The sequence below is a fragment of the Paenibacillus sp. FSL R7-0026 genome (genome assembly GCF_038004485.1).
Taxonomy (GTDB): domain Bacteria; phylum Bacillota; class Bacilli; order Paenibacillales; family Paenibacillaceae; genus Paenibacillus; species Paenibacillus xylanexedens_A.
On record NZ_JBBORG010000001.1, the window covers coordinates 173,015 to 403,700 of the forward strand.

Here is a 230,686-nt window from a genome sequence, read left to right on the forward strand (position 1 = left end):
TGGAAGTGGTAGATCCGTCGATGACGGAATGTTATTTTTATATGGCGAACAATTATGCAAATATGGATCGGTTTGAGGAAGCCGAGCAAGCACTTGTTACCTATCTGGAGGAGGACACCCAGGGTCAGTTCATGACGGAAGCTGAAGAGATGATGGAGCTTCTGTATTATGAGCTGGATCGTCCGACCAAACTGAATCGAATCAAATCACGCAAAGGTGTAGTGGAGCACGATCAGGCACGGGAACTGTTGGAAGAAGGGAAATTTGCACAGGCTGCTGAATTGCTCGAAGGCATGTCTTCTGATTATCCTGATTACTTGGCTGCCCGTAACAATCTGGCACTCGCCTACTATTATATGGGTCTGTTTTCCAAAGCAAAAGAGACCATCGCCGAAGTGCTTGAACAGGAACCAGGTAATCTGCATGCACTCTGTAATCTGGCCATTTTCCATCAAAATGAGAACCGGGCTGATCAAGTGCTGCTTCTGATCAAAAAATTGCGGGTCATCGTGCCATTCCAGCACGAACAAGTCTACAAACTGGCGACAACGATGGGAATTCTGGGCCAACACGATACGGCTTATGTTCACTTCCGGCGTTTGCTCAAGGACGAAGAGACAGCTGCTGATCCGGCACTTGCTCACTATGCAGCAGTGGCGGCTTATAATACAGAACGGTATGATGCTGCTGAGCGTTTATGGCATCATGTGTCCAAGCTTGATCCGGGTTCCGAAGTATCCCGGTATTATCTGTCAGGTCTTGAGGCTGTAAAACAAGGCGAGCAAGAGCCAGAGAAGCTGAGTTATCACTATCATCTGCCATTTGATGAGCAATTCAGACAGTGGGAGAACTATGGTAGTGGCATACCTGAAGAAATGAAAAATGATCCACTGATTCGCTCATCTTTCTTCTGGGCATTGCGTCATGGTGATCGGGCAACCAAGCTACAGGTTATTCATGCGCTTGGGATGATCGGTGACTATGAGGTGCAGCAGGCTCTGCAATCCTTTATTGAAGAGCCTGGAGAAGAACAGGATCTGCTTGAGGCAGCACAAACTGTACTGAACGGATTGAAATCGGCTGAACATGAGGATCGGAATTCTCAGGTGGTTCGCCCCTTTTCTCCTGTAGCCTTGAAGTCTATTGGGAAGGTTCCATCCACATCAGAGCAATCGGACACTGGATCAACTTCCCATTGGCAGGCTGTTGTTGATCGTGCGTTACAGATGTCTGAAGCAAAGGCTGAGTTGCAGCACGAGATGGAACGGCTCTGGACGGATTATGTATCCCGGGTACATCCTGAGGTTCCGGGTACGAAGCAGATTGAGGGTTGGGCTGCAGGACTTGAATACTTGGCAGCGAAGAATCACAGTCGGCCCGTTACCTATCAAAGCATTGCTGAGCGGTATGGGATATCGGCATCAACGGTTAGCAAGTATGCTAAACAGATTCATTCGGTTTGTAACAGCAAGCCACCACTAGTATAGAAAGTTCGCTTCAACTCGTTTTCAGAAAGACATCATCAGGTGAAGGATACAACAACCGGGAAAACGGGTAAACTTAACGAATGGACTTCGTAAACGCCTGTAGGATATCATCTTGGCAAGTTCATCGCTAGTACAACACATTCTCACCTTAATTAAGGAGGCTGTATCTATATGTCTAAATACAGAACGATTGTGATCGGAACGGGACCTGCGGGTCTGACAGCAGCGATATATCTGGCTCGTGCTAATCTGAAACCACTGGTTATCGAAGGTCTTCAGCCGGGTGGTCAGTTGACGACAACAACGGAAGTTGAGAATTTCCCCGGTTTCCCGCAAGGTATCATGGGTCCGGAACTGATGGACAACATGCGTAAGCAAGCTGAACGTTTTGGAGCGGAATTCAAAAACGGTTGGGTGGAAGAGGTCGATTTCAGCAAACCGCCCTTCAAGGTCAAAGTTGGAGGAATCGGTGAACTGGAAGCTGAATCGATCATTATCTCCACAGGTGCTTCCGCTCGTTATCTCGGTATTCCGGGCGAGCAGGAAAATGTGGGACGTGGTGTAAGTACATGCGCGACATGTGACGGCTTCTTCTTCCGAGGTAAAAAAATCGTGGTCGTGGGCGGTGGAGACTCCGCGATGGAAGAAGCGAGTTTCCTGACTCGTTTTGCAACAGACGTGACATTGGTTCACCGCCGGGATGAATTGCGTGCATCCAAGATTATGCAGGATCGGGCTCGCAGCAATGAAAAGGTGAAGTGGGCGCTGAACCGTACTCCACTCGAAGTCGTACCAGAAGCGTTGGGTGTCAAAGGGCTGAAGGTGCGCAACAACGAGACGGGGCAGGAAGAGTTGCTTGAAGCAGATGGCGTATTCGTTGCCATTGGTCACACACCGAATACCGCATTCCTGGGTAATGCGATCGCACTGGACGAACATGGCTATGTTGTCGTTAAACCGGGAACAACGGAGACCAATATTCCGGGTGTTTTTGCCTGTGGTGATGTTCAGGATACGAAGTATCGTCAAGCTATTACAGCTGCAGGATCAGGATGTATGGCCGCGATGGATTGTGAGAAGTTCCTTGAAGGAAGCATTGTCCATGATTGGAGCGAAACGTTGGATAAATAAGCATTGCATGCGTGAGGTTAGGCATATGCTGGGAATAAGAGACAACGGGAAGTCTCATGAAATGAGAGAAGCCGGAAGGCTTCTCTTTTTTTGAAACTACAGTGGGCATGAGATCGTATACATATAGGGCATATTAGCTGTGAGGTGAAGATTTTGGGGGAAATGATAAAAGATTGGTTACAGAATGCGACAGTGAGACGATTTTTGATCCTGCTCTTGTTCTGTTTAATTTTGTTCAGTATGGGGAGTATGCTGCACATGATTCTGCTGTTGTTCCTGGTGACGTATGTCATGAACAGGTTACAGCATTTCATTACAGGTGGTTTGAATCGGTTGTTTCCAATCAACTATAAAGTTGTGGTCATCCTGCTCTATATGATTGTGATCGCAGTCATTGTGCTTGGCATTTCCAGATATTCACCACGGATCGTGGATCAGGTCGTCCAGTTGACGAACGAGATTATGAAATTTCTGGATAGTGCTGACGGTGATAATTTTGCATCCAAAATTGCGGGTTATCTTCAATCCTTCGATATTAAAAATTACACCAATGATGCATTGAAATATATTTTCGCTTTGAGCAAATGGCTGGAGTTTATTCTGCTCGTCATCATTCTGAGTCTGTTCTTCTTGTTGCAGAAGCAGGAGATATCCAAGTTCACGTCCAAGTTCAAAACAAGTAAAATTGGATGGTTCTACAATGAAGTTGCTTATCTGGGAGACAAGTTTGTGTCTTCTTTTGGTAAAGTCATTGAGGCACAGCTTCTTATTGCGGTGTTTAATACGGTGCTGACGATACTGGGCTTATGGATTCTGGGTTTCCCGTATCTGTTCGCTCTGACCATTCTGGTGTTCATGCTCAGTCTGGTTCCCGTTGCGGGGGTTATCATCTCACTTGTACCGCTCTGTCTGATTGGGTATCAGATGGGTGGACTGAAATTAAGCATTATTGTGATCATCATGATTATTGTTATTCATGCCTTGGAGACGTACTTCCTGAATCCAAAACTGATGGCACACAAGACCAAATTGCCAATGTTCTACACCTTTATCGTACTAATTCTGTCGCAACACTTCCTGGGGATCTGGGGACTAATCATTGGTATTCCGATCTTTGTTTTCCTGCTTGATATTCTGGATGTGAACAAGATGGAAAAGACAGAAGAGCCGGTACGTGTGGAATCGAAGTTATAACGTAGAAAATCGACCGAGTTTAATTGAGCTCAACCAAGTCAAACAACATCAGATTCTTTTGGAAAAGTAAGGGTGTCTTCCAACTATGGAAGGCGCTTTTTTGTTGGCAAAACCGCCATTAGATAGCTTTCTGCATGAGAATGGCAGGTGGTGGGGTGCATAAGACGAGTCACCACTCTGAGGGGGCGATGTTGATCTTTTATGAATGGAACGAGTGAAGATGCAATATCATGAGTTGAGGCTTCCTCTGTTATGGAGGAAGGAATTAAGCGTGCGTTTATAAATGAAGGTAATAAGATTGTATACGTATTCAAAAATGCTATGTGATGTAGTTCACAACCCTGGTGAAGCATGATGCGTGCAAGGTCTTATCGTCTTGACCCAGGCGTATCCTTCAATTATAGTTGGTACGTAGGACTTAAACTATTTTAGATAGATAAAGGTGGCTTGCAGCATGTCTGAGAAAATCTACGTTGGGGTCGATCTCGGCGGAACAGCAATCAAGGTCGGTATATGCGATGAACAAGGTCAGCTAATGCATACGTATGAAGGACCGACTGAAGTGGATAAGGGCGTAGACACGGTCATCGCCAACATCGAGAAGTATGTCCGACATATCGTAGCCGAATCACCTTACAGTTGGGAACAGCTTGAGGGTGTAGGTGCTGGAGTGGCCGGTTTCACGAATGTACGCGAGGGAATTATCGTTCATGCCCCTAACATTGGATTTCGGAATGTGGCCATTCGTTCGATTCTGGAAGAACGTCTGGGCAAGCCAATCAAAATAGATAACGATGCAAACGTGGCTGCACTGGGTGAAGTATGGGCAGGTGCCGGCAAAGGCGTAGACAACTGCGTATGTTATACACTCGGTACGGGTGTTGGCGGAGGCTTGATCTTGAATGGCAACATCTATCAGGGTTTCTCCGGTATGGCGGGAGAACTGGGTCATATCAGCGTTGTACCTGATCTGGAAGCCATCAAGTGCGGTTGTGGTAAAATGGGATGTGTAGAAACAGTATCTTCTGCAACAGGAATTATCCGTATGGCGAAGGATGCCGTAGAGCGCGGTGATCATACGTCACTGGCACTCGTCGACAAGATTGCAGCCAAAGAAGTATTTGATGCTGCCAAGGCAGGCGATGAAGTGGCACAACGCATTGTGAATCGTGCGGCCTTTTACCTGGGCAAATCCATGGCTACTGTAGCAGCTGTCATTAACCCGGAGATGTTCATTATTGGTGGAGGTGTATCCAAAGCGGGCAATTTCTTGTTTGATGAAATCCGTACCGTATTTGCTAAGCTGACACCGGAACCACTGCAAGAAGGGGTTCAGATTCTGGAAGCTACACTTGGTAATAATGCAGGTATTGTAGGTGCAGCAGGTCTTCTCTTGCGTTCCTAGTGACCTCGTAACAATATATGAAGACAGCAATATGATAAGGAGGGGACAATTATGCTTGAAGGTGAAGGCTCACCAGGCACAGGCGCCACGCTCATTATCATTACGGGCATGTCCGGAGCAGGTAAAACCATTGCAGTACAAAGCCTGGAGGATCTGGGTTTCTTCTGTGTGGATAATCTGCCGCCGGTATTGATTCCGAAATTTGCGGAACTAATTGAACAGTCAAACGGCAAGATTGGTAAGGTTGCATTGGTTATCGATCTGCGCGGGCGTGAATTCTTTACGGCTCTGTCCGAGTCTTTGAACTATATTAAAGATCATTTTACCATTCATTGCGAAATTTTATTCCTGGATGCTACAGATTCTGTACTTGTTCAGCGTTACAAAGAAAGCAGGCGCAGACATCCTCTGGCTCCTGAGGGCATGCCGCTGGACGGCATCCGACTGGAACGCAAGATGTTGGAGGAACTCAAAAACTCTGCGACTCAGGTATTGAATACTAGTACAATGAAGCCTGCTCAACTGAAAGAACGCATCATATCCCGCTTTTCTCATTTGGAAAGCCAAATGTTGTCGGTGAATATTACGTCGTTTGGATTCAAGTATGGCATTCCGATTGATGCTGATCTGGTGTTTGATGTACGTTTTTTACCGAATCCGCATTATATTGATCATTTGCGACCAAATACGGGACAGAATAGTGATGTGTACGAATATGTTATGAAGTGGCCAGAGACACAGGCGTTTCTGACCAAGCTGCTGGATATGCTGCATTTCCTGATTCCGCAATACCGGAAGGAAGGCAAAAGCCAGGTTATTATTGGAATCGGCTGTACCGGAGGCAAGCATCGTTCGGTAGCAATATCGGAATATTTGGGCAAGATGTTGGGAAGCAGCGAGACAGAAGCTGTTACCGTGAGCCATCGCGACGCTGACCGGGACCGTCATTGAAGAGGGTGAAGGGATGAAAGAGGCCGGACCACGAAGAGAACGTCCGAGAATAGTTGTAATGGGCGGCGGAACCGGATTGTCCGTGATGTTGCGCGGTTTGAAAGAGAAGCCGCTGGATATCACGGCCATCGTCACAGTTGCAGATGACGGTGGAAGTTCAGGCATCCTGCGCAATGAGCTACAGATGCCGCCTCCGGGCGACATTCGCAACGTGCTTACGGCACTGGCTGATGTAGAACCATTGCTTTCAGATATGTTGAAGTACCGTTTCAATACAGGCGCGGGGCTTGCAGGCCACAGCTTGGGTAATTTGATTTTGGCTGCAATGACGGATATTTCGGGCGACTTTGTGACCGCAGTGCGGGAGCTTAGCCGCGTGTTTGCCGTTCGAGGTGAGGTATTGCCAGCCGCAGGCCAGGCCGTTGTGTTGCATGCCGAGATGGAAGATGGGACAATTATTACAGGTGAGTCCAAAATCCCTGAGGCGGGCGGACGCATCAAACGTGTTTTCCTTGAACCGGATCACGTGGAGCCGTTGCCAGAGGCAGTAGAGGCCATTCGTCAAGCTGATGCTATTCTGATCGGGCCAGGCAGCCTCTATACGAGCATCCTTCCCAATCTGCTCGTACCAAAGCTGGCTGAGGCTGTGGTAGAGGCTGATGCGGTGAAGATGTTTATCTGTAATGTGATGACACAGCCGGGAGAAACAGATAACTATACGGTAAGTGACCACCTTAAGGCGGTACACGAGCATATAGGTCATCAGCTCTTCGACTATGTTATCGTAAATAATGGTGATATTCCGCTGCAAGTGCAAAATAAGTATGCGGAAAAAGGAGCAAAACCGGTTGTACTGGATATGAATGTACTCGAAAGTGCTGGTTATCAGGTGGTTGCAGATACTCTTGTTCTGTTCAAAACCTATCTGCGTCATGATGCCGACAAGTTAAGTCATCACATCTACCAACTGGTACAAAATTGGATGTTACGGAAGAGGTGAAGTCCCATGTCGTTTGCAGCACAGACCAAAAAAGAATTAACCATGATCGAGAGCGAACCGTGCTGCGAAAAGGCGGAACTTTCAGCCCTCATCCGTATGCTTGGTGCAGTGCAGTTATCGAATAAAAAAGTGATCTTGGATATTTCGACGGAGAATGCCGCGATTGCAAGACGGGCATACTCTCTGCTTAAAAAGCATTTTCAAGTGCATACGGAATTACTGGTCCGCAAAAAAATGCGGCTGAAAAAGAACAATGTATATATTGTTCGTATTCCAACCATGGTACAGGAGATTCTCAATAGTCTTCATATTGTATCTGAGGGCTTTCTCTTTACCCCAGGGATCAGTACGGAGTTGTTTCAGCAAAACTGTTGTAAACGGGCCTATCTTCGCGGTGCATTTCTCGCAGGTGGATCGGTTAATAACCCGGAAGGTTCTTCCTACCATCTGGAGATTGCGTCCATGTATGAGGAGCACTGTCAGGCACTAGTTGACCTGGCCAATGAATTTCATCTGAATGCACGGTGTATAGAACGGAAAAAAGGATTCATCCTATACATTAAGGAAGGCGAGAAAATCATTGAGCTGCTCAGCATCATTGGTGCTCATCAGGCCTTGTTCAAGTTTGAAGATGTACGAATTATGCGAGACATGCGTAACTCCGTTAACCGAATTGTCAATTGTGAGACCGCCAACCTGAACAAAACCATTGGAGCGGCGGTAAGACAAATCGATAATATCCGGTTGTTACAAAAGGAAGTTGGTCTGGAATCGTTGCCTGAGAAGCTTCGAGAAGTGGCGGAGGTTCGACTCGCTCATCCGGATATTAACTTGAAGGAAGTTGGCGAGCTCCTTAAAGGTACAGTCAGCAAGTCAGGAGTGAACCATCGGCTTCGTAAAATTGATGAGCTGGCTGAGAAAGTACGCACAGAACGTTATGGTTAAGACGGAGTAGGGTAAAGTAACAAGGTCGGCTGTTTCTGTTGAACAGAAGGGTCGGGAAAGTTAACCGCTAAGGATCTAGGGGACTTACTTAGGTCATTGGATGCGCTGTGCAAAAGATGAAATTAGGGCAAGATAATGTCCGTCAAAGCACCCTGAGTTTTTTCTTCTAGTGTCCTGCACGGGTTAATGGTATAATGTTGTATAAATATAATTGTGTATTTAATGTCCAGATTTCATAATAGGGGGTAAGTTTCCATGACAAAGCACCCGGTAGTTGTCCGTTTGAAAACGGGTCTCCATGCCAGACCTGCAGCACTGTTCGTTCAAGAAGCGAATAAGTACTCGTCTGAAGTGTTCGTCGAGAAGGACGACAAAAAAGTTAATGCAAAAAGTATCATGGGGATCATGAGCCTTGCAATTAGCACAGGTACGGAAATCCAGATTAGTGCAGAAGGCGCGGATGCCGAACAGGCTGTAAACGCTTTAGTTAGTCTGGTAAGCAAGGAAGAGCTCGAAAACCAATAAGATATGATCAATCCAATGAAGAAGTCCCGAAAGGGGCTTTTTTGCGTTTTTCACGTTTATGCTATCGTCAAGTGCAACATTATGGAATTTGTCCCGTCTGTTAAGGTATCAAATCGATTAAAGTTTGAGATGTTAACACATAAGGAGGCTATCGTGATGGGTAAACAATGGATGAAACCGTTTGGTGCGGTGCTGGTGGCAAGTACGTTGCTTGTTGGAGGAACAGCATGGGTTGCACCAGGTAACTATGCTTACGCTGCAGAGGTTCAGGGAGTACAACAGAATGTGATTAATGTTGTGGGTAAAGGTGAGATTCAGGTGAAGCCTGATATCGCTTATCTGTCCATTGGTGTGAACAGTACTGCAGAGACAGCTGCATCTGCTCAAAAAGCGAATGCTGCCAAAGTTCAAAAGGTATCCAACTTGCTGAAGAATACGTGGAAGATCAGTGCAGATGACATCCAAACCAGTCAGTTCTCTGTACAACCTAACTATACGTATAGCGAAAAAGACGGACAACAAATTAAAGGTTATACAGCGCATCATACGCTGACTGTCACATATCGTGAGATGGATAAGATCGGCGAGTTGCTCGATGCTGCTTCGGGTGCGGGTGCCAACAATATTGAAAACGTGCGCTTTACTGTAGAAAATCCGGAAAGTTATGAGTCCCAAGTGATTGAGAAAGCTGTTGCCAATGCAGATGTGAAAGCGGGCGCCATTGCAAAAGCAGTTAAACGTCAACTCGGTGCTGTTCTTTCTGTAAGCCAAGGTGATGCCAATGTGCCTGTATTCTATGCAAGCGAGGCGTTGATGTCCAAAGCACAAGATACAGCAGGTGGCACTGAGATTGAAACAGGCCAGGTTAAAGTAAGCACAATCCTGAATATCACGTATGAAATGAAATAAAAGATCGAACTAAGGACTGTAAGCTCAGAAACCTTTTCAAATGTCATTTGAAGGGGTACAGCGAAATAATGACAAAGACTTTGTCCTGTGGACAGAGTCTTTTTTTGTTGGAAAAGCAAACTTTGATGAAGTTAGATAGGAGGGAACTTTATTCGAAGCAACATGAAATGCTGTTTATTGGTATCTTTTTTGTATAGTTGTTCGTGACAAAAAGGTCATATCCCTATATATTTTCTGCCTGATATTCATCAACATTGTAACTCGAGCTGTAAACCTTTCCGAAATCGGGTTAATTATAATAAAGAGGTGAGCGTATGAGATATGCGATCAGGTCAGAATTACATACGCAATGATCCCTAATTGTGAATTCAGAGAGGAGTTTTATATATGACATCATGGAAAAAATGGACAAGTGCGTTGCTTGCGGCAGGAATTATTGTAGGTAGCGGTTCGGTGTGGCAGGATAGTTCGGTTCAAGCAGCATCGGTATCCTCGAAAGTGACAACCCCGGCTGAGGTAACTCTGAAATCGGGTGGAAAAACACTGACTCAAAAAGGACTTCTTCAAGGTGGCTCAACTTGGGTATCTCTTACGGCAGTTAAAGATGTGGCAGGTGGAACCCTGAAATATGATGCGAAAACCAAAGAGTACGCTTTGACAGCAGCCAATAACACGATGACAATTAGTCTTATGGACGGTCAACCAAGTGTCAGAATCAACAACTATTATCCTCAAGTGGACGCAAAGCTGATCAACGGCAGATTATATATCCCATTCTCGGCAATGAGAGATTATCTGGGTGTACAGGGGAATTGGGATGCCAAAACCAAAACGTTGACACTCAGCAAGGTGAAACAAAATAACGTTAAAATTAAAGCGGCAACAGTTAATGTCACTGTGAAAAATGCTGAAGTAGATGTTCAATATCCACAGGTGAGTGGGCTTGCCAGCAAAGAAGCTGAAGCAGCGATCAACAAAGTGTTGAAAGACGAAGTGGATGCTTATGTAGCTGACTTCAAGAAACAGACATCTGAATTCGGCGGTGCAACAGCCAATCGTCCATATGCATTTGAGAGCTCTTATGTAGTGACGTATAACGAAAAAGGCGTGCTGGGACTCATTACTCAGCGGTACGAAGATTATGCTGGCGCTCATGGCATGACATACCGTACGGGCCACACCTTTGCACTGGAGACAGGCAAGGAGCTTACGTTAGATGATGTGCTGCAAAATAACAAAACTATGCGCGAGACGTTGAGTAAAAAAGTGGGTGAGCAACTGAAAGCCCGCGGTGGATACCTCGACGGTTATAAAGGGTTGAATAAAGATCAAGATTACTATGTGACACCAACGGGTGTAGTTGTGTTCTTCCAGTTGTATGAGTATACAGCGTACGCAGAGGGATTCCCTGAAATGCCATTTACGTATAAAGAGATTCTTCCTAAAGGAACAGAACCATTTAGCGATGTAACGGGAACCAAATAAAGAATCATTATTATGCACTCTTAAGTTATTTTTCTTATAAAATGAAAGAAGAAGCCCTCATCATGATCATGATGAGGGCTTCTTCTCGTATAGACAACACAATGAGGTGTTGCTGATTACGTTAGGTATTGATATATTAACGCGTAGACCGTGGTCTAACTAACACTTAGATTCCTTGGGAACCTACGTTTTCAATAACTTTATCAATGATACCGTAATCGGCAGCTTCAGCAGCACTCATGAAGTAGTCACGATCTGTATCTTTCTCAATCCGCTCCAGAGGTTGACCTGAACGCTCAGAGATGATGCGGTTCAACGTATCACGCATTTTCAAAATGCGACGAGCACGGATTTCGATGTCAGAAGCCTGACCTTGTGCACCACCAAGTGGTTGGTGAATCATAATTTCACTGTTTGGTAATGCAAAACGTTTACCTTTTGCACCGGCATTCAACAAGAATGCACCCATGGAAGCCGCCATACCTACACAGATGGTAGATACATCCGGTTTGATGAATTGCATTGTATCGTAAATCGCCATACCGGCTGTAATCGATCCGCCTGGGCTGTTGATGTATAAGTGAATGTCTTTCTCCGGATCTTCCGCAGCCAGGAACAACATCTGTGCCATAATGGCATTAGCCACTACGTCATTAACATCGCTACCAAGGAAAATAATACGATCCTTCAGCAATCTGGAGTAGATGTCGTAGGCGCGCTCACCCCGGTTGCTCTGTTCAACGACCATTGGAATAAAACTCACGTGAAAAACCTCCTTGGAATGTAAATGTTATTGGTGTTTATACTTAAACTGTTACCGTATTACCCACATAATAAACAATTCCAAACAAAAAGTCAAAGAAAGTCAAACTAACTTGCAAAAAAAAGAAACCTTTCCGGTTTCATTGGTTAAATGGGTTATGAGCTGTTAAATAAAAATGGCGCGCCCGCCAAGAATCGAACTTGGATCTCAGGCTTCGGAGGCCTACGTCATATCCATTGGACCACGGGCGCACATTATGTGACAGCAATAATGATTATAGCTCATGAAATATTTAATTGCAAGCAGTTCGTTGTGGTATTGGTTTGGATTAACCCAAAAATGATCATGATGAAGAAGAGTGGATAAAGAGTGCATTTAAGTAAATGCTATTAGAGGTTTTGGACATGCCGTATGAAATGTGATTCTGAGCGATATGTAGATTGAATTCATTTGTTTCTTCTATATATGGTATGCGTGAGCTAGTCCTTGATCATGGAAGTCTAGGATTGTGAAAATAGGCGCGTACAAACGCTGAATGCGTGTCGAAATAACACGTTGAAACACTTGCATGTCACGTCAGTTTTAGGTAGAATAGACGTGGGACTTAAAAAGTTAACCCGGGACGTTTTAGGGCCACGAAAGAGAGCTTGGAACGAGAACTTGCGGGAGTGGAAAGCATGCGAACGATTTTAGAAGTACAAAAGCAGCTTCTGCCTGATCTCATGGATATCTTGAAAAAGAGGTATACGATTCTGCAACAGATCATGTTATCGGATGTGATCGGACGGAGAACGTTAGCTAATTCCATGCAGATGACCGAGCGGGTTCTGAGGGCTGAGACCGATCTGTTAAAGGCTCAGGGACTTATTGAAATTGACAGTGCAGGAATGAAGATCAGCGAGGCAGGGTATGATTTGCTGCAGCAGTTAGAGCCCGTAGCCAAAGAGTTGTTCGGATTATCCGAGCTGGAAGAGCGCATCAAGCAAGCCTACGGTCTGCAAAAGGTAGTTGTGGTTCCTGGTGATTCGGACGTTTCTCCATTTGCCAAAAGGGAACTGGGCAGAGCCGGAGCGAAGGCTCTCGGCAATATCATGAGTGACAACGACGTTGTCGCCGTTACTGGCGGATCAACAACGGCCGAAGTCGCAGAGCAACTAAACCCGCCAACATCGCTAAAAGGTGTCTGGTTCGTACCAGCACGCGGTGGACTTGGAGAAAGCCTTGAAATTCAGGCTAATACGATCGCATCCACAATGGCAAAACGGGTAGGGGCGCAATACAAACTCCTGCATGTACCGGATTTGCTCAGTGATCATGCCTATGAATCATTAATCCAGGACCCTAGTGTTCAGGAGATTCTGCAGCTGATCAGGCAATCACGGATTGTTATTCATGGAATTGGTGATGCCGTAGAGATGGCCAAAAGACGTAAACTTGCGACGGAGATTATAGATGAACTTCAGGAGCAAGGGGCCGTATCTGAATCTTTCGGTTATTACTTTAATGATCAGGGTAAGGTGGTACATACCATGCTTACACTGGGTATGCGACTTCAGGATATTGAACGAACCGATGTTGTGATTGGAATTGCAGGTGGCAAAAGCAAAGCTGCTGCTATACATTCCGTGTTGCGATTTGGTCAGGAAGATATTCTGATTATTGATGAGGCTGCTGCCGAAGTCATCGTTGCTGAAATGGAATAAGGTTTTACTTTGCATCACAACTATTGTTGTCTTGACGGACTTCACCGTCTGTCTTGAATATATAAGTTTCATAAAAAATTAATCAAAACTTGGGAGGAACTTACTCATGATTAAAGTAGGTATTAACGGTTTTGGACGTATTGGACGCTTGGCATTCCGCCGTATTCAAAATGTAGCAGGCATCGAGGTAGTAGCAATCAACGACTTGACTGACGCTAAAATGCTCGCTCATTTGCTCAAATATGATACAACTCAAGGTCGCTTCGATGGCGATGTTGAAGTACACGATGGCTTCTTCAAAGTGAACGGCAAAGAAGTTAAAGTATTGGCTAACCGTAACCCAGAAGAACTTCCTTGGGGCGACCTGGGCGTAGATATCGTTCTGGAATGTACTGGTTTCTTCACAACTAAAGAAGCAGCTGAGAAACACTTGAAAGGTGGAGCTAAGAAAGTTGTTATCTCCGCACCAGCTACTGGCGACATGAAAACCATCGTTTACAACGTAAACCATGAAATCCTCGACGGTACTGAAACTGTAATCTCCGGCGCATCTTGCACAACAAACTGCCTGGCACCTATGGCAAAAACACTGCAAGACAAATTCGGAATCGTTCAAGGTTTGATGACTACAATTCACGCTTACACTGGCGACCAAAACACGTTGGATGCTCCACACCCTAAAGGTGACTTCCGTCGTGCTCGCGCAGCAGCTGAAAACATCATCCCTAACACAACTGGTGCTGCTAAAGCAATCGGTCTGGTAATCCCAGAACTGCAAGGCATCCTTGATGGTGCAGCTCAACGTGTACCAGTAGCTACTGGTTCCCTGACTGAGCTCGTAACTGTTCTGAACAAAAAAGTAACTGCTGAAGAAGTTAACGCAGCTATGCAAGAAGCTTCCGATCCAGAAACTTTCGGATACACAGAAGACGAAATCGTATCTTCCGATATCCAAGGAATCACTTTCGGTTCCCTGTTTGATGCAACTCAAACTAAAGTTCTGACTGTTGGCGACCAACAATTGGTTAAAACTGTAGCTTGGTATGACAATGAAATGTCCTACACTGCACAATTGGTTCGCACTTTGGAGCACTTTGCAAAAATGATTAAGTAATATCTGCAATAACATAGAGCGGAAACAGATGCTATATTGTTTCCGCTCTTTATATATCTACATTTTGCAAATTTCTCAAAAACACCAGGATTGACGAGGGATTTTAGCTCTTGATTGGTCCACCAAATACATGGGTGCGGAGGAAATACAGATGAACAAAAAAAGTGTACGCGATATCGAATTGACAGGAAAACGGGCTTTTGTCCGTGTAGATTTCAATGTGCCGCTCGAAGATGGTAAAATTACAGATGACAAACGTATTCGTGCAACGCTTCCTACAATCAACTTCTTGATTGAAAAAGGCGCTAAAGTCATTTTGGCAAGCCACATGGGTCGTCCTAACGGCGAAGTGGTTGAATCCTTGCGTTTGACTCCAGCAGCTGAGCGTTTGTCTGAATTGCTTGGTAAAACAGTAGTTAAAGCTGACGATTCCGTTGGTGACGCTGTTAAAGCTCAAATCGCTGAACTGAACAATGGCGACGTATTGTTGCTTGAAAACGTTCGTTTCCACGCAGGCGAAGAGAAAAACGATCCGGAACTGGCAAAACAATTTGCTGAACTGGCTGACGTTTTCGTTAACGATGCGTTTGGCGCGGCTCACAGAGCACATGCTTCGACTGAAGGAATCGCTCACTTGCTTCCAGCAGTGTCCGGTTTGTTGATGGAGAAAGAACTTGAAGTGTTGGGTAAAGCAATCTCCAACCCTGAGCGTCCTTTCACAGCTATCATTGGTGGATCCAAAGTTAAGGACAAAATCGATGTAATCGACAACCTGCTGAACATTGCAGACAACGTAATCATCGGTGGCGGTCTGACTTACACGTTCTTCAAAGCACAAGGACATGAAATTGGACAATCCTTGCTGGATGATTCCAAACTTGATGTTGCTCTCGGTTTTATCGAAAAAGCGAAAAAACTGGGCAAAAACTTCTACCTGCCGGTAGATATCGTAGTGTCTGACGATTTCAGTGCGAAAGCAAACACACAAATCGTTGACATCGATGGTATCCCAGCAGATTGGGAAGGTATCGACATCGGTCCTAAAACACGTGAGATCTATGCTGATGTAATCAAAAACTCCAAATTGGTTGTGTGGAACGGACCAATGGGCGTATTTGAAATCGAGCCATTCTCCCACGGTACTCGTGCAGTAGCGGAAGCTTGCGCTGAGACAGAAGCTTACACTGTAATTGGTGGCGGTGACTCCGCAGCAGCAGCTGAGAAGTTCAAATTGGCTGACAAAATGAACCACATCTCTACAGGTGGCGGTGCATCGCTCGAGTTCATGGAAGGTAAAGTACTTCCAGGCGTAGTGGCATTGAACGACAAGTAAGTTTTAGTAGTCTATAGCATGAAGGAGTTGAAACCCATGAGAACACCGATTATCGCAGGTAACTGGAAAATGTTCAAAACGGTTTCCGAATCCAATGACTTCATTCAGGAAGTTAAAGGAAAAGCGGAAGTTGAAGGCGTGGAAACTGTAATCTGCGCACCGTTTACAAATCTGCCATCCCTGGTAGAAGCCGTTAAAGGCACAAACATCAAAATTGGTGCACAAAATCTTCACTTTGAAGACAACGGTGCATTCACAGGTGAAATCAGCGGCGTGATGCTGAAAGACCTGGGTGTGGATTATGTCATTATTGGTCACTCGGAGCGCCGTCAATATTTTGCGGAAACCGATGAGACTGTTAATAAAAAGTTGCATGCAGCATTCCGTCACGGATTGACTCCAATCTTTTGCCTCGGTGAGACGCTTGAAGAGCGTGAAGCGAACCAAACAAAAGACGTATGCAAAGTGCAAACAGTAGCTGCTTTTGCAGGTCTGTCTGCAGAGCAAGCGGCACAAGTTGTTATCGCTTATGAGCCAATCTGGGCGATTGGTACAGGCAAATCCTCCACTTCCCAAGATGCGAATGAAGTTATTGCTTACATCCGTACGCTGGTGAAGGATCTGTACAACGAGACGGTAGCTAATGCAGTTCGTATTCAATACGGCGGCAGTGTTAAACCGGAGAACGTAACAGAATACCTCGGACAAAGCGACATCGACGGCGCACTTGTTGGCGGTGCCAGCTTGCAGCCGGCTTCGTTCATCGCGCTTGTTGAGGGGGCGAAGTAAGATGACAGCTCCAAAACCTGTAGCACTGATCATCATGGATGGCTTTGGTCTGCGTAACACGGTGGAAGGCAACGCGGTAGCGCAAGCCAAGAAACCGAACTACGACCGTTTCATGAGCCAATTCCCACATACAACGCTGACTGCTTGCGGTGAAGCTGTAGGTTTGCCAGAAGGGCAAATGGGAAATTCGGAGGTAGGTCACCTGAACATTGGTGCCGGCCGGATCGTATACCAGGATTTGACCCGTATCTCCAAATCCATTCGTGACGGCGAGTTCTACGACAATGAAACACTTGTCAAAGCGGTTCGCGAAGCGAAACAAAGCGGCAAAAAGCTTCATCTCTACGGTTTGTTGTCCGATGGCGGCGTACATAGTCACATCGACCACCTGTTTGCTATGCTGGATCTGGCCAAAAAAGAAGGAATGAATGATGTATATATTCATGCTTTCATGGATGGCCGTGATGTTATGCCAGACAGTGGTAAAGACTTCATGCAGAAACTGATCGCTAAGATTGAAGAAGTCGGAGTAGGTAAAATCGCAACGGTTCAAGGTCGCTATTACGCGATGGACCGTGATAAACGTTGGGAACGGGTTGAGAAATCATACCGCGCCATCGTTTATGGAGATGGACCGAAATACACTGACCCACTCAAAGCGGTTGAAGAATCGTATGAGAAATCCGTATTTGATGAATTCGTTGAACCAACGGTTATCGTCAAAGCGGATGGTGAGCCGGTAGGTTTGGTTGAGAGCGGCGATTCCGTTATCTTCCTCAACTTCCGTCCTGACCGTGCGATCCAGTTGTCGCAAGTATTCACAAACCAGGATTTCCGCGGTTTCGATCGTGGTCCGAAGTTCCCTGTGGGCTTGCACTTTGTTTGCTTGACTTTGTTCAGTGAGACGGTTGAGGGTTATGTGGCTTATTCGCCTAAAAACCTCGACAACACACTGGGTGAAGTTCTGGTACAGAACAATAAAAAACAACTGCGTATTGCAGAAACTGAGAAATACCCGCACGTTACCTTCTTCTTCAGTGGCGGTCGTGATGTGGAGCTTCCGGGTGAAACTCGCGTACTGATCAACTCACCAAAAGTTGCAACGTATGATCTGCAACCAGAGATGAGCGCGTATGAAGTAGCTGACGCATGTGTTCGCGAGATCGAAGCAGACAAACATGACGCCATCATTCTGAACTTTGCTAACCCTGACATGGTTGGACACTCCGGCATGCTGGAGCCTACCATCAAAGCGGTTGAAGTAACAGATGAGTGCATGGGCCGTGTTGTAGATGCAGTACTTGCTAAAGGCGGCGTTGTACTGATCACGGCGGATCATGGTAACGCGGATATGGTGTTCGATGAGCAAGGACGTCCGTTCACAGCTCATACAACGAACCCGGTTCCATTTATCGTTACGGATGCCAATGTAACCCTGCGTGAAGGCGGAATCCTGGCAGATATCGCGCCAACGATCCTTGACCTGATGCAATTGCCTAAACCGGCTGAGATGACAGGTACATCCGTTATCTCTACCCGTAAATAAGTTACGCAACAACATATATGAAATTGGGAAGTTTGGAGTTTACCCCCGAACGAAGGAAGCAGAAATTGTCCGAAGAAGCAACGCTAAAAGCTTTCTGAAAGAAAGCTGGCTTCGTAAGCAAAGGCTTCGCCTTTATCACATGATTCCAACTTATGAAAATAAGTTCAAAGGAATCAGGGGATAACAGTGATCAGAGGACAATTCGCTGACGTAGTGGAAAAGGGGAAACACAAGTGGTCCTAATTTATAATAAATTTAAATTTAAAGGAGATTATCACAAATGACTATTATTTCTGACGTGTACGCTCGCGAAGTCCTCGACTCCCGCGGTAACCCTACAGTAGAAGTTGAAGTATACCTGGAGTCCGGCGCAATCGGACGCGCAATCGTTCCATCTGGTGCATCCACTGGTGCCCACGAAGCCGTTGAGCTTCGCGATGGCGACAAATCCCGTTACCTCGGTAAAGGCGTTCTGCAAGCTGTTAAAAACGTAAACGAAACAATCGCTCCAGAAGTTATCGGTATGGATGCATTGGATCAACTGGGTATCGACAAATTGATGATCACTTTGGATGGTACGCCAAACAAAGGTAAACTGGGTGCTAACGCAATCCTGGCTGTATCCATGGCAGTAGCTCGCGCAGCTGCTGACGCTCTGGACCTGCCATTGTACGTTTACCTGGGCGGATTCAACGCTAAAGCATTGCCAGTACCAATGATGAACATCATCAACGGTGGTGAGCATGCTGACAACAACATCGACGTTCAAGAGTTCATGGTTCTTCCAGTTGGAGCACCAAGCTTCAAAGAAGCTCTTCGCGTAGGTGCAGAGATCTTCCACAACTTGAAATCCGTATTGAGCTCTAAAGGCTTGAACACAGCTGTAGGTGACGAAGGTGGTTTCGCACCGAACCTTGGTTCGAACGAAGAAGCAATCACTACAATCATCGAAGCTATTGAAAAAGCTGGTTACAAACCAGGCGTTGACGTATTCTTGGGTATGGACGTAGCTTCCACTGAGTTCTACAAAGATGGTAAGTACACACTTGCTGGTGAAGGTAAATCTTACACTTCCGCTGAGTATGTTGACCTTCTGGCTTCATGGGTTGAGAAATACCCAATCATCACAATCGAAGACGGTATGTCCGAAGATGACTGGGATGGTTGGAAATTGCTCACTGAAAAATTGGGCGACAAAGTACAACTCGTTGGTGATGACCTGTTCGTAACAAACACTGAGCGTCTGGGCAGAGGTATCGACGAAGGTATCGGTAACTCCATCCTGATCAAAGTTAACCAAATCGGTACATTGACTGAAACATTTGATGCAATCGAAATGGCTAAACGCGCAGGATACACAGCTGTAATCTCCCACCGTTCCGGTGAGTCCGAAGACAGCACAATCGCTGATATCGCTGTTGCAACTAACGCTGGTCAAATCAAAACGGGTGCTCCTTCCCGTACAGACCGTATCGCGAAGTACAACCAATTGCTCCGCATTGAGGATCAACTGGGTGAACTGGCTCAATACAATGGTCTTAAAGGATTCTACAACCTTAAAAAATAAGCTGGATATCCAGCTTTTACGGGCAAGCCGGGTAACCGGCTTGTCTTTTTTATTGCAACGAAGTAATGGTATAACGTAAGGATCACGCAGATGGTGAAATTTAGGGCATTGTATAAACTGTACTACTTGTAGTACAACCATAGCTATGTTACAATTAAAGTAACTGTTTTTATGGTGAGATGTATGCCCACATGGGTAGGAGGTGGAAAGAATGGATATTGCTTTGAAATTGCTGCTCGTTGTTTTTTCGATCGGTCTAATCACTGTAGTATTGCTGCAGCACGGGAAAAGCGCTGGTTTGGCGGGTGCCATCTCCGGTGGTGCGGAACATCTTTTCGGTAAAACGAAAGCGCGCGGATTGGATCTCTTCCTGCAACGTGCAACGGTGGTACTGGGTGCAGGATTTATGATTTTGTCTATTGTTGTTACGGTGGTTTCCAAGTAAGATTCGGAACTGTTGTTCAATGAATAGCTTAAGCTAATGACTTAATTGATGAACCTTCGTTTCGTGAAGAAACGGGGGTTTTTTAATAAATTCTTACGCGTCCAAACTTTTCCAACAATCTAATCTATAGACTCCATGATTTTCGGTCTTCTTCTCACTTCTGTTTGGTTTTCCTTCCTTAAACATGCAACACACCCCTATCATGTATGGTATGTCCCTCGCTTATTCGTTACGCGAACTCACTCCCTATAATGAATGTCATGTGTACAGAAAATTTTCGGATTTAGTCCTTTTTCAGATGCGCACAGCACGTGTATCGCATAAAATGTCTGTAGAGATACGTGAAAGCGTGATTTTTGAGGAGCGCCTGGCCACTGTGGTTTTTTTGCGAGGTACGGATGGGCCGGATTGAATTCGTGTATACTAGGGTATGAGATAGTATGGTTGTACCACTACACTCTTCACAGCAGTGATATTGTATTGCATGAAAATGGTAAGAATTCCGATACATAAAGAGATGAGACTTGCTTACACTTTTATGTTTCCCGAGGTGAATATATTAATGATAACAGAACAACAATTGCTCGACTTCATGCGGGAAACCGCTTATAAACCTATGACTTATCAGGAGTTGGAACAGCACTTCGCTATTGAAGATGCAGCTGATTTCAAAGCCTTTTTGATTATGCTTAATACGCTGGAGGAATCCGGTAAAGTTTTGCTGACCCGTAACAATCGCTATGGCATGCCAGAGCGCATGGATTTGGTACGTGGACGTTTACAGGCTCACGCCAAAGGTTTTGCTTTCCTTATTCCTGAGGATCGGGAGCACCCGGATGTGTACATTCACGCCAATGATATGAAGAGTGCAATGAATGGTGACACGGTATTGGTTAAAGTCACATCTCAAGGACCTTCAGGTGGTCGCCTGGAGGGTGAGATCGTCCGTATTGTTACTCGTGCTGTGACCCAAGTCGTTGGTGTGTTCCAGAGCCATGAGGTGTACGGATTTGTCATTCCGGATGACAAACGGATTAATCGCGATATTTTCATCCCACGTACCAATTTTGCTGGGGCGGTTGATGGACAAAAGGTCGTAGCAAAAATCGTCAGCTATCCGGAGGGCCGTGCGGCAGCCGAGGGTGAAGTGATCGAGATTCTCGGTCATAAGGATGAGCCGGGTATTGATATTTTGTCCGTCATTCGCAAGCATCAGCTGCCTGAAGCTTTCCCGGATGAAGTGGTAGAAGAGGCGGAGAAAGCACCCGACTCCATCACGGATGAGGAGATTGTACAACAGGGTCGCCGTGATCTGCGCGGACTTAATATTGTCACGATTGATGGCGAAGATGCCAAGGATCTGGATGATGCTGTTAACGTAGAGAAGCTGCCTAACGGTAACTATCGTCTGGGTGTTCATATTGCCGACGTTGGCTATTATGTGCAGGAGAATTCCAAGCTTGATCAGGAAGCTTACAACCGTGGATGCAGTGTGTATCTGGTGGATCGGGTTATTCCGATGTTGCCACAGCGTCTGTCCAACGGGATCTGTAGTTTAAACCCACAGGTAGATCGCCTGACCCTGTCATGTGAAATGGAGTTTAACGACCAGATGAAGGTTGTAAAACATGACATTTTCACAAGTGTAATCAAAACTAAAGAGCGGATGACGTATTCCAACGTTCGTAAAATTCTTGAAGGTGAAGAGCCGGAATTGCTCGAGCGATATAAGGATCTAGTAGATGATTTCCATCTGATGAAAGAGATCGCTTTGAAGCTGCGTGCTATGCGCATGCGCCGTGGTGCGGTTGACTTTGATTTTGAAGAATCCAAAATCATTGTTGACGCAGAATGCAAACCGATAGATATCGTAAAACGGGAGCGTTCGATTGCCGAGCAAATCATTGAGGAATTCATGTTGGCAGCGAACGAAACAGTGGCAGAGCATTTCCACTGGTTGAAGGTTCCGTTCATTTATCGTGTGCACGAAGATCCGGATCAGGAAAAACTGCAAAATTTCCTCGCCTTTGCGGCGAATTTTGGACACCAGGTCAAAGGACGTGGCAATGCGATTCATCCACGGGCGCTTCAATCGTTGCTTGAGGATATCAAAGAAACGAAAGAACAAACCGTGATTAGTACGATGATGCTGCGTTCCATGAAACAGGCGAAGTATGATTCTGAAATGTCAGGTCACTTTGGCCTCGCGGCAGAATTCTATAGTCACTTTACGTCTCCAATTCGTCGTTATCCCGACCTCGTCATTCACCGGGTGATTCGCGAAGTCATTGAGAATAATGGTGCTTTGCCGGAGAATCGTCAGGAGTATTTGGCAGCACGTATGACCGATATTGCGCAGCAGTCTTCGGAACGTGAACGTGTGGCGGTAGAAGCTGAGCGGGATACGGAGAAAATGAAAAAAGCCGAGTACATGCTCGATAAAGTAGGCGAAGAGTTCGGAGGCATGATCAGCAGTGTGACCAGCTTTGGTATGTTCATTGAACTGGAGAACACGGTTGAAGGCCTGATTCGCCTGAGCGCACTCACGGACGACTATTACCATTTTGACGATCAGCATATGGCTCTGATTGGTGAACGTACCTCGAAAGTCTTCCGCATCGGTGATGAAGTGAAGATCCGTGTAGCACGTGTAAGCATGGAAGAGTATACGATTGATTTTGAAATGGTGGATATGAAACCTCGCGCTGAACGTCTTGGCGGCTTCGGTGGCGGACGTGGCGGTAAAGGTGGACGTCCTAGTAGCGGCGGCGGACGCGGCGGTGCCAAGGGTGGACCAGGTGGATTCAGCGGTTCACGTGGCGGCAAAGGCAGTTCGACAGGTGCTGGAGCCAGCCGTGGTGGCAGATCAACGGAAGAAAGCAGCAAAGGTGGACGTGGCGGTCGCAGTGGAGCAGCGAGTGCAGGCGCAGGCTCATCCGGTGGATACGCAGGTAAAGGCGGCGGCAAGCCTAAAGGTGAGCGTCGTGCTGGTGATGCTGGCGGATCAACTGGTCGGGGCAAAGGCGCGGTGAGCTTTGGTTTTGGCTCAGGTAAAGGCGGATATAGCTCTACAACAACGGGTGGTTCGGATACTAGTTCAACCGGTGGACAAGGAAGTGGCCTGAACAGCGGCAGCGGTCGTGGTGAAGGCAGCTTTAAGTCCGGCAAGGGCGGCGGTAAAGGTGGCAAAGGCGGAAGTGGACGTAAAAACACTTCGCCGAGCGGTGTATTTATTGGAGAGAATGCAACTCCTGGTGGCGCTCAGGAAGGCGGAGCACCACGACGCAAGCGGAAGAAGAGCAAAGGTGCAGCTGGTAACGGCACGGCAGCTTTTGTACGAAAAAAGAAAAAATAAAGCTAACGTAACTTGAAGAGATGGATTACAATTCGTTCCTCCAGGTTAAGCGTTGGAGAAAATAGTCACTTCAGCCGGTGTGTTGTTTCGCACAGTCTGAAAGTGGTGTAATGAGGAGGGGCGGCAGAGGTCGCCTCTTTCTTGATTTTAACAGCCGTACTTGCTACAATTAGGGTCTGGCACGTGGTACCTTGGTGCAACATCGGGTGCGCTGCTATAGAGCATGGTACCGGCTTATTTTACGGAGAAGGAGTGAGGACATGGGCAAGAATGATGGACAGAGTAAAGTGCTCGCACAGAATAAAAAGGCTTCCCATGACTACTTCATTGAAGATACGTATGAAGCGGGCATGGTGCTTACCGGAACGGAGATCAAATCTCTTCGTAACGGCCGTGCGAATATTGGTGATGCATTTGCCACGATTCGAAACGGTGAGATTCATATTCACAATATGCATATTAGTCCTTTTGAACAAGGGAACCGAAATAATCCGCTCGATCCGACACGTACGCGCAAGTTGTTGATGCATAAAGTGCAGATTCACAAGCTGCTCGGGCTGTCGAAACAGGATGGGTACAGCATTGTGCCGCTGAAAATCTATATCCGCAATGGTTATGCAAAGCTCTTGCTTGGACTGGGTAAAGGTAAGAAGCAATACGACAAACGGGAAACTGCCGCGAAGCGCGATGCTCAACGTGATATCCAACGGGTACTGCGCGAGAAGCAGAAGGTTGCGCGTTAAGTGGAGCGCTGGGCGTAAATGCTTTACTTTTAAGTGTATAAGATAGTTTTTGTGATGAAGCTAGGAAGATTGATGTATGAGTTAAGGAGTCTCAAGGTTTGTCCTGCAATGGGCAAGATTGAGGCTTTTTTTATTTGTATTTGGGGAAGGTGATTTGATGTGAATAGCCGAAGTGTGCAGTTGGCTGATTTTTGTTGTGTGTGACTAAGAAAATTGACAGGAGCATGGAGCTAAGTGTGGTGATGAATTTAAATTATTAGCTGTTGCTTAAGTTGACTGAATCGTGGGTAAGATACTTAGGTGCAATTGTTCGTGATCCAATCTGGGTAAACTTTACTTCCGATTGGTGACGCGGTATAATATGTAGACGACTGAGCCTGTTGTATTGGATAACCTTGTACACATGCTCATCCTGCTGGAATGTCTTCCAGCAATCTGTACTATTTCGGTGATGTGTCCTGTGTTATGATTACTCATGTAGCAGACAGGAATGTCGAGTTTGAAAGAAGCATCTTTTTACCTTGGAGGAAAAAGATGTGCAGCACCTTTGCTCCGTATTCACGGATTAATCCTGGAGCCCTTCTTCATTGAGGGGGCGTTTATGGATTCGACGGGGATAGTTCGAGCATGGGTAGCGGGTAGTGGGGACGCGTCCGCTTTATCAACGCTAAAGCCTATTAAACGGCAAACAACAAACAAACTACGCTTTCGCAGCCTAAGAAACTGTGTGCGTGCTTCTACCCTGCATCGCCCATGTGACAGGGATAGGGGCTAACTAGTAGTGGGATACGCTGTCACATCTCCGCCTGGGGTGTGCTGAAGAAGACAATCAGGCTGACCCAACGTATAGCCGGTTACGGGGCGATACTCGGGTGACATCAAAACTGTGACTACACCCGTAGAAGCTTATGTGCCGTTATCTTCGGACAGGGGTTCGACTCCCCTCGCCTCCAAGATGGTACTTAATGAGTAAGTACTATGTTGAAGGCGTTTAGGTAACTCCAAGTGAAAAAGAATCAGGTAGCTGGAACATCGAAAGATGTCCGCAATCTGGTTCTTTTTTATAAGTTACATAAACTTACGGCCTACTGTGGGAAAAGCTACTAGGAGGGGATGTTATGAAAGGAAGCTTTAAGGATTATTCATTTGAGGATTTGCTATTTAAGCTAAGTTTGTATCAGAGATTTAATTTGGATATAAAAAATTATATATCAAAGACAACTATAGTCCCCTGGGGAAATTACAATGAGATTAAAATTAATAGACACGAAACCCATTACTCTGAAGACTTTCAACACTTAATTAACTTTTTGAGATGGGAGGGAAAATTTTATAAATACTGTCCTTACTGTAAAAGGGCAAATTCATTACAACCTTCCCAGTACGTAATGGAAGAGGAGCTGGCAGACAGCATGTTAGAATCTTTCCGTGATGATGAAACGGAATATATTGATCCAAGTATTAATATGGCTGATATAACAATGGCTATTAGACTTAACTTGCTATTAAAGAATAAAACAATCACAAAGTTTGTAAAATGCTCACATGATCCGAACCACGAATTCATGTTTATTTACAATTTGAAAGTGGACACTTATAAAAATATACTTGAGTTAAAAAAAATAGGTCAAACTCCTTCTATGAGTGATTTCGCTAGACAAAATATAAATAAGCACCAAAAGTTAATGAATGATTTAAATTGTTTTGAGGATTTTGTAATGGCTACCCACATGTATGGTAGTGGGACTGGAGTTGCTGCCTATACATATTTAAGAAGGGTATTTGAGAAGGTAGTATATCGCGTGTTTAGAGATAATCAATTAGAGCTAGGGAAAAATGAAAGTGAATTTAGAGAAATGCGTATGAAAGATAAAATTATCTTACTTAAGGATTTCCTTCCTAATTTTCTGACAAGTAATAATTCTAATATTTATGGTCTCCTTAGCTCTGGAATTCATGAGCTGAGTGAGGAAGAAGCAACACTGATGTTCCCTGTGTTGGAATCGGCCATTTTAATTATCTTTAAAGAAAAACAGGATAAGATTGATGATGATGATTTAAAACAAAAAACACATAATGCTCTTAACAATTTTGCTACTAAAAATAATACTAAACGTAATCCCAAAACGGAGTCTAGACTATAAAAAGAAAAAGAATCAGACGGTGAGCATCTGAATGATGGTCCACCGATCTGATTCTTTTTTTATTACAACTTGGCGAAACATAGGAGTGGGACGAGTTTTGCAACGAAGTTATACCAGTATAATCAATATCCCCCGCGAGCTTGGCGGCACGGCGGGGGATGTAGTGGATGTTATTTCCTCATTCCTCTTATTAGTATATCACAGGATAAAGGGGAATGAGGGGAATGGCGATGGCATGGGGACAAGGGGAACTCTTTGCAAAAGCATCTAAACAGGAAATCCAGCGGACAAAGTTCCTGCTCGATAAATATACAGATATGGTCTCCTTGATGAGAGACTTTGAGCAATTCGAGCAGCATATGCAACAAGTGGGCATCGATGGCGAAGCAGCTCGCCGCATCGATCAGACAGATCTGCATGCTGACAAGACGGCAAACGCTACGATCCTGATTGAGAAACAACGCTGGGTGTACAAAAGATATGACTTCTATACACACCAGTTGGAAAGGGCGCAACGGTTAATTAAAAACGAAGAAAGTCCGTAAGGCTATTGAGTACAGATACATTCAAGGATATTCTCGTAAAGAAACGCTTCTATTTTTTCAGCGCGCACTCAGTGACAGCACGATTAAGCGCAAAATCGATGAGGGACTGGAGAGTGTAGCAAATACTTTGAAACTAATTGGATTTTTTGAGCAAGACGATGCTGAATTCTAAAGAAGCTGACGAGTACTCGTCAGCTTCTCTTTTTTGCATTGTTAACCTTTAATGAAATCTTGCAGTTCATTCTTGAAGAATTCTAATTTTTCCGGAGTGTTGTTTAACACTAATTGAGTAAGTTCCATTCCATGAACTATTTTATTGTAATTAAGAGAATACATTCTGAACAAACGTTCTAAAACTTCGCTTCCAACAACATTTTTTAATGCATCCGTTGAACCTTTAGGAAATAATTTAAGGTCATCGGTAAGTGATAGTATTTTTTCCACTTGGTCTTTTATTTGCTCTTTATCTGTTATTGGTGTTGATGAATCTTGGTTAATAACTTCAAAAAGCTCTTGATAGCATTCCAAAAAATAGTTCTCGTACTCTCGTCGGTCCAAAATAATTAGATTATCTCCATAACTTTCCCTTAATTCGAGAAGTTTGCCGTCAGCTTTATCATCTGCATCGATAATTATCTTATAAGGTATGGGGCTTTGCGATACACCACTTAGAACTAAATCCAGTTTATCTTTGTGTTCGCGCATAGCGGTCTTTTTGCTAAAGTTTTTTCCGGTTCCTTTCATATTTAAAATTCTATAATTATAACCGATTTGTTTCAATCCAAAGTATGAAAGGATCATAGGGAAGACTTGCTCTTCGGTTTGTCCTTCTACAAATATAACTTTATCGGATAAAGCAAAATCACTATTGTTTACACCTATATCAGATAGTACTTCTTGAATATGTTCTAGGTGCGTATAGTAACTGTTCCCATTAGACTTACTAACGTGAACCAAACGCTTCTCAACAGGGTAATTTATTAAAATTGGTGAATGAGTAGTGAAAATATACTGGTGTTCTTTGTTTTCACTTACTAAATCATATATAGCTTTCTCTGCAGAAGGATGCAAAAAAACATGAGGCTCATCAAATAGAACTACACTATGTTCTTTATTAAACAGAACACACAATAGCAAAAGAACATGAGTGTAACCACTCCCACATTGTGACAAAGGGATCGGCATATCCATCCCTTCAAAATAAATACTAATATAAGTTTGATCGTTTTCATTAATTGGGGTGCCAATGTTAGAAACGTCATTAAATATTTGCTTGAATGATTCATTAATTTTAGTGAAAATTCTAGGAGCATTATTATTTAACGTATAGATTAAGGCATTAAGATTTGCTCCTTCAACTTGCAAATAATTTTGTAAGTTTGTTCTCTCTGTTGGTTGGACATATCTTGATCCATTTATATATATAACCTTGTCTTTGAACATTTCATGAATATTTTTGAAGAAAGTAGGAATTCCGTTAACAGAATAATGTTGATTTTTGTTGAAAACTCTATATTTTATGTCTGGATCATTTGTCACAGAATAATAAAATGCTATGCATTCATCGTTAACAATTCTATCTATTCTTTCTATATAAGATTTATTTGTTTTTACATCATATAGATAAGTCAATCTTAAATGATTAAACTTAAATAATATATATTCCTCATATACATTAGTATTCAATAATGAAATTTCTTCATCTGATAAGTTAATATCCATCACTAAGTCTACTGTATCAAAATTACTACTGAGATAATCTGCCAATTCACCATGAGTAACTTTATATATGGCTTCAATGAAAGCTGATTTACCTGTGTTATTTTTGCCTGCCAAAGCGTTAAGAGTGTTATGTAAATCAATTTTTCCTGAATCTCTGATACTTTTGTAATTTTTAATACTGACACTAAGTATTTTCATTATGTATACCTCTTTTCTTTTTTCTATTAATGTAACAGTACCATTATAGTCTACATTAGCATGTAATTATGAGAGGGAATTATTGACCCGAACGTGAACCAAATCTGACATCATCTTGAGACCATGTTGAACCCCACTTGACCATTTTTCCGTGATACATTAGGAGCATAGAAAAAGGCGCGAATGAAACGCACAGTTGCACATGCGGCATATGACTGGGGCGTTCCTCTTCTCGCTTTTTCTATTTTCAGGATTATCATTCCGTGAGCTTCAACGATATGATCATGTCAAGGTAATGCTCCGTATGATATGTCGCAAGGGAATGTATTCATAGAAGAGAGAGGAGCGAGCAAATGAATCAGTGCCCACGATGTGTAATTAACGAAATCGCAGCGACGAATAATTTTTGCAAAGTATGTGGTATGGATTTGAAAGCCGCCGCTGGAACGACGGCTCAAATTGAAAATCAAATTCAGTCGCTTGATATTTGCAAAAGAAGTCTTGAAAAGAGAATCTCTTCTCTAAAGGAAATTAAGTTATATCACAAACGAATGATCAAAAGAAGTATTCCAATTAACCCTCGTGCTCAGTCTCATTTTCGGGAATAAATCCGATTCTTCTAACAGGTCTGCTAGAATCTGATTTTGGAACGATAGTGATCAAGAAACTTAACTGACTGACGTGTTGAACTAACTGAGACCATTGATTGTTGACATACCCATAAAAGAACAACAAAGAAGGATTGTGGTACCCGATCCTAGTGACATTCATTAGAACTGATTGGCCAAACGAAGTCAGTTGCAGTGCTATTTCTTCATTTTCATTCAGTTCAGATTCAAAGGCATTGATTTCTTTCATTAGAATTTCGTACTGAGTATCGGCCAATTTGTAATCTTTAATCATGGCAAGGGGAAGGTCAAATGGTTCTTCTAAATCAATTTCCCGATTAGACACGAAATCATTCCGATTTAACATGTGAAACATCCTTTCCTACTATATGGTGTGCGAAAACTCCATTTTAGCAGAAAGAGGAAATCGCAAACAGCAAGTTTTAGTAAATGCGAATTAGCAAGCAATTGGCAGGAAACAACGGGTTTGTTCCAGATCATCGGGACTCACCCGTTTTCTGTTCCTTGACCCGGATTTGGTAGCTTCAGTAAAATGGTCTTGTTCTTCCTCTATAGTTACATAGTACGTATGCATTTAAAGCAAAGAGCAAAGCGTTTTTGCGGCGACCGTTTCGGGCGCAGGCTTTTAGGACGTAACAACAACATCATACATATCATAAATTAAGTCGTTCCCTCACTGGATCGGCTTTTTTTATTGGAGGAATTGAAGTGATTAGCAGAAGACGGAAGAAGATACGCATACGCCCCAACAAGCAACCGGAGAAATGCAAAGGTTGTGTATGGGGCAGATGAGATGGAGTGAAGCAGTTCTGTAGTAGACCTGTTTGTCCCAAAGAGGAAAAACCTTCCTGATTGTCGAATGATGTTAATAAAAGGGAGGTAATACTAATGACAGATGATTTTATGAGTTTCCTGAATTCAAAAGAGAGTAGTAAGCAAGAACACGTTAGAAGTGAACAAGAGTATCAAGATAAGTATGAGAGAACAGTTATAGAACTGTTTCATACTATTCGCCAGTGGATGGAACCCTATGAAGGGGCAGAAAAGTTGAAAATTAGTGAAGCGGTCTACGGCCTTCAGGGTATAAGCCGACTTACTGAACTGACCCTTCAGTTTAACGACAAGCAAAAAATATACATTACACCAAATACCATCACTCAAACACTAAATACAATGTTTGCAGTCAATATCACACATTCTAATGGTGAGAATTATCCACATAAACAGGCACCAGCAACGAGGCTTCTATTCGACGAAGAATCTGGTTGGTTCATTGATCTGGAGTTTCCAAATAGGAATATCCTAACTGAAGAATCTTTCAAAGAAGTACTTAAATCGAAACTGAAGTAAGCACCCATCGTGGTGCTTTTTCTTTTGCCTTCATATGACAGAATGTGCGCCGTTCTGAGCTTCTTAACATGAGAATGTCCGGGTTTGCAGGGATCAGTCCATTGAAGAGCGGAGAACAGCGTCTGAGTGAGCGTACACATGCGTATGATGGTCACCCAAACATTGAAACCAACTCAACACAATTCTTAGACAGAATAAACTTATTGTCGGAAATTAGGACGTGATATATCATGTGTTGAGGGAGGGATTTGTTTGGAAAATCGAAATCCAAAAGGCTATGTTAACAAGTTACACTTTATTTACATAATTGTTTGTCTTACGTTAGTTATTCTCGGAATTCTTGCAATGACAATCTGGGATAAGGAGGAAGCGGGAATAGGGCTAAATAATGCGGCCACTGCATCTTCTATTGTATTAGCAGTTGTTGCAATTGTCATGACAATTGTTGATATAGCTGGTCAGCGCTCAACTATCTCTGATCTAAAAGACACTTCTGAAACTTTAGAGTCAAACTTAAATCAAACAAATGATAGTCTCCAAACTTTATCAGAACTTCAAAATCAGCTTTTAAAAACTATGGATAGTATTTCGAAAAGTCAGGAGGACTTGAAGGATTATATTTCAAAACTTGAGAAGACATATGAGAATGAAGGGCCTATCGACCGAGAGAAATTAAACAGTGAGTTGAAATCGTTGAAGGAGAAAGTGGTCGTTCTTCCAAACAATCGAATCTCAAATTATTCTAATATTCACTTTGCTTATTCTAAACATTCGGAAATAACCGAATTAAGTGAAAGGATTCGCTTTTTGCTACGTAGTGGAAATGAATTCTCAATAGCGGAATTAATGAGTGATCCGATGATCTCGACATTAGGCATAACTCGAGCAAAATTGAAAGATGAGTTGACTCGCTTGGTAAGACAAGGGAAAGTTTATAATAATAATGGGAAATATTCTGTAATGTAGGGAAAGCACCCAAGCACCTTCGGGTGCTTTTTTTGTTGCCATAAAACAATGGAGGTAAGGACATGAACATCAGAATCGTGCCAATCGATCAGATTAATGCAGCAGCCTACAACCCCCGCGTTGACCTTCAGCCTGGGGATGTTGAATACGAAAAGCTTCGCCGCAGCATAGAAGAATTCGGTTATGTGGAGCCGATTGTCTGGAACGAACGTACTGGGCATATGGTCGGTGGCCATCAACGGTATAAGATCATGGTTAATGAGCTTGGCCACACTGAGCTGCAATTTTCCGTTGTGGATCTGGACGATCAGCAGGAACGGCTTCTGAATATCGCTTTGAATAAGGTATCAGGTGATTGGGATGAAAATGCCCTATCGCAGTTGCTTGTTGAGCTGCAACAGGAAGGCGTGGATATTTCCTTGTCCGGGTTCGACGATGTGGACCTGAAACAAATGCTTGGTGAGATTGAGATCCCGAACTTCGATGCGGGTACTTCCGAGGATCAAGGTGATTTGGGGGTATTGAGTTCAAAGCTGGTGACTTGTCCGCACTGTAATGAGGAATTCGAACATGATTGATTTAAAAGTGGATTGGGCGACACATGAAGCAGCGAAGTTTTCCTGTGAGAACTTCCACTATAGCCGCAGCTTGCCCGCAGGGAAGTCGGTCAAAGTGGGAGCATGGGAAGATGGCCAGTTTATCGGTGTGGTTATATTCAGCCGTGGGGCGACTCAGAATATTGGTTCTCCATATGGTCTGACGCAGCGTGAATGCTGTGAGTTGACACGCGTTGCCTTAACCAAGCATCAATCATTTGTGTCAGAGATCCTTGCCAAAGCGATCCGGTTCTTGAAGGAGCAATCCCCCAATGTGGAGTTGATCGTCAGTTATGCCGACGTTGAGCAGAAGCATCACGGCGGGATCTATCAGGCTACGAACTGGATCTATGAAGGGAAGACGGACGGGGAGCATTATTTCATCATTCGTGGCAAGAAGACACATCCCAAATCGATTCACAGCAAGTACGGTACCGGCAGTCAACGCATCGATTGGATCAGGAACAACTTGGATGCCAATGCCGAATTGTACCGGACTGAGGGTAAACACAAGTACCTGATGCCGTTGAACAAGAAAATGCGGCGTAAGATCTTGCCTTTGCACAAACCGTATCCAAAATAAAAAGGAGGACGCTGTAACGTCCTCCCCATCACCCAGGGTATCCCCCGGCTGAGATAGCGGCCCGCCACGCGTGGCATTTTGCAGATATCCGCTATCTCGCATTCCATCATAACGGAAAGCTGAGGGGTACGCATGAGAACACCAGATGAAGATTTATTGCAACATGAACTCGCTGTAATGGAAGGTATCCTTGAGAGTAAAGAGCAATACCGTAAGATTGTTAAGGCATCAATTGCCCAGTGGGTGAAAGACCTGCAGGTTGGAAATATAAAGATGCAGACCGTTCAGGATCTGGAACGTCTCATCGAATTGGATATCAAGCTTCAGCAGGACGAACTATGAATTATTCATAGATTCTTTCTTTGGCTGCTTGCAAGGCTTCTTCTCTTGTAGGATAAGGTCTTGAAACAATGCCATGTGGCGGAAAGACAGATGGGGGAGTATGTATTTCCCACTCACCTTTAGAATTTTCTTGAATTGTTACTCCAAGTTCTAACATAGGGCTTCACCTCCTTCGTGCCCTGAATTTACACTGTTGGATAGAAAAAGGGAAGGGGAAATTTACAAGCTTCGGAAGCTTATAATGGGGGTGGTGGTAATGTAATGGCCAGAGAGAGAAGTCCCGAAAGGGACAAGGCTAAACTAATGTGGCTGGAGAGCGGCCGAACGATGAAGCTAAAAGACATCGCCGCCGCTCTTTCTATTCCCGAGTCCAGGATACGCAAATGGAAGTCCATGGATCGTTGGGAAGACGAATTGAATGGGAGCGTTTTTGGTGATTCAAAAGGGAGCGCTCCAAATGGAACGAATGGGAGCGTTCCGAAATCAAGGGGAGCGCCCAAGGGCAACAAGAATGCATCTGGCAATCGGGGCGGTGCTCCACCGGGTAACCAGAATGCTGTGGGTAACCGTGGTGGCGATGGTGGTCCATATCGCAACAAGCATGCGCTCAAGACAGGGATGTATGAAACGATCTTCCTTGATACGTTGGAGCCTGATGAACAGGTTATGATGGATCAGATCGATACGGATCCCCTTGCGCAGCTCAATGAACAGTTGATCATGTTATCCCTGCAGGAGCGGCGACACATGAAACGGGTCAAGTTGCTTGAAGCTGGTCTGACTGACGAAGAACGTAAGACCAAGCAAGAGCTCATGCAGCGGCAGGACAAGGTTCCTATGTTGAGCCCTAAGACGGGAAAGGCAATCACGGTACCACTTACCACTGAAGGGATGAAGGTCACCGAGATTACGACCGTAGTCACTTCCAAGCTGGACAAGATCCTCAAACAAGAGGAAGCCTTGGTCAAAACGAGGGATAAGAAGCTTCGGGTCATCAATTTGATCGCCAGCTTGCAGCAAGAAGAAGAGAAATTAAGAATCGCCCGTGAACGTCTTGAGCTGGACAAATATAAGGCGTTGGGTCATGGGGATGAGAGTGGAGGCGGAAATGATGTAGATAATGAAGATAACGATGGGGATGATCTAGATTGGTAATCGCATTGGCAAAGGAACACCGTCGTCGAATTAAACGGAAATTGCAGCAACGTCCGGACAAACTCGCTGAGTTAAAAGCGATCCTGTTAGACTTCGAACAGTTTTGTTATCGGATGCTCAAGATCAAGGACAAGTCCGGTGCTATGGTACGGTTGATCCTCAATGATGCCCAGCGGCGTTATGCTACAAAGGTATTTGAGGATCTGGAAGCAGGTAAGCCCGTTCGGATCATCATTCTAAAAGCTCGGCAAATGGGCTTTTCAACGGTGACGGAAGCATTGATTTACTATTTCACCTCATTACAGGAAGCAAAGAATGCCTTTATCGTTGCTCAGTCTTCCGATGCTTCAAGTAACTTGTTCGATATGTTCCAGCTTTACTATGAACGCGTGCCATCAGTTATTCAGCCGATGACTCGCAAGAATAACGCCAAAAAGCTAACTTTTGAGAACCCCGCGATCCGGACGGCAGACCGCCGAAGGAATCCCGGGTTGAAATCAAAGATCACTGTTCAAACAGCCGAAAGCCGGGTGCTTGCCCGTTCGGACACGATTCATTATCTGCATGCATCCGAAGTGGCGTTTTGGCCCGCGAAGAAAAAGAAGCGGCATCTGCTGTCGTTGCTGGCCGCATTATCCAAGGAACCGGGAAGCATCGGAATTATCGAATCCACTGCGAACGGCATGGAAGAGTTTAAACAAATATGGGATGCAGCCGTTAAGGGCGAGAATGATTTTTCTCCGCTCTTTTTTGCATGGTTCGAGATGCCCGACTACCGCAAGCCCGTTCCGCCTGGCTTCGAGCTGAGCGAAGATGAACTGGAACTGAAGGCAAAATACGGGCTGGACGATGAGCAGTTGCAATGGCGACGGTACACCATCCGGAACGATTGCGGCGGTGATTCACGACAGTTTGAACAGGAATACCCTTCTGAACCTGACGAAGCGTTCTTGTTATCAGGTGAAAGTATCTTTGATAACAAATTCATTAAGCGCCTCAAGGAAGCAATTAGACTGAAAGGTGCTATTCATGAAATTGATTTTGTTAAAGAAAAGGTTGTCCCGGCTCATGCGGGGGAACTGGTTATCTATCACCATCCAGAGCAGGGGAAGCGATATATTTTATCTGCAGATACAGCAAAAGGTACTGAAGATGGCGACTATGACGCTGCTTACGTGATCGATGCGCGCACTGGTGAGATGTGCGCCGCTTTGCATGGCAAGTGGGACACTGACTTGTATGGCAAAAAGCTGCACACGTTGGGCTTGTACTACAACACAGCATTGCTTGCCGTTGAGAATAACAACACCGGGGAATCTGTTCTCAATACGTTGTTCAACACATGTCATTACCCGCTGCTGTTCCTTCATAAGAAGGGCAAGCTTGGATGGGAAACCAATAAGGCAACCCGTCCCGTGATGATCAGTGATTTCAAAGAAGCCATTCGTGATGAGCTTTATGATATTTACTGTCCTGATCTGTACGGCGAGTGTATGACGTTCATTGATAACAAGGGCAAGGCAGAAGCCGACAGTGGTTGCCACTATGACCGAATCATGGCTTATTCAATCGCCTTGCAGGTGCGTCAGGTAGCCGATAAGTGGTTCGAATGGTTTAAGAAAAAACAACAGCAACGGGAGGAATCGAAGCATGAAGAAAACAATGGGGGAGCGGGGTGGATTTAATTGAGTGAAGGCAATGCATCATGGGTTCCATTTGCGAAAGAGGAAGGTAAGCACATTCCATCCAGTGCCCAACTTCCCGATGTATTCGACAGCTTATACGATCATCACGGGCTGTTACCATTTGAATCAGGTAACGATCCTACATCCTGCAGGCTGCTTGTCAAAAACAGCAACATCATTCCTCAGTGTATTGAGGCATACAAGCGCAACATTGCTGGACATGGTATCACGCTGGAATACTTGCAAGGCGAGAGTGACGAGACTGCAAAGGAAGAATGGAACCGTGCAGAACGCTTTTTGGAGACTTGTAACCTCGAAGATAATCCTGAAGAGATCATAGGCCAGCTTATTGAGGATTTGGAAAGCACGGGGATGGCCAATATGGAAGTTGCATGGCCGAGCGGGAGCGAGTTCCCGACGATCTTCCGGATGGACCCGAAGTATGTACGATACACCAAGGAAAGCAAACTTGCGACAATTAAACGCAAACGACGGATCAGCTCAACCAAACAGGTTGAAGAGTTTTCACAGGAAATCTATGCCCGTCGATATGCTATGAAACGGGGAACTTCGGTTGTATGGTTCCGGCTGTTCGGTACTGATGGCCCTGAGAATCAAGTTATTCCATTGAAGGTTAACAACGACGGGGCCTACGGTGAACCCCGTTGGTTTGGGAACGCGCCTGGTGTGGTCGGTTCCCGTGAAGCTGAGGAATTGAACGTATCCTATTTCTCAAATGGTCGAATGCTTTCCATGATCCTGACTGTGACGAATGGACGACTCACTCAACAATCCATGGAGCTATTGAGTAAGGTCAAAGGATCTCAATCCCAAGGGGGTATTCTTTACCTTGAAGCCAAAGGGCAAGAAACAGGCGGGCCATTAGACGAGAAGGTCGAGAAAGTATCAATCCAGATGGACAAGCTCAATGACCTTCTGCAACAAGATGCGCTCTTCCTTGATTATGGAAAGGAAAAGAAAGCTGATATCTTGTCATTCTTCCGCTTACCGCCGATTCTTGTTGGTCAAAGTTCAGACTACAACCGGGCGACAGCTCAGGCAGCGTTGGCATTCGCTGAAGAACAAGTATTTGAACCTTACCGCAAGTGGATCATGAACGAGATTTTCAACAAGCGGTTGTTCCCAGCCATGGGAATCTTCCGAGTGAAGGCAGTTCTTCGAGCACCGAGCATCATTGATCCAGAAGATCGCAAGGCAATGTTGGACTTTATTGCTGACCGCGGCATTATGTTGGTCCGTGACCTGATCCCGATTGCTGAGGATGTTTTGGGTACGACGATTGATGAAAGTAAGTTCAGTCCGGAATACCTTGATACTCCGATTGCACAATTAGCAGGAAGCCAACCGGCTATTCTTGATCCGGAAGGAAACGGCGATGCTGACGACCTGCAGGAGCGTGTTTCGATCATCGCTAAGCGATTACTGCGAAAAGGATCAGCTGAGGTGGGCGCTCATGTGTGAAGCTTGCTGGGAACTGATTGTCAAAGCTGATGACGATGAGTTTCTTGATAGTCTTGAGCTGACATATGTGGAACGCAAGTTGCTTGAAGAGTTGTACAAGCAGGGTGAAGACCGGATCATGGAGATCCTTGAGCTTCAGGGAGAAGCCCTTCAGGAAGCTATCGCTGAACTGAGCGAGGAATCTCTTGGTGATATCGGTGAGTTGGGTTAGGTCATGATTGCGTTACACACATCCGAAGTCTTTGGTGATCTGTTTGAACAGGCGGTACAGGATGCATTCGAACCTTTGTTCAATCTGGCGGGAGAGTCTGAGCTGCTTGAGCTTGATGATGAAAAGGTGTGGAGCACTAAGAATAAGGCGGCCAAGAAATTTGTTAAGGAGATTCGCAGCCTGGTACCCGATATGAACCAGTCTTCAACGGATACACTCTTGCGAAGCTTCGAAAAGGCGATTGATGAAGGGAACGCGCCTTCAGAGCGGGCTTTGCTTGTTCAGGAGATCAGCGCTCTTGCCGCTACGGGTGCAGATGGACCTTTCAGCATGGAGCGAGCTCAACGAGTATCACGAACGATGAGCACGGCAGCAGCCAATGGCGGTAAGCTTGAAGGTTGGAAGCAGTCCGAGATTGCCAAGGGTAAGAAATGGCGTTCGGCTGCCGGTACAAGAACCCGAAAAACCCACCGGAAAGCAAATGGCCAGATTGTTGCGCTGGACAAGCCTTTCAAAGTGGGGTCAAGCAAGCTTATGTATCCGGGTGATCCTTCAGGTGAAGCTAAAGAAATAGTCAATTGTCGATGTACAATGCAATTGGTCCTGGATTAAAGTTTGAGGCAACTAGCCCATGCATACTCATCACCTTGATTGGGTGGAATTTCTCCACTAGCTATTTTATCCATATGTTTAATGTGTTGGATAATCGCATCATGCGGTTCAGAAACATTATTATTTATTCTTGCTGTTAGAATCCCGAATACATCGTTATTCACAAGATTTTGAGCACAGATCTTAGCGGCTGAACTATCGCTATTATTCTGTTTGTACAATCTGTAATCGGGCAGTATTCCTACAATTTTAGCATTTTCAATGGGGGTCCAAGTAGCCATGAAATCACTCCTTATTTATTTTGGGATATTATACCATGTTTCTCTGAGAGGAGGTGAGAGAAGAAATGACATACAAAATGAAGGACGCAAAGATTACGCACTTGTCGCTCGTGGATAAAGGCGCTAATGGTGTGCCATTTGCCATCATTAAAGCTGCTGGGAAAAACGCTATTCAACTTTGGCGATTTGGACTTGCTTTTGGATGACACACAACACATCGTTATCGGGGTTGTGTATCAGCCTGATGTCGAAGATGCCCATGGCGACATGATGGACGCTGTGGAGATTGAGAAGGCAGCGCACTGTTCATGGAGAACCAACATATCTACAACATCGATAAGCAGCACGATCTGGACGCTGACAAAGGATACGTTGTTGAATCCTACATTGCCCCGTGTGATATGGAGATAGGTGACCAAATGATTGCAAAAGGGTCGTGGGTTGCTGGTGTGAAGGTCACTGACGACGATGCCTGGGAAGAAATCCAAAAGGGTGAGATTACAGGGTTTTCAATGTTTGGCGTGGGTAAGCGTGAGGAAGTCGAGGATGAAGAGGAAGTTTCCAAGGGACTGCTTCACAACATCAAGAAAGCTATCAATGCAGCCTTGTCTCCGATCGTCAAAGGGGCTGTAGCCGACAAATACAATAAGAACCGGAAGAACCGTGAGTTTTGGGCAGCGCAAGACGCCTTGAACGCGGTTCTTTTTCGTTGGGACTCCTGGGAATCCGGGATGGAGACAGACGCCGAAATCATTCGCGAAGCCTTGCAAGATTTTGTTGAGATCGCCCAAGACGTATTGGTGCAAGAGGATATCGTGAAGGCGATAGGCCAACCCGAAGAAATACTTCCATTGCACTATTAGAGATGTGAAACGCCTTGATACTATGTTTATGACTTTCTAGTTAACTATTCATTGGAAATTAACTAGCTACCTCTCCAAACAATGTCATCATCATACGGCGGCGAATTATGGATTTACTGAGCCACGGTTCCTTTTACCTGAACCCTTGTCCATATAAATCCACAATTTGTGGTTCGGGACAAGGGTTCTATACGTCCTCTTGGTTTCAGTATTATCGCTTTAATTTGGATTTCACATATCATTTCAATTTTCGCTCTACCACGCAGGTGAAATCTCACATATTGTCGAAGTAACTAAGTATAACAACTTAGATTGTCAGGAGGATTTTCGGGACCCAACTACAGATTATCTGTAGTTGAATAGGTTAATTAAGAGGAAGGTGTTAATGTGATAATTTGTCCAAAGTGTAAAAATTCAATGAATTACAAAAGTGGTACGAATAATGGGAGATCATACGAATTCTATGGGTGTTCTACATATCCTTCATGCACCCAGATAGTAGAGATTAAAGATGCCCATAAGTATGATAACGGGGAAAAAAGTACTCCTATATGGGAATTACCAATGGAAGAACAAAAAGAAAGAATTAGAAACTCTTTTAGATCCGAAGGTTTATCTTGGGATGAGGCAAATTATCTTGCAGACAGATGGGAAAAAGAAGATTGAACATTCGCCAAAATATCAAGACGCAAAATAAATAATCCTTGCGGGCCTGTTCTCGTATTTTAAATTTCTTGAGATGAATCTATTCCATATTAATCATGCTATGGAACGGCTAAATACAAGCGTTGTCGCAGCAAAGCTGGATTTTGACGAAACTAAATGATGACTAGTGGGGAGTTACGCTACCGCACCAAACATCCTGAGCAGCACGCGGCGGCGAATTGCTGATTTACACAGCCACGGTTCGCTTATCTGAACCCTTATCCAAGCAAAACTACAATTTTTAATGCTGGACAGGGGTTCATCATGCTGTCTAATAGAACAGGGCTTCCTTATTGGGTTAGGTGATACGAATAAAATGGCCGACGGGTGAAAAATATGCTGTTTGACATGCTGAGGAAAGAGATTTACACACTGAATCAAAGTATTTTGAAACAATTGCCCGGTCGAACCACAGGATATCCCATTTCAATAGACGGTATTAGGTTTAATCGTCTTTGGGTACATTTTGGTCTGAATGGTTCCGATCATGATACCGCCAAAGGTAAGGATATCGAGGATTGCTTCATTAAATCCATCACTCATTTGGCCGAACAATCATACGAGTTTAACAACGTTAAGCTACAGCTTAAAGATAAAGGTTATATTTATGATAGATACTTCAGCAAACCTGTTGAATTCTATTCTTCCCTGAATTGGTATCAAACTTGGCAACATCCTGATTATTTTGACGTCTTTTCCGAACATTTGAAGATGTCGGAATGTTTGCCGGGGGTATCGGATTTTTTTAAAAAGCATCAAAAGACAAGAAAAGACGATTACGTAATATTTAGTGATCTTCTCTTTGTACGTGAGCGTAATTCGAAAAACATTAGTAAGAACTTAATTTTAGATACGCATGGGGATTTAATTTGGGATTCCTTACAATATCAAATTAAGTATTACAAGCCTTGTGGTATTACAATAGCAAACGCTCAGGCCCAAGATTTTGTTCGTAAACGACTGAATGGTGAAAAATACTCTTATTTACTTTATCTTAATGACATTCCTGTAATTTTGAGCTCTCAATTTTCAGGAGGCGCATTAAGTGACCCGTTATTTGGATTACTGCGTAATTTATTTACTAAGGTCGTAAATAGGTGAAGCTTTTGAAAATTTGTAGAGTTTCGAGCCGTCTCCCCAAACGATTTCACCATCACACTTCGGCGAATTGTGGTTTTGCACAGCCATGGTTCGCCTCCATTAGAGTCAAGAAACCACCAACCATTGTTCTGGTTGGTGGATTTTTATTTTATGTTATAATAACCCGAATTATATAAATGGAGGAAATAAAGGTATATATAGGTCGAAAGCAGCTCCCAGAAAGTATATCAGGTATCTATAGCCTGCTTTAACTAGACCAAATTATGATAATAGAAAATACATACGGGCCATCCATTGTTATGAGGATTTTTAATAGCTTGTTGATTCTATTTTGTGGAGCCTACGTTGATTTGTGCTCGAATTTAGTATTAAGAAATTAGATTAGGTAACATCCATACTGAGACTACTCCCCGCAGATCTTTGGAAGAGGCTTGACTCTCAGGGTCTATTTTATGAAAAACTAATTTTATAGTGTGTAACATTACATAGCACAATGTTGATTCTATAACAGAGTAAAGGAGTAGTTATTTTGGATCCGTACTTATATTTGTTTTTTCATGTTCTATCACATGCTCTTCTTGGGGCGGTAATTGCATACTGCTTTTTGCCAAGGGATACATGGAAAAATCTTATGATATGTTTATGTTCGGGTGCACTGTGTGGAATAATTCCTGATATTTTTGGGGATAGAAGTGTAGCTCCGTGGTCCCATTCTGTATTATTTACACCTTTTTTAGTTTTAGGAATAGCATATTTGACAAAATTATTCTATAAAAAGACAAGTTTCAAATTAATCTGGGGATCCTCTATTTTGTCTGTCTTGTTTGGACACTTATTTTTAGACTATATGGGACATGATTTACCAGCATTCTATCCCCTTAGCGATAAGTCATATATTATGGAAGCCATTACATTGGGAGATCCATGGATATGGTTTCCGTTAATTATTGGTCTTGGATTGAGTATTTTTTTGAGGAACAAGCCTAAATTACCCGTAATTACTTCGATACTATTTATAGTGGTATATTTAGTTTTTCGAGTAATATCCAAAGAAATAATCGAGCACAAAGTTCAAGTTCAACACCCGGTTCCTGAAAAGTCATATATTATAGTGGAGCCCAATAGTCATTATGAATATCCTTTAAATCCCCTAAAATGGTTAGAGTTCAGGTTTCGAGTCATCAGTCCTCATTTCTCTAAAGTTGGTGATGCGGGTATACTGGGAGAGAAATCAGACAAACTATTCTGGTACGATTTTTATCCAGTAGCCTTTGAGATTAATTTATCAAGAGGGAAATACATTTTAATAAATTCACAGAATTCTAAAGTTGTCCTATCTGTTACTAAGGAATGGAAAGAAGCGGGTTCTAACTTTATTCAGGGAAAGTATGATGGAAACCTTCTTACCTACAAAGAAACCACCAATGGTCAGTGGGAAGAAGTTATACCACAATAGTTTTCTACAGTTTCTATCCACCATCAACCAGCGTTCTGGTTGGTGGTTTTTCTGTTTATGCTATAATCTTTGTAAAATAAGCTGATGCAAGCCCGATTTACTCTGTAATCTCCCAAAGGAGGCAAAGAAGCATGAGCCAAACGCAGCAACAGATCCGCGAGTTTGTTGCAGGGGTACAAGCATATGTCTCGCCAGTAAATGTGATTAATCCTTGGAGAGATTATGTGACGGGTTATGATATCGGCCCCGAAGCGGTGGAGATTCGTTCTGAACATTTGGTCAGGTATTTGGGGCCACGAATGTCCAAGGCTCGGTATATTTTTATTGCTGAAGCTGTGGGATATCAAGGGGCAAGGTTCTCCGGCGTACCCTTGACGTCCGAACGAATGGTTACCGGGAATCATTCGCTGGTGAATCACCAGATGATTTTTGCAGGTGAGCCGGGTGTCCGAACAAGTCTGCCCAATATCGCCAAACCTAACCGCAGTCAGGCGCTGTATGGATTTGCAGAACCGACAGCATCCATCATATGGGGTGAAGTGTTATCCAGTTCAAGGTGGAAACCAACGGACTTTATATTTTGGAACATCTATCCCTTTCATCCCTATCAATCTCCTGAAAACCGGATGACAAATCGAACGCCGATTTTGGCAGAGTTGGAGGATGGTGTGTTATTCGCAAGACAGCTTATGCAACTGAATCCTGATGCTCACATCGTGGCTATTGGCAGAAAGTCAGCAGACACGTTAAGCTCCCATCTCATTAAACATCACCATGTTCCTCATCCTGCAAATGGAAGGGCAGTACAATTCCAAAAAGCAGTAAGGTCAATTATCTAGCCATTTTGAACTGGAGAAATGTAAGGCTGACATATGCACCTTATCGTTCAAGTGCTCGCACATAACGTAATGCCTATCCTATAAGATTGGTTGGTGAAGCTAAATGAATGAAAAATACTGGCTTGTGGTGCAATATCCGCTGAAGAGCGCGCAGGGCAGCAAACGAGATCATTGGTTGAAGGAAAAGGTGATGGAATATCTGGAAACCGTTCTGACCCAGGCGGAGTTGGGAGAGGTGGATGGATGTGATCTGGGTAGCCGCGTGGGTGATCCAAAGGAATATGTGATGAACATTTTCTGTGTGGTAACGGACGAGGATCGGAGCATAGCGCTAATTAAAAAGGTGCTCAGAGAGAGTCGGCTGGATTACACCCGTATCCAAATCGCTACGATGCCATACGGCATAGAAGGAAGCTACACGCTGAAATATGCCTCCAAAAAAGGCGTTACCGAATTCTCGCTTTGATCACGATTCGCTGTTTCTCACCATAACGAACTCTTTACTTGTCCTGCCCGAGGGCAGCTTACTCCCGACATTTCCCCAATTAAATTCATCACGCAAGAAAACGATGATTGGATTTTCCCGACCTTAACCACTCGATCAACACTCTGTAAGTAGTAAGATTATGCCCGTAGATATCGTAATCTTGCTCATAAGTATGTGCATATCAAGGTAATTGTTTATCAGCATCTTTTGTGTATTCAGACCCTCCGCATCTCCCCCGCATGTCTCTCCATCCGGCACAAACTACAACTTGTTATCTGAACCTTCAATATTGTATAAAGCAGTGCTCCTTGTGGTTCCAATTCAAGGGGCCTCTACCCGTTGCATTCACAACAATCAGGTCCTCAAATCTCACTCTACTTCACTCAATCTATCCATCCTCAAGCAGTAAAAAAGAATTGAGCCTCCTCCTTACACTGTCCTATAATATACAATTGTATAAAATCCGAGATAGTGGTGGGTGTCACAACAGGTCATCCGATCCCAACCGTTAAACCCATCACACCTCGGAACCAAAGGAGGTTTACAGTGCAAAACAGAGCAAAGGATGCAACAACAGAGGTAGCAGAAGTAGCAGAAGCGGCAGAAGAAGATGCAACGATTGAAGCGAAAGCAACAGCAAAAGAAACAGTCCAATCAGATGCCGAGACCAATGCAGAAGTAAACGCAAATACAAAAGCGAACACCAGTGCAATGAAGAAGAGTTGGCCTCCCCGTTTCAAAGCGTTCATTCAACGCAAGCCCAAGACGCTGGCTTTTAAAATCCCGTTTGCTTACTTTGTCATTATTCTGCTAACGGTGGCGTTCAGTGCGTTGGTGTTGAATCGAATCTCGGAAAATGATGCGCAGCGAAAGATCAATGAAGCATCATTGCAGACAATTACATCTATTGAGACCAACGTTAATCTGATGATCGAGAACGTGAACAATTATTCGAAAATGATTTTCTCCGATCCCAACTTGCAGAACCTGCTGCGGCAGGGCAATGTGTACTCCAATTTACAGACACAGTCCAAGGTCAGCGCTTATTTGACCAATCTTATGCAAGCGGTTCCAATTATCGATTCTGTATATATTTACGATAATTCGGGGCACCGATTCTCGGTTGGTACACAGGAATGGCCCACGTTTATGGAAGCCAGTGTGAAGGAAGCGCCATGGTACGAACAGGCACTGAAGCACAACGGACGATATCTGCTCAGGCTGAATGGTGGCAACAACGACAGTGGGGTCTCGACGACGGGGGAGAATGATGGGCACGAGGTGGTTTCGTTTATTCGTCTCATTCGAGATTTGGATGATACGTCTCCGCTTGGATTTTTGGTCATGAACATCAAGGGCAAATCCATCGCTCAGGCCTATGCCAACTTGTCTGCACCGGATTCATTTCAGGTGGCCATCCTGGATGAGCATCAGCGGGTGATTGCAACCAACGCTAACGATGGAAAGAAGGCCGAGCCTGCTGTATCCGGCGAATCCATATCTGCGGCTTCTGGACAGGAAGGGATGTACGAGATGTTAGAGGCCAATCGGGCCAAGTTAGCACAAACATTTCAAGAGCAATTCTCCGGCTTCATCACCTTGCAATCGGGTGGTCAGGAATATGCTGTGACCTATCGTTCAGCTGGTGATGATCAGTGGAAATTCATCAGCATGAGCCCATACCAGGCTACCGATACCCGTAATAAATCTATGGTATTGCTTGCGCTGATCCTACTGGCGGTGAACGGGACTGTTTTTTTCGTCAGTTCGTTTATCATCTCCCGCAGCGTCATTAAGCCGATTCACAAGCTGCTTCGTTCCATGCAGAAAGCGCCAAGTGGGAACTTCCGCAAAGTGACGGTTGAGCTGAACAGTTACGAGTTCGCACAGCTATATGGAGGATACAACCAGATGATTGAGCAGATTGACCAGATGTTGAAACGCATCATTCAGGAGCAGCAGACGATTCGTCGAGCAGAGCTGAATACACTTCAGGCGCAGATCAAGCCGCATTTTTTATACAACACACTGGATTCCATCACCTCCCTGGCGATGTCAGGCATGAACGATAAGGTATGTGAGCTGTTAGAAGCGCTCGGAAGTTACTATCGCCTGAGTGTCAGCAAAGGCCGTGAACTGATTACACTGCACGAGGAGGTTGAGATTGTACGCAATTATCTGACGATCCAGCAGGTGCGCTATCCCGGTGTATTTGAGGTGCAGTACGATATTGATTCAGACTGTGAGCGAGTGATGATTCCCAAGCTCGTTCTCCAGCCGTTGGTAGAAAATTCACTGTATCATGGCATTCGTCCCAAAGGCAGCCCCGGCACGATACGCATTCAAGCACGTCGATTCAAGGAAGGGGTACTTCTAACGATTACTGACGACGGAGTCGGCATGTCCGAGGAAGAAGTGCAGCAGGTTCAACGCAAAGAAATAAACAGTTCTAACCGTTTTGACTCAACTAGCTCAATTAACTCAACGAACTCATCTATCTCCTCTAGTTCATCTAATCCTTCTAATCCTACCTATAATGCTAAACACAATCCAAGCTTTGGCTTATGGGGAACGATGGAGCGACTTCGTATTTTCTACGAAAGAGAGGATGGACTCAAGCTGCAGAGCGAGGTTGGAAAAGGAACCACCATTATCATAACGATCCCGAAGGGAGCCGATGAATCATGGAATTAACTGTAGAACCTTTAAAGGTATTGATTGTGGACGATGAATACCTTATCCGAAATCTGCTGCGTATGCGTATCGATTGGGAACAGCAAGGCATGTCTATCGTTGGTGAGGCCTCCGATGCACAAGAGGCTTTGGATCAGATGGAGCTGTTGCGTCCAGACATCGTATTCACGGACATATACATGCCAAAGATGGATGGCATTGAACTGAGTCGTATCCTCATGGAGCGTTACCCGAGCCTGAAAATCGTGATTGTGACGGGACATGATGAATTTGAGTATGCTCGTCAGAGTGTGAAGCTGGGCATATCCGATTTTATTTTGAAACCCATCCGTGCTTCTGAATTATTACAGGTTACGGCGAAGCTGCGAGCGGCAATCGAGCAGGAGGTCGGGCGCGAGTACGAGCTGATGAAGCTGCGGGAGGAGATGAAGCAGGGCTTGCCTTATCTCAGGGAGAGGTTTGTAAATCAATGGTTAAGTGATGTGATGCCTGAGGATGAACTACAAGAGAAGGCGCGTTTCTTTGGTATTCCTATCTCGTCTGGTGAACCAGGATCACGCATCGCAGTAATGGAGGTGGAGGTTGCTGTACCGCAAGCGAAGATAGCTGCACCAGAGGTATATCCACATCTGTCCGAACCATATCACCAAACACCCCAAACATACCAAGTACAACGAGGGCCTCAGCAACAACAACATCAACACGTTCAGCCCCAATTAAGCCAGCATCAGACAGAAGCTGATCCACATACTGCCGAGGAAATACATATTCTGCTGCGAATGGTAGGGATGAAGCAGGTGCAGGTTTTTTATCCGGAGGATTCGCAAACGATTATCGTCATGGACCCGCATAACCGGATCGTTGTACTCTCGCTTGGTGCGGATACGGAATTTGCCAATCAGGTACAGCAGCTTCAGGAAGAACTTCAACATACGCTTAAGCTCGAAGGGTGTGAAGTTGATGTGACCGTAGGGATTGGGCAATGGCAATCAGGATGGGGAAGGGCCTGTGTGGGATACCGGGAAGCTTGTCGTGCACTTGATTATCAGGCGTTTGTGGGAAAAAATCAGGTCATTTGCTTCGAGGATCTGGTCATCGAAGGCGGGAAAAGGCCCTACCACTCGGATGCTCAGCTGCTCCAACAACTGCAATTTTACGTCAGTGTTGGTGCGGGGGAAGAAGCCGTATTGTTGCTGGAGCGTATGCTGTCTGTGCCGTTTTCGGACGTTTCACAGTTTCGGATGGCAGCCATGGATGTGGTTACGGAGTGCCAGCGTGCTGCCATAGAGCAGCAGATTGAGGGAGAGCACGCATTGAACAAAGAGGCCGTTGCGGCCATTTTTACAGCAGATCATTTGCCCGAACTAAAAAGCATGCTGGAGCAGCATGTCCGCACCGTATCGGATGTCATACAAGCCAAGCGACAGGCCAAGGAAGGCAATCTGATCGACCGGGTGATCGCTTATCTTGAAGAGAATATGGCCAATCCGGAAGTGGGGCTTTCCAGCACCGCGGCTGCTTTTTACATAAGTTCGGGCCATCTGGGGCGGCTGATGAAAAAAGAAACCGGGCAGACATTTGTGGAATATCTGACCCAACTCCGCATGAAGAAGGCTGAAATGCTGCTGAAACAGACGGATATGAAAGGATATGAGATTGGGGAGCAGGTAGGCATCCCGGACCCACACTATTTCAGCGTCTTGTTCAAAAAACATATTGGCCGATCCATGAATGAATATCGGAATGTAAAAACCTGAAAAACGAGAATGCAAAAATGGGGAGTTTGAGTGCAGAGAAGGTTTGAGCGTAAACTCACTTCCACTTCCAGTTCCACATATGTTCGAATATTACAAATCGATGCCTGTTTTCTAAATGGAGAACAAAGTACAGTTTGCCTAAAATATGGGCTAGAACCAACTAAAACGCATAGGGAGGTCCATAGAGATGAAAGCGCTATTAAAAAAATCAGCAAGTCTAATTCTGACTCTGGGCATTGTAAGCAGTCTGGCGGCATGTTCATCCGGTTCGTCCGGTGGTGCACAGGGGGAAAGTAACGGCAAGATCAAGCTGACGCTGTGGGATCAATCGGTTGGCAATACCGACCCTTCGGCCAAGTTACTGCCCGAGATTGTTGAGAAATGGAACAGCGAGCACCCAGACATTCAGGTTGAACGTACGGGCACGACAGGAGAACAGTACAAAACCAAAGTCAAAACATCAATTGCAGCTGGTGAAGCGCCAGACCTGTTCTATGGCATGGGTGGCGGCAGCTTCATGCAGCCATATATCAAATCCGGTAATGTGCTGGAAATCTCAAGTTACCTGACGGACGATATCAAAGAACGAATGGGGCCGGGTATGGCGGAGGCCATCAATATGGACGGCAAAATCTACACATTGCCCGTGTATACCCATATCGCCAACCTTTACGTGAATACGGAATTGTTCGAGCAGGCAGGTGCCAAGATTCCGACCACCTATAACGAACTCCTGGATGCAGTCACCAAGCTGAAAGCGGCAGGAATCACCCCAGCTGTGATTGGAGAGAAGGACCGCTGGCCGGGCATGTACTGGTACGACATTATTGCGATGCGTCAGGCAGGCAATGCTGCGGTGATGGAAGCCTTTAAAGATCCGTCGAAGTGGGATTCGCCCGATTTTGTTGCCGCTGCGACCAAAATGCAACAGCTTGCGCAAGCAGGAGCGTTCAACAGCAGCATGTTCAGCATGAGCTATGACGAGATGCTTGGGGCATTTAATGCAGGCAACGGGGCGATGATGTTCCAGGCCAACTGGGTGAATGCAGGAATTGAGGACCCGTCCTCCGCAGTCAAAGGCAAAGTGAAAGTGATTCCGTTCCCGGTATTTGAAGATGGCAAAGGCACAAATACCGAAATCTTTGGCGGAGCCGTCGATGGTTTCTACATCAACCAGAATACCAAACATCCGAAGGAAGCCGTGGAATTCCTCATGTATCTGAGTGAGCAGCTTGGTACACAAGGTTTTCTGGCTGGAGCGGGTCTGCCAAGCTGGAAAACCGATGCACTCGACACATCCAGCCTGTCCTCCCTTGATCTGTCTGCGGCAGATATTATGAAAACGGCGACCTCATTCATCGCGTGGTGGGATAACATTCTGCCTGCGGAGTCTGCCGAAGCGCATAAAAACCTGATTGCCCAGCTGCTTGCCGGCGATGTAACACCGGAAGAGTTCTGCAAACAGATGGCACAGCTCAAACCAACAGAGCTAAGCTTATAGAAAACAGGTAGGCAGATACGTGCGTGCAAGCTTACAAGCTTAAATGCTTACAGGCCCTAGGTCCTTACACTACAAGTCTTTGCAAATTGCCTGTAAATATCTTACGCATAGACCTTGTGAGCTTGCAATGCTACCGCTTCTAACCATGAAGATGAACCCAAACAAGGCGTGGTCCGGTATATCCCGGTCACGCCTTTGAGAGGAGAACAACAATGAACTCTGTATTTTCCAATAAAGGCACGATAGCCGTCTTTGTACTGCCCACACTACTTCTGTTCTGCGGCATTGTGCTTATTCCGATCTTTGTCTCCAGTTATTACAGTCTGCTGGACTGGAACGGCGTGGGCAGGGGTACATTTATCGGCCTGGACAACTATGTAGAGATGTTTAAGGATACCCGTGTGCTGAATTCAATCAAGAACTCCCTGTTATTCGCGGGAGCTTCGGTGTTCATTCAACTGCCGATCTCGCTGGTGCTCGCACTGATTCTGGCGTCCAACGTCAAGGGGGAAGGGTTCTACCGGACCGTATATTTCATCCCGGTGTTGATCTCAACGGTGGTTATTGCCCAGTTGTGGTCAAAAATCTACAATGCCGATTATGGCCTGCTGAACGTGCTGCTGCAAAGTATTGGCTTATCCAGCCTGGCACAGGACTGGCTGGGGCAGAAGGACACCGCGCTGGCGGCATCGTTTATTCCGACCTTGTGGCAGTACGTAGGGTATCACATGCTGCTGATGTATGCAGGAGCAAAGTCCGTGTCTCAGGATGTGCTCGAAGCTGCTCGAATGGATGGTGCTTCCCGTATTCGGACGGCGTGGTCCATTATGATCCCGCTGATGAAGCCGATTCTGAAGGTAAGCCTTGTTTTTTCGGTCATCGGCGCATTCAAGGTGTTTGACCTGATCTATGTGCTGACGGGCGGCGGGCCGTTCTATACCACTGAAGTACCGAGCACGCTGATGTACGCCACCATTTTTGATACGTTCCGGTACGGATATGGCAGTGCAATCTCGGTCTTTATCATTGTGGAGTGTCTGGTATGTACGATCCTCATTAATTCATTGTTCAAAACGGAATAGAAGGAGGCATGAGGCATGAGTACCGTAGAAGTCATGTTGCAAAAAAAGCCCAAGCCAAGGTCCATCTCCGGACCAATCGGGAAAGTGTTCCTGCAAGCGTTTCTGATCCTCGTTGCAATTGTGCAGATCTACCCGCTTATCTGGTTGGCGCTGTTTTCCCTGAAGGATAACAGTGAGATTTTCAGCGGTGATGTAGCCGGGTTGCCGAAGGCGTTTCTGTGGAGCAACTACACCAAAGCAATGTCCGACGGCCATGTGCTGACCTATTTTATGAATAGTGTGCTGGTTACTGCGGCCTCCATTGTCTTGGTACTGATCCTGTCCTCCATGACGGGATACGCAATCACGAGAATGAATTGGAAGCTCAGCGGGTTGACGATGACGATTATTTTGCTGGGCATGATGGTGCCGATTCATGCGGCGCTGCTGCCATTGTTTATTATTTTGAAGAATCTGAGCCTGCTCAACAGCTACTGGTCTCTGATCATTCCCTATGTGGCATTTGGCATTCCGATGGCGGTGTTCATTCTGGGCAGTTTTTTCAAAGGTATCCCAAGAGAGATGGAGGAGTCGGCGGTTATCGACGGCTGCGGCATATACCGGACGTTTTTCTCCATTATTCTGCCTCTGGTAACCCCGGCTATATCAACGGTAGCGATCTTCACATTTCTGTCCTGCTGGAACGAGCTGATGTTTGCGGTCACGTTTATCAATAACACGGCTTACCAGACATTGACGGTGGGCATGATGTCGATGGTGGGAACGTACATTACGCAATGGGGCATCATTGGTGCGGGACTGATGATTACGACGGTGCCAACGGTAGTCATCTATCTGCTGTTGAACAAACAGGTGCAGAAGAGCATGATCGCAGGTGCGATCAAAGGTTAGCTGGAGGCTGGACTGGAGGGCGTGGCGGTAGAAGGGATTGCTGCTTGCTCGCTGTGCTCTCTTTCTGGTAGATATCTTCTTGATTCGGGATTTCGCAAGGTGTGATCTCTGGACTGGACCGCGGCCTATGGACATGGAATAATAAGGGTGATGTAGCCAGTCAGTTGCAGAGAGGGGTCATTATAGTATGGTCAATATTGCTATGGTAGTGCAGGAGTCTGTTCGGGAAAAGGTTGTGGCGTTCACGTTTGATGATGGGCCGCATCCAGTGTATACACCTCAAGTGCTTGAGATATTCCGTCGTGTCGGTGGCCAGGCAACGTTTTTCATGATTGGCCAAGAGATGGAGACTCACCCGGAGATTGCGGCGGAGGTGCACCGGGAAGGGCATGAGATCGCAAACCATACGTACACGCATCCGGACCTGACCAAGCTGACACTGGAGGAAGCCGGGGAGGAGCTGCAACGCGCAGAACGTCTTGTTCAAAAAGTTACGGGGCAACCTGCCCGAAGCTTCCGACCGCCGTATTTTGGCGTAAACGATGATATACTGTCTCTGTCAGCGGAGCGTGGATATCGTACGATTGGTGCGGCCAACGGGGATGCGAGGGATTGGGACAATCCCGGCGTTGAGCATATTCTGGAGCATAGCCGGTCTGCGGTGAAACCTGGCAGCGTGCTCATATTCCATGACGGTTACGGGGATCGTTCCCAGACGGTGGAGGCGGTTCGTGTGCTGGTGGAGGAACTGGTTGGGGAAGGGTACCGTTTGGTAACGGTGAGTGAGTTGTTAGACATTTCTCGTGAGCATGATGAAAAGACGACATAATCAAGTGGACCCATCATTCTTTGAATGACAGGGTCTTTTTTTAATATATATAATACATAGGAAGAATGAAGTGGAAGCACAAACTTTGCTTGCCCTCTCAAACTACTTTATAATAATAGGCTAAACTAGATTATGTCAGGAGGAAACAATGGACTTTATCAGAAATCAACTAGAAGAACTCGGCATGAGTGGACCCTCCATTGGTTATCTTTCAAACATCATTATGATTATTTTTATAGCAGTGATCTCGATATTGGCAAATGTGATTGCCAAGCGAGTGGTACTGAAGACGGTTCATCGTATCGTAAGTAACAACCGTTTCAAGTGGGGCCATATTGTGGTTCAAAAAAATTTATTTCAGAAGCTGTCGCATCTTGTGCCAGCCATTATAATCTATTATTCTGCTTATATTTTCTCGCCCTATCAGGCCATAATTGAAAAATCAGCAATGACCTATATGATTGTCATCATGATTACGGTTCTGAATGCTCTGCTGAATGTGTTCGATGATATCTATCGTACCTATGAGGTGTCGAAGATTCGCCCAATCAAGAGTTACATTCAGGTAGCCAAGATTGTCCTGTTCATTATCGGGGGCATTATCGTCATCTCCAGCCTGATCGGACAGAACCCGCTCATTATCCTCAGTGGACTTGGGGCGTTATCGGCGGTATTAATGCTCGTATTCAAAGACTCGATTCTGGGCCTCGTGGCCGGTGTACAGCTATCGTCGAACGATATGGTACGCGTTGGTGACTGGATTGAGATGCCAAAGTATAATGCGGACGGTGACGTCATTGACATTACATTGAACACGGTAAAGGTTATGAATTTTGATAAAACCATTACGATGATTCCAAGCTACGCCCTCATTTCGGATTCGTTCCGTAACTGGAGGGGCATGCAGGTGTCCGGTGGCAGAAGGATTAAGCGGAGTATCTATATTGATATCAGCAGTATCCGTTTTTGTACGGAAGAGATGGTGGCTGAATTTGAGAAAATCCACTACCTGACTGATTATGTCACGGCAAAATTGAAAGAAATTCAAGCATACAACATGGAGCACGAGGTGAATACCGAAAGCAACGTGAACGGCAGACAACTGACAAACGTCGGTGTATTCCGGGAATATATCCATCAATATTTGAGAAATCATCCGAAAATCAATAAGGATATGACGATGATTGTGAGACAACTAGCACCGGAAGATCGCGGACTGCCTCTGGAAATCTATGCATTCAGCAATGATATCAACTGGGGGGTATACGAGAACGTTCAGGCGGATATCTTTGACCATATCTTCGCGGTGGCGCCAACATTTGGACTGCGGGCCTTCCAGAATCCAACCGGACATGACATTGTGCAACTGAAAGAGGATAAGCAATATGCGCGAGAGTATTAAGAAGATTTATCAAAATAGATGTGACGGCCACCATATTGGTGGTCGTTTTTACGTTTGGATGCCCATCCAATTTGGCCATGGGTGAGAACACGTCGAGTGTTGGTAAGTTGGCTAATTTTTAAAATCACAGGAACACACCCAAATGTTTTATTTATGAGACTGACGGTCAGTTCATGGGATAGGGTTCAGTGCAAGATAACAAAACAGAATGTCTGCAAAAACAAGTAGACAATATGTATTTCTTTACATTATAATCTAATTAATTCCATATTTTGAAAGGGGTGATTTGGAGCTTATTCTGATTAGGCGTGTCTAAGAACGAGGGAAAGCATGAAGTCTCTTTGGCGTGCTAACTTTCATAAGAAATGGAGGGAGAATGAAATGAAGAAAACATTGTATTCTGCTATTATGGTGACGCTTTTATCAGGATCTATTGTGGGTACGGCCTTGGCGGATAATTACGAGTCGAATGACACTTTGAGCACCGCGTATAAAATCCCAACGCAGACGGTGGCCACTCCCTACGGTCCGGCTTACTGGGGTGGAAGTGCTTGGTCTTATCTATCATCCCCGACAGATGTAGACTACTTTACATTCAGAGGGCATGGCAAATCTGTCGTGCTGGGTTCTCCTTCCGGCTATGATTACGATTTGTACGCCTATGACAGCGCTGGAAATTTGGTTGCTTCTTCTACGAATACGTCAGGAGCGGATACAGTTCTTGTCGACTACAATAATGTATATTTTAAAGTGGTAAGCAAGGATGGACGTTACAGCGATACCGATGCTTACAGCGTAACCTTTTATAAAAGGGATGTTTGGGTGCCGTGACCAGACAGTGAGGATAAAAAACGTTAGGTATCGTGGAATTTGATGCTTCTGTCTCACAAATAGGAACTCTACTGCCTGACTGAGGTAGTAGAGTTTTATTTATCCAAGCCAATGGTCTGGAAGAATTGAATACCATGTCCCCACTTTAAATAATTGGAAAATTTGATGGAGGTGAGCTTCGTGGCACGTGTGTTAGTTGTGATGATGCCTGCAGAAGGGCATATCAATCCGTCGCTCGGGTTAATCAAGGAGTTGATAGAGAGCGGAGATGAGGTCGTCTATTGTTGTACTGAAAAATACCGGACGAAGATTGAAGCGTTAGGTGCTCAATTTAAAGCTTACTCCTTCAACGAGGCAACCCTGCTCAACAATCCCAATATGAAGCCATTTGAAATCAAACATCCGTACCAATTCTTATATATGATTTTGAAAAAAATAATTCAACGGTTTATTCCGGATGTTCTGAATCTGATCGAAAATGAAACCTATGACTATTTAATTTTTGATTCCTTAATCGGCTGGGGCGGACAAATTTTGGGCGAAAAGCTAGGGATACCCACGATCTGCTCGACCAGTACCTTTGTTTTTGTAGAGCCTCTAGGATCGGACAATAATCTGAAGGATGACAATGAGGAGGTCCAGGAGCTATATAACGGCATTATGGAAATGTCTCAACAATTAGCTTCCCGGTTCAATGTGGCTGCGCCTTCTCTGGTGGAACTTTCAGGGCATCCAGGACAACTGAAGATTGTCTATACAAGCTGCTATTTTCAACCCATGGGGGACAAGCTGGACGACAGCTTTGTGTTCACCGGCCCATCCATTATCCCACGCAAGGATGCGCCAGCTTTTGCAAATGAATCTCTGCATGCTCATTATAAGCAGGTCGTTTATATTTCGATGGGAACCATTTTAAATAAGGATCTTGATTTTTATAAGCTTTGCTTCACGGCCTTTCGTAATTTGCCTGTGCAGTTTATATTATCTTCTGGGAAGGATACCGATATAGAGCCCATTGCTGATCTCATTCCTGACAATTTCATCATAAGACCCTATGTCCCTCAACTGGAATTGTTGCAGTGTGTAGATGCTTTTCTGACACATGCAGGCATGAACAGTACCAGCGAAGCTTTGTATTACAATGTACCATTAATCCTGCTTCCGTTAACATCGGATCAGCCGCGTGTAGCAGGCCGGGTACAGGAGTTGGGAGCAGGAGTCATCGTGGACAAAAATAACCTTACACCCGATGTGCTTAGAAACGCAGTATTAGAAGTGCTCGGTAATGCCTCCTACAAGGAGCATGCTGAGGTTATTGGGAAAACGTTACGCGATGCTGGCGGGTATAAGCAGGCTGCTATGGCTATTAAGAACTTTATAGGCAATCAGCCGTTATCGGCCACGCCCATCTCTTCGTTTGAATGAAAAGGAGATCGCTCTTCATGAGAGCTAGAAGAGGAAGCCGTCACCTGACTAAAACGGAGTGGTGACTTCCAATTGATTCAAGCGCGTATGGAGGGGGAGATAAACGGAGAGGGGCATTATTTTTACCATATTGTTCGTATACCTTTTGGCAAAGGAGAGTCTTCAGATGAATCATCGAATTCCGGAATATACATTGAACGATGGCTTGAAAGTGCCTGCAATTGGATTTGGTACCTATAGTTTAAGAGGTGAAGAAGGCGTTAAATCGATCGCGTCCGCAATGGATGCGGGTTATCGATTAATTGATACGGCGTATAACTATGAGAATGAGGCAACGGTGGGCAGAGCAATCAAACAAAGCTCCATCGCCAGAGAAGATCTGCTCATTTCCTCGAAGCTGCCGGGTCGTTATCACGCTCATGATAAAGCACTTGTGGCGATCCAGGAATCCCTGTACAGAGCGGATCTGGATTATTACGACCTGTATCTGATTCACTGGCCCAATCCGAAAAAAGACATGTATGTCGAGGCATGGCAAGCACTGATCGAAGCCAAAAAACGTGGATATATCCGATCCATTGGAGTCAGCAACTTCCTGCCTGAGCACAATGAACGGCTGATTAAGGAAACGGGGATAGCGCCGAGTCTGAATCAGATTGAGCTGCATCCATTCTTCGACCAAGCCGATCAGCGGGAACAGGATACGAAGCATGGCATCGTGAACGAATCCTGGAGTCCGATTGGACGTGGCAATGATGCCTTACAGGATATTCTGAAGGATGAGAACATTCTTCGAATCGCGGAAACGCATGGCAAAACGCCAACTCAGATCATTCTGCGCTGGCATGTTCAGCTAGGTTCCATTCCCATTCCGAAAGCTGGCTCCTTGCAGCATCAGCAGGAAAATATCGATATATTCGATTTTGAGTTGAGCACAGAAGAGATGCAGGTCATCTCTGCATTTAATCGTCCGGATGGTCGGTTGTGGGATCAGGACCCCAGCGAGTACGAAGAATTTTAAAGAACGACAAATGAAGGGCTGCTCCCATGTCAGATATGACAGGAGGCAGCCCTTTATTGTTGAAGCATAGTAAGCAATGTTAGCAGTTTTTCATGTTGCGTAATTTCTGCTTACTGTCCCGCAGGGATACGGAAGGTCAGAATCTCATACGGTTTGATATCAAAAGAAATCCGCCCGTTTTCCATGGCGCATTCCGCTTCGTTGTTCTCGAGCAGATCACACGCGTATGCAGTAGCACCTGCTGCCTCAGGCAATTGCAGGGACGCCCGACTGCGGCGGCCATGTGCTTCATAGACTCGGATGATCATATCATCGTTGTTCTCGGCTTTTTTAATAACCTCCAGCACGACATTATCCTGATCGACCGATGCAATTGACCATGTTCCCGGCAACGTACCGGTTTGCGGACTTATTTCACGAGCAACCAGCGGACGGTTAAGATCATAAGCAGCTTGGATGACACGTCCTTCACGGAAGTCACCCTGATGCGGATAGAGCGCGTAGGTGAATACGTGCTGCTCTTTGTCGGCATTTTCATTCGGGTACGTTGCGCTCTTGATCAGTGACAGTCGCATCACCGAGTTATGAATATCATATCCGTATTTGCAGTCGTTCAGCAGAGCAGCACCGTACCCGTTCTCCGCCAGATCGGCCCACTTCTGCCCGCATACTTCAAACCGGGCTTGATCCCAGCTCGTATTACGGTGGGTAGCACGCTCAACGTTGCCGTACTGGATTTCGTAGACGGCCTTTTCACTCCAGATATCGAGCGGGAAAGTGGCTTTCAGCAGCAAATGCTCCTGCTTCCAGTCCACAAACGTACGGAAATCAATCCGGCGCGTATGCGCGTAGAAGATGATCGTTTGCTCAATGACCGAATCCAGGAACTGTCGCTTCACTTGAAGCACGGAACGCACCGGCCCGCTTTCAACCCACTCCAGCGACTGCAGGTCGTTAATCTCCCACATATGCTGTTCATAATAATCGTCAATGTTCCATGCCTCGTATTCCGCAGGTCGATCCTCGAACACTTGCAGCACGTTACCACGCTTGCCAGACTGAAGCAGCTCGCGGCCCTCCAACTTGTCCCATACGGATGTGAACTCGGCACTTTCATTCAGGTGAATATCGTACCAAGGTGTATGGATGTGGCGCCGATCTGCTTCCCACTGTGCAACCGAAACTCCTGCGACAAGCTCGTCTGTCAGATCCGGTGTGATTCGGAAAGATTTATACCCGGATGCAGGCACGTTCTCTGCAAGGAATACAAGTCCGCCTTCGGGAGTCCGCTGGCTTGGTACAGGGCGATCTCCATCATAGACGGTTACTTTTCTAGCAAAAGCAGGCAGTTCAACCACATCCGTCCGTACAAATCCGGTGGTGTTAAATACCACAATGGCTTCGCCATCAGATGTAATTTGGCTTGCAATGCCGTTCAGCGCGCTGTCTTTCAGCTCATCCGTGACACGCAGGACTTCTTCATATTGCTCCTTGGAATCCACATATACCTGCTCAATGGAGCTGCCTGGGAGAATATCATGGAACTGGTTCAGCATCGTCAGCTTCCATGCATGCTCCAGTGCATCGGTTGGATAGGCCGCCTGTGCATTCGCCTGACGATGAATCATGGCATACAGCTCGGCATTGGCCAGCGCAAATTCGCTATGACGGTTGTACCGTTTGTTACGCGCCATGGACGTGTAGGTCCCCCGGTGATACTCCAGATACAACTCACCCGACCAGCGGGGAACGGAAGGAACATCCGCCAGATTTTGCTCCAGCTTCTCGAAAAACTCGCGTACAAAGGTACGTTTCACCGCGGGTACACCCGGCAATCCAACATCAAGTCGTCTGCCATGCTCCAGCATCTCCTCAGTTGGTCCGCCACCGCCATCTCCGAATCCGAAACATTGCAGGACATCTGCATTGATGTTTTTGTTCTGGTATCGCTGCCACGTGCCTTTCACTTGCGAAGCATTAAACCGTCCATTATAGGTCGTCTCGAAGCGGCGCTGCCTGAAATCAGGGTGTTTGTCATAATCTGTTGCTGTAATGAAATGTGTCAGGACCTCTGATCCGTCGATTCCTCGCCAGTACATCGTGTCGTTTGGAATCTGGTTTGTATCATTCCAGGCAATTTTGGTTGTCATAAAATAATCAATGCCGCTCTTGCGCATAATCTGCGGCATCGCTGCACTATAACCAAATACATCCGGCAACCAGAGCACACGGTTCTCTACGCCGAATTCTTCCTTGAAGAAACGTTTCCCGTATATAATCTGACGGATCATGGATTCACCCGAGATCAGGTTACAATCGGCTTCCAGCCACATTGAACCTTCCGCTTCCCAGCGGCCTTCGGCTACCTTTTCTTTGATTTTCTCATATAGGGATGGGTAGTCTGCTTTCAGGTATGCATACAGCTGGGGCTGAGAGGACATGAAGGTATACTCTGGGAACTTGTCCATTAGATACAGTACACTGGCGAAGCTGCGAATGACCTTCTCCCGAGTTTGATCCAGCGTCCACAGCCATGCCACATCGATATGTGTGTGTCCGATACAGTGCACGGTAGGGATGTGATCACCGGCGGGGCGGATATCACCATAGACATGATCTTGCAGATATCGGCGCGCTTCCAGCACCGACGCATGGAATTCTGAGCTGTTCTCCTGACGCAAATCCAGCAGATTCACGGCTTTATTCAGATGTTCGATCAGCTTCAGTCGCTCCAGATCATCCTCACGCAGCAGATCTGCAGCATCGAGCGCAGCCTTAAGATCGTAATACAAATCGGAGACTTGCTGATGATGCTCGGCGATATATACATTTAGAAAAACATCCGCGGCAGACGTACTGCAATACGCGTATAATGCAAGCTCAAACGATTCGCCCTTCACCGCGGATGAAGTGAGGTCAATCTCCGTATGGTTCACATCCAGACCACAGATCAATTCCCCATTGAGGAATGCCAGGAATTGCGGATTGTCATAATTCCAGATGTCATCAGCACCAGTAACGATGGTACAAACGACTTTTTTTCCTTCCAGATGATCCGGGATTTGAATGCGGGTTTTGAAGCAGCTGTGTACATCTTTGCCACCCCAGCCATCACCCTTACGGAATACGTTCCAGGAGGATGGGTCCTCATGAACCAGTTCCCAGGAGTGGTAACCACTTTCTTTATGATAAAGCTCAGGGATATATGTTTTTGAGGTCAGTCGTGCACGTTCCAAGTGTTTCACAATGGTATGGATCCGAGTATACAAGGAATTCATTTTCATGTTGGTTTCCCACCTTGGTTTGTAGTAAGTACAGGCTGTAGTCGTTGTTGGAGTTATAATACTGCAAGCGCTAACATATCAACTCTATCATAACAAAAGAGAAATGGGCGAAACTACGTATTGTATGCTGAAAATAACGTCTTTTTATTGCATTTCATGCTAAAATAAAATCATTAGAATCAGGATAGGGGGCATGTCCATGACACCATCGGTTTTGGCATACGAGCAGGGATATGCGATCCATGTGAACCAGCCTGGAGATTCACTTTTTTATCATCTGGATTATGACGAACGCTCCCATGAACTGAATATGGAGTTTCAGCATTTCCACGATTTCTATGAAATCTGTATTCTTCTGGATCGCACGGCTGCGCATATCATTGAAGGCAGTTTGTACGAGATTCAGCCGTATGATATCGTTCTGCTGAGACCCTCTTTACTGCACAAAACGCAATATCCGAAGGGTGCCCCGCCGAAACGATTGATGATCACCTTTGCCATGCCACGTAATACGCCTGGTCTTGAGAGCGGTTACACAGAGCTGTTCTCGATTTTTAATAAACCGGTCCCGATATTCCGATTTACAGAAGAACGCCGCCAGGCGGTATTGAATCCTTTAAATGAAATCTATGCTCTATCACAGGATCCCTCCGCACTTCATTCAGTGGCGATCCATAGCAAGTTTGTTGAGTTTCTGTGTGCGATCCATCGATACTCGGCTGAGAATAGCTACGTTCGTGAAGAGACAGGCTCGTCTATGTCGCAGCGGATGTATGCCATTGCATCGTATATTCACAGTCATTATCAGAATGAACTGTCGCTCGAAGAGATCTCCAAACGGTTTTTCGTGAGTGCTCATCATCTATCCCGTCAGTTCAACAAAGTCACAGGCTTTACGTTTACCGAGTATATTCAGATGACCCGAATACGTAACGCCCAACAAATGCTCCTGAACTCTAACCAAAAAATCACCGAAATTGCAGCACAGTGTGGCTTCGCCAGCTTCTCTCAATTCAATCGCATTTTCAATAAACTGAATGGCATGTCACCGAGTGCATATCGCCGTAGCAGACATTCACAGAGCGAGCGTGACCTGATATCCATGGGTAGACCTGAGCGCTGACTGAAGACAGAGATAATCTGGGGATGTCAGTGGAGATGTGTTGCATAAATCGCGACAGCAAAGATGTATAGAGGACAAATAAAAAAGGCAAGCCCTCTAAGTTACAAAGGGAATGCCTTTTTCTTTTTCCTTCTATATAAAGATACGTCTACCTAGAGATGGTCCGCCTGATCAGACTCACTCTCTCACTCATGTCCCCGTATGACGGCTACTCTTAAACTTGATCTTTCGGCGCCAGCTCAATAGCGGAGCGGATGGCAGCCAGCATGCTTTTATCATCGGCGATATTTTTACCAGCGATATCGAAGGCTGTACCGTGGTCAACGGATGTACGGATGATGCCACCTTTCAGACCAACGGTGATGTTCACGCCTTCCTCGATGCCCATCACTTTGATCGGCGCATGACCTTGGTCATGGTAGCAGGCTACAACGATATCGAAGTCACCGCGACCAGCGCGGAAGAAGAGTGTGTCCGCCGGGAGTGGACCAACGACGTTAATGCCTTCCTGCTGCGCACGCTCAATGCCGGGCTGCAGTTTCTCTTCTTCTTCTCCATTACCGAACAAGCCGTTCTCCCCGGCATGAGGGTTGATTCCGCATACGGCTACGCGCGGATTCTCAAAGCCTGCTTTTTTCAACGTATCATGAGCAAGCTTCACGACGGTGTAGGTTCTTTCCGGGTTAATACTCGCAATGGCATCGATCAGACCCATGTGTGTTGTCAGGTGAATAACGCGCAGATTCGGCGTGGTCAGCATCATCGAGAAGTCCTGTGTATCCGTCAGATCCGCCAGAATCTCGGTGTGCCCCGGATACAGGTGCCCGCCCTGATGCAGAGCTTCTTTGTTCAGAGGCGCGGTGCAGATGGAGTGAATCTGCTGTTTTTTGGCAAGATCAATGGCTTTGGCGAGAAACTGGAATGCTGCATCCCCAGCCACGGCAGATACTTTACCGTATTCCAGATCCGCAGGAACAAGGTTCAGATCAATGACATCCACAGTACCGAATTCATACTTGGCTTCGGAAGGTTCTTGAATCGCGTTAACGTTCAGATTTGAGCCGATGACAGGTAACACACGCTCCAGAATCTTTGCATCACCGATAACGAGTGGATTGCACTGATCGTACATCTCTTGATGACCCAGTGCTTTCATAATAATCTCCGGTCCAATACCTGCTGCGTCGCCCATTGTAATTCCAATTGTAGGTTTCATACGAGAATACCCCCTTTTAATTTTTGAATCGCATGGATAAAGACATCCGGTTTACCGAAACCGCCTGCTTTTGTAATCACATGCAGATCATCAATCCCGATAAACTTGGAGATCGGCACGCCGATTTCAAGCTCATCCAGCAGCTCGAAGCCGCTAATATTCCATTTCAGACAGATTTGCTTAGCCGTATCACCACCGGTCATGGATACCCCTTTGAAAAGTCCCTCTTCCAGCAATCTGGCACAGATCTCACCCATCGCGAGTACAATTTGGTTGCTGACTTCCGTGTGATTGAGACCGCGAATTTCGCCCGTTGCCCGTGCCAGTTCGATATCCACCTGTTCAGCGGTGGAATAGAGGACAACATCTTGTCCTTCCAGCGCTTTGTCTCGGACCTCGTTATAGACACGTTCCATCTCTTCCGCGCGGTCTGCGGTTGCGGATACCGCTTTGAAGGAATGGAAGGAGACTGAAGCTACGCGGGACTTGCGCATCAAGCGATGTAGCTGCTCGCGGGAGTTTTTGTTCACGCTGCCAACCACCGTTAGGATTGGACCGGGATTCTCCGGGATATCAAGTGACGCAGCCCTGGATTCCAATTCGTAATGTGCGGGGAGATAATTGGCAATGCCCGCCGAACCTGCCCAAGTAAAGGTATACTCCAACTCGCGAGTCATCTGCAGAATCAGTTCCAGATGTCTTTCTTCGGCGGAGTCCACCATTACATACGGGATATTATTTGTTTTCAACTGCTCTAGCTTGGTGCGAATATGATTCTGCCCGGCTTCCAGATCGGCGACGGTGATCTCGCCAACTTCGTACTTGGTCTGTTGTTTCAACAAGTCCGGAAGGTAGGAAATCGTTACAGGTGTCTTCGGATCATGGGCAATTTCAGTATCTGCCAGCGGAACGCCGTTCAGGTAATGAATTCCTTCCAATATCGTCCGGTTATTTTTTGGATAACCCGGGGCAATCATCATAAAGTCCGGCTTTACGACATCATATACAGCATCAATCTCGATGCCGATATTACCGCGCATGGTGGAGTCCATTTTTTTGAAAATCGTCTCAAATCCGTTGTTCGTCAGCAATTCAGCAGCCCGATATACACGGTCATACGCTTCCTGCGAGGATATGGAACGACTATCTGTATCAAAGACGACGGCATCGTAACGTGTAAGAGGGCCTTCATCTATATTAAAAAGAACACTGGTCTTCAAGCCGTGACGGGCAAGCTGCACCCCGCTGTCATTGGCGCCGGTCAAATCATCTGCAATAATGGCTAATTTCATGCAGTCATCCCTCCTTGTAAGCACAATTTAATAAAAAGTCCGTTCAGATCATCCATTAAGCACAGATTAAGCAAATTAAATCAGGTGATACCCATTTATGTGGTTGGTCGTTGATTGTATTTCTCGACTCCACCTGATTTCTCCAGTCGTTTGGAGAGGAACCCGATGAAGATCGGCAACAGGATGGCTGTTGTTACAACGCTCGCTGCAATTTGCACCGTCGCAATCTCGGCAATTGGGCCAAATGAAGCATTAGCAGCCACGATGGCAGCAGGTGTACCTACGGCATTCCCGGCAGTTGAACCTTCGGAAGCACCCACGATGGGGTTCCAGCCGATGGCTTTAAAGAGCAGGAAACCGATTCCGCCCGTTAATAACACGGTTAACACACCCAGTAAAATTCCGCTAAGACCACCTTGAATGATGGAGGAGAAGCTAATGTTCATACCCAGAGCAAATGCGAAGAACGGAACAAGTTTGTCACTGCCTCTATGCAGCCATTCCCCCAGATTGCGGTCCAGATTACCAATAATGACACCAACGATGAGCGGAAGCAATACCGCAACAAAGGCCATAGGGGAAAACATACCGTTTGCAAAACCCATCGCACCAAAGATGGAGAGCGCTACCATGGTCAGGAACGGACCATCACTGAGTGCCAGGAAAGGGTAGGCTGCTTTGTCATCTTCTTTGCCGTATTGACCAGCGAGTGCGATGTACAAACCGCCATTGGAGTTAGTCATCGCAGCAATAATGGCAAGCGGGGCCAGGCCGAGAAATAACCCGTTTGAATCCGCGAACAAAATAGCGATAAAACCAAGGGCTGCACCAATCACCCATTTGAACGTAAGCAAGGTCAAACCTTTGCCGACAGAGGAACCTGCTGTTTTAAACGTAATCTGTGTACCCGCAATGAACAGGAACAGGGCAATCAAAGTACTGGCACTGTTGACAAAAAGGGCTTCCGTGAATCCGCCAATGCGCAGGGCATTTGGGAAGAATGTATTGATGGTTGCACCAAGTAACAGGGGAACGACCATCATACCGCCAGGGATGCGATCTAAAGTTGCTTTAATGTTCATAGTAGTAGCTCCTTATGAAGTAATCGTTTTTATGAAGCGCTTGCAGGGATTATGTTATCCCATATCGTTTAATATAGCAACAATAAATTATTGTAAATTTTAAATACTCGCCTAACTGTTTAAAAATGCAACACATAAAAGCAATAAAAAAGACGCAAACTTAAAGCTAATCTTTAAGTTTACGCCATAATGTGGCCCGGTTAATCCCCAGACGCTCTGCGGCCTTTGATTGATTGTTATTTTCCTCCTGAAGCACGAACTGAATAATTTCTTTCTCAATCTCCTTCAGCGTACCGTTCAACTTCATTGGGCTTGAAGAAGGTTGCTGATCCAGCAAGCGGGACAAGGTAGCCGTGGTGATTACATAATCTTGTTCGTTGAGTGCAGCCTGCTTGATCAGATGTTTCAGCTGGTTGACATTCATATGTTTGATCTGATCTTGGATCAGCTGTAGAGCATCTTCTTTGATTCTCACCGCAGTAGTTCCGTATTTGTGGTAGTAATCCGTCAGGAAATGCTGCATCAGTGGAGCCAGGTCCTCTGGTCTATCCGCAAGATTTGGCATCATAATTGTATTAATCTCCAGATCAAGTGACCACTGCGGGTTTAATATCTGTTCCCCGAGTATAAACACCCCTATTTGGTTTTGAAGGCAACTCTGGATAAAGGCGAGCAACTCCGGATCTTCCATACGTGTTTCCATGTGGTTAATCTCTACATTTCGAACCTTGGCGAGTGGTATCTTGTGCAAATGACCGGGCGGAACTTGCGAGAGATCCATCTGTAATAACAGTCCGCCACCTGAGTACATCTGATGAATATGTTTGACCAGAAAAGATTTACCGGAATCTGCTTCACCCCGCAGATAGATCGGTTCATGATTCTCGTAGAGTGCCCGAATGTTCTGTAATACCGCCTGCATGGCAAGGGATTCGGCAACGATAGGCTCCATCGATGCGTCCGTAAACGTTGTTATGCCGAATTGTGCAAAGGCATAGGGTTGTCCTTTTTCTAGCATATATACCTTGTAGTTCTTGTTGTCCAGGGTCGTTTCATAGGCGTTAACCGTGAGCTGGTAATCGTCCACCATGAACACATTTTGGATCTGGGATTGATGGAACTCCAGACTGGTATTGGTAAGATATATGTGATTATCGGTCAGCGGATTTTTCCCAAAATCGGTCAGGTTCTCGAATACAACTTCATTCCGTTCATTTAAAATAAGTAAATTGGGATGTTCCCGTGTAACCAGGTCATTCAGGATGATCGATATCGCATGATTTTTGCTCAAATAACGGTAGACCAGCTGTGCATCCTCCATCGCTCTAAGGATGGATTCCTGGCCAGATTGGATTAACAATCCCTCCAGACCATAAGTCTTCGCGGTGTTGACGGTGATCACATCTCCGACAATCTGTCGGTACCCGGAAGCCTTCAACTCCAGAAGCAATCGTGCCACATCTTCCGAGCTATGTATGGTATAGACCTTGAGGGGCAGATCCATCAGATCAATAATCGATTGTGCACCAGAGGTGATGTTGGAGAAGCCAACGATGGCTGTTTGGCCGTTAAACTGGCTTGCTAGTGTAAGTGAACGAATCATATCATAGCCCGATAACTGCACATCAATAACGGGAATGGTCACTGCTTTTTTAATGAGTTGGGCGGTTCCACCGCGGCTGATGATAATCTCTGCACCGTTTTTCTCAGCTTGAGTTGCTAATTCCACACCGTTTGCCAAATCGCCCACGTCCGTCTGAATGGCTAACTGGGGAAAGCGAGGAATGCACTCTTGTATAATAGGAATCATCGATTCGTAGGGAGCAATAAAGTGAACTCGTGTACGCATAATTTTCCTGCCTTTTATAGAAATCATTGATCCCCTTATTATAGCCAACTTGCGAAGGAATGGCACCTATGGGGGAACCAGCCCTGTTGTGTCTGCAAAATGCCTGTGTGTTATGCCTTCATAACTCTCCCCGTGAAATGTGATGAAGTGCACTGAATCGAATCGTTATGTATTTCAAAATTAATGCATAATTGCACACGCTAAGTATAGAGAAATGAGGAGATTACATATGGGAGACATTCATAAAGTGGCTGAGCCGGATCACATCATTAAGGATGTTGTCGGGAAGTTCCCGTGCAGGGTGCTGTGGAGTGAGGGCCGTCCATGTCTGGAGTATCAGGGGGAAGAGGATGTGGCGTTAATAACCGAATACGTCCATAAAACGTATAACGTTGAATTATTGGATGTGTTTTTCACAGCAGTGGAGAGCCTTCCGGTGGAGCTATAGATCAGGTAGGGATTTGTGGAATAGGAGCAAAGGGCTAAAACCCATAATAACGATCCGAATCGGATCGCAGATGAAAGTATGCAATTCATTAACGAACTGTGATTGAGGAAGAATGATACTGATAATTATGAGTGATTTTTTTGATTATAAGGCGACACTATAAGTGCTCGTCTTTTCTTATATTACGTTTTTATAGTATGGATTTGGATCGTAGTAACTCCACTTGCCATCGTGAAATGTGAAACGTATGTGGGCGTATTCATGTATTATAGTATACATATGAACTTTTCGGAGGAGGAACAAGTAATGGGAATCTTATCGAGGTTTAGAGACGTGATGAAGGCCAATGTGAACCACATGCTGTCGCGGGCGGAAGACCCGGAGAAAAGCGTGAATGAGTATATGCGAAGCCTGAGCAGTGATTTGGGTCAGGTGAAGGCTGAGACAACGGCGGTGTTGTCGGATGAGAGCCGGGCGAAGCGAGCATTGGATGAGTGCAGCGCCGAGGTCAAGAAGTTACAGCGGTATGCGGAGAAATCGGCGGAGTCGGGAGACGAAGACAAGGCGCGTGGTTTTCTGGAGAAGAAAGTGAAGCTGGCTGACAAATTGAACGAATTACAAGCCGCCTATGAACGGGCTTCCGCCAAAGCCAAGATGATGAAGCATATGAATGATAAACTGGTTGCCGATCTGGGGCAACTGGAAGCGCGGCATACAGAACTCAAAGGTCGCATCGCGGATGCAAAGGCGCAGCAACAGGTCAACGAACGGAATGCATCTACGGGCAGAGCTGATGCTGCATTGAAGGCCATGGAAGACAAGGCGAACCAGGCGCTGAACGAAGCAGAGGCTTTGGCAGAACTTCGTGCTGGGGCACAGGAAGAGGATTTGGACGAATTAATTGCCCAGTTGGAGAGGGACATGAACGCAGATGCGGGTAATAATGAGAATGCGTCGCCAAGTGCGGAGGAAGAACTCGCAGCGATTCAGGAAAAGCTGAAGAATAAATAATACGTTACACCATTTCGTTAACATTGAGGTGAGCAGATGCCGGTTATTGAATATAAATGTCCAAACTGTGGCAGTGGTATGATCTTTGACAGTGTGTCAGGTGCATTATCCTGTCCCAGCTGCGGCCGCCAGGACAACATAGAGCAGATCCCCGATCCCTTGAAAAGACAGGTATTCACCGAAAATGAGGTCAAAGAATACCACTGTAACAGCTGCGGAGCTGACATTGTGACGGAGCCGGAGACCAGTGCGACGACCTGCAGTTTCTGCGGTGCGGCGGTTGTACTCAGTGATCGGCTGACGGGCAATCTGGCCCCTGCGATGGTGATTCCTTTTTCGATCAACAAGGATCAAGCCAAGCAGGCTTTCAAAAAGTGGTGCAAAAACGGCCTGTTAACGCCAAGTGGCTTCATGTCCGCCGATCGGATTCAGAGCATTACCGGCATGTACGTGCCGTTTTGGTTGTACGAGTTACATAACAAAATTGAAGTGCATGGTCGTGGCACCAAGGTTAGATCCTACACCCAGGGCGACTACCATTACACGGAAACACAGCATTTTGATATATACCGCCGGATTCGGCTGAATTACGTGAACCTGCCCATCGATGCATCGGAGAAAATGAAGGATGAACTGATGGATAAGCTGGAGCCTTTTCCATATAATCAGCTGAAATTGTTCAAGACCCCGTATCTGGCGGGGTACATTGCGGAAAAATATAGTTATACGGACGAGGAACTTTTTCCACGGGCCAAGGATAAAACGAGATCTTACATTGATTCTTATATTGCTTCAACTGTATCCGGATATACCAGCGTGAGCTACACGGACAAACAGATTGATACCACGCTCAAAAATGCAGACTATGTGCTGCTCCCGGTGTGGATGGTCAACTATGACTACAATCGGGCACAGTATACCTTTGCCATGAATGGACAGACAGGTAAAGTGGTCGGTAAACCGCCGATCAGCAAAGCCAAATTGGCCGGATGGTTCGCAGGAGTCTCTGCGGTCTCGTTGCTTTCACTGAAGCTGGTTTCCTGGATGATGGGAGGTGGATTCTTATGAGGAAAAGAACCCCTTTGGCCGTGATGGCTACGCTCATTTTACTTATGATAACCCTTGTCGCTCCGTTGTTTCCCATGTCATCGGCATCCGCTGCGGAGAGCAAAAATCTCATCTACGATGAGGCCAACTTGCTGAGTGAGCAGGAGATAAGTGAACTGAATCTACTTGCGAATCAGTATGGCGCGGAACGGCAGACGGACTTTGTTATTTTGACAACAAATAATGTTGAGAATCAGGATGTTATACTCTTAACTGAAGATTTTTATGATGAGCAGAGGCTAGGATACGATAAAGAACATGGTAATGCTGTCATATTGACGATGGACATGAATAATCGTGAAGTATATTTGGCTGGGTTTTATAAGGCAAAAGAATATCTGAGCGATCAGCGGCTTGATGCTATCCGTACCCGAGTTACCTCTGAATTGTCCAGTGGGGATTATAAACTCGCATTTGAGAAATATATTGAGCTTTCTTACGAATATATGGGGTATGAACCTGGTGTGAATCCGAACAATATTTTGTTTAACGGTTGGTTTCAGTTGGGAGTATCTGTAGTTCTTGGCAGTATTGTTGTTGGTATTATGACCTATCGTTCCGGAGGACGTGTCACGGTCAATCGTGCGACTTATGAGGATTCAAGCAATTCCAGTGTAATTGATCGTCAGGATCGTTATATCCGTACAACCGTAACCAAGCGCAAAATCGAGAAGAACAATAACAACGGTGGCGGAGGCGGCGGTGGAGGTACCTCCCGAGGTGGTCACTCACACAGTGGAAGTAGAGGGTCGTTTTAGTAACTGAGTAATCGGATTACGTTAAATAGAAGGGATGGGAACGAATATGGGATTTTTCAGAAATCAATTTTCTAATGTGGTGGAATGGGAAGAATTTAGAGATGACATGATATTTTGGAAGTGGAGCAACCGGGAGATTAAGAAGGGGAGTAAACTCATTATCCGCTCCGGTCAGGATGCCATTTTCCTGAATAACGGTAAAGTGGAAGGCATTTTCGAGGACGAAGGATCGTTTAATATTGATTCCGAGATCATTCCGTTCCTTTCTACCTTAAAAGGGTTCAAATTCGGATTCAACAGCGGCATGCGGGTCGAAGTATTGTTTTTAAATACCAAAGAGTTCACCGTGCGCTGGGGCACGCAAAGCCCGGTATTGATTCCAACACCACAACTCCCGGGCGGGATGCCGATTCGGGCCAACGGCACATTTAATTTTAAAGTAAGTGACTATGTTACCCTGATCGATAAGATTGCAGGCATTAAGCAGAGTTATCTGGTGGAGGATGTCAAAATCCGAATCACTTCTGTGCTGGATCAGCTTCTAATGAAGTGGATTAGCCGTGAAGGGAAGGATATGTTCAACCTGCAAGCCAATGCATCGGATATTGCCAAAGGTATTCAGGAAGATCTGGATATGCAGATGATGGATATCGGCATTGGGATTACCGGTTTCCAGGTGATGAGCTTCAATTATCCGAAAGAGATTCAAGATATGATTACAAAGACCGCTTCGCATGAGATGATTGGTAACCTGCAAAAGTATCAGCAGGTCAGCATGACAGACGGCATCTCATCCGGTAAAGTGCAGGGCGGCGGCGCGGCCTCGGATATGGCAGGCATGATGATGGGTATGAACATGGCCAATGAAATGATGAAAAACATGAACCAAAACCAAGGCCAAAACCAGAACAATAATTCCAATTCGTCTCAGAATCAGAATAACGACCAGAAACCAGCGGGAAACAACAACGGTGATTCAGGTAACTCTTCATCTACAGAAGGCAACAAGAAGCCAAACTTCTGCCCGAACTGTGGAGCCAAAAATGAAGGAGCCAACTTCTGTCCGAATTGTGGTCAAAAGCTGGGCTAATGAAATAAATACATGTAGGGATAGTTCAGCAATGGTTGAGATATTGCGGAGCTATCCCTTTTTTGTTTCGTTTCATAGTTAAAGCAACATGACGTAAGGTGGGGAAGCAGGTTCATTTATTTTAGTTTAAATAAAAGAGTTGACAACCGATCATAAATCATTTATCTTTAACTTAAGATATTTAATTTAAATATAAATAACAACCAAAAACAAATATCTTTAATCCATTATGAGGAGAGATCAAGATGATGATCCCAACATTGACCAGAATAAATGAACTTTCTAGAAAAGCCAAAGAGGGCGGATTGACGGAGATGGAGAAAGAGGAACAGGTTCGTCTTCGCCAAGAATATCTGCAAACTTTTCGTGGTTCGGTCAACGACATTCTGCTGAATGCAACCATCTATGATCCAAACGGCGATGACGTGACTCCTGATAAATTGAAACAAGAACAGGCCAATCAAAATAAAAACTAGCATATAATTCGCTAGATCATATATCTTAATTTTAAGATAATACAAACTTACTATAAATCACTTACCAAACCAAGGAGGAATTAATCATGACTATTCAAACAGCAGGTATTCACCATATTACAGCTTTCGCAGGCGATCCACAGGCCAACGTTGATTTTTATGCCGGAGTTCTGGGACTTCGTCTCGTGAAAAAAACAATTAACTTCGATGCACCTGATGTATATCATCTGTACTTTGGAGATGAACACGGAAGCCCGGGTACCATCATTACCTTCTTCCCATCGGCTGGATCACCACGGGGCAAAATTGGCGGAGGTCAGGTCGGCATCACTTCCTATGTCATTCCTCCTGGGTCGATTGGCTTCTGGCAGAACCGGCTGGAACAGTATAACATTGAGGTAACCAAAACAAGTCGCTTCAATGAAGACCTGCTTCAATTCGAAGATGGTGAAGGCCTGCGGCTTGAGCTTGTTGAACGGGAAGAGGGAGCAACCAGCACTTGGGCGCATGAAGGGATTCCGACCGATAAAGCGATTAAAGGCTTCGGTGGTGCTGTCCTGTTCAGTGTTAATCCGCAAAGAACGATGGATGCTCTTGAGAAAATTTTGGGATTTGTCAGAGTGAGTGAAAATGAAGAGTATGCTCGTTTCCGGTCCAGCGGGGATATCGGTAATGTTGTGGATGTTCCAGTGACCCGTATACCTCTGGGTATGGGCGGCGCAGGAACCGTGCACCATATTGCATGGCGCGCAAAAGACGATGAGGAGCATGCACAGTGGAGTGAAGCTGTACGTGATTACGGGTACCAACCGACTCCAGTGCGGGATCGTCAGTACTTTAACGCAATCTACTTCAGAGAAGCTGGCGGCATTCTGTTTGAAATTGCTACAGATCCTCCGGGCTTTGCCAAAGATGAACCTGCTGATTCGCTTGGACAAAAATTGATGTTGCCTGAATGGTTCGAGAAATACCGCCCTCAAATTGAGGACAATCTGCAACCGATCGGAGTCAGAACGCTCGTACCTGCTACAGCTGCGAATTAATAATAACCTGAAAAAGCGAAGCGTTCGCATTTATCCCCGGATTTTCCCTTAGGAAAAGGGAATCAAAAAAATCTGGGGATAACAGCGATTGGAGGGTTATTCTGTCATCGGAGTGTATGTGTGAATCAGCTTTAGTTCAACTTATATAGCTGACGGTAGATTATGAGAAAACCTAAAGGAGCAACGAAGGATGATGGAGAAAAAGGTTACCTGGCTGGAGCTGTTTTACGATCTGCTCTTTGTAGCAGCGGTCTCCAAAGCGGGTCATGTCTTGTTACATGCCGAACATGGAGTAATTACGTTTGAATATTTAATGAAGTTTGTGCTTATTTTTATCCCTGTTTGGTGGGCATGGGTCGGTCAGACCTTGTTTATTAACCGCTATGGTCAAGACATTCTGATCCATCGAATATTCCTCATCCTTCAGCTTCTGTCCGTTATGGTCATGACGGCAAGCCTCTCTACCCATTTTGACCAATACTACCTGTCCTTCTTCATTGGATATATCGGCTCACGGGCATTTACGGCGATTCAGTATCTGACGGCTCACAAGTCAAAAGGCGAGCATCAGCAGCAAGCGGCTCGTTACTTGGGTATCTGTTTCCTTATTGGCATATTGATCTCATCAGGTTCATTGTTCTTCGATTCCTGGTTGCGCTACGTGATTTTGTATGCGGGGATTGCTGTGGACATCATACTTCCGTTGATCGGGCGCAAAAATCTGGTGAAGGTACCGGTTCAGACCCATCACTTGTTGGAACGTTTCGCGCTCTTTACACTCATCCTGCTGGGTGAATCGGTCGTAAGCATTATCGCTGTGCTGCAAGCCGATCATTGGGATATGAAATCCATTCTGTTTGCCGCCTTTACGTCCATATTTGTCATTGCGATATGGTGGCAATACTTCGACAACGTGGAGAAAAAGGTTAGCAAAGAGATCCAGACTGCCGGGCAAGCGATCATATACGGCCATCTGTTCATCTACATCTCCATGAGTATGATCGCTGCTTCAATTCAGCTGTTATATCAGAATCAGTTAAACTATGTGTTCATGCTAGGGTTTGTGTTTGGATCAACGCTGCTATATTTCTTGTCGACCTCACTTGTGTTCCACCGTTACAGACACGCACATCTACGACTCCGGCCACGTCATCTGGCAGTGATGGTGGGGTTACTGGTGGCATTTGTCCTTGTTGATCTGGTCTACCGGGTTCCGGGTTATGTCATCATGGGCGAAGACATGTTATTCTTCCTGGTGTATGCGAAACTTACGACTTAATATGAGTACTATAAAATGAAGAAAAGTCACGGACAACAGGTGTCCGTGGCTTTTTATTATGCCGCTAATCCTGGACATTTTTTAATAATATAAATAAAGCACAAATCTAATTTAATTTCTTCTATAGAATCTGTTAATATGAGACTAGGTACAAGTGAATCTACCAGATCATAGAATATCTTTTATATAAAATGAGTGTACGTTTTGTTATATAAATTGAACTAAACATTTACACGAAACGGAGAGGACAGAAAAAACCTGAAGAAGCGAAAGCGTTCGCCTAAAAGCTTTCTGAAAGAAAGCTGCATCGGAAGCATACGCTATCCCCGGATTTTCCCCATATAAGGGGGATTCATAAAATCTGGGGATAACAGCGATCGGAAGGTTATTCTGTCATCGGAGTGTCCAGTGTAAATATTCTTTAGTTCAATTTATATAGTTCATTTTATATATAGCGATTCGTAGGTATGGGGATGACAATCAGGAGGGAAATCATTGAGCACACATCAAATCGGAGTTCCATTGGAAGGGTTTGCAGAGTTTAGTCGTACGGTTGCCGCTGAAGGAGCCGTTTTACTCAGAAATGAAGGCCAAGTGCTTCCACTTCGTGAAAACGAAAACGTTTCAGTTTTTGGACGGATTCAAGTCAATTATTATCGCAGCGGTACAGGTTCAGGCGGTAGTGTTCATGTAGCCTACACAACGAATCTATTGGATGGTCTGCGCAGCAAAAAGAATATAACGGTCAATGAAGAGCTGGCAGCTGTCTATGAGAAATGGATTGAGGAAAATCCATTTGATGATGGCGGAAAAGTATGGGCGGCTGAGCCATGGAATCAGAAAGAAATGCCTTTGACGGATGAACTGGTTGCACAGGCCAGAAGCAAGTCTAGCAAAGCCATTATCGTTATTGGACGTACAGCAGGAGAAGACCAGGATAACGCGGATGCGCCAGGAAGTTACCAACTGACAGAAGATGAGAAAGCGATGTTGAAGCAAGTCACTTCGCAGTTCGAACACACAATTGTTGTGTTGAATGTCTCAAATATCATCGACATGAGCTGGTTAAACGAAACGTATCTACATCCGATCCAAGGCGTAATTTACTCCTGGCATGGCGGTATGGAGGGTGGAAACGCGATTGCCGATGTGCTGGCGGGGGACGTTACACCAAGCGGTAAACTGACAGATACGATTGCATATTCCATTGAAGATTACCCTTCGACAAGCAACTACGGCAATGAGTTCAAGAACCTGTATCAGGAAGATATCTATGTAGGTTATCGTTATTTCGAAACGTTTCGACCTGAGCGCGTTCAGTTTGAATTCGGTTACGGCCTGTCTTATACGACGTTTTTGGCCCAACACGAAGAAGCAAAATCAGTAACCAAAGACGGCGAAACCTACATTGAAGTTCGTGTAAATGTGACCAACTCAGGTACAACATATGCGGGCAAAGAGGTTGTGCAGGTCTACTATGAAGCACCACAAGGCAAACTGGGACAACCGGTGAAGGCTTTGGTGGCTTTTGGTAAAACAGGATTGTTGCAGCCGGGCGAGTCAGAACTTCTGACGATCAGCTTCCCGATCCATGCCATGGCATCCTATGATGATGCAGGCGTTACAGGTCATGCTTCCGCGTACGTATTGGAAGAAGGCACATACCGACTGCATGTAGGAACCAGTGTGAAACAAGTGCAGCATATCAACATTGATGGCCAGGATGGCTATAGTATTGAATCTCTTCAATTGGTGGAGCAACTGCAAGAAGCGATGGCCCCAACTGAAGATTTTACACGGATGAAACCAGGTTCGCGCAAGGAAGATGGATCTTATGAACTGACTTATGCAGAAGTACCGAAACGTAAGATATCCATGGCGAACCGGATTGAGCAGAATCTCCCGCAAACGCTGGAGCAGACGGGTAACCAGGGCCACAAGCTGAGTGACGTTAAGGCTGGCAAAGTGAGTCTGGAAACCTTCATCGCTCAACTGAGTGATCAGGATCTGGGGGCGATTGTCCGTGGCGAAGGCATGAGCAGTCCGCTCGTTACTTCGGGAACAGCATCTGCATTTGGTGGTGTCAGCGACAGCCTGTTTAACTACGGTATTCCGGTAGCATGTACGGCAGATGGCCCGTCCGGTATTCGTATGGATAGTGGCGAGAAGGCAACACAGGTATCCATTGGTACGTTGCTTGCGGCGACATGGAACAAGGATCTTGTTGAAGAGTTGTATGTGATGGAAGGACAGGAATTGCTGAGAAATCAGGTAGATACCCTGCTCGGACCTGGACTCAATATCCGCCGGAGCCCGCTCAATGGCCGGAACTTCGAATACTTCTCCGAAGATCCACTGATCTCGGGTGTATTTGCCGCAGCATGTACGAAAGGTATCATGAAGGGTGGTTCCAATGCCACACTGAAACACTTTGCCTGCAACAATCAGGAGAAACACCGCAGTAAAGTAGATGCTGTTGTCTCTGAGCGTGCACTGCGTGAAATTTACCTGAAAGGGTTCGAAATCGCAGTCAAAGAGGGCGGAGCAAACTCCATCATGACCTCCTACAACCCGGTTAACGGACACTGGGCGGCATCCAACTACGACCTGAACACCACGATTTTGCGTGGCGAATGGAATTTCGAGGGTATCGTCATGACCGACTGGTGGGCAATTATGAACGATGTGACCGAAGGTGGAGAAGCTGATCGCAAATACACGAACTGGATGATTCGGGCACAGAATGATCTCTACATGGTTGTACCGAACTACGGCGCAGAGATTAACGGCTGGGACGATAACACGATTGAATCCTTGGAAAATGGAACATTGACTCGCGGAGAGCTGCAACGCTCGGCGATTAATATCTGCAAGTTCATCATGAATGCACCGGTGTCCGGTAGAAAACACGAAATTGTGGAGAACGTTGCTTCGTTCCAAGCGAATGCATCTATATCTGCTGCACAAGCTCAGGCGCTGGTTGAAAACGCACAGGTGAAACCTGCGGTAGCTGAACCCGTCTACATGAAAGTGGATGAGGCAGGCCATTATCGGATTATCGTACAGATCATGTCCCCTGAGCCGGAACTCGCTCAAAGTGCATGTAACCTGCTCCTGAATGATCAGTTGGTGACCACCATTCAAACGAATGGTACGGAAGGTAAATGGATCAGACAGAAACTTGTCAAAGTAGATCTTGAAGCAGGACTGTATGAATTGAAACTGGACTTCACCAAACCAGGTCTCCAGATTGATTGGATCGAATTCAAGCAGGTGTAGAAGATAATCGGAAATATCAGGTGATAAGAGCAATCGAAAGGTTGTTCTGTCATCCAAAGCAGAATACGTTGGTATATGACAAAGGACACTGTATGCGGGTGTCCTTTGTTGTAACACAGAATAGCTACTGTTATGATAGTGTTATGAGATTCGTAGTTCTGAACAATGGGGTCAGGGGTGTTGCGAGGAATGAGAAATTATAATTTTTTGAGTCCAATCCTGCTGATTGTGGTGGCGCTGATTGTAAGAGGCCTGGTGACTAACCTGGGAGTTCTTTTTGGACTATCACAAGAAGTGGCGAGTAATATTGCCATGATAGCCATGATTATTGCTGCACTGATTATGTTTAATCGAATGACGAAGGCTCGGCGTAGAAAATAGAAAAAGCTCGGATAACCAGAAGGTTATCCAAGACACGAAGACATCCTCCGGGTGTCTTTTTTTGTATTGACGTTCTGATCCTAACGTTTTAGACTATTGCTAATTGATAATAACATTATAAATAACAAAAATAACAAAATGATCAGACAAAGTACATGAAATCCGTTGCGCTCTCTATTTGCTAGCCCATTCCGGTCCCCAAAGGAGAATCCAATCATGAAGATCATTGCCGACAAACCATATATCGTTCAGGAAGGTCAGCCTTTGCAGATTAAGAAGCTGACCGTCGTCAAATAATGATGAAGAAGGACCGCAGGAGCGCTGATGAAGCGTTCAGTCGGTCCTTTATGTCATGGATCAGGCTGTGTGCAGTTCGAGTGATGTCTATCGATACGGGTTAACGGTTTTGGAATAATCTACGATGAATTGAAGGGAGCTACATTATGGAAAGACAGCCTGTATTGGAAGTCATCGCTGTAGATGCGGCAGATGCCAAAACAGCTGAGGAGGGAGGGGCTGATCGGATTGAACTGGTATCAGCGATGTCCGAAGGAGGACTTACCCCCAGTTATGGTGTCATGGAGCAAGTGATGTCCAAGGTCTCCATCCCGGTGTATGTCATGATCCGTCCGCATAGCCGCTCGTTCTGCTATAGCACTGATGACATTCAAGTCATGACCCGGGATGTACGCATGGCGAGGGAACTTGGAGCTGCTGGCATCGTGATCGGCGCCCTTACAGAAGCTGGTGAAGTGGATCTTATATCCTTGCAATCATGTATGGCCGAAGCTCAGGGGTTGGGCGTTACGTTTCATCGTGCAATTGATGTGAGCGCAAGCCTGACTGAGACGCTCAAGGTCATCAACAAATTGGGTACCGTCGAGCGTGTGCTTACATCGGGAGGGAAACGGGTAGCGCCTGAAGCGATGCTGGAACTGAAACAGCTTCAGGAACTGGGCCAAACCTTGAACATCGCTGTCATGGCTGGCTCGGGGATAACCGTAGACGGGATTCAGACCCTCGTCCAACAAACAGGTATCACAGAGATACATATGGGATCAGGCGTCAGGTCCGAAGGCAGCTTTAATTATCCCATTGATCCACATTTGGTCGAAGAAGCCAAGCAGCAGTTATGGTTTGCATCACAGCAATTCATGGATAGTAGTGCAATGAGTAGCGGTCCAAGCGATGGAGGTCTAGTGACATAGGAATGCACGAAATAAAAGGAGTGATACGCCATGAATCAAGAACTGCAAACATCCGAATGGATTAAGTCCGCAGCACAGGTCAGCCCATCCGAACGCCAGTTAAGGTGGCAGGAGATGGAGTTCTATGCATTTATTCATTTTACGGTAAATACATTCACGGACCGGGAATGGGGCACTGGGGAGGAAGACCTGGCTATCTTCAATCCTTCTGAACTGAGCGCAGCGCAATGGGTGCAGGCGTGCAAGGCTGCGGGGATGAAAGGGCTGATTTTGACGTGTAAGCATCATGATGGATTTTGTTTGTGGCCAAGTCAGTTTACAGCGCATACGGTCGCGGCTAGTCCGTGGAGGAATGGTGCGGGGGATTTGGTTCAGGAAGTTGCCGATGCCTGCCGTGAGGGTGGATTGAAGTTTGGTGTGTATCTTTCTCCTTGGGATCGGCATGAAGCCTCCTACGGGGATTCGGAGAGATATAACGAGTTTTTCCTCCATCAGTTGCGCGAGCTGCTCACGAATTATGGCGACATCTTCTGTGTATGGTTCGACGGTGCATGTGGGGAGGGTCCGAATGGTAAAAGGCAGATCTATGACTGGGACGCCTATTATGCGCTTATTCGTGAACTTCAGCCGGGAGCTGTCATCTCGGTATGTGGCCCAGATGTTCGCTGGTGCGGCAATGAGGCGGGGCATACACGGGAATCGGAATGGAGCGTTGTGCCAGCGCATATGCAGGATAATGAGAAGATTCAGGAGCAATCGCAGCAGGTAGATGATGGTGAGTTTGCCACAAGGATCAATACGCAGGATAGTGATTTAGGAAGCCGAGAGGTCATTCGTTCCCAAGGTGACCAACTGATTTGGTACCCTGCTGAGGTGAATACCTCGATTCGTCCGGGATGGTTCTATCATGCCAGTGAAGATGATCAGGTCAAAACATTGGAAGAATTGCGCGCCGTCTATTACGGAGCAGTGGGGGGCAATGCCACCTTTTTACTCAATCTGCCGCCGGATACGCGTGGTCTCATTCACGAAACGGATGTCGAGCGACTACAGGAATTGGGAGATTCGCTGCGCACCATTTTTCAGGAAAATTTCGCCTTGCAGGCGCTGGTAAAAGCATCAGAGACGATGGATGAACAACATGCCGTATCGGAGGTGCTGACAGAAGACCGGGATACGTATTGGCGTCCCCTTGAAGGAACGGAGCAGGCTTGGATTGAGCTGGATTTGCGGGAGGAACGATCGTATGACCGGGTGGTGCTGATGGAGCATATCCAGACAGGTCAACGGATTGAGCGTTTTACACTGGAGTTACAGACGGCAGATGGTGGTTGGGAAGCGTTCTACACGGGGACGGTGGTGGGGTATAAGCGAATTTGCTGTTTCCCACAGGTCACATCGAGAAGGATGCGATTAACCATTCATGAATCCAGATGGTACCCTACGTTGTCCGGGTTGGGCATATATCTAAGTGAATGGGGAGGGCTGTAACATGGCGGTGCTGACGTATAAAGGTTCACAATTCATGTATGGTGGCGAGCCCATTCGAATTTTGTCGGGTGCCATCCATTATTTCAGAGTGGTTCCCGACTATTGGGAGGATCGGTTGCTCAAGTTGAAAGCCTGCGGTTTCAATACGGTGGAGACGTATGTGCCATGGAATGTTCATGAGCCGCAGCCGGGGCAATATCGTTTTGAGGGCATGGCTGATCTGGAACGTTTTATTCGCATTGCGGGAGATGTGGGTCTACATGTGATTGTTCGTCCAAGTCCTTATATATGTGCCGAGTGGGAGTTTGGTGGGCTACCTTCCTGGCTGCTCGCTGATGATGATATCCGTCTTCGGTGTAATGATGCAAAGTTTCTGGCGAATGTGGATCGTTATTATGATGTACTTTTGCCCCAATTGAAATCCCTTCTGAGCACCCATGGCGGGCCGATCATCGCAATGCAGATTGAAAATGAGTACGGCAGCTTCGGGAACGACGCGAGTTACCTGCAATATTTACGTGATGGCATGGTAGAACGCGGTATGGATGTGTTGTTATTTACCTCGGACGGACCGACAGACCACATGCTGCAAGCAGGATCAGTGCCTGGGCATCTGGCTACAGTTAATTTTGGATCAGGTGCGGAGGGAGCGTTCGCCAAGCTGCGTGAATATCAGGCGGACGAACCTTTAATGTGCATGGAGTATTGGAACGGCTGGTTTGACCACTGGGGCGAGTCGCATCACACCCGAGAAGCCTCAGATGTGGCTGGTGTGTTTGAGGAGATGCTTCTAGCAGGAGCTTCGGTTAACTTTTATATGTTCCACGGTGGAACGAACTTCGGATTTTATAACGGGGCGAACTGTCAGCAGAAGGATCAATACGAACCCACAATTACAAGTTACGACTACGATTCATTGCTCAGTGAATCCGGGGAGCCGACAGCGAAATTCCATGCGGTGCGTGACCTTATTGCTCAGTATAGCGATGAAGATCTGGGTGAGCTTGTGCTGCCAGAATCGAAGGGGACCGTCGCCTATGGGCGAGTGGAGTTGAACCAGCAGGCGTCAATACTGGCGCAGATGGACCGGATATCAGCCCCGTTGCAACGCACGAATCCAGAACCGATGGAGAAGCTGGGTCAGGATTATGGATTTATTTGTTATCAAACCCGAATATCCGGGCCAAGGGAGCGACAGGAACTTTTGGTTCAGGAGGTGCGTGACCGTGCGCTTGTGTTTGTTGATGGGCAATTTCATGGTGTGCTCGAACAAGGCAATACGGAATTATCGATTTCCTTTGAAGTGCCGCCAGAGGGCGCAGATCTATTGATCCTTGTCGAAAATATGGGGCGAATCAACTATGGCCCGTACCTGAGAGATCCGAAGGGGATTACGGAGGGTGTGCGACATGGCTTTCAATTTTTATATGATTGGACGATTCATTGTCTTCCATTAACTGATCTGTCGGATTTGCAATTTAGTGATATGATTGGCGAAGCAATTAACGAAACAATTAATGAAGTACAGGGACCAGCATTTTATCGAGGAGAGTTTAATATCACGGATGTAAGAGATACTTTTCTGCGACTGGATAGCTGGACCAAGGGGGTTGTATTTGTAAACGGATTCAATCTGGGACGCTACTGGAATAGAGGACCGCAAAAAACGTTATATGTACCAGCCCTGCTTCTTCGTGAAGGTGAGAATGAAATCATCGTATTCGAGCTTCATCAGACGGCTGATCTGGCCGTAACGTTCGTGGATACACCGGATTTGGGCTAGGAAAAGGAAAATAGGTGAGCCAAACGATTATTGAGAATTGTCGTGTCCGCCGGAAAAAGGTATACGTTGGGTATGGACATTGACTAGGGGAGAGGATGAGGAAAAATGAAAGTTGGACTCAGCACCTACAGTCTGCAACAAGCACTGGATCGTAAAGAACTAACCGTGCCGGATACCATTCGATGGATTGCCGATCAGGGCGGGGAACATGTGGAGATTGTGCCGATGGGGTTCAGTCTGATCGATAACTCGGAGTTGATTGATGAGATCAAAGCTGTGGCAAAAGAGGTAGGAATCGATATTTCCAATTATGCCATCGGCGCTAACTTTGCTGTGCAGGAGGACGCCGAAGCGTTGGAGCAAGAGATCCAGAATGTGATGCGACATGTGGATGTGGCTGCTGCGCTCGGCGTGAAGCTGATGCGTCATGACGTGGCTTTCCGCCCTGCACCAGAGGGAACCGTAGCACAGTTTGAGATCGACCTACCGGTAATGGTGAAGGCTTGTCAGCGCATAGCCGATTATGCAGCGGGTTTTGGAATTACAACAAGTGTGGAGAACCATGGGTACTATGTGCAGTCGAGTGAGCGAATTCAGCGTGTGCTACACGAAACGGCGCGGAGTAACTTCAAAACCACACTGGATGTCGGTAATTTCCTCTGTGTAGACGAAGATCCGGTGAGTGCCGTAAAAAATAACATTCCGTACGCGTCGATCGTGCACGCCAAAGACTTCTACTGGAGACCTTCCTACCGGAATCCGGGTGAAGGCTGGTTCCAAACCTCGCATGGCAATTACCTGCGCGGTGCCATTGTGGGCCATGGCGATATCGACATGCCGGAGGTGTTCCGTGTGTTGAAACAATCCGGGTATGACGGATATATCTCGGTAGAATTTGAAGGCATGGAAGATTGCAAAACCGCCTCACGCATTGCCATGGATAACGTCCGCCGCCTATGGGAAGAGGCATAGGACTGAGTACTTGTTTTAAATGAAATATGAATAGTTAGGTATGGCTCAAACGGAAAGTTAATTCAGTCAGGAAAAGTAGTGGAGGGGGCGAAATCGATTCTGAAGAAACGAAGTGTTCGCCTTTATCACCGGATTTCCCCTTTGCAATAAGGGGATTAAAGAAATCTGGGGATAAGAGCGATCGGAAGAACGATTCGCAACCGGAACGTCTACCTGCTGGACGTCAATTATTTTATTTATGGAGGAATCAGCACTATGTCCAAATTGAAAGTCGCCGTCATCGGTGCCGGATCCATATCCGATTGCCATTTGCAAGCCTACGCCAGTAACCCGGACGTTGAAATATACGCTATCTGCGACCTGAATGCAGAACGTGCCGCAGAAGTCGCGAAGCAATATAATGCACCTCATGTGTTTACCGATTATAAGGAATTACTCGCACTGCCCGAGATCCATTCCGTCAGCATCTGTACATGGAACGACTCCCATGCAGAGATTAGCATTGCTGCTCTGGACGCGGGCAAAAACGTGCTGTGTGAGAAACCGCTCTGCCAAACGGTGGAGGATGCACTTGAGGTAGAGAAGGCCGTTCATCGCAGCGGAAAGCTGCTGCAAGTTGGTTTTGTTCGCCGCTATAGCGACAATGCACAGATTCTGAAGAAGTTTATCGACGAGGGTGAACTGGGCGAGATCTATTATGCCAAAGCCTCCAGTCTGCGTCGTCTGGGCAATCCGGGTGGCTGGTTCTCGGATATCAACCGCTCCGGCGGCGGTCCGCTGATCGATATCGGGGTGCATGTGATCGATATTTGCTGGTATCTGATGGGCAGACCGAAGGTGAAATCCGTCTCCGCTAACGTGTCCAACCGATTAGGGAACCGCTCGAACATTAACAATCTGTCATTCTACAAAGCAGCGGACTATGATGCGGAACAAAACACCGTTGAAGACATGGCGAATGCCCTGATTCGTTTTGAGAACGGAGCGAGCCTGCTCGTGGATGTCAGTTTCACGCTCCATGCCAAAGCGGATGAGACTTCGGTCAAGCTATATGGCGACAAAGGCGGTGCCGAGCTCGAGCCGGAAATTTCGATCATTGGCGAAAAGTTCAACACCATTTTGAACATGACGCCACAGGTAGATTTCAAATCATTCGATTTTATGGGATCGTTCCGCAATGAAATCAACCATTTTATCGATAGCACACAGGGCCGCAAAGAAACACTTAGCCCCGTTGAAGACGGCGTCGAAGTGATGAAAATGCTCTGCGCCATCTACGAATCAGCCCGTCAGGGCCGCGAAATCACACTATAAAAGGGCTTTGCAATACGGAGATGCTCCAAGTTGATACTTTACTACTCCCGTGGCATCGAACGTTATGAGCAATTCGCTCCTTTTCAATGAAAAGCTCCGCTCCGGGCGGATTCGGAGTCGTCCTCTCCGCTTGCAGTTGGAGCAGAGTAGGGAGCGAGCGCTAACGAATCTGAGGCGTCTTATTCAAGGATTTTAAGCCCCCTCAAAAATCTAAGGAACCTGACACACGCTATATCAGAATAAGCAGCAGTATACAGCGTTTCTATCAGCTGATTTCGTGAAATAACGTGTCTGATGTTCCTTACAATTTAAAAAGTGGACCTAAGGACCAAATAAGACGCCCTGAGTTCTTTAGAAAGTTTTCTACCCATTCGCCAGGATCAACCGCTTGGATTTCGAGACGTTATAAACGCGCTGACATCCATCATCGTAAATCTTCCCTGAACTGAAGTTGAAGACACATCCTATAGAGACTTACCGTTTATGCCATAAAAGAGAGTGCAGAACCAATCGAAAACAACGAAGCGCACTCTCTCTACCCTTGGATTTCCCTATAGAAACGAGGGAAATAAGGGGTTCCATAGTGACTGGAGAGGGCACCGCACTCAAAATAACAGAGTTACTAAGCCCCTTAACAGTTAAGTGAACCGTTTACGCCAAAACGGAGAGTGCAGAACCAATCTGAAGAAGCGAAGCGCTCGCCTTTATCCCCGGATTTCCCCTCTAGGGAAATAATCAAAAAATCTGGGGGTAACAGCGATCGGAAGATTATTCTGACCGCGCAGTGGCCGAGTGTAAACCTATGTGTTCAGCGTTTGACATGAAATCCAGAGGAGATGAAACAGGATGAGCGAAACCAAAGAAACCGTACTGGAGCAGGAAGAGCAGATTGTCGAAGCCGGCGTGCACAATTTTAGCAAAGAGGAAGAGTGGATCAAACCGGAGGACCCGCTGCTGAATGAGCGGCTGGAGTGGTTCAAGGACCAGAAGCTGGGGCTGATGATGCACTGGGGGCCGTATTCCCAGCTTGGTCTCGTGGAATCCTGGGCGCTGAGCGACGAGGATGGCGATTGGTCGCGCGATGACATCGACTGGACGGATGACATGGAAGACTTCAAACGGGAATATTTCGATCTGAACAAAACTTTCAATCCGATTCGCTTCCAGCCTGAGGAATGGGCACAAATGGCGGCAGATAACGGGTTCAAATACTTCCTGTTCACCACCAAGCACCATGACGGTTTCTGCATGTGGGATACCAAGACGACGGATTACCGGATTACGGGCAAGGACACGCCTTTTCATACCCATAAGTATGCGGACATCTGTCGAGCACTGTTTGACGCTTTTCGGGCCAAAGGACTGGGTATCTCAGCGTATTTCTCCAAAGCGGACTGGCATACCCCGTATTACTGGGCACCGGGCATGGAGCGTGGACGTCATATGTGGCGCGGCCCTTCGTATGATCCCCATAAGTATCCATGGCTGTGGGAGAAATTCGTGGAGTTCACACATGAGCAGATCATGGAACTGCTGACGAATTACGGGCGGATCGAATGTCTGTGGCTGGATGCCGGCTGGGTGCGCGAAGGTCGCCATGGTCAAGATATCAGGCTGGGAGAAGTCGTGGAACGGGCGCGTCAGACCACACAACCTTGGCTCCTGTCTGCAGATCGCACCGTCGGTGGACCGTATGAGAATATCGTTACCCCCGAGCAGACTATACCGGAACATCCGATGAACATTCCATGGGAGAGCTGTATTACGGTGGGGAACTCCTTTGCCTTCGGATTCGATGATCAGTATAAAACGGGAAGACAGCTGGCACATATTCTACTTGAAGTTGTGTCCAAGGGCGGTAACCTGGCGCTGAATGTAGGTCCACAACCCGATGGGCGTCTGCCAAAAGGGGCAATTCGAGGCATCAAGGGCCTCGGTGAATGGTTGGGTACTCATGGAGAAGGCATCTATGGAACCCGAATTTGCGGGCCATATTTTACGAAAGATTGGGCCTTCACTCAGAAGGAAGAGATCAACACCGTATATGCCTTCCGTTTGTACCGAAACGAGAATGAGACCGTACACCCACAGTTGGTCATTCCTTATCTGGAAAAGGTAGAGCGGATCGAACTCGTCGGTAGCGATGACGTACTTTCGTATCAGCAGACAGAAGACGGACTTCTTGTGGATCTGCCACAATCCGCTATAACCAGTGAAGCGCCGATCACACATACGTTCAGATTAATCACAAGCGCATAGAATGCCATGTCAATTCCGGGGGAGATATAACCACCTCCGGGATTTTTTTATTCATACATAAGGGACACAATTCCCAATAGAAACGGCTCGCAATCGCTTGTCACACAAGGGTTTGTGGAATAAAGAGAAGTCGGAGAAAATTGCAAATTGATAAAAGTTTATCGGGCGATGTACTATCAAATCAAGAAAGCGCTACCTGATATGAATGTTTACATCGTATTTGCTAAAGAAGGAACTAAGAACAGAAAAAAGGATGTTTAAGGGATGTAAATGTAATGTATTATTACACTTGAGGTGTAGAAGGAGTGACGCAAATGAGTCGAGCTACGGAAAGCATACCCGCCAAGATGGAACTCCAACAGAGGAAACATGTGGAGCCCAAGCGGCAGCATCCATTCATCAGAAGCCTCAAGAAGCACTGGGAGCTCTACCTGCTCGTGCTGCCCCCGGTGTTGTATCTATTGATCTTCAAGTACATTCCTATGGTGGGTGTCCAGATCGCGTTCAAGGACTTCAGCGTGGTCAAAGGAATCTGGGGAAGCCCTTGGGTTGGATTCAAACATTTTGAAGCCTTCTTCCAATCTCCAAACTTCTGGCTGTTAATCAAAAACACGATAGGCATCAGCTTTTATTCCTTAATTGCCGGTTTCCCCATTCCGATCCTTCTGGCGCTGGCGCTGAATGAGATTCGAACGGGTTACTTCAAAAAGACCGTGCAGATGGTCACTTACGCTCCGCATTTTATCTCAACGGTTGTTATGGTATCCATTATCATTCTGATGCTCTCCCCGCATGTCGGCGTGGTAGACAAGCTGTTCACACTGCTCGGCTTCCCGATGACGAACTTCATGGGCATTCCGGAATACTTCAAATCGATCTATGTCTGGTCAGGTGTGTGGCAGGGCATGGGATATTCATCCATTATATATATCGCAGCTCTTGCTGGTGTTGATCCATCTCTCTATGAAGCAGCAAAGATGGACGGCGCATCAAGGCTTCGGAAAATATGGCACATCGACCTCCCGTCGCTCGTCCCAGTCACCGTTATCATGCTGATTCTGAGTCTGGGCAGCATTATGGGCGTGGGTTTCGAGAAAATATACCTGATGCAGAATCCGCTCAACACAAGTGCTTCGGAGGTCATCTCCACGTATGTGTACAAGGTAGGTCTGATCGGGGCGAATTTCAGCTTCTCCTCGGCAGTTGGGTTCTTCAACTCCATTATCAACCTGATCCTGCTGGTTATCGTCAACGGCATATCGCGCAAAGTATCCCAGAACAGCTTGTGGTAAAGGAGGAGCTTATCCATGTTCAACCTGATTAATCGTAACCGGATCAAGGACCCGCTCGGTGACCGCATTTTCATGACATTCAACTACATCTTTTTGTTCGCCATACTGCTAACAGTGTTTTACCCGCTCTTGTATATCATCAGTTCTTCGTTTAGCTCTTCACGAGCCGTGACATCCGGTCAGGTGTGGCTGTTCCCGGTCGACTTTAACATCAAGGCGTACATCTCCATTTTCAAAAGCCAACAGCTTATGCTCGGTTTCTATAACACGATCATCTACACCGTGGTGGGCACGTTCATTAACGTGGTGCTGACCGTTATGCTGGCGTATCCTTTGTCACGAAAATCGTTCTATGGACGAGGGGCCATCATTATTTTCATGATGATCACGATGTTCTTTGATGGCGGTCTGATTCCCACCTACCTCTTAATGAAGGATTTGCACCTGCTGGATACACGTTGGGCGATGTGGCTGCCCGGGGCGCTCGCAGTATTCCAGGTCATCGTGGCAAGGACTTTCTTCCAATCTTCCATCCCGGAAGAACTCGGGGAGGCCGCGGAAATGGACGGTTGCCGGGATATCCGGTATCTGATCAGCGTGGTTCTTCCCTTATCAAAGCCCATTCTGGCGGTCATGACACTCATGTATGCCGTAGGTCACTGGAATGCGTACTTTGATGCATTAATCTACCTGCGTTCCGAGAAATTGTTCCCTTTGCAATACGTGCTTCGCAATCTGCTCATCCTTAACGCGGCTGATCCGGCGATGCTCGCCAATACCAGCCAACAGATGCGGGACCAAGGGTTCGAGCAGGTGTTGAAATATGCACTGATCGTTGTCGCGAGTATTCCAATTCTGATCATGTATCCATTTGTACAGAAGCATTTTGTTAAAGGGGTCATGGTTGGTTCCCTGAAAGGTTAATCCTTGTGAGTTAAGCCCGGTTGCCTCTTGAAAGGAGGTGGAAGGAACACGCCCGCTTCCGGGGTCGATTTTATACACGTGCGGTACTACCAATAATTTGCCGTTATAAACAAAAAGGAGGAGTCAGATTGAGAAAATCTTGGATTTCGATGTTGTTTCTGGTCTTTGCTTCGATGGCTTTGTTGTCCGCATGCAGTTCATCCGAGGAATCGGGTGGAAATAGCGACGGTAGCGGGGAGAGCGGCGGTCCTGTAACCATGACCCTCTTTGCTCCGCAAGGCAAAGCGTCCATGGAAGAGAATGAATTCACCCAATTTATCGAAGACAAGTTCGACGTTACTCTAAAATGGGATCTGGCCCCAACGGACGCTTTGCAGGATCGCAGACAATTGCTGCTGGCTAGTGGTGATTATCCGGAAGTATTTCTTCACGGCAAGTTCACCACCTCAGACCTTCAAACCTATGGAAAACAGGGCGTGTTCCTTCCGCTACAAGATCTGATTCAGGAGTATGGTCCGAATCTGACCAAGATTATGGAAGAGAAACCTTACTTCAAAGAAGCCATTACGGCACCGGATGGCAACATCTATGCGCTGCCAATCTTCAATGAATGTTACCACTGTACGTATGCACAGAAATACTGGATCAACACGGAGTGGCTTGATAATTTGGGCCTGAAAATGCCAACCACAACTGATGAACTGTATACCGTTCTGAAGGCGTTTAAGACACAGGATCCAAACGGTAACGGGAAAGCGGACGAGATTCCACTCACGGGCGCACCGAACAAGTATGTATGGAATGGCAACATTGATGCCTACCTGATGAATAGCTTTATATACAATGATAACGACAAATACCTGATCGTGAACGATGGCAAGGTGAGTTTTTCCGCCAATCAGGAAGGCTGGAAGAAAGGGCTGGAGTACATGAACAAGCTCTATGCAGATGGCCTGATTGATCCGGCTTCCTTTACACAGAATGATCAGGCGATTGGACAGCTGGGGAACAAGGAAGGCGATGAAGTAGTCGGCTCCATTACGACGGCGCTGGTCAGTTATCTCGTGAATACCTATGACAAAGACATCACCCGTCACCAGCACTGGGAGATCGTTCCTCCATTGAAAGGACCAGATGGAGTGCAGACGACAGGCGCCACGCAGAGCGTAGGTGAGTTTGAGTTTGCCATCACCAACAAGGCGACAGAAGCACAGCAGATTGCCGCTATCAAAATTGTAGACTACATGTTCAGTGAAGAAGGTGCGCTGTACGCAGAGTATGGACCAACTGAAGGCAAGGGCTGGAAGAAGGCAGATGCCGATGAGAAAAACATCAATGGCGAGCCGGCCAAATACAGCTACTACAACCTGCCTGAGCGTGATCCGAACGTTGTTGTGAACGAGAGTTGGTCACAGATCGGAGCACATGACTTGTCCAACACGTTCCGTAATCTGTTTGCGGAAGGACAGAATCCTCTAGAAGCAGAGGGATATGGTACACGTCTGGCTCAAGCTACCAATGTGTATGAACCCTATGCACCCAAAGAAGTATACCCTGCGAACGTATTTATCCGTCCAGAGGATACGGAATCAGCTGCACAACTGACTACCGCGATCAAGGATTATGTGCAGACGAATATGGCACAGTTCATTATTGGTAGCAAGAGCATTGATAAGGAATGGGATTCGTATGTCAAAGGCTTCGATGGCCTTGGACTGAGTAATTACCTTGAGATCTACCAGCGTGCCATTGAGAAGAATCAATAATTGAAGGATTCAATATAGAGACTGTCCCGTCTGTCACCCGTGACCGGGACGGTCTTCTCCTATGACAACCCCACGTCATCCGATATAATGTACTGAATATTTATGGAAAATTAGCGATCAGCACAGATGTTTGTCGTCATTCAGCATGAACAGTAATGGTGGGGGGATCTCGGAGATGAACAACAATTGGTTTAGGCGTTTGCTGTTATCGTATCTGCCTGTTTTCTTTATTGTGACGACCATTCTATTCTTTATTTTCTTTCAAGTATTCAATGAACAGAATCGTAGAGAAGCGCTCAAGGCCAATGAATTCCTTGCATCACAGGTCACGCAATATCTGGACAACTCCCTGCGCTCCATCGACTTCAAGGTACTGCGTGAGATTTTGACCAACCCTAACTTGAAGAATTATTTCTCGGTATCTGGCAGCGATGATGTGTATGCCGGCATTCAGGCGGTCCAGGTGGTTGATGAATTGAAAATAGAGTATCCGCTGATTGATTCAATTTATCTCGTTCGATACGGGGATGGCACAGTCTTCAGTAACGGGAAGGCTGTTCCGATTGAAGAGTTCCCGGATGCAGACTTTATTGCAGATAGCCGGTCAAGGGATGAACAGAAGTGGGCAGGAGCACGAGCGTTCAAGGCTTTTCCTTCACAAGCGACTGAGCAGGTGATTACGATTGTGCGAAGTGTAGGAAACGGCAAAGGACTTGTGGTCACCAACGTGGACCTCAGTACCTTGAGGAAATCCATCATGCAGATGTATGATCCGGAATTTACGTTTGTGAACATCTTCAACCGTTCGGGCGGCAATCTGTGGGATAGTAGCATGCCAGAAGGGATTGCAGCTTCTACTAAAACCACGTCGGGAGAAGTCTTCTCCGAATTTACGTCGAGTTATAGCGGTTGGAAGGTGCAGACAGGTCTCAATAATGGAAAAATCGTCAAATGGACTCTGCAATTTTATAATATCTGGTTTGCCTTTGCGGTAGTGGTTGTGTTGATCGGGGTGGTGTGGGTGATCTATGTGACCCGCAGAAATTACAAGCCGATTCAGCAGATTGTCACGTTAATTCAGACCGTCTCTTCGCAGAAGCAATCGGGGCTGAACTATGGCAAAGAGAATGAGTTCCGATTCATCCATACAACGCTGGAACGCATGATTGATCAGACAAGGCAATATCAGGAGGAGCATGAAGAGAATCTGATTTTGCAGAAAAAAATGTTCTTTCAGGAGTTGCTGGAAGGCACACGAGACTTTACGAGCACGGAGCTGACAGCAGAGATGAAGAAGTTCAAACTGCCTGAGCTGGAGCATCGTTGGGCCGTCATGGTAGTTGAGATGGATCGGTATGATGCATTTGTGAGGGAGTATCATGATCAGGACCAATCCCTCCTGAAATTTGTGTTATCCAGTATTCTGCAGGAGAGTGCACGTCATGAAGGGACGGAAGTATGGGCTGAATGGATCTCCGATCAGCGCCTGTACGCCATCCTCTGGATTCCGGAAATGGAACAGGCCGAGGAGACTGAGTATCGATTGCTCGCCGGTTATCTGGACAGAATCGATCAGTATCTGAACTTCACCGTGACCATTGGTGTTGGTCGGGTTGCTGTCGATATTCGGGGGCTGAGAGCTTCATTGAAAGAAGCCGTGCACGCGCTGGAGTTCAAGGCTGTACTGGGCATAAATCGTATCATTCCGTGTAGCGATGTGCCGAATTCGACCAATGATGTATATGAGTTCCTGAAGACCATCTCACTGCTGGTACAGGCGATGCGTTTATCGGACGATGTGTGGGAAAAGCATTTTGAAAGACTCTTTGAACAAATCAGTGAGTCCGTTCTGTCCCGTCAGGAAATTATGAATACGATCCAATTGTTATTTCAACATTACAATCGGGAATTTGCCGAACTTCCACGGGAGTACCAGGAGTCATGGGCAGCTATATTCACCCCACTTCTGCCAAGGCTTGAGGGCTGGGAGACGTTAGATGACCTGCGTGAGCTGTGCTGGGAAGGGTTCAGGGAACTGGCGCTGCAGATGCAGACACTGCATTGTTCCCGAAAACACAGATCACATATTTTGGAGATTCGCAAATACATCGAAGAGCATTACAACAATCCTGATCTGTCGCTGAACTACCTTAGTGATCTATTCGATATTAATCCGAAGTATCTGAGCAAGCTTTTCAAGGATGAGATTGGGGAGAAGTTTGTGGATCTGCTCATTAGTCATCGCATTGAAAAAGCCAAATTGCTCATGCAGGAGACGGATAAGGCTATTCAGGAGATCAGTGAAGAAGTGGGATATACGAACTATAATTCCTTCAACCGGGCTTTCAAGAACGTGGTGGGTGTGGCACCAAGTGACTACCGCAAAGCCATGTGAGTGCATGCGCCTAACTAATTCCGAACGTATAAGGAGAATGTGCATATGGACTATAAAGATGCTTCGCTTCCCATTCAGGAACGGGTTCAGGATCTGATCGGACGGATGACAACGGCAGAGAAGATTGGACAACTCATCCAGCCGATGGGCTGGAAGACGTATGATAAAGCAGCTGATGGTACAGTACAGGTGACGGAAGAGTTCAAAGCGGACATGGAACAGGGCGGTGTCGGTTCTCTGTATGGTGTGCTTCGGGCCGATCCATGGACTGAAGTGACACTTGAGACGGGGCTGACCCCACGGCAAGGAGCTGTTGCAACAAATGTCATTCAGCAGTATGCCATGGATCATTCTCGGCTAGGCATTCCCATTTTGTTCGGAGAAGAGTGTTCCCACGGGCATATGGCGATTGGGGCGACAGTGTTTCCGGTACCGTTAACAGTGGGAAGTACGTGGAATATGGAGTTATACCGCAAGATGTGTGAAGCCATCGCTGTGGAGACCCGGAGTCAGGGGGGAGCGGCAACGTATTCCCCGGTGCTTGATGTCGTACGTGACCCGAGATGGGGACGGACGGAGGAATGTTTTGCCGAAGATCCATATTTAATCGGTGAATTTGCAGTAGAAGCCATGAAGGGACTACAGGGTGACCGCCTTGATTCCAACCAGACAATTGTGGCGACACTTAAGCATTTTGCGGCTTATGGCAGCTCGGAGGGTGGGCGCAATGCTGCTCCAGTTCATATGGGATTACGTGAATTGCATGAAATAGATCTGTTGCCGTTCAAAAAAGCAGTGGAAGCCGGGGCTTGCTCCGTCATGACCGCTTATAACGAGATTGATGGTGTACCTTGTACGTCCAGTACGTATCTGCTGAATGACCTTCTGCGTGAGCAGTGGGGTTTTGATGGATTTGTCATTACTGATTTTGGTGCCATTCAAATGCTGGTCCATGGACATAACACCGCCGAGAACGGGGAGCAGGCCGTGGCACAGTCCCTTCAGGCAGGTGTAGACATGGAAATGTCCGGGTACATGTACCGCAAACATCTTGGTCAGGCGTTGGAGCAGGGATTGATCGAAGAGAAGGATCTGGACTTGGCTGTGCGGCGGGTGCTGGAGATGAAATTCAGACTTGGGCTATTTGAAAAGCCTTTCGTTGATCCAGAGTTTGCAGAACAGGTCATCGGATGTGAAGACCATACTCAGCTGGCGAGGGAAGTTGCACAGGAGGGGATTGTTTTACTGAAAAATGAGGGAAATACTCTTCCGCTTGCCAAAACAGGTACAAAGCTAGCTGTCATTGGTCCGAACGCAAACCATATCTATAACCAGCTTGGGGACTATACCTCGCCACAGCCGAGAGAACAGATCGTCACCGTACTGGATGGCATTACGCGCAAGCTGGGCGCGGATTCGGGTCAGGTGCTTTACGCACCCGGCTGCCGGATTAAGGGCGACTCCAGAGAAGGTTTTGCGCAAGCGCTCGCCTGTGCAGAACAGGCCGATGTCATTGTGATGGTGATGGGTGGTTCCAGCGCCCGCGATTTTGGTGAAGGTACCATAGACTTGCGGACAGGTGCTTCAGTGGTGACCGATGATCCATGGAACGACATGGAGTGTGGCGAGGGCATTGACCGGGCTTCCCTGAATCTCATGGGTGTTCAATTGGAGCTGGTGCAGGAGGTACATAAGCTGGGGAAACCGGTTATCGTGGTTTATATTAACGGCCGTCCCATTGCTGAACCTTGGATTGATGAGCATGTCCATGCGATTGTGGAAGCGTGGTACCCCGGACAGGAAGGTGGTAACGCGATTGTGGATATTCTGTTTGGCGATGTGAATCCATCTGGCCGCCTTACCGTCTCCATTCCCAAGCATGTTGGGCAACTTCCGGTCTATTATCATGCCAAACGCACTCGTGGCAAGCGGTATCTGGAGATGGATCTGGCGCCGCAGTATCCGTTTGGATATGGACTGAGCTACACCGAATTCAAATACGAGAACGTAAGGGTTATACCGGATGTGATCGGCCCGGACGATGAAGCACAGGTGATGGTTGAAGTCACGAATACCGGAGCGGTATCCGGAAGCGAGGTTGTGCAGTTGTACATCACGGATGTGTCGGCTTCGGTTACGCGGGCTGAAATGTCACTTAAGGGTTTTCGTAAAATTCATCTGGAGCCAGGACAGACCCAGACCGTTACATTCCCTGTGCAAAAAGAACATCTCGCACTGATCGACTCTCGTCTCCAGTCTGTCGTGGAACCGGGTGAATTCAGGCTCATGGTTGGCCGCAATTCTATGGATTGGACCGCCTGCAGTCTGCACATCCAGAAGGTGGGGGTGGAGGTATGATTCGAATTCAGCGATTCATCGAAGATCTGAAACAGCGGCAATGGCTGGATACGATCGAGCTTCCAGCGTGGGAGATGCAGAGGGCCAGATACATTCGGCCAGGGGAATACGAGTACGAACAGGCAGAAGTAAATGAAGATGAGCAGGCAGACAAGGCCATGCAAAACTTGAATCCGCTGAACAGCGTACATGGAACGACGTATTTTCTGAGCAAACATGTGGAGATTCCTGCGGAATGGCAAGATCATGCTGTTGGGCTAATCTTCGAGGCTGGAGGAGAAGGGCTGCTGAAGGTGAATGGCATACCTTATCACGGACTGGACCGGAACCACGGGTTCGTACCCCTGCCGAGAAGTCGGGTAGGGGATACGCCGCAGTTGGAGATTGAACTCTACGATCCGATTCCCGAGCCGCATGATCCACTCAACCGACAAGCTGTTATTCAGCCGCCTATTCAGGGCATTCGGGCAGCATTGGTTCATGTTAATCAGCCGTTACAGAGCCTGATGTACAGCGTGACGGTACTCGCTGAGTCGCTCCGGGCATATAACGAGAAGGAGCCCAAGCGGATGGCGCTTATCCAGGCCATTCATCAGGTGATGGATGACATGTACAATGACCCGGAACGCTGGAGTGATGCAGCCTGGATACAGAACTTCGAATATGCATTAGCACAGTCGGTACAGCAGGAAGACCCGGAGGAATATCGAAGTGGCTTCATGCATCTGGTTGGACAATCCCACATTGATATTGCCTGGCTGTGGCCTGTACGTGAGACGGTTCGCAAGTCCAGTCGCACATTTTCGACCATGTGCACCTTGATGGACACGTACCCGGATTTTGTGTATTCCCAGAGCCAGCCGCAGTTGTATGCCTTCGTGAAGGATCATTACCCGGAGCTGTACGAGCGAGTTAAAGCGCGCATTGCCGAAGGACGCTGGGAATTGGTTGGAGGCATGTGGGTGGAGCCGGATCTGAATATTCCGAGTGGTGAGTCGTTAGTTCGGCAGATTCTGTATGGACAGAACTTCTATCAGGCCGAGTTTGGCAAACGCTCCAACATCGAGTGGCTGCCGGATACCTTTGGTTACTGTGCTTCCTTGCCGCAGATGCTGAAACTCGCGGATATTCCTTATTTTATGACCACCAAGCTGAATTGGAATGATACCAATGCGTTTCCGTATGACCTCTTCGACTGGGTAGGCATTGATGGTACTTCGGTGCTTGCGTATCTGAACCATGGCGTGAATGAGCATACGCGTCCCAAAGATGTGGATGAACATTGGCAATCATTTAAACAAAAGGATGTGCACCCTGAGCAAATGTTGCTTTACGGACATGGCGATGGTGGCGGCGGCGTGACCAATGAAATGGTGGAGTTTGCGGAGCGATCCCACTTGATGGTTGGACAGCCAATCAGCAAATTCAGCACGGCAGGAGCTTTTTTTGAAGACATATCATTAAATCATCCGACGTTGCCGAAATGGCACGGGGACTTGTATCTGGAACTGCATCGCGGAACGTATACAACTCATGCGAGGAACAAACGTAGCAACCGTAAGGCAGAGGTATTATACCGGGAAGCGGAAATCTGGGGGCAATTTGCCGGGGCTCACGCCGCACACACGAAGAATGATCTGGATGAAGGCTGGAAGCTGATCATGCTCAACCAATTCCATGACATTATTCCAGGAACGTCGATTCCTGAAGTATACGTAACGTCCACCGAGGAGTACACGAAGGTATTTGCATTAGGTACATCCGCACTGCGGGAAACGCTGGATACCCTTGCGGAGAACATTGCAACAGATGAAGTCGATGGTCTGCCCTACATTATATTCAACAGCCTTGGCTGGGAACGTGGAGAGAATATCACCATTACAGGGGATGCCCGCCTCGCCGGGGTGGCTGTATTTGATCGTCAAGGGAACCGACTGGCCAGTGACCTGGAGCAAAAGGAAGATAAGTATACGCTGCTCGTCCATGTTCCATCGATTCCTGCTTTTGGGTATACAACCATATGGCTGCGCGAGGCATCGGATGTTATCCTTCCAGTAGGGGAAGAAGGACGCTTCCCGTCCACATGGGAAACCGAATTCTATACCCTTGAGTTCAATGACTTGGGAGAGATCACCCGATGGTATGACAAAACGGTAGGACGCGACTGGCTGAAGCCCGGTGATCGGGCGAATGAGTGGCAGTTTTTCCACGACAAACCGACGTACTGGGATGCATGGGATATCGATCCACGATTTGAATCCCAGCGAGCAGGTGCGGTGCAGTTGATCTCCAGAGAGATTGTACAGCACGGTGCTACGCGAGATGTACTGCGTTTTGTCTGGAAGCTGAATCAATCCGAGATCAGCCAGGATATCATTTTGCATCGTTACCAGCGGCGTGTTGATTTCCATACAAAAGTGAAGTGGAATGAAAGTCATAAGCTGCTCAAGGTGGCATTTCCGGTGGATCTGGTGGCAGCCAAAGCAGCCTATGAAATCCCGTTTGGAGCGTTGGAGCGTCCAACTCATAACAACACCAGTTGGGAGCAGGCTCAGTTCGAGGTCTGCGGGCATCGCTGGGCGGATATCTCGGAGGGCAACAGCGGTGTGAGTTTGCTGAATGATTGCAAGTACGGGTATGACATCAAGGATCGAACGATCCGCCTGTCTCTGCTTCGTGCCCCGAAATGGCCGGATGAACATGCCGATCAAGGCGATCATGAATTCACGTATTCGATCCTGCCCCATCAGGGCGATTGGCGACAAGCTGCCGTGGTTCGCCGGGCGATGGAGCTGAATCATCCAGTAGAGGTTGTTGCAGTGAGTCAGTCTTCCGGCCACTTGCCAGCTGAACACGCTTGGGTTCAGTTCCATAGTGAGCATGTCATTCTGGATACAATCAAGCCTGCGGAAGACGGCTCGGGAACGGTGCTGCGTTTCTATGAATCATCAGGAGGTCGGGAAACGGTGCAAGTTCAGTGGGCTGAGAAGGAAATCAAGGCATTCATCATTAATCTGTTAGAGGATGAGATCCATCCGTTGGTTTGTCTGAACGGAGCATTCGAACTGACATTCAAACCGTATGAGATCAAGTCGGTGAAACTTGTTGATATCAGTAATGAGTCAAACCTTACATTTACATGAGAACGTAAAGTTACTCACTCAATCACAGGAGGTATGACATGAAATTAACGAATAAGATCGGTGTCATCGTGGATAGCTTTGGCGTAGGTGTACGGGAAGGGTTGAACAAAGCCAAAGACGTGGGTGCAGAAGGTGTGCAGATCTATGCCGTCAAGGGAGAGATGGACCCCGAAAATTTGTCGCCTGCGGCGCGTAAGGAGTTGAAGAGTTACATCGATTCGCTAGGTCTCGACATTTCAGCATTGGTCGGTGATCTGGGCGGACATGGGTTTCAGGTCAAGGAAGATAATCCGTGGAAAGTGGAGAAGTCGAAGCGGATCGTGGATCTGGCCCTCGATCTGGGCACCAACATTGTCACTACACATATCGGCATTGTTCCACATGACCCTTCATCGGAAGTTTATGCCACGCTGCATGCTGCTTGTGAGGAACTGGGCCAATACGCCAAAAGTGTTGGCGCATACTTTGCCATTGAGACAGGACCGGAAACGGCTGCTGATTTGAAAAGATTCTTGGATACACTGTCCACCAACGGAGTATCGGTGAATTTTGACCCGGCGAATATGGTGATGGTGACCGGAGATGATCCGGCGCGGGGCGTTCATCTGCTCAAGGATTACATCGTACATACCCATGTGAAGGATGGTGTGCGGCTGAAGGAAGTTGACCCACGAGACGTATACGGAGCGGTTGGTTATGCCCCTATGGATCACGATAAGATTGCCGAGATGGTCTCTTCCGGAACCTTTTTCCGCGAGGTGCCGCTGGGCGAGGGTGGCGTTGATTTTGACGGATACTTTGCAGCGCTTCAGGAGATTGGTTACACCGGTTATCTGACGATTGAACGTGAAGTAGGTCATCAGCCGGAGGAGGATATTCGCAAGGCGGTTCGATTTATCCAACAATATCGATAGGGAGCTGAGCAGATGAAAGTGGGCCTGAGCACGTATAGTTTGTTGAACGATCTGAATTCGGGTGAGATGACGGTGCTGGATGTGATCGACTGGATTGCGGCGAACGGCGGCGAGCATATGGAGATGGTGCCTTACGGTTATACCGTGGAGGATAATCACGATCTGGCGGATGCCATTCGAGAACGGGCAGCGTCTGCGGGTATTGAACTGTCCAATTACTCAATGCCAGCGAATTTCGTGCAGGAGACGGAAGAGGCGTTTGCAGAAGAGATGGCTCGGGTCAAAAGGCATGTGGATGTCGTACACCGGATGGGAGTAAAACATCTGCGTCATGACGTCACGGCGTTTACCCTGCCGAAGGAGAAAATGACCATTGCCTGGTTCGAGGAACATCTGCCGCTGATGGTGCGGGGAAGCCAGATCATTGCGGACTATGCTGCGCAGTTTGGTATTACTACAACCATTGAGAACCACGGCTTCAGCGTGCAGGCCAGTGACCGGGTGCAGCGTGTGCTGCATGCTGTAGATCGTCCGAATTTCAAAACAACACTCGATATTGGCAATTTCATGTGCGTGGATGAGAATCCGATCATTGGCGTCATGAAAAATCTGCCGTACGCTTCTCTGGTCCACTTCAAAGATTTCTACTTCCGTCCTTATGATGAGCATCCGGGTGAGGGTGAATGGTTCACGACAGCCTACGGTAACTTCCTGCGAGGGGCCATCGTTGGACAAGGGGACATTCCAATTCGTAAAATTGTAAAGCTGATCAAAGACTCCGGCTATGATGGCCACATTACGGTGGAGTTCGAAGGCATGGAGGAATGCAAATCCGCATCCAAAATCGCCATGGACAACCTGCGCCGCTTCTGGGAAGAGGCGTAACGAAGCATAAAGAGGGAATGGATCAAGGGCCACTTTTCGAAATGGCTCTTATGGTTGATCATCAGGATTCTGGACTGCCCATCGATCCAGGATCATTTCGATGTAACGCATGGTTTCGGTTGTCATACCATATACACGAGCTGACTGATCATCCTCTGGGGTGATATAATCCCAATATTTTTCTGCCAATTCTGCATTCCCTTGAAAAGCACTTTCAGCATAATCAGAGATTCGGATGGCCAGTAACCGTGAGGCTTCGGAATCCGGAGGTTCCATCTTGCATGTATGAATATCTTTAAGAATATCGGCCCAATCCATGGATAATGAATTGTTCTGATTATTCAGAGGTAACGATTCCATTTCTTCAGGTGTAAAAACATCTTGTCGGAACCTGCCTGGAGGCTGATCTAGTTCACGGATGAAACCCAACATCTCATCCAGACTGATTGTACCGGAGGCTCTGATGGCATATAGGGTTGAAAAAAGAAGATGCTCGACCTTGCTTAATCTCTCCTGCTGTTCCTTGACAACGGCCAGTTGTTGTTCCAACGTATTATTCCATAAAGTAAGGGTACTCTCTGGTTCAGAGCGAACAGCATCCTGATCGAGGAATTCTCCAATCTCATTCAATTTAAAATGCATTTTCTTCAGAATTGTAATCTGCTGAAGCCGTAAAATATCCTTTTCACCATATAAGCGATACTGATTGTTCTCATTACGGACCGGGCGCAGTAAACCCAGCTTTTCATAATAATGCAGTGTTCGAATGGATACTCCGGTATGTTTGGATAGTTGCCCAACGGTATACAACTGGCAGATCCCTCCTCATGATTTATGTATTCTCCACCAGCGCCATGCATTGAGCACCGCCAGAATGATCCCACCGACAAAGATTATCATCATATACAAAATAAATATTTCGGCCAGCCCGTTATCTTGCGCGGTATAGTTTAACAATGCCGGTCTATCACCTGGCATAACAACGAATCTGGCTACTTCCAGGTAAGCGATATGAAATCCGATGGAGGCCCATAGAGATCCGGTCAAACTGCGCAGAAGCTGTAACGTAATACCATAGGTCAAGAGCAGGATCATATAATCCAAGGTTATCCGGTTTCCGGCATCCATACCGACGAGCTCTTGCAATAGGCTGACACTCATCGGAACCAGCAGAAAGAGTGTGGTTTGAGTTACATAAGCGAAAAACACAGGAAGTCGCAGTCTGAAGCGTAATCCATCATAGACCATGCCTCGCATGGATAGTTCCTCTGGCAAAGCTTCGTACAAGAAAGCAATACAACTATTAAGTACGACAGCAAGGAAGAGCTCGGCAGAGAAGTGCCACTCCGTAATCGTAGTCCAGTTGTTCATACTTGCTATCGCCAACCCGATGAAGGCCAGAGAAGTGGCAAATAATGCGCCAAAGAGTAAGTGAATTATGCTTTTTCCTGTCAGAGGAAGAAGAACGGACTTCATATGGAAGTGTCTTCGAATGACGAATAGTACGGGTAAGACGATACTAATAATGACAACAGCTTGGGTGAGATGAACCATCCACTCAGCAGCACCAATAGTGCTGACAAACTCCCCTGCGAGTGTAGCAAAAAACAGACCCAATGTCATCGTCAACCAACTCATTCCAATAATGGCTATTCCACTGCTGCGTCGTTTCTTGGTTACATGTTCAGGTGATACACTCATGCTAATCCCCTCCTGAAGCCAGTATAAACCCTCGAGTTAACGTCAGGGTCAAGCAGGAAATCTGCCTATCAGAATATGGTTCTGCGCAAGGATTAAGTTACGAGCAGCACAAGTGTGGTATACTGGATATATTCAGCCTGATAATAACTGGCTATGGATAGGAGATGTCACTGATCTATGCAGGTATTCGAGGACTGGAATCAGAAAGTAAAGAAGACGTTTAATGCTACGAACCCAGAGGTAGTGTTGACGGTATCGGAAGCTGGAAGTTTGCTTGGTTTGACCAAAGACCAGATGAAACTGTACGTGGACAAGAACAAACTAACGAAGGTCCCGATCATGAGAAGTGTTCACCGATACCTCTTATTGAAAAGTGAAATAGATAACATCGTTCAAGCTCGATAACTTCATAGGATTGAACACAACCATTTTACCGATAGGATTCGGGAGAGTGGTCTTTTTTTTATCGGAAAGGGGACAGAACGTGCTGAATAAAGTGTCAGGTTGGTTCTATCAGCGGGTGAATTGGAAATGGGTTGTAGCTGCGATTGTTGTTTTTGCCTGTTTCATTGCATTTATTCTGCCCTGGCAGGCGGCAAAGTCGGATGAGGCCACCAGTGGAGGGCAGTCCCCGGATTCCTCTTTTCTGTACACTGCGGATGATCTTTATCAGATGGCTGAGCAGTATGGTGAAGCAGGGCGGAGCGCCTATATTCAGGCACGATTCACATTTGATCTCATATGGCCCTTAGCCTATCTGTTCCTCTTAGTTGTTCTGTTATCGATACTCTATCGCGTGCTTCCGGTAAAAAGTCGCTGGCGTTGGGTGAATCTGATTCCGGTCTTAGGTTGGGCTATGGACATGCTTGAAAATATAGGTGCGTCCCTGATCATGCATCGTTATCCTGAACGTACGCCTGTGCTTGCTGAGCTCACTCCGATATTTACCCTATTGAAATGGTGTCTGATCTATGCCAGTTTTGCAGCACTGGTTCCGGGTGTTCTGATCACGGTTCTCTACTATATACGCAGGCCCAAGAAGTAGTGGAGAGAGGGATGGATTAAGAATATGTTGGTAACCCTAATCATGTAAAGGTCCGCAGAGATGAGTGCAGAAATATACGCTTGTCAAAGGACAACCTGTTCATATATACTCATGTCGCAAGTGGCGTGAATCGTATAATTACAAGAGCCCAAGGAGATGAAGAACGCATGTCGATCAGCTTGAATGTGTATCTGGTAACAGACGGTAATGGACGTGAAGCGGTAGATTTTTATCAAAAGGCATTTGGAGCCGAAGTGCTCGCGCTTCAAACATTTGGCGACGGTCCATCTGACCCGAATCACCCCATCCCGCCAGAAGCGAAAGACCGTATTATGCATGCTTCTTTGCAGATTGGCAGCTCGGTATTAATGTTGTCTGATACGTTTCCAGGTATGCCGTACACTGTAGGTAATCATGTTACGGTTACGGTGAACACGGATACGGCAGATGAAGCCAAAGCGATTTTCAACCAGTTGCAAGACGGCGGCGAAGTGAAAATGCCGATACAAGAAACCTTCTGGAGTCCAGCCTACGGCTCGGTTGTTGATAAATTTGGTGTACAGTTTCAGATTAGTGCTACGCCGGGACAAGCTTAAGAGTGTTCTCTTCACTAATATAGCCTTCAAATGGCAAAAACCTCCGCGATCTGCTTTGAGCAGTTGTGGAGGTTTTTTTGTGCTAATTTTTGTAATGATTCGTGATTAATCTCACTTGATTAGCCTTCCTTCTGAATCTTGGAAGGGTTGTTGATTTTAAAAGGAACCGGGTTACGTGTCAGCTTCTTCTTGATGATTTTCGCTTCAAACGTGATAACGTCTCCCACTTCGAGTTCCTGTTTCTTAACGGTGGCACTGTGGCTTGACCAGGCTTCCCCAACATCAATGACGTCTGGATCCGTAATGGTAACTGCTTCATAGATGATGACTTCATCGTCATTGTCCGAGAAGTGATTCGGTACGGTGGTGAACTCTTTGACAACGGCACTCATCTTCACTTTGCCTTCTGGCAGATCAATCTTAACGGTCTTGGCTTTGCTCGCTGTTTTGGCTTTGGGTTTGGCTTCACTGGTTGCCCCAGACTGAGGTCCAACATACTCTTCTACTAGCCCATCCGGATCACCCTTCAGCCCAGAGGAGAATTCATCTGTGTCCGTATCGTCTGAATCATCCAGATCCGGCGGAATTTCACCCAGGTTAACCAAGGCATCTGGAGTTTGCGTAAGTTCAGCAGGGGTAACTGGTACGACGGTATCCGAAGTTGTCGATTCTGTGTTGCGATCTGACCCGGCATTACTTATGCTTCTGGCACTGTAACTGGACGCTTGCATTTCCTTCAGATAAGACGGGTGAATACAATGCTTTTGACCATTATCCAGTTGAATAACGGCTGCCATGTGATCCACATATCCAATGATGGTGCACGGCATGTTTAATCCGTTTCCTTTATAATAGAACGTTTTGAGTTTGGTCGCTTTACCCGAAAGCAGGCCCCACTCCTGACATTTCTCAATCAGCTCATCTTCGTTATCCAGCGCAATAAAATCTTGCGGTTCAATCATAAATGCGTATGTCATATGGAATTTCCGCCCTTCCAATCCATTCTTCATGTTCATCGTTTCCAAATTACAACCAGTGTATCACAAATGAGCATTTTGCTTAAATCGAAACGCCGAAATCTGTACTCGGAGATGAAGATTCTCAAAGCCTGCTTACAGAGGCCTATGCTATAATTTGATCAGAATATAGGGTGAGAAGATATAGCCTTGATATACATATTTCAGGAAAGGAAGATCTGAATGAAGAAAAAGGTAAATCATCAAGCCGTATGGCTTGCTATAGGTGTTGCCATGGGAGTCAGTATTGGTACGGCTACGCAGCAGCTTGGACTCGGGATTGCTTTTGGCTTGGCGCTGGGCATTGTGATTGGTTCGATGGTTAGCAAACGTGCGGGGTCAGACTCAGAACATATGCTCAGCGAACATGTCCGTGAATTGCATAAACCAGGTGACTGGGAAGAGGCGCTTCACCACTCGCAGGATCATCCGGTGCTTATCTTGAAGCACAGCACGACGTGTCCGACGAGTGCTAGAGCGTACAGAGAGTTTATGGCGTTTGTGGGCACCAATGCATCAGATCCCAAACAACCCATGGATTACCGCATCGTCAAAGTGATTGAAAATCGCTCGTTATCCCGCTACATTGCGGAAGAGACAGAGGTTCACCATGAGTCACCACAGGTACTTTTGCTCGATCAGGGAAAAGTCGTCAAACATACCTCCCATGGAAAAATAACGAAAAAGAGATTAATGCAGTGGGCACAGAATCCATTTGGATGAAGCGTACACCTTCATAGACCCGTTCTTTTCAGCCCTTAGCTGAGGAGAGCGGGTCTTTTTTACGCTTTTTTTACACCCATAGAAGCATTTCTTTACCCCTTTTTTACAGCGTTTCATATTACGATTTTACATGTAGCAGGTGCAGAGAACGGTAGAGAGAGGGAGGAAGGGCGCATGGTGAATGATGCCACGATGATTGGATTGGTTGTGCTGCTGTTTGCGGTGTTTTGGGGATTCTTGAAATTCTGCGAGAAGGCTTGAGGGTAGAGAGGGGGAAGCCAGATGATCGTCATCGGCATGATTGTGCTCGCACTGGTGATTTATCTCGGTTATGTGTTGGTGAAGCCGGAGAAATTCTGATGCTGACGATGTGCGTAATGCGGGAACAAGGGAAAGTCGAATAGGGAGGAAATGCGGATATGGGTATCGGTGTAGTGCAAGTAGCGGTGACGCTGCTGATCATCCTGCTGCTGGTGAAGCCGGTGGGAAAACATGTAGTGAACGTGTTCGATGGACAGCGAACGGGGCTGGATCGGATTTTTGGCGGACCGGAGCGACTGCTCTATCGAGTAATGGGCGTACGCGAGAATGAGTCCATGGGGTGGAAAAAGTACCTCACGGCGGTTCTCCTCTCGAACTTTGTAATGTTGGTATTGATGTTTCTGGTGCTGCGGCTGCAAAAATATTTGCCACTTAATCCGGATGGGATCGGCAATATGCCAGCGGCGCAGGCATTTAATACGGCCGTATCGTTCATGACCAACACGAACTGGCAGTCGTATACGGGCGAGAACGCCTTGTCGTACCTGTCACAGATGCTGGCCGTGACGTTTCCGATGTTTACGTCGGCAGCGACGGGATTTGCGGTGGCTATTGCGTTCATTCGCGGGCTGGTAGGCCGCCGGGATGAACTGGGGAACTTTTACGTCGACCTTGTACGGTCGATTACACGTATTTTTTTACCGCTGAGTTTCATTGTGGCCCTGTTCCTCGTGTTCCAGGGTGTGCCTCAGACACTCGCGGGAGCGGTGAACGCTACCACGCTGGAAGGCGCGCAGCAGACGATCTCACGTGGACTGGTCGCCTCACTGGAGTCGATCAAACACATTGGCACCAACGGTGGTGGCTGGTTTGGAACCAATGCTGCACATCCATTCGAAAATCCGACGGCCCTGAGCAATCTGGTGCATATCGTCTGCATGATGCTGTTACCGACTGCACTGGTATACGCCTTCGGCTTGATGGTCAATAACCGGAAGCAGGGTTGGGCATTGTTCGCGGCGATGAGTTTTCTTTTCCTTGTGATGTTGACCACCGTATTTGTCTCCGAATATCGCGGTGTACCCGCGCTGGATGCAGTAGGTCTCCAAGGCAATATGGAGGGGAAAGAGGTCAGGTTCGGCATACCCGAATCGGCTTTATTCACAGCAGTCACGACAGCGGCTACTACAGGTTCGGTCAACAATATGCACGAGTCGCTCACTCCACTTGGAGGCATGGTATCACTGGCTCAGATGATGCTCAATAACGTGTTTGGGGGCAAAGGGGTAGGGCTGATCAACGGACTGTTGTATGTGATTCTGGCTGTTTTTATCTGTGGATTGATGGTGGGACGAACACCTGAGTTTCTAGGCAAAAAAATTGAGGGCAAAGAAGTGAAGCTCGCATCCATCGCCTTGCTCATCCATCCTTTGATTATTCTTGCGCCAACGGCACTCGCGCTTATGCGGCCCGAAGCCATTGCGTCCATCTCGAACGGGGGCATGCATGGCCTGACCGAAGTTCTTTATGCTTTTGCCTCGGGTGCAGCCAATAATGGATCGGCCTTTGCCGGACTGAATGCCAATACAGACTTTTACAACATTGCGATTGGTATCGTTATGCTGCTGGGAAGGTACGTTTCGATGATCGCCATGCTGGCTATCGCGGGTTCACTCGCTACGAAACGGGTTGTGCCGGTAACCACGGGCACCTTGCGGACACACACACCTCTGTTTGCTGGCATTCTGGTCATGATAATCGTTGTTGTCGGCGCACTCACATTCTTCCCGTCGCTTGCTCTTGGACCGATTGCAGAGCATCTGGCGATGATTCAATGAGGTATATGACAAGGAAACGACAGATGGATCAGCACAAGGACGTAACGTATGGAGGTGGCAGTGCACGATGAATGCAGTCGAACGAAAGAAGGAGCAGACGATGCAAGAGATGGATACAGAAATGTTCAGAAATAAGGCCAACGAGCCGGGTAACAACCGCGGTAATAATATTCAACGTGATCCCGGATCGAAACGGTCGTTAAGCAAGGATATGATATTTCAGGCTTCAGTGGATGCGTTCAAGAAACTAAATCCGGTGGTCATGATCAAAAATCCGGTCATGTTTATTGTCGAAGTGGGTACATTCATTACGCTTTTATTATGCATCAATCCCGATCTATTCACCGCATCCGAGGCTGGGCGCGGATATAATATCGCCGTGTTTTTCATTTTGTTATTCACGCTGCTGTTCGCTAACTTCGCGGAGGCACTTGCAGAAGGAAGAGGTAAGGCTCAGGCGGATACGTTACGCAAGACGAAGTCGGACACCATGGCCAATCTGGTGCAGAAGGATGGAACAATTCGGAAAGTGTCTTCGACCCAGTTGAAAAAAGGCGATATGGTCCGTGTGGAAGTCGGTGAACTGATCCCGACGGACGGTGAGATTGTGGAAGGCTTGGCCTCCATTGATGAATCGGCCATTACGGGAGAATCCGCCCCGGTAATCAAGGAGGCAGGAGGCGATTTCTCCTCGGTTACCGGAGGTACCCGCGTCGTGTCCGATTACATCGTCATGCGTGTTCAGACCGATCCGGGTGAGTCATTCCTTGACCGGATGATCTCTCTGGTTGAGGGTGCACAGCGCCAGAAAACACCAAACGAAATAGCGCTGACAACCCTGCTCGCCGTATTAACTCTGATCTTTCTAATAGTCATTCTAACGATGGTTCCGATGGCGAATTACCTGGGTATTCGACTGGATCTAGCGACATTGATTGCACTGCTCGTCTGCCTGATCCCAACCACAATTGGTGGGTTGCTGTCCGCCATTGGTATTGCCGGAATGGACCGTGTTACGCAGTTTAATGTGCTCGCCATGTCGGGTAAAGCGGTGGAAGCGGCCGGGGATATCGATACGTTGATTTTGGACAAAACGGGGACGATCACATACGGAAACCGTATGGCATCTGAGTTTATTCCCGTTCAGGGAATTACTTTGTCAGAGATGACGCAAGCTGCTTTACAGGCTTCTGTGCGAGATGAGACCCCGGAAGGACGTTCTGTTGTGGAACTGGCAGGTAAACAAGGCCAGAGCTGGGCTGAGACGGAGTATGCAAATGCGGAAAATGTGGAGTTCACGGCAGAGACCCGGATGTCCGGTCTCAATCTGAGCAGCGGAATGAAGATCCGCAAAGGTGCAGTGGATGCGATCAAACGATATATTGCTTCCGAAGGAGGACGTATACCGGGAGATCTGGATGAGATTGCAAATCGTATTGCGAAGGCCGGAGGTACACCGCTTGCTGTGGCCATCGATGAGCGAATCTACGGTGTGATTTATCTGAAAGACACTGTGAAGCCAGGGCTGAAAGAGAAGTTCGCTGAGATGCGCGCCATGGGCATCAAGACCATTATGTGTACAGGAGACAATCCGCTGACCGCAGCAACCATAGCGCTGGAAGCGGGCGTGGATGATTTTATTGCCGAAGCGAAGCCCGAGGACAAGATTGCGGCGATCAAAAAAGAGCAGCAGGAGGGCAAGCTCGTCGCCATGACGGGCGACGGTACGAATGATGCTCCTGCTCTGGCGCAGGCCGATGTGGGCCTGGCGATGAATTCGGGCACCATGGCGGCCAAGGAAGCGGCTAACATGATTGACTTGGATTCCGACCCGACCAAGTTATTGTCGGTTGTCTCCATTGGCAAGCAGCTGCTGATTACACGCGGCGCACTCACAACCTTTTCGATATCCAATGATATTGCGAAGTATTTTGCCATCATTCCAGCTATGTTTATTCTCGCCATGCCGCAGCTGCAGGCGCTGAATATTATGAATCTGGCTTCACCACAGTCTGCGATCCTGTCGGCGCTTATCTTCAACGCCATTATTATTCCACTGCTCATTCCCATCGCGATGAAAGGGGTCAAGTACCGGGCGATGTCAGCCGAGAGGCTGCTTGGCCGCAATGTATTCATTTATGGCGTAGGCGGTGTGATTGTACCTTTTATCGGCATTAAGCTGATTGACATGGTACTATCGGGGATTCTTTAACGAGATAACAACGCTTATCAAAATTGTTTTTTTATCCTAATGAATTCAGGAAGTGATCTGTATGAACATGTTCTTGCCCGCTATACGGTTATCGGTCGTACTTATGCTGATATGCGGCCTAATCTACCCGCTTGTAACGACTGGCGTAGCCCAACTTCTCTTTCCTGCGCAGGCGAACGGCAGTCTGATTACGCAAAATGAGAAAATCATCGGCTCGTCCCTGCTGGCGCAGGATTTCCAATCGCCGGGGCTGTTCCAGCCCCGGGCATCAAATGCCGGTTATGACCCAACGGCTTCAGCCGGTTCAAATCGCGCCGTAGCCTCGGAGGAGTATATCGGCGAGATGAAAGAAAAGATTGCTCAGCTCCAGCAGGAAAACCCGGGATTGAAGCAGATCCCTGCTGATCTCGTGACGGGTTCAGGCTCTGGACTTGACCCAGATCTCTCTCCCGAAGCCGCTGAGGCACAGATCCCACGCATTAGCGAAGCTACCGGGCTTAGTGAAAAGCAGCTTGTGCAACTTATAAATGAGCATACTGAAGGCCGTCAGATGGGTATATTCGGGGAACCGCGTGTAAATGTAACGGCTCTGAATCAGGCGCTGACAGCAGAAATGAACTAACGAACGAACATATTAGCCTGCTCACGATATATCGGGAGGGGCTTTCTCCATTTTTTTCTTCATATTTTATGACACGCTCTAATAAGGAAAGGGGGAGAGGGACGGATGGAAGACAGCTTCAAGCGCAAATCACCAGAAGAGATGCTGAAGATGATTACGAAGCTGCAGCAGGGTACGCTCAAAATCTACATCGGCCCAGTTAGCGGATCGGGCAAAACGTATCACATGTTACGAGAAGGGAATACGTTGCGCGAGCAGGGCATTGATGTGGTCATCTGCGCGGTCTCCACAATGCGCAGACCGGAAACAGTGGAACAGCTTGGCGCACTCGAACGGATTCCAAGCATTCACTGGTTACGCGAGAGTGATGATGTAGAGATGAAGGATCTGAACTTGGATGCACTGTTGGCGCGTAATCCGGAGGTTGTGCTGGTGGATGGTTTGGCACATCGTAACAGAGAAGGTGCTCGGTATGCTACCCGGCTGGAGGACATTCAGTTCTTGCTCCAAAACAACATCAGTGTCATGACAACGGTGAATGTGTATGAGCTGGAAGGGTATACCGAGCTGGCCCGGCAGCTCACCGGTATCGCAGCAGAACATACGGTACCTGCGGATACACTGGAACTTGCGGATGAAGTCAAGCTGATTGACGTCACGCCTGAAACCATACTGAGTCGTCTGGCAGAAGGTCATCTGAAGGGGCATGAGGGAGAAGCTGTATTTCGTCAAGGTAATCTGGGTATTCTGCGCGAACTGGCCCTGAGATTGGTGGCAGAAGGGGTGAATGAATCCCTGCGCGAGCATCGGGAGGAGATGGGAATTACCGTCACAACAGGCATCATGGAACGGATTCTCGTGTCCACGCAATATCATTGGAACGGCTCGATCTATATCCGGCGTGGACAACAGATTGCTAAACGGTTGAATGGTGATCTGTGCGCCGTGGTTTTTCGGAATATGCAGCAGCCATTAACCAAGGAGGCAACCGTATTTCGGCGAAATATGATCAAGCTGGTAGAGAAGTTTGACGGCCATATGGAGGAGCTGTCTATATTACACCGTCGCAACATTCCGTCTACGCTGGCGCGTTACGCCATGGAGCACCAGATTACCCGGATTGTGATGGGGCACTCCCGGCGCACGCGCTGGCAGGAACTTTGGCAGGGTTCCGTTGTTAACTCGCTGCTACGCAGATTACGTGGTGTCGATCTGTTTCTGGTTGCTGATCGAGCGGCTCGGGAGGGTGAACGTGTGGTTCCGGCTAAGGTTAACGATGTGGAGTCGCTGACATACCGCAGACTAAGCGAGCAGGAAATGAAGGAACAGATAGGCCAGATTCAGCGCGGTACATTCAAAATATATATCGGAGCCGCACCAGGTGTAGGCAAAACCTACATGATGCTGCGGGAAGGCAATGATTTGCTCCGTAAGGGCATCGATGTGCAGATCGGCTTGCTGGAGACACATGGGCGGGCGGAAACCGTGGAGCAGATGGGTCACCTGTCTGTGATCCCTCGCGCACAGCGAGTGTATCAGGAGGCTCGTCTGGAAGAAATGGATACGGAGGCCATTCTGCATCTTTGTCCAGAAGTGGTGCTTGTGGATGAACTGGCGCATACGAATGTGCCCGGAAGTGTCCGGCAAAAGCGTTATGAAGATGTCCTGCTCCTGCTGAATGCAGGCATCTCGGTGATTACCACAATGAACGTACAGCATCTAGAAAGTCTGAATGATGCCGTTGAACATATTACCGGTGTTCGTGTCCGCGAGACGGTACCCGATCGGATCATTCAGATGGCGGATGAGGTGCAGCTGATTGATGTGGCGCCTCAGGCCTTGCGGCAGCGCATGAGGGAGGGTAAAATCTATGCAACTGCCAAGGTCGAGCAAGCCCTTGCGAATTTCTTCAAAATCGGTAATCTGATTGCCTTGCGAGAACTTGCTCTGCGCGAGCTGGCGGATGATGTGGATGAACGGCTTGAAGCACAGCAGGCTAAAATTGCACTTCGAGGACCTTGGCGCAGACAGGAAGCAGTCTTCGTATGTGTAAGCAGTGATCGTCATGCCGAGCGGCTGATCCGGCGCGGATTCCGCATGGCTTTTCGTCTAAAAGCCATCTGGCATGTACATCATATCCACATCGGTGAGTCCATGAGTGACGAAGTCAAGTGCCATCTGGAAGCATTGGAGCAGCTGACGATTCGGCTTGGCGGTCAATTTCATATTCATCACAGTCCAAGGTTGCGCGATGTACCTGAGATTTTGGCAAGAAAGGCGTCGGAGGCGAGAGCAACCCAGTTGGTGGTCGGGCAGGCAAGACGGTTGTGGTGGCTGAATGGCTACCGCGGCTCAGGTTCGGTGGTCAACCGACTTGTACGCTTGTCGCGGCATCTGGATGTATTAATCGTTGCAGATTATGATTATGAACTGAGCAGGATGTGAATGATTTTGTCTGAACGAATAAAAAAAGAAACGCGGGCAGCCCATGGTAAACGGGTTCCGGCATATGTATGGGTGACCCTCGGGGTGACGCTGCTAACTTTACTGCTTCATGCCATCGGCATGAGTGGTGATCTGGTTAATGTAGCGCTTGTATACCTGTTTCCCGTACTGGTGAGTGCTGTGTATTGGGGAATGGGGCCAGCTATATATGCCGCGAGTTTTAGCGTCATTATGTTTGACTTCTTTTTTGTACCGCCATATTTGAGCTTTACGGTTGAAGACTTGAGATATCTCATCTCCTTTGTCGTGTATCTTGCGGTGGCGATCCTGACAGCAAGTCTTGCAGGTCGGTTGCGACAACAGTTGGAGATGGTAAAAGCACGTGAGGCCACGACTAACTCCCTGTACGCATTGAGTCGTCAGATGACAGCCATTACGGATCTGAATACATTACTGGTTAACATTGCAACCCAAGTATCGCTTACCCTCGGTAAGCCAGCAGCTGTGTATCTTCCGAATGGGCAGGGGGATCTGCTGGTTACAAGCTCTTCTGCACCCGCATCAGAAGGGGAAAAGGATGGCTGGGGAGATGGAGAGTCGGAGATTGCCATTGCCAAATGGGTGTATCATCACGGACAGATCACTGGTAAAGGATCATCCACTTTGCGGGAATCTCTCGGGCTATATGTGCCGCTACGCACAGAGGAGCAGATTCATGGCGTGCTCGCTGTGAGCATGGACGCTGGTGAGGTTCATGAGCAGCAAGAACAGCAAGAACAGCAAGAACAGCAAGAACAGCTTCGTTTGCTGGAAGCATGCGGAGGACTGGCCGCAGGTGCCATTGCCCGAGTGAAGCTGGCTGAAGAGGCCCGATTGGCGCAGATCACTGCTGAATCGGAGCGCATACGCACAGCGTTGCTGGACTCTGTCTCTCATGAATTGCGTACGCCCCTAACCGCCATTATCGGCTCGGCTACGGGATTGTTGGAGAATGATGCTCTTTTTACACCCGAGGATCGGAGAGAATTAACAGGCAACATTCGGGATGGAGCTTTGCGCATGAATCGTCTCGTCACGAATCTGCTGGGCATGGTTCGGCTGGAGAGCGGCATGTTGCAATTGAATCGGAAATGGTGTGACGTGGGGGACATGATCAGCGTTGTACTGACACAGGTTCGGGAATTCAGTCCGCATCGCAACATTCAAGTTGAACTGCCTGATGATCCGGCGTTCATTTACGGAGATGAAGTATTGTTGGAGCAGGTACTGGTCAATATCGTCAGCAACGCCATCAAATATTCGCCTGATGAGAGCCAGATTGTCATCACGGTGACGAGTGATAAGAGCCTAAGTCAATTGATAATCTGGGTAGCTGATCAAGGCATTGGTATACCGGAAGCGGAAAGAACACGTATATTTGATAAGTTCTATCGCTCGGAGTCCACTCAGCATGTCACAGGAACGGGGCTTGGTCTGGCGATCTGCAAAGGCATTGTGGAGGTCCACGGAGGTACCATTGTGGCAGAGCCGAATCCGGGCGGGGGAACGAGAATGCGCATAAATATCCCCATGAAGGCTCACGGACCACGGTTTCCCTATTCAGAACAAGGAGAGGTTGAAGAATAACATGAACGCACCACTAGGGGCTCGCATACTGGTGATCGATGATGAGCCGCAGATCCGCAAATTGCTCAAGGTCACCCTTCAGGCACACCAATTCGAACTTCACGAGTGTGGGGATGGCGAGGAGGGCGTTATTCAGGCCAGTATTGTACATCCGGATTTGATCATCCTTGATCTTGGTTTGCCGGGCATGTCTGGCATGGAGGTCCTTCGCCGGATTCGCGAATGGTCGCAAGTGCCGATTATAGTGCTGACAGCGAAGGATCAGGAGGGAGACAAAATTGCCGCGTTGGATGGTGGTGCAGATGATTATGTGACCAAACCATTTGGAATGGGTGAGTTGGTCGCCCGTATTCGAGTGGCGCTTCGTCATGTAGCCAAAACGACGGATGAGCCGATACTGCACTTCGGATCACTCACGATTGATCTAGCCCAAAGGCAGGTTGAACTGGAGGGGGCTTTGGTCAAATTAACCCCAACGGAATATGAGATGCTGAAAGTGCTTGCCTCCAATGCAGGGAAAATCATCACCCAGCGTCAGCTTTTGCAGCAAGTATGGGGAGGGCATCATCATGAGTCCGACAGCCATTATCTTCGGGTATATGTGGGACATCTGCGTAAAAAATTAAATGAAGATCCAACGAATCCACGGTACATTCAGACGGAGCCTAGCATTGGTTATCGCTTTTTGCTCCCTGCCGAATAACGTTTAAGAGAGCGGGACATTTCGTAACCATGATGTGATGCACCATTCAGCGGGTGAGCATATGGAAAGAACAAAACACCGTCCCCTTTAGCTGCAAAGGAAACGGTGCTTTTATATTATGACGTGTATTTTGGCAACCAGTCGCCGTGAGCCTCAATCAACTCATCACACATCGCTACGATGTCATCAATAGACAGTTCGGCAGCCGTATGTGGATCAAGCATGGCAGCATGATAGATATGTTCTTTTTTGCCAGTGATTGCTGCTTCAATCGTCAGCAGTTGCGTGTTGATGTTTGTCCGGTTCAATGCCGCGAGTTGTGGAGGCAGATCCCCAATATACGTAGGGCTGATTCCTGATCCATCCACCAAACAAGGGACCTCGACACATGCTTCACGCGGCAGGTTCGTAATCAGTCCGTTGTTCATGACGTTGCCGCCAATCTTGTACGGGTTATTTGTCTCCATCGCTTCGATAATATGCGATGCGTATTCACGGCTGCGGGTATGTTCAATATTTTCGCTGGCAAACAGCTTGGTACGCATTTCTTTCCAGCCCTCAATCTGGTTCACACAGCGGCGTGGATACTCATCCAGTGGAATGTTGAAGCGTTCAATCAGCTCCGGGTAATTCCGCTTGATGAAGTAAGGGTGGTACTCGGCATTGTGTTCTGAGGATTCCGTCACATAATAGCCAAAACGCTGCATCAACTCAAAACGAACCATGTCGTCATGCTGTTCTTTCTGTTTTTCTTTCGCCAAACGTTTAATCTCGGGGTACAGATCCTGCCCGTCTTTGGTAACTTCGAGCAGCCACGCCATGTGGTTGATCCCTGCAATCTTAGCCACAACACCTGTCTGATCGATCCCCAGTGCATCAAACAGATGTGGTACACATACCTGTACACTATGACACAAACCTACGGTTTTAATCCCACCATGCACATTCATGACGTTGGTAAGCACGGCCATCGGGTTGGTGTAGTTCAGGAACCACGCATCCGGACATACTTCCTGCATATCTCGGGCAAAATCCAGCATGACCGGAATCGTCCGCAAGTTACGGAAAATTCCGCCGATGCCGAGTGTATCTGCAATCGTTTGACGCAGTCCGTATTTCTTCGGAATCTCGAAGTCCGTAATGGTACATGGATCATATCCACCGACCTGGATGGCATTAATGACATATTTGGCTCCGCGTAGTGCTTCTTTGCGGTCATGATATACGTTAATCACACAACGACTTCCGAGTGAACGGGCCAGACTGGTCAGCAAACGCTCTGAATCGCTCAAACGTTCAGCATCGATATCGAACAATGCCAATTCAAAATCCTGCAGTGCTTCGGTCATCATGACATCACCCAATACATTTTTAACAAAGACAGTGCTACCTGCACCGAGAAACGTAATTTTGTTCATCTTAAGTTCAGCCTCCCTGAAAAATGTTGTACCCCAACTATAGGCTGATTCGGCACATATAACTATGGTTCAACCCCTCTCAAACATGGCATAATCCCATTTTTGTTTCCGTTTTCAACTAATATGGAAGCACTTTAGCTGTTATAATATAAATAGACTAAATGAAGAGGTAAGCGGAACGAAGTCAGGATGGAGGGCGAAAAATGAGTCGGATTGAGATGAATGTGGTTCCCGCAGGCTGGACACAGATGGAGCTGATGTTGTTGTTTTTTGGGTGGGAGGCATGTGATCCTGCGCATTATTGGGGACCGGGTGTACGTGATTCTTACATTGTGCATTACATCCATGAAGGACGGGGTACCGTGTACATGGGGGATCAGGAATACAAGCTTAGCGAGGGACAGGGATTTGTCATTCTCCCAGACACACTTATTCATTATGAGGCAGATCCGAAGGAGCCCTGGACGTATTCGTGGTTTGGTTTTAAAGGCGTACAAGCCAAAGCATTCATGCAACGTGCCCAATTGAGCCCGGAGCACCCGATATATGATGCCCATGATAGAAATACGATGGAACACTTGTATACAGAGATGGTCCAGGCTTCCACGCGTCCGGGAGGCGATGTGATGAATCAGAGTCTCTTGTATCGCTTGGTGGCAGAATTAATCTCTTCTTCGCCTGTGAAGGAAGAAATAGGGCACCTCCTTTCGAACAAAGAGACGTACATCCGGCAGGCGGTGCAGTTTATGGAGAACAGGTACAGTCAGCGGACCTCCATTCTGGATATTGCCCAAGCTGTGGGACTGGATCGAACGTATCTGTCGGGATTGTTCAAAGAGCGATATGGCATGTCGCTACAGTCCTTTTTTCTGGAGTACCGTATGAATCGGGCTGCCGAACTTCTTCAGAGTCCAGGGCTGTCGGTCAGTGAAGTGGCCCATTCTGTCGGTTATACGGACCCCTTACTGTTTTCCAAGATGTTTAAGCGAGTGACGGGTGTGTCTCCAAAGGGTTCGAGAAATCGAGATTAGACGCATCTAGTGTTTTAAATTTAAAAGAAAAATTTTGATCATTATTCGTCGTCCCGCTAAACTGATCAGAAGTATAATTGAATATGTAGAACTTGGTGCTTTGCCCGTCAGGGTGGAAGCTTAATAGGGAGGTCTGGTGTAATACCGGCGCGGTCCTGCCACTGTAACAGAGGAGTCAGGTAGCGATAATCCACTGGTTTAAGCCGGGAAGGAGCTGCAATGACCATGATTCTGGAGCCAGGAGCCTGCCAGGTTTAACAAACACAGTAGTACCCTACGGGAGATAGGAAGGTGTTTAGAGAGCATGATTTTTTCTGGAAATTTGTTTATTTAAGGCGTCTTCATCCAGTAACACGGAGAGGGACGCCTTTTTTGATAGAATTTATAAGTTTTCAGCGGAGCTGTGGATGAAGAATATCATGGAAATCATCATTTTCCTATGAATTTTACTCCTCTCAATTGTGAATTTCTCTCCTTGATATGTACTTTTCAGGCCCTCGAAAAAACACAAAAAAAGGCCACGAATCCGCAGATTCATAGCCTTATGCTTTAAGGTCTCCAACATATGTAGTTCCGTCATCAATAATCAATACATCAAGGATACTCGATTTCCAAACATTTGAAAAGCCCATATTATTCTTGCTCAAAATAAAGTCAGGCTATCGGTGTTCCATTAGGCAATGGGCTATCCGGTGAGAGCAAGACAACATCGCCTTTACCAGGCACGCCGCCAAGCACAAGTACTTCAGAGACAAAACCGGCAATCCGCCGAGGTGGAAAATTAACTACAGCAACGACCTGTTTGCCAATGATCATGTCAGGCGTGTATCGCTGAGTAATCTGAGCACTAGAGTGCTTAAGACCAAGTGGTCCGAAGTCGATCGTCATTTTAATAGCGGGTATGCGAGCCTTGGGGAAGGGTTCGGCTTCCACCACGGTACCAACCCGGATGTCATGTTGCATGAACTCTTCAAAAGTAGCCATAGGGGAAGATCTCCTTTCAACTATTGGGAACTATTATAAATGAAAAATCAACAAAAAATCCAGATTACGCTGTATCGTAACCTGGATTTCTGTTGTGGTGCTTTGCAGTTAGTTAAGCCCCATTCCAATTCTCTCCGGTGAGGTATTTCTCAGTGAGGATGGATAACATCTGAATACCTACTTCATTATGTCCGCCTTCTGGAATAATGATATCCGCATACTTTTTGGATGGCTCGATAAAAGCATCATGCATCGGTTTTACCGTTTCAAGATATTGTTTGTATACGGATTGGATCGTGCGTCCGCGTTCTTCAATATCCCGCAGTACTCTCCGCAGAATCCGCACATCGGAATCGGTATCAACAAATACTTTGATGTCCATTAGACTGCGAAGATGTTCGTCAATCAGCACATGCAATCCTTCTACAATGACAATATGGTTCGGTGCCAGTTCAACGGTCTCATTGGCAGCACGGTTATCTATGGTGAAGTCATATACGGGAGCATACGCCGCTTGGCCTTTTTTCAACAGGGTGAGATGCTCAATCAACAGATCATTATCGAATGCAAACGGGTGATCGTAATTGGTGAGTCGGCGTTGCTCAGGTGTGAGCTGCGACTGGTCTTTGTAATAATTGTCTTGGGATATAAAAGTAACCTTACCTGATCCCAGACGGTCTATGACGGAGCGAGCTACCGTCGTTTTACCGGAGCCGGTTCCTCCGGCGATACCAATGATGAGCATGGTTGTTCCATAAGCCTCCCTAGAATGGCAGCATAATCATGAATAAAGAGCACTGATCCACAATCGATTCAGCACCTTTACCCACATATCTGTCTGTGAATACACAATTCCTTCATTGTACCACAGCGCTTTGCTTTTTTCATCTGCTTTGGAGAGGGATGTATTCCCTAGGATTGGATGATTGACTTTTTTTAAAACAGCACTATAATAAACTTATATTCATAACACGGACTGTTACTGGGGAAACCAGGCATGACCGAATTCGATTGCTTTACTGTAATCGCTTTCGGTCTTTTTTTATTTTTGTTGGGGGGTGAGAACATTGAAGGTTATCAAGAAAGTAAACAATAACGTAGCCATTGCTATTAATGAACATAACGAAGAGGTTTTTGTCGTAGGCAAGGGTGTAGGATTCCTGAAAACGCCTTACGAGCTTACGGAGACGGACTTGGTGGAGAAAATATTTGTAGCACCAAAGAACATCCGTATGTATGACCTGCTGAACAGTATTCCGATTGAGGATATTTATCTCGCGGAGGAAGTCATCAAGTTGGGCAGTCAGATCCTGAATAAAACATTTAACCCGAATCTGCTTCTCACCCTGTCTGACCATATTAGTTTTGCATTAACCCGAACCAGAGAAGGCATCCTTATCAAAAATCCGCTGGAATGGGAAGTGCGGACACTCTATCCGGACGAGACCCGGGTGGGGGAGGCTGCGCTGAAGCTGATTCAAGAAAAAACGGATATCGCTCTGCCAACAGCCGAAACAACACTGATTGCTCTGCATTTTGTTAATGCACAGGTGGGCTCTGGAGAGATGACGGATACCACCAAGGTAACTACAGTTACGGGCGAGATCCTGTCCGTGATCAAATATGCGCTCAAAATTGACTTTCAGGAGGATTCCATCCATTTCATGCGCTTTGCCACACATATCCGGTATTTCATTCTGAGGCAGATGAGCGGTAAATCGCTCAAAGACGAGAATGAATCTCTGTTCCTGATGGTGAAGGAGAAGTTTCCGAAGGAACTGGCTTGTGTGGAGAAAATTGCTGATTTCCTGAAAAATAATTACGGCTGGACCTGTTCGGATGATGAAAAATTATATCTGATTCTGCATATCCAACGATTGATCTCAAATGAACCAACGGAATGAACTAATGAAGGAACTAACCGAATAATCCATATTGGACTGTTACTGATTCGATCAGGCATGACCAAGCGTAGGGAATGACGATTCCCCGGCTTGGTCATTTTTTATATATCCAATTTATTCATGTAGAGGAGAAGGGTCATGAACAACAAAGACTTGGCTAAAAACGTACTTGATCTCGTTGGCGGCGAGCAAAATATATCGGGTCTGACACACTGTGCAACCCGTTTGAGATTCGTTTTGAAGGATGATAACAAAGCAGACCTAAAGGCACTGGATCAGCTCGAAGGCGTGCTCAAGGCACAAAATTCCGGTGGACAGGTTCAGATTGTTATCGGTGCCAAAGTAGACGCGGTATACAGTGAAGTGAAGAATTTAACTTCTGACAAGATTGGCGAGCTTATGGAGTCTACAGACAGTGGACCGAAAAAGAGACGTAATCCCATCAACGTAGTGCTTGAAACTATCGCAGGTATATTCACGCCTGTTCTGCCAGCACTTGTTGGATGCGGGATGATCAAATGTTTGGCTACCGTAATAACTGCAATGGGTTACCTGGAAGGCTCCGGTTTCCTGACGATCATTAACATGATCGGGGACTGTATTTTCTATTTCATGCCGTTCTTCCTGGCTGTTAGTGCAGCAAACCGTTTCAAAACCAATCCCTACTTGGCGGTAGCTCTTGCTGCGGGATTAATGCATCCAACTATTTTGAACGCTGCGGCTCAGATTGCTGAGACGGGTGTAAACAGTATTGATTTTCTCGGCATGCCGATTCTGTTGATGAAATATTCCTCTTCCGTCATTCCAATCATTTTGGCGGTATGGATTATGAGTTATGTGTATCCAATCGTCAATCGAGTGATTCCCAAGTTTCTGCAGGTCCTGCTTACCCCAATGATTGTTTTGTTCATTATGATTCCACTGGAATTAATCGTGCTTGGCCCAGTAGGATCATATATCGGTGACTGGTTGACCAATGGCATTAACTCATTGTTCTCAACCGCAGGTGTTCTTGCTGGTGCGATTCTTGGATTTTTCAAACCAATTATGGTCATGTTTGGTATGCACTATGCCATCATGCCGATTCAGGTTCAACAAGTGGCTACATTGGGTGCAACCGTGCTGTTACCAACGGCACTGGCGGCGAATTTGGCTCAGGCTGGAGCAGCCTTCGGTGTGTTTGTCCTAACGAAGAGTAAAACGATGAAATCAGCAGCTGCTTCGAGTGGATTCACCGCGTTGTTCGGGATTACCGAGCCGGCGATCTATGGTGTAACGCTGAAATACAAACGTCCGTTTTTTGCAGGTTGTCTGGCAGGCGGACTAGTCGGTGGATTCTACAGCTTGGTGCATACAACAGCGAATGCAATTTCACTGCCAGGTGTATTGGCAATTGGCACGTATACATCAGATCGTTACATGTATGTCGTTATTGGTTGTATTGCCGCAGTTGTACTCGGGTTTGTGTTCACGCTGTTGGCGGGCATCAAGGAAGATACAGATGGAAATAAATCGAAGCAACAAGCTACGAATAAAGTAAATAGCAATCAGACAGTGGTTGCCTCAGAGGTAACTCCAGCGTCCGTATCATCACAGACATCCACATCTTCTGACATGCTTATCCTTAGTCCAATGACAGGGGAGATCAAACCCATCTCTGAGGTAGAAGATCAGGCATTTGCCCAAGAGTTGATGGGTAAAGGCATTGCAATCGTTCCGACAGATGGCAAGGTATACGCTCCATTTGATGGGGTAGTCGAAGCGCTTTATCGCACCAAACATGCCATCGGATTGAAAGCTGCGAATGGTGTTGAGATCCTGATTCATATCGGGGTGGATACCGTTAGTCTGAAAGGGAAATATTTTAACGCCCATATCGAGCAGGGACAGACAATCAAAGCCGGGGATTTATTGGTGGAGTTTGATCCAGAAGGCATTACGTCAGCAGGTTATAACACGATTACATCTATTGTGGTGACCAACATACAACAATACGGAGATGTGCTGACTACAGCGACCAGCGGCCCGATCCGGGAGAGTGAACCTTTGATTAAGCTGATTCCTTAAGAACTGCTCATCTTTTCATTGGTTAAGCCACGAGTTACAAGCTAGATGGTCTTAATAAGACCTTAATAATACGTAATAACAGGAGGAAACTAAAATGACGAATTCCAATTTTCCAAAAGATTTTTTATGGGGCGGTGCACTGTCTGCCTGTCAGGCGGAAGGTGCTTATAATGTAGATGGCAAGAGTCTGACCATTCCAGAAGTGATGAAGTTTAACGAGAAGAACGATCGCAAAGTGACCAAGCAGATCAGAGTGAATTGGGAGATGATTGAAGAGGCCAGGAATGACCCGGATACCGTGAAATATCCGAAGCGCCGGGGGATTGATTTTTATCATAACTTCCGTGAGGATATCGCCTTGTTTGCCGAGATGGGCTTCAAAGTATTCCGTTATTCCATTTCATGGGCCAGAGTATTTCCAGGTGGCGACGATGCCGCTCCGAACGAAAAGGCACTAGAGTTCTATGATCAGGTGATTGATGAATGTCTAAAACAGGGTATGGAGCCCCTGATCACCATCAGTCACTTTGATACACCGATTGTACTGATGGACAAGTTCGGAGGATGGTATAACCGCAAATTGATCGATCTGTATGTGAACTATTGTGATGTGCTGTTCAATCGCTACAAGGGCAAAGTGAAATATTGGGTGACGTTCAATGAGATCAACATGAGCGTGAAAGCATCGGCCAAGACGCTGGGAATCATTGATTATGATGCTCCGAATTATGAGGAAATGTTGTTCCAGGGGTTGCATCATCAATTTGTAGCTGCGTCCAGAGCAACCAAGATGGCACATGAGATTGATCCGAATAACCAGATCGGAAGTATGGTGGCTTATTTTACAACGTATCCTTACACTTGCAAGCCGGAGGACGCACTTCAGATGCAGCAGGATGATCAGATGAAAAATCAGTTTTACTTGGATGTGCTTAATAAAGGCGAGTACCCTTACTATAGTAAAACGTATTTCAAAAACAAGGAGATCCAGTTGAATATCGAGGATGGCGATCTGGATAGCATTCGCGCACACACGGCTGATTTTGTAGGAATGTCGTATTACAACTCCATGATTTCCAGCAGTGATACGGAGCAGCTCGAACTAACGGCAGGGAATGTACACAGTGTCTACAAAAACCCGCATCTGCCCGCTAACGAGTGGGGTTGGCAGATTGATCCGATTGGACTGCGGTACACACTGAATCTCGTCTATGATCGGTATCAAAAGCCTGTCTTCATTCTGGAGAATAGCTCAGGTTTCTACGATAAGTTGAATGAAGACGGAACGATCAACGATCCATACCGGATTGATTTCCTGAGCAAACATATCGAACAGATGGGACTCGCCATTGCGGATGGGGTCGAAGTGTTGGGATACACGATGTGGGGACCGGTCGACATGATCAGTTCAGGGACTTCCGAGATGAGTAAACGGTACGGGTTTATCTACGTGGATCAGGATGACTATGGCAATGGTACGCTGAAAAGATATCGGAAGGATTCGTTCTTCTGGTATCAGAATGTGATCCGTACCAACGGAGCAGAACTCTAACAACCATGAACATTCTGGGTCGTATCAAAAAAATCCCAGGCGGCTTGCTGATCGTTCCTATGCTGGCCGCCGCGGTCATCAACACGGTGTTTCCATCGTTTTTTCAGATCGGAGATCCAACAACAGCGCTGTTCACATCGAAAGGTACCATGGTGCTGATCGGTATGATTTTACTGATATCAGGAACACAGCTTAACTTGTCACAGCTTCTGGTGACTTTGAAGAGAGCAGGGGTGCTCTGTATTTCACGTATCCTCATCAGCTGCCTGTTCGGATGGGCGTTTGTACACTTTTTTGGCATAAGTGGGGTCGGGGGAGTTTCTGCGGTAGCCTTCATTGCCGTTCTGACCAGTTGTAATCCGGGATTATATCTGGCCTTGATGAACACATATGGAGATGATGTGGATCGTGCTGCGTTTGGTATTCTGAATCTGATCGCCGTACCGGTTATTCCGGTCATGATATTGAATTCGGCAAGTGGCGTCGGTATCGATTATCTCAGTGTACTTGCTACGCTAGTACCTTTCTTGATCGGGATACTGCTTGGTAACCTAGATAGCAACATCCAGAAGATGTTTGCTCCGGGAACACTGATTCTGCTGCCTTTCCTGGGTACAAGCTTTGGGTCCAATATTGATCTGCGTATTGCATTTCAGTCCAGTCTGTCCGGCTTGCTAGTCACAGTGTTATTTTTGCTGATTTGCATGTTGCCGCTCATTGGAATCGATCGCACGATATTAAGACGACCAGGTTACGCAGCGGCTGCGACATGTTCGGTTGCTGGATTGTCCATGGTGGTGCCTTCGATGGCTGCCGGGTTCAATCCGGCGTATGCGCCATATGTAGACACAGCTATCGCTCAGATTGCGTTTGCCGTGATCCTGACATCGGTGACCGTGCCTTATATCGTGAAGCGTTTGGCTGGAGGAACAGCGACGGAAGCTTCTGCATCAACAAATCACTAGAAAAAAACAGCATGTGTTCTGTCAGGTCATGACGGATCACGTGCTGTTTTGCTTTGTACATCTATATGATCTCTTGGGGTAGGAGAGGGATCGATCGGTTTATTTTACAGACCCAGCAGTTGTTTAACACTTTCAGCTACAGCTTTGCTGGATTGCGGATTCTGTCCTGTGACCACGCGGCCATCTGTTGTGACATAAGAGCTGAAGGCAGCCGCTTTATCGTATTGTGCAGCACGTTCTCTCAAAGCATCTTCCAACAGGAATGGAACATACTCGGTTTGTTGAGCCAATGCTTCCTCTTCATTCGTGAAGCCGGAAACGGTTTTATCTTTAATCAAAAGCAGACCGTTGGACAGCTTCACGTTCAACAAGGCTGTAACCCCGTGGCACACGCCGGATACAACGCCACCTTTTTCATAGATTTCACGAGAAAGCTCATGAAGTTCGGCATTGTCCGGGAAATCCCACATCGTACCGTGACCTCCTGTGAAGTAGATTGCATCGTAGTCACTCGCGTTTACTTCGCTAGGTTTCAACGTATTTTTCAATTGGTTCATGAACGTTTCATTTTCAAAATAGGCTTTGGTGCTCTCATCCAGAGAATCGCCGAGGCTTTTCGGATCAAGAGGTACGTTACCACCTTTAGGGCTAACCAGATCGATCTGAACATTGTCATTATGGTCAAACTCTTCAATAAAGTGAGTTGCTTCGCTTAACCATAAGCCAGTAGGCTCGTCCTTTGTTGCGTATTTATCTACATTTGTTAGAACAACCAGTATCTTTTTCATATAAAAACCTCCCGTAAAGTATATAACATCCATTTATATTAAATATCACAAAATTAAATTGTGTAAAATCTATTATCAAATATAACATAACCATGTTCTAAAGTAAAATCATGAACGTATCGTCGATCTCCAATGTGACTTTCAAGCGTAGGAGTAAAGAACAATCTAGTCGTAGTAAATATGCCCGTAAGAATGCACTTTTTTTATAATGCCCTGTTTATTTTACTCATATTGTAAGCGGAGGTAGGCGTGTGTAAGCGATATCGAAATTAATTCAAATTTGAAGTTAATTTGATTGTACAACTAGTACTTTTGATTTAGAATGACGGAAGATACCAACAAAAAACTGGTACATATTACATATGGACTCGGAGGAACAGTCATGAAAAGTTCAGGTAAATTTTTCGCTTCATCCGTAGTTGCTGCTGTCGCTGCAGTATCTATCGTCTCTTCAGCTTCAGCGAGCACAGTTTCCGTCTCCAACATCTCTGGCGTAACACCTATCAACTTTAGCAGTATGGATATCGAAACAGCTTTGATGATGGTCCAACAAGAACGTACCAAATTACTGGATGCACAATTGCAAACGCAAATCCAGGAGGTACAGAACCGTAATCAACAGGTCGCGGATTTGAACTCTCAATTGCAGATAGCCCAGCAAAACGGGGATGAAGCAGCTGTTCAAAAGCTGAAAGGCCAAATTGACGCAGCGAGCAACTCCCAACAGATGGACATGCTTCGTCTGCAGTCCATGTCCAACAAGCGTAATGAAGCATTTGATGTAATGACAAACTTTGTCAAAAAAATGCAGGATTCAAGATCATCCATCATCGGTAACATGCGTTAAGAACGGATAATAAACTGCAACAACACAAAAAGAGCGAAGCCGGAATTTTAATTCGGAAACCTCGCTCTTTTTGTATTTCTTTTATGATATATCACATCTAATCCGGGTGTGGCCCCAGTCTTTATACTGCTTTCTTCAATCCAAGTTAGCCCGACCAGTCACGACGCCGAGTGAACAGATCCTGCAACTCATCCGTGGACAATTCGGTAATCCAGTTCTCGGAGCTTGTGATGATGTTATCGCTGAGCTGCTGTTTGCTCTCCAACATCTCGTCGATCCGCTCCTCCAATGTGCCAAGAGAGATGAACTTATGTACCTGAACATCCTTGGTCTGACCCATCCGATAAGCTCGGTCGGTGGCTTGATTCTCAACAGCAGGGTTCCACCAGCGGTCAAAATGGAACACATGGTTGGCTGCGGTCAGATTCAATCCCACACCGCCTGCCTTGATGGACAGAATGAAGACGGACGGTTGCTTATCCTCAGACAATGTACGGGATTGGAATTCCTCAATCATACGATCCCGTGCCGTTTTGGAGGTACCCCCGTGCAGATACAGCACAGGCTCCTGCAACTCCTGACGCAGTACCTGTTGCAGCATCTGACCCATCCCGATGTATTGGGTGAAAATCAGGCATCGCTCGCCCTCGTCCCGTAATTCGCGGACAAGTTCCATCAGTCGTTCCAGCTTCGCGGAGCGGCTGATCAGCATCGCCATATCCTGCGGGCTGTACACGTCATAAGCAGATGTTAGTGCACCATCTTCAGGCAGTTCCTCCGGCAAAGCTTCTTTTGTCAGCAGCAGCGGGTGGTCACACAATTGCTTAAGCTGAGTTAGGGCTGAGAGGATCGCACCTTTGCGCTTGATGCCTTCCAGTTCTTTCATTTTATCCATCAGGGCCTGTACGGACTGGTCATACAATGCACTTTGTTCGCCCGTAAGGTGAATGTAAGTCTTCATCTCGTTTTTGTCCGGCAGATCAAGCTGGATATTTGGATCTTTTTTCTTCCGGCGCAGCATGAACGGTTTCACTAATTGCTGCAGATCCTGCATCCGCTGCTCATCCTTATCCTTCTCTATGGCACTGATAAAGCGAGTCTGGAATGCCCGTCCGCTGCCTAGATATCCTGGATTGATAAAGTCATAGATTGACCACAGCTCAGACAACCGATTCTCGATCGGCGTACCTGTCATGGCAATGCGGTGTTTCGCCGGGAAACTGCGAACAGCCACGGACTGTTTGGTCTGGGCGTTTTTGATATTCTGTGCCTCATCGAGACAGATGCATGCCCAGGTATAGGTTTGTAACATCTCCTGATCCAGTGTAGCCGTAGCAAAGGACGTGATAATAATATCCACCTGCTCGGTCTGCTCCCGGAATTCTTCTCCACTTAATCGGCGTGCGCCATAATGCAGACTGACATTAATGGAGGGTGCGAAGCGGCTAATCTCCTTTTGCCAGTTGCCCAGTACGGAAGTTGGGCAGATCAGAAGAACCGGGGCTTGTCCCGGCTTACGTGGTTCATGATCCTTAATGTGTAACAGATACGTAATGAACTGAATGGTTTTCCCGAGACCCATATCATCGGCAAGACATGCCCCAAGTCCGAATCTGCGCAGGAAACCAAGCCATGCAAAACCTTCCTTCTGATATGATCGCAGCTCGGCATGAAGCCCTGTCGGAATGGGCAGGGAAGGTGCGCCGCCTTGTCCGCCCCCAAGTTGTGCAATAACCCGGTTCAGGTGCTCATTCAGTTCTACTTCGAGCCGAATGTTCTGATCATCCTGTGGTTGCTGCTCTTCCTCGGTTTGTTGTCCTTCCTTCCATTTCTGGTTGCGATATTCCCGTTGCTCATTATGCAGCAGATGCAGGTGTAGAATATCCTGGAATGAGAGTCCCTGTTCCCGATCTACACCGCCCATGGCACGACGTATCTGTTCCAGCAGATCAGGGTCAAGTGGAACCCATTCTCCGCGGAAGCGAACCAGTCGTTCATTACGGGCAACAAGGTCGGCGAATTCATCTTCGCTGAGATCTGTGTCACCGATCGCAATGCGCCAGTCAAAATGAATAATCGAGTCCAGTCCAAAGAACGACTGTCCCCGCTCACTGCCTTCCTCCGGCTGCACCTTGGCACGCAACTTTGGTTTCTTCTTACGGGCTGCTTCCCACCAACCAGGCAGCAGAACTTGCCAGCCCGCTGCGAGTAACCGCCCGCTATCCTGCGTCAGGAACTGCCAAGCTTCCTGATCTCCCAAAGGATCACTCAGCACGTCCCGTCTGCCGCTAATGGAACCTCCAAGACGCGGCAGATGTGCACGCAGCTGATCCAGCCATCCGGCGGAGCGATCCAGAATGAACGGTGTCCATACCTCGGGCCACTCCCCTTCAAGCCGGCCCCGTGAATCTAGCATGACGGGTACCAATACAGCGGCATCCAGCTTGTTCTGCAATACCAGTCGTAGCCGCCAAGATGGCTCATCCTCGTCCGGCTCCTGCAATTGCAGCATGGGTCTGAATGGTGCGGCATCTGCTTTCCAGCCAATGGATACGAGCCAGGACTGAGCATCCATCCCGGCTGTCTTGGGTAGAGTGCCGCGCTCTGGAAACAACTGCGGGAATTCACGCCGCAGATCGGTTGCCGCTTCCTCCGAACTGTACCAGCGCTGGAATACAAAGGCGGAGTAAGCCGCCCCGAGTCCTTCGGCATAACTCTCGTCCGTTTGCTGAATCGCTTTGGAAAGCGATGCCCGATCCTGCTTTTTCAAGCTATCCGGGTCCCAGGTCCACTGAAGTTGTCCTGCACGGTATGCCTCGAAGCTAGGTACGTATTTTCGTTTCTCTATGGAGGATGCCAGTGCTGGAGCTAGTCGAATCAGATGTTCCGCTTGCTCGTCCCACTTCCATTCAATATGAAGCAGAGTATGCATCTCGGCAAAAAAGGGAATCACTTCTTCCGCAGGCAGAACAACCAGCTCAATCTCCTCAATCTGCCGAACTTCCAGTTCGGTCCCGTAGAAGGAAGGCGCATGCCAAGCGAACAATCGCTGCTTAAGCGACTGTCCCGGTACAAAGTGGTGTGTGTTGAGTGCTCCGTAAAACAAAGCATCGCCATATCCGGTTAAAGCGACGTGAACCTCAATCGTTTCAGTGTAAGGATGAATTAAGCTCATGAGATCAGTTTACCTTTCCGAAGCTCTTCCTGCAGGGCGCGCAGCCGACTGTTACGAACGGCGAGTGTGGTGATGAATTGCTCCCAGTGCGCTTCTTGCTTCATTTTTTTATAGATTTTGGACAGACGTTTCAACAGCTTCACCGCTGCTTTGTATCCGTCCCTGTTTTTGTGTCCGATATAACGCTCCACTGCCTGATGATAGAAGGGAAGCAGCAGCTCAGGTGCATCCTTTTCGATTGGTTGCAGCATCGCTACGCGGAATTCGAGAGGTTCCGTTCCCGTACTCAGCTGAAAATCAATCCATCTGCGCCACTGTCCACGCGAATGCATAGCATCCTCGTAGGCGGGGCGGGAGTGGGGAAGCATACTGACAAGCGTGTCCCACATACGGTTCTCTGCATCGGGCAGATGTTGAATGGCCGTATCCCATAGATGCATGTAATCATTCAAAGGTGTATTACGCCGATTCGCCAGCAGGGGGCCAAGTTGTACCAACCAATCCCCAAGTCGCTTCCATTCAGCCGAATCTGCGAGTACATGGAGAAAATGCAACAGTTGTTCTGGCGGGAAGCCGTAGGCCGAGCTTCCATGGATGAGTCGCTGCCATCCCTGATCATCTTGCCCCAGATGGAAGTGCATCCAGCTCTGCGCGAGTACTAGCGGCAGAGGCAGTGTTACGGCTTTGCCTGGCCTATCACTACTACTTCCATTATTTTGAGCGCTACCCAAGACACTCCCACCTGACTGGGAAGGTGTCGAAGCGGCGGTTATATTACGTTCTATATCATTTAAGATAGCCTGTTCAGACGCTAACATGTCCCGCGACCCTTGAAGCTCAGGTACGATCCAGTTCAACCACAGTTGTCGATAGATCGGAGTGAAGAACATCATGCTGGCTGTCTCAGGCATCATCTGTTTACGTAAATAAGCTGAGGTTTCAGATAGTCTGTTCCAAAGTTGTTCAAGCTTGTTTCCCTTTAGACCTGACAGGTCTAGTGGATGATTAAAGATCCGTTCAATGTCTTTCTGAAGTGCATCCACCGCGAGCTGGGCAGGGTAGCTCAAGTACACGGGGGTATGAGTGATTGAATTACGAGCCGGCGGCACGCAGAATCGGATGAGGTGCAGCTGCACATGTAGTTCAAAAAGTTGGTCCATTGCAGCGGACAGCCTTGGTTTAATGGCATACAGCTCGTCCGTTGCTTCCTGTACGTAGGATGTGCTTGCTGTGCCAGTACCCAGCCGTCTCAGACATGAGTGGAATAGTTCGTGCCATTCCGAGATTTCGAGATCAGCAAGCTCTGTTGCACGTTCCTTGATCTGGCTGTATTGGTTGTCCGGAATGTCCATATCCTGTTGTTCATCGGCATCTGCATAGCTGGATATTCCTGCGGACATGGCCCCGACGGGTTTGGTCGTTTGTTTGAGCGCAGTACTGGAGTGTGCATTTACAATAGCATGCACAGGTCGCTCCAGTTGTTCGGCATAACTCATCAATACAGCCGTCATATGTTTGCATACGGAACTCACCGGGCAGGTACAATGACTTGTAGTCAGGGATTGCATGCTCAGGGTGACCTCATATTCTTCCGATCCTTGTACAACGGCCGAGATCCCTTGTTGTTCGGAATAGGTTAATGGTCCGACACGTTTCTGTTTATAATATTGGAATCCGCGCATGATCGTCAGGTTATTAAAATGCTCCGCAACCTGCCTGATCAACTGTTGCCACTGCGCATCATCCATCCTCATGTTATTCGGTATGTTCATCATTCCATCTCCTGGGGTAAACATAGGTTCAGTAATCACCACGTCTATGACGTGATGTTGTAAATTTGTTGTATCCATCATATCAGTTATGAGCCAATTCGTGCATGGGTTATGAAGAATTTGAAGTTATTTTAGACCAACTGGAATCAGGATGAACACGTCAGTTCTGCTGGCGGCCGACATGCAAGAATGCACCATATTGTGTATGCTTATGGTATGTATTCCTATCAGGAACGATGCAGGCCGGGGAAACGGCCATACTACACACAACAGGAGAGAGCATATGAAAATACTTACGTTAAACACACACGCTTGGGCGGAAGAGGATCAACTGAACAAGATCAGTCAACTGGCTGATTTTATTAATACACATCAATTCGATGTGATCTCCATGCAGGAGGTCAACCAATCGATGCAGGAAGTCGCGCTTTCTGAAGAAGAACTGAAGATGTATTATGCTACTGAACCCGATGCTGTGATTAAAAAAGACAACTATGCCTACGTCCTGCTTCAGCAGCTGACAGAGCAATATTACTGGACGTGGATTCCCGCGCATGTCGGGTTTCAAAAATACGATGAAGGACTGGCGATCCTTAGCCGGACGCCGATTAAGCAGGCTTTTGGGGAATACGTGTCCCACATGCGGGATTATAACAACTATCGTACACGCAAGATTGTGGGAATCCAGACGGTCGTCCAAGGTGAAGCAACCTGGTTTGTGAATGGACATTATAACTGGTGGGATGATGCGCAGGAACCTTTCAAGGGACAGTGGGAGTTGACGGAGAGCAAGCTTGCCCCCTACATGGATCAGCCGTTATATATAATGGGTGATTTCAATAATGTCGCGGAAGTGCGTGATGAAGGCTATGATTATATGATGAGCAAAGGCTGGAATGACCTGTACACCACAGCATTGCAAAAGGATGATGGAGCAACTGTGGTCAAGGCCATTGCCGGCTGGGCAGATAACAAACGCGATCTTCGGATTGATTATATTTTCTCCAATCGTCCGATTCAGGCTAAATCTTCAACCGTGGTCTTGAACGGTAAAAATGGACCGGTCGTGTCTGACCATTTTGGCGTCGCTGTAGAGATATAACAGCCGTGTGAGCATAAACCGTAAAGGGATATCATCGCAAATACGAAACAAAGCCTCCGCTGACTTCCTGTAAAGGGAAGTGGCCGGAGGCTTTTCACATTCTAAATCATTTGTTATGTACATTTCACATCGTTTGTTCTTTCTGTTGTGGAACTCTATTGTTATTCGAGCGCCAGCATCTGATGTACAAACTTTTTCAGATTCGCGCTTGTCTCACTAAGCTGTTCGATACTTTCCATGAACTCGGTAACAAGCTTGGCCTGATCTACTGTTGCGGTTGTAATCTGACCGATCTCCTGCTCCATATGTTTCATGGAATCTTGTACGCTGCCTAGGGATGATTCGATATCAGCTGCTGCTTGCTTCGTATGATCTGACAGCTTACGTACTTCACTGGCAACCACACCGAAGCCGGCTCCCTGATCGCCCACACGGGCTGCCTCTATCATGGCGTTGAGTCCAAGCAGATTGGTTTGTTCCGATACTTCACGAATGACGTTTGTTACTTTACTTACACTGACCGAGTTCTCTGAAGCTTTTTTGGAGTTGCGCAGAATCTCTTCCGAGGTCGCGGAGAGTTCTTCGGAATGTGCAGCAATCTGCTGAATGCCACCAACGAGCGCATTAATGGTTGTTTCATTTTCACGGATCAGCGTTTCCAATGTCATGTGACTATCCAGTGCGTAGTTCACACCCAATATACCCACGACCTGATCGTTCTCTTTAATAGGGATTAAAATAGCATCAAAAGGTCTGCCCTGCAGATCACCAGGCATGCGTGCCACGGTACGGGAATCTCTGTTAGTCAGCATTTTGAAATGTTTATAATCGTCATGCAGCTCATCCCCAACCTTCACACCAATCTCCAGACTTTTTGCTTCGGAAAAATACAATACTTTCTCATGATCATTAATGGATATGGATATGTCGTCACGGAACATTTGGCTAACAAAAGGCATAGTATTTACCAGAGATTCAAGAGTATTCAATGTGCATCTGTCCTTCCCGATACAAAAAGTGGAATTTTTCAATCTAGTATTTATATCGGTAACGTTTTCTCGTTTTTAAACCATTGTTTAAATTTAAGTTAACCTAGAGAGAAAAGGCAACTAAATCCGATATAATTGTAAGCGTAATCAAAAATCTGTAGCCACCACAGAACATGTCAGTTATACTGGGATTATTATTCGGCTATTCAGAAGATAACCAAGGGACATACCTATTTCCTGGAAAGGGGATTACCCACCTAGGTTAAGCGCTATACTGCATATTAGTTTGGTGCTCCAGTGTGGATGGTATGAATGCAATGATATAAGACTTTATTTCAACGGGAGAAGGGTGTGTGCCATCAATGACGACCTATTTCAGTGAACCACAGAGCATGTATTACCGATTTGGAGAAGATCAGGATCAGGTGTTGAAGGTGCTAGCCGAGAGGTATATTGGAGCCAATGCGCAGGCTGATTTTGTATATCGGGTATTCCAGAAGTCTGGTATTTTGCAAAATGAAAAAGGGCTTTATGATCTGAATTTAGGTAAACGCTTTCCTGATGCACCTAAAGACCATATATCCTACGCAGCTGCACTGGTTTGGGGGGACGAGGACCGGAATCTGGACGTGTTGGTCCGCTGTTATGGGCCTGTTCGTTTCTATTTCAATGAGCAGATGGTCTATCGCTCAACCGTAATGGATGAGATTAGTCCAGACGCAACGGTGAAGCTCAGCATTGATATCAAGCCTGGTTGGAACACCATTTGGCTGGAAATGAAAAACACCCCTGCCGGCTTCGGTTGCCAGTTCGGATCAGATGAAGGTAAAGTGCGTATTCTGAACGTATTTGCGCCGTTTCAGGAGAGACAGGGACAAGCGGGGTGGGTGTTCTCCCAACCGAACCGGGTTGCGAGTAAACAACCGGACCTGCTTGGAAAAGAATCAGACTTCAGCTTGAACTGGCTGCCTGAGACAGGCTGGTCTGATGAAGATAAAACCAAGCCAGCTTTCGAACGAATATTCGGAAATCTTCCTGGAAAGCATGCTTATGCCTGGACCCATTTGAACAACAATGACTCAACCGGGAGTCAGGTACGATTGTCAGGTCAATCCTCAGGTTCTCTAAGTATATGGATTAGCGGCAAGCCCGTGGCGCAAGTGAAGGAGGCGGGTTCGTTCGAAGTGGATATACCAGTCCCGTTTGGACGGAGTGACCTGCTTGTCCGAAGTGAGTGCAACACTACGGCAGGATCGTGGCATTTTAATCTGAACGCAACCGTTTCGGGTAAGCTACTTTCACTGGAACTTCCTCAGCGTGTGCACGGTGCTTCCGGAGAGTCTTGGTTATATGTCGGCCCTTTTGAGTCGGAGGTTGAACCGGACTTGGCGGATCTGACTCGAACGGACCGAGTGTACCAGACGGGTCTAGAACAGACGTATTGGCGTTTAGATCAACCAGATGCTTGGATCAGACCTTATTATGAGAACGCTATGTTAAGCAACAAATGGACAGTGGGCAGTGTGACTAATTATGGTCGCTGGGATTATCCATTGGGTGTCACTGTATATGGTCTATTACGGACAGGGCGTTATTTGCAGAGACCGGACATTACACGTTATGCGGCTGAGCATGTGCAGGCATGTACTCAGATGTATGAGTACTCCTTATGGGATCGGGAGCAGTATGGTTTCCCGGCAGTTAATCAACAATTGGTCATGCTGAAAATGCTGGATAACTGCGGTTCTTTTGGTTCAGCCATGCTGGAAGCATATTCAGAGTGTCATGAACCAACGTTTCTTCCGATTGCTGAACGGATTGCAGATTTCATGCTTTCCCGCCTGGAACGGCAGGAGGATGGTGCATTTTATCGCACATGTGTAGGGGAGTATGCCGAGAATACCATGTGGGCAGATGACCTCTATATGAGCACGCCGTTTCTCGTTCGTTATGCACGGGTGACAGGCAACTCAGCCGCACTGGATGAAGCCGCCAGACAATTTTCACTGTATCGGAAGTATCTGTTTATGCCTGAGTTCAAGATCATGTCCCATGTTTATGATTTCAAATACGGACAGGCAACGCAGATTCCATGGGGACGGGGAAATGGCTGGACACTGTTTTCCTTGACAGAGGTATTGGAAGCTTTGCCAGTAGAGCATCCCGAGCGCCCAGCTTTAATAGATTTCTTCAATGAGCTGTGTGAAGGCTACGCAGCGCTTCAAGGGGAAAGCGGGTTGTGGCATCAGGTGTTGAATGTTCCGCAGACGTATGAAGAAGCCTCCTGCACGGCGATGTTTGCCTATGGTTTTGCGAGAGGTGTACGTTTTGGCTGGTTCAAAGACCCTGAAGTTTACGTCACAGCTGCCGAGCGGGCTTGGAAAGGACTCATCTGCAAAGCCATTGATCGTCAAGGGAATGTCCATGGCGTGTGTAGCGGATCACGATATGCATTTACAGCAGAGTATTATGATCAGGACTTGCGTACCGTCACCAATGACAATCACGGAATAGGCATTATGATGCTGGCAGGAACTGAAGTGGCAAAAATGAAGAAACATCTGGCTGAACACAGGGTGTCTTCACCTGCCGTCTCACATTCCTGACAGACCACCGAGGTCAGATTTTCATACTATCGTTTCTATACAATAAGTTGTCTTCTGCTCCACGTAATACGGTTGTATATCCGTAATCATATTTGAGACGGGATCATCACCGCCGGGAATATCATTCCTGGTGGTTTTTGATTCCTGTAACTCCTTACTTTTTTGACAGGAAAGCTTACTTTTGTTTATGTCATGTACAGTAATAGACCGATACAATAGGTTTTGTAAGCGATTCCATAAATGCAAGAAGGGGAGGAAATTCATTTATGATGATTACAAAAAAGTGGGTAACCTTGTTCTGTCTGTCCCTGTTATTGTTCGCTACAGCCTGTTCTGGAGGGGCCACCGATACATCTTCTTCTTCTGGGGAAGCAAGTGGAAGTGAAGGAGATTCATCAGGCAAGATTGAACTGCGCATGACCTGGTGGGGATCACAGACCAGACATGATCTGACGACCAAAGTGATCCAATTGTTTGAAGAGAAACATCCGGGAATCACCATTAAACCTGAATATTCCGGTTGGGACGGTTATTTTGACAAGTTGACCACACAGGTAGCCGGTTCGAATGCACCAGATATCATCCAGATGGATTACGCCTTTTTGACTGACTTTGCCCGGCGTGGTGCCTTGCTTGACCTGACCCCGTTTGCAGAGAGCAAAGAGCTGCGGACAGAGGATCATGATCAGAGCATGATTACAGCCGGATCAATTGACGATAAATTATATGCGATTACTCTCGGAGTTAACGCACCAGGTGTCATATATGACGCCACCGTATTTCAGGAATTAGGTATTGAAGAACCGCAAGAGAGCTGGACATGGAAGGACTTTGGAGATATTGCGACCAAGATTGCCGAAGCCAAAGGTGAGGGGTTCTATGGATCGGCAGACATTTCCGGTACAACGAACATGTTTGAAGTGTTTATCCGTCAATCCGGCAAAGGATTGTTTGATGGTGGCACAATGACTGCTACCAGCGAGGAGCTTCAGCAATGGTTCGATATGTGGAGCGCACTACGTGAGAATGGTGGAGTGACCACAGCAGAGATAACAGCATCCACAACGAATGCGCTGGAGACACGCCCGATCTCACTGGGTACAGCTGCCATGGATTTTGCATGGTCCAATCAATTGCTGACATTCCAGCAGGTGAACAAAAACCAGGATCATAAGCTTGGCATACAAGTGCTTCCGCATGGTGTAGGTGAAAAGCAAATCGGTGAATATCTGAAACCAGGCCAGTTCCTCTCCGGTTATGGCAAAACCAAACATCCAAAGGAAGTTGCCATGTTCATTGATTTCATGGTCAATGATCCAGAAGCAACCGCTATTCTTGGTTCTGAACGTGGGGTGCCGGTCAATTCCAGCATTCGTGAACAGATGCAGCCAACGCTGCCGGAAGCGGAGCAAACCATTTTCCAATTTATCGATACCGTATCGAAGCACTCCAGTGAGATTGATCCACCATACCCGCAAGGATTTGCTGAAGTGGACACAAGTTTCAAGAGCGCAAGCGAGCAGATCGCTTTCGGTCAAGGCAATACGCCAGATGTCATTGCCCAGTTTATTGAAGGAGCCAAGGCTACACTTGGATCAAGTCAATAACGGTTGGAACGGTCTCAGACTTCTAATTCTGCGGGGAGGTTGCGAAGATGAACACATCACAAGTCAGTCAAGCCCGAATCGAGCGTGTAACTACCCGGCGGGTCAAACGGAGATATGCGCATAATGGAGCCGCGCTTCTGTTCCTCGCCCCATGGCTTGTCGGATTGTTATTTCTAACCCTTGGTCCCATGTTGGTATCTTTGTACATTTCGTTCACCGATTACAGTATCCTGGCCGCCCCTTCCTGGGTCGGTCTGGATAATTACACCACGATGTTTACGTCGGATAAACTGTTCACCCAGTCGCTCAAAGTCACCTTCACGTATGTCGCTGTATCGGTACCGGTCAAATTGATCTTTGCGCTGCTTGTAGCGATGTTGCTCAACAAAGGGATTCGAGGATTAGGTATTTATCGGACAGTGTATTACATCCCGACATTGCTTGGAGGTAGCGTGGCGATTGCAATGTTGTGGCGTAAAATGCTGGGTGGGGACGGGCTATTCAATAGTGTTCTTGCCATGGTAGGCATTAAAGCGCCCGATTGGGTAGCGAATCCGAAATATGCTTTGTACTCCATCGTGCTGTTATCCGTATGGCAGTTTGGATCATCGATGATTATTTTCCTGGCAGGTTTGAAGCAGATTCCACCTGAATATGATGAAGCCTCAGCGGTAGATGGTGCAGGTCCTCTGCGGAGATTCTTCTATATAACGTTGCCGATTCTGTCACCCGTTATCTTCTTCAATCTTGTCATGCAGCTGATTACGTCCTTTCAATCGTTCACACAGGCTTTTGTTATCAGTAATGGTAGCGGAGGGCCAGTGAACTCAACCTTAATGTACTCTCTGTATCTGTACAAAAAAGGATTTTCATTCTTTCAGATGGGCTATGCTTCTGCGATGGCCTGGGTGCTGGTCATCCTGATTGGCGTATTTACATTGCTCGTATTCCGCAGCAGCAAGCTGTGGGTGCACTATGAGGATGGTGGGAAATCATGATTGGACAACGGAACTCTACAGCATGGGTCGTCAGCAAACATGTGTTAATCTCAGGCATCGCCTTTGTCATGCTCTACCCGATCCTCTGGATGCTGGGAAGTTCATTCAAACCGGGACATATGATCTTTACGGAGACCTGGTTCTGGCCACAGGAATGGAATTGGCAAAATTATATGAATGGCTGGTCGGGTATTCAGGGCAATCCGTTCTCCCGCTTCCTGACCAATTCTGTCATCCTGTCGCTTGGCGCCGTGCTGGGCAATGTCATCTCCTGCTCTATGGCGGCATATGCCTTCGCCCGACTGAATTTTCGTTTCAAAGCCATCTGCTTTGGCCTGATGCTCATGACGATCATGCTGCCCCATCATGTGACGCTGATCCCGCAGTATATTCTCTTCAACCACCTGGAGTGGGTGAATACGTATCTGCCGCTTGTCGTGCCAAAATGGCTCGCGACCGATGCCTTCTTCATTTTCCTCATGGTACAGTTCTTCCGGGGATTGCCCAAAGAGCTGGATGAGGCGGCAACCATTGATGGATGCGGTCCTGTGAAAATATACACCAAAATCATCATTCCACTTGCTTTTCCAGCGCTGGTTACCACGATGATCTTTACGTTCTTGTGGACATGGGACGACTTCTTCAGTCAGTTGATCTACCTGAGTGACGTGAGCAAATACACCGTGCCGCTGGGTCTGCGTTTGTTCCTTGATTCCAGTTCTCAATCCGATTGGGGTCCGATGTTTGCGATGTCGGTGTTATCGTTGGTGCCATGTTTTATCGTATTTATCGTGTGTCAAAAGTACTTCGTGGAAGGAATCGCGACCTCTGGGCTCAAAGGGTAATTCCAAGACGAAACGAGTTGATTTTTCCATGGGGAAAGGAAGATGGTCTTCATTTATTAATCAAAAGCTGCAACAAAGCAAGCTCTCCACGTTGATGGTGACTTGCTTTATTGCGTTTAACCTGTTGCTCGTCTCGGTTGTTGTCTGGCTGGCATATCAGTCTTTCTCTGCGGTCACCTTTGCCGAGATTAGCAAAGCACGTCTGGCTCTTCTGAACGAAAGTACACGTCGGGGATTTGATTTCATCACAGGGGTAACAGGAACCGCATATGCTCTGGCAAGCAATCGGGAACTGTCCAATCTGCTCGAAAAGGCCGATACGGGCAGGCTTGCACAGATTCACCAGCGGAGAGAGGTCTCTCGAATCCTGGATCATACCATGGTTGTGAGTGAAGGCATCACATCCATTGAATTGTATACGGATGTCTTTAATGAAGTGACAGTCACTATGGCTGATCGCATATTTCCGGTGGACACCATCGCACATGACTCTTGGTTTGCTACGCTGGAAAAGGCTGATGCGGCTTGGGTTCCGCTGCGTGAGAACGAATCTGGCCAATCCCTGGTCGGATACGCCCAACGGATTTTCGACAGTCGTGGCGGGACGGTTGCCTATGTACTCATTCGACTGAGTAGAGCCGACATCGTACGCAGGTTTGCTGATGTACCCATGGTGCTTGATGGAAAAGTCCTGTTGGTAGATACGGCTGGTAATGTCGTAATGCAGATGGGGAGAGTTGATCCAACAGGGGAGAATGAACGAGTGGATATAAGGAATGAAGCAAGTACAATTCAAGAAACGGGTGAAGCTGTAAATTCATCTTCTTCTATTATAGATAGTGCATGGATTCAGGAACATGTCCAGCATGGTGCAGACGGGTACGAAGTAGTTTCCGGCCAACCCGGAGGTGCACAATTGGTGCTATACTCCAGGCCAGCCATGCTTCAGTGGCGCCTCGTACAGACTATTCCGGTATATACACTGTTATCTCCGCTCAGACAAGCAGGCTGGCAGATCCTCGGCATCGCCGTGCTGGGACTATTATGCTCGGCTGTGCTGGCGTACCTGTTTGTAAGGCGGATCATCCGGCCTTTGCGACAATTAATCAAGCGAATGAGACAACTGGAGAAAGGGGACTTCGATACCCGGGTCCAACTTTCGTTTACGGAGGAATATGCCCATTTGGCTTATGGCTTTAATCACATGGCTTCACAGCTCACGACGCTGATGGAACAGGTGAAGGATGAGAGCCGGGCCAAGCGTGAAGCCCAGACGGGCTTGCTTGAGGCCCAGATCAAACCCCATTTTTTATACAATACCCTCGACATGATCCACTGGCGCGCACTTGATTACGAAGCCAAGGATATCAGTCGCATGATTGTACAACTGAGTAAGCTGTTACGGATCGGACTGAGTGGAGGGAGATTGTTTATACGGGTTCGTGATGAGTTGGAACATGCCCGTTGCTACGTCAACATACAGTCAGAGCGGCTACCGTTTTCCATTCAATATCAGGAGCAGATCGATCCGCATACTCGCGGTTGTTACATTCCCAAGATCATTTTGCAGCCCTTTATCGAAAATGCTGTTATGCACGGGCACCCTGAAGAAGGAACACTTCGAATTCAGGTGCATATGCGCGAAGAGGTTGGCCCGCATGAGGATATCGTCATTCGTATTACGGATAATGGGCGGGGTTTGCCGGAGGGGTGGAAACTCGAAGAGACGTGTGGCATCGGTGTACGGAATGTACATCAGCGCATCCAACTTTATTGTGGGAAGAGGTATGGCGTTCAACTGAGCGATAGAGAGTTAGGTGGCGTGGAAGTGACCATTACGCTGCCGCGTATTGAGACCGACGAGCAATTAAATCTATGGCTGGACGGTGAAAAAGGATGAAGACCATTATGCTTGTTGATGACGATCCTCATATTGTAAAGGCATTAACAGATCATATCGATTGGCCTTCTCTGGGCCTCAGCATTGCAGGCACTGCTTCCAATGGCTTGGATGCGCTGGAGTTGTTTCACCGCATGAATCCAGATGTCATTATGACTGACGTCTATCTACCGGGGATGACCGGGCTTGAGATCACACAGACGTTGCGACGTGATCATCCCCACCTGCCGATCATCATTCTTAGTGGATATGACGAATTCGAGAACGCCCGGGCAGCCATGCGCTGGGGGGTGAATCACTTTTTGCTGAAGCCGGCAGAGGTTGAGGAGATTGAGTCAGTGCTGCGGGAGGTGCTACTGGAACAAGATGTGCGAGAGCGGCATGAGCGGCTGGAGCGGACGTACAAGCAGGAGGTTGGACGGGTGCTTCCGTATTTGCGCAAACAATTCCTTCACGAACTGCTGACTACGCGATATCGGGCAGAGGAACTGCCTAAAGAACGCATGGACTATATAGGCATTCATATGTCCTCACAGACACGCGCCATCAGTCTGCAACTGAATCGCCCCGTATTTTTGACACGGATGAAAGAAAGGGATTGGCAGCTTCTCCGCTATGGGGCGGCCGATATTATTCAGGAGACGGTGAAGGAGCAAGCGGCGCACATGAATGGTCAGGTAGAGATTGTTGATTATTCGGATCAGGTATTTGTGTTGCTTCTATTAGGAGATAAAGATCATCTGGAAGAATGCCTGCCACTCGTGGAGAGGATGATCGATCAGATCTTTACGTATCTGAAAATTGAAGTGAGTGCTGGGATCGGGAGATCCAAGAGTCACCCATGTGAGGTGATAGATTCCTATCTCGAGAGCAGGGAAGCGGTGGAAACAGCAGAATTTCAAGGTGGAAGTCGTATTTACCACTATGAAACATCAGAGGAAACAGAACCAACTGTGACCGATTATTCATTATTGCTTCGTCAATGGAATGAGGCTTGGGCGGATATTCGACCTGACCTGGCCGAAGAGGTATGGCATCATATTTGCCTTTTGCTGAAAGAGGGGAAATGTGTTGGGATACAGGATGTACAGGTTGTGGCCGTTAGTCTGTTTGACACGTTGATGCATAGCTGGAACCGACTTCATCCTATGTTAGCGCCGCCGCTGGCGATGAGTGATTTTTTGCGTGAAATTCAATCGAAATATGCTTTGCATGATCTGGTAAACTGGATGGATCGTATTATCTGCGACTGGCTGGAACAGCTACGTAAGGAGATGGGCGAGAAGAAAAGTAATAAACTTATCGAGCAGGTGAAACAGTATGTAGAGCTTCATTACGCCGAAGAGATTAGTTTTGAAGCGATAGCCAAGGGGCTGTTCGTACATCCGAAGTATCTGAGTCAACTGTTCAAAAGGGTGACCGGTGAGAATTTCGTGAGTTATTTGAACGGGTACCGGATTCAGAGAGCGTTGGAACTGTTGCAGTCGGGACATTACATGGTATATGAGGTGAGCGAGATGACGGGGTTTCGTAATGCAACGTATTTTAGCCAGGTGTTCAAAATGCTTACGGGCAAGAGTCCGTCTGAGGTGGGGTAGAGCGATACAGGTACAGTAATTAAATAAAGTGGAAGAGGAGGTATGGTTCTTATGATGATCGATCAGCAGGAATATTACATTAAAGGCTTATCTTACTCCATTAGATCGGCAGAGGAAAAGGATGCTGAGACCTTGTCTTCACTTCGTGTACAAATCGATGGGGAAACCGAGAACATGGATCGTGAAGAGGGCGAGGCGTATATAGACGCAACCGGGTTTAGGAGGATCATCCATTTGGATAGTGAGAAGTCACGGAATCTGTTCCTTGTTGCTGTAGTAGCGGGTGAGATTGTGGGATACTCCCGATGTGAAGGTAAAGAGCTGAAGCGCTTTTGCCATAAAGTTGAGTTCGGCGTGTGTGTAACCAGACAGTTCTGGGGGCATGGGATTGGCAAGAACTTGTTGGAGAGGTCGATAGAATGGGCAGACCAGACTGGTGTAGAGAAGATGACGTTGAACGTGCTGGCATCCAATGAAAAGGCAATCGAGTTATACCAAAAGAGTGGCTTTGAGATCGAAGGTATTTTGAAAAAGGATCGGCGACACACGGATGGACAGTATCACGACACGATAGTGATGGGTAGGTTCAGAGACTAATAGTATAAAAAGTGAAAAGTACAATCTATATAAGTCCACAGCTTATGGAGTTAAATTATTAGATTCGAAATCCACATAACAGATAGCAGCGTTATTGAGTAGAGGTATTATGTTTCTTATTTTATAGAACGAATGTAATGACGTTGAATGGTTCTGTTCGCAACCTATATTGAGATAGATTAGACCGGTGAGTGTATATAGGGTATAGTAAGAGGATATTGCCATTGGAAAAAGAGATTATGAAGAGATTGAATCAAATATATAATCAGTTTTCAGATGGGATATTTTACAAGTGGTAATTGTATTGTGTATATGATATATTCTATATCCGGCCAAAAAAACACGAGAAACAAAGTGTTGCAGGTGAAACAAATAAGCTTCGAAAGAAACTTAAAAAAAGAGCTTGCTAAGTTGGTTCGGAAGTGTTATGATATAAAAGTTGCTGAGGAGAACAACGCTTGGTAACGAAACAAGTTTGATCTTTGAAAACTGAACAACGAGTGAGTAAACATTCTGCTTGCAGAATGAACGCGAAAGTTTGAGACAAGCCTTGGCTTGAATCGGCTGGAGCATAAATGAGATTTTTAATCTCGTCAGATTCAAAATGAGCTTATCGCTCTTTTCAATACTTTATTGGAGAGTTTGATCCTGGCTCAGGACGAACGCTGGCGGCATGCCTAATACATGCAAGTCGAGCGGAGTTGATAGGAAGCTTGCTTCCTTGATACTTAGCGGCGGACGGGTGAGTAACACGTAGGCAACCTGCCCTCAAGTTTGGGACAACTACCGGAAACGGTAGCTAATACCGAATAATTGTTTTCTTCGCCTGAAGAGAACTGGAAAGACGGAGCAATCTGTCACTTGGGGATGGGCCTGCGGCGCATTAGCTAGTTGGTGAGGTAACGGCTCACCAAGGCGACGATGCGTAGCCGACCTGAGAGGGTGATCGGCCACACTGGGACTGAGACACGGCCCAGACTCCTACGGGAGGCAGCAGTAGGGAATCTTCCGCAATGGGCGAAAGCCTGACGGAGCAATGCCGCGTGAGTGATGAAGGTTTTCGGATCGTAAAGCTCTGTTGCCAGGGAAGAACGCTTGGGAGAGTAACTGCTCTCAAGGTGACGGTACCTGAGAAGAAAGCCCCGGCTAACTACGTGCCAGCAGCCGCGGTAATACGTAGGGGGCAAGCGTTGTCCGGAATTATTGGGCGTAAAGCGCGCGCAGGCGGTCATTTAAGTCTGGTGTTTAATCCCGGGGCTCAACCCCGGATCGCACTGGAAACTGGGTGACTTGAGTGCAGAAGAGGAGAGTGGAATTCCACGTGTAGCGGTGAAATGCGTAGATATGTGGAGGAACACCAGTGGCGAAGGCGACTCTCTGGGCTGTAACTGACGCTGAGGCGCGAAAGCGTGGGGAGCAAACAGGATTAGATACCCTGGTAGTCCACGCCGTAAACGATGAGTGCTAGGTGTTAGGGGTTTCGATACCCTTGGTGCCGAAGTTAACACATTAAGCACTCCGCCTGGGGAGTACGGTCGCAAGACTGAAACTCAAAGGAATTGACGGGGACCCGCACAAGCAGTGGAGTATGTGGTTTAATTCGAAGCAACGCGAAGAACCTTACCAGGTCTTGACATCCCTCTGATCGATGCAGAGATGTATCTTTCCTTCGGGACAGAGGAGACAGGTGGTGCATGGTTGTCGTCAGCTCGTGTCGTGAGATGTTGGGTTAAGTCCCGCAACGAGCGCAACCCTTATATTTAGTTGCCAGCACTTCGGGTGGGCACTCTAGATAGACTGCCGGTGACAAACCGGAGGAAGGTGGGGATGACGTCAAATCATCATGCCCCTTATGACCTGGGCTACACACGTACTACAATGGCCGGTACAACGGGCTGCGAAATCGCGAGATGGAGCCAATCCCAACAAAGCCGGTCTCAGTTCGGATTGCAGGCTGCAACTCGCCTGCATGAAGTCGGAATTGCTAGTAATCGCGGATCAGCATGCCGCGGTGAATACGTTCCCGGGTCTTGTACACACCGCCCGTCACACCACGAGAGTTTATAACACCCGAAGTCGGTGGGGTAACCGCAAGGAGCCAGCCGCCGAAGGTGGGATAGATGATTGGGGTGAAGTCGTAACAAGGTAGCCGTATCGGAAGGTGCGGCTGGATCACCTCCTTTCTATGGAGAATCGTTTCCTGCAACGGAAACATTCAAATATGCAGCTTAGCTGCAAAACACTCACTCGTTGTTCGGTTTTGAGAGCTCAAACTCTCAAAACAGCTTGCTTTTGCATGGAGCTTGTTCTTTGAAAACTAGATATCGAAACGAAACAAACGCGAATTAGAACATTCCTTTTTAGCTGAACTTGTGTTAAACAAGTTTCAATAAAAACGGTAGTCAAATTGCTTTTGTGATGGTATCGGGTGAGAGCGACTTTTGGATTTGGACGTAGTCCAAACCAAGGGAAGCGAGCGACCGAAACCGGAACAAAATGGTTAAGCTACTAAGAGCACACGGAGGATGCCTAGGCGCTAGGAGCCGATGAAGGACGTGGCGAACAACGAAACTGCCTCGGGGAGCTGTAAGCAAGCTTTGATCCGGGGGTGTCCGAATGGGGAAACCCAGCTGGGGTAATTTCCAGTTACTCACAACTGAATACATAGGTTGTGTAGAGGCATACCAGGGGAACTGAAACATCTAAGTACCCTGAGGAAGAGAAAACAATAGTGATTCCGTCAGTAGCGGCGAGCGAACGCGGAGAAGCCCAAACCAGAGAGCTTGCTCTTTGGGGTTGTGGGACGTCTCACATGGAGTTACAAAGGAACCGGTTAAGCGAAGAGGTCTGGAAAGGCCCGCCAAAGAAGGTAAAAGCCCTGTAGTTGAAAGTCTGTTCCCTCCGAGACGGATCCCGAGTAGTGCGGGGCACGTGAAACCCCGTATGAATCCGGCAGGACCATCTGCCAAGGCTAAATACTTCCTAGCGACCGATAGTGAAGCAGTACCGTGAGGGAAAGGTGAAAAGCACCCCGGAAGGGGAGTGAAATAGAACCTGAAACCGTGTGCTTACAAAAAGTCAGAGCCCGTTTTAGGGGTGATGGCGTGCCTTTTGTAGAATGAACCGGCGAGTTACGTTCCCGTGCAAGGTTAAGGTGAAGAGCCGGAGCCGCAGCGAAAGCGAGTCTGAATAGGGCGACATAGTACGTGGACGTAGACCCGAAACCGGGTGATCTACCCCTGTCCAGGGTGAAGGTGCGGTAACACGCACTGGAGGCCCGAACCCACGCATGTTGAAAAATGCGGGGATGAGGTGGGGGTAGCGGAGAAATTCCAATCGAACTCGGAGATAGCTGGTTCTCCCCGAAATAGCTTTAGGGCTAGCCTCGGAAAACAGAGTCGTGGAGGTAGAGCACTGATTGGGTGCGGGGCCCGCAAGGGTTACCAAGCTCAGTCAAACTCCGAATGCCATAGACTTACTTCCGGGAGTCAGACAGTGAGTGCTAAGATCCATTGTCAAAAGGGAAACAGCCCAGACCATCAGCTAAGGTCCCCAAGTGTGTGTTAAGTGGGAAAGGATGTGGAGTTGCACAGACAACCAGGATGTTGGCTTAGAAGCAGCCACCATTGAAAGAGTGCGTAATAGCTCACTGGTCGAGTGACTCTGCGCCGAAAATGTAACGGGGCTAAACACACCACCGAAGCTATGGCTTGATGCTTTGCATCAGGGGTAGGGGAGCGTTGTATAAGGGTTGAAGGTGTACCGTAAGGAGCGCTGGACATTATACAAGTGAGAATGCCGGTATGAGTAACGAAAAGATCAGTGAGAATCTGATCCGCCGAAAGCCTAAGGGTTCCTGAGGAAGGCTCGTCCGCTCAGGGTAAGTCGGGACCTAAGGCGAGGCCGAAAGGCGTAGTCGAAGGACAACAGGTCGAAATTCCTGTACCACCGTAAGCCGTTATGAGCAATGGGGGGACGCAGTAGGGTAGTGACGCGGACTGATGGATGTCCGTCTAAGCAGTGAGGCTGATGTGTAGGCAAATCCGCACATTGTAAGGCTGAGCTGTGATGGGGAGCGAAAATTATAGTAGCGAAGGTCATGATCTCACACTGCCAAGAAAAGCCTCTAGCCAGGTGATGGTGCCCGTACCGCAAACCGACACAGGTAGGCGAGAAGAGTATTCTAAGGCGCGCGGAAGAACTCTCGTTAAGGAACTCGGCAAAATGACCCCGTAACTTCGGGAGAAGGGGTGCCCCGGTAGTGTGAATAGCACGAGGGGGCCGCAGTGAAAAGGCCCAAGCGACTGTTTAGCAAAAACACAGGTCTGTGCGAAGCCGTAAGGCGAAGTATACGGGCTGACGCCTGCCCGGTGCTGGAAGGTTAAGGGGAGTGGTTAGGAGCAATCCGAAGCTGTGAACCGAAGCCCCAGTAAACGGCGGCCGTAACTATAACGGTCCTAAGGTAGCGAAATTCCTTGTCAGGTAAATTCTGACCCGCACGAATGGCGTAACGACTTGGGCGCTGTCTCAACGAGAGATCCGGTGAAATTTTAATACCTGTGAAGATGCAGGTTACCCGCGACAAGACGGAAAGACCCCATGGAGCTTTACTGCAGCTTGATATTGAATTTGGGTACGATCTGTACAGGATAGGTGGGAGCCTTTGAAGCATGAGCGCCAGCTTGTGTGGAGGCAACGTTGGGATACCACCCTGATCGTATCTAGGTTCTAACCTGGTACCGTAATCCGGTGCGGGGACAGTGTCAGGTGGGCAGTTTGACTGGGGCGGTCGCCTCCTAAAGAGTAACGGAGGCGCCCAAAGGTTCCCTCAGAATGGTTGGAAATCATTCGAAGAGTGCAAAGGCATAAGGGAGCTTGACTGCGAGACCTACAAGTCGAGCAGGGACGAAAGTCGGGCTTAGTGATCCGGTGGTACCGCATGGAAGGGCCATCGCTCAACGGATAAAAGCTACCCTGGGGATAACAGGCTTATCTCCCCCAAGAGTCCACATCGACGGGGAGGTTTGGCACCTCGATGTCGGCTCATCGCATCCTGGGGCTGAAGTAGGTCCCAAGGGTTGGGCTGTTCGCCCATTAAAGCGGTACGCGAGCTGGGTTCAGAACGTCGTGAGACAGTTCGGTCCCTATCTGTCGTGGGCGTAGGAAATTTGAGAGGAGCTGTCCTTAGTACGAGAGGACCGGGATGGACGTACCGCTGGTGTACCAGTTGTTCCGCCAGGAGCACCGCTGGGTAGCTATGTACGGACGGGATAAACGCTGAAAGCATCTAAGCGTGAAGCCCCCCTCAAGATGAGATTTCCCAGTATGTAAGACCCCTTGAAGACGACGAGGTAGATAGGCTGGGGGTGGAAGTGCAGCAATGCATGGAGCTGACCAGTACTAATCGGTCGAGGGCTTATCCAAATAGCAAGTGATAATTCGCATGTTTCGTTTCGAATCTAGTTTTCAGAGAACAACACTCTGAAATGTAAGCTAAGCTATGCGTTTGGTGGCGATGGCGGAGGGGTTCCACACGTACCCATCCCGAACACGACCGTTAAGCCCTCTAGCGCCGATGGTACTTGGACCGCAGGGTCCTGGGAGAGTAGGACGCCGCCAAGCGAAACCCCATTGGGGTATTTTTTTTCGAAAATTGATAAGGGCCCTTAGCTCAGTTGGTTAGAGCGCACCTCTGATAAGGGTGAGGCCGGTGGTTCGAGTCCACCAGGGCCCATAGCAAGACCAAAACAAGAAATACACCAGAGTATGGGGCCATAGCTCAGCTGGGAGAGCGCCTGCCTTGCAAGCAGGAGGTCAGCGGTTCGATCCCGCTTGGCTCCACCATTCCCTGATAGCTCAGTTGGTAGAGCACTCGACTGTTAATCGAGTTGTCACAGGTTCGAGCCCTGTTCGGGGAGCCAGTAAGGCCCGTTGGTCAAGGGGTTAAGACACCTCCCTTTCACGGAGGTAACAGGGGTTCGAATCCCCTACGGGTCATAGCAATACCTATTGCTTCAACAAGGGATGAGAATCCCAAAGGTTCGTCGGAGGATGAACTTCGTTAGCAACTGCTTCGCAGTCTCGAACGAAGTGAGAGTATCCCCTACGGGTCATATTATGGAGGCTTAGCTCAGCTGGGAGAGCATCTGCCTTACAAGCAGAGGGTCGGGGGTTCGATCCCCTCAGCCTCCACCATATAACTTTATAACGACGCGGGGTGGAGCAGCCCGGTAGCTCGTCGGGCTCATAACCCGAAGGCCGCAGGTTCAAATCCTGCCCCCGCAATTAGCTTTCCTTGAGAAAGTGATCTGGAACCGTGGTGTAGTTGGCCTAACATGCCTGCCTGTCACGCAGGAGATCGCGGGTTCGAATCCCGTCGGTTCCGCCATTTTTTTATTCTAGTAAGGCTCGGTAGCTCAGTCGGTAGAGCAGAGGACTGAAAATCCTCGTGTCGGCGGTTCGATTCCGTCCCGAGCCACCATTTATAACACCATGTAATACGCCGGTGTAGCTCAACTGGTAGAGCAACTGACTTGTAATCAGTAGGTTGGGGGTTCAAGTCCTCTCGCCGGCACCATGTAATCCTGGAGGATTAGCGAAGCGGCCAAACGCATCAGACTGTAAATCTGCTCCCGTACGGGTTCGGTGGTTCGAATCCATCATCCTCCACCAGTTTTTCTATGAGTCATTAGCTCAGTTGGTAGAGCACCTGACTTTTAATCAGGGTGTCGAAGGTTCGAGCCCTTCATGACTCACCATTATATGCGCGTGTGGCGGAATTGGCAGACGCACTAGACTTAGGATCTAGCGTCTTTGACGTGGGGGTTCAAGTCCCTCCACGCGCATCCTTTATTTGCGGAAGTGGCTCAGCGGTAGAGCATCGCCTTGCCAAGGCGAGGGTCGCGGGTTCGATTCCCGTCTTCCGCTCCAATATTTTGCGCCCTTAGCTCAGCTGGATAGAGCGTTTGACTACGAATCAAAAGGCCGGGAGTTCGAATCTCTCAGGGCGCGCCATTATAACTTCATATTTTGCCGGCGTGGCGGAATGGCAGACGCGCTCGACTCAAAATCGAGTGGGAAACCGTGGAGGTTCGAGTCCTCTCGCCGGTATAGATAACGGGATGTAGCTCAGCTTGGTAGAGCACCTGGTTTGGGACCAGGGGGTCGCATGTTCAAATCGTGTCATCCCGATTGTTGTTATGCGGGTGTAGTTCAATGGTAGAACTTTAGCCTTCCAAGCTAATAGCGTGGGTTCGATTCCCATCACCCGCTTATATATTGAAAAAGAAAGAGATGATATTCACCGTCTCTTTCTTTTTTTTCATTCACAGGCATATTGATCATGATTTTATACAAAGATCACGGATTATTTGGCTGATTATCATGTACCAGCATGTATCCCATCCTCACGATATATTCCCCCTCATTTAAATCTGTTCTTAGTCATTGTAGAAGTGTTCAAATAGAGAAGGTCTGACACATGTTCGAACACAAGAATATTTTTTCTTTATTACAATTTATAAAAACGCTTACAAAAATAGCTTGCGTAAATCATTAACCTGTAATACCATATCAATTAAGCGCTTAACCTTTAGGGGTAAGGCGCTTAAACTTAACGTAGATTAAGCGCTTAACCCGTAAAGGAAAGGACGGCGATCAATTCATGAAAACAATTCGACTGACGATGGCTCAGGCACTGCTTCGATACCTGGATCAGCAATATATCTCGGTTGACGGGGTGGAAACCAAGTTTGTGAAGGGAATCATCGGTATTTTTGGACATGGCAATGTAACAGGCATTGGAGAAGCGCTGGAGCGCAGTCCGGGAAGCCTGACGTATATGCAAGGCAAGAACGAACAAGGCATGGTGCATACGGCAGCGGCTTATGCCAAGCAGAAGAACCGTAGACAGATCTATGCATGTACAACATCTATTGGACCTGGTGCTTTGAATATGATCACAGCGGCAGCTACTGCAACAGTGAACCGGATTCCGGTTTTATTGCTTCCAGGAGATAACTTTGCTACACGGGAACCAGACCCGGTACTTCAGCAGTTGGAAGTGAGCAGTGATTATACAATCTCAGCCACTGATCCATTCAAAGCCGTCAGTAAATACTGGGATCGCATCGTTCGTCCTGAACAGTTGATGATTGCTGTTACACAGGCCATGCGTGTGCTAACTGATCCAGCAGAGACAGGAGCAGTAACGCTCGCACTGCCGCAGGATGTGCAGGCAGAGGCGTACGATTACCCGGAATCGTTCTTTGCCCGCAAAGTACATTATCTGGATCGTCGCCCCCCGGTACAGGCAGCCATTGAACGGGCAACGGAGCAGATTGCCCGAGGCAGAAAGCCGCTGCTCGTTGCAGGCGGCGGTGTGTTGTACTCTGAGGCATCCGCCCAGCTCGTGGAGTTCGCCGAGGCATTTGGTATTCCGATCGCCGAAACGCAGGCGGGCAAGAGCGCTGTCTCTTGGGACCACCCACTGAATGTGGGGGCCATCGGGGTTACCGGCTCTCTGGCAGCCAATAGGCTGGCGAGAGAAGCAGACGTTGTGATCGGCGTCGGTACCCGGTTCTCGGATTTCACGACGGCGTCCCGCTCTGCTTTTCAACATCCGGAAGCTTCATTCATCAACATCAACTTGAACAGCATGGATGCCGCAAAGTTAGGCGGAGAAGCCATTCTGGCAGATGCACGCGAAGGATTGCAGGCTTTGCAGAAGGAATTGCAGCAAAGACAATATCGAAGTGCATATGGTACATCTGAAATCGCTGATCTCCGCGCTGAATGGAATGCAGAAGTGGATCGACTGTATGCAGCACAACATGAAGCAGGGCTGGCACAGACCACAGCAGTTGGCGTCGTTAACAGAACCATTGATCCATCTTCCGTCATAGTGTGTGCGGCAGGCAGTCTGCCAGGTGATCTACATCGTCTGTGGCGTGCGGCTGAACCAAAGACATACCACATGGAGTATGGGTTCTCCTGTATGGGGTATGAGGTAAGTGGAGCGTTCGGAGCAGCACTTGCCGAGCCGGATCGTGAAGTGTACGCCATGGTAGGGGATGGCAGTTATCTGATGCTGCATTCGGAGTTTGTGACCAGTTTGCAGGAACAGAAGAAGATGACTATTTTATTATTCAACAACAATGGATTCCAGTGTATTCATAATTTGCAGCGGGAACATGGTAGTGACGGGTTCGGCAATGAGTTCCGTTATCGGGAATCCGAGAGTGGACGACTGACCGGGGATTACATGCCAATGGACTTTGCAGCTCACGCCCGAAGCATGGGAGCCAAATCCTATAGAGCGGAGACAGCAGAACAGCTGGAACAAGCACTCCGAGATGCGAAGAACGAAACAGTGAGTACGTTGATTGAGATTCCGGTCGTGCCTGGAACCAACGCAGGTGGATACGAGTCATGGTGGAATGTGGGTGTACCTGAGGTATCTGTCGAAGAGAAGGTAGTTCATGCTCATCACACCATGCAAGCCAACCGTGCCAAAGCAAGACCGATTTAATCCGGTTTAATATAGTGAACCACAATGTTGAACGACAAAGGAGACGTGGAGCAATGAGCAAGCTGCCATTCCAGCTTGGGATTCATCCGATCAATTGGGTCGGTGAAGATGTGAAGGAGCATGGTGATGCGACAACGTGTGCACAGATTCTGGATGACATTCAGCGTCTTGGGCTGACAGGTACGGAGATGGGACGTAAATATCCGACCGACCCTGCTATATTGCGTGAGGAATTGAGTAAAAGGAATATCAATCTGGTCTCCCAGTGGAAATCGGTACTGTTCTCCGATCCGGTGTATCGTCAGTCGGAGTTGGACGGTTATCGCAGACATGCGGAATTTCTACAATCCATGGGCAGTAAGGTGATTAGTACGGCGGAAGTAGGCGGGTCGCTTCATTTTGATCCAAGACGAACTCCGAATGAAAAAGAAGTGCTCAGACTCAACGAATCTGAATGGCATATCCTCGCTGAAGGGTTGAACGAAGCAGGAGCTATCGCCCGTGAACACGGGTTGAAGCTTACGTACCATCATCATGGAGGCACGGTGGTAGAGCAACCGGATGAGATTGATCGACTGATGGAGCTGACAGACCCTTCTCTCGTGTATCTGCTCTATGATACTGGTCATGCCTACTATGGCGGAGCCGATCCACTTGAACTGCTGCGCAAACATTATGATCGGATCGCCTATATCCATCTGAAAGATATCCGCCCGCATGTGCTGGATGAAGCACGCGCGGAGCAATCTGACTTTGTCGGTTGTATTCGTAGAGGAGTGTTCACCGTACCAGGGGATGGATGCATTGATTTTGCACCAATTCTGCAAGAACTGATCACACGAGGGTACGATGGCTGGGCGATGCTTGAAGGAGAGCAGGACCCTGCGATTCATAACCCATATGAGTATGCGAAGCGATCTTTGAACTATATGGAGTCGTTATACCAACACAGCTGATTCGTTTAGCATTGCAGCGGTCAGAGGCCACACCTATGAAGTGAAAAAGGAAGAAGGCCAGCAAGAGTATAACGTTACGATTGGAAAATAAAAATGACTTACTCTAGCCGTTTACGAGTTCTTACGATGGAATGAGTAACTAGTCTAGATATCCATATAGAACATGGAAAATCCCACTACAGAAAGGGGCTCACATGCAATGACTTACGTATCCTTTCCGGTATCCAGGAAGAAGGATTTCACCGCGATTGGCCGCTTGTGCATCGACTTGAACGCCAATGAGATCAATCGCCCGATGGAAGAGACGATGACGTTCACGAAGTATGTAGGTGGCTCTCCGGCCAATATTACGATTGGCATGTCCAGACTGGGTATGGAGACGGCTTTTATCGGTAAGATCGCCAATGATCAGATGGGCAGATTCATCCAGAGTTATTTGGAGAAGAACGGCATCGACACATCAAATGTAGTTACAGATGACACCGGAGCGGTGACAGGGCTCGCTTTTACCGAAATTAAGAGCCCAACCGATTGCAGTATCCTGATGTACCGGGACAATGTGGCGGATCTGTTATTACAGGCGCAAGAGGTGCAGGAGCAGTTGATTGCTGACTCCAAAGTGCTGCTAATCTCAGGTACAGCCCTCGCGCAGAGCCCATCCCGTGAAGCTGTATTACAGGCACTAACGTATGCGAAAAAACATGGCACAGTTATTGTGTTTGATCTGGACTATCGCCCATACACATGGACATCAGATGAAGAGACAGCGGTCTATTACAACCTTGCAGCCGAGAAATGCGATATCATCCTCGGCACACGTGAAGAGTTCGACATGATGGAGACATTCGACTACAATCCGGATCATAGCGATCAGGTGACTGCACAAAAATGGTTTGATTTCTCAGCGAATATTGTAGTAATCAAACACGGCAAGGAAGGGTCCATTGCTTATACGCGTGAAGGGCTTTCCCACCGCGCGGACAGCTACCCGGCAAAAGTGGTCAAAACCTTCGGTGCAGGCGACTCCTACGCAGCCGGGTTCCTGTATGGATTGATGCAGGGCTGGACGATTGAGCGCAGTATGGCGTATGGCAGTGGTGCAGCAAGTATCGTTATTTCAAGCCACAGCTGTTCGGATGCAATGCCAACGGTCGAACAGGTGAATGATTACATCGAACGTTGCAATCGGGGCGAGATCACCGTGTCTTAAAGCTCGTTGCAATACTTTGAATAACACACTCATACAGATCAACATCAATCATATAAGTTCAACATAAGGGATCACACATAAGCGAAGGGAGACAGGGCTATGGGAAACGGAATTACTGAAGCGTCTGCAACAGCGACAATGGTACAAAACTGGATCGGAGGTGCCTGGGTAACCCCAGTGTCAACTCGCACGGAGCCAGTGGTGAATCCGGCCACGGAAGAAGTTATTGCACATGTGCCACTGTCCGAACAAGCGGACGTGGATCTGGCGGTTCAGACAGCACGAGAAGCGTTTAAATCCTGGAGCAGCACACCGGTTCCACGCCGTGCACGTATTCTGTTCCGCTACCAGCAGCTGCTGGTAGAGCATTGGGAGGAACTCGCTCGCCTGGTGACGCTGGAGAACGGTAAAAGCTACGCCGAAGCGTATGGCGAGGTATTGCGTGGCATTGAGTGCGTCGAGTTCGCGGCAGGTGCCCCGAATCTGATGATGGGCAAACAACTCCCTGACATCGCGACAGGACTGGAGTCGGGCATGTACCGCTACCCGATCGGTGTTATTGGGGGAATTACCCCTTTCAATTTCCCGATGATGGTACCGTGCTGGATGTTCCCGCTGGCTATTGCGTGTGGTAACACCTTTGTCCTGAAGCCGTCCGAGCGCACACCGCTACTGGCAGGCCGCCTGGCAGAGCTGTTCAAGGAAGCAGGGCTTCCGGACGGCGTGCTCAACATCGTTCACGGGGCGCATGATGTAGTGAACGGTCTGCTTGAACATAAGGATGTTCAAGCGATCTCCTTTGTCGGATCACAACCTGTGGCGGAATACGTCTACACCACTGCATCCAAGCATGGCAAACGGGTACAGGCACTGGCTGGTGCCAAAAACCACTCCATCGTTATGCCGGACGCCGATCTGGATCTGACCGTGAAAGAGATTACCAGTGCAGCCTTTGGCTCAGCAGGGGAACGTTGCATGGCATGTGCGGTTGTTGTGGCTGTGGGTGATGTGGCTGACGAACTGGTACAAAAGCTGGTGGAAGCAGCAGACCGCATTACCATTGGTAACGGTATGGATGATGGCGTGTTCCTCGGTCCCGTCATCCGTGGACCACATAAAGAGCGCACACTTAGTTACATTGAAGCCGGAGAGCAGGAAGGCGCGGCATTGATCAGGGATGGACGTAAGGATCAGGCGACAGGTGAATCCGGTTATTTTGTAGGGCCAACGGTATTCGACCAAGTTGATAGCAATATGAAAATTTGGCAGGATGAGATCTTTGCTCCAGTACTTTCGGTGGCAAGAGTGTCTACGCTGGAGGAAGCCGTTGAGCTGGCGAACCGTTCCGACTTTGCCAACGGGGCGTGTCTGTTCACCCGCAGCGGGGCGAGTATGCGTCAATTCCGTGAGACGATTGATGCGGGCATGTTGGGTATTAACTTGGGCGTACCTGCACCAATGGCATTTTTCCCGTTTTCGGGCTGGAAGAAGTCCTTCTATGGTGATCTTCATGCCAATGGCACGGATGGTGTTGAATTCTACACTCGCAAGAAGATGGTAACGGCGCGCTGGTAACAACCAGAGCATAACTCGGGCTAAGGGAACGCCTAGCCTATATGGACGCACATAGGGAGGATAACGGAATGGGCAAGGACAAAGTGAGAATTGGCATCATCGGTGCTGGACGGATCGGCAAAATTCATGCAGACAATCTCCTGCGCAACCCGCATGCCGAGATTGTGGGAATCAGCGACTTATTTGCAGGTCCTGAATTGGAGGCTTGGGCTTCCGACCGTGGCATCCCTGTTGTAACAACGGATAGCAGCCAGTTGATCTCAATGCCTAATGTAGACGCGGTGCTGATCTGTTCTTCAACAGATACACATGTGCCGCTGATCGAACAGGCCGCTCAGGCGGGCAAACATATCTTCTGCGAGAAGCCGGTCAGCATGGATCTGGCACAGACCCAAGCGGCTGTAGCGGCAGTTCAGAAGGCTGGCGTGAAGCTGCAAATTGGTTTTAACCGCCGCTTCGATCACAACTTCAGACGGATACGTGCACATGTGCAGGATGGTACGATTGGTGATCCACATATTATCAAAATCACGTCTCGCGACCCGAGTCCACCGCCTGCGGAGTATATCCGGGTATCTGGCGGGATCTTCATGGACATGATGATCCACGATTTTGACATGGCCCGGTATCTGTCCGGGAGTGAAGTGGAAGAAGTATACGCTCAGGGCAACGTGCTGATCAATCCGGTCTTTGCGGAACATGGTGACGTGGATACAGCTATTGTAACGATGACGTTTGCCAATGGAGCGATTGGTGTTATTGATAACAGTCGTCAGGCTGTATACGGGTATGACCAGCGTGTTGAAGTATTTGGCTCGATGGGCAGCGCGGCAGCGGCGAATGATCATCCGAATACGGCTGAGATCAGTACAGCGGCCGGGCTTATGCGCGACAAACCGTTACACTTTTTCCTGGAACGCTACAATGAAGCGTATGTGCAGGAGACAGCCCTCTTTATCGATGCAATCCTCCATGATACACCAGTTATCGTAGATGGCCACGATGCAGTACAGGCAGAACGAATTGCACTGGCAGCAAAAATGTCCATGGAGCGGGGAAGACCTGTGAAGCTGAGTGAAGTCCCTGGGGTGTCACTGGAATCGCAAACGGCAACGCCATAGGTGGATGATTAAAGTCACTTTTTTGAATAGAGGGCAAGAATGGTCCAAGTTTTTGTTTTTTATAAGTATCAGGTTGTTGTGAACGAATACAGAAAGGAGTGGATGGCAAGATGTCAGAACGTATTGTGAAACCCGTGGTCAACCCTGAGGGAGACGGTACACTTATAAACGTAACACCGGAGTCGGCAGGATGGGAATATGTTGGCTTTCAGGTAGCGAAGCTGGCGGAGGGGGAGACACTAACCCGTGAGAGCGGTGATCAGGAACTCTGTGTGGTGCTTCTCAGTGGTTTCGCCAATGTAAGTACCCGGGAGCACACATGGGATAATATCGGAAAAAGAATGAGTGTTTTCGAGAAAATTCCGCCGTATTCGGTCTACGTCTCAACTTCCGATCAAGTACAGATCACAGCACGTACCGAACTGGAAATAGCTATATGTGTTGCACCCGGTAAAGGCACGTACCCGGCTCGTCTCATTGCACCCGAAGATGTAGGGGTAGAGGCAAGAGGGTATGGCAATCTGGAACGCCAGATTCACAACATTTTGCCGGAACAGAAGGAAGCAGACAGTTTGCTTGTAGTTGAGGTATTCACACCAGATGGGCATTGGTCCAGTTACCCGCCACATAAGCATGATCGGGACGCACTCCCTGACGAATCTTTGCTGGAAGAAACGTATTATTTCCGTGTGCAGCCTGAGCAGGGGTTTGCCATTCAGCGCATATATACGGATGATCGCTCTGTGGATGAGACGCTAGCAGTGAAGAACGGAGAAGTGGTACTTGTTCCGGACGGATATCATCCGGTAGGTGCTCCTCCGGGGTATGAGGTCTACTATCTGAACGTGATGGCCGGCCCTACTCGGACTTGGAAATTCCATAACGATCCTGACCATGAGTGGTTGATGAAAAAGTAAAACAGTTCATGCTACGCACATTGTGCTGGCTTCAAGTTGCGTATGCAGACTTCCCCCTGCATAATGAGAAGAAGAGAACAATTATCTATGTATAACGAAATTTATATATAGCACAAATGGGGAAAAAAACAATGAAAGCAACCATATACGATATAGCACGCGAGGCGGGTGTATCCATTGCAACCGTCTCGCAGGTCATTAATGGCAAAGGCAAGATCAGTGAAAAGCGGCGCGCCGAGATTATGGAGATCATGGAGCGCCTTCACTATCAACCCAGTGCGATCGCAGCTGCACTTACAGGGAAGCAGACGTATACATTGGGGCTGCTCGTACCGGATATCTCAAACCCGTATTTCGCAGAACTCGCCAGAGCGGTGGAGGATCGAAGCCGTCAATTGGGTTACAGCGTGGTCATCTGCAGTACGGATAATAAGGACGAGCGGGTAGAGCGTTATCTGAATCTGCTTCAGCAAAAAAGGGTTGATGGCATGATGATCGGAACCGGGATCGATAATGCCGAAATTTTGTCACCCCTCTTGCAGCAGTCTATCCCTGTTGCTCTGATTGCCCGTCATATGCCATCTCTGTCGGTTCATACAGTCACCATTGATGACATACTCGGTGGAGCACTCGCAGCGGAGCATTTGCTTGAACTTGGGCATACCCGTGTAGCGGTTCTGTCGGAACCGTCCAAAGTCAGCAGCAGTCAGGAACGTGTACGTGGATTCCGTGAAACCCTGATTAAGGCAGGTTATACGCTGGAACCAAATCAGATCCGAGAATCGTCAGCTGACCTGAGCTCTGCCAAAAAAGAGGCGCTATTGCTGCTCGGTGAGAAGGATCACCCAACAGGTTTGTTCTGTTGTAATGACATTCAGGCCATTGGTGCACTTCAGGCAGCCAAAGAGCTGGGCCTACGCGTGCCAGAAGATGTGTCCATTATCGGGTTTGATAATACGATTCTGGCTTCGGTAACGAGTCCGCCGCTTACGACCGTTGCCCAGCCAATTGAAGATCTTGGACATCGAGCTGTAGATCTGTTGATTGAAGAGTTAAAGGATGAGCGAAAAGAACCGCAGAAGATTGTCCTGAAGCCCGAGCTGGTTATCCGAGAATCAGCAGGCCGTGTATTGGGCTGAAAATAAATAGTTTTCGGCGTACGCTGAACATACGTGAGGCCAAGTCTACGTTTGTCATATTCATGGCTCGGGATAAGGGGTATCGTCTTACCTCGTTCTGAATAGGTAACAAAACAATATAACAAAGTTAACAAACAAGCCGCGTTCACCCTATGGGAGAACGCGGCTTGTTCATTTAAATCTTTAATTTTTAGTGTGGCCCAAAACGTCATCGTAATTGAGGAACCAGAGATAAGAAATGACATTGGAACAGAAGGAGTGAGATGTTATACTGGAATATATCAATAATTACCAATTTATATGTTTTATGTAGATCTAGAGAGGGGATTGGGATGATTAAACGAATCAAGATGATTATGGGTATCGCCATGATTATTGTTTTTTTAGCTATTGCAGTGCGTATGTATACCTCTGGTCAATATACTATGTATATCCCCAGCAAACATACGACGTTTCGAGCAGAGGTCACAGATCATATGACGATGCTGGATACATTGGATCGACTGACGATTAGGAAAATTTCCGACAATGAACCGTATAATGAAGATGATGAAATAACAATTACAGATCCCAAAGAGATTAGAGACATGCTGAAGCTATTAAAGGATGTTGATCTCAAAAGAGTACGGGAATTCGACGTTTCTGAAAGGAATCCGCATTACTATGAGTGGCGACTTACCATAAATAAAGAAGGTCGCTTTACTGAAGATTTCGGAATCACGTTTTATAATGAACAATCTATCTCCATCTATAGCGGCGCGAAAACAAGAGACAAGTTTGAGGACTACGAGATTACCAATGAGTTTAATCTGAATGAGATGGACCGCCTTTTTGAAAAGATGAAGGAGGAGCAAACATGACCAACTATTATGTACGCCCTATTGAAGAACAGGATATCCCTTTCCTGTGGGAGATGTTATACGCATCCCTGCATAGAAGAGAAGGTGATGAACCTTTTCCAATCGAAAGTATTCATACTCCCGGACTGTCCAAATACGTTGAAGACTGGGGGAGAGAAGGGGATTTCGGGTATGTTGCAGTTGACCAGCAGGGCAAGAGACTAGGTTCAATAACATTAAGATTCTATACGGATCAGAGTGCGGGATACGGTTATGTGAATGCAGCTACGCCAGAGATGGGGATGGCTGTAACGGAAGATGCACGTGGAAAAGGAGTAGGGACCTTACTGCTTCAGACCGCATTAGATGAGGTTGAACGGCGGGGAATTGCAGCAGTCTCGCTCAGTGTTGACCCGGATAACCAAGCGATTCGCTTATATAAGCGGTTAGGATTCGTGGAGGAGTCCCTAAATGGTACATCGGTAACGATGGTGCGTGTAAGTAAACTTGAATCTTAAATGATGAGCGTTCGGATCACTGGCAAAACTGAGTAAGCAAAGTGGAACTGCAAAAGAAAAGGCGTTTCCTCATGGGGAACGCCTCTTTCTGTGTGCCATGTACAGCATCGGTATCTCTCTTATTATACTTAGTCCGTATCACTTCAATATTATTTCAACAAAAATGCCAAAGCCTCGTCATACGTTTCCCATTGGAATTCAGTCTGGTGCGCCGACTCTTTGGAGATCCGATTCAATTGCATTTTGGCGATCGCACCACCTACCGCTACACTGGCTCGCTTCATACCCCACTGTGTCAGTAATTTCTGGTGTTCCACAATTTTTTCTTTGGTATCCTGAGGGAAAGCCTTCATGTTCCGCATATCCACTAGCACATCAAACGAATTTCCCAATTGTTCCGCTATTCTCTGGATTTCTGTATTCGCTTGTTCGACATGTTCAGGAGAAACAATACCTTCCCAGATAATTTCAATAATAGGCTTAGTTGAATCCAAACGTCTAACAGACATGTAGGCAGCTCCTCGATAATAAAATAATATGTAATATATGAGACTATAAGCCTATTAATTATACCTTTTTATAACGAGAATGAAAACTGAATACATAATATAGTGGTTCTTATGGACTGCTTATTCCTAGGGAAGTTAAATTCAGGGATTGTTATCATATCGTCAATTGAAAGGAAGCTAAATAGCTAAAAGCCGCCCAGAGTATGAACTCCAGACGGCTTCTACAACTGTGACACGATAAAGTTAAGATAACTACTTAAATTAGAAGCCAATCTTCAAACTGTTACCTTCCGTTGCTACACCTTTGGAAAGGGAAATGCTCAGCTTTTGTTCTGCCGAGAAACCAAGTGTTTCCCCATCATGCAGTGTGACGTCGTTCTCAACCACATACGTTGTGGTCATGAACATCATCTCAAATACATCGCTTAAGGACTCCGACGATTGCACAATCTCCATCTCTTCTTTACCAAAGTTACGTAGTCCGTAAGTGTAAGCTGAAGCGCCTTCGGCATTTTGGAATAATCCGATGAAAATCCAGAGCGAGACGGGCAACTCATCATGTTTGATCCCACGGCTGGTTTCGACATATTGACTGGCTTCAACAACAAGTGGGGCCATGTATATGGCCAGCGCGTGATCCAACTGTAACAAGGCACTCGCTGTTTGAGTGAACAGAACATGTCCCTCAATAGCATTTGTTGCGTTCAGAACAGAGACAATAATCTGAGACTGGTGCCGTGAGGTAACTTGTTCCGCTTCTCGCCAAAGGATGTTTAGCTTAGCATTCTCCTCAACTTCACGGTCAGGCACAGGCGCAGCAATGTGAGCACATACCACCTGCATTCCATTCACTTCGAAAAAGAGATTGCCCTCCTCCGGGCGTTCTTCAATCTCGATATCCCATTCGTTCTTCATGTTCCTGATGAAGAGGTCAAAATCACAATCGTCACGCTCCAGCAGGACAAAACCCACGATGGTTTCACTGTAATTCGTCGATTCGACAGCACCGCCTGCAGGTACCTTCTCCTTTTTGCGCCGCCGAAGCTTGTCAAACAATCCCATGACATGTTCTCCTTCCAATTCCAGATCGATTCTGGTCATTGTACACTGCTATCTATTCACTACCTTACCATAAAGGAGTTAACATGAATCGAGGCAATGCACCATTCGACAGAAATTACAGGAACAGAACTAGCAACAACGCAATGATCGCAGGCAAACCTTGTTTGATAATGATCGATCGTGAAGAAGTTGCTCCTCCATAAAGAGCCGCAATAATCACACACGCCAGGAAGAAAATCTGAATATGCTGTCCAACGGCAGCATCCGGATATAGGAGTCCCCAGATCAGACCTGCCGCAAGAAACCCATTGTAAAGACCTTGATTGGCCGCGAGGGATTTGGTGGATTTGGCGAATTCCGGCGTGAGATTAAAGGTTTTCATTGTGCGTGGACGAGTCCACATAAACATCTCCATCACCATGATATAGAAGTGTTCGACAGCTACAAGAGCTACAAAAATAATACTAATCAAAGGAAACACCTTACTTTCTGATATGTAATTTATTTACTTGTCCATCCTAGTATAAATGTTTGCAACAAGAACGGAAAGAGCAAAATTAATTTATAACAATTTAATTGCGTATTATTAAAATTATTTATCGTTTTCCAGTTGAGTTATGATGTTGAAATTAAAAAATGGTTACAAAGGTAAGCATACGCCGATTGTCGACAATCCATTCATTGGGTAATAATGAACAATAAAGAAGTAATATTGCTCAGGAAAGGGAGGAGATTATTATGGGAACAGTTCAATTCGTCATGTTGGCTGATGATCCATCCACATTTGTGACCCGAGTTGTACCTTTTATCGACATTGAGCTTGCAGGAATTCCGGGTGACCGTCATTATGGTCTGCTTCGTCCAGCGGACTCGCGTCAGAAAATCTACAAGCGTGGCACACCGATTGCGAATCGCCGCCAGATCAGTATTGTGTCCGAGGAAGAATGTGCTCTTATTGCTGAGAAAATGAACATTCCTGAAGTGCGTCCAGAGTGGCTTGGTGCCAATATACTGGTTCGTGGCATTGATCGATTGACGGAACTGCCTGCCGGAACACGGCTTCTATTTCCGAACGGGACAGGGTTAATATGTGAAGGAGAGAACCTTCCCTGTGTACATCCGGGGAAAATGATTGAACAATTCTACGAACAGGACGGTTTGCGCAAAAAATTCGTGCCTGCGGCTCGCAAAAAACGTGGGATTGTGTGCTCGGTTGAACGGGAGGGTGTAATTCACACGGGGGATACCATAGAAGTCATTCACCTGTCCTGATTTTCAGGACAGGTTTCTAATTGATCAGCCCTCGGCCCTCACCATTCGGATGTCTAGAGTGTAGGTATTCCTCTGGTGTACTGCCAATAATGGACTTGAAATCTCGGATGAAATGGGATTGATCATGATATCCAAGATCCTGAGATAGCTTAATCAGGTCACAGTGAAGACCGCGGTCCATCCATTCTGCAGCATTTTGCAGACGATACAACTTGATTACGGTTTTGGGTCCGATGCCCACATACTGGTTGAACAGGCGTTGAAGCTTTCGGGTATGCATATTCCAATAGGAAGACAGATCATCTACTCTCAGCATCTCCCGGTTCTGTTCAATCTGTTGCACAATATCATTAACCATTCTCGCTTGAGCATCTTCAGCAGGAAGGTGTGCACACAATAGCTGGTCGATGTAACTGGTTTTATCCGCATCATCCCCCGCCCCAAGAAGCCGGTCTTCCAAGGACTCCGCTGTGACGTCAAGAATATTGGATACATTCATCGGTTGTCCGTACAATGAAGAAACAGGAATCCGAAGGAAGGGATAAAACCCTCCTGGGTTGAACTTCACGCCAAATACACGACCTTTCCCGCTCACAAGATAGGAGAATTTACGTCCCGATGGTCCGAAGAAAAACGTATTGTTTCGTTCCACGACCAGATTGACACAGGGGTTAGGCACGACATGTTGGGGATACGGTTCAAGTCCAGTCAGATCCCACGATACGATCCAGTAATGTTTAACAAAAGGCCGAAGTGCTTCGGAAGGAGCATGGCGTGTTAGTTGATATTTATGATCACCTTCATTCAGATTCAACAGGCCCATACTTGGTCTGTCTCCATGTTCTACCTGTTTCATCCGAATCATCCCTCCTGCTCATCTCACATTATTTAGGTTCTCTGAACAACAATGCCCGCACAGCAAAACGGGGTAAAATGAGTTGCCTGCGCCATCTCGAAGGTTGACTGAGGAGGCGATAGAGCCATTCCAGGTTAAGCTTCTGCCATATCGCAGGGGCACGTTTGGTTTTGCCTGCCACGATATCGAGACTGCCTCCAACACCTATGGCTACACGAGCGTTCAACTGGTAGCGATACTTGTTAATCCAGTGTTCCGCATGGGGTGCTCCAAGAGCCACGATAAGAAAGTCTGGTTGAGCAGTACAAATCTCTTCCACAATCTGTTGTTCCTTATCTGCCTGGAAGTAACCATGGTGTCTACCTTTTACAACAACTCCCGGATAACGTTGCGCAATAAATTTCACGGCCTCTTCACTGACACTTTCTTCTGCTCCCAGCATGTAGAATGACCAGTGTTTTTGATCGCCTTCCTCTAATAAACGAAACAACAGATCACAACCGGTTACCCGTTCGGTCAATTGACCGCCCCGAAAACGGGATACCATCACAATGCCAGCACCGTCAGCCGTGACCAACCCGGCTTGATCGACAACCTTGCGAAGAGAGGCATTCTTTTGACAGGACATAACAATCTCGGGATTGCCTGTGACGACATGGAAGAGTTCATTGCTTTCCTGATCTACGACTTTATCAAGGATCGCAACGGTTTGATCCATCGTGACATTGGGAAAAGGGATACCCATAATATTTGTTGATTGGCTCATATCTCATTTCCTTTCTGATTCCGTCCCATGAGTGAATGGGGAACAAGCTTATGCATGTGAAGTTCATGTATCATACTGTCAATCAGATTATCGAATGCATGTACGTTTGGATCATAGTCGTGTAACAGATACAGTTTGCCCGAACGGCCAATGGCTGTGACTGCGGAATAGTAGTATCCGGTTAATCCAAGACAATAACAATCTTCATTAGCGTATTTCAAGATCGAATGCATCTCTGTGGAACAACGTAGTGTCTCTTCAGCATTCGGAATAAAATGAAATTCATATTCATGCCAGGGGCTTTCAGCCAGCACTTCCCCGGAGATGCGGCTATAGTATTTAAAATATATAATTTTATCTATTCCCCAAAACTCTTCTAGAAACGATCGGGCAGCCGGAAATAAATCTGCGGATGTAGGGCACTGCTCTATGTATGCCGAGATGTCAACGCATCGGTTCTCATACCAACCCGCTTTCTGCAGCAACTGAATCATTTGTTGATAGGGTAACAATGAGGATTGTGACGTTCCAGACATATTGAACAACTCCTGTTATTTCATTCCATTTTAGTATATCTGATCTTCTGGGAAAGCACTATATGGGCGCAACCTTTTGGATCGTGGTATAAACATTCCGGGAGAATTAAAGAGCTTATATTTTACCTGTTGTCGCGTTTTTACAATACGGCCTTTGGGGTATAACGATAGGATAGGAGTGCGAGGTTGGCAGATCGCGTATCCAATACATAAAGGGAGTGAGTCCATGGAACTGAAATATGAATTCTATATCAATGCAGGACTGGAACAGGTGTGGAATGCTCTAATATCACCAGACGGCACACGGAACAGCTTTTTCGGCAGTGAACTTCGCACCAATTTCCAACCAGGCCAGCCGTTTGCTTATGTAGGGCCGGGCAATGATGGTGCGGAGACTGTCCATGTGTATGGAGATATATTGGAATTTGAACCGTTGTCCAGACTTAGTTATCAGGAGCATCCCGGACCGTCGTACCATGCGAATCATGCCGAGCTTCAATCCAGAGTGGTCTTCCAGTTGGAAACTGTAGGTGAGTGTACAAAACTGACGCTGATCAATGATCAATTTACAGATAACCATCCTTCCATTGCGAATGCACAGAGCAGCTGGTGGATGATTCTAAGTAGCATCAAAACTTGGGTGGAGACGGGGAAAACACTGAATTTTGGGTGGTAGCTGGTAAGAGGTAGTCATTTAAGATTTATTTTCATAAAAAATAAAGGCATTTAAAATAAGAACCAGTGCTGATTCAGCGCTGGTTCTTATTTTTATGCAAAATTAAGACTATTGCTCTACATTTAATGTCTGATAATGTCGAAATATATATCATATGAGCTAAGAGGAGAAATGAGCATGTTTCGTAAACGTACTGAATCGACCAAACACCTTCGTACAGATACTCATCAGAAATTATTGGAGTATAGTCGTAAACTGGTAGCGAATGCAGAAAAAGGCGACTATGACGCATGGATCGAAGATGGCATTGAGTTTCAGGATACCGATGAAATAGCTAGTAATATCAAAAAAGCAGTACATATAATGAAATCACAAAACGAAGCCGTGGAAATGCGGCTTAGAATGCTGAATCAGGCGATGAATGTGGGATTATGGGAATCTGAAATTGTTGCTGGTGATCCACTGGATAACAATAATATCGTATCATTTTCGAATGAATTCCGCCAAATGTTAGGGTTCCATAATGCCAAGGATTATCCCGATTCATTTGCAAGCTGGGCCAAATCGATATATCCGGATGACAGACCCCAACTGGTGCAGGAGATTATGAAACATGTGAATGATACAAGAGCAACAACTGCCTATAACGTCATCAGCCGTATGATTACAAAAAGTGGAGAAATTCGCTGGTTCCGATGCCTTGGACAAGTCATCCGAAATCAGGCTGGCGTTCCGGTCAAACTTCTGGGCATCATGTTTGATATTCATGAGGAGAAGAGCAAGTCTGATGAGCTGGAAGCACTCGTCACCCGATATGATCTGGTTAACCGCGCCTTGGTGGAGGCACCGTGGGATATGACCGTTGTTGCTGGAGATGTAGTTAATCCGAACAATGAATTTTGGTGGTCACCCCAGTTCCGTAAAGAATTAGGGTTTAAAGACGAGCAAGATTTCCCGAATGTGTTCAGCAGCTGGAGCAGCCGGCTTCATCCGGAAGACCATGATCGGACGATCAACGAATTTGCCAGACATATGAACGATTACAGTGGTCGTACACCGTACGATCTGGATTATCGTCTGCAACGCAAAGACGGGGAGTATCGTTGGTATCATGCGGGTGGGGAAACCATTAGGGATCAGGATGGAGTACCGCTCCGTGTAGCTGGAACCATTCGAGATGTTACCCATGAGAAGAATAAGGAACAGATCGTGGAAGCCATGAATCTCAAAACCAAACAATTGTCGGAGTCCATTGGCGAGATGGTACGTGGAATCAACTCGATTACTGATCAGGCACAGGATCTGGTTACTGCACAGGAGTTATCCGCCGATGCAGCTATTCAAGTGAAAAGCAGTGCAGATGATACGAAGAATATCACCGTGTTTATTCGAGAGATTGCCAGTCAGACCAATCTGCTGGGGTTGAATGCAGCAATTGAAGCTGCACGAGCGGGAGAGCTGGGACTGGGATTTGGCGTCGTTGCAGGTGAAGTGCGGAAACTGGCTGATCACAGTTCGGAGGCCACAGTAAATATCGAAGATAGCATGCAGAAGATGAAAACACTGATTGATCAGATTCTTGAACATATCGGTAATATGTCCACGTTAACGCAAAATCAAGCTGCTCTGACACAACAGGTGAATGCTTCAATGGATGAGATTAACACCATGTCACAGGATCTGGTTAATTACTCGCGGAATCTATAATCTCGAAGCCGTTTGTTGTAACATCACGATCATTGGCTACAACATCAACAAAAAACCACCGGGAAGCATTTCTGCTCCCGGTGGTATTTTGTATTTCTATTTCTATTTCTATTTTATAGCTAAGATGTATAGCTTCAGTTTCAGCTATTGAATTAAACTTGTTGAACTTTGATCAGGTTTGTATTACCGGATTGACCGATTGGGACACCAGCCGACAATACAATGATGTCACCTTTTTCAATGTAACCTGTTTTGATTGCGTTACGTGTAGCCGATTCGAACATTTCATCCGTAGTGGTTACTTTGTCGCCCATAACCGGAATAACACCGGAGAGCAGGCAGATTTTCGCCAATACTTCTTCATGTTGTGTAACTGCGATGATTGGCGCTTTTGGACGATATTTGGAGATCATGCGCGCTGTGAATCCACTCTCAGTCGAAGTGATGATTGCTTTTGCATTCAGTACGAGGGAAGAACTTACAGCGCCCTGACTGATAACTTCAGTAATATCAGCGATCTGTTGAGCCGATTTTTGTGCGAATTGCTCTTTGTAATCGATCATTGTTTCAGCACGGCGAGCAACAGCAGCCATCGTGCGCACGGATTGTACCGGATATTTACCAGCAGCTGATTCACCGGACAACATTACAACGTCAGCACCTTGAAGTACAGCGTTTGCCACGTCACTAACTTCGGAACGAGTAGGGCGTGGGTTCACTTGCATGGACTCCAGCATGTGTGTAGCTACGATAACCGGTTTACCAGCGCGGTTACATTTATCGATCATTTCTTTTTGCATCATTGGTACGTCTTCGATTGGCACCTCAACACCGAGATCTCCACGAGCTACCATGATGCCGTCAGATGCTTCAATAATATCGTCCAGGTTCGTCATACCTTCCTGGTTCTCGATTTTGGAGATGATCTGTACGTGGTCTACACCGCGTTCTTTCAAAATGCTGCGGATTTCACGGATGTCATCGCCTTTACGAACAAAGGATGCTGCGATAATTTCGATATCGTTTTCGATCCCAAATCCGATGTGCATAACGTCACGCTCGGTTACACCTGGCAATGTCGTTTTAATTCCTGGCAAGTTAACCCCTTTGCGTGGTTTCAGAATGCCGCCACTGATGATTTTACAATGGATATCGGATCCTTCCACAGACAGTACAGTCAGATCTACAAGGCCATCATCGATGAGGATACGATCGCCAGGTTTCACAACGAGGTTCAGTTCTGGATAGTTTACCGAGATACGCTCAGCGTCACCAAGAATTTCTTCGGTAGTCAGGATCAGCTCTTTACCAGCTTGCAGATGGCAGGATGCTTCTTTCAGTTTACCGATACGTACTTCCGGCCCTTTGATGTCCATCATGATCGGTATATAGGTGTTCAGTTCGGAAGCTGCTTTGCGGATATTGTTAATCCGTGTAACGTGATCTTCCAGTTCGCCATGAGCCATGTTCAGACGGGCAACGGTCATACCTTCCTGAATCATTACTTTTAACAATTCGATTGAGTCACAAGCAGGTCCCATGGTACAAATAATTTTTGTTTTTAACATGCTAAATTTCCTCCTCATATTTAAGCTTATATGTGTATTGTAGCGTTTTCTGTCGAATCAGGGTATGAACTATAGTACAATGATTAGAGTATAGTCCGATAATGAGGTGTGTTATGGTCACTCCACTTGAAGTACGACATATTAATGGTGTCGGTTGGTACGAAGAAGCTGTGCAATCTCAAGAAACTTGGCGGCTTAGCTTGGTTACTTATGGAAAATGTGTATATTGGGTGAACGGTGATAAACAGATCATGGAAAAGGGTGAATTGCTCCTCATTCCAGGTGGTACCCCATATTACGGCAAGAGTATTCCTACAGTAACGCACACACAGATTGTAATTCAACTGCAACGCGACCATATGGAAACTCTGCCTGCACTGGAACGGTATGAGGCTTTGCGGCATAAACCTGGATGTTACGAACTGATCCATCAACGCATGAGTGCTATTTATCAACAATGGCAGGAGCGTCCGTCTTATTATGTCATGATGAGCCAAGCCTTATTGATGGAAGTGTTGATTTATATGAACAGGGAGCTTGATCGTGGAGTTATCCCGCCGGAGAGGCATAATCATGTTGAGCGGATGAAGCGATACATTGAGCGGCATTATCGGGAGAAAGTGACGAAGGAAGAACTCGGGGACGAGATCAATAAAACTCCCAATTATGCTGCCGCATTATTCAAAAGCATGACAAATCAGACTATCAGTCAATATGTCCATGATCAACGGATGAAACGGGCCATATATCTGCTCACCGAGTCACAACTCTCCATCCAGGAAATTGCCGAATTTCTCGGCTACCGGGATCTGTCTTATTTTTACCGCATATTCAAACGTATAACCGGAAGCCCACCGTCTGACCTTCTTCATGAACGGCCACCTATAGCATGAAACGCGTAGTCCAACCCAAATAAAGTTCTTCTATATAAATAGGTTTAATTAAATGAGTACAAAAAAAGAGGGCTTATGCCCTCTTTTGCTGTATAGCAGGATCATCATCCCACCTGTTACATATATAAATGTCGTTATACATGACTGCTTGGGTTAGAAGCTGTGAGTGGCCGCTTGCCTTTTTTTCGTGCCTGCCCAAGACGAAGAGCAAAGACATGTACAGTCCAATACGCGGCCTCAGCAAACAAAATGCCTCCAGCGATGTCCAGTAAGGAATGCTGTTTTACAAACACCGTCGAAGCAATAATCAACCACAGCCATACCGACCAAGAAATCCGTGCCAAAGGCTTAAAGTTCAAGTGTCTGTTGATCACAATAAACAGCAAGTAGCTGGTCAGAACATGAACACTTGGGAAACAGTTGAAGGGCGCATCATTTGTATAGATAAACTGTACTAACACGCTGCTCAGATCAGTTCCGCCGATCTCCGGGCGCGGGACATGGGTAGGGAACACCGCAAAACAGACATTGGCAGCCATGACACCAACATTATAGGTAATCAACGTACGCCAGAATAGCGACTTGTTCGTCAGACCCAAATAGAGAAATCCAAGATACAGAATGGGCATCCAGCTAATGTACGGATAAATAAATTCTTTGATAAAAGGAATCTGTGTGTCAATCCAAGCATAATTGTAGAAGACATCACTTCCGGTGTTGCTGCCTAGAAATACGTAAATGGAGCCTTGGAGCGGTATGCACAGAATAGCCAGTAAATGCCCCCAGCGCTGAAAGAATGCTTTCATAGTATCCTCCTGATTTCATTATGCATTGTGAAACTATCGTTAATGGGTACTTCATAGATATATGACGTTGAAGAGTCGCCACACCCCTGCAGCTTTGAACTCTTGTAATACTATAATGGACAGATAAAGGTATAAGCCATACCTGATTTTAGGGGAAAAGAAGTCAGGATAAGTCTCTTTTTTGTTACTTTTATAGTTTTATCCATAATAGGAATATTCAATATACGGATAATGTGATACAACTATATTGGCATATAAGTTCTTATGACAACGGAAAACATAAATGAAACGAGGTAGGCAACTGTATGATTAATCCGCAATCCAAGCCAAAACATTCCTTTTCCGAGCGGAAACCTGTGCTCACCGTTGTGATTATTGAGCTGCTTCTCCTGTTAGCCGTATTTGCAGCAGGGGCCATTGCAACGATAAAACAACTCGACTACACTTCCCCTGTACTCATTTCCTTTACACCCATCGCCATTGTTCTGATGATCTATCTGACGTTAAGGCGCAAGTGGAGAGAGACTGGCTTCCGATCTTTGCGAAGTATCCCAGCTGGCCATGCAAAGTATTATATTCCACTACTCCTTGTACTGGGTACAATTGCCCTGAAAGGATTTGGGGAGCTGAGCTTGTCACGGGTAGCCTTTTTCATCTTTTTTACCTTGCTCGTAGTTTTTGTTGAGGAAACGATCTATCGTGGGCTTATTTTCAAGACCTTGCTTCAAAAAAGTGCAGTGGCCGCAGTTGTGACCTCCAGCATCTTGTTTTCGATTACACATCTATTGAACGCATTGTCTGGTCAGGATATGACGGATACGATCATACAATTGATCTATGCGCTGCTCCTGGGAGCTGTACTGGCGTTATTGATGCTGAAGAACGGAAATATCGTACCGCTTATATTGTTTCATTTCATACATAATCTGATTCAATTTCTAGGGAATGATCTGGAGGACACAGGTACACTTCCTTACGATCTGTTTATACTGGCAGTACTGATTGCTTACTGTGCATGGTTAGTGTGGAGCATTCGCACAAATTCGTCTATTCCATCCAAAGGGAGTGAGCAAGCGAATAGGGTTGTTCATTAAGGGTATTGCGGGTATTGCTTGAAAGTAGTTATCATACAGTTTCCCGTCAGCAGTTGGATCATGGTATACTTCAGTCTGGCGGGAAGACAGATATGTTCATGATACGAGGTCTGCCTATCCGTACATTAGGTTTAGACAGTAGGTGATATAGTGGAGAAGACAGCACAAGGTGTAGCAGAATGGATGGTACAGGAGATTAAATTCACAGGAACACTTCATCAGGAAGCTGCCATAGAATATGTGAAGACCCATTTTGGCGAAGAGTTTGTTTTTGTGAACGAGAACGGCAATACATCATTGTCCAAAGAAGTGAAGAAAGCTTTCCGAAAGCTTCATCGTGGACAGATCGCCTGGGATCGGGATGCATTTATGTGGGCATGGACATAGTGTGTTATACTGGAGTAAGATGATTCATTGGTTGTGTTGGATATGCATGTCAGAATATTATATAAAAAATGTATAAGATGGATTAGATCTGCATATCCTTTCATAAGACCGTACACAAGCGACCAGGTACATAAGAGTGATAAACCCTGGCCCCACGCGTGTTAATAACATGTATTTCCAAAGCTGTTTGAAAAGAAAATACAAAGATTTGCTTTTTGGCTGAATTGGAGTTATAATAAAAACAAGTTGTAGAGAGTGGAAAACCTAATTCATATATTGTAAAGGGCGATCACTTATAGGTTTATGACTGGTACCTTTTTCAATGTGTGAATTTTTATTTGCTTGCTGCAAAGAACAAAGGAACATGTTAATCTTTATTTGGAGGTGTAATTCACATGCAAAACGGAACAGTAAAATGGTTCAACGCTGATAAAGGCTTCGGTTTCATCGAAGTTGAAGGCGGAGAAGATGTATTCGTACACTTCAGCGCTATTACAGGCGAAGGCTTCAAAACGCTGGACGAAGGTCAACGCGTGCAATTTAAAATTGTACAAGGAAACCGTGGTCCTCAAGCAGAAGAAGTTGTAAAACTGTAATTAAAGCATAGCTGCCTTTAACATGTTATAATGGTAAAGGCAGCTTCTTTTTTTTGATCAGTTATATAAAAGTCGGCCCATTAGTTGTCGAGGCAGGAGTCCGGTGGGACGTGAAACTTCCGCTAAGTGTAGGCTTCTGTGAAATAACGTCGGTTAGATGTTTTTCCATAACAAAGGGGGTAGAAGTCATGTATAATCGCAAAAAACCGTTGGAAGAGATTCCACAAGCTGATGCGGCAATCTGGGAATGTACGAGTGATACGTGCAAAGGATGGATGCGGGACAATTTTGCGTTTGATAACGTACCTACTTGTCCGATATGTGCTTCTGAGATGGTCAGCACGACTAGGATGCTACCATTGCTTGAGAATTCGAATAGTAATCTGAAAACGATGCCTAAAGGAAATCGGATTTAACATAGCTTACCCGCCTCTAACGAGGTGTTTTTTTTTAAGATTAAATAGACACCCTGTGCGAAGGTAAGGGTATTAAATATGAAGTTCCCGGCATTCGTTTTGGCGAATGCCTTTTTTTGTATCATTTTTTAACAGTAAATATAGTGTAATTGACGTGAATCGTATGAAAAAGATAAAGACCCTTTTCGCTAAAAGCAAAAAGGGTCTTTGTTATGACTACAATTTTACCAATCAGATTGGAATTTAGATGAACAGGAATGGCAGCAGAAACAATGTTGCTACCAGAGCCAGATCAATTCCTGCTCCATAGCCGTAACCCCCACCGTATCCTCCGTAACCATATCGACCGTAGGCCGAAGATTTAACTTTTTTTGTTGCAACAGCGTTTTTCTTGCTGCTTTTTACCAGCTGCTGTTTGGATTTGACTGAACACAGCCGTGGTCCCTCGAAACACCCGTTCAAATAAATTTTGCCATCACGACATTGACTAAGCGTACCATACATATGCTTACCGTCGTTCATAACGAGACAAACGGAACGTCCAACGTGCGGAGAAACCGTTTCTTCACATACCCGATTAATTCTGTACATGCAAATCCTCCTCATTAGATGCGGTTGCCGCTTGAATTCAACGGTTTGTATATCATAGTAAAAAGAAGACCAATTGGTATGGACGAGTACCCGGAAAATCGAATGGGGAGGAGCCGTTTTTGAATCCGCTCCATACAATGGGAGGAGTGAGGAGGGGATGTCGCGTGGATTATCATGACATGCTGGCTCGGTTAGGGGAGGGGAGTGCCCATCCCGGAGGATTTTTGGCAACGCTGAAGTTGCTGGAGAGTTTATCTCTGCCTGTGGATAGTCATATCCTTGAGATAGGATGTGGCACTGGGAGGACTGCGTGTTACCTGGCTAAAAGGGGTTATCAAGTAACGGCCATTGATCTTAATCGCCAGATGCTGGATAAGGCCGTTCGGCGAGCAAGACGAGAACGGGTGGATGTTCGATTTGTTCAGGCTGATGTAGCATCGTTGCCTTTCCCGGAAAATCATTTTGATATGGTATTCGTGGAGTCGGTTACAATCTTTACCCCATGGCGGAGTGCGCTAACTGAGTATAGAAGAGTGTTGAAGCCCGCTGGACTTTTGGTAGATCGGGAGATGGTTCTATCAGGCCAGAAGACCGAATTGATGTATCGCGGATTAAAGCAATTTTACGGTATACGAACTCTGGTAACGGCGACAGCATGGAGAAAACGCCTGAAACAGTGTGGTTTCACCAAGGTTGAAGTTAAAGAACATTCACGATCAATGGGAAAATGGGGCGTTGATCATGATCCACATCGCGAGATCGATATGAATTGGTTTGAGGATGAACGTATGCAGCGAATGAGTCAAACCAATGATCGGTTGCTCGCGAAATACGGCAAAAAGTTGGGGTATGCTGTTTTTGCGGCTAGGGCACCGTTGGAAGTCAAAAAGGAAAAATAGGAAAAAGACAACTCACACAATCGTGTGGGTTGCCTTTGGTTTGTTTCGACAGAATGTACTACAGCATATCGTTGTCGATAATCCGCCAGTGGTGTTTGAGCAGGGCTTCCAGTTGGCTCTTATCCTTGGCTCGAAAAGCACTTAAAATTTGCCGGTGCTCTTCATTAACTTCGAGCAGTACCTCAGATAGCTTTGGTTTATTATCACTAACATACGACTGCCGGATGAAACTGTTCTTCAATGTGTTTAACATCTCAATGACTGTGGCGTTACCACATCGCTGAATGTACAGATTATGGAACTGATATTGGTTCTTGTTGTAGGCAGCAAGATCAAGTTGGCTGATATCTTCGTCCATTCGGACAACGAGAGTTTCCATCTCCAAAAGTTCAGATGGTCTGAGATGGTCTGCTGCAAGTGTGGCAGCGAGTGCCTCCAGCACACCAATCGCTTGGGAGAACTCCAGTTTTTTGCCTGCATCAAAAGGAGTGACAATAAATCCCCTGCGTGGGATGTATTGCAGCAGATTGTCTGAAGCCAGCTGGAAAAGGGCCTCCCGAGTAGGCGTGCGACTGATGTCCAGCTTTTTGCATATTTCGGCCTCGTTGATCTTCTGGTTGGGAAGTAACGTCCCGTCCTGAATCTTCTGGGCAATGTAATCGTATACGTGATCTTTCAAGGACCGGTATTTGGGTACCTCCATACCGAATCCTCCTTTCTATGTATAGTGAATGAATAGATGGGTTTGAGGCCGTACTGTGCGCGCCGTTCAGGCGTTTCAAGTTTTTATCATCTTAACACCGAGGGGGAAGTTGGGCAAGCAAACTTCATGTCTCAGCCGATGTAAATGCCGTGTTATATATAGAACATTTTATGGAATTAAAGCGTATAAATGTTTAAATAATGATTGTGATAAGCCAAAATATTTGTTAGTATTACTTACATATAAGTCCATATATTGTCTTATGTATATTGTATACAAATTTATCATTATGCTACTCAGTCTAAAAAAGAATAGGGGTATGATGTGTGAAAAAAGTGCTTTTGCCAATGATGCTGTTGTTAGTGGTTGTATTTATGTCCGCATGTGGGCAGGAAAAAACGACAGGGACCGGATCAGACGCTACTTCGTCTTCGGGCAGTAGCTCTGCGGAAAAGGAAGTAATTGTACTTGGAACCAGTGCGGACTATGCACCCTATGAATTTCATAAGAAAATCGATGGTAAAGATACTATCGTAGGTTTTGACATCGAGATTGCGAAAGCAATTGCGGCTGATCTGGGAGCCGAGCTGAAGATTGAGGACATGGACTTTGATGGCCTTCTTATGGCCCTCGGTACAGATAAGGTTGATTTTGTAATATCAGGCTTAACCCCTACCGAGGAACGAAAGAAGAACGTTGATTTTACGGATATCTACTATTATGCAGAGCAGGCTGTCCTTGTTACAGAAGGGGAAGATACGGCATTAAAGTCCATAGATGATCTATCAGGCAAGCAGGTTGGCGTACAAAAGAGTTCCATTCAGGAAGGCATCGCTCAGGAAATAGAGGGAGCAAAGCTCACTTCTCTGGCCAAAATACCTGAACTGATTCTGGAGTTGCAGACGGGGCGCGTAGACGCACTCATCCTGGAGAAGCCGGTGGCTGAACAGTATGTGAAGAACCAAGAGGGGCTTGTTGTTGCAGGTGTGGAGATTGAACAGGCTGAAGACGAGGGTGGTTCGGCCATCGCGGTGAAGAAAGGTAATCAGAAGCTGCTGGATCAGATCAACGCTACATTGGAAAAGCTCAAAACGAACGGAGATATTGAACGGTTCGTCGTTGAAGCGAATGAGATGCTCGGCGAATAAACCGGACGAGTGAGGGATATGCCGTGAATTTAGATTTTTCCTTTCTATTAGAACATTGGCAGGATTATGCACGAAGTGCGTGGGTCACGCTTGAACTTTCCTTCTTCGGTGTATTGTTTGGTACGTTGCTGGGTGTAATCATGGCGCTAATGCGAATATCCCGAATATGGCCAATTAAATTTGTGGCATCGGCGTATATTGAACTCATTCGAGGAACACCGATGCTTGTACAGATTCTTATTATTCATTATGGTCTGACGGTTATAGGTGTGAACTTGCCGGCATTTATGTCGGGGGTGGTAGCTCTGACGATGAATAGCTCGGCTTATATGGCGGAGGTGTTCAGGGCCGGGATTCAAGCGATTGATAAAGGACAGATCGAAGCTTCGCGCTCCCTTGGTATGACAAATGGTATGACACTTCGTTATATTGTACTGCCGCAGGCTTTTCGTAACATGCTTCCAGCCATCGGCAATGAATTCATTATTATCATTAAAGATTCTTCGCTTGTCTCCATGATCGGCATAGCCGAGATTATATACACGGCCAGAACAATTCAGGGTGTTACGTTCCAGCCGCTCGCTCCGCTACTTGTTGCCGCCGGCCTCTATTTTATAATCACATTTACACTGGCTAATTTGCTCTCTTGGTTGGAACGTAGACTTTCTACTTCTCGCTAACTATTGATAAAGGATTGGATTAGGCTGGAGTGGAAAAAGAGAGATGTAGTCGTAAATGGCGATGGCATCGCATACATTGTTATTGTATTTTGTATACAATATTTTGGAAAGGTGTTGGGTGTGTATGTCAGATTCCAAAATGTTAATTGATTGGTCAGAGCGTTATGCTGCACCTAATTATCATCCGCTCCCTATTGTTATTGAACAGGCGGAAGGGGTATGGGTGGAAGACCCTGAAGGCCGCCGTTATATGGATATGCTAAGTGCATACTCTGCATTGAATCATGGTCATAGACATCCTGTGATCATACAGGCGCTCAAGGATCAGGCAGATCAGGTTACGCTGACATCACGGGCATTCCACAGCAGCTCCGCTTCTCTTTTTTATCAGAAACTCTCACAATTCACGGGGAAATCGAAGATTCTCGCCATGAATACAGGAGCGGAAGCGGTGGAGACTGCGGTGAAGGCGGTACGTAGATGGGCTTATCGTTGCAAAGGTGTACCGGAAAATCAAGCCGAGATTATCGTATGCTCTGGTAACTTTCACGGAAGAACTCTGACAGTTACGTCCTTTTCTTCTTCAGCGGAGTATAAAAAGGATTTTGGACCGTTCACACCTGGATTCCGGATTATACCCTATGGAGACATTGAAGCGTTGAAGCAGGCCATTACGCCAAATACGGCTGGTTTTCTTGTAGAGCCTATTCAGGGCGAAGCAGGAATCGTTATCCCGCCTGATGGATATTTGGCAGAAGCTTTTGCTCTGTGCAAGAGCCAGCAGGTGTTGACTGTATCTGATGAGATCCAGACCGGATTTGGCAGAACAGGTCGCCGTTTTGCCTCCGACTGGGAAGGGGTTGAACCAGACATCTGGATTATGGGCAAAGCGCTGGGGGGAGGAGTCATGCCCATCTCGGCTATCGCTGCTGATGCGGAGATACTTGATTTGTTTGAGCCGGGGTCTCATGGTTCTACGTTTGGGGGTAACCCACTCGCTTGTGCCGTGGCTATAGCAGCTCTGAAAGTTCTTGAAGATGAGAAGCTTGCTGAGCGATCGGAGCATCTGGGGAACTATTTTATGAAAAGACTTCGAGATATTCGCAGTTCAGCCATACGGGATATTCGGGGTAGAGGGTTATTTATTGGTGTTGAGCTGCATGAATCAGCACGTCCCTATTGTGAGCGATTGATGTCTGCTGGTTTGCTATGTAAAGAAACCCATGAGACGACCATCCGATTTGCTCCACCACTGATAATTAAAGAGTCCGAGATTGACTGGGCACTGGAGAGAATTGAGCAGGTGTTGATCAACAATGAGGGAGCTGACCTACATGAAAAATGATGATGATGTACATGGTGGAATAAAAGATACTTCCATTAATACAAGTCAAACATCTGTGCGGCGTAATATTGCTATCATTAAGGTTCCTTTTGGACTCGGTGGAGCAAGAGGTGGAGCAGAGTTGGGGCCTGATGAATTGATTACAGCTGGACTGAAGCGGGAGATTGCGAGTCTTGGGCTAGTGCTTTCCAAAGAAGTGCGGGTAGATTGTCCTTCTGAACCTGCTGCCCCTATTGAGCGGAATCGTGTAAAACACTTAAATGAGGTACGTCAGGTCAGTGAGAAGGTGTGTATTGAAGTATCAGGTGCAGTAGAGGAGGGGGCTTTCCCGCTTGTGCTTGGGGGAGATCATAGTGTAGCGATTGGTACTTTTGCCGGGCTAACAGCGCACTATTCGAATTTGGGTGTGATCTGGTTTGATGCGCATGCAGACTTGAATACGGAAGAACGCAGCTTGTCCGGTAATATGCATGGGATGAGTGTGGCTGCATCCTTGGGGCATACTGCATTCAATCTGTCGCACATTACTGGAGCAGGCGCGTTTATTGATCCTTCCAACTTGGTCTATATTGGTCTGCGTGATTTGGATGAGTATGAGAAAGAGCAGATTAAAGAACTGGGAATCCGAGCATTTACGATGCATGATATTGACCGGATGGGAATAAAGCAAGTTATTGAGGAAGCAATAGCTACAGCGGGAAAAGGGACAGATGGTATTCATGTCAGCTTCGACATGGATTGTCTGGATCCGCGGGAAGCTCCGGGTGTAGGCACCCCAGTACCGGGTGGTTTGAATTACCGAGAGGCACATTATGCATTGGAGATACTTGCTTCCACAAATCAAGTTACGTCGATGGAACTGGTTGAGGTGAATCCGTTGTTTGATCACAATAGACATACGGCACGACTTGGTGTGGAACTGATCGCTTCGTTACTTGGTAAGCGCATATTGTAAGCACTGAGAAGTGAAGCGGAGTATGTAGGCTGTGCCTAAGGAATATACTTTCTTATCTATTATAGAAGGAAAGAAAACTGAGATCTCCGAGGACTAGGGCTAGTCACAATCAATTGTTCACTGCTTCGCAGTGGAAGTGGCTTCCCTGGTTATGTTTAATGGATATGTATATTAGAAGTGCCGTATGAGGATGCTGAGAGTTAAGAGTAGCGTCAGATTACATATTGTGCTGATGATGTGGGTTGATTATCATTTTTGAAAAAAGACTTGCAATTGAAATCTGTACATGATATATTCTAATTCCGGCCAAGAAAACACGGTTTACACGGTGCGGCAAGCGAATGAAATAAGCTTCGAAAGAAACTTAAAAAAAGAGCTTGCAAAGTTGGTTCGGACATGATATTATATAAGAGTTGCTGAAGAGAACAAAATTCGGTAACGAAACAAGTTTGATCTTTGAAAACTGAACAACGAGTGAGTAAACATTCTGCTTGCAGAATGAACGCAAAAGTTTGAGACAAGCCTTGGCTTGAATCGGCTGGAGCAAAAATGAGATTTTTAATCTCGTCAGATTCAAAATGAGCTTATCGCTCTTTTCAATACTTTATTGGAGAGTTTGATCCTGGCTCAGGACGAACGCTGGCGGCATGCCTAATACATGCAAGTCGAGCGGAGTTGATAGGAAGCTTGCTTCCTTGATACTTAGCGGCGGACGGGTGAGTAACACGTAGGCAACCTGCCCTCAAGTTTGGGACAACTACCGGAAACGGTAGCTAATACCGAATAATTGTTTTCTTCTCCTGAAGGAAACTGGAAAGACGGAGCAATCTGTCACTTGGGGATGGGCCTGCGGCGCATTAGCTAGTTGGTGAGGTAACGGCTCACCAAGGCGACGATGCGTAGCCGACCTGAGAGGGTGATCGGCCACACTGGGACTGAGACACGGCCCAGACTCCTACGGGAGGCAGCAGTAGGGAATCTTCCGCAATGGGCGAAAGCCTGACGGAGCAATGCCGCGTGAGTGATGAAGGTTTCGGATCGTAAAGCTCTGTTGCCAGGGAAGAACGCTTGGGAGAGTAACTGCTCTCAAGGTGACGGTACCTGAGAAGAAAGCCCCGGCTAACTACGTGCCAGCAGCCGCGGTAATACGTAGGGGGCAAGCGTTGTCCGGAATTATTGGGCGTAAAGCGCGCGCAGGCGGTCATTTAAGTCTGGTGTTTAATCCCGGGGCTCAACCCCGGATCGCACTGGAAACTGGGTGACTTGAGTGCAGAAGAGGAGAGTGGAATTCCACGTGTAGCGGTGAAATGCGTAGATATGTGGAGGAACACCAGTGGCGAAGGCGACTCTCTGGGCTGTAACTGACGCTGAGGCGCGAAAGCGTGGGGAGCAAACAGGATTAGATACCCTGGTAGTCCACGCCGTAAACGATGAGTGCTAGGTGTTAGGGGTTTCGATACCCTTGGTGCCGAAGTTAACACATTAAGCACTCCGCCTGGGGAGTACGGTCGCAAGACTGAAACTCAAAGGAATTGACGGGGACCCGCACAAGCAGTGGAGTATGTGGTTTAATTCGAAGCAACGCGAAGAACCTTACCAGGTCTTGACATCCCTCTGATCGATGCAGAGATGTATCTTTCCTTCGGGACAGAGGAGACAGGTGGTGCATGGTTGTCGTCAGCTCGTGTCGTGAGATGTTGGGTTAAGTCCCGCAACGAGCGCAACCCTTATATTTAGTTGCCAGCACTTCGGGTGGGCACTCTAGATAGACTGCCGGTGACAAACCGGAGGAAGGTGGGGATGACGTCAAATCATCATGCCCCTTATGACCTGGGCTACACACGTACTACAATGGCCGGTACAACGGGCTGCGAAATCGCGAGATGGAGCCAATCCCAACAAAGCCGGTCTCAGTTCGGATTGCAGGCTGCAACTCGCCTGCATGAAGTCGGAATTGCTAGTAATCGCGGATCAGCATGCCGCGGTGAATACGTTCCCGGGTCTTGTACACACCGCCCGTCACACCACGAGAGTTTATAACACCCGAAGTCGGTGGGGTAACCGCAAGGAGCCAGCCGCCGAAGGTGGGATAGATGATTGGGGTGAAGTCGTAACAAGGTAGCCGTATCGGAAGGTGCGGCTGGATCACCTCCTTTCTATGGAGAATCGTTTCCTGCAACGGAAACATTCAAATAGCAGACTAGATCTGCACAAACTACTCACTCGTTGCTCAGTTTTGAGAGCTCAAACTCTCAAACAGCTTGCTTTTGCATGGAGCTTGTTCTTTGAAAACTAGATATCGAAACGAAACAAACGCGAATTAGAACATTCCTTTTTAGCTGAACTTGTGTTAAACAAGTTTCAATAAAAACGGTAGATTGCTGGATGGTATCGAAATGGAGCGACTTTTGGATTTGGACGTAGTCCAAACCAAGGGAAGCGAGCGACCGAAACCGAAACGAGCGCAATGGTTAAGCTACTAAGAGCACACGGAGGATGCCTAGGCGCTAGGAGCCGATGAAGGACGTGGCGAACAACGAAACTGCCTCGGGGAGCTGTAAGCAAGCTTTGATCCGGGGGTGTCCGAATGGGGAAACCCAGCTGGGGTAATTTCCAGTTACTCACAACTGAATACATAGGTTGTGCAGAGGCATACCAGGGGAACTGAAACATCTAAGTACCCTGAGGAAGAGAAAACAATAGTGATTCCGTCAGTAGCGGCGAGCGAACGCGGAGAAGCCCAAACCAGAGAGCTTGCTCTTTGGGGTTGTGGGACGTCTCACATGGAGTTACAAAGGAACCGGTTAAGCGAAGAGGTCTGGAAAGGCCCGCCAAAGAAGGTAAAAGCCCTGTAGTTGAAAGTCTGTTCCCTCCGAGACGGATCCCGAGTAGTGCGGGGCACGTGAAACCCCGTATGAATCCGGCAGGACCATCTGCCAAGGCTAAATACTTCCTAGCGACCGATAGTGAAGCAGTACCGTGAGGGAAAGGTGAAAAGCACCCCGGAAGGGGAGTGAAATAGAACCTGAAACCGTGTGCTTACAAAAAGTCAGAGCCCGTTTTAGGGGTGATGGCGTGCCTTTTGTAGAATGAACCGGCGAGTTACGTTCCCGTGCAAGGTTAAGGTGAAGAGCCGGAGCCGCAGCGAAAGCGAGTCTGAATAGGGCGACATAGTACGTGGACGTAGACCCGAAACCGGGTGATCTACCCCTGTCCAGGGTGAAGGTGCGGTAACACGCACTGGAGGCCCGAACCCACGCATGTTGAAAAATGCGGGGATGAGGTGGGGGTAGCGGAGAAATTCCAATCGAACTCGGAGATAGCTGGTTCTCCCCGAAATAGCTTTAGGGCTAGCCTCGGAAAACAGAGTCGTGGAGGTAGAGCACTGATTGGGTGCGGGGCCCGCAAGGGTTACCAAGCTCAGTCAAACTCCGAATGCCATAGACTTACTTCCGGGAGTCAGACAGTGAGTGCTAAGATCCATTGTCAAAAGGGAAACAGCCCAGACCATCAGCTAAGGTCCCCAAGTGTGTGTAAGTGGGAAAGGATGTGGAGTTGCACAGACAACCAGGATGTTGGCTTAGAAGCAGCCACCATTGAAAGAGTGCGTAATAGCTCACTGGTCGAGTGACTCTGCGCCGAAAATGTAACGGGGCTAAACACACCACCGAAGCTATGGCTTGATGCTTTGCATCAGGGGTAGGGGAGCGTTGTATAAGGGTTGAAGGTGTACCGTAAGGAGCGCTGGACATTATACAAGTGAGAATGCCGGTATGAGTAACGAAAAGATCAGTGAGAATCTGATCCGCCGAAAGCCTAAGGGTTCCTGAGGAAGGCTCGTCCGCTCAGGGTAAGTCGGGACCTAAGGCGAGGCCGAAAGGCGTAGTCGAAGGACAACAGGTCGAAATTCCTGTACCACCGTAAGCCGTTATGAGCAATGGGGGGACGCAGTAGGGTAGTGACGCGGACTGATGGATGTCCGTCTAAGCAGTGAGGCTGATGTGTAGGCAAATCCGCACATTGTAAGGCTGAGCTGTGATGGGGAGCGAAAATTGTAGTAGCGAAGGTCATGATCTCACACTGCCAAGAAAAGCCTCTAGCCAGGTGAAGGTGCCCGTACCGCAAACCGACACAGGTAGGCGAGAAGAGTATTCTAAGGCGCGCGGAAGAACTCTCGTTAAGGAACTCGGCAAAATGACCCCGTAACTTCGGGAGAAGGGGTGCCCCGGTAGTGTGAATAGCACGAGGGGGCCGCAGTGAAAAGGCCCAAGCGACTGTTTAGCAAAAACACAGGTCTGTGCGAAGCCGTAAGGCGAAGTATACGGGCTGACGCCTGCCCGGTGCTGGAAGGTTAAGGGGAGTGGTTAGGAGCAATCCGAAGCTGTGAACCGAAGCCCCAGTAAACGGCGGCCGTAACTATAACGGTCCTAAGGTAGCGAAATTCCTTGTCAGGTAAATTCTGACCCGCACGAATGGCGTAACGACTTGGGCGCTGTCTCAACGAGAGATCCGGTGAAATTTTAATACCTGTGAAGATGCAGGTTACCCGCGACAAGACGGAAAGACCCCATGGAGCTTTACTGCAGCTTGATATTGAATTTGGGTACGATCTGTACAGGATAGGTGGGAGCCTTTGAAGCATGAGCGCCAGCTTGTGTGGAGGCAACGTTGGGATACCACCCTGATCGTATCTAGGTTCTAACCTGGTACCGTAATCCGGTGCGGGGACAGTGTCAGGTGGGCAGTTTGACTGGGGCGGTCGCCTCCTAAAGAGTAACGGAGGCGCCCAAAGGTTCCCTCAGAATGGTTGGAAATCATTCGAAGAGTGCAAAGGCATAAGGGAGCTTGACTGCGAGACCTACAAGTCGAGCAGGGACGAAAGTCGGGCTTAGTGATCCGGTGGTACCGCATGGAAGGGCCATCGCTCAACGGATAAAAGCTACCCTGGGGATAACAGGCTTATCTCCCCCAAGAGTCCACATCGACGGGGAGGTTTGGCACCTCGATGTCGGCTCATCGCATCCTGGGGCTGAAGTAGGTCCCAAGGGTTGGGCTGTTCGCCCATTAAAGCGGTACGCGAGCTGGGTTCAGAACGTCGTGAGACAGTTCGGTCCCTATCTGTCGTGGGCGTAGGAAATTTGAGAGGAGCTGTCCTTAGTACGAGAGGACCGGGATGGACGTACCGCTGGTGTACCAGTTGTTCCGCCAGGAGCACCGCTGGGTAGCTATGTACGGACGGGATAAACGCTGAAAGCATCTAAGCGTGAAGCCCCCTCAAGATGAGATTTCCCAGTATGTAAGACCCCTTGAAGACGACGAGGTAGATAGGCTGGGGGTGGAAGTGCAGCAATGCATGGAGCTGACCAGTACTAATCGGTCGAGGGCTTATCCAAATATGCAAGTGATAATTCGCGTGTTTCGTTTCGAATCTAGTTTTCAGAGAACAACACTCTGAAATGTAAGCACCGCGTTTGGTGGCGATGGCGGAGGGGTTCCACACGTACCCATCCCGAACACGACCGTTAAGCCCTCTAGCGCCGATGGTACTTGGACCGCAGGGTCCTGGGAGAGTAGGACGCCGCCAAGCGATTTCCCTTTGGGGTATTTTTTTTGCCCCCCTTGCTAAGGAATAAGGGATATATATTAGGGCCCTTAGCTCAGTTGGTTAGAGCGCACCTCTGATAAGGGTGAGGCCGGTGGTTCGAGTCCACCAGGGCCCATAGCAAGACCACAACAATGAAATACACAGTGTATGGGGCCATAGCTCAGCTGGGAGAGCGCCTGCCTTGCAAGCAGGAGGTCAGCGGTTCGATCCCGCTTGGCTCCACCATTCCCTGATAGCTCAGTTGGTAGAGCACTCGACTGTTAATCGAGTTGTCACAGGTTCGAGCCCTGTTCGGGGAGCCATATGGAGAGGTGTCCGAGCTGGCCGAAGGAGCACGATTGGAAATCGTGTAGGCGTCACAAGCGTCTCGAGGGTTCGAATCCCTCTCTCTCCGCCAGATAATTTTTTTAGCAAGGCCCGTTGGTCAAGGGGTTAAGACACCTCCCTTTCACGGAGGTAACAGGGGTTCGAATCCCCTACGGGTCATAATATGGAGGCTTAGCTCAGCTGGGAGAGCATCTGCCTTACAAGCAGAGGGTCGGGGGTTCGATCCCCTCAGCCTCCACCATATAATTTTATAACGACGCGGGGTGGAGCAGCCCGGTAGCTCGTCGGGCTCATAACCCGAAGGCCGCAGGTTCAAATCCTGCCCCCGCAATTATACTTTCCTTTGAGAAAGTGATCTGGAACCGTGGTGTAGTTGGCCTAACATGCCTGCCTGTCACGCAGGAGATCGCGGGTTCGAATCCCGTCGGTTCCGCCATTTTTTAATTAAATATACACCGTGCCGGTGTAGCTCAACTGGTAGAGCAACTGACTTGTAATCAGTAGGTTGGGGGTTCAAGTCCTCTCGCCGGCACCATTTTTAGTATTTACATCTGAATTTGTGATAGAATGTATATTACAAGTAAAATTGTTAATACTAAGATTCTCTTAGTGGATGAATGGCTTACTCTATGGCGGTCGTGGCGAAGTGGTTAACGCACCGGTTTGTGGATCCGGCATTCGGGGGTTCAATTCCCCTCGATCGCCCCATGATTTTTTAATGGGGATTAGCCAAGCGGTAAGGCAACGGACTTTGACTCCGTCATGCATAGGTTCAAATCCTATATCCCCAGCCATTTCATTACGAGTCATTAGCTCAGTTGGTAGAGCACCTGACTTTTAATCAGGGTGTCGAAGGTTCGAGCCCTTCATGACTCACCATTATATTTTGCGGTCGTGGCGGAATTGGCAGACGCGCACGGTTCAGGTCCGTGTGGGCTAACCCCCGTGGAGGTTCGAGTCCTCTCGACCGCACCATATGTTTTGCGGAAGTGGCTCAGCGGTAGAGCATCGCCTTGCCAAGGCGAGGGTCGCGGGTTCGATTCCCGTCTTCCGCTCCAATATTTGCGCCCTTAGCTCAGCTGGATAGAGCGTTTGACTACGAATCAAAAGGCCGGGAGTTCGAATCTCTCAGGGCGCGCCATTATTCTCATAAGTATCGGGATGTAGCTCAGCTTGGTAGAGCACCTGGTTTGGGACCAGGGGGTCGCATGTTCAAATCGTGTCATCCCGATTTTTTTTATTTGCGGGTGTAGTTCAATGGTAGAACTTTAGCCTTCCAAGCTAATAGCGTGGGTTCGATTCCCATCACCCGCTTCCGAGTAACATATAGAAGAGTCTTTGCTTATAGCAAAGGCTTTTTTTGTGTTAAGTGTAATCTATTTATAATAGGGGCAATTGTCATTTGATTAAGGATGAAATCTTTGTTTAAATAAATAGAACAATTCGTATCTGATTAACCGTATTTATTTATAAAGGAGGACAAACAGTAATGAAAAGAGCTCTGGTGATTGGTGGAAACGGAACATTAGGTAAAGCCGTTGTTGCGAAACTGAGAGATTATTCCGTTGAGGTTATTACGGCAGGTAGACAATCCGGGGATGTTCAGGTGGATATGACATCGACAGAGAGTATTACTACCCTTTTTGAAACGGTGAGAAATATTGATTACGTCATTGTGGCGGCGGGTCAGACCCATTATGCGAAACTCGAAGAACTTACACCTGAGAACAATATGATTAGTGTGCAGGGTAAACTGCTTGGACAGGTCAATATCGTATTGATTGGACAGCACTATATTAACGACAAGGGGAGTTTCACGCTGGTCAGTGGCATTATACAAGACCACCCTATTGAGCAAGGTGCATCAAGTGCTCTGGTCAATGGGGCTATTGATTCGTTTGCCAAAGCGGCAGCGTTTGAGTTACCAAGAGGCATTCGTTTGAATTCGGTTAGTCCTAATCTGTTTGTAGAGTCGGCGGAAAAATATAGGGATTTCTTTATTGGATTTAATCCCGTACCTGTAGAGAAAGTGGCTAATACGTTTATCCAGAGTGCACTTGGGATTGAAACAGCCCAAAATTTTAAAATATATTAAAAGCTGGACAGTTATATATGATTTTGATGAATACCTATCCCTAATTAGTTGTAGGAAGAGAAGGGTGTACATGAAATGCATTTAAATGTTAAGCATGTAGAATGATTTTTCCTGAAACAGGACTGAATGAGGCCATATGGAATATTAAATATAAAGGAGATCCACCGAAAATACGGTGAATCTCCTTTTGTTTGTTGTGGATGAAATAGTCGGTATGTTTGGAATCAGGGAGCAGGTAGTCCAAGAACTTCGAGCATTTCATTGCGTTTGAGCGATTCGGCAATGGGGCCGTCAATGAGCCATTTCTTAGCATTGAGGACATAGACATGACCATTTTGAACAGCGGGTAGGCTTTTCCACACTTGGAGTTGCTGGATTTCGTTGAGTTCATCTTTTGTTTTTTGCAATGCTTCAGCTGACCCATCAGAGCTAATGGACACAATGAACAGATAGTCTGCTTTGATTTCAGGCAAAAGCTCAACCGAGATACTCGCATTCATCCGATCCGGATTTTCGGCCTCAAGTTTGGTAACGAGAGCATCGGGAGTGAATCCAATCTCATAACCCGCTCCTACATAACTGGAAGCCGGGAATGGCGTGGATGGAATGGACGAGAAGAACAAACGCATATCTTTCTCTTCCAGGCGCAGGAATGCAGCTGTAGGTTTGGTCTTGGTGATATCGGCTGCAAGCTTCTGGGCTTCAGTTACTTGATCTTTATTTTTTTGTAAAAGCTGTTCAGCCCGCTCTTCAATATCCAGTGCAGTAGCTACCTGCACGATAGATTCCTGCCAATTACGGCGATCATAAGTGATCGTAGGCGCGATCTTCTCGAGTTGTTCGAGAATTTTGGCATCCAAACTGGCATTGGCAATAATAAGGTCTGGATTGGCGCTGACTACAGCTTCAAAATTGACACTTTCATTAATGGGTTCGACAGCCACGCCTTGAGCTTCAAGTTGCTCATTCAGGTAATCTTGCCGGCCAATAGGTGTAGCAAGTACCAGTGGTACCTCCAAGGAGAGGAGAATGTCCTCCATATTAATGGACACAATCCGTTCGGGATGTGCCGGGATTTCTTTGCTGCCACTGGCGCTCTCCACAGTCTTAGTAGCTAATTCAGTGGATGAGTCGCCATCTGTCCCCGCAGCTGATTTTACGCCATCTGCAGATGGCTGCGAAGTGCTTGCAGGTGTCTGTCCACACGCAACAAGTAACATGGCGAGTATGAACAGTATCCCCGTTATTTTGACATAATGCTGTTTGTACATTATAATCCCCCTGTGTTTCTAATGATATTGATTCTCAGTATACTTTATATTGTAGCGGTCTCATGTTGGGGGAGACATAGCCTTCTGTGCTATCCGGTCATGGATTAATGTGCTGAGTCCCACCAAAAAGTTTCAGGGTTTCATCGATAATTTGATCATGGGCATACGGTGAATAATCCAACCAAGGCATTTCATCTAGCAGATATACACACTTGTTCTGCACGGGCATCAATTGTTGCCATAGCTGAGTATGTTGTAGTTTATGCCAACGTTGCTGGGATTCTGAGTCCTGATCCACAATCAGTAACATGCGATCTCCAACCATATGAGGCAACTCCTGTTCATCCAATGCACGATAGACTTGCCCTGGAAGCAGATCGTGTGAAGGGGACACGCCCAGGTCGTTATATAGAACAGCGCCCCCATTGCGTCGCCCGTAGATTAACAGATGACCCATCATGATATGAATGATGGAGACCGTATCCTTACCGATTAAATGAGTAAGCTGCTCTTTGGCATGGATTACCTTGTCATCATACTGCTCCAACCACTGCTGAGCATCTTGTTGCTGTCCCACAATGGAGGCAACTTGTACGAAGTGTTCCCGCCAGCTCAATCCTTTCCATGGGATAACGATGGTAGGAGCAATTCGCTGCAGTGTTCTTTTTAAGGTATGGGCTTCGTACTCATTACAGAGTATGAGGTCCGGGCTCGCTTGCATCAACAACTCAACGTTGGTTTGCCAGATATGAGGATTCATACGTTTGCTACGTCCCAGATGATAAGGGATATTGGAGAAAAACAGATTCCTGTGTTGATCCCGTCGGTTATCGATCAATGCCGCATGGGGGATGATCTGTAATGCCAGCAGATGGCCAGTGGTTCCGAAGGAGAGAGCAGCAATTTTACTGCGTTTCTGCCGTTGATAGGTAGAGGGAGACACGCCAACATATTTTTTGAATTTGCGACTAAAGTAAAACTCGTCCTGAAAACCAACCTGTGAGGCGATATGTTTGATGGTTTGGCCGGGGACGAGCAGCATCTCTTTGGCCCGGTCCATGCGGATGCTATTCACGTATTCCATGGGACTGATGCCAGTCCGGTTTTTGAATACCCGCGAATAGTGCCATACACTCATACCTGCCACTCCGGCAAGAACTTCCCGAGAAAGATGCTCAGCATATCCAAGCTCAATAAGTTCAAGTGTTTGATCCAAAGCAGAGGTGTGTTCGGAATCTCCTATTGCACTTTCTTTGGGAGGAGCATACACATGGGTCAACAATTCATGCATCAAAGTCTGAATACGAAATGGACGATTTTCTTGAGGTACAGAGATGCATTCATGGAGCTGTGAGGCAATTCTGGTACATTCCTGAAAAAGCTCATGCGGTAATTCATCAGCGTAAGATGAACGAAGTAACCCTTTTTGGTATACCTCCATTACAGTAGAGCCGGAAGTAGCTTTATTGATATTCGAGAGAGGCTTCAACATATCAAAATATATCGCGATGCCCTGTAAAGGATGAACCTCATCCGGTGTATATTCTATCGCTGTTCCTGGCAGGATTAGATACATTTTGCCGAGTGTGGCATGATTCAGCCTGTGCCCAATACGAATATCGGCTTCACCGCCAGTACAGATGAGCAGAAGATGTGAGTCCGCTAATACGAATGGGGGAAGAAAAGACGCTTGATCGAGAACTTCGGATGTCTTGAATCTTGCATATAGGTCACGGGTATGTTCACCGTTAGATATCAGTGGAAAGACTTGCAAAGTCACCAGAATCCCTCCTTAACTTGCAATAGTAACATTACATATGATGTATTTGAGAATCATTATCAATTATCGCATATTGTCATACAAATAAGAAGTCCATATGATAATATGAAATGATATACACAAGAGAAAGCGAAGGGGGGGGATATAGAATGTGGTTTATACTTGGTTTTATTATCTTAGTTTCGATATTTGGTATTCGAACGACGAGTCGATCCAATAAACTAAAACAGCAGTTCGGATCAAGGTTACATGCAGTAGGGATTCATCAGTCAGGGCTTCCACAAGTTGCGGAAGGCAGGCGGGTGGATGTGCTGATAGGTAATGGGAACTTATATATTCAAAGTGGTCAGCAAACGTTTGAACTCTCATTAAGAAAAATCGGGAGTGCAGGATATCCAAAAAGAACAGGTAGCTCAAATTCGAGAAATTATCTCGTAATACACTACGAGATGAATGGTAGGGTACGTCCGATAGTATTAAGATTTATGAAGCCTGTTCACGCTAAAGCATTTCTATGGGAAATCGAGGGTCAGCTATTCGCGCGAAACTCAAGTGATGGAATTATAAGACTTTAGAAACTATGATCATTGAACCGCGTAACTCTCCACTATAAATTGAATTGAAATAGGTTATCGAGTTGGAAAATAGCCAATACATAGTTCCCATCATCTAAACCATTGAGCGAATAACCAGTAAAATCGCAACCGATGTTAATCGTAGAATTACTTAAATAACAGATCATTTAATTCACTACGCAAAAAAAGACAAGCTCCTCTCCTACGTTGAACGCAGGAAGAGGAACTTGTCTTTTTAATTAGAGCTTGCGATTAATATCTTTCCAGAATCGTCTGTGTTTTCAAGCCATCAGCCGGAATCAGCCAGTTGTTGTTCTCCAGCAATTGCAGCAGTTGGGTACGCAGTCCGGATACGGCTACAGCATCATCGGTTTTGAAAGAAACTTCTACGATATTCTCAATACCTGTACCTGCTGCGTCACGGATCGGCCATACTTCGAGTGTAAGCTCTTGACCATTCCATGTACCTTCATAACGTTGGAATGTGATTGGTCCATATGCACGAGATTGAGTCAGTTGTTGCTTGCCCCAGTTGGAGGAAGTCCAGTTTTTCAATTTGCCCGGAAGCTTGTCCAGTAACATGTTCAGGGCAGCTTGCTGGGAAGGCAGCTGAACGCCTGTGGCACTAGTATCGACTTTTTTGGTGTTGGAGAAGCTCAGGGTTTGTTTGCCGTATCCCCAATCAATCTCAGCCTCGTAATTATCATCCGATTTGTCGAATCCTTCTTGGTTAGCCAGTGTCAGCGCTGCATTGATATCACCATTGATGACAGGGTAACGTTTTTTATAGGTCAGTTCATAGTTGTTTTTATCATCCTTTTTGCGAAAACGAACATTCCATCCTTGTTCATCCAGTCCGAGCGCATTGGTGTCGAAGTACTCTACGTTAATGTTTCTTGGCGTGGAACTCAGGCCGAGTGTCTGAATCACTTCACTGCGTGGTGTCCCATCTGTATTCAATACAAGCTCCGGCTTGGCCAGAAACTTTACTTCATATGCAGGAACGGCATTGGCAGCAGCAGAAGCCTGTGGTGCTCCCACAAATGTCATTCCACTTCCCAATGTTACGATGCTCAGCATCAATGAGGCGGTTACCTTTTTCCACTTTTTCAAAACCAATCACTCTCCTAATCTGGATTAACGTACAGACTCACTTTATCGCCCGAATATATGAAAGCGATTAAAGGGAAGCGCACATTGCGTTAACCCTGCATAGATTTGATGAATGGCAAACGATAGTTTATAGCGGATCAGGGCAATTAGCCATGGAAAATGGGGAAGCCGTGACTCACCTCTCGTAGCACTTCTTTGAAGCGGTTTACCTGAACGGAAGGGTGGCGGTCCTTGTTATGTACCGTATAGATATGGCGCGGTGCTTGCTCTCCGGGAATGGGAAGAACTTGAATGAGCCCCTGCTGTTCCTCCCACTGTACCGCCATCCGAGACATGAATGAGACATGCCCCCCGATTAACACGAGCTGTTTGATGGCTTCCAGGGAATCCATCTCCACCGTGCTCCGCAAACGAATATCATGTTGCGCAAGCCATTGATTGGTTAACCGCCGTGTACTGGATTCATTGCCATGTAAGGCAAAAGGAATCTGTGCGATATGATCAGGTGTTAATGCATCCTTCTGGGCCAACCCATGTTGCGGAGAGCAGATTAATACCAAGTCATCTTCACACAGCGTCTCGGCTTGCAGGGCAGGTCCAACAAATGGCTCTGAAGAGATCACCCCCAGATCAATTTGATGTCGAATTAACATCTCGCGAATAACAGGTGATGGTTTGACGGATAAGACGATACGGATGCCCGGGAACTCCTGAGAAAAGGTATTGAGTATGGTGGGCAGCAAATATGTAGCCGGTACATAGCTTGCTCCAATGTGCAGGGTGCCCCGATAGAGACTGTCATATTCCTTTACGACCCGCCTTGCCTCTTGGGTCAGAGCATTGATTTTGACGGAATAATGGAGCAGAGCTTGTCCAGCCTCGGTTAGAAAGGTCTTTCCACTGCGTGATTCAAATAATCGTACGCCCATCTCTTCCTCCAATGACTTCATATGAAATGTAACGGTGGGTTGCTTGATCCCCAGTAACTCGGCCACGCTTGTCATGTGATGATGCTTGTCGATCAGCTCAACAATTTGCAATTTGATCAGATTCAATGTCCCAACACTCCTCTCACTACTACTAGCCCCAATATATAAGATGATCTAATGTTTTCATAAAGACGGAGAGTACAGAACCAATCTGAAGAAGCGAAGCCAAAAGCTTTCTGGAAGAAAGCTGCTTCGGAAGCATAAGCTTCGCCTTTATCCCCGGATTTCTCCCTTTATAAAGGAAATAAAAGAAATCTGGGGATAACAGCGATCGGAAGATGGTGCTGTAATCGGAGCGACAACATGAAAATTAATTTAGTTCACCTACTATAGATTTAATCTATGAACATCAACAGAATTCATCTAAAAAGTTAATTCCAATTTTACATACAAGACATACAACTCGCGAAAGCGGACGTTAGACTGAGAACAGTGCAAGAGATCAAGTAACAGAAGACAGGCAGGGATGCTTATGAAATTAGAGATGACAGGAATTCAAAAATCATTTAATCAAACACCCGCACTGCTGCCGACAGATCTAACGCTTGAACATGGAAAGTTCACGACACTGCTCGGCCCATCGGGCTGTGGCAAAACAACACTGCTCCGCATGTTGGCCGGGCTGGAACAGCCGGACGCGGGGGAGATTCGTGCAGATGGTCAGTGTATCTACTCTGCGGCTAAGCGGATTGATATACCAACACACAAGCGTAATCTGGGCATGGTGTTTCAGGATTTTGCATTATGGCCGCATATGACCGTATACGAAAATGTAGCGTTTGGCCTGAAGGCCGGAAAACAGAAATCTGATCTGCGGCAAAAGGTGAACGAAGCACTTGGCATGGTTCGCCTGCAAGGCATGGAAGATCGATATCCTCATCAGCTGTCTGGTGGACAGCAGCAACGGGTTGCTTTTGCCAGAGCCGTAGCCGTCAGACCTGGTGTGATCCTGTTCGATGAGCCACTGAGTGCACTGGATGCTGTACTTCGGGAAGAGATGCGGATTGAGATGATGTCCTTGGTACGGGATATGGGACTGACTGCGCTGTACGTCACACATGATCAGATCGAGGCGATGTCGATGTCGGATGAGATTGTGGTGATGCAGAAGGGTCGGATATTGCAAAAAGGAAGCCCGGAAACGATCTACTCGGCACCAAGTGATCCGTATGTCGCTTCGTTTATCGGAAAGTCCAACTGGCTCACGCCTAATCAATCAATGGTGCGTCCAGAGCATGTCACCTGGAACAAAACAGGTCATGACGATCTGTGTCATCCGGGGACGGTACTTAGTGTCAGCTATGTAGGTGAGCGCTATGAAGTACGAGTGCAGATGGAAGGGCTTGGCGTATGGACAGCCTATATGAACCAAAGGGTGCGCGTAGGGGAGCGTGTGCAGCTCTATGTAACCCCTGAGCGGATATGCCGAATGGACGGTTATGACCACCCGAGTATGAAGCAAAACGAAGCGATCGCAGTGGCATATTAAATTGTTGAACGAGCACGCAGTTGGAAGCAGGAGTACACATTTTATAAGAAACCAGGGGAGATGGACGAATATGTTGGGTATGAACACACGGAAAAAGAGCGCAATGCTGTTATTAACAGCGGTAATGAGTATCAGTTTGTTCGGATGTAGCACAGGGAACTCGACCACAGGCAACGCGGTACAACCCGCGGGTGAAGGAAACACAGCAGCAGCGGCGGAAACAACGAAACCGGCTGGCGGCAAGTTGGTTTTGTATAGTGCTGGCCCACAGAAACTGGCGGATAACATCGTGAGCGGATTTACAGACAAAACAGGGATCGAAGTTGAGATGTTCCAAGGAACGACAGGAAAAATCTTGGCTCGTATGGAAGCTGAGAAATCCAATCCGGTTGCAGACGTTGTGATCCTGGCCTCTTTACCTTCCGCACAGGCTCTGAAAGCCGATGGACTGACTATGCCATACCCTGAAGCAGCCAATGCAGACAAGCTGAACAAGGACTGGTCGGATGCAGAGGGCAATTATTTTAGCAGCAGCGCTTCCGCACTGGGGATTGTGTATAACACCAAACTGGTATCTACACCACCAACAAGTTGGGCAGAGCTGGCTACGCCTGCATGGAAAGATGCAGTAAACATTCCCGACCCTACATTATCAGGTTCAGCACTCGACTTCATCACAGGATACCTGAGTGCAAATGGTGAAAAAGGATGGGATCTGTTGAGTGCCTATAAAGCCAATGGTGTAGCGATGGCAGGTGCCAATCAGGAAGCACTTGATCCGGTTATTACGGGTGCCAAAAGCATCGTAGCGGCAGGTGTGGACTACATGGCATATTCCTCCAAGGCAAAAGGCGAACCACTGGATATCGTATATCCTGAGGAAGGCACGGTAATCAGCCCAAGACCAGCAGCGATTCTGAAATCCAGTCCAAATGTAGAGAATGCCAAAGCGTTCATTGACTACTTGTTGTCCGATGAAGCACAGAAGCTTGTTGCAGATGCCTATCTGATCCCGGGCCGCGAAGACATTGAAGCGACTAACCGTGCCAATGTGAAGGATATTCCACAGCTTAAAGTGGATTGGAACTGGATGAGCGAACATGGCGAAGAGACAGCGGCACGTTTTTCCGAGACTTTTAAGTAAGAAGAACAAGGATAGAGACAACTAGGCAAAAGGAATACCTGCTGTCTGTGGAAAGTCATGTGAGGTGAACGTAGTGAAATCTGTTGGAATGGACAACAACCGAATTTTTCGGAGAGTGGGCGTGATTCTGGCCCTCTTTCTGCTGACCATAAGCATTGGCGTGCCGCTCTTGCTGATCTTCTGGCAAAGTGTGTATCCGGACGGACAATGGGACTGGATGGCTCCGATTCGCACGATTACCGGTCATCATTTATCCGGTGTGTTGCTGAATTCCGTCTGGCTTGGCATCTGCGTTGTAGCGGTAACCACACTGCTGGCGCTACCGCTGGCCTGGATGATGGCGAAGACTCGGATGGGCGAGCATCGCTGGGTCGATGTAATCCTGATGATTCCGTTCATGACCCCGCCGTATATCGGCTCGATGGGCTGGATTCTGTTTATGCAAAAAGGGGGTTATCTCCAGCAATGGGTGCCCTCATCTGCGGGCTGGAGTGAGCTGTTCTTCAGCTTCTGGGGCATGGTGCTCATCATGAGCTTGCACCTGTTCCCATTCCTGTATCTGCTGCTTCGAGATGCATTGATCCGCATCGGTGGCAATCTGGAAGAAGCGGGAGCCGTGCACGGTGCACGTGCAGGATACCGTTTTAGACGTATTATTTTACCCCTGTTGTTGTCGTCTTACGGCATGGGAATCATGCTGGTCTTTGTCAAAACGATTGCGGAATTCGGAACACCCGCAACCTTCGGGCGCAAGATTGGCTATTATGTCATGACCTCCGAAATTCATAAGTACATCTCCAGTTGGCCGATTGATTTCGGTAAGGCGACTTCGCTGGCATCGGTGCTGTTGTCCGTCTGTCTGGTGATGTGGTATATGCAGTCTGCCATGAGTAGAAAGTTCACGTATCGTCTGGTTGGTGGCAAAGGGCAACGTTCAAAGCGATATTCTCTTCGTGGCGGAGCAGGATGGTTGTGCGGGGTGTATCTTGCAATCCTGTTGATCCTGTCGATAGGTATTCCGTATTTCTCCATCATCGCCGCTTCGACCATGAAGTTACGGGGATCGGGAATTGCTTTTGATAATCTGACCTTGGATCATTACAAAGAGCTGTTATCTTGGGGATCGGTGAGTATGAAGGCCATCGGGAACAGTCTGGGATTATCCCTCGCGGCTTCAACCGTTGCTGTTATTATCGGTACGGGGTTTGCGCTGGCTATCGGCAGATCTTCTTCATTCATGCAGCGTGTGATTGACTTGTTCAGTCTGTTGCCTAATACGGTGCCGGGTATCGTGATGGTCGTGGGTCTGATTCTCTTCTGGAACTCACCCTGGATGCCAGTCACGTTGTATAACACCTACGGCATGGTTGTGCTCACGTACGTTGTTCTCTTCTTGCCTTACACCGTGCAGTATGTAAAATCGAGCTTTACCCAGATTGACGGAACATTGTTCCAGGCTGGGCAAGTCTTTGGCGGGAAGCCGCTGTATATTCTGCGGCGTATCCTGATCCCGCTGATCCTGCCCGGCATGCTGGCGGGTTGGATGATGACCTTTACGATTGCAACAAGGGAACTGGTCGGATCGTTGTTGATTCTTCCGCCGTCGATGCAGACGTCGGCTACGTATATATTTGCCCAGTTTGAACAAGGTCAGGTATCACTGGGAATGGCGATGGCCGTTGTGACTGTAGGTATGACGGTGCTGATGCTGCTGGGAATCGAACTGCTGAATTCAAAGAGAAAGTGGAATGCATCATGATCAAACTGAACGTATGGGGCGGTGCAGGGGAACATGGACGTTCCGCTTATCTCCTGAGGGGGAGCAATGTTCGCCTTTTGCTGGATTGTGGTGTGAAAAAAGAAGGTACGGGCGAGTATCCGCTGATTGACCCGAAGATCGTCCCGCAACTGGATGCGGTCCTGTTGTCCCACGCCCATGAGGATCATTCGGTCGCCATCCCTTTGCTTTATAAGATGGGCTACCAGGGTGAAGTGTGGACGACGAGAGAGACGAGGGCGCAGCTGCGTACGTATTTTGCCAACTGGCGTAGGTTTGTAGAGCGTGTAGGCGAAGAACTTCCTTATGATGAAGCAGATGAGCAAGCTATTTGTTATCGGTATCTGGAGGATGAGGTTGTATCCCAAACCTGGTTCGAACCCATTCCTGAAGTAAAAGTGATGTGGGGCCGGAGTGGACATCTGGCTGGATCGGTGTGGTTTGGGGTTGAAATGGAAGGTAAGCGGATTTTCTATTCCGGGGACTACACGTCCGAATCGATGCTTTTACAGGAGGATTGTCCAGCGGAGGCGTTCTCACGGGAAAACATGATTCGTGAAGATACGTTGTTCGATACTCCGAGCAGTGAACAGTGGGGCGCGGAGGAACTAATTGCTATAAACAGTGGGCAAAAGGCTGGAGAACTCATAACGTCACCAGATCAGACATCTGTTGCATCAGAAGCGTCGTCAAGAACACTCGTATCCATGGAGATACCCATGAAGCAGGGAAATTTCACATCCAACGGAGCAGATAGAGCAGCAGTATCTTCCGTCGGGCTGGTAGATCTGGCGATCGTTGATGCCGCCTACGGTACGGACCAGGATACACAGGCTGACAAACTGGAACAGCTGGAACAAGCCATTCGCCAGACGATTGCTCAAGGTGGAAAGGTGCTCTTACCTATGCCTGTCGTAGGGCGTGGACAGGAGATCATACTGTGGGCACAGCAACAATTCCCGGCTATCCCAATCGTAGTGGAACAAGGGCTGGTGGAAGGGATGAAGCAGCTTATGCATGTTCCGTATTGGTTGAGGGAGAAGGGAGAGCATGTCATCGGAAGTTCGTTGAAAGACAAAATTGATGGCTTTCTGATCGGACGAGGATGGGAGCTGCCTACAACCACCCAAGAGCGGGAACAACTGTTGGAACATCATGCTGCTTCGCTATGGTTTATTCCGGACGGCATGATGCAGTCCTCGCTTGCCCGTTGGTACTATAGTCAATTATCGGACAAGGAGGAGAATCTGATTCTGCTCACCGGGCATGTTGCTCATGGTACATTTGCTGATAAGTTGCTACGGGTTCCTGACAAGTATGGAGTGTGTGATGTGCGGAAAATACGTTATAAAGTACATCAGGGCTGGAAGGATGTTGAACGGATGCTGCATCAGATTCCAGCAAGGCATACGGTCCTTGTGCATGCTGACCGGGCAGAGACGGACCGATTAAAAGAAGGTTTGCTCAGAAATAGCCCGTCACCGGGAACAGTTATACATTCACTGTCTGCTGGTGACGAGCTATATGTGTGAATTGAGCATGAATTGAATTGATGCGTCAGATTGGAACGTCCCTGGGGACGTTCTTTTTCCATTCTTGTCTGATTACTTAGGGTTCGCGATGAATGGGGTGTTCCAGTTCGGCATGACCCATCAAACTATCAACGGCTTCACCATCCACCAGTATATCCAGGCTGTTCACTTCATCAAATTGAAACATCGTTGTTGTTAAAGCTTCCAATGCGAGCAATTCTCCACTGGTACCGAGATTCGCTTCAGCGGGGATATGAACATCCAAAGTCACTGTACCCTCAACATATTGGACAGAGAGCAATTCCACCTGCTCCCAGAGGGAAACAAGCTCTGAATCGGTGTTCGTTTGCAACGCTGCAAATGTTTTTTCATATTTTTCGGAGTCATCCTTGTACTCAATTTCCTGCTCTGTTTTCTCTAGCTCAAGTACCTGAGAGTCTGCCAAATATACATCGACAACTTGTGTATTCATTTTGCCCAGATCCACCTCCGTTTCGGATGGGTTTGGTGCCTGCACCTGTCCTCCCTGAACAGCAGGTTCATTCGAACCGGATTGGCTCACTGGCTTCTGGGCACATCCAACTCCGATAAGGATCAAGCATGATAATATAAGTGCACAACCTAGCTTCTTATTCAAAGAATCACTTCCTTTATCTGATTTATTTGATGATTTATAGGCCCAAATACTCCTTGATTCCATCAGCTATCGCTTGAGCGGCTTTCATCTGAACAACTTCGGACGACATCAGTTCTTCATCGATTACATTACTCAAGAATCCTACTTCCAAAAGCACTGCAGGCATGGTCGTGTCTCGGATTACTTCCAAGTTGCCATTCTTCACACCACGATCTCTGAGACCCATGGCTTTCACCAAACGTTGATGAATGATAGTAGCTAATTCCTTGCTATTACTGCGTTGATAATAATATGTCTCTGTACCTGTGGCTTGGGGGGCGGACTTCACGCTATTGCCATGGATAGATACAAATACATCCGCATTTAATTGATTGGCGAGTTGAACACGCTCAGGGCGGGTCGGATAGGTATCACCTTCACGAGTCATCACCAATTCGATATTAGGTTCATTGAGCAGCAGGGCTTGTACTTTGTGAGCCAATGCCAGATTGTATTCCTTTTCGGGTTTGTTCGTGATGCTGATCGTCCCTGGATCACTGCCACCGTGTCCTGGATCGATGACCACAACCTTGCGTCCTGAGTCGCCTACTGGAGTGACTGGAGCAGGTGTGACATTGTCACCCGCAACATTCAGATCAATAATCAGTTTGTCGGCAATGACGTTCTGGTTGTACTGGACAACCTTCACATTATTCAATTCTACGACAATGCGAACTTGTGCCGGTTCTCGTTTGAACAGTGAATATCTCACTTCCGTCACATTGGGATAACCGCTCACATCCAGCTTGCCATTGAACCCTTGATCCAGCGGCTGGGAGATATCACCAAAGGTGGCTCCAGGCAAGTCCACAACCAGACGATCAGGGTACTTGAGGGTCGTTACTATCGGCTGAACGGCCCCATCGGTGGATAACACGAGCTGATTATTGGCAAATTGGATATCGGTAACCTGAGCGGTAGAGCTTGAATCCCCTTTTCCAGGACTATTTCCTGGTTCAATTGCAGGTTCTTTACTAGTGTTTGTTAAGTATACGATCTTGTCTTGATTGTTCCATCTCACCTTAAGCCCCATCTGTTCACTGACAAATCGAATGGGAACCACCAGCGTTTTATTCAAAATCTGCGGTGCTGTGTTCAAAGTGACTTGTTTGTCAGCAACCATGGCTTGCTTTTGATCGACGGTTAGGGAAATCCTCTGTTGATCTTGCTGAATTTTTACAGTGCGTGCTTGTTGGTTCCAATCGACTTTGAATTTCAAATTTTCGGCAACGACGCGAATCGGGATCATCACGTTTTTATTGATAATCGTCACCTGTACATCACTTGGGAGGACTAATTCCTCTCCATCCATAAAGATTTTCGACGTGCTTGCAGCGGCATTTCCCTGATTAGGGAGCAAAACGAGTAAGAATAGACTCAAAAACAGTAGTAAAATGGTTTTCTTCATTATGCACCTCGACTAATATTAGATCATTTTCTTAATTCCAAAATATTCCTACATAATATAAACGGTAAAAATGTAAAAATGTTTCTCTTCTGATATCTAATTATCAATTGATGGAAGAAAACATGATGTGTGATCGCAAATGGGATGAATATTTCTCTTTATATTTTTAATGATGTAATTAAATTTCATATAATGTTTGACTTGTGAAATTTAATATCATATACTGGGTGAAATTATGGCAGGATGACGTATTCATCGGGTCTTGCAGGAGGTTGGAAGTGGATGGATACAGGCAGCTATCCGATGTGGGAGAAGTATCGTTTGAAGCAGGAGCATCTGGTCATCGGACTAATGTCAGGAACGTCACTTGATGGAACAGATGCGGCACTGGTGCGTATTCAAACCGATATGAGCGGGGCATTACAGCAGATCGAGCTGGTTGATTTTGTCTGTGTGCCGTATTCGAATGGATTGAGAGACGTACTGATCCGGTTATGTTCACCGGAGACGGCGCGTGTCGACGAGCTGACAGCCGCGCATTTTGGTGTATCAGAGTGGTATGCTCATAGCGTTACGGAACTGATGCAGTCTGCCGGTATCTCAACGCAGCAGTTGGATATGATTAGCATGCATGGGCAGACGGTATGGCATGCTCCTGTAGCATCTGCATTTCCAGGGCCAACGGGAGCAAGTATTGATGTGGTATCGACATTGCAGATCGGTGAATGTGCTGTCGTTCGAGAACGGACAGGACTGCCAGTGATTGGCAACCTGCGGGCAAGGGATATGGCCGCTGGTGGGGAAGGTGCCCCGCTTACGCCTTATGCGGATGCTCTGATGTTCCGCAGCCCGACGGAAGGGCGGCTGGTGCAGAATATCGGTGGCATTGGCAATGTGACGGTGCTTCCCTCCGAGTCATCCACCGAAGGTATTTCGGCATTTGATACGGGACCAGGGAATATGGTGATGGACGCCATTGTGCGGCAGGCAACGGATGGGCGGCAGCATTATGATCCGAATGGAAGTATTGCCGCACAGGGGAAGGTCGATCAGGGTCTGGTAGACTTGTGTTTGGAGGATGAGTATTTCAAAAGACTTCCACCGAAAAGTACCGGGCGAGAAGTATATGGAGCCGCGTATGCAGTGAGACTGATGGAGATGGCCACAAAGCGTTCCTTATCCCTTGAAGATACGCTGGCTACTGCCACCTGTCTGACCGCGGAAACCATCGTGCGTGCAGTGAAGGATTTTATCCTGCCCAAGGTGCAAATATCGGCCATGCTCGCGTGCGGTGGTGGCACTTCCAATGCCACGTTAATGGAGATGATCCGTCAGAGACTACCGAAGGATATCCGTTTGGAGCGAACGGCAGATTATGGTATACCCGATGATGCTCGGGAAGCCATTGGATTTGCTTTACTTGGCCATGAGGCACTTATGGGAAGAACCAATACACTTCCGGCAGTAACCGGCGCAAAACACGCCGTAATCTCGGGCAATCTCACACTTTAGTGAGACCTGAATTTAATATGAGTTCAGTTATGGAAGGGCGAGGAATTCGATTAGACGCGAGTGGAATTATAAGATAAAATGCTTGTACATGAATGCAGTACGGAAAGGAGGAGCGAATGGAAGGCATGAAAGGTGGACTTGTACGTTTACGCGCATTAATGGATGACTTGACCCCGTCCGAACGGAAGATCGGAGCTTATATTCTCGATCACCCGCAAGAAACTGTTCAATCCTCGGTGGCCCAGTTGTCTGAACGGAGTGGAGGCAGCCCAGCTGCCATTATCCGTCTCTGCAAATCACTGGGTGTAACGGGTTTTCAGGAGCTGAAGCTGAAGATTGCCGGAGATTTGCAGACGAGTGAGCCATATCAATATACGGAGATTCGTCCCCAGGACTCCATGGAGAGCATTATTCAGCATGTGTCCGCAAACAATATTCAGTCGGTGAAGGATACGGTTCATATTCTGGACCCACGTCTGGTGGAAAAAGCTGTGGACGTGCTTCATCAGGCAAACCGGATCTTTTTCTATGGAGTAGGGGCCTCCAACCTGATTGCGCTGGATGCACATTACAAGTTCATGCGAATCAATCGCACAAGCTTTTCGTTCGCCGATCCGCATATGCAGATTTCGTCCGCAACGACGCTTCGTGAGGATGATGCGGTGGTATGTATCTCGTATTCAGGGGAGACTTCGAACGTAATCTCCTGTCTCAAGCATGCTCATGATGGTGGTGCAGCGACAATCAGCATTACCAAGTGGGGCAGCAATACACTCAGTAGTATGGCGGATGTGCCCCTGATGATTACTTCCACCGAAAGTGATATTCGGAGCGGAGCAACTTCGTCACGGATTGCACAGTTGAACGTGATCGATATTTTGTATCTGGCGATTGCCAGTCGGGATTACAACCAGTCGGTGGAGTATTTGGAGAAGAGCCGACAGGCTATTCTGGAGCACAAGTGAAGTAAAACCATATGAATCCCTTTCTGAATATGCAGGAGGGGATTTTTTGACGGATTATATTCGCTTTTAGTATAAAAAAATCAAAAAAAGAGCCCAGACTAATGTCGGGCTCCTCTCTTTCAACCTCTAATATTACCCCCCTGTACGGCTCAGGAAGGCCCCGCAATGGCGCTGCGGACAAATCCGTCAGCCAGATCAAGCCTGTGCTGGGCTTCCGTTGCGTCCACACCTGCCATCAGCATGACGATTGCCGTTTTTACATGACCGTCTGCAGCGGTAAAAGCCTCTTCAATATCCGCTTCATTTGCTCCGGTTGCCAGATGGACCATGCGTTTGGCCCGATGGACAAGCTTCTCGTTCGAAGGGTTCAGATCAACCATGAAATTACGGTAAACCTTGCCCAGACGAATCATGGCGGTAGTGGTGAGCATATTCAGAATCATTTTCTGGGCGCTGCCTGCCTTCATACGTGTTGAACCCATGACAACCTCTGGGCCGACAACAGCCTCAATGCTCACATCAGCCAACAGGGTCATCGGCGTGCCTGCATTATTGCTCAGGCTGATCACCGTAGCCCCGATCTCCTTGGCGTGTCTCATCGCACCCAGCACATACGGCGTTCGTCCACTGGCTGCAATGCCAACCACAACATCGTTTTTGTCTAAGCCATGTTCATCAAGGTCCGCAGCTCCCAACTCCTCATTATCTTCAGCACCTTCAACCGGGTCCTTCACTGCCCGGAATCCCCCTGCAATAATACCCTGCACCATGGATGGCGGGGTTCCGTAGGTAGGCGGGCATTCCGAAGCGTCAAGTATTCCTAATCGTCCACTGGTACCTGCGCCTACATAAAAAAGCCTGCCGCCAGACTGAAACGCCTCCAAGATCCGATCCGCAGCTTGAGCAATGACCGGAATGAGGGGCTGAATGAGCTCCGCAATCCGTTGATCTTCCTTATTAATGAGTTCCATAATTTCTGCCGAAGGCAATTCATCTATATGATCCGTTAGTGGATTGGGTTGTTCTGTTAGTAGTGAATTCAGCATGTGATTCATCCGTATGGCCTCCTTCTCTCTTTTAAAATGATTCATTCAGGGAACAGCGTATTCTTGCCAGTTGTGCTGCCCCAACCGCTGGAGCGGGGGCATCTTCACGATATACAAAGTCCAACTCTCCATAATATCCCGATAACTTCAGGATAAATGTATTTCGGAAAAGTGTAGCGTATCGAAACATTGATCCGGACAGAACAACCGGAGTGGATACAAATTCGGGATGACGGGCAACCAGCGCCTTGGCGGTATCCGCCAATTGTGAGGCTTCGTCGATGATCAGTGCCCGGGCGGCCTCATCTCCGAGTTCAGCTGCTTCTATAGCTAAGCGGGCGATGGATGCGGTCTCGGTTTTGCCCCAATTCGTCTGATACACTCGCGTCTTTAGTTCCGATATATCCCGAAGGCTCAGATTCTTTAGAAGAAGCGGGGTTAAACGGGTGGGAGGAAGAACACCGTCATAACTCTGCATAACCACTTGGAGTGCACGCTGCCCAATACGATAGCCGCTCCCCTCATCTCCGAGCAGATGACCCCAGCCTCCTGCACGGTATCGCTCGCCTTCCCGCGTAAATCCGTACACGATGGAACCTGTTCCAGAGATACACAATACACCGTGCGTATGTCCGAGAGAGGCCATCAGAGCAATCTCTCCTTCGGATATAACCCAGACTTGACAACCTTCTGATGCCTGTCGATTAAGACTCTTCATATAGTTATTTACTGCTTCGGCTATAAGTTGCCGTTCTTGGATCGTATCTACACCTGACATACCGAGGCATATACCCTCACAATTTGTCGATAAATCACTTATTAGATTAAATAGCTGTTCCAGCACTCGTTGCAGTTCGGAAATGGCCTGTTCAGTGGATACGCTGTGAGGATTCGTGGGACCGCCGCTGAGTCGGGCGAGAATTTCACCAGATTCAGAAATGATTGCTGCATCAGTATTGGTACCGCCTCCATCTATGCCTACATATACTCGCAAAGTGGCTCACCTCGCTTGCTTGGGTTTTCTTTTTACATAGTATAGTTGCATGAAAAGAAAAAGTAAAATTAAATTTTATAATAAAAAATAATGTTGAATTTTTATTTTACAACTCATATAATGAATTCAATCTAAAATTTTGGAAGGAATTAATACTGTTAATGTCAATTAAGTTGACGTTAATATTGCATTTAAGAGATTTAGCCTGCGACTGGCAGGCCCAATCTACAGGGGAGGTGCTTTTCCTTACTGCCGCGTGTATAGGTGGATGGCGTTTGAAGGCTGAGCGATCACAAAGGGGTAGCATGGTTAGGCAATGAAAGAATCGGATGATGACATGCAAAGGAGATGAAGGGATGAAAAAGAAGGGTCTGGTATGGACGATGTTGTTGATGATGGTCTTGGTTACTGCCTGTGGGAATAGCGGAGGTGCTGCTTCGGATGATCCGAATGCCGATGATACGGTAACGGTATGGACCTATCCTGTACATGGCACATATGAAGATGAACTGAAGGATCTAATCTCTGATTTCAATAAAGAACACCCGAACATTACCGTGAAGACGGAAATGCTCTCCTGGGCGGAAGGGCCCAAAAAATTCGATGTCGCTCTGAACGCGGGCAACCCGCCGGATCTTTACTTTCACAGCGTAGATGGCACATATGTGAATACGGGATTGGCACTTGAATTGGACAGTTACCTGACACCTGAGATCAAGGACGACTACCTGCCAGGTACGCTGGATTTAGGCCAGATTCAGGGGAAACAGTACGGACTGCCGTTGTATCAATTCCAATGGGCTTGGGGTGGTAACAAACGCATTCTGGAGGAAGCGGGCATTGATTGGAAGTCCATTCAGCAAAATGGCTGGACCTGGTCCGAATTCAACGATGCTGCTGCCAAGCTGACCAAAACGTTGGATGGCGGGGCCAAGCAATATGCACTGGTTACCGACGGAACCTCGCTTGACTTCATTGAAATGCTGTCCCGGAACAACGGCATGATTGATGTTCTTGATAAAGACGGCACGTTCCAATGGAATGATGGTCGCATTCTGGATACCCTCTCTTTTATCAAAAACCTGATGGATCAAGGGTATATGCCGAAGGAAACGGCGGCTCTCGCTCCAGCAAAACGGACGGATATGTTCTACGCGGGGGAAACGGCGATTATCTCCAAAGCGATTCCTTATTATGATGTGATGATTCAGAACCGCAACAAGGACATCGATGATGGCAAGGTGCAGGGAGAGAAGATTGATTTTGTCCTGTTGCCTGTACCGCATAATGATGATCAACCTGAAGCAACAACGATGGGCGGCGAAGGGTATGTAGCCTTCAAACAGAAGAAGGACAAAGGCGAACGGCATGCCAAAAATACGTTCCTTGTGATGGAGGCGCTCAGTGGTGCCAAAGCAGGGAACTCGGCCAATGAACTGGCGCTTCCATTCGTAAGACAGTCCCAGGTGGAACTGTTTAAAGGAAAAGAGCTTGGGCAAGCGGATAATCTGGCTGCTGCAAAAGTCATGGCAGAGAATATCGCGATGCCGGTTGTACTTGAACTGGATATCGATAAAGCATCCGAGCAAAAACAATTCAAGGAACAGGTTGTGAAGCCTAATATTCAGGCGCTGTTCTCGGGTGAGAAAACACCGGAGCAGATCGCAGAAGACTTCAAGAGCAAAGGCCAGCAGATGTTTGGACAATAACTCGGACAATCAAACATAACGTAAAACCACACTGATTAGGAGAGGAGGATTCGCCATGCAGACCGCCCTTGCGCCAAAACCGTCAGTGCCCCGGACTTCCCGGGTTGCCCGGTTTTGGCGAGACTACGGGTGGGCGTATTTGTTTATTTTGGCGCCTGTCCTGCTGTTTCTCATTTTCACACTGTATCCTGTTCTGACGGCTCTTGTGATGAGCTTCCAGAAATACAACATTATGAACTCAACGTGGGTTGGATTGGATAACTACGAGCGACTGGTGAAGGATGAGACGTTCTGGAAGTCGATTAAAAATACAGTCATCTTCACCGTAGGCACAATCCCGGTCAATATTCTCATTACATTTGTACTGTCCTATTTCATCTATCAAATGAAAAGCAAATGGCAGACATTTTTCAAAGCTACCATGTATCTGCCTGCGGTAGCCTCCGGGGTGACCATCTCCATTGTATGGCTGGCGATCTTTGACCCGACGGATTCAGGACTGCTCAACCGTTTCCTCGGTCTGTTCGGCCTTGACCCGGTGATCTGGCTGGGCCAGTCGGGAACGGCACTTTTTTCCCTCATTCTGATGAACTGGCTTGGATCGCACGGAGCGGGTATTATTCTGTATTTGTCAGCCATGGGCGGTATTCCGAAATCGCTGTACGAGGCGGCGGATATTGATCATGCCAGCGGCTGGACCCAGTTCAGCAAGATTACATGGCCGCTGCTCAAACCAACAACGCTGTATCTGCTCGTCACGGGTGTCATTACATCCTTCCAGGTGTTCATCTCTGTATATCTGATGACACAGGGTGGACCAAACTTTGCGACAACTACAATCGCTTATCTGATCTATGAGACGGCATTTAAGTTCTATGAGTTCGGATTGGCTTCGGCTCAGTCGTTTGTACTGGCGATTATCATCATTGTCATCTCCGTCATACAGTTCAAATATTTCTCCAGCGATATTGAGTATTAGAGGTAGTTCAAAACACGTACTATTAGGGCACGTTGCATTAAGCATCCGGGGGTGAATGAAATCCATGAAATCAACACAGAAAAAGATACTGCTCGTTGTTGCATCCATTCTGCTGGTGGTCTGGGCGCTGGTGACGGTCATTCCGATGTATTGGATGCTCGTTGGTTCGGTGCAGGATAGTGCGATGTCGGCTTCGTTTAAACCACAGATGATTCCGGAGCAGTTGTCGTTATCACCATATGAGCGCTTTTTTGCCAAAACCGATGCCTGGCGCTGGCTGTACAATTCGCTGCTCATCTCGATCATTCTGACCGTAACAAATGTATTCTTCGCCTCCCTGGCGGGATATGCGTTTGCCAAACTGAAGTTTCCGGGTAGTCAGGCGGTATTCTGGACCTTGCTTGGGACCATGATGATTCCGGCACAGGTGACACTGATTCCTTTGTACATTCTGATGGTCAACGTGTTTGACCTGGGAGATACGTATACGGCCATTATTCTGCCTGCTGCCGTCAGCGTAGGGAACATATTCTTGATGAAACAGTTCATGTCCACGCTGCCCACATCGCTGATTCATGCGGCACGTATCGATGCATGTAGTGAATTCGGCATCTTCTGGAAAGTCATTCTGCCGATGGCAAAGCCGGGAATCGCGGTGCTGGCGATATTCACGTTTGTGGCTTCGTGGAATGAATTCTTCTGGCCGTTCCTCATTACCAATTCCAACGAGATGCGTACCATTCAGGTGGGGCTGGCCTCGTTTGTATTTGCCGAATCAACGGACTTCGGCGCAATGATGGCAGGGGCAACAATAGGTGCGCTGCCCATGATCATTCTGTTTTTCTCACTGCAACGTTACTTCCTACAAGGCATTACGATCGGTGCAGTAAAAGGTTAATTCCAATATATGTTCAACTAAACATTTACACTATAACGGAGAGGACAGAAATAACCTGAAGAAGCGAAAGCGTTCGCCTTTATCACCGGATTTCCCCTTTTATAAAGGAATCAAAGAAATCTGGGGATAACAGCGATCGGAAGGTTGTTCTGTCATCGGAGTGCAAGTGTAAATATTCGTTAGTTGAACTTATATATTCAGGACAAGCGACAACGTAAAGGGGGATCTACCTATGGCACGCGTGGAGTTTCGCCAAGTGCGCAAAGAATTCAAAGACGATCATAAAGGAACGTTCACGGCTGTGGCCGGCTCGGACTTTGTTATAGAAGATAAGGAATTCGTAGTGTTTGTGGGTCCTTCGGGCTGTGGCAAGACAACGTCACTGCGGATGATTGCCGGACTTGAAAAGCAAACGAGCGGTGATATTGTGATCGGTGACCGGCTTGTTAACGATCTGCATCCGAAGGATCGCGATATCGCGATGGTCTTTCAGGATTATGCACTCTATCCGCATATGACCATCCGCGAGAATCTTTCCTTTGGCCTGAAAAATCTGAAAAAGCCAAAATCCTATATTGATGAACAGGTGCAGAATGCGGCCTCCATTCTGGGACTGGAAGCGATGCTGGAGCGCAAACCACGCGAGCTGTCTGGTGGTCAGCGCCAGCGTGTTGCGGTAGGACGGGCGATCGTCCGTGATCCGCAGGTGTTTTTATTCGACGAACCCCTGTCCAATCTGGATGCCAAGTTGCGGGTACAGATGCGGGTGGAGTTGGGTGAGCTGCATAAACGTCTCGGTGCCACGATTGTGTACGTGACGCATGATCAGGTAGAAGCCATGACACTTGGGGAACGCATCGTGGTCATGAATCATGGAGATATTCAGCAGGTGGCTTCACCAAAAGAACTGTATGCGAGTCCGCGGAATATGTTTGTTGCCGGATTTATCGGTTCCCCGGCGATGAACTTCATTGATGCCCGGATTGAAGGCACGCAGGTTGTCGTGGACGGTGCATCATTCACCTTGCCAGCAGATGTGCTCGCTCGTCTTCAGAGTCATCAAGGCAAGCCGGTGATTATGGGTCTGCGTCCAGAGCATATTTTTGGTGATGATGTCGCTCCGAATATCCCGACAGACCACATGCTGCAGGCGCGGGTTCAGGTTGTAGAACATCTGGGCTCCGAGAATTTGGTATATTTCCATTCCGGTGCCCGTACTGTTACGGCCAAGGTCCACCCGGAAACACATGCTTATGTAGGTATGGACAAAAATTTTGTACTGGACCTGCGTAAGGCACACTTTTTCGATCCAGAGACGGAGCTTGCGATTGGACGGGAGTAAGCGCGGCTGTCCTAAAAGTAATGAGCCTGAATGTGTACTATTTTTTCTCGTTATTATTTTATTTTAAGGAACCTTACACACGTTATTCGCTCCCATTTGCACCGGTTTGAAATGTAACGAATCACAGAGACTTTATTTACTCGAAGATGTTGTTTTTTAGGCTCTGACACCTTGTTTGTACCGAAATAACGGCACTGAAGTTCGTTACAATTGGCATGCCTCGAAAATCTGTCGTTTAAGGTGCGGTAGATTCGTTAGCACGTTGCAAGTTTGGTACAACATACTGACCGGGGGTGCGGCCAAGCCAACCGAAATGGGGAGTCCTTTTAAGACAGCCCTTGTGGGCGAACGCTTCGCTTCTCCAGATTTGTTCTGTTTTCTCCGTTATCGTGTAAATGTTTAGTCCAACTTATATAGAAGGGAGAATAAAAATGCGTAAGCTCAGTGAAGTATTGATCAAGTCTGGTGCGGAAATCTATCGGGATATTATTCCGGTGGCCTTGTACAGTGTCGTTAGTTCCATCGTATTGGTTCCCATTCTGATGTTTGCTCCGCTGCCGATCGCTATACTGCTCCTGGCCTTGATGTATATGCCCATCCTATTCGGTGTTTGTTATGTCGTGCATCACAGATTGAAACGTAAGGAACGGCGCAATGGACTTAAGGATATCTGGGTCGGAACATTGAAGGGAATAATCCCTGGAGTGTCGGTGGGTGTACTTTTCGCGGTGCTTGGCTTCATTCTATGGTCAACCTGGTGGTATTACGGTGGACAGGGTGGAATTACAGGTACAGCAGTGGGTGTATTCCAGACGTTCTTTGTTCTCATGGCGCTGATGTCACAGTTCTATACCTGGCAGCTTGTTTTACAAAAAAACATGGGCATCGTTCAGGCGATGGGTGAAAGTGTAAAGCTGTTCTTCCGTCACCCGGGGTACACGATGGGCGCTTGTTTTCAGGCCATGTGCCTGACTGCGTTGCTGATGCTGACTGTCGTTGGTTTCGGAGCGCTGTTTGGAGGTATGTTTGCCATCTATCAGCATAAGGTTACTCTTAATGTGCTGGAGCCTGAAGAAGAGCCTGTCGTAACAGGCGGTAATGATCACCAGCATACAGGCTGGATCAGCCAGGGGAATGTGTGATGGGCCAGTTGAATGGGACCGAGCAGATCCCGGCTGTAAAAACGGGAATTGATCTTCTGTCCAGAGGGCTATCGCATCCATGGTTAATAGGTGCTCGAATCGGTCTAATTACAAACCCGACTGGTATTACAGCGGATTTTGTATCGACAATAGATGTGTGCGCCGGACTGGCTAATGCCGAGCTTACAGCGCTCTATGCCTGTGAGCACGGACTGGATGGAGAGCTTCAGGCGGGTGTCAGATTCGGAGACATGCTTCATCCACGTCTGGACATTCCGGTGTTCAGCCTGTATGGAGATTACAAGAGACCTACGCCTGCAATGCTGGCTGGAGTGGATACGGTGCTGTTCGACATTCAGGATGTGGGCATCCGTTATTACACGTATGCCTCAACCTTGTTCCGTATGATGGATGCCTGTGCTGGAGCAGGCAAACGTATGCTCATTCTGGACCGTCCCAATCCGCTGGGTGGAAACGTTGTGGAAGGCGGTGTGCTGAACGCGGGGTATGAATCACTCGTTGGCGCTTGGCGTGTACCTGTACGTACCGGATTGACGGTAGGTGAACTCGCCCTGATGGTCAACAGCGAGATGGATGTACCTTGCAAATTGGACGTGGTTGCCATGGAAGGATGGCAGCGCTCCATGGAGTATGCGGATTGTGGCCTTCCCTGGATGTTACCCTCTCCCAATATGCCCACGCTGGACAGTGTGCGGGTATATGCGGGTACGTGCCTGTTCGAAGGCACTAATGTATCGGAGGGCAGGGGCACGACCCGCCCATTCGAGTGGATTGGAGCCCCCTGGGTTGAGGGTGAGCGTTTGGCGGAACGATTTCGGGAATACAAGCTGGAAGGTGTGCATGTGCATTCGGTGTACATGTCGCCAACATTCTCCAAATATGCAGGTGAGCTGTGTGGTGGCGTAAGGATTTTTGTAACGGACAGCAGGAAATTCCGTGCGGTAGAGACAGGGCTGGTGCTTTTGCATGAACTGGTTTCACTCTATCCGGAGCAATTCTGCTGGCTGGAGCCACCAGAGCCGGGTTCAAGATACTTTATCGACCTGCTGGCAGGGGGTAAGGAAGTCAGGGAAACGATCCATGACCGGGCGGGCTTTGTTCGTTTAATCGAAGCGTGGAATGTACAGGCAGCGGAATGGAAGGAGCGGCGAAAGCCGTTTTTGTTATATGAATGAACGGATGTTTGTTAGCGGAGGGAGGCATGAAATGAGTGGGCCAAAAGAGTTATACCAATTCAAGCTGAAACAGATGACCTTGCGTGAGAAAATCGGGCAAATGCTGCTTTGTGGTTTTCATGGCACTGAAGCTGCTGGCGATGTGGAACCCTTTCTCCGAAAGTATCCAATCGGTGGCGTAATCTATTTTGCACGCAACGTTGAGTCGCCAGAGCAGGTAGAGCGGTTATCGTCAGGGTTACAGCAGATTGCCAAAAGCAGCGGTAATGTGCCGCTCTGGATATCCATTGATCAGGAGGGCGGCATGGTTGCACGAATTACCGAAGGAATCGCCTTGATGCCTGGACCAATGGCCATTGCCGCTGCCGGTTCCATTGACGATGCATATCAGGCGGCCTATATCAGTGGGTTGGAGCTGAAGGCCATGGGCATTAACATGAACTTTGCTCCGGTATTGGATGTGAACAATAACGCGGCCAATCCGGTCATCGGAGTGCGATCATTCGGCGAATCTCCACAATCGGTTGCAGAATATGGGGCCAGAACCATTGCGGGAATACAGGACGCTGGAATTGCAGCGACAGCCAAGCACTTCCCGGGGCATGGGGATACGGATACCGATTCCCATCTGGACCTCCCGATCATCACTCATGATCGTGAACGGGTAGAGCGCCTGGAGTTGATTCCATTCCGAGCCGCTATCGCCGAAGGTGTCGATGCCATGATGTCGGCGCATATTTATTTCCCTGCGCTGGAGCCAGAGCGTCTGCCCATAACGCTATCACAAACCGTATTAAGCGGTCTGCTTCGCCAGGAACTGGGTTATGAGGGTATGATCGTGACAGATTGCATGGAGATGGATGCTATTGCCGTTAACTATGGCACTGTCGATGCAGCCGTAATGGCGGTAGAGGCCGGGGCAGATCTGGTGTTAATTAGCCATACGGCTAAGCTTCAGGCAGAGGCATTTGAAGCATTGTTAGCAGCTGTGAGGAGCGGGCGGATTAGCGAGAGACGTATTGATGAGTCGGTGAATCGCTTGCTGATGTACAAGGCGAAGCGTGGTTTACTGGAGAGTGAAACGGGTGGTGCAGGTGATGAGGAAGTGAATATTGCAGTATCGAATGCATCATTGCCAAAGGCATTCAACGCTCCTGCTCTATCCAGTCCGCCGGAGCGCAACAGTTCATTACACCAAGAGGTTGCCCGCCGTATTAGCGAGAACAGTATCACACTGGTGCGCGATCAGCTGAATATGCTGCCTTTGAAGTCGGAACGCACGCTGGTCATAACGGTTGCCACGTCCGTGACGACAATTGCAGACGAACAGCTGAATCAGATGTTCACCTTGGGCTCAGCCTTATCCAATTATGGTCTGGATGTTGTTGATCTGACGGTCACGCCCGAGGACGTTGCCATTCGTTCCGCACGTCTGCTTCAAGCGGCGGAAGCAGATGACATTCGGCAGATTGTGGTGGGAACCTACAATGCGGGAAGCCCCTCCGGCGATCCACAGTGCAGGCTGATTGGCTGGTTGCAGCAATTGGGCAAACCACTGGCTGTTGTGGCATTGCGGAGCCCCTATGATCTGCTGGCGCTCCCGGATGCCCAGGTCTATGTAGTGGCTTACGAGAGCCGGCCACTTGCCATGGATAGCGTCGCTCAGGCGCTGATGGGGCGCATTCCTTTTGCGGGGAAACTTCCTGTAACGTTAAAGCAGACGGATGATGAAAGAGTGGATGTCTCCTAGGCACTGATAAGAATATGAGTTAATCTGCTTTTTGCAGGATGAAGAAGAGATGAATTGTGGGTTGAGCGAAACGGAAATGTGAGTCGTTAAAATGAGAACATATACAACACAAAGAGACGATCCTTTAAAGGACCGTCTCTTTGCTCATTATAAGCTATTAATTATAGATTATTGCAATTGCAGTGCTTTGGCTGTCTGTGCCTCAACTTCATCCAAAAGTGAAGTCATGTCCATACCTGCGTGGTTGCCAAGCAGGATAATGGTGATATCATCGGACAGATTACGTGAAAAAGCTGTGGCAAACCCGCCACCACTACCGTTGTGGAAGACGGTACGGTTTGTGCCATTCTCTTTGAGAATCCAGGCGTAGCCATAGTTTTTATCAGAATAAGGCTCATACATCTGTTCAATCGTATCCTGGCTTAGAATCTTGTCCGTATACAGCGCACGATCCCATTTCAGCATATCGTCCACCGTGGAATAGATGGTTCCTGATCCGGATTGAGACACATAGTAAGGTGCAGTTACCCATGCGTTATCTTCTTGAACAAAACCACTAATCGTGTGCACTTTACGGGAGGCCTCTCCCGAATTCTTCATACCAAGTGGTTTCAGTATCGTCTGCTGCACGTAGTCGGCATAACTCATGCCAGATACCTGTTCAACGACGTATGCAAGTAAAACATACCCGCTGTTGCTGTACAGATAGGCACTTCCTGGTTCAAACTTCAGCGTTTTGTGGCGAATCTCCTCTACAGTCTCTTCCATAGAAGTTCCTTCACCCCGACCAAATGCGGATGGCAGACCTGAAGTCTGGGATAACAGCATATGCAGCGTGATCTGATCTCCCTTTGGTATACCGGAGATATACTTGGAGATTGGATCTTGCGCATTAATCTTACCATCCTCCACGAGACTCAGAATGGACGCGGCCGTGAAGGATTTGCTTAGCGATGCGATTCGGGTCTTCTGATCGGGGCGATTCAGCGTCTGTTCATCGGCAAGTCCGTAGCCTTGTCTTAGCAGAACTTCACCATCGCGGGCGATCAGAGCCATACCTGGATAGTTGATCTCGCGCAGATATGTATCTACGCTAGCAACCTCGCTGTTCAGCAGGCTGACTTGATCAGTGACCATACTTACACTTATCTGCCCCGTGGCTGTACGTTGGACCTTGATGTCTGCTTTGATTGCATTAGCCATGGCCCGGACAGGTACCATCAACGTACCGTTAACGGTACGTGAATTCACACCTGTAGCTAGATCGACCTTGTTTACTTTAATGGAATTGCTGCCAGCCTGATGGATCAGCTTGTCTCTGCCAACGGTAATGGTAGCCGTCTTGGTGCGATTATCCCATTTCAACGTGCCTTTAACCGATGTGACCACATCCCGTAGTGGAACAAACGTTGAGCCTTTGATTATAAGTGGTGCGTTCTTCCAAGATTGTTGCTCACCATTCACTTCAATGTGAACTGCTTGCGTCGTCTGCGCTGCGGATGCCGTAATACCAGCTTGTCCCAGAATCGGGCCTGCGCACAGGATGAGCGCTAACAGAATGCGGAACATGGATGAATATAACGTGGAAATACGTTGTCTTTCATTTGACTTGCGTAAGATGTGAATCCTCCCCTTCCAATCGTTTCATGAATAGTCAACTTATGAGCATTGTAAACGATCTCGCGTAGAGGGTCAAAACGATTAAGCGGATATGATCCATATCATCTGATCAGATCATTTAAATTAAATTTGTACTAATTTAGTATCGATACATAATATTTTTACAGCGATTGTCCGATAAAAGGATGGGTGAAGATTATGATGGGGGATAGTTAAATGAAGAAAAGGATTCGAAATTGGTTTACTTTAACCGTAAAAAAACGCCTGATTGCTGCATTGCTCCTGTTCCTGATAGTACCGAGCATTACCGTGGGATGGTTGTCTTATCAAAAAGCTGCTGACCAGGTTAAAATGGAAATTATTCGTTCCGCACAGGCCAAAACAGAAATGCTTAGTCTGCAGATAAATCAAATGCTGGATATGGAGAAGGATAACGCAGCGCAGATGGCTGCGGGTATTACTTCAAACGATATTATTAATAAATCCCCTGCATTGCAAAGGCAGATGGATCGGATGTCTCAGAATCATAAGGAACTGGGTGTACTCACCGCAGGTGCGGAAGATGGCAGCTGGATGAAATCTCCTGATCCCGGGGAACAGATCTATGATCCACGTGAACGTTCATGGTATACGATGGGCATGTCTCAGGACGAACCTGTAATTTCGGATACATTCCAGTCGGCCACGACAGGTGAATGGGTCGTAACGGCGGCTGCCAAGCTGGCTGATGGCAAAGGGGTATTCGGGGCCAATGTCAGTCTCAATCATCTGAAAGAATCCGTTGATCAGATACGTATTGGTAATGAAGGCAAACTGTACATGCTGGATAACGGGGGTAAATTCCTGTTCCACTACAATATTGAATCCGGTACACAGTCGGATCAACCTTACATCAATGAGATGTATACGAAGGAAAGTGGAACGGTGAAGTATACATATGATGGTCACGAAGTGGAAGCTGTGTATTTCACCAATCCGGTGACAGGTTGGAAAATTGTTGGGGAGATGGTTCCTTCCGAAGCAAGTGAAGCGGTAAGGCCTATTTTGATCCGTGCAATTACAATTGTGGCATCTGCATTGGTTATCGGGTTGATTCTGCTTATATTCATTATCCGCAGCATTCACCGGCCATTGCTGCAATTAACGCAGGCAGCATCCAAAGTAAGCGCCGGGGACCTCACCGTTCGGGTAGGTTTACAGCGCCGGGATGAGTTCGGACAGCTCGGGGAAAGCTTCGACACGATGACGACTTCACTACGTAGTGTGCTTGGAGAAGTGCATGATACGTCCAGCCAGCTGGCGGCATCTTCTGAAGAACTGATGGCAAGTTCCGAGCAGACATCCAAAGCCACAGAACAGGTGGCCGAACTGATGCAGGATGCAGCTGCGGGAACGAATTTGCAGAACAATAGTCTTGCTGCTACAGGTCAACTCGTGGGCGAAATGTCCATTGGAGTCAAAGAGATCTCATCAAGTGCTGAAGACACCGCTCGTATCGCTCTGGATGCATCCACTAAGTCGGAAGCAGGTATGGTTACAGTAGAAGAAGCGGTTACCCATATTCAGCAGGTGAATGATGAGAGCAAAGCCATGTCTGTGGTCATTGAGGATCTGCGCGCGAAAAATGAAGAGATTCTTGTGATTGTGGCCGAGATTACGGCCATTGCCAAACAGACGAACATTCTTGCATTGAATGCATCCATTGAAGCTTCAAGAGCTGGCGAGCAAGGGCGCGGATTCGCGGTTGTAGCCAACGAAGTGAAGACACTGGCTCACAGTTCAGGCGCTTCAGCCGAGCGGATTAATGAGCTTATGCATGAGATGCAGGAGAAAACCAATGCGGTGCAATCCACTTTTGCCCGTACGGGAGAAGGTATGGTGAAGAGTTCGCAGATGGTTACAGAAGCGGGCGAAGCATTCAATAACATTCGTACTGCGGTTCAGTTGGTGGCTGCACAAGCTGGAGAAGTATCCGCGGCTTCCCGTCAGATTGATGGTGGCATGAGTCATATCAACAAGGCAGTAAGTGATACAATGGTTCTGTCGGACAGAATTGCCTCTGGGACGGAAGACGGATCAGCGGCGGCTCAAGAGCAGTTGGCTACAATGGAAGAGGTTGCAGCTTCTTCGGCAGCATTGTCACGTATGGCTGAAGATCTGCAAAGCATGATTGAACGGTTTAAGTTGTAACTGGGATTGAAATGAGACAATGATTGAGGATAAATGCTTATGGAAGGTGCTGAAACGCCCTTTCTGCGATGAGACTGCAGGGTTGCGACCCTGCGGTCTTTTTTCTGTTGAACAAGGGGCATACGTTATGACTTTAAACACAACATTCTTTTCCGTTATATTGACATATAACAAACAAAATTATATTATATCTATAAATAAACAAACAAAAATATAAAATATTTGATTAATATACGGTTAGAATGACCATAACAATGATAAAAAGGAGCTTTTACATGAAATCATCGGAATCCTGGTTGCAAACAGCTTCATTGGAAGAGATCAAGCGTGGTTATATGGAGGAGGGTCCCACCTATATATGTGTCTGCTGCGGATACAGGACGGAAGCGGGGATTATCTATCCTGAGGAAGGAGTGCTCTATGAGGCAACCCGTTATATGCGAGTGCACATTGAGAAGGTTCATGGATCGGTATTTGAATATTTGCTGGAGCTGGATAAAAGCGTAACCGGATTGTCTGATGTCCAGCGGGGCTTGTTGTCACAATTCTATGAAGGCAAGAAGGATGCTGAAGTACAGAAGGCCCTTGGTATCGGGAGTGCTTCCACGATCCGGAATCATCGGTTTGTATTGAAGGAGAAGGAACGGCAGGCCAAGATATTCCTGGCATTAATGGAACTGCTCAAAAGTAAGGATACCCAGGCTCCAGCCGAATGGGTGTCACCGGTGACAAGGCATGGACATACGATCCATCCGAACTCATTTGATATTACAGAACAGGATCGGGAGAAGGTGCTGAATAAGTATTTTCCAGAGGGTACCGGCGGTCCACTGACGACGTTTCATATGCAGCAAAAGCATAAATATATTGTGCTCACCGAGATTGCCAAACGATTCGATACAGAGCGCAAATATACCGAAAAACAGGTCAATGAGCTGCTGAATGAAGTTAATGATGATTACGTGGAAATACGGAGGTATCTCATCGACTACGGTTTGCTGGAACGTGAGCCAGACGGCAGTCAGTATTGGCTGGGAAGTCACGCAGATCAACAGAGCACCGAAGTTGGAAAACAGGAGCGCAAAGAAAAGGGGGAGCAGGAGAAGATGAATCGTCGCAAAGAATTGCAGGAACAGGCCAAAGAAGTTAAAACGGAAGCGGGCGTCTACCAAATTCGGAATGAACGTAACGGCAAAGTTTATATCGACAGCACACTTAACCTGAAAACCATTAACGGACAACGGTTTATGTTACAGATGGGGAGCCATCTGAATCGAAGATTGCAGGCTGAATGGAATGAATATGGAGAGAATGCGTTTGTGATCGAGGTGTTGGAGACATTGAAACAAGACGATAACCCGTATTACGATCCCAAAGATGCACTCGCCAAATGTCTGAATCGCTGGTTTGAACAGCTAGAGCCCTACGGAGATCAAGGATATCACGGAGATAAAAAGCAATCTGCTGAATAGAAGAGTCATTTCCTTTCTGAAATGCCGCACCCTTTATAACTCAAAAACCCCTTTGCCAATGTGATGGCAAAGGGGCTTTTGGTATTACAGACTACTTGTTATATAAGATTACAGCTTGAATTGTTCCACCAGCTTCTGCAGCTTGTGAGCCAGATGGGCAAGGGAATCAGCAGAGGATGATATCTCCTGCATGGAAGCCACTTGCTCCTCCGTAGCAGCAGAGATGTTCTCTGTTCCATCGGCATTGGTTTCCGATATGGCGTGGATCTGATCAATGGATTGCACCACTTCGGCTGTACTTGCAGACATCTGTTGCGAGGCGGCTGCAATGTTCTCAAGCTGATGATTGACGACCCCAACAGCCTCACTAATCTGGGCAAAAGCTTCATCTGCAAACTGCACGGCACGAATGCCGTTGCTTACATCCTGTTGCCCGATCTGTACATTGTGATTGGCCATTGAAATCTCCTGTTGAATCGCTCCGACCATCTCTACAATCTTCTGGCCGGACAGGCTCGATTGTTCCGCCAGCTTGCGGACTTCGCTGGCAACTACGGAGAAGCCGCGTCCATGCTCACCTGCACGTGCTGCTTCAATGGAAGCATTGAGAGCAAGCAAATTGGTCTGTGCAGCGATATCTGTAATGACAGATACCATCTCACCAATGGATGTGGAATGCTGTTCAAGTCGTCCAGCAGTATCTGCCATACCTTGCACAAAGCGACTCACGGAACTCATCTCGGATACGGCCGTCTGCATGGTGGCATTCCCTTTATCCGCGAGCTCACTTGCTTGCATGGCAGCTTCGGATACTTGCTGTGTGCTGTTCGTTACCTGTCCTACACCTCCAGCAAGCTCATTCATCTGTAGTGCCGTATGTTTCAGGCTGCTTGTTTGTTTCTCAAGTCCAGCTGCGGATTCTTCCGTGATTAAGGCGACTTGCTCTGTTGCTTTGGTTGTCTCCGATGAGTTGACTGCCAATTGTGTGGATGAGGCGGTTAACTCGTCAGCCGTGTGTCGCACGTCCTGAATAACGGTTCGCAGGGATTCGCTCATCTTATTGAAGCTGGTGCTCAGCTTGCCGAATTCATCCTGTCCCAATACAGCAACTTCGATAGTCAGATTACCATTACTAATTTCGTCAGATGCCTTCACCAAGCGGTTCAGTGGTTTGGTGATTGATTGCACAATCCAGAAAATAATAATGGAGCTCACCGCAATTGCAATCGCTACAACAATAAGTGTGGTGTATAAAATCGGACGGACAGAAGCCGTCACTTCCCCACTGTCGATGACACCAACCACGGTCCAGCCCGTCGTTTCATTGGTGGAGAAAAAGGCGTGTTCCTGGTTTCCATTTAGTGTATAGGTCAGACTTCCGTTTTTCTGTGCAAAAATATCTTTATAGGGTGCCATGGTTCCTTCGGTCCCTGGTTTTTCGGTAGGATGTACAATGATTTTATTGGCATTATCAATGATATAGATATAACCCTTCTCGCCAATCTTCGTGGAGTTAACCGTCTTCGAGAGGGCTTCAAGCGATAGGCTGACAGAGACGACACCATGGCCATCCGCTGAGGTCTGAGCTACCGAAGCAACAACATTGCCGGTATTGCTTGATATGTAAGGGGTGATTACGGTAGGGACATCTTTGTTCTGCGTAGCAGCCTGATACCACGGGCGTTCGCGCGGGTCATATCCTTCTTTGTTCACCGCAGTTACAGGGGAATTAATATACACACCCTGATCAGTACCGATGGAGGCAAGTTCCACGTCATCATGGGTTTCCTTATACGCGTCGAGCAAGGTACGGATGGTCTCCGTTTCGTCACCCTGATTGGGTCCGACATTGCCTGCGTCCAGCTGACTTGCCAGGAAATCAACATTTTTGCGTGTTGCACCAATGATCTGGTCAATGGTCTGGTTGAGCACCGTAACACTGCTGATCGCGTTCTCATACATTTTCTCTTCAACCTTGGCTTCGGCTGTTTGGAACGAGATAATGCCCAGACTGATTGTTGGAATGAGCAATACAATGGCAAATGACAAAATCAGTTTCTCTCTCATCTGCATTGTTCTTTTGACCCCTTGTTTACGAATTTTTTTCATACACATTCCCCCTCTGTGTAACCCATCCCCATGTCTAGTGGACAAGCCCATCTGGTAAAAGATATTTCATTCCATCCTTTCCAGAAGTTTCTGGTGCTATCGTATGACAAATTTCGCGTTTATTCAACATAATTTATGAGTTTCGCGAAAATATTTTTCGCTTTTGTAGGTATTTAGGATTACATCTGTTCTATAAGAATTAATCTGTCTCTCCCTTAGTGCACATCTTGTGGTATATTTCTGAATTAATGTGAAATGAATTATGCAAAATGTGAAATCCATAAGGCATGTAACTGGTCATGTTGAATACACAAAGAAGTTGTTTTCATGAAGAGTGGACCTGGATGGATCTACATCCATATATATCGGTTTATGGGGACTGAAATTGGAGAGGGGTTGTACGGCAGTTGGACCAAAGTACACTACAGATATCTGGACAGGAGAACATGGAAGAGGTCCAGGATCAAGCTACATTCATTCAGGGGGTCAAAGATTGTATCCCAACCCTGCTTGGTTATTTGAGTATTGGCTTTGCGGCGGGTGTCATTGAAATGACCGCAGGTCTGAGTCTGGCGGAAACAGCTCTGCTCAGCCTGATTTTATATGCAGGATCGGCTCAGTTCATTGCAGCAGGTATGCTCGCATCGAATGGGTCAGCAGTAGCCATCATGTTCACCATATTTTTTGTGAATCTTCGCCATTTGCTGCTCAGCGCAGCTGTATCACCGTATTTTCGGCATCTGACCCCGCTTAAAAATATGTGGATTGGTTCATTGCTTACCGATGAATCTTTCGGCGTCGCGATGACACGTGCGATTGGCAAGGAAAGGCTTAGTGAACGCTGGATGCACGGTCTGAATATTACCGCATACCTGAACTGGTTCGTTGCTAATATGGCGGGAGCATACTTTGGACGCTGGATCACCAATCCGGAACGACTGGGTCTGGATTATGCCCTGCCAGCGATGTTTATTGGACTGGTCGTACTCCAGTTGGTGCATCGCAAAAACAAAAAAATACACATTAATGTGGCTATTATCGCCGTGGTCTGTGTAATCTTCGCCAGCATGGCTTCACTTGGCAGCATGAGTGTCATTGTGGCTGCGGTCATTGCGGCAACGATGGGAGTGTTCATGGAACGATGGAAGTAAGATGGGATTTATTCTGGATTATTATGGGATCGGCGCTGTTAACATTTATCCCGCGTGTACTGCCACTGATGCTGTTCAGCAAGATACAGATTCCAATGTGGTTGTTACGCTGGCTGGAATATGTACCCGTAGCGGTCATGGCAGCGCTGATTGGTCAGGAACTGTTCATGTCGGGCAACCAGTTAGTGCCGATTACGCACAATGCAGCTCTGTGGGCCTCCCTGCCTACGATTGCAGTCGCCATCTGGACACGCAGTCTGCTGGGAACCGTATTGGTCGGTATTGTGGCTATGATGATACTGCGATATTGGATTGGATAGTTGCTAGGTTCTATTGTTGTATCCGGTAATTCCTTCGCAGGATCGGTTAATACTGTTCTATAGAGGACAGATAGCCTATCTGAGCGAAGGGAGCTGGATTCATGAGTGAACTGAAGCGCAAGCTGTTAATTACGGGAGCTGCCGGAGTCATCGGTCGCAGCCTGCTGGAAGGGTTGAGAGCCAAGGGTACGTATGACATCGTTGCAGCTGATCTGCTTGAGGACAAGGAAGCTGGCATTGTAGCCATGGATGTGACGGATGGGGAATGCCTGAAAGAACTGATGAAAAGGGTTCACACCGTTCTGCACATTGCATGGGCTAAGGATGAGGAAGATTTTCTGGGCAAAGTTCTGCCAATCAACGTAACCGGAGCCTACCATGTGTATGAAGCAGCACGGTTGAACGGTGTTCAGCGGGTGATCTTTGCAAGTTCCAACCATGCGACAGGCTTCTATCCTACAGGTGAAGATATTGAAGTGGATGACCCGTACCGGCCGGACAGCTTCTATGGACTTAGTAAATGTTATATTGAACTGCTGGGACGTTATTACGTCGACAAATATGACCTGTCCTCATTCAACATTCGGATTGGAAACTTCTCAGGTGATACATATCCACACTCGGAGCGCTCGGCTCATATCTGGATCTCACCAAGGGATATGGTCCAGCTCGTTGAGTGTTGTATTGAAGCGGATCCGGATATAAAGTATCTGAATCTGTACGGGACTTCAGCGAATACAGACAATTACTATGATATTGGCTATCTGGCGCAGAAGATTGGATACCGCCCACAGGATGATGCGGCCGAGTTGTGGGAAGAGGCAAAGCTTAGGGGCATACCCGATAAACAGGACGAGACAGCCTATCAGGGCGGAGGACATGTGGAGAAAGAACCAAAAGATTTATAAGATTGGGTATCTATATAAGATGAATGAATCAATTACACGATAACGGAGAGGACAGAAAAAACCTGAAAAAGCGAAGCGTTCGCCTTTATCCTCGGATTTTCACCTTTATAAAAGGGAATCAAAAAAATCTGGGATAACAGCGATTGGAAGGTTGTTCTGTCATCGTAGTGCCCGTGTAAATATATGTAGTTCAACTTATATAGTGATGAAAACGCTATTTTCTATTGTGACCGAAAGGGATAAAATGGAGACTGAGGTGTTCAGTGTTTCCATTTTGCACAAGAGGAAGGAACGATTTCAATCATGAGTACAAGTCCATCCGTTATATTGTTTCAGGGAGACTCGATTACAGATGGGGGAAGATCACGCAATGATGATCCAAATCATTTTCTAGGACACGGATATGCGTATCTAATCTCCAGCAAACTGGGTATGGAACTGGCGGGCAAGCATAAGACCTTCTATAACAGAGGCATCAGCGGGGATCGGGCATCCGATCTGTACGCACGCTGGAATGAGGATACCATTAGTCTAAAACCGGACCTGATCAGCATCCTGATTGGGGTTAATGATGCCTGGCGCACGATGAATGGTGAACCTAGCGGGGTAACGGATCGTTTCGGACGGGCGTATCGCCATTTGCTCGAAGAAACTCGGGAAGTGATGCCGGATACGGGGCTGGTTTTGATGGAGCCGTTTATTCTGAGAACCGGAGCGACCGCGGAGAAATGGGAAGCCTGGGAAGAGTATATCGGTCAATATCAGAAACTGGCCCAAGGTCTTGCTGAAGAATTTGGCGCTGTGTGGGTGCCATTACAGCAGACGTTTAATGACGCTCTGAAGCAGGCGGATGCAGCGTACTGGTTATGGGATGGCGTACATCCAACCGCAGCAGGTCATGAGCTGATTGCACGTCAATGGTTGTCTGTTGTGCAAAAATCTCCACTTGCGATTGTGTAACCAAAACGGAGGACCTGACGAAGGTTCTTCGTTTTTTTGTGTTGGGAAGGAGAAGGACGTAACGTCGTGGAAAGGGTTCTAATGGATAATTCTTCAAAAGTGCTATTATATCCGGTAAAATGAAATCGATTACATTATAATGTTTGTATGACAATCCATTAACGAAGAGTGGTGAATCCAGTGGAAGATTCCATTCACGAAGTCGAAAATGAAAATATAAACCAACGTGGTACTGAGAGCAGAGCATTGAGTTCCTTAAGTGCCGACAGACTCTTGGAGAAGTTATCCCGGCCTGAATTGGCTACTTTATACACAGACTTGAAGGCTTACGGTGAACGTGCCTTGAAAGAACCCATGCCTTCCTTGTCGTTCCGTCTATATCGACAGTTCAGCTATAGGGGTGAGCGAAAAGCCTATGAAGAGGCTTATTTCGATCGAAGGGGCAGACTTGCTGCTGTGGCGATGCTCGCCTTGGACACGGCTAGGCCGGATGCACTGCAAGCGCTGGAAGAAATGTTGTGGGACGTGTGTGGTGAGTATACGTGGTGTTTGCCTGCGCATCTGGGTACGGGAGAGGTCAACCAGGTGAAAGGGAACATCGATCTGTTCGCCGCAGAGACAGTACATATGCTGGCCGAGATTGTGACCATTCATGCCGAGCGGCTGGATCGCCTTGTCATAGAGCGGATCAGGTCTGAAGCAGAACGGCGAATCTTCATCCCGCTTTACCGGGAGCAACGGAAGTTCCACTGGCAGACAGCGGATCACAACTGGTCGGCGGTCTGTGGTGGGTGCTGTGGCATGGCCGCGTTGTTGCTTCTCAAGGATGAGTTCACACTACGGGAATCTATCTCCCATACGGTCAGCTGTATGAACGCATTCTTGAGCGGATATGGCGAGGATGGCGGCTGTGCCGAAGGCATTGGATATTGGGTATATGGCTTTGGTTATTTCACCTATTATGCCGAGATGCTTCGTGAGTACAGTGAGGGCGAACTAGATCTGCTGGCGGGTCCCAAAATCGCAGACATCGCGGCTTTTCCGCTGCGAGTTCATCTGTCGGGCGGCACATATGTGAATTATTCGGACAGTGCCGAGCAGGAAGAGATCCCTTCCGGATTACTCTCCCTGCTCGCGTCCCGGGTTGGGTTGCAGATAGATCTTCCGTTTCATATTCCACTGCTTACTGATGATCCATGTCATCGCTGGGCTCATCTATTGCGGAACGTGATGTGGAGTGATCCGGCAGTATACGGTGATGAAGGTGCCTCTGGGCAGGCTGTACGTGGGTTCGTTTTTCAAAATCTGGGCTGGATGATTGCAAAAGGATCGCTCGATTCTCTGGATACAAAACGGACAAACGGCGCACCCCTTCATGTGGCTATTTCCATTAAAGGTGGGCATAACGATGAACCTCACAACCATAATGATCTGGGACAGTTCATTATCCATTGCGGTGGTGAGAATATTCTGTGTGATCCAGGAGCAGGGTTATATACCCAAGCGTATTTTGCGCCAGGCAGAGAGCAGTTGTTACACATCTCATCATCCGGGCATAACGTTCCGCTCATTGAAGGCCAGGAGCAAAGCTCGGGCCGGCAAGCGCAAGCCCATGTGTTAGAGGCAAAGCTGGCAGAGGATGGCGGTGAGCTGAATACAACATTGGATCTGACATCCGCATATTCTGGAGCTGTTTCACTGGCTCGTTATACGCGCCAATTTCATTGGAAGAAGGCTTCTGGGGGTAGCAGGAATGGAACGGAATTGCGTCTCATTGACCGTTTTCAATGGAAGAGCAGGATGGTGTCTTCGGCTAAACGATCATCTTCGGTGGATAATTCAGATTCACATGCAGAGTTTTCAAGTGTTGTTGAACGATGGATGAGTAGAGTACAGCCTGAAGTGGTGAAGTGCGGTAATATTCGCTGGCAAGGCGTACATGGAACGGTCCATATGACGTATGATGCGAACCAGTGGCAAGTCCTTACGGAGGCAATAGACACAGTTGATCATGATAATGTACCAGTCAAATTCTATCGAACGTCACTATTATGGACAGGTTTGATTAATGAGACTGATGTTCGGATAGAAAGTTCTGATCTGATTGAAACGGTATGTGAGGTACACTTCAGCATTGAACCGAAAAATGGGAGAAACCGAGGTGAGCATGCGTGAGTAAATATACATCTGCGTCCACGTATCCATGGAAAGACGAACTCGAACATTACCGTACATTGGCAGAACAAGCGGGCCCCCCTCCGGCAGACGGCTGGAATAGGGAGCGCAAGTTGGCACTTGTTGAAAGTGTTGTTCGCGCTTACACACCATATCAGGACAGCCAGGGTGCAATTATCGACCCGTTCTCGGGTGTGGAGAGATATTATTCTACACCAGCCTATGCGATGGCTGCGGCGGTTCTGGTTGACGAGGGGCGTACAGATCTGCTTGACTCCGCAGCGGCAGCCCTGTCACAGAGCATTGATGCCGTGGTCAAAGGTAGTGCACCTGACAATCACCCTGATTTTTTTCCGGTGCTCATGATGAGAGCTTATATGTTGTTGAAGTCACATCTGCCTGAACAAGCACAGATCTGGGCTGAGGCACTCAAGACGATTGATCCAGAACAAGATTATGTATTTACGA

The 230,686-nt window shown here is 47.2% G+C and carries 184 protein-coding genes, 35 tRNA genes, 6 rRNA genes, 1 other RNA gene and 1 riboswitch (2 of these 227 cut by a window edge); of the genes, 185 read left to right on the forward strand and 41 right to left on the reverse strand.

Annotated features, from left to right (window positions below):
* The 10 genes from MKY44_RS00845 to MKY44_RS00890 all read left to right on the forward strand — a co-directional run.
* Window positions 1-1,487, forward strand: partial view of a tetratricopeptide repeat protein gene (locus MKY44_RS00845; RefSeq protein WP_341005720.1) — the 3' portion only. Its footprint begins 247 nt before the window's first position; 1,487 of the gene's 1,734 nt are visible here — the last part of the coding sequence; its start codon lies beyond the left edge, outside the window; it ends in the stop codon at window positions 1,485-1,487.
* A 171-nt stretch (window positions 1,488-1,658) separates the two neighbouring features.
* Complete coding sequence (gene trxB, locus MKY44_RS00850) at window positions 1,659-2,618, forward strand: thioredoxin-disulfide reductase (protein WP_341005721.1); 960 nt, start codon at window positions 1,659-1,661, stop codon at window positions 2,616-2,618.
* Window positions 2,619-2,780: 162 nt separating this feature from the next.
* Complete coding sequence (locus tag MKY44_RS00855) at window positions 2,781-3,812, forward strand: AI-2E family transporter (protein WP_091038752.1); 1,032 nt, start codon at window positions 2,781-2,783, stop codon at window positions 3,810-3,812.
* Between the two features lie 454 nt (window positions 3,813-4,266).
* Entirely contained in the window at window positions 4,267-5,217 is a 951-nt protein-coding gene (locus MKY44_RS00860) for an ROK family glucokinase (RefSeq protein ID WP_062837749.1), read from the forward strand.
* Window positions 5,218-5,268: 51 nt separating this feature from the next.
* On the forward strand, window positions 5,269-6,168 hold the full coding sequence (rapZ, locus tag MKY44_RS00865) for an RNase adapter RapZ (protein WP_017691251.1): 900 nt from the start codon (window positions 5,269-5,271) through the stop codon (window positions 6,166-6,168).
* Between the two features lie 13 nt (window positions 6,169-6,181).
* Window positions 6,182-7,168, forward strand: coding sequence for a gluconeogenesis factor YvcK family protein (locus tag MKY44_RS00870; protein ID WP_017691250.1), 987 nt, complete (start codon window positions 6,182-6,184; stop codon window positions 7,166-7,168).
* Between the two features lie 6 nt (window positions 7,169-7,174).
* Window positions 7,175-8,113 carry a DNA-binding protein WhiA gene (gene whiA / locus MKY44_RS00875; RefSeq protein WP_036616210.1) on the forward strand — a complete coding sequence of 313 codons (939 nt, stop codon included), beginning with the start codon at window positions 7,175-7,177 and terminating at the stop codon, window positions 8,111-8,113.
* A gap of 255 nt (window positions 8,114-8,368) precedes the next feature.
* Window positions 8,369-8,638, forward strand: coding sequence for an HPr family phosphocarrier protein (locus MKY44_RS00880; RefSeq protein ID WP_017691248.1), 270 nt, complete (start codon window positions 8,369-8,371; stop codon window positions 8,636-8,638).
* Window positions 8,639-8,794: 156 nt separating this feature from the next.
* Window positions 8,795-9,547: an SIMPL domain-containing protein gene (locus tag MKY44_RS00885; protein ID WP_074092967.1), complete on the forward strand. Its 753-nt coding sequence runs from the start codon at window positions 8,795-8,797 to the stop codon at window positions 9,545-9,547.
* Window positions 9,548-9,934: 387 nt separating this feature from the next.
* Window positions 9,935-11,032: a stalk domain-containing protein gene (locus MKY44_RS00890; RefSeq protein ID WP_341005722.1), complete on the forward strand. Its 1,098-nt coding sequence runs from the start codon at window positions 9,935-9,937 to the stop codon at window positions 11,030-11,032.
* A gap of 166 nt (window positions 11,033-11,198) precedes the next feature.
* Here the strand turns inward: MKY44_RS00890 and clpP are convergent, their stop codons facing one another.
* On the reverse strand, window positions 11,199-11,795 hold the full coding sequence (gene clpP, locus MKY44_RS00895) for an ATP-dependent Clp endopeptidase proteolytic subunit ClpP (protein ID WP_017691245.1): 597 nt from the start codon (window positions 11,793-11,795) through the stop codon (window positions 11,199-11,201).
* A 176-nt stretch (window positions 11,796-11,971) separates the two neighbouring features.
* Window positions 11,972-12,046: transfer RNA gene (locus MKY44_RS00900), tRNA-Arg, on the reverse strand.
* A 426-nt stretch (window positions 12,047-12,472) separates the two neighbouring features.
* Between MKY44_RS00900 and MKY44_RS00905 the strand changes: the two genes are divergently transcribed.
* From MKY44_RS00905 to MKY44_RS00960, 12 genes are all read left to right on the forward strand, one after another.
* Window positions 12,473-13,498 (forward strand): sugar-binding transcriptional regulator, encoded by a 1,026-nt coding sequence (locus tag MKY44_RS00905; protein WP_036616216.1) that lies wholly within the window; start codon window positions 12,473-12,475, stop codon window positions 13,496-13,498.
* Between the two features lie 106 nt (window positions 13,499-13,604).
* On the forward strand, window positions 13,605-14,612 hold the full coding sequence (gene gap, locus MKY44_RS00910; RefSeq protein ID WP_017691243.1) for a type I glyceraldehyde-3-phosphate dehydrogenase: 1,008 nt from the start codon (window positions 13,605-13,607) through the stop codon (window positions 14,610-14,612).
* A gap of 151 nt (window positions 14,613-14,763) precedes the next feature.
* Window positions 14,764-15,945: a phosphoglycerate kinase gene (locus MKY44_RS00915; RefSeq protein ID WP_036674741.1), complete on the forward strand. Its 1,182-nt coding sequence runs from the start codon at window positions 14,764-14,766 to the stop codon at window positions 15,943-15,945.
* A gap of 36 nt (window positions 15,946-15,981) precedes the next feature.
* The gene (tpiA, locus tag MKY44_RS00920) at window positions 15,982-16,734 is read left to right on the forward strand and encodes a triose-phosphate isomerase (RefSeq protein WP_036616221.1); all 753 of its coding nucleotides are present in this window, start codon (window positions 15,982-15,984) and stop codon (window positions 16,732-16,734) included.
* Window position 16,735: 1 nt separating this feature from the next.
* Entirely contained in the window at window positions 16,736-18,280 is a 1,545-nt protein-coding gene (gene gpmI / locus MKY44_RS00925) for a 2,3-bisphosphoglycerate-independent phosphoglycerate mutase (RefSeq protein WP_341005723.1), read from the forward strand.
* Between the two features lie 280 nt (window positions 18,281-18,560).
* Window positions 18,561-19,847 (forward strand): phosphopyruvate hydratase, encoded by a 1,287-nt coding sequence (eno, locus tag MKY44_RS00930; RefSeq protein ID WP_062837741.1) that lies wholly within the window; start codon window positions 18,561-18,563, stop codon window positions 19,845-19,847.
* 211 nt (window positions 19,848-20,058) lie between these two features.
* Window positions 20,059-20,292, forward strand: coding sequence for a preprotein translocase subunit SecG (gene secG, locus MKY44_RS00935; RefSeq protein ID WP_036616231.1), 234 nt, complete (start codon window positions 20,059-20,061; stop codon window positions 20,290-20,292).
* A gap of 562 nt (window positions 20,293-20,854) precedes the next feature.
* A complete protein-coding gene (gene rnr, locus MKY44_RS00940; RefSeq protein ID WP_341005724.1) occupies window positions 20,855-23,647 on the forward strand; it encodes a ribonuclease R in 2,793 nt (930 codons plus the stop codon).
* 260 nt (window positions 23,648-23,907) lie between these two features.
* Window positions 23,908-24,390 carry an SsrA-binding protein SmpB gene (smpB, locus tag MKY44_RS00945; RefSeq protein WP_036674736.1) on the forward strand — a complete coding sequence of 161 codons (483 nt, stop codon included), beginning with the start codon at window positions 23,908-23,910 and terminating at the stop codon, window positions 24,388-24,390.
* A 591-nt stretch (window positions 24,391-24,981) separates the two neighbouring features.
* Window positions 24,982-25,344: a transfer-messenger RNA gene (ssrA, locus tag MKY44_RS00950) on the forward strand.
* Window positions 25,345-25,508: 164 nt separating this feature from the next.
* On the forward strand, window positions 25,509-26,534 hold the full coding sequence (locus MKY44_RS00955) for a hypothetical protein (RefSeq protein ID WP_341005725.1): 1,026 nt from the start codon (window positions 25,509-25,511) through the stop codon (window positions 26,532-26,534).
* 224 nt (window positions 26,535-26,758) lie between these two features.
* Window positions 26,759-27,079, forward strand: a complete 321-nt coding sequence (locus tag MKY44_RS00960) for a hypothetical protein (RefSeq protein WP_341005726.1) — start codon at window positions 26,759-26,761, stop codon at window positions 27,077-27,079.
* Window positions 27,080-27,292: 213 nt separating this feature from the next.
* Here MKY44_RS00960 and MKY44_RS00965 read toward each other — a convergent pair whose 3' ends face one another.
* The gene (locus MKY44_RS00965; RefSeq protein ID WP_341005727.1) at window positions 27,293-28,999 is read right to left on the reverse strand and encodes an ATP-dependent nuclease; all 1,707 of its coding nucleotides are present in this window, start codon (window positions 28,997-28,999) and stop codon (window positions 27,293-27,295) included.
* Window positions 29,000-29,572: 573 nt separating this feature from the next.
* Window positions 29,573-29,974, reverse strand: a complete 402-nt coding sequence (locus MKY44_RS00970) for a DUF6173 family protein (protein WP_341005728.1) — start codon at window positions 29,972-29,974, stop codon at window positions 29,573-29,575.
* 542 nt (window positions 29,975-30,516) lie between these two features.
* On the opposite strand from MKY44_RS00970, the gene MKY44_RS00975 reads away from it, so the two are divergent.
* From MKY44_RS00975 to MKY44_RS00995, 5 genes are all read left to right on the forward strand, one after another.
* A complete protein-coding gene (locus tag MKY44_RS00975) occupies window positions 30,517-30,978 on the forward strand; it encodes a hypothetical protein (RefSeq protein ID WP_341005729.1) in 462 nt (153 codons plus the stop codon).
* A 252-nt stretch (window positions 30,979-31,230) separates the two neighbouring features.
* Complete coding sequence (locus tag MKY44_RS00980; protein WP_341005730.1) at window positions 31,231-31,944, forward strand: hypothetical protein; 714 nt, start codon at window positions 31,231-31,233, stop codon at window positions 31,942-31,944.
* A gap of 62 nt (window positions 31,945-32,006) precedes the next feature.
* Complete coding sequence (locus MKY44_RS00985; RefSeq protein WP_341005731.1) at window positions 32,007-32,522, forward strand: ParB N-terminal domain-containing protein; 516 nt, start codon at window positions 32,007-32,009, stop codon at window positions 32,520-32,522.
* Window positions 32,515-33,123: a Mom family adenine methylcarbamoylation protein gene (locus MKY44_RS00990; protein ID WP_341005732.1), complete on the forward strand. Its 609-nt coding sequence runs from the start codon at window positions 32,515-32,517 to the stop codon at window positions 33,121-33,123. Before MKY44_RS00985 ends, MKY44_RS00990 begins: the two co-directional genes overlap by 8 nt.
* 132 nt (window positions 33,124-33,255) lie before the next feature.
* Window positions 33,256-33,465 (forward strand): hypothetical protein, encoded by a 210-nt coding sequence (locus MKY44_RS00995; RefSeq protein WP_341005733.1) that lies wholly within the window; start codon window positions 33,256-33,258, stop codon window positions 33,463-33,465.
* A gap of 1 nt (window position 33,466) precedes the next feature.
* Here the strand turns inward: MKY44_RS00995 and MKY44_RS01000 are convergent, their stop codons facing one another.
* Window positions 33,467-33,622: a hypothetical protein gene (locus tag MKY44_RS01000; protein WP_341005734.1), complete on the reverse strand. Its 156-nt coding sequence runs from the start codon at window positions 33,620-33,622 to the stop codon at window positions 33,467-33,469.
* A gap of 104 nt (window positions 33,623-33,726) precedes the next feature.
* On the opposite strand from MKY44_RS01000, the gene MKY44_RS01005 reads away from it, so the two are divergent.
* From MKY44_RS01005 to MKY44_RS01025, 5 genes are read left to right on the forward strand one after another with little or no spacing between them, the layout of a single operon-like run.
* Window positions 33,727-34,620 (forward strand): phage terminase small subunit-related protein, encoded by an 894-nt coding sequence (locus tag MKY44_RS01005; RefSeq protein ID WP_341005735.1) that lies wholly within the window; start codon window positions 33,727-33,729, stop codon window positions 34,618-34,620.
* A complete protein-coding gene (locus tag MKY44_RS01010) occupies window positions 34,614-36,305 on the forward strand; it encodes a DNA packaging protein (protein ID WP_341005736.1) in 1,692 nt (563 codons plus the stop codon). The genes MKY44_RS01005 and MKY44_RS01010 overlap by 7 nt, the downstream gene beginning before the upstream one ends.
* Window positions 36,306-37,787, forward strand: a complete 1,482-nt coding sequence (locus MKY44_RS01015) for a phage portal protein (RefSeq protein ID WP_341005737.1) — start codon at window positions 36,306-36,308, stop codon at window positions 37,785-37,787. It abuts the gene before it with no gap.
* Window positions 37,780-37,998, forward strand: a complete 219-nt coding sequence (locus tag MKY44_RS01020; protein WP_341005738.1) for a hypothetical protein — start codon at window positions 37,780-37,782, stop codon at window positions 37,996-37,998. Before MKY44_RS01015 ends, MKY44_RS01020 begins: the two co-directional genes overlap by 8 nt.
* A gap of 3 nt (window positions 37,999-38,001) precedes the next feature.
* Window positions 38,002-38,610 (forward strand): phage minor head protein, encoded by a 609-nt coding sequence (locus tag MKY44_RS01025; protein ID WP_341005739.1) that lies wholly within the window; start codon window positions 38,002-38,004, stop codon window positions 38,608-38,610.
* Here the strand turns inward: MKY44_RS01025 and MKY44_RS01030 are convergent.
* Window positions 38,607-38,891, reverse strand: a complete 285-nt coding sequence (locus MKY44_RS01030; RefSeq protein WP_127550611.1) for a hypothetical protein — start codon at window positions 38,889-38,891, stop codon at window positions 38,607-38,609. The two genes, MKY44_RS01025 and MKY44_RS01030, sit on opposite strands and share 4 nt — an antisense overlap.
* Window positions 38,892-38,956: 65 nt before the next feature.
* Here MKY44_RS01030 and MKY44_RS01035 point away from each other — a divergent pair, with 65 nt between their 5' ends.
* The 18 genes from MKY44_RS01035 to MKY44_RS01120 all read left to right on the forward strand — a co-directional run bounded on the left by MKY44_RS01035 (window position 38,957) and on the right by MKY44_RS01120 (window position 57,775).
* On the forward strand, window positions 38,957-39,097 hold the full coding sequence (locus MKY44_RS01035; RefSeq protein ID WP_341005740.1) for a hypothetical protein: 141 nt from the start codon (window positions 38,957-38,959) through the stop codon (window positions 39,095-39,097).
* The gene (locus MKY44_RS01040; RefSeq protein WP_341009754.1) at window positions 39,090-39,302 is read left to right on the forward strand and encodes an XkdF-like putative serine protease domain-containing protein; all 213 of its coding nucleotides are present in this window, start codon (window positions 39,090-39,092) and stop codon (window positions 39,300-39,302) included. The genes MKY44_RS01035 and MKY44_RS01040 overlap by 8 nt, the downstream gene beginning before the upstream one ends.
* Complete coding sequence (locus MKY44_RS01045; protein ID WP_341005741.1) at window positions 39,200-39,754, forward strand: XkdF-like putative serine protease domain-containing protein; 555 nt, start codon at window positions 39,200-39,202, stop codon at window positions 39,752-39,754. The genes MKY44_RS01040 and MKY44_RS01045 overlap by 103 nt, the downstream gene beginning before the upstream one ends.
* Before the next feature lie 387 nt (window positions 39,755-40,141).
* Window positions 40,142-40,420, forward strand: coding sequence for a topoisomerase DNA-binding C4 zinc finger domain-containing protein (locus MKY44_RS01050; RefSeq protein WP_341005742.1), 279 nt, complete (start codon window positions 40,142-40,144; stop codon window positions 40,418-40,420).
* Between the two features lie 375 nt (window positions 40,421-40,795).
* Window positions 40,796-41,560, forward strand: a complete 765-nt coding sequence (locus MKY44_RS01055) for a hypothetical protein (protein ID WP_341005743.1) — start codon at window positions 40,796-40,798, stop codon at window positions 41,558-41,560.
* Between the two features lie 529 nt (window positions 41,561-42,089).
* Window positions 42,090-43,016, forward strand: a complete 927-nt coding sequence (locus MKY44_RS01060) for a metal-dependent hydrolase (protein WP_341005744.1) — start codon at window positions 42,090-42,092, stop codon at window positions 43,014-43,016.
* 131 nt (window positions 43,017-43,147) lie between these two features.
* Window positions 43,148-43,855, forward strand: a complete 708-nt coding sequence (locus MKY44_RS01065) for a uracil-DNA glycosylase (protein WP_341005745.1) — start codon at window positions 43,148-43,150, stop codon at window positions 43,853-43,855.
* Between the two features lie 103 nt (window positions 43,856-43,958).
* Window positions 43,959-44,321, forward strand: a complete 363-nt coding sequence (locus MKY44_RS01070; protein ID WP_341005746.1) for a hypothetical protein — start codon at window positions 43,959-43,961, stop codon at window positions 44,319-44,321.
* Window positions 44,322-44,888: 567 nt separating this feature from the next.
* On the forward strand, window positions 44,889-47,036 hold the full coding sequence (locus MKY44_RS01075; RefSeq protein ID WP_341005747.1) for a cache domain-containing sensor histidine kinase: 2,148 nt from the start codon (window positions 44,889-44,891) through the stop codon (window positions 47,034-47,036).
* Window positions 47,027-48,793 (forward strand): response regulator, encoded by a 1,767-nt coding sequence (locus MKY44_RS01080; protein WP_341005748.1) that lies wholly within the window; start codon window positions 47,027-47,029, stop codon window positions 48,791-48,793. The genes MKY44_RS01075 and MKY44_RS01080 overlap by 10 nt, the downstream gene beginning before the upstream one ends.
* A 187-nt stretch (window positions 48,794-48,980) precedes the next feature.
* Window positions 48,981-50,294: an extracellular solute-binding protein gene (locus tag MKY44_RS01085; protein WP_036674723.1), complete on the forward strand. Its 1,314-nt coding sequence runs from the start codon at window positions 48,981-48,983 to the stop codon at window positions 50,292-50,294.
* Window positions 50,295-50,506: 212 nt separating this feature from the next.
* The gene (locus MKY44_RS01090; protein WP_017691225.1) at window positions 50,507-51,376 is read left to right on the forward strand and encodes a carbohydrate ABC transporter permease; all 870 of its coding nucleotides are present in this window, start codon (window positions 50,507-50,509) and stop codon (window positions 51,374-51,376) included.
* 15 nt (window positions 51,377-51,391) lie between these two features.
* The gene (locus tag MKY44_RS01095; protein WP_017691224.1) at window positions 51,392-52,267 is read left to right on the forward strand and encodes a carbohydrate ABC transporter permease; all 876 of its coding nucleotides are present in this window, start codon (window positions 51,392-51,394) and stop codon (window positions 52,265-52,267) included.
* A 187-nt stretch (window positions 52,268-52,454) separates the two neighbouring features.
* Entirely contained in the window at window positions 52,455-53,096 is a 642-nt protein-coding gene (locus MKY44_RS01100) for a polysaccharide deacetylase family protein (protein ID WP_341005749.1), read from the forward strand.
* A 148-nt stretch (window positions 53,097-53,244) separates the two neighbouring features.
* Window positions 53,245-54,498, forward strand: a complete 1,254-nt coding sequence (locus MKY44_RS01105; RefSeq protein WP_341005751.1) for a mechanosensitive ion channel family protein — start codon at window positions 53,245-53,247, stop codon at window positions 54,496-54,498.
* A 330-nt stretch (window positions 54,499-54,828) separates the two neighbouring features.
* Window positions 54,829-55,329 (forward strand): hypothetical protein, encoded by a 501-nt coding sequence (locus MKY44_RS01110; protein WP_341005752.1) that lies wholly within the window; start codon window positions 54,829-54,831, stop codon window positions 55,327-55,329.
* A gap of 180 nt (window positions 55,330-55,509) precedes the next feature.
* On the forward strand, window positions 55,510-56,754 hold the full coding sequence (locus MKY44_RS01115; RefSeq protein ID WP_341005753.1) for a macrolide family glycosyltransferase: 1,245 nt from the start codon (window positions 55,510-55,512) through the stop codon (window positions 56,752-56,754).
* Window positions 56,755-56,920: 166 nt separating this feature from the next.
* Window positions 56,921-57,775: an aldo/keto reductase gene (locus tag MKY44_RS01120; RefSeq protein WP_341005754.1), complete on the forward strand. Its 855-nt coding sequence runs from the start codon at window positions 56,921-56,923 to the stop codon at window positions 57,773-57,775.
* A 110-nt stretch (window positions 57,776-57,885) separates the two neighbouring features.
* Here MKY44_RS01120 and MKY44_RS01125 read toward each other — a convergent pair whose 3' ends face one another.
* Window positions 57,886-61,059: an alpha-mannosidase gene (locus tag MKY44_RS01125; protein ID WP_341005755.1), complete on the reverse strand. Its 3,174-nt coding sequence runs from the start codon at window positions 61,057-61,059 to the stop codon at window positions 57,886-57,888.
* Between the two features lie 199 nt (window positions 61,060-61,258).
* Between MKY44_RS01125 and MKY44_RS01130 the strand changes: the two genes are divergently transcribed.
* Window positions 61,259-62,182, forward strand: a complete 924-nt coding sequence (locus MKY44_RS01130) for an AraC family transcriptional regulator (RefSeq protein ID WP_341005756.1) — start codon at window positions 61,259-61,261, stop codon at window positions 62,180-62,182.
* Between the two features lie 214 nt (window positions 62,183-62,396).
* Here MKY44_RS01130 and pdxA read toward each other — a convergent pair whose 3' ends face one another.
* The 4 genes from pdxA to MKY44_RS01150 form a co-directional block, all read right to left on the reverse strand.
* Window positions 62,397-63,398 (reverse strand): 4-hydroxythreonine-4-phosphate dehydrogenase PdxA, encoded by a 1,002-nt coding sequence (gene pdxA / locus MKY44_RS01135; protein ID WP_341005757.1) that lies wholly within the window; start codon window positions 63,396-63,398, stop codon window positions 62,397-62,399.
* Entirely contained in the window at window positions 63,395-64,690 is a 1,296-nt protein-coding gene (locus MKY44_RS01140) for a four-carbon acid sugar kinase family protein (RefSeq protein ID WP_341005758.1), read from the reverse strand. Before MKY44_RS01140 ends, pdxA begins: the two co-directional genes overlap by 4 nt.
* A 95-nt stretch (window positions 64,691-64,785) precedes the next feature.
* Window positions 64,786-65,772 (reverse strand): 2-keto-3-deoxygluconate permease, encoded by a 987-nt coding sequence (locus MKY44_RS01145; protein ID WP_341005759.1) that lies wholly within the window; start codon window positions 65,770-65,772, stop codon window positions 64,786-64,788.
* A gap of 166 nt (window positions 65,773-65,938) precedes the next feature.
* Window positions 65,939-67,621 (reverse strand): PrpR N-terminal domain-containing protein, encoded by a 1,683-nt coding sequence (locus tag MKY44_RS01150; RefSeq protein ID WP_341005760.1) that lies wholly within the window; start codon window positions 67,619-67,621, stop codon window positions 65,939-65,941.
* A gap of 229 nt (window positions 67,622-67,850) precedes the next feature.
* On the opposite strand from MKY44_RS01150, the gene MKY44_RS01155 reads away from it, so the two are divergent.
* The 24 genes from MKY44_RS01155 to MKY44_RS01270 all read left to right on the forward strand — a co-directional run bounded on the left by MKY44_RS01155 (window position 67,851) and on the right by MKY44_RS01270 (window position 101,197).
* Window positions 67,851-68,069, forward strand: a complete 219-nt coding sequence (locus tag MKY44_RS01155; RefSeq protein ID WP_341005761.1) for a hypothetical protein — start codon at window positions 67,851-67,853, stop codon at window positions 68,067-68,069.
* Between the two features lie 306 nt (window positions 68,070-68,375).
* The gene (locus tag MKY44_RS01160) at window positions 68,376-69,080 is read left to right on the forward strand and encodes a PspA/IM30 family protein (RefSeq protein WP_341005762.1); all 705 of its coding nucleotides are present in this window, start codon (window positions 68,376-68,378) and stop codon (window positions 69,078-69,080) included.
* A 36-nt stretch (window positions 69,081-69,116) separates the two neighbouring features.
* Window positions 69,117-70,148, forward strand: a complete 1,032-nt coding sequence (locus MKY44_RS01165; RefSeq protein WP_341005763.1) for a TFIIB-type zinc ribbon-containing protein — start codon at window positions 69,117-69,119, stop codon at window positions 70,146-70,148.
* A complete protein-coding gene (locus tag MKY44_RS01170) occupies window positions 70,145-70,945 on the forward strand; it encodes a TPM domain-containing protein (RefSeq protein WP_341005764.1) in 801 nt (266 codons plus the stop codon). Before MKY44_RS01165 ends, MKY44_RS01170 begins: the two co-directional genes overlap by 4 nt.
* A 46-nt stretch (window positions 70,946-70,991) precedes the next feature.
* Window positions 70,992-72,035 carry an SPFH domain-containing protein gene (locus tag MKY44_RS01175; RefSeq protein WP_341005765.1) on the forward strand — a complete coding sequence of 348 codons (1,044 nt, stop codon included), beginning with the start codon at window positions 70,992-70,994 and terminating at the stop codon, window positions 72,033-72,035.
* 248 nt (window positions 72,036-72,283) lie between these two features.
* Window positions 72,284-72,511 (forward strand): DUF896 domain-containing protein, encoded by a 228-nt coding sequence (locus MKY44_RS01180; protein ID WP_074096683.1) that lies wholly within the window; start codon window positions 72,284-72,286, stop codon window positions 72,509-72,511.
* Window positions 72,512-72,597: 86 nt separating this feature from the next.
* Window positions 72,598-73,554 (forward strand): ring-cleaving dioxygenase, encoded by a 957-nt coding sequence (locus MKY44_RS01185; RefSeq protein WP_341005766.1) that lies wholly within the window; start codon window positions 72,598-72,600, stop codon window positions 73,552-73,554.
* 190 nt (window positions 73,555-73,744) lie between these two features.
* Window positions 73,745-74,833, forward strand: a complete 1,089-nt coding sequence (locus tag MKY44_RS01190) for a low temperature requirement protein A (protein ID WP_341005767.1) — start codon at window positions 73,745-73,747, stop codon at window positions 74,831-74,833.
* Window positions 74,834-75,328: 495 nt separating this feature from the next.
* Entirely contained in the window at window positions 75,329-78,112 is a 2,784-nt protein-coding gene (locus MKY44_RS01195; protein WP_341005768.1) for a glycoside hydrolase family 3 C-terminal domain-containing protein, read from the forward strand.
* 189 nt (window positions 78,113-78,301) lie between these two features.
* The gene (locus tag MKY44_RS01200; protein WP_341005769.1) at window positions 78,302-78,493 is read left to right on the forward strand and encodes a hypothetical protein; all 192 of its coding nucleotides are present in this window, start codon (window positions 78,302-78,304) and stop codon (window positions 78,491-78,493) included.
* Window positions 78,494-78,936: 443 nt separating this feature from the next.
* Window positions 78,937-79,701, forward strand: a complete 765-nt coding sequence (locus tag MKY44_RS01205) for a copper homeostasis protein CutC (RefSeq protein ID WP_341005770.1) — start codon at window positions 78,937-78,939, stop codon at window positions 79,699-79,701.
* A gap of 30 nt (window positions 79,702-79,731) precedes the next feature.
* Window positions 79,732-81,192 carry an alpha-L-fucosidase gene (locus tag MKY44_RS01210; RefSeq protein ID WP_341005771.1) on the forward strand — a complete coding sequence of 487 codons (1,461 nt, stop codon included), beginning with the start codon at window positions 79,732-79,734 and terminating at the stop codon, window positions 81,190-81,192.
* A 1-nt stretch (window position 81,193) separates the two neighbouring features.
* A complete protein-coding gene (locus tag MKY44_RS01215) occupies window positions 81,194-82,975 on the forward strand; it encodes a glycoside hydrolase family 35 protein (protein ID WP_341005772.1) in 1,782 nt (593 codons plus the stop codon).
* Window positions 82,976-83,080: 105 nt separating this feature from the next.
* Window positions 83,081-83,947 carry a sugar phosphate isomerase/epimerase family protein gene (locus tag MKY44_RS01220; protein WP_341005773.1) on the forward strand — a complete coding sequence of 289 codons (867 nt, stop codon included), beginning with the start codon at window positions 83,081-83,083 and terminating at the stop codon, window positions 83,945-83,947.
* 255 nt (window positions 83,948-84,202) lie between these two features.
* Complete coding sequence (locus tag MKY44_RS01225) at window positions 84,203-85,261, forward strand: Gfo/Idh/MocA family protein (RefSeq protein WP_133387250.1); 1,059 nt, start codon at window positions 84,203-84,205, stop codon at window positions 85,259-85,261.
* A gap of 846 nt (window positions 85,262-86,107) precedes the next feature.
* A complete protein-coding gene (locus MKY44_RS01230; protein ID WP_341005774.1) occupies window positions 86,108-87,520 on the forward strand; it encodes an alpha-L-fucosidase in 1,413 nt (470 codons plus the stop codon).
* A 314-nt stretch (window positions 87,521-87,834) separates the two neighbouring features.
* Window positions 87,835-88,812 carry an ABC transporter permease gene (locus tag MKY44_RS01235; protein ID WP_413775846.1) on the forward strand — a complete coding sequence of 326 codons (978 nt, stop codon included), beginning with the start codon at window positions 87,835-87,837 and terminating at the stop codon, window positions 88,810-88,812.
* Between the two features lie 15 nt (window positions 88,813-88,827).
* Window positions 88,828-89,736, forward strand: a complete 909-nt coding sequence (locus MKY44_RS01240; protein WP_017691189.1) for a carbohydrate ABC transporter permease — start codon at window positions 88,828-88,830, stop codon at window positions 89,734-89,736.
* A gap of 128 nt (window positions 89,737-89,864) precedes the next feature.
* A complete protein-coding gene (locus MKY44_RS01245; protein ID WP_341005775.1) occupies window positions 89,865-91,502 on the forward strand; it encodes an ABC transporter substrate-binding protein in 1,638 nt (545 codons plus the stop codon).
* A 175-nt stretch (window positions 91,503-91,677) separates the two neighbouring features.
* Window positions 91,678-93,897, forward strand: a complete 2,220-nt coding sequence (locus MKY44_RS01250; protein WP_341005776.1) for a helix-turn-helix domain-containing protein — start codon at window positions 91,678-91,680, stop codon at window positions 93,895-93,897.
* Between the two features lie 45 nt (window positions 93,898-93,942).
* Entirely contained in the window at window positions 93,943-96,255 is a 2,313-nt protein-coding gene (locus MKY44_RS01255) for a glycoside hydrolase family 3 N-terminal domain-containing protein (RefSeq protein WP_341005777.1), read from the forward strand.
* The gene (locus MKY44_RS01260; protein ID WP_341005778.1) at window positions 96,252-99,398 is read left to right on the forward strand and encodes an alpha-mannosidase; all 3,147 of its coding nucleotides are present in this window, start codon (window positions 96,252-96,254) and stop codon (window positions 99,396-99,398) included. Before MKY44_RS01255 ends, MKY44_RS01260 begins: the two co-directional genes overlap by 4 nt.
* 38 nt (window positions 99,399-99,436) lie before the next feature.
* A complete protein-coding gene (locus MKY44_RS01265) occupies window positions 99,437-100,312 on the forward strand; it encodes a sugar phosphate isomerase/epimerase family protein (RefSeq protein ID WP_341005779.1) in 876 nt (291 codons plus the stop codon).
* Between the two features lie 12 nt (window positions 100,313-100,324).
* Window positions 100,325-101,197 carry a sugar phosphate isomerase/epimerase family protein gene (locus MKY44_RS01270; RefSeq protein ID WP_341005780.1) on the forward strand — a complete coding sequence of 291 codons (873 nt, stop codon included), beginning with the start codon at window positions 100,325-100,327 and terminating at the stop codon, window positions 101,195-101,197.
* Window positions 101,198-101,245: 48 nt separating this feature from the next.
* Here MKY44_RS01270 and MKY44_RS01275 read toward each other — a convergent pair whose 3' ends face one another.
* The gene (locus tag MKY44_RS01275) at window positions 101,246-102,007 is read right to left on the reverse strand and encodes a MerR family transcriptional regulator (RefSeq protein WP_341005781.1); all 762 of its coding nucleotides are present in this window, start codon (window positions 102,005-102,007) and stop codon (window positions 101,246-101,248) included.
* Window positions 102,008-102,022: 15 nt separating this feature from the next.
* Window positions 102,023-102,898: a CPBP family glutamic-type intramembrane protease gene (locus MKY44_RS01280; protein WP_341005782.1), complete on the reverse strand. Its 876-nt coding sequence runs from the start codon at window positions 102,896-102,898 to the stop codon at window positions 102,023-102,025.
* A gap of 177 nt (window positions 102,899-103,075) precedes the next feature.
* On the opposite strand from MKY44_RS01280, the gene MKY44_RS01285 reads away from it, so the two are divergent.
* The 3 genes from MKY44_RS01285 to MKY44_RS01295 all read left to right on the forward strand — a co-directional run bounded on the left by MKY44_RS01285 (window position 103,076) and on the right by MKY44_RS01295 (window position 104,539).
* A complete protein-coding gene (locus MKY44_RS01285) occupies window positions 103,076-103,303 on the forward strand; it encodes a hypothetical protein (protein ID WP_062837704.1) in 228 nt (75 codons plus the stop codon).
* Between the two features lie 79 nt (window positions 103,304-103,382).
* On the forward strand, window positions 103,383-103,943 hold the full coding sequence (locus MKY44_RS01290) for a hypothetical protein (RefSeq protein WP_341005783.1): 561 nt from the start codon (window positions 103,383-103,385) through the stop codon (window positions 103,941-103,943).
* Window positions 103,944-104,110: 167 nt separating this feature from the next.
* A complete protein-coding gene (locus tag MKY44_RS01295; protein ID WP_047841503.1) occupies window positions 104,111-104,539 on the forward strand; it encodes a VOC family protein in 429 nt (142 codons plus the stop codon).
* 119 nt (window positions 104,540-104,658) lie between these two features.
* On the opposite strand, the gene MKY44_RS01300 is transcribed toward MKY44_RS01295, so the two are convergent.
* On the reverse strand, window positions 104,659-105,516 hold the full coding sequence (locus MKY44_RS01300) for a hypothetical protein (RefSeq protein ID WP_341005784.1): 858 nt from the start codon (window positions 105,514-105,516) through the stop codon (window positions 104,659-104,661).
* A 222-nt stretch (window positions 105,517-105,738) separates the two neighbouring features.
* Here MKY44_RS01300 and ytxJ point away from each other — a divergent pair, with 222 nt between their 5' ends.
* From ytxJ to MKY44_RS01335, 8 genes are all read left to right on the forward strand, one after another.
* The gene (ytxJ, locus tag MKY44_RS01305; RefSeq protein ID WP_341005785.1) at window positions 105,739-106,278 is read left to right on the forward strand and encodes a bacillithiol system redox-active protein YtxJ; all 540 of its coding nucleotides are present in this window, start codon (window positions 105,739-105,741) and stop codon (window positions 106,276-106,278) included.
* A gap of 297 nt (window positions 106,279-106,575) precedes the next feature.
* Window positions 106,576-106,638, forward strand: a complete 63-nt coding sequence (locus tag MKY44_RS31490; protein ID WP_353884092.1) for a potassium-transporting ATPase subunit F — start codon at window positions 106,576-106,578, stop codon at window positions 106,636-106,638.
* Between the two features lie 59 nt (window positions 106,639-106,697).
* Entirely contained in the window at window positions 106,698-108,377 is a 1,680-nt protein-coding gene (gene kdpA, locus MKY44_RS01310) for a potassium-transporting ATPase subunit KdpA (RefSeq protein ID WP_445670629.1), read from the forward strand.
* 211 nt (window positions 108,378-108,588) lie between these two features.
* Window positions 108,589-110,589 (forward strand): potassium-transporting ATPase subunit KdpB, encoded by a 2,001-nt coding sequence (gene kdpB, locus MKY44_RS01315; protein WP_341009757.1) that lies wholly within the window; start codon window positions 108,589-108,591, stop codon window positions 110,587-110,589.
* 61 nt (window positions 110,590-110,650) lie between these two features.
* The gene (kdpC, locus tag MKY44_RS01320) at window positions 110,651-111,211 is read left to right on the forward strand and encodes a potassium-transporting ATPase subunit KdpC (protein WP_341005786.1); all 561 of its coding nucleotides are present in this window, start codon (window positions 110,651-110,653) and stop codon (window positions 111,209-111,211) included.
* 105 nt (window positions 111,212-111,316) lie between these two features.
* Window positions 111,317-113,656 carry a histidine kinase gene (locus MKY44_RS01325; RefSeq protein ID WP_341005787.1) on the forward strand — a complete coding sequence of 780 codons (2,340 nt, stop codon included), beginning with the start codon at window positions 111,317-111,319 and terminating at the stop codon, window positions 113,654-113,656.
* Window positions 113,657-115,282, forward strand: a complete 1,626-nt coding sequence (locus MKY44_RS01330) for an ATP-binding protein (RefSeq protein WP_341005788.1) — start codon at window positions 113,657-113,659, stop codon at window positions 115,280-115,282.
* Between the two features lies 1 nt (window position 115,283).
* The gene (locus MKY44_RS01335) at window positions 115,284-115,985 is read left to right on the forward strand and encodes a response regulator (protein ID WP_341005789.1); all 702 of its coding nucleotides are present in this window, start codon (window positions 115,284-115,286) and stop codon (window positions 115,983-115,985) included.
* A 116-nt stretch (window positions 115,986-116,101) separates the two neighbouring features.
* On the opposite strand, the gene MKY44_RS01340 is transcribed toward MKY44_RS01335, so the two are convergent.
* Complete coding sequence (locus MKY44_RS01340; RefSeq protein ID WP_341005790.1) at window positions 116,102-117,403, reverse strand: alpha-glucosidase/alpha-galactosidase; 1,302 nt, start codon at window positions 117,401-117,403, stop codon at window positions 116,102-116,104.
* A gap of 203 nt (window positions 117,404-117,606) precedes the next feature.
* Here MKY44_RS01340 and MKY44_RS01345 point away from each other — a divergent pair, with 203 nt between their 5' ends.
* A complete protein-coding gene (locus MKY44_RS01345) occupies window positions 117,607-118,434 on the forward strand; it encodes an AraC family transcriptional regulator (RefSeq protein ID WP_341005791.1) in 828 nt (275 codons plus the stop codon).
* A gap of 76 nt (window positions 118,435-118,510) precedes the next feature.
* Window positions 118,511-118,701, forward strand: a riboswitch (cobalamin riboswitch).
* Window positions 118,702-119,088: 387 nt separating this feature from the next.
* On the opposite strand, the gene csaA is transcribed toward MKY44_RS01345, so the two are convergent.
* Entirely contained in the window at window positions 119,089-119,418 is a 330-nt protein-coding gene (csaA, locus tag MKY44_RS01350; RefSeq protein ID WP_341005792.1) for a chaperone CsaA, read from the reverse strand.
* Window positions 119,419-119,530: 112 nt separating this feature from the next.
* A complete protein-coding gene (gene udk, locus MKY44_RS01355) occupies window positions 119,531-120,163 on the reverse strand; it encodes a uridine kinase (RefSeq protein WP_017691162.1) in 633 nt (210 codons plus the stop codon).
* A 313-nt stretch (window positions 120,164-120,476) separates the two neighbouring features.
* Between udk and MKY44_RS01360 the strand changes: the two genes are divergently transcribed.
* The 4 genes from MKY44_RS01360 to MKY44_RS01375 all read left to right on the forward strand — a co-directional run bounded on the left by MKY44_RS01360 (window position 120,477) and on the right by MKY44_RS01375 (window position 125,906).
* Window positions 120,477-121,322, forward strand: a complete 846-nt coding sequence (locus MKY44_RS01360; RefSeq protein ID WP_341005793.1) for a PRD domain-containing protein — start codon at window positions 120,477-120,479, stop codon at window positions 121,320-121,322.
* Between the two features lie 138 nt (window positions 121,323-121,460).
* Window positions 121,461-123,389: a beta-glucoside-specific PTS transporter subunit IIABC gene (locus MKY44_RS01365; RefSeq protein ID WP_341005794.1), complete on the forward strand. Its 1,929-nt coding sequence runs from the start codon at window positions 121,461-121,463 to the stop codon at window positions 123,387-123,389.
* A 94-nt stretch (window positions 123,390-123,483) separates the two neighbouring features.
* Entirely contained in the window at window positions 123,484-124,941 is a 1,458-nt protein-coding gene (locus tag MKY44_RS01370) for a glycoside hydrolase family 1 protein (RefSeq protein WP_341005795.1), read from the forward strand.
* Between the two features lie 5 nt (window positions 124,942-124,946).
* Window positions 124,947-125,906, forward strand: coding sequence for a 2-keto-3-deoxygluconate permease (locus MKY44_RS01375; protein ID WP_036616387.1), 960 nt, complete (start codon window positions 124,947-124,949; stop codon window positions 125,904-125,906).
* A 104-nt stretch (window positions 125,907-126,010) separates the two neighbouring features.
* On the opposite strand, the gene MKY44_RS01380 is transcribed toward MKY44_RS01375, so the two are convergent.
* Window positions 126,011-126,694: a type 1 glutamine amidotransferase domain-containing protein gene (locus MKY44_RS01380; RefSeq protein ID WP_341005796.1), complete on the reverse strand. Its 684-nt coding sequence runs from the start codon at window positions 126,692-126,694 to the stop codon at window positions 126,011-126,013.
* A 382-nt stretch (window positions 126,695-127,076) separates the two neighbouring features.
* Between MKY44_RS01380 and MKY44_RS01385 the strand changes: the two genes are divergently transcribed.
* Window positions 127,077-127,541, forward strand: a complete 465-nt coding sequence (locus MKY44_RS01385; RefSeq protein ID WP_341005797.1) for a hypothetical protein — start codon at window positions 127,077-127,079, stop codon at window positions 127,539-127,541.
* Between the two features lie 145 nt (window positions 127,542-127,686).
* On the opposite strand, the gene MKY44_RS01390 is transcribed toward MKY44_RS01385, so the two are convergent.
* Window positions 127,687-130,707: a DEAD/DEAH box helicase gene (locus MKY44_RS01390; protein ID WP_341009758.1), complete on the reverse strand. Its 3,021-nt coding sequence runs from the start codon at window positions 130,705-130,707 to the stop codon at window positions 127,687-127,689.
* Window positions 130,708-130,712: 5 nt separating this feature from the next.
* The gene (locus tag MKY44_RS01395) at window positions 130,713-132,491 is read right to left on the reverse strand and encodes an SWIM zinc finger family protein (protein WP_341005798.1); all 1,779 of its coding nucleotides are present in this window, start codon (window positions 132,489-132,491) and stop codon (window positions 130,713-130,715) included.
* A 280-nt stretch (window positions 132,492-132,771) separates the two neighbouring features.
* Here MKY44_RS01395 and MKY44_RS01400 point away from each other — a divergent pair, with 280 nt between their 5' ends.
* Window positions 132,772-133,590, forward strand: coding sequence for an endonuclease/exonuclease/phosphatase family protein (locus MKY44_RS01400; RefSeq protein ID WP_341005799.1), 819 nt, complete (start codon window positions 132,772-132,774; stop codon window positions 133,588-133,590).
* A gap of 161 nt (window positions 133,591-133,751) precedes the next feature.
* Here MKY44_RS01400 and MKY44_RS01405 read toward each other — a convergent pair whose 3' ends face one another.
* Window positions 133,752-134,579, reverse strand: coding sequence for a methyl-accepting chemotaxis protein (locus MKY44_RS01405; protein WP_341005800.1), 828 nt, complete (start codon window positions 134,577-134,579; stop codon window positions 133,752-133,754).
* A 362-nt stretch (window positions 134,580-134,941) separates the two neighbouring features.
* On the opposite strand from MKY44_RS01405, the gene MKY44_RS01410 reads away from it, so the two are divergent.
* The 36 genes from MKY44_RS01410 (at window position 134,942) to MKY44_RS01585 (ending at window position 162,534) form a co-directional block, all read left to right on the forward strand.
* Entirely contained in the window at window positions 134,942-137,185 is a 2,244-nt protein-coding gene (locus MKY44_RS01410; protein WP_341009759.1) for a glycoside hydrolase family 88/105 protein, read from the forward strand.
* A gap of 266 nt (window positions 137,186-137,451) precedes the next feature.
* A complete protein-coding gene (locus MKY44_RS01415) occupies window positions 137,452-138,792 on the forward strand; it encodes an ABC transporter substrate-binding protein (protein WP_341005801.1) in 1,341 nt (446 codons plus the stop codon).
* A 47-nt stretch (window positions 138,793-138,839) separates the two neighbouring features.
* Window positions 138,840-139,790: a carbohydrate ABC transporter permease gene (locus MKY44_RS01420; protein WP_341005802.1), complete on the forward strand. Its 951-nt coding sequence runs from the start codon at window positions 138,840-138,842 to the stop codon at window positions 139,788-139,790.
* Window positions 139,787-140,635 carry a carbohydrate ABC transporter permease gene (locus tag MKY44_RS01425; protein ID WP_036616400.1) on the forward strand — a complete coding sequence of 283 codons (849 nt, stop codon included), beginning with the start codon at window positions 139,787-139,789 and terminating at the stop codon, window positions 140,633-140,635. Before MKY44_RS01420 ends, MKY44_RS01425 begins: the two co-directional genes overlap by 4 nt.
* 28 nt (window positions 140,636-140,663) lie before the next feature.
* Window positions 140,664-142,535, forward strand: coding sequence for a sensor histidine kinase (locus tag MKY44_RS01430; protein ID WP_341005803.1), 1,872 nt, complete (start codon window positions 140,664-140,666; stop codon window positions 142,533-142,535).
* On the forward strand, window positions 142,532-144,133 hold the full coding sequence (locus tag MKY44_RS01435) for a response regulator (RefSeq protein ID WP_341005804.1): 1,602 nt from the start codon (window positions 142,532-142,534) through the stop codon (window positions 144,131-144,133). The genes MKY44_RS01430 and MKY44_RS01435 overlap by 4 nt, the downstream gene beginning before the upstream one ends.
* Before the next feature lie 51 nt (window positions 144,134-144,184).
* A complete protein-coding gene (locus tag MKY44_RS01440; protein ID WP_341005805.1) occupies window positions 144,185-144,730 on the forward strand; it encodes a GNAT family N-acetyltransferase in 546 nt (181 codons plus the stop codon).
* 630 nt (window positions 144,731-145,360) lie between these two features.
* A 16S ribosomal RNA gene (locus MKY44_RS01445) occupies window positions 145,361-146,913 on the forward strand.
* Between the two features lie 315 nt (window positions 146,914-147,228).
* A 23S ribosomal RNA gene (locus MKY44_RS01450) occupies window positions 147,229-150,154 on the forward strand.
* An 81-nt stretch (window positions 150,155-150,235) separates the two neighbouring features.
* Window positions 150,236-150,352, forward strand: a 5S ribosomal RNA gene (rrf, locus tag MKY44_RS01455).
* Together the 16S, 23S and 5S rRNA genes with 17 tRNA genes alongside form the textbook arrangement of a ribosomal RNA operon.
* Before the next feature lie 38 nt (window positions 150,353-150,390).
* Window positions 150,391-150,464, forward strand: a tRNA-Ile gene (locus MKY44_RS01460).
* Between the two features lie 34 nt (window positions 150,465-150,498).
* Window positions 150,499-150,574: transfer RNA gene (locus MKY44_RS01465), tRNA-Ala, on the forward strand.
* A gap of 1 nt (window position 150,575) precedes the next feature.
* Window positions 150,576-150,651 (forward strand) — tRNA-Asn (locus MKY44_RS01470).
* A 4-nt stretch (window positions 150,652-150,655) separates the two neighbouring features.
* Window positions 150,656-150,727: transfer RNA gene (locus tag MKY44_RS01475), tRNA-Glu, on the forward strand.
* A 122-nt stretch (window positions 150,728-150,849) separates the two neighbouring features.
* Window positions 150,850-150,925: transfer RNA gene (locus tag MKY44_RS01480), tRNA-Val, on the forward strand.
* A gap of 16 nt (window positions 150,926-150,941) precedes the next feature.
* A tRNA-Met gene (locus MKY44_RS01485) sits at window positions 150,942-151,015 on the forward strand.
* Window positions 151,016-151,040: 25 nt separating this feature from the next.
* Window positions 151,041-151,118 (forward strand) — tRNA-Asp (locus MKY44_RS01490).
* Window positions 151,119-151,135: 17 nt separating this feature from the next.
* A tRNA-Phe gene (locus MKY44_RS01495) sits at window positions 151,136-151,211 on the forward strand.
* Window positions 151,212-151,231: 20 nt separating this feature from the next.
* A tRNA-Thr gene (locus MKY44_RS01500) sits at window positions 151,232-151,307 on the forward strand.
* Window positions 151,308-151,316: 9 nt separating this feature from the next.
* Window positions 151,317-151,402 (forward strand) — tRNA-Tyr (locus MKY44_RS01505).
* 10 nt (window positions 151,403-151,412) lie between these two features.
* Window positions 151,413-151,488, forward strand: a tRNA-Lys gene (locus MKY44_RS01510).
* A 6-nt stretch (window positions 151,489-151,494) separates the two neighbouring features.
* A tRNA-Leu gene (locus MKY44_RS01515) sits at window positions 151,495-151,575 on the forward strand.
* Window positions 151,576-151,585: 10 nt separating this feature from the next.
* A tRNA-Gly gene (locus tag MKY44_RS01520) sits at window positions 151,586-151,660 on the forward strand.
* Between the two features lie 7 nt (window positions 151,661-151,667).
* Window positions 151,668-151,744, forward strand: a tRNA-Arg gene (locus tag MKY44_RS01525).
* A 17-nt stretch (window positions 151,745-151,761) separates the two neighbouring features.
* Window positions 151,762-151,840, forward strand: a tRNA-Leu gene (locus tag MKY44_RS01530).
* 7 nt (window positions 151,841-151,847) lie between these two features.
* Window positions 151,848-151,921: transfer RNA gene (locus MKY44_RS01535), tRNA-Pro, on the forward strand.
* Window positions 151,922-151,931: 10 nt separating this feature from the next.
* Window positions 151,932-152,002, forward strand: a tRNA-Gly gene (locus MKY44_RS01540).
* Window positions 152,003-152,393: 391 nt separating this feature from the next.
* Window positions 152,394-154,259: a 3D-(3,5/4)-trihydroxycyclohexane-1,2-dione acylhydrolase (decyclizing) gene (gene iolD / locus MKY44_RS01545; protein WP_341005806.1), complete on the forward strand. Its 1,866-nt coding sequence runs from the start codon at window positions 152,394-152,396 to the stop codon at window positions 154,257-154,259.
* A 53-nt stretch (window positions 154,260-154,312) separates the two neighbouring features.
* Window positions 154,313-155,215 (forward strand): myo-inosose-2 dehydratase, encoded by a 903-nt coding sequence (gene iolE, locus MKY44_RS01550; protein ID WP_341005807.1) that lies wholly within the window; start codon window positions 154,313-154,315, stop codon window positions 155,213-155,215.
* Between the two features lie 199 nt (window positions 155,216-155,414).
* Window positions 155,415-156,425, forward strand: a complete 1,011-nt coding sequence (gene iolC / locus MKY44_RS01555) for a 5-dehydro-2-deoxygluconokinase (protein ID WP_341005808.1) — start codon at window positions 155,415-155,417, stop codon at window positions 156,423-156,425.
* 99 nt (window positions 156,426-156,524) lie between these two features.
* Window positions 156,525-158,000 (forward strand): CoA-acylating methylmalonate-semialdehyde dehydrogenase, encoded by a 1,476-nt coding sequence (locus MKY44_RS01560; RefSeq protein WP_341005809.1) that lies wholly within the window; start codon window positions 156,525-156,527, stop codon window positions 157,998-158,000.
* Between the two features lie 68 nt (window positions 158,001-158,068).
* Window positions 158,069-159,121 (forward strand): inositol 2-dehydrogenase, encoded by a 1,053-nt coding sequence (iolG, locus tag MKY44_RS01565; RefSeq protein WP_341005810.1) that lies wholly within the window; start codon window positions 158,069-158,071, stop codon window positions 159,119-159,121.
* 110 nt (window positions 159,122-159,231) lie between these two features.
* Entirely contained in the window at window positions 159,232-160,038 is an 807-nt protein-coding gene (iolB, locus tag MKY44_RS01570) for a 5-deoxy-glucuronate isomerase (RefSeq protein WP_074093115.1), read from the forward strand.
* 131 nt (window positions 160,039-160,169) lie between these two features.
* Complete coding sequence (locus MKY44_RS01575) at window positions 160,170-161,177, forward strand: LacI family DNA-binding transcriptional regulator (protein ID WP_341005811.1); 1,008 nt, start codon at window positions 160,170-160,172, stop codon at window positions 161,175-161,177.
* A 332-nt stretch (window positions 161,178-161,509) separates the two neighbouring features.
* A complete protein-coding gene (locus tag MKY44_RS01580; RefSeq protein ID WP_341005812.1) occupies window positions 161,510-162,037 on the forward strand; it encodes a hypothetical protein in 528 nt (175 codons plus the stop codon).
* Window positions 162,034-162,534 (forward strand): GNAT family N-acetyltransferase, encoded by a 501-nt coding sequence (locus tag MKY44_RS01585; RefSeq protein WP_341005813.1) that lies wholly within the window; start codon window positions 162,034-162,036, stop codon window positions 162,532-162,534. Before MKY44_RS01580 ends, MKY44_RS01585 begins: the two co-directional genes overlap by 4 nt.
* A 149-nt stretch (window positions 162,535-162,683) precedes the next feature.
* Here the strand turns inward: MKY44_RS01585 and MKY44_RS01590 are convergent, their stop codons facing one another.
* The 3 genes from MKY44_RS01590 to MKY44_RS01600 all read right to left on the reverse strand — a co-directional run bounded on the left by MKY44_RS01590 (window position 162,684) and on the right by MKY44_RS01600 (window position 164,577).
* Window positions 162,684-163,043 (reverse strand): hypothetical protein, encoded by a 360-nt coding sequence (locus tag MKY44_RS01590; RefSeq protein WP_091039283.1) that lies wholly within the window; start codon window positions 163,041-163,043, stop codon window positions 162,684-162,686.
* Between the two features lie 261 nt (window positions 163,044-163,304).
* Window positions 163,305-164,144 carry a DUF4261 domain-containing protein gene (locus tag MKY44_RS01595; protein WP_341005814.1) on the reverse strand — a complete coding sequence of 280 codons (840 nt, stop codon included), beginning with the start codon at window positions 164,142-164,144 and terminating at the stop codon, window positions 163,305-163,307.
* Between the two features lie 76 nt (window positions 164,145-164,220).
* Window positions 164,221-164,577 carry a DUF1304 domain-containing protein gene (locus tag MKY44_RS01600; RefSeq protein ID WP_179198648.1) on the reverse strand — a complete coding sequence of 119 codons (357 nt, stop codon included), beginning with the start codon at window positions 164,575-164,577 and terminating at the stop codon, window positions 164,221-164,223.
* 266 nt (window positions 164,578-164,843) lie between these two features.
* On the opposite strand from MKY44_RS01600, the gene MKY44_RS01605 reads away from it, so the two are divergent.
* Window positions 164,844-165,377, forward strand: coding sequence for an MOSC domain-containing protein (locus MKY44_RS01605; protein ID WP_017691131.1), 534 nt, complete (start codon window positions 164,844-164,846; stop codon window positions 165,375-165,377).
* A gap of 16 nt (window positions 165,378-165,393) precedes the next feature.
* On the opposite strand, the gene MKY44_RS01610 is transcribed toward MKY44_RS01605, so the two are convergent.
* The 3 genes from MKY44_RS01610 to MKY44_RS01620 are packed head-to-tail and all read right to left on the reverse strand — an operon-like array spanning window position 165,394 to window position 167,535.
* Window positions 165,394-166,233, reverse strand: coding sequence for a helix-turn-helix transcriptional regulator (locus tag MKY44_RS01610; protein WP_341005815.1), 840 nt, complete (start codon window positions 166,231-166,233; stop codon window positions 165,394-165,396).
* Between the two features lie 28 nt (window positions 166,234-166,261).
* A complete protein-coding gene (locus MKY44_RS01615; RefSeq protein ID WP_341005816.1) occupies window positions 166,262-166,999 on the reverse strand; it encodes a WecB/TagA/CpsF family glycosyltransferase in 738 nt (245 codons plus the stop codon).
* Complete coding sequence (locus MKY44_RS01620) at window positions 166,996-167,535, reverse strand: SUKH-3 domain-containing protein (RefSeq protein ID WP_341005817.1); 540 nt, start codon at window positions 167,533-167,535, stop codon at window positions 166,996-166,998. The genes MKY44_RS01615 and MKY44_RS01620 overlap by 4 nt, the downstream gene beginning before the upstream one ends.
* Window positions 167,536-167,761: 226 nt before the next feature.
* Between MKY44_RS01620 and MKY44_RS01625 the strand changes: the two genes are divergently transcribed.
* Window positions 167,762-168,211, forward strand: a complete 450-nt coding sequence (locus MKY44_RS01625) for an SRPBCC family protein (protein WP_036671932.1) — start codon at window positions 167,762-167,764, stop codon at window positions 168,209-168,211.
* Between the two features lie 177 nt (window positions 168,212-168,388).
* Window positions 168,389-169,918, forward strand: a complete 1,530-nt coding sequence (locus MKY44_RS01630; RefSeq protein WP_341005818.1) for a methyl-accepting chemotaxis protein — start codon at window positions 168,389-168,391, stop codon at window positions 169,916-169,918.
* A gap of 152 nt (window positions 169,919-170,070) precedes the next feature.
* Here the strand turns inward: MKY44_RS01630 and pyk are convergent, their stop codons facing one another.
* Entirely contained in the window at window positions 170,071-171,486 is a 1,416-nt protein-coding gene (pyk, locus tag MKY44_RS01635; protein ID WP_036607968.1) for a pyruvate kinase, read from the reverse strand.
* Between the two features lie 113 nt (window positions 171,487-171,599).
* Between pyk and MKY44_RS01640 the strand changes: the two genes are divergently transcribed.
* On the forward strand, window positions 171,600-172,379 hold the full coding sequence (locus MKY44_RS01640) for a helix-turn-helix transcriptional regulator (RefSeq protein WP_047841163.1): 780 nt from the start codon (window positions 171,600-171,602) through the stop codon (window positions 172,377-172,379).
* A gap of 134 nt (window positions 172,380-172,513) precedes the next feature.
* Here MKY44_RS01640 and MKY44_RS01645 read toward each other — a convergent pair whose 3' ends face one another.
* Complete coding sequence (locus MKY44_RS01645) at window positions 172,514-173,185, reverse strand: phosphatase PAP2 family protein (protein ID WP_341005819.1); 672 nt, start codon at window positions 173,183-173,185, stop codon at window positions 172,514-172,516.
* Between the two features lie 305 nt (window positions 173,186-173,490).
* On the opposite strand from MKY44_RS01645, the gene MKY44_RS01650 reads away from it, so the two are divergent.
* The 4 genes from MKY44_RS01650 to MKY44_RS01665 all read left to right on the forward strand — a co-directional run bounded on the left by MKY44_RS01650 (window position 173,491) and on the right by MKY44_RS01665 (window position 175,678).
* Window positions 173,491-174,279 carry a CPBP family intramembrane glutamic endopeptidase gene (locus MKY44_RS01650; protein WP_341005820.1) on the forward strand — a complete coding sequence of 263 codons (789 nt, stop codon included), beginning with the start codon at window positions 173,491-173,493 and terminating at the stop codon, window positions 174,277-174,279.
* A gap of 150 nt (window positions 174,280-174,429) precedes the next feature.
* The gene (locus tag MKY44_RS01655; protein ID WP_036607962.1) at window positions 174,430-174,666 is read left to right on the forward strand and encodes a DUF6953 family protein; all 237 of its coding nucleotides are present in this window, start codon (window positions 174,430-174,432) and stop codon (window positions 174,664-174,666) included.
* 395 nt (window positions 174,667-175,061) lie between these two features.
* Entirely contained in the window at window positions 175,062-175,262 is a 201-nt protein-coding gene (locus tag MKY44_RS01660) for a cold-shock protein (protein WP_024633772.1), read from the forward strand.
* Window positions 175,263-175,450: 188 nt separating this feature from the next.
* Window positions 175,451-175,678 (forward strand): cold-shock protein, encoded by a 228-nt coding sequence (locus tag MKY44_RS01665; RefSeq protein ID WP_017691121.1) that lies wholly within the window; start codon window positions 175,451-175,453, stop codon window positions 175,676-175,678.
* A gap of 243 nt (window positions 175,679-175,921) precedes the next feature.
* Here MKY44_RS01665 and MKY44_RS01670 read toward each other — a convergent pair whose 3' ends face one another.
* Window positions 175,922-176,269 carry a hypothetical protein gene (locus tag MKY44_RS01670; protein WP_074093127.1) on the reverse strand — a complete coding sequence of 116 codons (348 nt, stop codon included), beginning with the start codon at window positions 176,267-176,269 and terminating at the stop codon, window positions 175,922-175,924.
* Window positions 176,270-176,433: 164 nt separating this feature from the next.
* On the opposite strand from MKY44_RS01670, the gene MKY44_RS01675 reads away from it, so the two are divergent.
* On the forward strand, window positions 176,434-177,168 hold the full coding sequence (locus MKY44_RS01675) for a class I SAM-dependent methyltransferase (protein ID WP_341005821.1): 735 nt from the start codon (window positions 176,434-176,436) through the stop codon (window positions 177,166-177,168).
* A gap of 58 nt (window positions 177,169-177,226) precedes the next feature.
* Here MKY44_RS01675 and MKY44_RS01680 read toward each other — a convergent pair whose 3' ends face one another.
* Complete coding sequence (locus MKY44_RS01680) at window positions 177,227-177,871, reverse strand: GntR family transcriptional regulator (RefSeq protein WP_338590119.1); 645 nt, start codon at window positions 177,869-177,871, stop codon at window positions 177,227-177,229.
* Window positions 177,872-178,197: 326 nt separating this feature from the next.
* Between MKY44_RS01680 and MKY44_RS01685 the strand changes: the two genes are divergently transcribed.
* The 25 genes from MKY44_RS01685 (at window position 178,198) to MKY44_RS01805 (ending at window position 190,026) form a co-directional block, all read left to right on the forward strand.
* Entirely contained in the window at window positions 178,198-179,019 is an 822-nt protein-coding gene (locus tag MKY44_RS01685) for a transporter substrate-binding domain-containing protein (RefSeq protein WP_341005822.1), read from the forward strand.
* A 23-nt stretch (window positions 179,020-179,042) separates the two neighbouring features.
* On the forward strand, window positions 179,043-179,699 hold the full coding sequence (locus tag MKY44_RS01690; protein ID WP_341005823.1) for an amino acid ABC transporter permease: 657 nt from the start codon (window positions 179,043-179,045) through the stop codon (window positions 179,697-179,699).
* Between the two features lie 124 nt (window positions 179,700-179,823).
* The gene (locus tag MKY44_RS01695) at window positions 179,824-181,044 is read left to right on the forward strand and encodes an ornithine--oxo-acid transaminase (RefSeq protein WP_341005824.1); all 1,221 of its coding nucleotides are present in this window, start codon (window positions 179,824-179,826) and stop codon (window positions 181,042-181,044) included.
* Window positions 181,034-181,999 (forward strand): arginase, encoded by a 966-nt coding sequence (gene rocF, locus MKY44_RS01700; RefSeq protein WP_341005825.1) that lies wholly within the window; start codon window positions 181,034-181,036, stop codon window positions 181,997-181,999. The genes MKY44_RS01695 and rocF overlap by 11 nt, the downstream gene beginning before the upstream one ends.
* A 604-nt stretch (window positions 182,000-182,603) precedes the next feature.
* Window positions 182,604-184,155: ribosomal RNA gene (locus tag MKY44_RS01705) — 16S ribosomal RNA — on the forward strand.
* Window positions 184,156-184,468: 313 nt separating this feature from the next.
* A 23S ribosomal RNA gene (locus MKY44_RS01710) occupies window positions 184,469-187,392 on the forward strand.
* Window positions 187,393-187,469: 77 nt separating this feature from the next.
* A 5S ribosomal RNA gene (rrf, locus tag MKY44_RS01715) occupies window positions 187,470-187,586 on the forward strand.
* A 59-nt stretch (window positions 187,587-187,645) separates the two neighbouring features.
* Window positions 187,646-187,719 (forward strand) — tRNA-Ile (locus tag MKY44_RS01720).
* A 34-nt stretch (window positions 187,720-187,753) separates the two neighbouring features.
* Window positions 187,754-187,829: transfer RNA gene (locus MKY44_RS01725), tRNA-Ala, on the forward strand.
* A 1-nt stretch (window position 187,830) separates the two neighbouring features.
* Window positions 187,831-187,906 (forward strand) — tRNA-Asn (locus MKY44_RS01730).
* 3 nt (window positions 187,907-187,909) lie between these two features.
* Window positions 187,910-188,001 (forward strand) — tRNA-Ser (locus MKY44_RS01735).
* A gap of 17 nt (window positions 188,002-188,018) precedes the next feature.
* Window positions 188,019-188,090 (forward strand) — tRNA-Glu (locus tag MKY44_RS01740).
* Between the two features lie 6 nt (window positions 188,091-188,096).
* Window positions 188,097-188,172: transfer RNA gene (locus MKY44_RS01745), tRNA-Val, on the forward strand.
* Window positions 188,173-188,188: 16 nt separating this feature from the next.
* A tRNA-Met gene (locus tag MKY44_RS01750) sits at window positions 188,189-188,262 on the forward strand.
* Window positions 188,263-188,289: 27 nt separating this feature from the next.
* A tRNA-Asp gene (locus MKY44_RS01755) sits at window positions 188,290-188,367 on the forward strand.
* A 23-nt stretch (window positions 188,368-188,390) separates the two neighbouring features.
* Window positions 188,391-188,466: transfer RNA gene (locus tag MKY44_RS01760), tRNA-Thr, on the forward strand.
* A gap of 97 nt (window positions 188,467-188,563) precedes the next feature.
* A tRNA-His gene (locus MKY44_RS01765) sits at window positions 188,564-188,639 on the forward strand.
* An 11-nt stretch (window positions 188,640-188,650) separates the two neighbouring features.
* Window positions 188,651-188,725: transfer RNA gene (locus MKY44_RS01770), tRNA-Gln, on the forward strand.
* A 9-nt stretch (window positions 188,726-188,734) separates the two neighbouring features.
* Window positions 188,735-188,810: transfer RNA gene (locus tag MKY44_RS01775), tRNA-Lys, on the forward strand.
* A 9-nt stretch (window positions 188,811-188,819) separates the two neighbouring features.
* A tRNA-Leu gene (locus MKY44_RS01780) sits at window positions 188,820-188,906 on the forward strand.
* Between the two features lie 8 nt (window positions 188,907-188,914).
* Window positions 188,915-188,989: transfer RNA gene (locus tag MKY44_RS01785), tRNA-Gly, on the forward strand.
* Between the two features lie 6 nt (window positions 188,990-188,995).
* Window positions 188,996-189,072: transfer RNA gene (locus tag MKY44_RS01790), tRNA-Arg, on the forward strand.
* Between the two features lie 16 nt (window positions 189,073-189,088).
* A tRNA-Pro gene (locus tag MKY44_RS01795) sits at window positions 189,089-189,162 on the forward strand.
* A 12-nt stretch (window positions 189,163-189,174) separates the two neighbouring features.
* A tRNA-Gly gene (locus MKY44_RS01800) sits at window positions 189,175-189,245 on the forward strand.
* A gap of 175 nt (window positions 189,246-189,420) precedes the next feature.
* Entirely contained in the window at window positions 189,421-190,026 is a 606-nt protein-coding gene (locus MKY44_RS01805; protein WP_341005826.1) for a short chain dehydrogenase, read from the forward strand.
* A gap of 224 nt (window positions 190,027-190,250) precedes the next feature.
* Here the strand turns inward: MKY44_RS01805 and MKY44_RS01810 are convergent, their stop codons facing one another.
* Together MKY44_RS01810 and MKY44_RS01815 are read right to left on the reverse strand one after the other, a co-directional pair.
* Entirely contained in the window at window positions 190,251-191,297 is a 1,047-nt protein-coding gene (locus MKY44_RS01810; RefSeq protein ID WP_341005827.1) for an ABC transporter substrate-binding protein, read from the reverse strand.
* Between the two features lie 97 nt (window positions 191,298-191,394).
* Window positions 191,395-193,077 (reverse strand): AraC family transcriptional regulator, encoded by a 1,683-nt coding sequence (locus MKY44_RS01815; protein WP_341005828.1) that lies wholly within the window; start codon window positions 193,075-193,077, stop codon window positions 191,395-191,397.
* A 149-nt stretch (window positions 193,078-193,226) separates the two neighbouring features.
* Between MKY44_RS01815 and MKY44_RS01820 the strand changes: the two genes are divergently transcribed.
* Window positions 193,227-193,652 (forward strand): hypothetical protein, encoded by a 426-nt coding sequence (locus tag MKY44_RS01820; RefSeq protein WP_341005829.1) that lies wholly within the window; start codon window positions 193,227-193,229, stop codon window positions 193,650-193,652.
* Window positions 193,653-193,904: 252 nt separating this feature from the next.
* Here MKY44_RS01820 and MKY44_RS01825 read toward each other — a convergent pair whose 3' ends face one another.
* Window positions 193,905-194,765, reverse strand: a complete 861-nt coding sequence (locus MKY44_RS01825; RefSeq protein WP_341005830.1) for a hypothetical protein — start codon at window positions 194,763-194,765, stop codon at window positions 193,905-193,907.
* Between the two features lie 146 nt (window positions 194,766-194,911).
* Window positions 194,912-195,820 carry a LysR family transcriptional regulator gene (locus tag MKY44_RS01830; RefSeq protein ID WP_036616479.1) on the reverse strand — a complete coding sequence of 303 codons (909 nt, stop codon included), beginning with the start codon at window positions 195,818-195,820 and terminating at the stop codon, window positions 194,912-194,914.
* Window positions 195,821-196,226: 406 nt separating this feature from the next.
* On the opposite strand from MKY44_RS01830, the gene MKY44_RS01835 reads away from it, so the two are divergent.
* From MKY44_RS01835 to MKY44_RS01850, 4 genes are all read left to right on the forward strand, one after another.
* A complete protein-coding gene (locus MKY44_RS01835) occupies window positions 196,227-197,243 on the forward strand; it encodes an ABC transporter ATP-binding protein (protein ID WP_341005831.1) in 1,017 nt (338 codons plus the stop codon).
* Window positions 197,244-197,313: 70 nt separating this feature from the next.
* Window positions 197,314-198,387: an ABC transporter substrate-binding protein gene (locus MKY44_RS01840; protein ID WP_341005832.1), complete on the forward strand. Its 1,074-nt coding sequence runs from the start codon at window positions 197,314-197,316 to the stop codon at window positions 198,385-198,387.
* An 88-nt stretch (window positions 198,388-198,475) separates the two neighbouring features.
* Complete coding sequence (locus MKY44_RS01845; RefSeq protein ID WP_076319625.1) at window positions 198,476-200,146, forward strand: ABC transporter permease; 1,671 nt, start codon at window positions 198,476-198,478, stop codon at window positions 200,144-200,146.
* Window positions 200,143-201,696 (forward strand): MBL fold metallo-hydrolase, encoded by a 1,554-nt coding sequence (locus MKY44_RS01850; protein WP_341005833.1) that lies wholly within the window; start codon window positions 200,143-200,145, stop codon window positions 201,694-201,696. Before MKY44_RS01845 ends, MKY44_RS01850 begins: the two co-directional genes overlap by 4 nt.
* 76 nt (window positions 201,697-201,772) lie before the next feature.
* Here MKY44_RS01850 and MKY44_RS01855 read toward each other — a convergent pair whose 3' ends face one another.
* Window positions 201,773-202,333, reverse strand: a complete 561-nt coding sequence (locus MKY44_RS01855; protein ID WP_341005834.1) for a GerMN domain-containing protein — start codon at window positions 202,331-202,333, stop codon at window positions 201,773-201,775.
* 34 nt (window positions 202,334-202,367) lie between these two features.
* On the reverse strand, window positions 202,368-203,780 hold the full coding sequence (locus tag MKY44_RS01860) for an N-acetylmuramoyl-L-alanine amidase family protein (RefSeq protein ID WP_341005835.1): 1,413 nt from the start codon (window positions 203,778-203,780) through the stop codon (window positions 202,368-202,370).
* 282 nt (window positions 203,781-204,062) lie between these two features.
* Between MKY44_RS01860 and MKY44_RS01865 the strand changes: the two genes are divergently transcribed.
* Both MKY44_RS01865 and MKY44_RS01870 read left to right on the forward strand, forming a co-directional pair.
* Entirely contained in the window at window positions 204,063-205,292 is a 1,230-nt protein-coding gene (locus MKY44_RS01865) for an anhydro-N-acetylmuramic acid kinase (RefSeq protein ID WP_051449894.1), read from the forward strand.
* A 125-nt stretch (window positions 205,293-205,417) separates the two neighbouring features.
* Window positions 205,418-206,257, forward strand: coding sequence for a MurR/RpiR family transcriptional regulator (locus MKY44_RS01870; protein WP_036616797.1), 840 nt, complete (start codon window positions 205,418-205,420; stop codon window positions 206,255-206,257).
* 149 nt (window positions 206,258-206,406) lie between these two features.
* Here the strand turns inward: MKY44_RS01870 and murQ are convergent, their stop codons facing one another.
* Together murQ and MKY44_RS01880 are read right to left on the reverse strand one after the other, a co-directional pair.
* Window positions 206,407-207,312, reverse strand: a complete 906-nt coding sequence (gene murQ / locus MKY44_RS01875) for an N-acetylmuramic acid 6-phosphate etherase (RefSeq protein WP_282319649.1) — start codon at window positions 207,310-207,312, stop codon at window positions 206,407-206,409.
* A gap of 22 nt (window positions 207,313-207,334) precedes the next feature.
* Window positions 207,335-208,297, reverse strand: coding sequence for an N-acetylglucosamine kinase (locus tag MKY44_RS01880; protein WP_341005836.1), 963 nt, complete (start codon window positions 208,295-208,297; stop codon window positions 207,335-207,337).
* Between the two features lie 356 nt (window positions 208,298-208,653).
* On the opposite strand from MKY44_RS01880, the gene MKY44_RS01885 reads away from it, so the two are divergent.
* From MKY44_RS01885 to nagZ, 7 genes are all read left to right on the forward strand, one after another.
* On the forward strand, window positions 208,654-210,006 hold the full coding sequence (locus MKY44_RS01885) for an ABC transporter substrate-binding protein (RefSeq protein WP_341005837.1): 1,353 nt from the start codon (window positions 208,654-208,656) through the stop codon (window positions 210,004-210,006).
* Between the two features lie 55 nt (window positions 210,007-210,061).
* Entirely contained in the window at window positions 210,062-210,985 is a 924-nt protein-coding gene (locus tag MKY44_RS01890) for a carbohydrate ABC transporter permease (RefSeq protein WP_341005838.1), read from the forward strand.
* A gap of 64 nt (window positions 210,986-211,049) precedes the next feature.
* Window positions 211,050-211,883, forward strand: coding sequence for a carbohydrate ABC transporter permease (locus MKY44_RS01895; RefSeq protein ID WP_017691096.1), 834 nt, complete (start codon window positions 211,050-211,052; stop codon window positions 211,881-211,883).
* A gap of 232 nt (window positions 211,884-212,115) precedes the next feature.
* Window positions 212,116-213,225: an ABC transporter ATP-binding protein gene (locus MKY44_RS01900; protein WP_047840436.1), complete on the forward strand. Its 1,110-nt coding sequence runs from the start codon at window positions 212,116-212,118 to the stop codon at window positions 213,223-213,225.
* Window positions 213,226-213,656: 431 nt separating this feature from the next.
* A complete protein-coding gene (locus MKY44_RS01905) occupies window positions 213,657-214,367 on the forward strand; it encodes a hypothetical protein (protein WP_341005839.1) in 711 nt (236 codons plus the stop codon).
* Window positions 214,367-215,563, forward strand: a complete 1,197-nt coding sequence (locus MKY44_RS01910) for an exo-beta-N-acetylmuramidase NamZ family protein (protein ID WP_341005841.1) — start codon at window positions 214,367-214,369, stop codon at window positions 215,561-215,563. The genes MKY44_RS01905 and MKY44_RS01910 overlap by 1 nt, the downstream gene beginning before the upstream one ends.
* 31 nt (window positions 215,564-215,594) lie before the next feature.
* Window positions 215,595-217,313 carry a beta-N-acetylhexosaminidase gene (gene nagZ / locus MKY44_RS01915; protein WP_341005842.1) on the forward strand — a complete coding sequence of 573 codons (1,719 nt, stop codon included), beginning with the start codon at window positions 215,595-215,597 and terminating at the stop codon, window positions 217,311-217,313.
* Between the two features lie 168 nt (window positions 217,314-217,481).
* Here the strand turns inward: nagZ and MKY44_RS01920 are convergent, their stop codons facing one another.
* Window positions 217,482-218,882, reverse strand: coding sequence for a serine hydrolase (locus MKY44_RS01920; RefSeq protein WP_341005843.1), 1,401 nt, complete (start codon window positions 218,880-218,882; stop codon window positions 217,482-217,484).
* 267 nt (window positions 218,883-219,149) lie between these two features.
* On the opposite strand from MKY44_RS01920, the gene MKY44_RS01925 reads away from it, so the two are divergent.
* The gene (locus MKY44_RS01925) at window positions 219,150-221,123 is read left to right on the forward strand and encodes a methyl-accepting chemotaxis protein (protein ID WP_341005844.1); all 1,974 of its coding nucleotides are present in this window, start codon (window positions 219,150-219,152) and stop codon (window positions 221,121-221,123) included.
* Window positions 221,124-221,398: 275 nt separating this feature from the next.
* Window positions 221,399-222,595, forward strand: coding sequence for a DUF2087 domain-containing protein (locus MKY44_RS01930; protein WP_341005845.1), 1,197 nt, complete (start codon window positions 221,399-221,401; stop codon window positions 222,593-222,595).
* Between the two features lie 108 nt (window positions 222,596-222,703).
* On the opposite strand, the gene MKY44_RS01935 is transcribed toward MKY44_RS01930, so the two are convergent.
* Window positions 222,704-224,704 carry a methyl-accepting chemotaxis protein gene (locus MKY44_RS01935; protein ID WP_341005846.1) on the reverse strand — a complete coding sequence of 667 codons (2,001 nt, stop codon included), beginning with the start codon at window positions 224,702-224,704 and terminating at the stop codon, window positions 222,704-222,706.
* A gap of 446 nt (window positions 224,705-225,150) precedes the next feature.
* Here MKY44_RS01935 and MKY44_RS01940 point away from each other — a divergent pair, with 446 nt between their 5' ends.
* The 6 genes from MKY44_RS01940 to MKY44_RS01965 all read left to right on the forward strand — a co-directional run.
* A complete protein-coding gene (locus MKY44_RS01940) occupies window positions 225,151-225,855 on the forward strand; it encodes an AzlC family ABC transporter permease (RefSeq protein WP_341009760.1) in 705 nt (234 codons plus the stop codon).
* Window positions 225,846-226,175, forward strand: a complete 330-nt coding sequence (locus MKY44_RS01945; protein WP_341005847.1) for an AzlD domain-containing protein — start codon at window positions 225,846-225,848, stop codon at window positions 226,173-226,175. The genes MKY44_RS01940 and MKY44_RS01945 overlap by 10 nt, the downstream gene beginning before the upstream one ends.
* Window positions 226,176-226,285: 110 nt before the next feature.
* Complete coding sequence (locus tag MKY44_RS01950; protein ID WP_341009761.1) at window positions 226,286-227,083, forward strand: NAD-dependent epimerase/dehydratase family protein; 798 nt, start codon at window positions 226,286-226,288, stop codon at window positions 227,081-227,083.
* Between the two features lie 303 nt (window positions 227,084-227,386).
* Window positions 227,387-228,043 carry an SGNH/GDSL hydrolase family protein gene (locus tag MKY44_RS01955; RefSeq protein WP_341005848.1) on the forward strand — a complete coding sequence of 219 codons (657 nt, stop codon included), beginning with the start codon at window positions 227,387-227,389 and terminating at the stop codon, window positions 228,041-228,043.
* Between the two features lie 180 nt (window positions 228,044-228,223).
* Entirely contained in the window at window positions 228,224-230,218 is a 1,995-nt protein-coding gene (locus MKY44_RS01960) for a heparinase II/III domain-containing protein (RefSeq protein WP_341005849.1), read from the forward strand.
* Window positions 230,215-230,686 carry the 5' end (the start) of a glycosyl hydrolase gene (locus MKY44_RS01965; RefSeq protein ID WP_341005850.1) on the forward strand. Its footprint extends 1,493 nt past the window's final position, so 472 of the gene's 1,965 nt are visible here — the first part of the coding sequence; the start codon lies at window positions 230,215-230,217; its stop codon lies off the right edge, out of view. Before MKY44_RS01960 ends, MKY44_RS01965 begins: the two co-directional genes overlap by 4 nt.

Coding starts and splice junctions, on each gene's coding strand:
- MKY44_RS01110 (WP_341005752.1), top strand. CDS start 54,829: ATGAAGTCTCTTTGGCGTGCTAACTTTCATAAGAAATGGAGGGAGAAT.
- MKY44_RS01580 (WP_341005812.1), top strand. CDS start 161,510: ATGATTAAACGAATCAAGATGATTATGGGTATCGCCATGATTATTGTT.
- MKY44_RS01435 (WP_341005804.1), top strand. CDS start 142,532: ATGAAGACCATTATGCTTGTTGATGACGATCCTCATATTGTAAAGGCA.
- MKY44_RS00880 (WP_017691248.1), top strand. CDS start 8,369: ATGACAAAGCACCCGGTAGTTGTCCGTTTGAAAACGGGTCTCCATGCC.
- MKY44_RS01955 (WP_341005848.1), top strand. CDS start 227,387: ATGAGTACAAGTCCATCCGTTATATTGTTTCAGGGAGACTCGATTACA.
- iolB (WP_074093115.1), top strand. CDS start 159,232: ATGTCAGAACGTATTGTGAAACCCGTGGTCAACCCTGAGGGAGACGGT.
- rnr (WP_341005724.1), top strand. CDS start 20,855: ATGATAACAGAACAACAATTGCTCGACTTCATGCGGGAAACCGCTTAT.
- MKY44_RS01235 (WP_413775846.1), top strand. CDS start 87,835: ATGAGTCGAGCTACGGAAAGCATACCCGCCAAGATGGAACTCCAACAG.
- MKY44_RS00885 (WP_074092967.1), top strand. CDS start 8,795: ATGGGTAAACAATGGATGAAACCGTTTGGTGCGGTGCTGGTGGCAAGT.
- MKY44_RS01160 (WP_341005762.1), top strand. CDS start 68,376: ATGGGAATCTTATCGAGGTTTAGAGACGTGATGAAGGCCAATGTGAAC.
- MKY44_RS01620 (WP_341005817.1), bottom strand. CDS start 167,535: ATGTCTGGAACGTCACAATCCTCATTGTTACCCTATCAACAAATGATT.
- MKY44_RS01375 (WP_036616387.1), top strand. CDS start 124,947: ATGAACATTCTGGGTCGTATCAAAAAAATCCCAGGCGGCTTGCTGATC.
- MKY44_RS01900 (WP_047840436.1), top strand. CDS start 212,116: ATGGCACGCGTGGAGTTTCGCCAAGTGCGCAAAGAATTCAAAGACGAT.
- MKY44_RS01835 (WP_341005831.1), top strand. CDS start 196,227: ATGAAATTAGAGATGACAGGAATTCAAAAATCATTTAATCAAACACCC.
- rapZ (WP_017691251.1), top strand. CDS start 5,269: ATGCTTGAAGGTGAAGGCTCACCAGGCACAGGCGCCACGCTCATTATC.
- MKY44_RS00975 (WP_341005729.1), top strand. CDS start 30,517: ATGACAGATGATTTTATGAGTTTCCTGAATTCAAAAGAGAGTAGTAAG.
- MKY44_RS01145 (WP_341005759.1), bottom strand. CDS start 65,772: ATGAACATTAAAGCAACTTTAGATCGCATCCCTGGCGGTATGATGGTC.
- MKY44_RS00890 (WP_341005722.1), top strand. CDS start 9,935: ATGACATCATGGAAAAAATGGACAAGTGCGTTGCTTGCGGCAGGAATT.
- MKY44_RS01130 (WP_341005756.1), top strand. CDS start 61,259: ATGACACCATCGGTTTTGGCATACGAGCAGGGATATGCGATCCATGTG.
- MKY44_RS01625 (WP_036671932.1), top strand. CDS start 167,762: ATGGAACTGAAATATGAATTCTATATCAATGCAGGACTGGAACAGGTG.
- MKY44_RS01400 (WP_341005799.1), top strand. CDS start 132,772: ATGAAAATACTTACGTTAAACACACACGCTTGGGCGGAAGAGGATCAA.
- MKY44_RS01385 (WP_341005797.1), top strand. CDS start 127,077: ATGAAAAGTTCAGGTAAATTTTTCGCTTCATCCGTAGTTGCTGCTGTC.
- MKY44_RS01280 (WP_341005782.1), bottom strand. CDS start 102,898: ATGAGTGTATCACCTGAACATGTAACCAAGAAACGACGCAGCAGTGGA.
- MKY44_RS01120 (WP_341005754.1), top strand. CDS start 56,921: ATGAATCATCGAATTCCGGAATATACATTGAACGATGGCTTGAAAGTG.
- MKY44_RS01645 (WP_341005819.1), bottom strand. CDS start 173,185: ATGAAAGCATTCTTTCAGCGCTGGGGGCATTTACTGGCTATTCTGTGC.
- MKY44_RS01165 (WP_341005763.1), top strand. CDS start 69,117: ATGCCGGTTATTGAATATAAATGTCCAAACTGTGGCAGTGGTATGATC.
- MKY44_RS01605 (WP_017691131.1), top strand. CDS start 164,844: ATGGGAACAGTTCAATTCGTCATGTTGGCTGATGATCCATCCACATTT.
- rocF (WP_341005825.1), top strand. CDS start 181,034: ATGAAAAATGATGATGATGTACATGGTGGAATAAAAGATACTTCCATT.
- tpiA (WP_036616221.1), top strand. CDS start 15,982: ATGAGAACACCGATTATCGCAGGTAACTGGAAAATGTTCAAAACGGTT.
- MKY44_RS01425 (WP_036616400.1), top strand. CDS start 139,787: ATGATTGGACAACGGAACTCTACAGCATGGGTCGTCAGCAAACATGTG.
- gpmI (WP_341005723.1), top strand. CDS start 16,736: ATGACAGCTCCAAAACCTGTAGCACTGATCATCATGGATGGCTTTGGT.
- nagZ (WP_341005842.1), top strand. CDS start 215,595: ATGAGTGGGCCAAAAGAGTTATACCAATTCAAGCTGAAACAGATGACC.
- MKY44_RS01380 (WP_341005796.1), bottom strand. CDS start 126,694: ATGAAAAAGATACTGGTTGTTCTAACAAATGTAGATAAATACGCAACA.
- MKY44_RS00965 (WP_341005727.1), bottom strand. CDS start 28,999: ATGAAAATACTTAGTGTCAGTATTAAAAATTACAAAAGTATCAGAGAT.
- MKY44_RS01200 (WP_341005769.1), top strand. CDS start 78,302: ATGAGAAATTATAATTTTTTGAGTCCAATCCTGCTGATTGTGGTGGCG.
- MKY44_RS01905 (WP_341005839.1), top strand. CDS start 213,657: ATGCGTAAGCTCAGTGAAGTATTGATCAAGTCTGGTGCGGAAATCTAT.
- MKY44_RS01025 (WP_341005739.1), top strand. CDS start 38,002: ATGATTGCGTTACACACATCCGAAGTCTTTGGTGATCTGTTTGAACAG.
- iolE (WP_341005807.1), top strand. CDS start 154,313: ATGAGCAAGCTGCCATTCCAGCTTGGGATTCATCCGATCAATTGGGTC.
- MKY44_RS01205 (WP_341005770.1), top strand. CDS start 78,937: ATGGAAAGACAGCCTGTATTGGAAGTCATCGCTGTAGATGCGGCAGAT.
- MKY44_RS01585 (WP_341005813.1), top strand. CDS start 162,034: ATGACCAACTATTATGTACGCCCTATTGAAGAACAGGATATCCCTTTC.
- MKY44_RS01175 (WP_341005765.1), top strand. CDS start 70,992: ATGGGATTTTTCAGAAATCAATTTTCTAATGTGGTGGAATGGGAAGAA.
- MKY44_RS00870 (WP_017691250.1), top strand. CDS start 6,182: ATGAAAGAGGCCGGACCACGAAGAGAACGTCCGAGAATAGTTGTAATG.
- MKY44_RS01215 (WP_341005772.1), top strand. CDS start 81,194: ATGGCGGTGCTGACGTATAAAGGTTCACAATTCATGTATGGTGGCGAG.
- smpB (WP_036674736.1), top strand. CDS start 23,908: ATGGGCAAGAATGATGGACAGAGTAAAGTGCTCGCACAGAATAAAAAG.
- kdpA (WP_445670629.1), top strand. CDS start 106,698: ATGGGTATCGGTGTAGTGCAAGTAGCGGTGACGCTGCTGATCATCCTG.
- MKY44_RS01080 (WP_341005748.1), top strand. CDS start 47,027: ATGGAATTAACTGTAGAACCTTTAAAGGTATTGATTGTGGACGATGAA.
- MKY44_RS01630 (WP_341005818.1), top strand. CDS start 168,389: ATGTTTCGTAAACGTACTGAATCGACCAAACACCTTCGTACAGATACT.
- MKY44_RS01670 (WP_074093127.1), bottom strand. CDS start 176,269: ATGTACAGAATTAATCGGGTATGTGAAGAAACGGTTTCTCCGCACGTT.
- MKY44_RS01615 (WP_341005816.1), bottom strand. CDS start 166,999: ATGAGCCAATCAACAAATATTATGGGTATCCCTTTTCCCAATGTCACG.
- MKY44_RS01105 (WP_341005751.1), top strand. CDS start 53,245: ATGGACTTTATCAGAAATCAACTAGAAGAACTCGGCATGAGTGGACCC.
- MKY44_RS01265 (WP_341005779.1), top strand. CDS start 99,437: ATGAAATTAACGAATAAGATCGGTGTCATCGTGGATAGCTTTGGCGTA.
- MKY44_RS01095 (WP_017691224.1), top strand. CDS start 51,392: ATGAGTACCGTAGAAGTCATGTTGCAAAAAAAGCCCAAGCCAAGGTCC.
- MKY44_RS01185 (WP_341005766.1), top strand. CDS start 72,598: ATGACTATTCAAACAGCAGGTATTCACCATATTACAGCTTTCGCAGGC.
- MKY44_RS01420 (WP_341005802.1), top strand. CDS start 138,840: ATGAACACATCACAAGTCAGTCAAGCCCGAATCGAGCGTGTAACTACC.
- pyk (WP_036607968.1), bottom strand. CDS start 171,486: ATGTTAAAAACAAAAATTATTTGTACCATGGGACCTGCTTGTGACTCA.
- MKY44_RS00860 (WP_062837749.1), top strand. CDS start 4,267: ATGTCTGAGAAAATCTACGTTGGGGTCGATCTCGGCGGAACAGCAATC.
- MKY44_RS01180 (WP_074096683.1), top strand. CDS start 72,284: ATGATCCCAACATTGACCAGAATAAATGAACTTTCTAGAAAAGCCAAA.
- MKY44_RS01345 (WP_341005791.1), top strand. CDS start 117,607: ATGAGTCGGATTGAGATGAATGTGGTTCCCGCAGGCTGGACACAGATG.
- MKY44_RS01920 (WP_341005843.1), bottom strand. CDS start 218,882: ATGTTCCGCATTCTGTTAGCGCTCATCCTGTGCGCAGGCCCGATTCTG.
- MKY44_RS01030 (WP_127550611.1), bottom strand. CDS start 38,891: ATGGCTACTTGGACCCCCATTGAAAATGCTAAAATTGTAGGAATACTG.
- MKY44_RS01810 (WP_341005827.1), bottom strand. CDS start 191,297: ATGTACAAACAGCATTATGTCAAAATAACGGGGATACTGTTCATACTC.
- MKY44_RS01285 (WP_062837704.1), top strand. CDS start 103,076: ATGCAGGTATTCGAGGACTGGAATCAGAAAGTAAAGAAGACGTTTAAT.
- MKY44_RS01000 (WP_341005734.1), bottom strand. CDS start 33,622: ATGTTAGAACTTGGAGTAACAATTCAAGAAAATTCTAAAGGTGAGTGG.
- MKY44_RS01125 (WP_341005755.1), bottom strand. CDS start 61,059: ATGAAAATGAATTCCTTGTATACTCGGATCCATACCATTGTGAAACAC.
- kdpC (WP_341005786.1), top strand. CDS start 110,651: ATGAACATGTTCTTGCCCGCTATACGGTTATCGGTCGTACTTATGCTG.
- kdpB (WP_341009757.1), top strand. CDS start 108,589: ATGATATTTCAGGCTTCAGTGGATGCGTTCAAGAAACTAAATCCGGTG.
- MKY44_RS01845 (WP_076319625.1), top strand. CDS start 198,476: ATGGACAACAACCGAATTTTTCGGAGAGTGGGCGTGATTCTGGCCCTC.
- MKY44_RS01295 (WP_047841503.1), top strand. CDS start 104,111: ATGTCGATCAGCTTGAATGTGTATCTGGTAACAGACGGTAATGGACGT.
- MKY44_RS01140 (WP_341005758.1), bottom strand. CDS start 64,690: ATGAAATTAGCCATTATTGCAGATGATTTGACCGGCGCCAATGACAGC.
- MKY44_RS01035 (WP_341005740.1), top strand. CDS start 38,957: ATGACATACAAAATGAAGGACGCAAAGATTACGCACTTGTCGCTCGTG.
- murQ (WP_282319649.1), bottom strand. CDS start 207,312: ATGAATCACATGCTGAATTCACTACTAACAGAACAACCCAATCCACTA.
- iolD (WP_341005806.1), top strand. CDS start 152,394: ATGAAAACAATTCGACTGACGATGGCTCAGGCACTGCTTCGATACCTG.
- MKY44_RS01610 (WP_341005815.1), bottom strand. CDS start 166,233: ATGAAACAGGTAGAACATGGAGACAGACCAAGTATGGGCCTGTTGAAT.
- MKY44_RS01410 (WP_341009759.1), top strand. CDS start 134,942: ATGACGACCTATTTCAGTGAACCACAGAGCATGTATTACCGATTTGGA.
- MKY44_RS01560 (WP_341005809.1), top strand. CDS start 156,525: ATGGGAAACGGAATTACTGAAGCGTCTGCAACAGCGACAATGGTACAA.
- MKY44_RS01895 (WP_017691096.1), top strand. CDS start 211,050: ATGAAATCAACACAGAAAAAGATACTGCTCGTTGTTGCATCCATTCTG.
- MKY44_RS01225 (WP_133387250.1), top strand. CDS start 84,203: ATGTCCAAATTGAAAGTCGCCGTCATCGGTGCCGGATCCATATCCGAT.
- MKY44_RS01045 (WP_341005741.1), top strand. CDS start 39,200: ATGGAGAACCAACATATCTACAACATCGATAAGCAGCACGATCTGGAC.
- MKY44_RS01260 (WP_341005778.1), top strand. CDS start 96,252: ATGATTCGAATTCAGCGATTCATCGAAGATCTGAAACAGCGGCAATGG.
- MKY44_RS01925 (WP_341005844.1), top strand. CDS start 219,150: ATGAAGAAAAGGATTCGAAATTGGTTTACTTTAACCGTAAAAAAACGC.
- MKY44_RS01820 (WP_341005829.1), top strand. CDS start 193,227: ATGTGGTTTATACTTGGTTTTATTATCTTAGTTTCGATATTTGGTATT.
- MKY44_RS01335 (WP_341005789.1), top strand. CDS start 115,284: ATGAACGCACCACTAGGGGCTCGCATACTGGTGATCGATGATGAGCCG.
- MKY44_RS01300 (WP_341005784.1), bottom strand. CDS start 105,516: ATGACATACGCATTTATGATTGAACCGCAAGATTTTATTGCGCTGGAT.
- MKY44_RS01910 (WP_341005841.1), top strand. CDS start 214,367: ATGGGCCAGTTGAATGGGACCGAGCAGATCCCGGCTGTAAAAACGGGA.
- MKY44_RS01695 (WP_341005824.1), top strand. CDS start 179,824: ATGTCAGATTCCAAAATGTTAATTGATTGGTCAGAGCGTTATGCTGCA.
- MKY44_RS01220 (WP_341005773.1), top strand. CDS start 83,081: ATGAAAGTTGGACTCAGCACCTACAGTCTGCAACAAGCACTGGATCGT.
- MKY44_RS01250 (WP_341005776.1), top strand. CDS start 91,678: ATGAACAACAATTGGTTTAGGCGTTTGCTGTTATCGTATCTGCCTGTT.
- MKY44_RS01065 (WP_341005745.1), top strand. CDS start 43,148: ATGAGCCAAACGCAGCAACAGATCCGCGAGTTTGTTGCAGGGGTACAA.
- MKY44_RS01155 (WP_341005761.1), top strand. CDS start 67,851: ATGGGAGACATTCATAAAGTGGCTGAGCCGGATCACATCATTAAGGAT.
- secG (WP_036616231.1), top strand. CDS start 20,059: ATGGATATTGCTTTGAAATTGCTGCTCGTTGTTTTTTCGATCGGTCTA.
- MKY44_RS01890 (WP_341005838.1), top strand. CDS start 210,062: ATGCAGACCGCCCTTGCGCCAAAACCGTCAGTGCCCCGGACTTCCCGG.
- MKY44_RS01005 (WP_341005735.1), top strand. CDS start 33,727: ATGGCCAGAGAGAGAAGTCCCGAAAGGGACAAGGCTAAACTAATGTGG.
- MKY44_RS01255 (WP_341005777.1), top strand. CDS start 93,943: ATGGACTATAAAGATGCTTCGCTTCCCATTCAGGAACGGGTTCAGGAT.
- MKY44_RS01170 (WP_341005764.1), top strand. CDS start 70,145: ATGAGGAAAAGAACCCCTTTGGCCGTGATGGCTACGCTCATTTTACTT.
- gap (WP_017691243.1), top strand. CDS start 13,605: ATGATTAAAGTAGGTATTAACGGTTTTGGACGTATTGGACGCTTGGCA.
- MKY44_RS01090 (WP_017691225.1), top strand. CDS start 50,507: ATGAACTCTGTATTTTCCAATAAAGGCACGATAGCCGTCTTTGTACTG.
- MKY44_RS01805 (WP_341005826.1), top strand. CDS start 189,421: ATGAAAAGAGCTCTGGTGATTGGTGGAAACGGAACATTAGGTAAAGCC.
- MKY44_RS00960 (WP_341005726.1), top strand. CDS start 26,759: ATGGCGATGGCATGGGGACAAGGGGAACTCTTTGCAAAAGCATCTAAA.
- MKY44_RS01340 (WP_341005790.1), bottom strand. CDS start 117,403: ATGAACAAAATTACGTTTCTCGGTGCAGGTAGCACTGTCTTTGTTAAA.
- MKY44_RS01665 (WP_017691121.1), top strand. CDS start 175,451: ATGTATAATCGCAAAAAACCGTTGGAAGAGATTCCACAAGCTGATGCG.
- MKY44_RS00995 (WP_341005733.1), top strand. CDS start 33,256: ATGAGAACACCAGATGAAGATTTATTGCAACATGAACTCGCTGTAATG.
- MKY44_RS01680 (WP_338590119.1), bottom strand. CDS start 177,871: ATGGAGGTACCCAAATACCGGTCCTTGAAAGATCACGTATACGATTAC.
- MKY44_RS01595 (WP_341005814.1), bottom strand. CDS start 164,144: ATGACCAGAATCGATCTGGAATTGGAAGGAGAACATGTCATGGGATTG.
- MKY44_RS00970 (WP_341005728.1), bottom strand. CDS start 29,974: ATGTTAAATCGGAATGATTTCGTGTCTAATCGGGAAATTGATTTAGAA.
- MKY44_RS00985 (WP_341005731.1), top strand. CDS start 32,007: ATGAACATCAGAATCGTGCCAATCGATCAGATTAATGCAGCAGCCTAC.
- MKY44_RS01590 (WP_091039283.1), bottom strand. CDS start 163,043: ATGTCTGTTAGACGTTTGGATTCAACTAAGCCTATTATTGAAATTATC.
- MKY44_RS01650 (WP_341005820.1), top strand. CDS start 173,491: ATGATTAATCCGCAATCCAAGCCAAAACATTCCTTTTCCGAGCGGAAA.
- MKY44_RS01930 (WP_341005845.1), top strand. CDS start 221,399: ATGAAATCATCGGAATCCTGGTTGCAAACAGCTTCATTGGAAGAGATC.
- MKY44_RS00855 (WP_091038752.1), top strand. CDS start 2,781: ATGATAAAAGATTGGTTACAGAATGCGACAGTGAGACGATTTTTGATC.
- MKY44_RS01640 (WP_047841163.1), top strand. CDS start 171,600: ATGGTCACTCCACTTGAAGTACGACATATTAATGGTGTCGGTTGGTAC.
- pdxA (WP_341005757.1), bottom strand. CDS start 63,398: ATGAAACCTACAATTGGAATTACAATGGGCGACGCAGCAGGTATTGGA.
- MKY44_RS01850 (WP_341005833.1), top strand. CDS start 200,143: ATGATCAAACTGAACGTATGGGGCGGTGCAGGGGAACATGGACGTTCC.
- MKY44_RS01270 (WP_341005780.1), top strand. CDS start 100,325: ATGAAAGTGGGCCTGAGCACGTATAGTTTGTTGAACGATCTGAATTCG.
- MKY44_RS00955 (WP_341005725.1), top strand. CDS start 25,509: ATGAAAGGAAGCTTTAAGGATTATTCATTTGAGGATTTGCTATTTAAG.
- csaA (WP_341005792.1), bottom strand. CDS start 119,418: ATGGCTACTTTTGAAGAGTTCATGCAACATGACATCCGGGTTGGTACC.
- MKY44_RS01325 (WP_341005787.1), top strand. CDS start 111,317: ATGGAAGACAGCTTCAAGCGCAAATCACCAGAAGAGATGCTGAAGATG.
- MKY44_RS01330 (WP_341005788.1), top strand. CDS start 113,657: ATGATTTTGTCTGAACGAATAAAAAAAGAAACGCGGGCAGCCCATGGT.
- MKY44_RS00990 (WP_341005732.1), top strand. CDS start 32,515: ATGATTGATTTAAAAGTGGATTGGGCGACACATGAAGCAGCGAAGTTT.
- MKY44_RS01840 (WP_341005832.1), top strand. CDS start 197,314: ATGTTGGGTATGAACACACGGAAAAAGAGCGCAATGCTGTTATTAACA.
- MKY44_RS00905 (WP_036616216.1), top strand. CDS start 12,473: ATGCGAACGATTTTAGAAGTACAAAAGCAGCTTCTGCCTGATCTCATG.
- MKY44_RS01020 (WP_341005738.1), top strand. CDS start 37,780: ATGTGTGAAGCTTGCTGGGAACTGATTGTCAAAGCTGATGACGATGAG.
- MKY44_RS01070 (WP_341005746.1), top strand. CDS start 43,959: ATGAATGAAAAATACTGGCTTGTGGTGCAATATCCGCTGAAGAGCGCG.
- MKY44_RS01870 (WP_036616797.1), top strand. CDS start 205,418: ATGAAAGGTGGACTTGTACGTTTACGCGCATTAATGGATGACTTGACC.
- MKY44_RS01365 (WP_341005794.1), top strand. CDS start 121,461: ATGAACAACAAAGACTTGGCTAAAAACGTACTTGATCTCGTTGGCGGC.
- MKY44_RS01660 (WP_024633772.1), top strand. CDS start 175,062: ATGCAAAACGGAACAGTAAAATGGTTCAACGCTGATAAAGGCTTCGGT.
- MKY44_RS01100 (WP_341005749.1), top strand. CDS start 52,455: ATGGTCAATATTGCTATGGTAGTGCAGGAGTCTGTTCGGGAAAAGGTT.
- MKY44_RS01935 (WP_341005846.1), bottom strand. CDS start 224,704: ATGAAAAAAATTCGTAAACAAGGGGTCAAAAGAACAATGCAGATGAGA.
- iolG (WP_341005810.1), top strand. CDS start 158,069: ATGGGCAAGGACAAAGTGAGAATTGGCATCATCGGTGCTGGACGGATC.
- MKY44_RS01190 (WP_341005767.1), top strand. CDS start 73,745: ATGATGGAGAAAAAGGTTACCTGGCTGGAGCTGTTTTACGATCTGCTC.
- ytxJ (WP_341005785.1), top strand. CDS start 105,739: ATGAAGAAAAAGGTAAATCATCAAGCCGTATGGCTTGCTATAGGTGTT.
- MKY44_RS01055 (WP_341005743.1), top strand. CDS start 40,796: ATGCTGTTTGACATGCTGAGGAAAGAGATTTACACACTGAATCAAAGT.
- udk (WP_017691162.1), bottom strand. CDS start 120,163: ATGCTCATCATTGGTATCGCCGGAGGAACCGGCTCCGGTAAAACGACG.
- MKY44_RS01940 (WP_341009760.1), top strand. CDS start 225,151: ATGGAAGAGGTCCAGGATCAAGCTACATTCATTCAGGGGGTCAAAGAT.
- MKY44_RS01945 (WP_341005847.1), top strand. CDS start 225,846: ATGGAAGTAAGATGGGATTTATTCTGGATTATTATGGGATCGGCGCTG.
- MKY44_RS01230 (WP_341005774.1), top strand. CDS start 86,108: ATGAGCGAAACCAAAGAAACCGTACTGGAGCAGGAAGAGCAGATTGTC.
- whiA (WP_036616210.1), top strand. CDS start 7,175: ATGTCGTTTGCAGCACAGACCAAAAAAGAATTAACCATGATCGAGAGC.
- MKY44_RS01085 (WP_036674723.1), top strand. CDS start 48,981: ATGAAAGCGCTATTAAAAAAATCAGCAAGTCTAATTCTGACTCTGGGC.
- MKY44_RS01240 (WP_017691189.1), top strand. CDS start 88,828: ATGTTCAACCTGATTAATCGTAACCGGATCAAGGACCCGCTCGGTGAC.
- MKY44_RS01210 (WP_341005771.1), top strand. CDS start 79,732: ATGAATCAAGAACTGCAAACATCCGAATGGATTAAGTCCGCAGCACAG.
- MKY44_RS01370 (WP_341005795.1), top strand. CDS start 123,484: ATGACGAATTCCAATTTTCCAAAAGATTTTTTATGGGGCGGTGCACTG.
- MKY44_RS01430 (WP_341005803.1), top strand. CDS start 140,664: ATGGGGAAAGGAAGATGGTCTTCATTTATTAATCAAAAGCTGCAACAA.
- MKY44_RS01860 (WP_341005835.1), bottom strand. CDS start 203,780: ATGAAGAAAACCATTTTACTACTGTTTTTGAGTCTATTCTTACTCGTT.
- MKY44_RS01415 (WP_341005801.1), top strand. CDS start 137,452: ATGATGATTACAAAAAAGTGGGTAACCTTGTTCTGTCTGTCCCTGTTA.
- MKY44_RS01865 (WP_051449894.1), top strand. CDS start 204,063: ATGGATACAGGCAGCTATCCGATGTGGGAGAAGTATCGTTTGAAGCAG.
- trxB (WP_341005721.1), top strand. CDS start 1,659: ATGTCTAAATACAGAACGATTGTGATCGGAACGGGACCTGCGGGTCTG.
- MKY44_RS00915 (WP_036674741.1), top strand. CDS start 14,764: ATGAACAAAAAAAGTGTACGCGATATCGAATTGACAGGAAAACGGGCT.
- iolC (WP_341005808.1), top strand. CDS start 155,415: ATGACTTACGTATCCTTTCCGGTATCCAGGAAGAAGGATTTCACCGCG.
- MKY44_RS01395 (WP_341005798.1), bottom strand. CDS start 132,491: ATGATGAACATACCGAATAACATGAGGATGGATGATGCGCAGTGGCAA.
- MKY44_RS01885 (WP_341005837.1), top strand. CDS start 208,654: ATGAAAAAGAAGGGTCTGGTATGGACGATGTTGTTGATGATGGTCTTG.
- MKY44_RS01150 (WP_341005760.1), bottom strand. CDS start 67,621: ATGCGTACACGAGTTCACTTTATTGCTCCCTACGAATCGATGATTCCT.
- MKY44_RS01440 (WP_341005805.1), top strand. CDS start 144,185: ATGATGATCGATCAGCAGGAATATTACATTAAAGGCTTATCTTACTCC.
- eno (WP_062837741.1), top strand. CDS start 18,561: ATGACTATTATTTCTGACGTGTACGCTCGCGAAGTCCTCGACTCCCGC.
- MKY44_RS01575 (WP_341005811.1), top strand. CDS start 160,170: ATGAAAGCAACCATATACGATATAGCACGCGAGGCGGGTGTATCCATT.